This window comes from Betaproteobacteria bacterium (genome assembly GCA_016713305.1).
Classification (GTDB): domain Bacteria; phylum Pseudomonadota; class Gammaproteobacteria; order Burkholderiales.
On sequence record JADJPK010000007.1, the window covers coordinates 115,343 to 346,028 of the forward strand.

The following is a 230,686-nucleotide window of genomic DNA, read 5'->3' on the forward strand; positions in this document are numbered from 1 at the left end:
ATGGCAAGCCCTACTACGTGTCGGCCGGCGCGCTGGTCACGAACCTGGCCGTGCATTTCAAGTGGGGGCGCGAAGGTTCGCTCGTCTGGGTGACGTCGCTGGACAAGGGCGAACCGGTGCCTGCGGCCGACGTGAGCGTGCTCGACTGCACCGGCCGCGTGCTGTTCGAGGGCGTGGCCGACAAGTCCGGCATCGCGCGGATCCGCAAGGCCCTCCCGGAGCGCGGCGCGCTGCCGGGTTGCGTCGACAAGTGGGATCAGCAGCTTTTCGTGACGGCGCGCAAGGGCGATGACGCGGCCTTCGTGCTGTCCGGCTGGGACGAAGGCATCGCCACCTGGCGTTTCAATTTGCGCAATGCCGGCTATCGCGGCGACACCGCGGCGACCACCGTGTTCGACCGGACCTTGCTGCGGGCGGGCGACACGCTGGGCATGAAGCACATCCTGCGCAGACGTACCGCGACCGGCTTCGGGGCCGTACCCGCTTCCGCACTGCCGGTGCGTGCCGTCGTTCGCCACTGGGGCAGCGGGCAGATGTGGGAACTCCCGCTCAAGTGGGATGGATCGGGCGCCGCTGAATCCGCGTGGCAGGCGCCCAAGGACGCCAAGCTGGGAGAGTATTCCGTGATCCTCGCCGGGCCGCGGCAGAAGAGTGAAGCCGAGGGCTACGTGAATGGCCTGGACTCGGGCAGCTTCAGGGTCGAGGAATTCCGCGTGCCGGTGCTCAAGGCGACCGTGCAGATGCCCGCCCAGCCGCTCGTGAACGCGGACGCGGCGGAGGTGAATCTCCAGCTTTCGTATCTGTCCGGCGGAGGCGCCGGCGGCACCCGGGTCAAGCTGCGGGCGGTCACGCAACCGCACGCCGTGACGTTCGACGAGCACGAAGGGGTGTCGTTCGCGTCGGGCGACGTCCGGGAGGGGCGCATGGACCGCGCGAGCGGCTGGATCGACGCGGGGACCGACGCGGAGTCCGCAGATCCCCTTCCCGACGCATCGGAGCAGGACGACACCCGGACGCTCAAGACCCAGACCGTGGTCCTGGATGGAGGTGGCGCAGGAAAGATCCGCATCGATGCGCTGCCCCGCTCGGACGTGCCGCGCGAACTGGTGGCGGAGATGGAATACGCGGATCCCAACGGGCAGATTCTCACCCGGTCCTCGCGCGTGCCACTGTGGCCGTCCGGCGTTCTGCTCGGTATCCAGCCGGATGGCTGGGCCCTTTCGAGGGACAAGGTGAAACTGAAGGTCATCAGCGTCGACACGCGCGGCAAGCCGCTGGCCGGAGTGCCTGTCGTCGTGGACGTGTTCGAGCGCATCTCGTACGCGCACCGCAAGCGTCTGATCGGCGGGTTCTACGCCTATGAGTATGGCGAGGAGATCCGCCGGATCGGCGGCTTCTGCGAGGGCAGGAGCGACGCCAAGGGGCTCGTTCACTGCGAGGCGCCCGTGTCGGGCAGCGGCAATCTGATCCTGCGTGCGAAAGCCGCGGATGCAAGCGGCAACCCATCCTTTGCGCGAGCGGACGTCTGGGTGGCGGGTCAAGGCGACTGGTGGTTCGACGTCACGAGCGACGACCGCATGGATGTCCTGCCGGAACGCAAGCGGTACGAGCCCGGCGAAACGGCCGTCGTGCAGGTGCGCTCGCCCTTCCGTGAAGCCTCCGCGCTCGTGACGGTCGAGCGCGAAGGCGTGGTCGACGGATTCGTGACGACGCTCACCGGCAAGGAACCGGTCGTCAGGGTACCCATCAAGGGACACTATGCGCCGAATACGTTCGTGTCGGTGTTCGCGGTACGCGGCAGGGTGGCGGAGGTTCAGCCCACCGCGCTCGTGGACCTCGGCAAGCCCGCGTTCCGCATGGGGGTGGCGGAGATTCGCGTCGGCTGGCGCGATCACGAACTCGCCGTGAAGGTCTCGCCGGAGAAGGACGCCTATCGCATCCGCGAGAAGGCCCGGGTGACCATCGAAGCCATGCCTGCCAACGGCAAGCCATTGCCGAAGGGGGCCGAAGTGGCCGTGGCGGCGGTGGACGAAGCGCTGCTGGAACTGCTGCCCAACGGCTCGTGGAAACTGCTCGAGGCGATGATGCAGCCGCGCGGGATCGAGGTGAATTCCTCCACGAGCGCCATGCAGGTCATCGGCAAGCGTCACTACGGCAAGAAGGCATTGCCGGCGGGGGGCGGCGGCGGCCGGCAGACCTCCAGAGAACTGTTCGACACGCTCCTGCTGTGGAAGGCGAGGGTGAAGCTGGATGCGCAAGGCCGGGCGCAACTCGAGGTGCCTCTCAACGATTCGCTTTCGTCGTTCCGCATCGTCGCCGTGGCGACGGCCGGCCTCAACCTCTTCGGAACCGGTTCGGCGAGCGTGCGCACGTCGCAGGACGTCACCCTGCTTTCGGGTCTGCCGCCGGTGGTGCGCGAACAGGACCGGTACGCCGCGACGTTCACGGTGCGCAACGCGTCAGAGGCCGCCCTCGATATCGCCGTGGAGGCCGATGTGGCCGCGGAAGGCGGAAAGGGGTCCGGTCCGGGGAGGCTCGAGCCGCAGACGGTACGGCTGGCGGCGGGCGAGTCGGCCAACGTTTCGTGGCTCGTGACGGCGCCAGCGGGCAGCACGGGTCTTCAATGGTCCGTCGCGGCCAAGGCGGCCGGCGCGGAAGGTGACAAGGCCGACCGGCTCAAGGCGAGGCAGAAAGTGGTTCCCGCGGTGCCGGTGCGCGTGCTGCAGGCCACGCTGGCGCAGATCGACAAGGAACTGTCGACGACCGTCGCGTTGCCTGCGGAAGCCATCCCGGGGCGGGGAGAGGTGGCGGTGCAACTGCAGGCTCGTCTGGGCAGCGATCTGCCGGGCGTGCGCGACTGGATGGAGCGCTATCCCTACTCCTGCCTGGAACAGAGGGTCTCGAAAGCCGTCGCCTTGCGGGACGAGGCGGCATGGCGGTCCATCATGAGTGCGCTGCCCGCCTATATCGATCACGACGGCCTGCTCAAGTACTTTGCCGGCATGGGGCAGGGCAGCGACTCGCTCACGGCGTACGTGATGGCGATCGCCCACGAGGCGCAGTGGAGCATTCCCGAGTCGATCCTCCCGAGGCTGCAGGCGGGGCTCGGCGGATTCGTCAACGGGACCGTGGTGCGCCACGGATCGTTGCCGACGGCGGATCTTGCCATCCGCAAGGTGGCAGCGCTCGAGGCGCTGTCCCGCTACGGCATGGAGGTGGATCCGGCGGCGATCTCCTCCTTCGACGTCGCCCCGAATCTGTGGCCGACATCGGCGGTGATCGACTGGTACGGACTTACGAAGCGCTGGGAGAAGCTGCCGGACCACGACCAGCACGCCCGGCAGGCAGAGCAGATTCTCCGTTCGCGCCTCAACTTCCAGGGCACCACCATGGGGTTTTCCACCGAGCGCACGGATTTCCTCTGGTGGCTCATGATCTCCGGCGACGTCAACGCCAACCGGGTGCTGCTCGCGATGATCGACGAGCCCGCGTGGCGCGAAGACATGCCGCGGCTGGTGCGCGGATCGCTGGGACGGCAACAGCACGGTCGCTGGAACACGACGGTCGCGAATGCCTGGGGTGTGCTTGCGCTGGAGAAGTTCGGCCGTGCGTTCGAATCGGAACCTGTCTCCGGTGCGACGGCGGGTACGCTGGGCGGGACGAAGCGGCGTCACGAATGGACGGGCGAAGGCACGGGCCGCATGAGCTTCGAGTGGCCTGCGCAGCCGCAACCACTCACACTGACTCATGACGGAGCGGGCAAGCCCTGGGCCACGTTGGTGAGCCGGGCGGCGCTGCCCTTGAAAAGTCCGTTCTCCAGCGGCTATCGCATCACTCGCACGGTCAGCCCGGTCGAAGGCGATGCGGGCCAGTGGAAGCGTGGCGACATCTACAGGGTTCGCCTGGCCGTGGACGCGCAGTCGGACATGACCTGGGTCGTGGTGGAGGATCCCATTCCCGCCGGTGCCACCATTCTCGGCTCGGGACTGGGCGGCGACTCCGGCCTGGCCACCCGGGGCGAGAAGCGGGAGGGCTGGGTGTGGCCCGCTTTCGAGGAGCGCGGGTTCGAGGCCTTCCGTGCCTATTACGAGTTCGTGCCCAAGGGGGCATGGACCGTGGAGTACACGGTCCGGATGAACAACGCGGGCACGTTCCAGCTCCCGCCCACCCGTGTCGAAGCCATGTATGCGCCCGAGATGTTCGGCGAGGTTCCGAACACGAAGGTGACGATCGGCAACCGGGGACGGCCAGGTTTTCCAGGGGCCGGAGCGCGAAGGCTGCCGGTCCGCCGTCGAGACTGGGTGGTCTCGTGCCGCGCCTGAGCATGGGCGGATCGCTCCTTGCCCTCGCCGCGGTGCTTTCGGCGGGCCCCGTCGAAGGCGCGGTACCGCCCACCTTCGCGCAGGTGCGCCAGACGTTCGTGCCCAGCGAAGCCATGCTGTTCGACCGGCACGGCGAACTGCTGCACGAGATCCGCGTGGACGAGACGGTGCGAAGACTTCCGTGGGTCGAACTGCGCGACGTTTCGCCTGCGCTCGTGCAGGCCGTGATCCAGGCGGAGGACAAGCGCTTCTTCGAACACGGCGGCGTCGACTGGCGCGCCCTGGGCGACGCGGCGTTCGACACGTTCTTTCGCGGATCCCCGCGCGGCGCCAGCACGCTGTCCATGCAGGTGGCCGCGATGCTGGAACCTTCCTTGCGGGCGGAGGGCAGCCGGCGGACGGTGGTGCAGAAGGTCGAACAGATCCGGGCGGCACGCGAACTGGAAGGGGCGTGGACCAAGCGGCAGATCCTCGAGGCCTATCTCAATCTCTCCACGTTCCGCGGCGAACTGTCCGGCGTCGGCGCAGCCGTTCAGGGACTGTTCCACAAGAGTCCCTCGGGTGTCACCGCCCCGGAGGCCGCGTTGCTGGCCGCACTGCTTCGAGGGCCCAACGCGAGGAGCGACGTGGTCTCGCGCCGCGCCTGCGCCGTGGCGGGCGCCAGGGATTGCCGGCCGCTGGACCGGCTCGCGGGTTCCGTTCTCAAGCTCCCGCCGCGGCTGGAACCGCGCGCCGCACTGGCGCCGCACGTGGCTCGGGCCCTTCTCTCCCGCGAGACCCGGAACGTGACGACGACGCTGGATGCCGGGGTGCAGGCCAAGGTCCTCGACGTGCTGCGCAGGCAGCTTTCCACCCTGTCGGATCGACACGTGCAGGACGGAGCGGTGCTGGTGCTCGACAACGCCACAGGCGAGGTGCTGGCCTACGCCGGCAATCAGGGGCCGGGATCCAGTGCGCCCTTCGTCGACGGCGTGCGCGCGCCGCGCCAGGCCGGCTCGACCCTGAAGCCGTTCCTGTATGGCATGGCGCTGGAGGAGCAGATACTCACGGCCGCCTCGCTGCTGGACGACTCGCCCGCCAATCTGGTCACGCCCTCCGGCCTGTACGTGCCGCAGAACTACGACCGGGACTTCCGCGGTCCGGTGAGCGTCAGGACCGCACTGTCCGCGTCTCTCAACGTGCCGGCAGTGCGCACGCTCATGCTGCTGGGCGCGGATCGCTTCGTGGACAGACTGCGGGCGCTGGGCTTCGCGGGCGTGGTGGAGTCCGGCGATTACTACGGCTACTCGCTGGCGCTCGGATCGGCGGACGTCACCCTGTGGCAGTTGACTGCGGCCTACCGCTCGCTCGCGCAGGGCGGCCGCTCGAGTCCGCCTCTACTCACGGCCGGGCCGTCCGGGCCGTCCGTGCCCGTGGCGAATCCGGCAGCGACATGGATCGTGGCCGACATCCTCGCCGACCGTGGCGCCCGCAGTACCACGTTCGGGCTGGACAATCCGCTCAACACCCGTGTGTGGAGCGCGGTGAAGACCGGCACGAGCAAGGACATGCGGGACAACTGGTGCATCGGATTCTCCCGCCGGTACACCGTGGGCGTCTGGGTCGGCAACTTCGATGGCTCGCCCATGCGGGATGTATCGGGAGTGAGCGGGGCGGCGCCCATCTGGCTGGAAGTGCAGCAGGCGCTGAACCGTGGCGAATCTTCCTCCACCGGGCATGCGCGGCCCCCCGAGGTCGTGCTGCAGCATGTCCGGTTCGTGCCGCCGGTGGAGCCGGACCGCGACGAATACTTCGTCAAGGGGACCGAGATCGCGGAGATCGGGCTCAAGCCCCCGGTCGCCGCGGCCGTGCGCATTTCGTATCCGGGCAACGGGGCGATCCTGGCGCTGGATCCGGACATTCCGGAAGGCATCCAGAGAGTCCGGTTCCTTCCCACGGCGGCCGTACCGGGCTTGCATTGGCGTGTCGGCGGCCTCGAACTGCCTGCCGAGGAGGATGGAGGCGCCACCTGGATACCGCAGGCGGGACGCTTCGATCTGACCCTCGACAGTCGGGATGGCCAGGTGCTGGATCAGGTCCGGTTCGAAGTGCGAGGGGCTGTGTCCCGTGACAAATAGGTGACTAATCAGATGGATGGAAAAATTGTCGCCAATTGGCGAATCGGTAACTGATCCGTAAGAGGGTGTCCCGTATCTTGTCGACTGGCTGAAGAGGATGCGACCGCCGGTCTGTGGCCGGCGCATGGCGACCGACCGAGGCCGACACTGTCCTGCCCCGCCCGGGTCATGCCGGCGCGGCCGGCACATTCACTGGAGACCCTCTGAAATGAAGAAGCGCAATGCAGCCCTGAAGTTTCTTGCTGCGGCAGGCGTAGCGGCATTCACTACGGCCCCTGCCATGGCCGAGATCAATCTGGGACTCGACAAGATCATCGCTCCGTCCGCGCCCTCCGGCGACAAGCCCTGGGTGAACATCCGTATCTATGATCTGGACTTTTTGGCAGGGGGCGCGTTCGATGCACTCGCGCCGACCGTCGAGTTCCAGGTGTCCACCAAGCAGTTCACCTTCGACGATCCGCTCACGGGAGACGCGTCCTGCTGCGTGATGCCCGGTCGGGGCAACCTCGCCGGCAACGAGGAACTCATCACCCTGAACATGACGGTCAATCCGTCACTGCTGGCCGTGGCCGATTCCGAACTCATCGTCGAGTGGGCAGGCGGAGCGCCCGGCTTCCCGGACGCCGGACAAGCGCCGGCGGCCATCTCGATCTCGGACGACCCCTCCGTCGACCCCTACGACATCACGATCAGCTGGAACGTCGGCACGAACGTCACGCACTCCAAGTTCCTCGTCACGTACAAGGTCGGCGGTGTGGTCACGGATATCGATGCGGCCGATCTGGCCTTCGTGAACCAGACGGGTTACTCCGCCCAGGGCGTCGTGCTGTACAAGAACAACGAGAACCTCATCACCGGCGCGGGCGTGATCGGTGCGGTTCCGGAACCGGAAACCTACGCGATGCTGGGTCTGGGTCTCATCGGGATCGGACTCGCGACTCGCCGTCGCCGCTGACATCTCGCTCTCATCCCTGTTCAGTCTCCTCCGCACGGCACCTTCGGGTGCCGTTTTTTTTCCTTCCGGTCCCGGGAGGGCGGGTCCGGACCTTCGCTAGCCACGGTCAGTCAAGGCACCTACAATACGCCGCGCCCGGAGACGGGCACGTCCGATGGGCGACGCTCCGGTGCGTTTCGGCATGTCCGGCGGTCTCGAACCGGCCGGCGGTGCTGTCGGGTATCCGGCGCGACGCCTCGATTCGGGGGGAGATGCAAGGGGACATCCCCTTGTTCGTGATAAGACACCCCGGACAGCGAAGCCGCGCCGAGCGGCACCGCCCAAGTCCGGTTTAGGGAGGACTGCCTTGGCTACCCAGACCTTTACTCCGGAATTCGAGGAGGCGACGTACAAGAAAGTCGGCGCCAAACTCATTCCGTTCCTCTTCTTCTGCTACATCGTCGCGTTCCTGGATCGCGTCAACGTGGGCTTCGCGAAGCTCCAGATGGCAGCGGACCTGCAGTTCTCGGATGCGGTGTACGGGTTCGGCGCGGGCATCTTCTTCATCGGATACTTCATTTTCGAAGTGCCCAGCAACGTGATTCTCGAGCGCGTGGGCGCCAAGATGTGGATCGCGCGGATCATGATCACCTGGGGCATCATCTCCAGCGCGTTCATGTTCGTGAACGGCGAATTCTGGTTCTACACGCTCCGGTTCCTGCTGGGGTGGCCCAAGCCGGTTCTTTCCCGGCATCATCCTGTACATGACCTACTGGTTTCCGTCGTCGCGCCGTGCGCGGATGACGGCGCTGTTCATGACGGCCATCGCCATCTCCAACGTCGTCGGCTCGCCGGTCTCGGGCGCGATCATGCAGTACATGGACATGGTCAACGGCTGGCGCGGCTGGCAGTGGCTGTTCCTGCTGGAGGGCATTCCCTCGGTGATCATCGGCGTGCTCGTGATCTTCCTGCTTCCCAACAAGCCGCGCGACTGCAAGTGGCTGGAGACGGCGGAGAAGGATCTCATCGACCAGCGCGTGCGCGAGGACAACGAGGCCAAGGCCGAACTGGGCGGACGTCACAGCTTCATGGACGCCTTCAAGGACGTCCGGGTCTGGGCGCTGGCGATCGTGTACTTCTGCGGCGTGGTGGGCTTCTACGCGATCAACTTCTGGATGCCCACGATCATCCAGGAACTGGGCATCGACAAGAAGGACCTCCTCAAGGTGGGACTGCTCAGCATGATTCCCTGGGGTGTCGCCGCCGTTTCGATGGTCCTGGTGGGATCGCATTCGGACCGGACCGGCGAGCGCCGCTGGCACGCGGCGGGATCGCTGCTCGTGGCGGTCGTCGGCATGGTGGCGCTGGCGCTCATCGGCAAGAACGCCTTCCCGGCGATCATCGCCCTGACGGTCGTGACGGCCGGCATCCTGTCCTGGGTGGCGACGTTCTGGTCCCTGCCGACGGCGTTCCTGTCCGGGACCGCAGCCGCCGCGGGGATCGCCTGGATCAACTCGGTGGGCAACCTCGGCGGCCATTTCGGCCCGGACCTGATCGGACGCATCCGCACGGCGACGAATTCCAGTGAGGCGGCCTTCCACGCGCTGGCAGCGGTGGGGTTCCTGGGCGTGATCATCATCCTGCTCCTGCCGAAGACTCAGCGCACGCCCGGGGCGATCTCCGCAACGCCTCACTGAAGGCAGACGCGCGTTCCGGCCTCGGGCCCCGGGCGCGCGGTGACACCCTGCGAGGCGACCGGTGCCTGCACCGCTCGCCTTCTTTCCTTCCCGGACCGCCGGTTCCAACGGTACGTCCGGGGGGAACGCAATTCACACCTTCGACAAGTGGCAGTCCCGCGGCCGGGGTCGTTCTGCGTATTCGATGAACGACAACTCCGGCCGTAACTTTTTTCGACAGTGGTCCGCCGCCGATCCTGTCGAGCCGGTAGAATCCGGACAACTGTCATCTAGAAGATCCCTGAACGACCGGTTGACTATCCTGTGCGACGATTTCTGGTCATCGTTCTCGCGTTCCTTCTCGCGTTGCTGCTCGGCTTTCTCGTCTACATGACCCAGACCGCAGATTTCGGTCGCCAGGTACGTGTGAACGAACAGCTCGCCAACCTGCGCAGACTCGACGCCAAGTGGAACGAGTCGATCCTGCGCGCGAGAACGGGCGCCCTGGCCGACGAGGAGATGCAGCGCGTCTCGCGCGACCAGCTCGGTCGTGCGATCAACGGTCTCAGTCAGGAAGCCAGGGCGCTCGAGGACCTCGTTCTGGTGGCCAATGTGGCAAGACTCCAGACCGTGTACGACGAGAAGCTGATGCTCATGGCCGAATACGGCCGGGCGACCGAGGTCTCGGCGAAGGCACTTTCCAGCGTGTTGAGTTCGGTGCCTTCGGCCCAGGCTCAGATCCGGGACTTGCGCGCTGCCGATCCCGGGGCGCTGCGCGAGAGGCTGGAGGAAGTCCGCATGCTGCTCGACCGCCTTTCTGCGACGAGCATGGAGTTTTCGGCAGTGTCCGGCGAGCGTCTGGCCCAGGAGATCGAGCAGGCGGAATTCAAGCTCCTGGCGGCCGTGGACGTGCTTCCCGGGGCGATCCGCGACACTCTGCGCCAGACGGTCACCACGCTGCGGGCGTTGCGCGAGGCGCAGCCCCGCCGGGACCAGGCGTTCGCCAGGCTGTACTACTTCCCGACCGCCCCGCGCACCGATGCCTTGGGGACTTCGTTCGCCCAGACGTTTCAGGGCGCACTCGAGCAGCGGGAGCTCTATCGCGTCTATCTCGTCTTCTACTCCGCGGCCCTGCTGGTACTGTTGGCCTACGTCGGCGCGCAGCTGTTCCGCAGCTATCGCGTCATCAACATCGTCAATCTGCAGTTGAAGCGGGCCAACGAAACCCTGGAACAGAAGGTGGAACTGCGCACGCGGGAGCTGTCGGACGCGCTCAAGCACCTGAAGGAATCCGAGGCGATGCTGGTGCAGTCCGAGAAGATGTCATCGCTCGGGCAGATGGTGGCCGGAGTGGCTCACGAGATCAACACGCCGCTCGCCTACGTGAAGTCGAGCCTGGAATCGGTGCAGGCGCAACTGCCGCAGTTGTCCGCGCTTGCCGTCCAGACCGAGCGGCTGCTGGAGATGCTGCAGTCGGGCAATGCGACCGAGGACGAAGTGACGTCGCAGTTCACCCAGGTGAGCAACATGGTGCGCGAGATGCGCGAGCAGGAGGCGGTTCCCACGCTCGAACGCCTCACCCAGGACGGTGTGTACGGCATCGGACAGATTTCCGATCTCGTGCTGAACCTCAAGGATTTCAGCCGGCTGGACCGCACCAAGGTGACCCAGTTCGATCTGCGCGCGGGAATGGAGAGCACGCTCAAGATCGCGCGCAACCTGGTCAAGACCCGGAACGTGGTCAAGCGCTTCGGCGAGATCCCCCTCGTGTCGTGCTCTCCCTCGCAGATCAACCAGGTCTTCCTGAATCTCGTCACCAATGCGGCCCAGGCGACGAAGGAAGGCTCGGGAACGATCATCATCACCACACGCCGCGTGGGCGACCGCGAAGTGGCCATCGACGTGGAGGATGACGGGCACGGCATACCGCCGGAGGTGCTGCCCAAGATCTTCGATCCGTTCTTCACGACCAAGGACGTAGGCAAGGGAACGGGTCTCGGGCTGTCGATCGCCTACAAGATCGTGGAGGAGCACGGCGGCAAGATCACCGTGGAGTCGAAGACCGGGCAGGGAACGCGGTTCACGGTGACACTTCCGATCCAGTCCGCCATGGCGCGCGCGGCATGATCCGGCTGCCCGAACGCATCGGGAAGTACGAAGTCCGCGGCCAACTCGGTGCCGGCGCGACCGCGATCGTCTATCAGGCCTACGACCCGGTCATCGAGCGCACGCTTGCCATCAAGGTGGTGGACAAGGCACGGCTGGATCCGTACGAGTCGAAGGCGATCCTCGCGCGTTTCCGCGTGGAAGCCCGGGCGGCAGGACGCCTGCAGCACCCCAACATCGTCGCGGTGTACGACTTCGGCGAGGAAGACGAGCTGGTCTACCTGGTGATGGAGTGCGTCTTCGGCCGGCCGCTCACCGCCTATCTGCAAGGGGAGGACTTCAGCGGCGAGCCCGAGAAGTGCTGCGACATCATGTTGCAGGTGCTGGAAGCGCTGGCCTATTCGCACGCGCAGGGGGTGATCCACCGCGACATCAAGCCGTCGAACATCATGGTGAGCCGCGATGGCGTCATCAAGATCACCGACTTCGGCGTGGCGAGGCTGGAATCGTCCAACCTCACCCAGACAGGCGATCTCATCGGGACGCCGTCCTACATGGCGCCGGAACAGTTCGCCGGCGAGATCGCCGACCCGCGTACCGATCTGTACGCGGTGGCGGTCATCCTGTACGAACTGCTCACACGCAAGCGCCCTTTCGACGGTCCCAACAGCGCCGTCATCATGCATCGCGTGTTCACCGAGATGCCGGTGCCGCCATCGTCGCGCAACGATCAGCTCACGGGCGTGCTCGATGCGGTGGTGTTGAAAGGGCTGTCGAAGGACTCAGCCGACCGGTACCAGTCGGCGCGGGAGTTCGCGCATGTGCTGCGCGACGTGATGCAGCAGCCGCTGCTGGTGGGCAAGCCGGGTCCGTCGTCGACCGGACCCAGGATCGCGCCGAACCTTCTGAAAGCGGTGCGGGCCAATTTCAGGCCGGCCGCCGAAGGCGACCTGGGCACGACCATTCCAGGTTCCGTTCCCGGGCCCAGCCCCGCATCGCTGCCCATGGTTTCGTCCGCGACGGTGCCGCCGCCCGGCGGCGCTCGCCCGAACGTCCTGTTCGTGGACGACGAGATGCGCATTCTCACTGCGCTGCATGCGCTGTTCCGGCAGCAGTACCGTGTCTACACCGCCGACGATCCAGTACAGGCGCTCGAGATGGTCAAGCGCATCCCCGTACAGGTGGTGGTTTCGGACCAACGCATGCCCGGCATGGTGGGCGTGGAACTGCTGCGGCAGATCCGGGAGATCTCGCCCAAGAGCGTGCGGATTCTTCTCACCGGATACTCGGACCTGGCGTCGATCGTGGGTTCCATCAACGAAGGCGAGGTCTGGCGGTTCATCAACAAGCCGTGGGATGCCAAGGAGTTGCAGCGGGTGATTGCCGAGGCGGTCGACATCGCCACGACGCTGCCCGACATCCCGGCGTGGCGGATGCCCGCCGAGGCGCGCTTCGACGAGTCGATCCTCTGCCTGGATCCTCGGGACGAGATCACGCCGCATGCGGTACGCGACTTCGGCGATCGTCACTGGGTAGGACAGGCTCGCAACATGGACGAAGCGCTGCGCCTGCTTCAGGAGCGCGAAGTGGCAGTGTTGATCGCGGACCTCGACGCCGATCCCGCGGCGGTGAAGGCGCTGTTGCACGCGCTGAAGGTCGCTTACCCGCAGATTCTCACCGTGGCGCTGACATCGGCGGGGGATGCGCTCATCCTCATCGAACTCATCAACGAGGTCCAGGTCTACCGGTTCCTCGGCAGGCCGCTCAATCCGGTGCTGCTCAAGGAGCACGTGATCGCGGCCCTCAACCGTTACCACACCTACAAGACCAGTCCCGGCCTCTTGCGGACGCAGAAGGTCGAACCCGAGAAGAAGGCGGACAGTCCGGTCGCCAAGTCGTTGTTCCAGCGGCTCCGGGATCTTCGCGGCCGCCTGCCCTTCGCAAGCTCCTGACCTCGCGGACAATGCGATGGGCGCCGGCCGTCTGCTGCACCGGCTCGCTCCCTCCTGCAGCGGGCAGAGCGATCGGCAGGCGATTGACTCAGATCAACGGCGGGGTGCGCGGCGTCGCTAGTCTCGGGCTTTCCCTGAACGATTCGGTGCCGGGAGTCGCCGGGCGGCAACAGATCGTTCCGCCGGACATCCCGACGCCTGACCACCGGAGTACATGATGTCCCAGGTCAATTCGGGGCCTGCCGGCAAAGCCGCGACGGAGCGGTCCCTGCCGGCGCGCGGCCCGATGCCCTGTTACCACTGCGGACTGCCCGTTCTCGAGCCGGGCCGCTTCGTGGCGGTGGTCGAGGGCCAGCCGCGAGAACTGTGCTGCGCAGGCTGTCAGGCCGTCACGGAATCCATTCTGGGGGCCGGCCTGGAGGCGTTCTATCGCAACCGGGCCGCGTTGTCCGGGCCTGCCGGTGCGGAGGTCGTCCCGCTCAAGGAACTCGAGATCTACGACCGGCCCGAGATCCAGGCGAGCTTCGTCGAACCGGGGCCCGATGGCAGCGCCGAGGCGACCCTCATCGTGGAAGGGATTACCTGTGCTGCCTGCGTGTGGCTCAACGAGCAGCACTTGCAGCGGCTGCCGGGCGTCTTGCGCGCCGACGTGAACTACACCACACGCCGTGCCCGGCTGCGCTGGGATCCGGCGCGTGTAAGGCTGTCGGCGATTCTCCAGGCGATCCAGGACATCGGCTACCGGGCGGCACCCCACGACAGCGCCGCGGCCGAACGGCTCGAAAAGGCCGAAGCGCGCAAGGCGCTCTGGCGACTGTTCGTGGCCGCCTTCGGCATGATGCAGGTGATGATGTACGCCTATCCCGCCTACATCGCCACGGACGGGGACATGACTGCCGACATCGCCGCCCTGTTACGGTGGGCGAGCCTCGTATTGACGGTCCCGGTCGTCACCTATTCGGCCGCGCCCTTCTTTCGCGGAACGATCCGCGATCTCCGGCTGGGGCGGCTTGGCATGGACGTGCCCGTCTCCCTCGGCATCGTCGCAGCCTTTGCCGGAAGCTGCTGGGCGACGTGGCGTGGAGAAGGGGAGGTCTATTTCGATTCCGTCTCCATGTTCATCTTCTTTCTCCTGGCCGGACGCTGGCTCGAGAATGCCGCTCGCGGGAAGGCCGGCGAGGCACTGCGCCATCTCATGCGGGCCATGCCTGCGCGCGCGGAGCGCATGCCCGGCTATCCGGACCGGCGCGACACGGAAACGATTCCCGCCCAGGGGCTCCTGGCTGGCGACCATGTGCTGGTGCGTCCGGGGGATGCTTTTCCTGCGGATGGCGTCCTGGTCGAAGGAGAGACACGGGTCGACGAATCGCTGCTGACGGGAGAGAGCGTGCCCGCGTCGCGCCGTCCGGGCGCGGGCGTGGTCGGCGGCACGACCAACGTCACCAATCCCGTGGTGCTGAGAGTCGAGCGGACGGGATCGGCCACCCGCCTGAATGCCATCGTGCGGCTGGTCGAAACGGCGCACCGCGAGCGGCCGCGTTTCGTCCAGGTGACCGACCGTTACGCCGGGTGGTTCGTGGCCGCGGTGCTGGCCATTGCCGCTCTCAGCGCAACGCTCTGGTGGACCATCGATCCCTCGCGCTCACTCGCCGTTGCCGTTGCCATTCTCGTCGTGACTTGCCCCTGCGCCCTTTCTCTTGCGACCCCGGCCGCCCTGACCGTGGCCATCGGCGCGATGGCCCGCATGGGTCTGGTCGTAACGCGCAGCCGCGCGATCGAAACCGCCGCCGGAGTGACGCACGTGGTGCTCGACAAGACCGGGACGCTGACGGAGGGCGTCTTCACCGTGGTCGGCGTTCGCATATTCAATGGGATCGACGAACAGCGCGCCAGAACCATGGCCGCGGTCTTGAGCCAGGGTTCCGACCATCCGGTCGCCAGGGCGCTCAGGACTGCCGGCGTATCGGAGACGACGACAGCTGTCGCCGACCTCGTGCACGTGGCGGGCGCCGGACTGGAAGGCCGGATCGAAGGCCGGCGTCATCGCCTGGGCAACCGTCAGTTTGTGGAAGCGCTGATGGGACGGCCAGTACAAGCGACGCAGGGCGGCTCGGTCTTCACGGAGGTGTGGCTCGCGAACGAAAGGGAGGTGGTGGCGAGATTCGATCTGGGCGACCGGCTCCGGCCCGGCGCCGTGGAGGCCGTGCACGCGTTCCGCGACATGGGCTGGACCGTCGTCCTCGCGAGCGGCGACCGCGCCGAGGCTGTCGCGGACGTCGCCCGCAGGTGCAGTATCGAAACTGGCACGCAGGTTGTACTCCTGAACGCAAGCATGAACTGGTCGCCGGACTCCAGGCTGGGGGCGCCGTCGTCTGCATGGTCGGCGACGGGGTCAACGATGCGCCTGTCCTGGCCCAGGCGGACGTGTCCGTGGCCATGGGCAGTGGCGCCATCCTGGCCCAGCAGGCCGCCGATCTGGTCCTCACCGGCGGGCGGATCGAGGCGATCGCGACGGGATTCCGGCATGCGGCGCGGACCATGACCATCGTTCGCCAGAATCTCTTCTGGGCGTTCGCCTACAACGTCGTCGCGGTACCGCTCGCCGCCTTCGGCTGGGTGACGCCCTGGGCGGCCGGGCTCGGCATGGCGGCAAGTTCGGTACTGGTCGTGGTGAATGCGCTGCGGTTGCGCAGACCTTCAGAGACTGCAGGAGCTTCTGCGGCCGTCGTGCCGCAGGCTTGATCCATTCGATCCGGGCCCGACTCATGGACATCCTCTATCTTCTGGTGCCCCTCTCGATCGTTCTCGTGTTCGTCATCGGCGCGTTGTTCTGGTGGTCCCTGCGAAGCGGACAGTTCGACGACATGGAAGGACCGGCTCACCGCATTCTCATGGACGACGATACGCCGGCAGCGGAAGCGCGACCGGAGGAATCCGAGGCGGACCGGGAAGGCAACGACAGAAAATCTCGCTAAAGCCGTCAGCGGCATCGCCGATAAGGCCCTTCGAATCGGTCGGGAATTTCTTCCAGCGCCGATCGCGTTTGCCGGACTCCCTGAAAACGGGAGCGCAGTACGGACTTGCCGTCGACATGTCTCGCGGGACATGCCACGCGCGCCAGAGCCCTGGGCCGCTTCTTTTCTCGGCTACCGGGCCAGTTCCCTGCCGAAAAGGCGGGATCGCGACCGGGTTCTTCGGGGAGCTTGATCTGCGTCAAGCAGCGCTTTGAGTGCGCCGCAATAATGTGCGACAGATCGCCGCAGAAGGGCGCGGTGGTCGCACACCACTTTTCGGAGTGTTCTGGGATAGGGAGCGGACATGCAACAACAGACGACCTACAACTACAAGGTGGTCCGACAGTTCGCCATCATGACGCTGGTTTGGGGCATCGTATGGATGCTCGTGGGCGTGGTGATCGCGGCGCAACTGTTGTGGCCGGATTTGACGCGGGATCCCCTGGCTTTCGTACGGCCGGCTGCGACCTCTGCACACGAACGCGGTGATCTTCGCGTTCGGCGGCAGCGCGCTGTTCGCGACATCGTATTACGCGGTCCAGCGGACCTGTCATACGCGGCTGTTCGCCGGACCGCTGGCAGGGTTCACGTTCTGGGGCTGGCAACTCATCATCGTGCTCGCCGCGCTGTCGCTGCCGATGGGCATCACCACCGGCAAGGAATACGCCGAGCTCGAGTGGCCCATCGACCTGCTGATCGCCGTCGTCTGGGTCAGCTACGCGATCGTGTTCTTCGGCACGCTCGCCACGCGCAAGGTCAAGCACATCTACGTGGCCAACTGGTTCTTCGGCGGCTTCATTCTCACGGTGGCGTTGCTGCACATCGTGAACAGCGCCGAGATCCCGGTGTCGATGTTCAAGTCGTACTCGGCCTACGCCGGTGTGCAGGACGCAATGGTGCAGTGGTGGTACGGCCACAATGCCGTGGGTTTCTTCCTGACCGCCGGATTCCTTGGGATGATGTACTACTTCGTTCCCAAGCAGGCCGGCCGTCCGGTGTATTCGTACCGTCTCTCGGTCGTGCACTTCTGGGCGCTGATCTTCACCTACATGTGGGCAGGTCCCCACCACCTGCACTACACCGCGCTGCCGGACTGGGCGCAGTCGATTGGCATGGTGTTCTCGCTCATCCTGCTCGCGCCGTCCTGGGGCGGAATGATCAACGGCATCATGACCCTCTCGGGCGCATGGCACAAACTGCGCACGGATCCGATCCTGAAGTTCCTCATCACGTCCCTGTCCTTCTACGGCATGTCGACGTTCGAAGGTCCGATGATGTCCATCAAGACCGTGAACTCGCTCTCGCACTATACGGACTGGACGGTGGGCCACGTGCACTCGGGTGCTCTGGGCTGGGTCGCGATGATCTCCATCGGCAGCCTCTATTACATCATCCCCAGGCTCTTCGGCCGGGTCGAGATGTACAGCGTGCGGCTCATCACCCTTCACTTCTGGGTGGCCACCATCGGCGTCGTGCTGTACATCGCCGCCATGTGGATCGCCGGGGTGATGCAGGGACTGATGTGGCGTTCGGTCAACCCTGACGGCACGCTGACCTACACGTTCGTCGAGAGCGTCAAGTCCACCTACCCGTTCTACGCCATCCGTCTTCTCGGCGGGGTGATGTACCTGAGCGGCATGCTGATCATGGCCTACAACGTCTGGAAGACCGTGGCAGGTGCCAAGGCCGTGGATGCGCCGATCCTGGCAGCGGCACCGGCGCACTGAGCACAGGAGAGACAAATGAGCTTTTCACACGAAACCATCGAGAAGAACATCACCTGGCTCATCGTGCTGGTGGTGCTCACGGTCAGCGTGGGCGGCCTGGTCGAGATCGTGCCGCTGTTCTTCCAGAAATCCACGACCGAAGCCGTCAAGGGAGTGGAGCCGTACTCGCCTCTGCGCCTGACAGGGCGTGACGTCTACATCCGCGAAGGTTGCTACAACTGCCATTCGCAGATGGTGCGTCCGTTCCGCGCGGAGACGGAACGCTACGGTCATTACTCGGTTGCCGGCGAGTACGTCTACGACCATCCGTTCCAGTGGGGCAGCAAGCGCACCGGTCCGGATCTGCACAGGGTGGGCGGGCGTTACAGCGACGATTGGCACAGGCTTCATCTGAACAATCCGCGCGACGTGGTTCCCGAGTCCAACATGCCGGCGTATCCGTGGCTCGCTTCCGCGCCAGCCGATGCTTCCACGATCGAGGCGAAGATGAAGGCGCTGCGGATGGTTGGCGTGCCGTACACCGACGAGCAGATCGGCAAGGCTCGCGAGGAGCTTGCCGGGAAGACCGAGCAGGATGCGCTGGTCGCGTACCTGCAGGGTCTGGGTACCGCTCTCAAGAACGTGAGGTGATACATGGACATCTCCGTGGCAGACGTTCGTTCCTGGATGACCGTGGTTCAATTCGTGGTCTTCCTGGGCATCGTGTGGTGGGCGTTCGGCGCGGCCCGGAAGGGACGCTTCGAAGAGGCGGCGAAGCTCGCCCTGGAGGACGACGATCCTGTCGTCCAGACGGGCACGCGGCGCGGCGGACAGAAATAAGAGGGAAGAGTCATGAGTGATTTCACAAGCGATTTCTGGAGCCTCTACGTCGCTCTCATCACGGTGGTCAGCATCGTGGGATGCGGCATTTTCCTGAAGGCGCTGTCTTCCAAGCGCGTTCCCGGCTCGAAGGTCGAGACCATGGGGCACGTCTGGGACGGTGATCTGGAGGAATACAACAACCCGTTGCCGAAGTGGTGGATGTGGCTCTTCTACATCACGCTCGTGTTCGGAGCGATCTACCTCGCGCTGTATCCGGGCCTGGGCAGCTCAAAGGGGGCCTACAACTGGTCATCCACCGGGCAGTACGACACCGAACAGGTCCGCGCGCAGGAGCGCTTCGGTCCCATCTTCGAGAAGTTCCAGAAGATGGAACTCGAGCAGGTGGCGGCGAGTCCGGAAGCCAAGGAAATCGGGCAACGGCTCTTTCTCAACTACTGCGCGCAGTGTCACGCATCCGACGGCCGCGGCAGCAAGGGCTTCCCCAACCTGACGGACAAGGACTGGCTCTATGGCGGCGAACCGGCCACCATCAAGACATCCATCCTCGAGGGACGCGGCGGGATGATGCCTCCTCTGGGTCCGGTTCTGGGCGAGGAGGGAACGAAGGACGTGGCGAACTACGTGATGTCGCTGTCGGGCCTCACGAACGACTCGGCGCGTGCCGGACGCGGCAAGGAGAAGTTCGAGCAGAACTGCGCGGCCTGTCACGGTCCTGAAGGAAAGGGCAACCCCGCTCTGGGCGCGCCGAACCTGGCGGACAGCACCTGGCTCTACGGCGGCAGCGAAGCGACGATCATCGAAACGGTCACCAAGGGTCGCAACGGACGGATGCCCGCGCACAAGGAGTTCCTCGGCGAGGCCAAAGTGCACGTCCTGGCCGCGTATATCTGGAGCCTGTCGAATTCCGGCGAGAAAGTCGCCAATCAGTAGGACTCTTGCGGTAGACGGGTCGGTGGCGCCTCGGCACCGCTGACCCGTGTCCATCGAGACACGCCGATCTGCCGGCCATCGCACCCTGGACGCGAACCGCAGACGAGCGCTGAAAGCATCAATGGCCGGACGGTTTCCGTCCAAGGCTTGGGGGGACGGCGCAGAGAGGCGGCTTTCTGCGTGACACGAATGTTCCGGGATGGGCGTCACACGGAGTGACGCGGATTCCGGTTCCGTGCGGACGCCACGACCCGGCCATCGCTGGAATCGCTCGCTGACCGCACTTTGGTACAGACGAGGTTCCATGGACGCGCAGGTCAGGTCACAAGCGAAGGGCAAGCCGGCTGCCGGCGGCAAGGGCACCGACGAGGATCAGGCCCTATACGAGATCCGCAAGAAGATCTACCCCAGGGCGGTGACCGGGCATTTCGCGACGGCACGCTGGGCCCTGGTGTTCCTGACGCAATTCGTCTTCTACGGTCTGGCCTGGTTCGAATGGAACGGCCGGCAGGCCGTGCTGTTCGATCTCGCATCGCGCAAGTTCTACATCTTCGGCCTCGTCTTCTGGCCGCAGGACATCGTCTATCTCACCGTCCTGCTCATTCTCTCTGCGTACGCACTGTTTCTTTTCACGGCGGTGGCGGGCCGGCTGTGGTGCGGCTACGCCTGTCCCCAGACCGTCTATACCGAACTTTTTCTCTGGATAGAGCGGGTCGTCGAGGGAGACCGGTTGCAGCGCATGAAGCTCGACAAGTCCGAATTGTCGGGTCGCAAGTTCGGCAAGAAGGCCGTCAAGCATTCGCTGTGGATTCTTCTCGCCCTGTGGACCGGTTTCACGTTCGTCGGCTACTTCACGCCCATCCGGACGCTCGCCTCCGACGTGATGGCCTTCGGTGCCGGTCCCTGGGAAACGTTCTGGATGCTGTTCTACGGTTTCGCGACCTACGGCAATGCGGGCTGGATGCGGGAGCAGGTATGCAAGTACATGTGCCCTTATGCGCGATTCCAGGGGGTCATGTTCGATCCGGATACGCTGGTCATCACCTACGACAAGGAGCGCGGCGAACCCCGGGGAGCGCGTTCGAAGTCGGCAGACCCCTCGAAGCTGGGGCTGGGAGCCTGTGTGGACTGCGGCATCTGCGTGCAGGTGTGTCCGACGGGCATCGATATCCGGAACGGGTTGCAGTACGAATGCATCGGCTGTGCCGCGTGCATCGACGGTTGCAACCAGGTCATGGACAAGATGAACTACCCTCGGGGGCTCATCCGTTACTCGACCGAACACGCCGTCAAGCAGCATCTGGACCGCAAGGCGATGATCCGGCAGATCTTCAGGTTCCGCGTGCTGCTGTACACCGGCATCCTGCTTGCCGTTGCCACGGCAGCGGTGGTGACGCTGGCGCATCGGGTGCCGGTGAAAGTCGACGTCATTCGAGACCGGGTGCCGATGGCCGCGGACAATGGAGACGGCAAGGTGGAGAACGTCTACCGGCTGCAACTGATGAATACGGACGAAACGCCACGCACCTTCAGGATCAGCGCGTCGGGCTTGCCCGAGCTTCAGCTGGATGCGCGGGAGAATCCGGTCGAACTGCCGGGGGCCACCTCTCGCATGGTGCCTGTGAGGGTACGTGCCAAGCCCGACGCGGCCAGCCACGGATCTATGGGCATCGATTTCCGGGTGGAAGCCACGAGCAAGGACAACCCGACACCGATCGTGATCGACGAGAAGGCGAAGTTCATCGTTCCCTGAAGGTGCAATGGAAGAGGATGACAAACCGATGATTGCAGACACAGCCGGACGGGCGGGCAGCGGGCTCCCCTGGTATCGGGAACCGTGGCCCTGGATCCTCATGGCGGGTCCGGTCGCAGCGGTGATCGGCGGTGCCATCACCGCCTACATCGCGGTCACGCATCAGGATGGTCTGGTGGCGGAGGACTACTACAAGCAGGGCCTCGCCATCAACCGGACCGTCGCGAAGGGGCGCGCAGCCACGAAACTGGGGCTGACGGGGCGGTTGCAGGTCGGCGACGATGGGCGACGTCTGCGTGTGCTGCTCGAAGGGGCCTCCGGGACTCCCGCATCGCTCAAGCTCAAACTGGCCCACGCCACGGTCGCGGGCATGGATCAGCAGGTGGGTCTCTCCCTGGTGGACGGCGGCTGGTACGAGGGGGTTCTCGCCACCACAGTGACTCAAGGCAAATGGAAGGTGCTGCTGGAAGATTCCGAAGGTCGGTGGCGCATCACCGGGATCTGGCTATCCGGAGAAGAAAATACGGTTACACTGGCCGCCAAGGACGATTGACGGGGAGGGATCGCCGTGTCGGCTCAGCGACTCATGCACGTGTTGTGGCCCGCTTTCATCGTGGCGGGCGCTGCCGAGGCCTTGTTCTTTTCGGTCTTCGACCCGTCCGAGCTCTCCATCTTCGGTGAGATGGCGGGTATGGCTCCCACCGCGGTGTATTCCGCTGGCTTCTTCTTCTTCTGGGCAGTGGCCACGGCTTCCAGCGTGTTGACCTGCTTCTTTCAGCGCACGGCGGCGGACATCAACAAGTGCCCCATCGAGGATCCCACCGCCCGTCCGGTGGGCTGCCCCAAGCGCGACGATCCCAACGCCTGTTCCTCGTGATTCTGCGGTTGTGACCGCGCCATTCGCGCGGGAGGTGCAGGTGCCCCTGCACTCGATGCGTATCACGAATTTCTCTCCCGGGTGAACTCAGGCCGCGATTCTCCCGGTCCATCGACGGATCGGGAGGCTCCCGGTCATGCCTCTCCCATACCGGAGTCCGATTTCGTGTCGGGCCCCCTTCCTGCCCATCTGTCCTGCCGGATCCCGGCTCGCGTTAGTGCGTGCCGTATGTGACCGAAGTCACCGAGCGCATGGCGCGAGGGACGCACACTTCATGGCGAATATCCTGGAGGGGTTGTACCTACCGTGACCACCGAGAATCGACACGCTGTCCTGCGCATCGCGGGCGCTGCCCTGGTGTCTTGTGTTCTGGCCGGGCAGGCCCATGGCGAGAATCTGGCCACCGGGGCTGTCCAGTATCGCGAGGTGGATGTCACCTACGCCGCCGAAGCCGTGGTGGAAGCGACGCGGCAATCCACGGTGTCCGCTCAGGTCACCGGCCGGATCGTCGAGCTGAAATACGACGTCGGTGACTACGTCCAGAAGGGACAGCTCCTCGTGCGCATCGACCAGACCGAAGCGCAGCAGGTCCTGGCCGGCAGCGAGGCGCAGGTCGCCCAGGCGCAGGCGGCTTTCGAGAACGCGCGTGTCGAGCTGGACAGGACTCGCGATCTTGCCAAGCAGAAGTTCATCAGCCAGGCCGCTCTGGACAAGGCCGAGGCCGCATACCGGGTGGCCGAGGCTCAGCTGCGGACGGCAAAGGCAGGAGCGGGCCAGGCGGCCACCACCAAGGGATACACCACGGTCGTCGCGCCCTACAGCGGTGTCGTGTCGGCCCGCCACGTGGAGCTCGGCGAGATGGCAGCGCCTGGCAAGCCGCTCCTGACGGGGTTCGACCCAGGCGACCTGCGGGCTCTTGCCACCGTTCCCCAATACAAGGTCCCGGATATCAAGGGCAGTCCGCGGGTCGTGGTGGAAATTCCTTCGATCAGCCGGCAGGTCACGGGCCGTTCCTTCACCGTGCTGCCGGCGGCTGACGCCAATACGCATTCCACGAAGGTTCGCATCGATCTGCCTGCCGATCTGCGCGACGTCTATCCCGGTGTGTACGCCCGGGCGCATTTCACTGTGGGCCGGGGCCGCAAGCTCGTCATGCCCACCACGGCCATCGTCCGCCGCAGCGAGGTGACGGGGGCCTATGTCGTGGACGCCAGGGGAGGCGTCTCGCTTCGCCAGATCCGCGTCGGCGAGCCCGCAGGAGAGAACTACACCGAGGTGCTGTCCGGGCTCAAGCCGGGCGAGAACGTGGCGCTCGATCCCGTGAAAGCGGGCATCGCGCTCGGCAAGTGACCTATCCACTACAGACACAGACGGAGGACGCGCAATGGCTCACATCGTGATCATCGGTGCCGGAATCGGCGGCATGCCCATGGCTTACGAGATGAAGGAACTCGCCCGTTCCGGCGACGTGGTCACGGTCGTGTCGAATGCCCCGACCTTCCATTTCGTCCCCTCGAATCCCTGGGTGGCGGTCAACTGGCGCAGCCGCGACGACATCGAGTTTCCGGCTGCCGAGTATCTCTCGAAGAAGGACATCCGGTTCACCGCGGCTGGTGCCAAGCGGGTTCATCCGGATCGCAACCAGGTCGAACTGGGCGACGGCACCGTCCTCGACTATGACTTCCTGATCATTGCAACCGGACCGAAGCTCGCGTTCGACGAGGTCGAAGGCCTCGGCCCCTCAGGTCACACGCAGTCCATCTGTCACGTCGATCACGCCGTTGCCGCGGGCCGCAACTGGGAGACCTTCGTCAAGGATCCCGGTCCGGTCGTCGTGGGAGCGGTGCAGGGCGCGTCGTGCTACGGGCCCGCCTACGAGTTCGCCTTCATCATGGAGACCGATCTTCGGCGTCGAAAGATCCGCGACCGGGTTCCGATGACCTACGTGACAGCGGAGCCGTACATCGGCCACCTGGGCCTGGGCGGAGTGGGGATTCGAAGACATTGCTCGAGTCGGCCATGCGCGAGCGGAACATCAAGTGGATCTGCAACGCGAAGACCACTCGCATCGAAGCGGGGAAGATGTTCGTCACCGAATACGACGACACCGGCAAGGAGAAGAAGCAGCACGAACTCCCGTTCAAGTACTCCATGATGCTGCCGGCGTTCAAGGGCGTGGATGCCGTGTTCGGCATCGAGGGGCTCACCAACCCGCGAGGGTTCATCCTCATCGACGAGCATCAGCGCAACCCCAGGTTCAAGAACATCTATTCGGTCGGAGTCTGCGTCGCCATTCCTCCGGTCGAGGTGACGCCAGTGCCGACCGGTGCGCCCAAGACCGGCTACATGATCGAGTCCATGGTGACGGCCGTGGCCCACAACATCCGTGCCGTCATGGACGGGAAGGAGCCGGACGAGAAGGCGACGTGGAATGCCCTCTGCCTTGCGGATTTCGGCGACACGGGGGTGGCCTTCGTCGCGCTTCCCCAGATTCCTCCACGAAACGTGAACTGGTTCTCGGAAGGCAAATGGGTGCATCTGGCCAAGGTGGCATTCGAGAAGTACTTCATCCGCAAGATGAAGAAGGGGACTTCCGAGCCCGTATACGAGAAGCTCGTGCTGCACAGCCTGGGCATTCGCAAGCTCAAGAATCCGGAAGGGTGATCCAGGCCGATCGATGTCGCACGAATCGAACAACATGGGTGTATCGGGTCGTATCGCCGGCTTCTTTCTCGAATCGAGGCTGACGCCGCTCATCGCCCTGGTCGCGTTCCTCCTGGGGCTCTTCGCCGTGCTCGTCACGCCGCGCGAAGAAGAGCCTCAGATCGACGTGACCATGGCGAACGTGCTGGTGCCATTTCCGGGCGCCTCTGCGCGAGACGTGGAAAGTCTGGTGGCGACGCCCGCCGAGCAGGTTCTCTCGCGCATCGCCGGGATCGATCACGTCCATTCGGTTTCGCGTCCCGGCATGGCCGTGCTCACGGTCCAGTTCAAGGTGGGAGAGGATGCTACCAAGGCCCTCGTGCGTCTGTACGACACCCTGGAGTCGCACAAGGATTGGCTCTCGCCCAACCTGGGCGTCGGTCAGCCGATCGTGAAGCCGAAGGGTATCGATGACGTGCCCATCGTCTCGCTTACGCTCTGGACGGAAGACAGGGAGCGCGGCGCATTCGAACTCGAGCGGGTGGCCCACGCGATGGAGGTGGAGCTGAAGCGGGTGCCCGGCACGCGCGACGTCCATACCATCGGCGGGCCGGGGCACGTGGTCCGCGTTCTCATCGAGGCGGAAAGACTCAACGCCTATCGCGTGACCGCGCAGGACGTCCGTGCAGCGCTGCAGCTTGCCAACGCCTCCTTGCCTGCCGGCGCACTCCTCAAGGACAACCGCGAAGTCCTGGTTCAGACCGGCACCTACCTGAGCAGTGCGGCAGAAGTGAAGCAACTCGTGATCGGGGTTCATCAGGGTCGGCCGGTCTTCATGACCGATGTCGCGCGCGTGGAAGACGGCCCCGATCTGCCCTCGAGCTACGTCTGGTATGGCAAGGGACCCGGCGTTGCCGAGGGCAAGAGTGGCGAACAGCCTGCCGTCACCATCGCCGTCACCAAGAAGCCGGGCCAGAACGCGGTCGACGTGGCTGACAGCGTGATCCGCCGTGCCGAGGCACTGAAGGGGCAGGTCATTCCGGAAGGCGTGCAGATGACGGTCACGCGCAACTATGGCGAGACTGCCAACGACAAGGCGTTGAAGCTCATCCAGAAGCTGGCATTCGCCACCCTGTCCGTCGTGGCGCTCGTCTGGTTCACTCTGGGCCGCAGGGAAGCGGGTATCGTGGGTATCGCGGTGGCCCTGACACTCGCCGCCACGTTGTTCGCATCCTGGGCGTGGGGCTTCACGCTCAATCGCGTGTCGCTGTTCGCGCTGATCTTTTCGATCGGCATTCTGGTGGACGACGCAATCGTTGTCGTCGAGAACATTCACCGGCGCCTGCAGCTTGCTGCGCAGGCAGAACCGGTGGATTCCGCCGGCGCGGCAACCCGCGCGACGACGCGGCTGCTCGCGGTCATTCCGGCGGCTGTCGACGAGGTCGGCGGGCCCACCATTCTCGCCACGCTGACGGTCATTGCGGCGCTGCTGCCCATGGCGTTCGTTTCCGGACTCATGGGGCCCTACATGAGCCCCATTCCGATCAACGCATCGATGGGCATGGCGATCTCGCTCGCTGTCGCATTCGTCATCACGCCATGGCTGGCACTCAAGCTCCTCGGGGGCAGCGTGCACTCTCACGGTGCTGCCGGACCGGGCAGACTCGATCGTCTGTTCCGCCGGATGGAGCCGCTGTTGCGCCGGGAATCGGGGCGCAGGAACCGACTGATTCTGCTGGCGGGGGTGCTGGCGGCGATTCTGCTCTCGGTCGGCCTGGCCGTGGTACAGCTGGTCGTGTTGAAGATGCTTCCGTTCGACAACAAGTCGGAGTTCCAGGTGGTGGTCGACATGCCGGCCGGCACGCCGGTGGAACGCACTGCGGCCGTGCTGAAGGATCTCTCGGCAGAAGTCGCGACGATTCCCGAGGTGACGGACTACCAGGCCTACGCTGGCACGGCGAGCCCGATCAACTTCAACGGTCTCGTGCGGCAGTACTACCTGCGCAGCGATCCCGAGCAGGGCGACATCCAGGTCAACCTGGTGGACAAGCACCGGCGGGATCGAAAGTCGCACGACATCGCGCAATCGGTGCGGCCGGCGCTGGAGAAGATCGCCGCGGCCCACGGGGCGGAACTCAAGGTGGTGGAGGTGCCTCCGGGGCCTCCCGTGATGGCGCCCATCGTCGCGGAGATCTACGGGCCCGACTACGCCGGACAGATGGCAGTCGCGAAGCGCGTGCGCCAGGCGTTCGAGAAGACGGACAACATCGTGGCGATCGACGACAGCATCGACGACAACGCGCCGAAACTCGTGGTCCGCATCGAGCAGAACAAGGCGGCGATCGCGGGTGTGGCGGCGCGCGACGTCGTGGAAACGATGCGAATGGGGCTCGCCGGAGAGTACGCGACGCCCGTACACAGCGGTGCCGCGAAATACGAGATCCCGGTCAGGATCACCCTGCCTCCCGAACGCCAGGACACGCTGGACGAACTCCTGAAGCTTGCGGTGCGTTCGCGCAGTGGAGCGCTGGTGCCCCTGTCCGAACTCGTGGAGGTGATCCCCGTCGAGCGGGAGCGCTCCATCCTTCACCGCGATCTTCTGCCCGTCGTCTACGTGATGGGGGACATGGGGGGCGGCCTCGACAGCCCTCTCTATGGCATGTTCGGGATACGCGGCCTCGTGGCCGGCCAGCCACTGGAGCAGGGCGGGACCTCGGGGAACACTTCATCTCGCAGCCGGAGAATCGCTACGCCGCGTACAGTCTCAAGTGGGATGGAGAGTGGCAGATCACCTATGAAACGTTCCGCGACATGGGCCTTGCGTATGGCGTGGGGCTCATCCTGATCTATCTGCTCGTCGTCGCCCAGTTCGGGTCGTATCTCGTACCGCTCGTCATCATGGCCCCCATCCCGCTCACCATCATAGGGGTCATGCCCGGTCACGCCCTTCTGGGCGCGCAGTTCACCGCCACGTCCATGATCGGAATGATCGCGTTGGCGGGCATCATCGTCCGCAATTCGATCCTGCTGGTGGACTTTGTGAACCTTCAGGTGAAGGAGGGCGTCGCGTTGCAGGATGCGGTGATCCATGCGGCGGCCGCGCGGGCAAAGCCCATCGTCCTGACCGGTCTGGCAGCCATGCTGGGAGCGCTTTTCATTCTCGACGATCCGATCTTCAACGGGTTGGCGATCTCCTTGCTGTTCGGGATTGCCGTGTCGACGCTGCTCACGCTGGTGGTCATCCCAGTCCTCTACTACGCCGCCCTGTACCGCCGGGTTCCGTGACCGCAGTCACATTCAAGCGCCGGGCGAACGCCTAGTCTTGGGGTTATCGCGGCCCGTGTCCGCAGCATCCATGCAGGAGTGATTCGAAAATGACCGTCAACCGCATCGTCCGGATCGTGGCCGGGTTCTTCGTGCTCGTTTCCCTCGGTCTGGGAGTGGAGGGAAGCCCTCTTTTCGTGAATGCCAACTGGCTGTGGTTCACCGCTTTCGTGGGAGCCAATCTCTTCCAGAGCGGTTTCACCCGGTTCTGCCCGCTCGACATGATTCTCAAGCGGCTGGGCGTGAAGGAAGTGGAGGCGCGCGCCTGATCCGATCTTCGTGCGGCCCTCGAGCGTGTGACGCTCGATGAGGTGCGAGCCGGCGGCGGGCGACGCCGCCGGCATCTCAGGCGCCCGTCAGCAGGGACGTTGGCCCACCAGATGGCGTAGCCGCGGGATGTCGATGATGCGAACGTGTTTCTGCTGCACGCTGATCATTCCTTCGTCCTGGAACTTCGAGAAGACGCGGCTTACCGTCTCCAGTTTGAGTCCCAGATAGCTCCCGATCTCCTCGCGCGTCATTCGCAGGTAGAACTCGGACGGCGAATATCCTCGCGCCACGAAGCGTTGCGACAGGTTCACGAGGAATGCCGCAAGGCGCTCCTCGGCCCGCATGCTGCCCAGAAGCATCATCACGCTGTGATCGCGCACGATCTCCCGGCTCATCACCTTGTGGAAGTGGCTCTGCAGGGCAGGTACTTCACGTGACAGATCTTCCAGTCGATTGAACGGTATGACGCAGACTTCGCTGTCCTCAAGCGCCACCGCATCGCAGGTATGCCGGTCGGTGCTGATGCCGTCCATGCCGATGAGTTCGCCCCCCATGTAGAAGCCGGTCACCTGATCGCGGCCGTCTTCCGAGAGGATCGTGGTCTTGAAGAACCCCGACCGGACCGCGTAGAGAGCATCGAAGCCCTCGCCGGATCGATAGATGCTCTGCCCCTTCTTGGCAGTCCGGCGGACGTGAATGAGATCGTCCAGCCTTTCCAGCTCCGCATCCGAGAGTCCGACCGGAAGACACAGTTCCTTCAATCCGCAGGTGGAGCACGCCGTGCGCAGGCGCTCCAGGCTCAGAGGGGGAATGGGGGCGGGACCGGTCATCGAGGGTTCCTCATCGGCCTCAGCATTGGACAATCTTCTGCCATTTGATCCAGGTCAAGCGGGTTGAAGGGTTGGCGAGTATCTTCCGTTAACATTCCCGCTCAGACTGCTCGCAGCCAGCGATGATAACCCAAGGCCATTTGGTCATCGACCCCGACGTACTCCGGCGCTACGGCCATGCAGGCCCCCGGTACACGTCGTATCCCACCGCGGACAGGTTCGTCGAAGCTTGACGAGCATACCTACCGTTCCTGGCTGCGCAAGCGCGGTCTCGGGGCCATGGCGCGCCCCCCTGTCCATGTACGTTCACCTGCCTTTCTGCGACACGGTCTGCTTCTACTGTGCCTGCAACAAGGTCGTGACACGGGATCATTCGCGGGCAGGCAAGTACCTCCGCTACCTGGCGACCGAAGCACGGCTCGTGTCGGAATCCCTGGACGGCGACCGCCGGCTGTCGCAACTCCATTGGGGCGGAGGACGCCCACGTTCCTCCAGCCGGATGAGTTGAAGCAGTTGATGGCGATCATCACCTCCCATTTCAAGCTCGAACCGGATGGCGAGTATTCCATCGAGGTCGACCCTCGCAGCGCGGCGCCGGGCACCATGACCCTGCTCGCCGACCTGGGAATGAACCGGGTGAGCATCGGAGTGCAGGATTTCGACGAGACGGTTCAGAAGGCCGTGAACCGGATTCAGAGCGAAGAGCTGACACGGGCCGTCGTCGAGGAATCCCGGCGCGCGGGATTCCGGTCGGTCAATCTGGATCTCATCTACGGTCTGCCCAAGCAGAACGTCATCGGCTTCAATCGCACGCTGGAGCGAGTGATCGACCTCGGGCCCGACCGCATCGCCCTCTACAGCTACGCCCATCTTCCGCACCTCTTCGCCGCAGCGGCGCATCCTCGACAAGGACCTGCCCACGCCGGAAGCCAAGCTCAACATGCTGACCCTGGCGATCCGGCGTCTGGAGAATGCGGGGTATGTGTACATCGGCATGGACCACTTCGCCTTGCCGGACGACGAACTCGCCGTCGCTCAGCGGCAGGGGCGGCTGCATCGCAACTTCCAGGGCTATTCGACCCATTCGGACTGCGACCTCGTGGCGCTGGGGGTCACGGCCATCGGCAGCATCGGCCCGACGTACACCCAGAATGTCCGGACTCTGGACGAGTATTTCGATCGGCTGGACCGCGGCGTGCTGCCCGTCATGCGGGGCGTGGAACTGTCCGCGGACGATCTTGTGCGCAGGACAATCATCCAGTCGATCATGTGCCATGGGACGGTGTCGATCGAATCGATCCAGATCGCCTATCTCCTCGACTTCCGGCAGTACTTCGCCGAGGAGATCGCGGATCTGCAGTGCTTCATCGATGACGGTCTGGTCGTCATCGACGACGAGTGGTTGTCCGTCACGCCGAAGGGCCGCCTCCTGGTCAGGGCGGTCTGCATGGTGTTCGACCGGTACCTGCGCACCCAGCAGCGCCGGGCCAGCTACTCCAAGGTCATCTGAGTGATTGCCCAGCTGGCCGGCGCCGCATTTCTGGTGGGTCTGCTGGGCGGTGTTCACTGCGCAGGGATGTGCGGAGGCCTTGCGACGGCGCTGTCCCAGGCGGGTGGCAGCCGCTGGCCGGCCTGGAAGCTGCACATCGGATACTCGACCGGCCGCCTTGCGAGCTACGGTGTGGCGGGCGCCCTCGCGGGATCGCTGGCGGGAACCGCCATGCTGGTTCAGGACATCCTGCCCGTGCAGTTCGTGCTCTATCTGGTGGCCAACGTGATGCTGATCGGCCTCGGGCTGTATCTGGCGGGTTGGTCGTCGTTCGTGACCAGGCTCGAAGTGCCGGGGCGCTGGCTCTGGCGGCGGGTGAGTCCGCTGCTCTCCCGGTTTCTTCCGGTGGACAGCTGGCCCAAGGCCATCGGCGCAGGCCTGCTCTGGGGGTGGGTGCCCTGCGGGCTCGTCTACAGCATGCTGGCCACTGCCCTGCTGGCAGGGGATGCGCACGGAGGAGCGGCAATCATGCTGGCGTTCGGCGCCGGAACTCTTCCCAACGTCCTTGGGGCAGGTATCGTCCTTCGCTGGCTGTCTGCGTCCGGGGGCCGCCCGGTCGCGCGCGTCGTGGCCGGCGGACTCGTCGCGGGGTTCGGCATCTTCGGGCTCTTCCATGCCGCGGCCTTGTCGACCCTCCTCAAGCAGGGTCTCGCCTGTCTGGTTTGACGGTCGCTTCCCCCGAAGTGCCCCGTTCAGATGGCGCCGCGTCTCGCGGACCTATGGACGGGACGCTGCTAACGTATTAATATTCAAAGCTATCCCGACGCGGCTCCCCGTGACGGGAAATTCGCACATCCGTCATTGATCGAGGTGGCACGCCCGGACGCTCCGGCGTGTCGAGGCGTTCTTCCGGTTTTCCCGGGAGACGCGGGCGGATGGAGGCTCAACTTCATCAGACCAGGAGTAGCACACTCATGTCCGTCACCATGCGGCAGATGCTCGAGGCCGGCGTTCATTTCGGCCACCAGACCCGTTTCTGGAATCCCAAGATGGCCCCCTTCATCTTCGGCCATCGCAACAAGATCCACATCATCAATCTCGAGAAGACCCTGGTCATGTACCAGGACGCGATGAAGCACCTGCGGCAGCTGGCGGCGAACAAGGGCACGATGCTGTTCGTCGGCACCAAGCGCCAGGCCCGCGAGATCGTGCGCGAGGAAGCGCTGCGCGCCGGATGCCCGTACGTCGATCATCGCTGGCTGGGTGGCATGCTCAGCAACTTCAAGACGGTCAAGCAATCCATCAAGCGTCTGCGCGACATGGAAGGCATGGTGCAGGACGGCTCCATGGAGAAGGTTTCCAAGAAAGAGGCGCTCATGTACCAGCGCGAACTCGCCAAGCTCGAGCGCAGCCTGGGTGGCATCAAGGACCTGAACGGGCTTCCCGATGCGCTCTTCGTGATCGACGTCGGCTACCACAAGATTGCCATCACCGAAGCCTCCAAGCTGGGTATTCCGGTCATCGCCGTGGTCGACACGAATCACTCTCCGGAAGGCGTCTCGTACGTCATCCCCGGGAACGACGATTCCAGCCGTGCGATCCGGCTGTATGCCCGTGGGGCGGCCGATGCGATCCTCGAAGGGCGCAGCCAGATCGTGCGCGAGATCATCAACGACGAGTTCGTCGAGGTGGAAACGACGGAAGAGCAGGCGGCGCAGTAACGACCTGACGGCAGGCCGGCCTCGCATGAGACCGGCGGTTCCGGGACGAACGTGGCGTCCCGACATCGATTCGGACATCAGGAGTGGACATGGCGGAAATCACCGCAAGCATGGTCAAGGAACTGCGCGAGAAGACCGACGCGCCCATGATGGAATGCAAGAAGGCGCTGACGGAAGCCGGCGGCGACATGGGGAAGGCGGAGGAGATCCTCCGCGTCAAGCTCGGCAACAAGGCGGCCAAGGCGTCCGCACGCGTTGCGGCGGAAGGCGTCGTGGTGACCTACCTGTCGCCCGACCAGAAGCTTGCCGCCATCGTCGAAGTGAACTGCGAAACCGATTTCGTGGCCAAGAACGATGATTTTCTTGCGCTTGCCCGTACTCTCGCGCAACTGGTGGCCACTGAGAATCCTGCGGATGTGGCGGCGCTGTCGGCTCTGCCGCTGTCCGGAAAGACCGTCGACGCTGTCCGCACCGAGCTGGTGGGGCGTATCGGCGAGAACATGAGCATTCGCCGTTTCGTCAGACTGGAAGCCAAGGGCAAGGTCGCTCAGTACATCCATGGCGGGTCGAAGATCGGCGTGCTGGTGGACGTGGCCGGTGGCGACGACGTGCTTGCGAAGGATCTCGCGATGCATATCGCGGCGGCGAAGCCGGTCGCGCTCGCCAAGGAACAGGTGTCGCAGGAACTCATCCAGAAGGAGCGGGACATCGCGACGGCGAAGGCGGCCGAATCGGGCAAGCCTGCCGAGATCGTCCAGAAGATGGTCGAGGGCAGCGTGCAGAAGTACCTCAAGGAAGTGACGCTCCTGGGCCAGCCTTTCGTCAAGGACGACAAGCAGACGATCGAGCAGCTCCTGAAGTCGAAGGGCGCCACCGTGGCCGCGTTCACGCTCTACATCGTCGGCGAGGGTCTGGAAAAGAAGTCCAGCGACTTCGCGGCGGAGGTCGCAGCGCAGGCGGCGGCTGCGAAGAAGGACCAGGGCGCGACCGTATAGATCCGCGCCCATGGCCAAGCCAGTTTTCAGGAGGATTCTTCTCAAGCTGTCGGGTGAAGCCCTCATGGGCGACGACAGCTATGGCATCAACCGGCCGACCATCGAGAGAATTGTCTCGGAGATCGCCGAGATCGTGAATCTCGGCATCGAGACCGGCGTGGTCATCGGAGGAGGGAACATCTTTCGTGGCGTCGCGCCGGGCGCGGCGGGGATGGACCGTGCCACTGCCGACTACATGGGCATGCTCGCCACGGTGATGAATGCGCTGGCGTTGCAGGATGCCATGCGAAGGATCGGCATCGCGGGGCGCGTCCAGTCGGCGCTCAACATCGAGCAGGTCGCCGAACCGTACATCCGCGGCAAGGCGATCCGCTATCTCGAGGAAGGCAAGGTCGTGATCTTTGCGGCCGGTACGGGCAACCCCTTCTTCACGACCGATACTGCGGCTGCGCTGCGGGGCATGGAGGTCGGTGCGGACATCGTGCTCAAGGCCACTAAAGTGGATGGTATTTATTCCGATGATCCGAAGACCAATCCCGATGCCATGCGCTATCAGCGCCTCACGTTCGACGAAGCCATCGTCAAGAATCTGAAGGTGATGGATGCGACGGCGCTCACGCTTTGCCGCGATCAGAAGCTTCCGATCTGCGTGTTCAGCATCTTCAAGCCCGGTGCGCTGAAGCGCGTCGTGATGGGAGAGGACGAAGGAACCCGGGTTCACATTTGACCCGGCCGGCCCGACCGGACGCAGGCCGGGCGGGCGTGTGTAGGGAGACGGCACATGATTGCAGACGTCAAGAAGACCACCGAGCAACGCATGCAGAAATGCATCGAGACGCTCAAGACGGACCTGGGCAAGGTGCGGACGGGCCGGGCGCATACCGGACTGCTGGACCACGTCAAGGTCGATTACTACGGCACGCCCACGTCGATCAGCCAGGTGGCCAACGTGACGTTGATCGATGCCAGAACGATCGGCGTCGCGCCGTGGGAGAAGAAGATGCTCTCCGCCATCGAGAAGGCCATTCGCGATTCGGACCTGGGACTCAATCCGTCCTCCATGGGGGATCTCGTCCGGGTTCCGATGCCAGCCCTCACGGAAGAGCGCCGGCGGGATCTCATCAAGGTGGTCAAGGGCGAGGCGGAGAATGCGAGGGTTGCCATCCGCAACGTTCGCCGGGATGCCAACACCCATCTCAAGGATCTCCTCAAGGAAAAGAAGGTCTCGGAGGACGACGAGCGCCGCGCCCAGGAAGACGTGCAGAAGCTCACCGACCGCTATGTGGCCGAAGTGGAAAAGGTGCTCGCCACGAAAGAATCCGAGCTCTTGGCGGTCTGAGTTGAGCCGCTTCGCAAGCTCGACCCTCGAGATTCCCGACGCCGCACGCGTGCCGCGGCACGTTGCCATCATCATGGATGGCAACGGGCGCTGGGCGAAGAAGCGATTGCTGCCGCGCGTTGCGGGCCACAAGAGGGGGGTCGACGCGGTGCGAGAAACCGTGCGGCTTTCCGCCGAGTACGGAATTTCCTACCTCACGCTGTTCGCCTTCTCCAGTGAGAACTGGCGCAGACCCCCGGACGAGGTCTCCTTCCTCATGCAGTTGTTCGTGCGCGTGCTCGAGCAGGAAGTCTCGCGTTTGCATGGAAACAACATCCGTCTGAAGATCGTGGGCGACCGTTCGGCGCTCGATGCCGGGCTGGTGAGGCTCATACAGGAGAGCGAAGCCCTCACGGCCGCCAACACGGGGCTCACCCTGACCGTCGCGGCCAACTATGGCGGGCGCTGGGACATCATGCAGGCCGTGAACCGGATGGTGCGCGAGCATCCCGGCAAGTCCGGCAACTACTCCGAGACCGATCTCGCCCCCTATCTGGCGATGAACTACGCTCCCGAGCCGGACCTCTTCATCCGCACGGGAGGCGAGCAGCGCATCAGCAACTTCCTGCTCTGGCAACTCGCCTATACGGAGTTCCATTTCACGGAGACGCTCTGGCCGGACTTCGATGCGCACGCCTATCTGACGGCCATTCACTCCTATCGAAAGCGCGAACGCCGCTTCGGCCGCACCAGCGAGCAGCTCACCGCCCCCGTCTCCGAAATGCCGGAAGACCGGCTGGCGGCGCCGGTCCTGAGGGGCTAGACGGCGTCGGCTCATGCTCGGTCTGCGCCTGCTCACCGCAGCGGTTCTCGTTCCTCTCGCCCTCGCGGGACTTTTCATGCTCTCCAATGCGCTGTGGGCACTGGCATCGGGAGTGTTCGTGCTGATCGGCGCGTGGGAATGGTCCCGTCTTGCCGGCGGGCGGGGCATGGTTCGCATCGCCTATACAGTCGTTGTTGCCGTGGCGGGCGTCGCGGTGTACTTGCTCTCGGCTGCGCCGTCCGATTCCTCTGTCGGCGTGGCGTCGGTGATTCTTGCCGCCGCGGTGGCCTTCTGGATACTCGCGGCGGTGCCGTGGCTCGTCGCCACGTGGCACGTGCGGAGTCCCGTGCTGCTCCATGTCGTGGGCGCCGTGGTCCTGATCCCGGCATGGCTGGGAGGCATCCTCCTCCAGCGCGAGCCCGTGCGATTCCTGGTCCTGATGGCCGTCGTGTGGGTGGCGGATTCCGGCGCGTATTTCGTCGGCCGGAAGTTCGGTCGCCGAAAGCTGGCGCCTCGAATCAGCCCGGGCAAGTCCTGGGAAGGGGTGGCCGGGGCGGCCGTTGCCGTGCTCCTTTACTACTTTGTCGTCAACCGCATCCGGCCGGGCGCTCTGCCCGGAGACGGACTGGCCGGGCTGCTCTTCCTGGAACTCATGCTGGCGCTTTCCATCGTCGGCGATCTGTTCGAATCGTGGATGAAGCGCGAGGCAGGCGTGAAGGACAGCGGAACGCTGCTTCCTGGCCATGGCGGAGTGCTGGATCGAATCGACAGTCTCACCTCCACGCTGCCGGCGGCGGCGCTGATGGTTTCGATGAGTACCCTGACGTGAGACCGCCCCTCCGGCAGGTGGTCGTGCTCGGTTCGACCGGAAGCATCGGCGGATCGACGCTGGACGTGGTCTCGCGGCATCCTGACCGCTACAGGGTGCTGGGCCTTGCGGCGCATCGACAATCGGAGGTTCTGTTCAGGCAGTGTCTCGAGCACCGGCCCCGCTATGCCGCCATGGCCGACGCGGAAGCGGCCAGGGATCTCAGGCAGCGCCTGCAGGGCGCAGGACTGGAATGCCAGGTCCTTGCCGGAACGCAAGGCCTCGAGGAGATTGCTCGCCTCGAGGACGCCGATGTCGTGATGGCGGCCATCGTGGGGGGCGCAGGATTGGCGCCCACGCTTGCGGCGGTCGGTGCCGGCAAGAACGTGCTGCTGGCCAACAAGGAATCCCTTGTGATGGCAGGCGCGCTGTTCATGCGTGCCGTCCATGCGAGCGGGGCGCACCTCCTGCCCATCGACAGCGAGCACAACGCCGTCTTCCAGTGCATGCCCGCCGGGTTCGTCTCGGGGGGAGCCAGCAATGGGGTGAGGCGGATTCTGCTCACGGCATCGGGGGCCGTTCAGAACGTGGGATCCGGAACGTCTGGCGGAGGTCACACCCCAGCAGGCATGTGCGCATCCGAACTGGGTGATGGGGCGGAAGATTTCCGTCGACTCCGCGACGATGATGAACAAGGGGCTCGAGGTGATCGAGGCTCACTGGCTCTTCGCCATGCCGGCAGATCGCATCGACGTCGTCGTGCATCCGCAGAGCGTCATCCATTCGATGGTCGAGTATGCGGACGGCTCGGTACTTGCCCAGTTGGGCAATCCCGACATGCGAACGCCCATCGCGCACGCGCTCGCTTTTCCGGACCGTGTGGAGGCGGGGGTGGAACGCCTGGACCTGACGTCGATTGCAACCCTCTCGTTCGAGCGGCCCGACCTCAAGCGATTTCCCTGTCTGGACCTTGCATATCGGGCGCTTGGGCTCGGGCCGGGCGGATCGATTTCGCTCAATGCCGCGAACGAGTGCGCCGTGGAACGGTTTCTGGAGGGAAGAGTCAGATTCGACAGAATCGCGCGGGTGGTCGAAGAGGTCATGGCATCGGTGCCTTCAGTGGTGCCGGATTCGCTCGAAGCCGTTCTCGCGGCCGATGCGCAGGCACGACACACGGCGTACTCGGTGCTCGACCGTTTGCATTAGTCGGACCTTCCCTGGGATGAATCGTTGACGACTGTTTCTGTGAGCATGATGTCGAAGGTGGTGCTCCATATCCGGACAATGTGGCGCGTGCCATCGGGCGAGCGCGGCGAGGAGGCAATGGCATGAGTCTGCTTACGACCATCGTGGCGTTCGTGGCGGCATTGGGCACGCTCATCGTGTTCCACGAATTCGGTCACTACATCGTGGCCCGCTGGTGCGGTGTGAAGGTGTTGCGATTCTCGGTGGGGTTCGGCAAGCCTCTGTGGCAGCGCAAGCTCGGACGCGAAGGAACCGAGTGGGCCATCGGGGCCATCCCCATCGGGGGCTATGTGAAGATGCTGGACGAGCGTGAGGGCCCCGTCGCGCCGCACGAACAGCACAGGGCGTTCAACCGGCAGACGGTGGGCCGCCGCATCGCGATCGTCGCCGCCGGCCCGCTCGCCAACTTCCTGCTCGCAGCGCTGCTGTACTGGATTCTCTTCGTGCACGGAATTCCGGGTGTGCGCCCGGCCGTGGATGTACCACCGGCAGGATCTCCCGCGGCAGTCGCAGGATTCGAGACCGGTGATCTGATCCGCAAGGTGGGAACCATCGAGATTCGCACCTGGCAGGAGTTGCGCTGGGCGCTGCTCGAGGAAGCGGTGGAACGGCGTACCGTGGCCGTGGAGGTCGAGAAGCTCGATGGCAGCATCGCGATCCGGAACCTGCCCTTCGAATCCGTGGACACGGACAAACTCGATGCGGATTTCCTGGGGGCGGTGGGCATCTCCTCCTACCAGCTCCCCCTGCCACCCATCATCGGAACGGTCGTGGCGAACGGCGCGGCTGCACAGGCGGGCATGAAGGTGGGCGACGAGGTTCTGGCCATCGATGGCCGTGAAGTCACGCGCTGGGATCAGATCGTCAAGGAAATCCGCTCGCACCCCGGTGAGACCGTGACGATCGATGTTCTTCGCGACGGTGCGCAAGTGGTTCTGAGCGTCACGCCGGCCAGCGAGACGGAGGGCGACAGGCGCATAGGCAAGATCGGCATTGCGCCAAAGGCCGACCCCGAAGCGGCATCGCGCTACCTCACCGAAGTCCGCTACTCGCCTGTCGAGGCGGTGGGCCAAGCGGTACGCAAGACATGGGAAGCGTCGGTCTTCACGCTCCAGATGATGTGGAAGATGGTGCTGGGGCAGGTTTCGATCAGAAACCTCTCGGGACCGCTCACCATCGCCGACTACGCGGGGCAATCGGCGCAATTGGGATGGTTGCCGTACGTGAGCTTCGTCGCGCTCGTTTCCATCAGCCTCGGCGTGCTCAATCTGCTGCCGGTTCCGTTACTCGACGGAGGGCACCTGATGTATTATTCGGTCGAAATCATCAAGGGGAGACCCGTCTCGGAGCGTGCGCTCGAGATCGGCCAGCGTGTCGGGGTCGTCCTGCTTTTCAGCCTGATGGCTTTCGCCATCTACAACGATATCCAGCGCCTCGTGGGCGGTTCCTAGCGGATGAAGCGTCTCCTCATCGCGGTCCTGTTTTTGCTCGCTCAAGCACCGCTCGCGTACAGCTTCGAGCCCTTCCAGATCCAGGACATTCGCGTCGAGGGCATACAGCGGACCGAAGCCGGGACCATCTTCGGTTATCTACCGGTCAAGGTCGGGGACACGCTGACGGCGGAGAAGGCGACCGCCTCGGTACGCCTCCTCTACGGCACGGGCTTCTTCAAGGACGTCCAGATCGAGAACGACAACGGGGTTCTCGTCGTGATCGTCCAGGAGCGTCCCGCAATCGCGTCCATCGACATCCGCGGTTCCAAGGAATTCGACAAGAAGAAGCTGCTGGAGATCTTCCGCTCGACCGGTCTGCAGGAAGGCCGCATCTTCGACCGGGTCACGCTCGAGCGGGCCAAGCAGGACCTCAAGAGCCAGTACATCTCGCGCGGCAAGTATGGTGTCGAGGTGCAGACGACTGTCAATCCTCTCGAGCGCAACCGCGTCGGCATCAACTTCAACGTCGTCGAGAGCCAGATCGCCAAGATCGCTTCGGTCAATCTCGTCGGCAATCACGTATTCAGCGACAAGCAGCTGCTGGATCTGATGGTGTTGCGCTCGCCCGGCCTCATGACGTGGTACACCCGCAACGACCAGTACTCGCGGCAGAAGCTGTCGGCCGATCTCGAAACGTTGCGGTCGTTCTACCTGAACCAGGGCTATCTCGAGTCGTCGATCGAGTCGACCCAGGTGGCGCTCACGCCCGACAAGAAGAACGTCTTCATCACGATCAACATCGTGGAGGGGCAGAAGTACACGGTGAGCGACGTGAAGCTCGCCGGCGAGTTCCCGGTCCCGGAAGAGGAGCTTCGCAAGCTCATCAAGATGAAGCCCGGCGATGTCTTCAGCCGCGAGCGGCTTACGGAGACCACCAAGCTCATGGGCGACCGTCTGGGCAACGACGGTTACGCGTTCGCCCAGGTGAATCCGGTACCAGACATCGACAAGGAAAAGCGCACGGTCTCCTTCACCATGTATGTGGATCCGGGCCGCCGCGTGTACATCCGGCGCATCAATATCGCCGGCAACACGACGACCAAGGACGAGGTCATCCGGCGCGAATTCCGGCAGATGGAGGGCGCCTGGTATTCGCAGGAGAAGATCAACCGCTCGAAGGTCCGCGCCGACCGTCTCGGCTATTTCTCCGAAGTCAATGTCGAGACACCCGCCGTGGAGGGAACCACGGACCAGGTGGACGTGAACATGTCGGTGAAGGAAAGACCGACGGGCTCGGTGAGCTTCGGCGCCGGATTCTCCAGCGTGGAACGCGTCATCCTGACCGCATCGGTCTCGCAGCAGAACGCCTTCGGCACCGGCAACGCCATCTCCCTGGGCTTGCAGACCGGCCGCATCAACCGGGTGCTGACGCTGTCCTACACCAACCCGTACTGGACCGACGACGGCGTGAGCCGCGGCTTCGATCTCTATACCCGGCGTTTCAATCCGTCCTTCCTGCGCCTGGCCACGTACGCGACCAACACGGACGGGGGGGGTGTCCGCTTCGGCATTCCCGTCTCGGAACTGGACACCGTCAATCTTGGCCTTTCGGTCGAATCGACGGACATCGAGATCTTCACTTCCACGCCCCAGCGGTTCCGGGATTTCGTCAGCCAGTACGGTTCGGTGAATTCCGCCATTCTGGGAACCATCGGGTTCTCGCGCGACGGGCGGGACAACACGATCACGCCCACGAGCGGACCCTATCAGCGCGTGCAGGCCGAGATCTCTCTGCCAGGCGGCGACCTCCGCTACTACCGCCTCACCTACCTGGGGCAGCGCTATTGGCCCATCACCCGGCTGTCGACGCTGCAGGCCGGCGTGACCCTGGGCTATGCCGCGGGCTACCAGGACAATCCGCTGCCGTTCTACAAGAATTTCTACGCCGGCGGCGTCAACAGCGTGCGCGGGTTCTACACCTACGGCATCGGGCCCCGCGACGAATTCGGCCTGGCGATCGGCGCGCCCCGGCAGATCCTCGGCAATCTCGAGTACTACTTCCCGTTCCCGGGCGCCGACAAGGACAAGAGCCTGCGCCTGTCGGCGTTCGTGGACGCCGGTATGGTGGATAATACGTTCAACGTCGGTCAGCTCCGTTTCTCGACCGGTTTCGCGCTCAACTGGTTCTCCCCGGTGGGGCCGCTCAAGCTGAGTTTCGGCATACCGATCAAGAAAGAACCGAACGACCGTCTGCAACGTATCCAATTCCAGCTCGGCACCATTTTCTGAGCGACGGTGCGGCGAGCCGCATGACATCATGGACGATCACATGAAGACATTCATTCCGGGCACGCTGATTCGCTGTGCCCTCGCGCTGAGCATCGCCCTGGCGGCGACCGTCGTCTCCGCCAACGACAACCTCAAGATCGGCTTCGTGAGCATCGAGCGCATCCTGCGCGAGGCGGGCCCCGCCAAGAAAGCCCTGCAGAAGCTGGAGAAGGAATTCGCACCGCGCGATGCGGAACTGCAGAAGCTGTCCAAGCAGGCGAAGGACCTCCAGACGACGCTGGAGAAGGAAAGCGTGACCATGTCCGAAAGCGACCGGCGCAACAAGGAGGCCGAGCTGGGCCGTGTCAACCGGGACCTGCAGCGTCTGCAGCGCGAGTTCCGCGAAGACCTCAACATGCGCAAGAACGAGGAGCTGTCCCAGGTGATCGACCGCGCGAACAAGGTCGTGCAGCAGATCGCGGAGAGCGAGAAGTACGACCTCATCATGCAGGAGGCCGTCTATCGCAGCCCCCGCATCGACATCACGGACAAGGTTCTCAAGGCGCTGACCGACCAGTCACATTCAGCAGCGGCACGCTCCCGGGCATGCTGATGTCTGGCGGCAGTACGGTCCCGGTCTGCGAGCATCCATCCCGTTGAGGGTCCGAGGATGACCGCGAACCCCGGTCGTTCCAGCCCGCAACGGCCCGAATTCACGCTCGGACAGATCGTCGAAGCCCTTGGCGGCGAATTGGTGGGCTCGCCCGCCGTGAGCATTCGCGGCGTCGCGCCCCTCGATTCCGCGGGCGAGACGCAGATCTCCTTCCTTGCCAGCAGCAAGTACCGCCCACAGCTTGCCGTCACCCGTGCGGGGGCCGTCGTGCTCGGACCGTCGGACAAGGAGGCCACGGAGCGCCCGCGGATCGTCGCCCAGAATCCCTACGCGTATTTCGCCCGGGTTTCTTCCCTGCTCAATCCCGATCCGATGCCCACGCCGGGCGTTCATCGCACCGCGGCGGTGGATCCGTCTGCGCGGGTCGCGGCGACTGCCACGGTCGGAGCCAATGCGGTCATCGAAGCGGGAGCGGAGGTCGGCGACGGGGCGCACATCGGCCCGTGTTGCGTGGTCGGCGAGAACGCAGTCGTCGGCGCCGGCTCCCGGCTCTATCCGAACGTCACGATCTATCATGGGTGCCACGTGGGTGCGCGCTGCATCGTCCACTCCGGCGTCGTGATCGGCGGCGACGGGTTCGGCATGGCCGAGGTCGAGGGCCGCTGGATCAAGGTGCCGCAGGTGGGGCGCGCCGTGATCGGAGACGACGTGGAGATCGGCGCCAACACGACCATCGACCGGGGAGCGCTGGGCGATACGATCATCGAGGATGGCGTGAAGCTCGACAACCAGATCCAGATCGCCCACAACGTCGTCCTCGGCGCGCACACGGCCGTCGCCGCATGCGCGGGATTCGCCGGCAGCACTCGAGTGGGCCGGCATTGCAAGATCGGAGGTGCGGCCATGATTCACGGACATATCGAAATCTGCGATCACGCGATCGTCGCCGCGGGCACGATGGTCCGGAAGAGCATCACCGAACCGGGTCTGTACGACGGTTTCTTCCCGGCGCTGCCGCACAAGGAGTGGATGAAGAATCTTGCGCGCTTCAACCGGCTGGACGAGCTGGCGCAGTCGGTGCAATCGTTGGAGAAACGCCTGGCTGCCCTCGACAACAAGGACAAATCAACTTGACCCACGCCATGGAGATCGAAACCATTCTGCGATGCCTGCCGCATCGGTATCCGATGCTGCTGGTGGATCGCGTGCTGGAGTGCGTGCCCGGTGCGTCCATCAAGGCGCTCAAGAACGTGTCCGTGAACGAGCCGTTCTTCGTCGGACACTTTCCGCACTACAAGGTGATGCCCGGGGTGCTCATCATCGAGGCGCTCGCCCAGGCCGCGGCGGTCCTCTCGTACAAGACCCTCGACCAGCGGCCCGACAGCAGTTCGGTCTATTACTTCGTCGGCATCGACGCCGCGCGTTTCAAGCGCCCGGTCACGCCCGGCGATCAGCTCATTCTCGACGTCACGCTGGGCCGTCAGTTGCGGGGCATCTGGAAGTTCAATGCGACGGCCTCGGTGGAAGGCGCCGTTGTCGCGGAAGCCGAGCTGATGTGCACGCTCAAGGAGATTCCCGCCGTGGAGGCGCCATGATCCACCCGACGGCCGTGGTGCATCCGGATGCACGGCTTGCGCTGGATGTCGAGGTCGGTCCCTATGCCATCGTGGGAGAACACGTGGAGATCGGAGCGCGCACCTCGATCGGCGCGCACTGCGTGGTGACAGGACACACCAGGATCGGGGAGGACAACAGGGTCTTCCACTTCGCCTCCATCGGCGAAGCCCCGCAGGACAAGAAGTACGCAGGCGAACCCACGCGCCTGGAGATCGGCGACCGCAACACGATCCGCGAATACTGCACGTTCAATTGCGGCACCGTGCAGGATGCCGGTGTCACCCGCATCGGGGACGACAACTGGTTCATGGCCTATGTCCATGTGGCGCACGACTGCGTCGTGGGCAACCGCACCATCTTCGCCAACTGCACCCAGCTTGCCGGGCACGTGCACGTCGGGGACTGGGTGATCCTGGGCGGATTCACCGGCATCCACCAGTTCTGCCGCATCGGTGCGCACAGCATGACCGCGATCGCTTCGGTGGTCGTGCACGATCTGCCGCCCTACGTGATGGCCGGCGGGAACACCGCGAAGGCGCACGGACTCAACACCGAAGGTCTCAAGCGCCGAGGCTTCCCGCCGGCCGCGATCAACGGCATCCGCAAGGCCTACAAGACACTGTACCGGGAGAAGCTGACACTCGAGCAGGCGAGGCAGGCATTGGCGGAGCAGGTGTCCGAATGTCCGGAGGTGGGCATTCTGGTGGATTTCCTCGGCGCCTCCACCCGCGGTATCGTCCGCTGAGCGGAAGCGGAAGCGGAACGGGAGAGCGGGGGACCTATGACGCGCGGACAGACGATCGCGATGGTGGCGGGCGAGGCGTCGGGAGATCACATCGCCGCCTCCCTGGCCACGGAACTTCGCAGCCCGCTGCCTCATGCCCGCCTGGTCGGCATCGGGGGGCCCAGGATGCAGTCTGCCGGGCTGGAAAGCTGGTATCCCATGGAAACGCTGTCCGTTCGAGGTTATGCGGAGGCGGCCAAGAGCGTTCCCGGCATCCTTGCCATACGCCGCCAGCTGGCCGCCCGGCTGAAGGCCGAACCTCCGGACCTGTTCATCGGCGTGGACGCCCCCGATTTCAACCTCGGTCTGGAGGCGAACCTCCGCTCCGCAGGGATCCGCACGGTGCAGTACGTGAGTCCGTCGATCTGGGCCTGGCGGGGTGAGCGCATCCACAAGATCGCCCGGTCCGTCGACCACGTGCTGGCGCTGTTTCCCTTCGAAGTGCCGATCTACCAGAAGGCCGGTGTCCCCGTGACATTCGTCGGGCACCCGCTCGCCGACGACGTGCCGGCGGTGCCGGACCAGGAGGCCGCCCGCGACCAGATTCGCCTGCCGATGTCGGCGCCGGTGTTCGCCCTGCTGCCCGGCAGCCGCCGCGGCGAACTGGAGCAGCATGCGGAACTGGTGATCGAAACGGCCAAGCGGGTGCTCGCCCAAGTGCCGGACGCGCGATTCCTGGTGCCCCTGGCCACGCGACCGACCCGGTCCCAGTTCGAGCAGGCGCTCTACGATTTCAAGGGGCAGGACCTGCCCATGACGGTGCTGTTCGGCCATGCCCAGCTCGCCATGATCGCGGCCGATGTGGTTCTCGTGGCTTCGGGCACGGCCACGCTCGAGGCTGCGCTCCTGCGCCGGCCGATGGTGATCACCTACCGGGTACCCAAGCTCACCTACCGGCTGATGTGGCCGAAGCGATTGCTGCCGTACATCGGCCTGCCCAACGTGCTGGCCGGCGGGTTCGTGGCGCCGGAGATCCTGCAGGACGACGCCACGGCCGAGAATCTCGCCATGGCCCTGGTCAACACCTATCGTGACAAGGTCGTGCGCGACCGGCAGTCGCGTTGCTTCGAGGACATGTACCGGTTGCTGCGTTGCGGTGCCGCCGAACGTGCCGCCGACGCCGTGATGCCGCTCCTGCGTGCGCCGGCGCCCGCGCGCCGTGCAGTACCCGCGGCTCTGACCGAAGGCCGTTCGTGATGCGGAGGGTGCTCGTGGCGGGCGTGGACGAAGCCGGCCGCGGGCCTCTCGCCGGACCTGTCTACGCCGCTTGCGTGGTCCTGAATCCCCGCAGGGGGATCGACGGTCTGGCCGATTCGAAGGTGCTCTCGCCCAGGCGGCGGGAGGAACTCGCCGGGCGAATCCGTGCCGAAGCTCTGGCATGGGCGGTGGAGGCGGCGGACGTGGACGAAATCGACAGTCTGAACATCCTGTGGGCCACCATGGTGGCCATGAAGCGCGCCGTCGACCGGCTGGGAATGGTGTTGGACGAGGTGTTGGTGGACGGCAACCGGCTGCCTCCCGAACTCGCGGTCCCGGCCCGCGCCATCGTTCGCGGTGACGCCACGGTCCCTGCCATCAGCGCGGCCTCGATCCTCGCCAAGGTGGCGCGCGATGCCCACATGATCGCCCTGCACGAGGCGTTTCCGCACTATGGGTTCGATCGTCACAAGGGCTACCCCACGGCCGAGCATTTCGCGGCGCTCGAACGCCACGGCCCTTGCCCGCATCATCGCCGCACGTTCTCGCCCGTTCGCGCCTGTGAGGCGGACGACGAGCCGGGCCGGGCAGCTCGACCGGATTTCTTCTAGGGGACACCATGGATCTCGCACGGTGGCTCCATGTGCTGGGCGTCGTCATCTGGGTCGGCGGGATGTTCTTCGCCTACGTGGCGCTGCGACCTGCTGCGGCCAGGCTGGATCCTCCGCTTCGCCTCGAATTGTGGTGCGAGACCTTCCGGCGGTTCTTCGTGTGGGTCTGGGTCGCCGTCGTCGCGATTCTTCTCACGGGCCTGCACATGACGGCCGTGATGGGCGGTCTGCATGCCCCTCACTACGCCTTGGCGATGGCCGTGATCGGCATGCTGATGATGCTGATCTTCGGCCACATCTATTTCGCGTCCTATGCCCGGTTGAAGCGGGCCGTGGCGGCCCGCGAATGGCCCGCCGGCGGTGCGGCGCTTGTCAGCATCCGCCGGCTGGTGGGCGTCAATCTGGTCCTCGGCCTCGCCACTGTCACCATCGCCACGGCCGGACGCTGGCTCTCGCCCTGATCCGGAGGGAATGAGCCGGCGCGTCGCCGCGTCAGGGCATCACCTTGACCGCCCGGACGAGATCGAGCGTGTACGCCTTGTGCACATCCGTGCCGGGCTGCGCGAGTCCGGCGCCGGTCATGAAATCGAAAGTCTGCTGCCACCGTGCGTCGGTCATGGAAAGAATGCCGTTGCGAGCCGCGTCCGCACCGGTGACCAGACCGAACGATCTCATTCTGGCCACGCCGTAGGCGAGCAACGCATCCTCCATTTCGGGATTGGCCTTGCGGATGAGCGCGTTGCCCGGCGCCGGATGGGCGAGGTAGCTGCGGTAGCCTTCCGCTGTCGCGCGCAGGAACCGCTGCAGGGCGTCTCTGCGCTTCTCGAGCACCGCCCGGGTCGTCACGATCGTCTGCGCATAGGGCGGGTAGCCGTGGTCCGCCAGCAGGAATACCACGGGCTTCACGCCTGCCTTCTCGATCGAGTAGGGCTCGGACGTGGCGTAACCCTGCTGGGCGACCTTCGTGTCGGCGAGGAATGGCTGGACGCTGAATGCGTAGGGCCGTTTCTGCGCGTCGGTGAATCCGTATTTCTTCTTGAGCCAGGGCCAGAACGTCGTTTCGCTCGCCTGGCCGATGAGCAGCGTGCGCGTCCTGAGATCCTCCATGGATTTCACGTCCGGATGCGCGACGAGCGCTGCCGGGTCCTTCTGGAAGACCGCCCCGATCGTGACCACCGGCAGGCCCTGCTCCACGGCGGCGATGGTCTGCAGGTCGTATCCCATGACGGCATCGGCCTTGCCGGCGAGCAGGAGCTGCATCACGTTGACCTGCGGGCCGCCCATGCGGATCTCCGCGTCCAGGCCTTGTGCCTTGTACATCCCCTCTGCGAGCGCCTGATAGAACCCGCCGTGCTCGGCCTGGGCATACCAGTTGGTGAGGAACACGAACTTCTCCTGGGCCTGTGCGGGCGCTCCCAGTGCGAGAACGGTGGCGGCGAGCATCGCTCGCAAGGCACGACGGCGGGAATGGGGGCGAGGCGCCATGGCGATATCTCCTCTGAGCGATGCAGACGATTCCGGGAAAGGTCCCGCTAATGTACGCGGATCGCGTGTCAGCCGGAAACGGGGAGCGACGGCAAGACCATCGCGTGATGACCCGCCTTCACATCGCACGACGGGCGCCCTACCGCGCACTGTCGTGCCAACGATGGAGCGCGAGCCACGCCAACGCGCTCGCGAGAACGTAGAAGGCGATGCCGGCGAGGGCGATGAGCAGCAGCGCCGCGAACATCCGGGGGATGTTGAGCTGCAGGCCTGCCATCAGGATCTGGTACGCGAGCCCCGACGACGTGCCGCCGGTTCCCGCCACAAACTCCGCCACCACGGCGCCGATGAGCGCCAGCCCGGCCGAGATGCGCAGGCCCGAGAAGAAGTACGGCAGGGCGGAAGGCACGCGCAAACGCAGGAACACCTGCCAGCGCGACGCTCCGTACAGGCGGAACAGATCGCGCAGACCGGGGTCCACGCTCTTCAGTCCGAGCGTGGTGCTGGACACCATGGGAAACAGGGCCACGATGGTGGCGCATGCGACCAGGGCCGTGACGGGATCGTCGACCCAGATGATGATGAGCGGCGCGACCGCGACGATCGGCGTGACCTGCAACAGGACTGCGTAGGGCATGAGGCTCGCCTCGATGGCGCGGCTCTGGACGAAAAGGAATCCGGTGGCCACCCCGGTGGCGATCGAGAGGGAGAGCGCGATCGCCGCGATCTTCACCGTCGTCAGCAGTGCGGGAGCCAGCAGGGCCCAATCCTTGGCCAGGGTGCGCGCGATGAGCAGCGGGGAGGGCACCAGGTACGCCGGCACGTCGGAGTAGGTGACGGCGAACTGCCACAGGCCCAACAGCGCCATGCCCACGACAACCGGGGCAGCGACCGTCCAGACGTGGGCGCGGGTCATGTGGCGCCCGCGTCCACCAGCATCCGCTGCAGACGGGCGCAGCGGGCGGCGAAGCGCTCCGAGACCCGGTATTCGTCGGAGCGGGGGAAGGGTTCGTCGATGACGAGTTCGCCGGCGATGCGTCCGGGGCGGGGCGTCATCACCAACACCCGCGTGGACAGGTACACCGCCTCGTACAGGCTGTGTGTCACGAAGATCACCGTAAGCGATCGTCGCGACCAGAGTTCCAGCAGATCCCGGTCCAGCCGGGCACGCGTGATCTCGTCCAGCGCGCCGAAGGGCTCGTCCATCAGCAGCAGAGCCGGTTCCGTCACCAGCGCACGGGCAATGGAGGCACGCATCTGCATGCCGCCGGACAGCTCCCGCGGAAAGGCCGCTGCGAACTCGGCGAGGCCCACGAGCGACAGCGCGCGACCGGTCCGCGCCGCCGCGTCGCCTTCCGCAACGCCCGAGAGCGTCAGCGGAAGCCTCACATTGGCTTCCACGGAAGTCCACGGCATCAGTGTCGGCTGCTGAAAGACGAAAGCGCTGCCCCGCATTCCGTCCGCAGGGGCGCCCACGCATTCGCCGGCATCGGCTCGCGCACTGCCCTCCGATGGAACCTCCAAACCCGCCACGATGCGCAGAAGCGTGCTCTTGCCGCAACCCGAGGGACCGATGATCGAGACGAACTCCCCGGCGCGTACGCCGAGCGAGACAGGCCCCAGTGCGTGGGTGCCCGAGGGAAACCTGTGACACACGCCGTTCAGTGTCACGACGGAGGCCGTGCTCGCGCGGGACGGAAGTGGTCGATGCGGTCAAGGGCGGGAGACGGAGACGGTGGTCATGGGGTTCGAGGGGGCGATTGCCGCGCCCGGGTGTGGGGCGATCATACGGATGCCGTCATGCGGACGCACGACCGTGGAGGCATGGATGCCGGAACGGATCGCCGGCCGGGCGGTCGACTCCTATAATGACGGCGATCATCGGACGGTATCCGGCAGCATGAAGGTATTCGGCTTCGCGGGCTACTCGGGCAGCGGCAAGACGACGCTCGTGGAGCAGCTCATTCCACGTTTCGTCGCGGCGGGTTATCGCCTGGGAGTGGTCAAGCATGCCCATCATCACTTCGACATCGATCATCCCGGCAAGGACTCATGGCGTCACCGGCAGGCCGGTGCCACGGAGGTGCTCGTGACGTCCGATGAGCGCTGGGCGCTCATGCACGAACTGCGCGGGGGGCCTCAGCCCACGCTGGCCGAACACCTCGTCCGGTTCTCTCCCTGCGACCTGGTGCTGGTGGAAGGTTTCAAGAAGGAACCCCTGCCCAAGCTGGAGGTGCATCGCCGCGACACTGGCGCGCCGGTCCTGTTCGATGCCGATGATAATATCGTCGCTGTTGCCACGGACGAGCCGCTCGCCACCGATCTGCCGCAATTGCGGATCGACGACTACGACGGGATCGTCCGCTTCATCCTCGAATACGTGGGCCTCGCCGAAGGCCCCGCACCATGATCTCGATGCCATGATTCACGTGCTGTACTTCGCGCGCCTCAAGGAATCGCTGGGCAAGGATGCCGAGCGCCTCGAACTCCCCGCCGGCGTGTCCGACGTGGCAGGTCTCACCGCGTGGCTGCGTACGCGCGGCGGTGCGTGGGAGCACGAACTGGCGCCCGGGCGTCCGGTGCGCGCCGCCGTCAATCAGGACATGGCCAAGGGCGAGACGCCCCTGCGCGACGGCGACGAGATCGCGTTCTTTCCGCCGGTGACCGGAGGCTGAGCGTGAATCGAGCGGAAGGGCCGGCCACCGCCATGGGCAGCACCACCGTGCGCGTGCAGGAATCCGATTTCGACGTCGGGGCGGAGATCGGCAGGCTGCGCCAGGGCAACGGGCGAATCGGCGCGGTGGCAAGCTTCGTCGGCGTCTGCCGCGACCTGAACGAAGGCGACAGCGTCGCCGACATGGTGCTGGAGCACTATCCCGGCATGACCGAGAAGGCGCTCGCGAAGATCGCCGACCAGGCACGCGGGCGCTGGGACCTCATCGACATCCTCATCGTGCACCGCGTGGGCCGGATCCTGCCCACCGAGCAGATCGTGCTGGTGGTGGTGACAAGCGCGCATCGCGGCGAAGCCTTCGCCGCTTGCGAATTCCTGATGGACTACCTGAAGACGCAGGCGCCGTTCTGGAAGAAGGAATCCACCGCGGCGGGCTCGCGCTGGGTGGATGCCCGGACCACGGACGATGCCGCCGCGCAGCGCTGGGAGGGAAGCCGCTGACATGGCGCGAGCCAAGGACGCCCCGGGGAACGGAAAGATCCCCAAACCGCAGATCCGCATCCTCTTCCGCAAGGCCATCGCCATGGGCCCGGGCAAGTCCGAACTGCTCCAGGCGATCGATCGCACCGGATCGATCTCCGCCGCGGCGCGGGACATGGGCATGTCGTACCGCCGCGCCTGGCTGCTCGTCGACACGATGAACCAGAGTTTCAAGCATCCCCTGGTCACCACCGAAACCGGGGGCCAGCGCGGCGGCGGCGCCACCGTCACGGAGTTCGGGCAGGATGTTCTCGCCCGCTATCTCGCGATGGAAGCGAAGGCGGCCTTGGCAGTGGAAAAGGAGATGGGAGAGTTCGTGAAGCTCATGTCCCGCCTGCCGCTGGAGTGACGGCGGCGTCCCTGCGCCCTTGCGTGGCGTATCAGGCCGTGCCTTCGGGGACGGTCAATTGCAGGACGGCCTGCCGCGCGAGTTCGCTCAACTCCGCACCGCCCGTCCGCGCATAGCTCACGATCTCCCGCCGCATCCGCGGATCCCAGAACCGCTGCATGTGGCTCGTCACCCCTTTCACGGCCAGTTCCTTGTCGGGCTCGGGCTCGAAGAATCGGGCGATGTCGTTGGCCATCTTGACCAGGCGCGTGATTTCCATGGGCGTTCAATCAGAAGTTCGATGAAGGAGAGGAGTACACCGTATGCCGGTCCTGCCGGGCGAATCCGATCAGCGTGAGCCCGGCTTGGCTGGCCGTGCGCACGGCCAGCGCCGTCGGCGCGGAGACCGCCGATAGTAGCGGGATGCCCGCGGCGGCGGTCTTGTGGACCATCTCGTAGCTGGCCCGGCTCGTCACGGCGGCAAACCCGCTGGACGGATCCGTACCCCCGCGCAGCAGCGCGCCGATCATCTTGTCCAGGGCGTTGTGCCGGCCCACGTCTTCCCGCAGCAGCCGAACCCGACCCGAGCGATCGGCAAATGCGGCGGCGTGCACCGACCCGGTGAGCGCGTTGAGGCTTTGTCCTGCGGCGAGTTCCGTGTGCGCGCGTCTCAGCGCACGTGCGTCGGCCTCGGGCGCGGAGGGCACTCTGCGGACGGGCCGCAACGCATCCGAGAGCATCTGCGCGCCGCACAGCCCGCAGCCCGTGCGACCCGCCAGCGAACGGCGCCGATCCGCGATGCGGTCGGTGAGCGGCAGAGGAATGCTCAGGTACACCGAGAAGCCCTCATCTTCCGGCACGACTTCCACGGCCTGGATGTGGCCGGCCGATTCGACGATGCCTTCGGTCAGGCTGAATCCCCAGGCGAAGTCCTCGAAGTCCAGCGGCGTCGCGAGCATCACGGCGAACGGGATGCCGTTGTAGACGAATGCCACGGGACACTCTTCCGCGACCTGGTCTTCCGCCCGCACCACGGCATCGTCATGGCAGCGCCTCACCGGCACGCGGGTATGCGCGCCGTCGAGGCCTTGCATGTCGCCCGGTTTCACCCGGTCAGGCTCCCTGGGTTTCGCGCTTCTTTCCGTCCAGCAGCGAAAGCTGCTCCTCGCTGAACTCGCGGAAGCGCTTCTGCCATTCGGAGGGCTGCGTCACCGGTTCGACCTGCACGGCTGTCACCTTGTATTCGGGGCAGTTCGTGGCCCAGTCGGAATTGTCGGTCGTGATCACGTTGGCACCGGACTCGGGGAAGTGGAATGTCGTGTACACCACGCCCGGCTAGACTCTTTCAGTGATGACGGCACGCAGCACGGTCTCGCCGGCCCGGCTGCGCACGCCGACCCAGTCGCCCTCGCGGATGCCACGCAGTTCGGCGTCGCTCGGGTGGATCTCCAGGCGGTCCTCGTCGTGCCACATCACGTTCGGTGTCCGGCGCGTCTGCGCCCCGACGTTGTACTGGCTCAGGATCCGGCCGGTGGTGAGGATGAGCGGATACTTCCGGCTGGTGCGCTCCTCCGTCGGCACATAGCGTGTGATGACGAAGTTGCCCTTGCCGCGCACGAACTCCTCGACGTGCATGGTGGGCGTGCCCAGGGGCGAGTGATCGTTGCAGGGCCACTGGACGCTGCCCAGCTGGTCGATCTTCTCGAAACTCACGCCGTGGAACGTGGGGGTGAGCCGCGCGATCTCGTCCATGATCTCGGACGGGTGCCGGTAGTGCATGGGATAGCCCAGCGCGTTCGCGAGCATCTGGGTCACCTCCCAGTCCTGCTTGCCGCCCAGCGGCGGCATCACCTTGCGCACGCGGGAGATCCGGCGTTCGGCATTGGTGAACGTGCCGTCCTTTTCCAGGAACGAGGAGCCGGGGAGGAAGACGTGCGCGTACTTTGCCGTTTCATTGAGGAAGATGTCCTGCACCACCACGCATTCCATGGCGCGCAACGCCGCCGTGACGTGCTGGGTGTCGGGATCCGACTGGGCGATGTCCTCGCCTTCGACGTAGATGCCGCGGAAGCTTCCGTCCAGCGCCGCATCCAGCATGTTGGGAATCCGCAGACCCGGTTCCGGATCGATGCGCACGCCCCATTCGGCCTCGAACAGGTCGCGCGTCTCCTTGTCGGACACGTGCCGGTAACCCGGCAACTCGTGCGGGAACGAGCCCATGTCGCACGCGCCCTGCACATTGTTCTGGCCGCGCAGGGGATTCACGCCGACGCCTTCCCGGCCGATGTTGCCGGTGACCATCGCGAGGTTCGCGATGCCCATCACCATCGTCGAGCCCTGCGAGTGCTCGGTCACGCCCAGGCCGTAGTAGATGGCCGCGTTGCCGCCGGTGGCGTAGAGCCTGGCGGCCTCGCGCACGTCCTTCGCGGGCACGCCCGTTTCGGCCTCCATCGCTTCGGGGGAGTTGGCCGGATCGCAGATGAAATCGCGCCACTTGGAGAAAGCGGGCTCCTCGCAGCGGCTGCGCACGAACGACTCATTCCAGAGTCCTTCGGTCATGATCACGTGCGCCAGCGCGTTGACCACCGCCACGTTCGTGCCGGGTCGCAGCTTGAGGTGCTGGGACGCCTGGACGTGCGGCGAGCGCACGAGGTCGATGGAGCGCGGATCCACGACGATGAGCTTCGCGCCCTCGCGCAGGCGGCGCTTCATGCGCGACCCGAACACGGGGTGGCCGTCGGTCGGATTGGCGCCGATCACCATGATGACGTCCGCCTTGTCGACCGAGTCGAACGTCTGCGTGCCGGCCGATTCGCCGAGCGTCGTCTTGAGACCGTAGCCGGTGGGCGAGTGGCAGACGCGAGCGCAGGTGTCGACGTTGTTGTTGCCGAAGGCGGCCCGTATGAGCTTCTGCACGAGGTACGTTTCCTCGTTCGTGCAGCGGGACGAGGTGATGCCCCCCACGGCACCCCGGCCGTACTTGGCCTGGATGCGCTTGAATTCGGACGCGGCGTGGCCGATGGCCTCGTCCCAGCTCACCTCGCGCCATGGTTCGTCGACGCTCGCGCGGATCATCGGCCTGGTGATCCGGTCCTTGTGCGTGGCATAGCCGATGGCGAACCGGCCCTTCACGCACGAGTGGCCATGGTTGGCGTGGCCGTCCTTGTTGGGCACCATGCGCACCACTTCGTTGCCCTGCATCTCGGCGCGGAAGGAACAGCCCACGCCGCAGTAGGCGCAGGTGGTGACCACGCTGTGCTCCGCCTGGCCCATCTCGATCACGGACTTTTCCATGAGCGTCGCCGTGGGACACGCCTGGACACACGCTCCGCAGCTCACGCACTCGGAATCCATGAAATCCTCGCGCTGGCCGGGCGACACCATGGACGCGAAACCGCGGCTGTCGATCGTGAGGGCGAAGGTGCCCTGGACCTCTTCGCAGGCGCGCACGCAACGGGAGCAGACGATGCACTTCGAGGGGTCGAACGTGAAATAGGGGTTGGAGGTGTCCTTGGCGGACTTCAGGTGGTTCGCGCCATCGTAGCCATACCGGACTTCGCGCAGTCCGACCACGCCCGCCATGTCCTGCAGCTCGCAATTGCCGTTGGCCGCACAGGTGAGGCAGTCGAGCGGGTGGTCGGAGATGTACAGCTCCATCACGTTGCGGCGGATCTTGGCCAGCGACGCGGACTGCGTGCGAACGACCAGTCCGGGCGCGACCGGCGTCGTACAGGATGCCGGGTAACCCTTGCGCCCTTCGATCTCGACCAGGCACATGCGGCAGGAACCGAACGGTTCCAGCGAGTCCGTCGCGCACAGTTTGGGGATGGAGACGCCGGCATCCGCGGCCGCCCGCATGATCGACGTGCCTTCCGGGACGGTGACCTGCACTCCGTCGATCTCCAGCGTCACTTCGCGTTCGCTCTTGCGGGGCGGGGTGCCCAGGTCGATGTAGCGGATGCCCATGGTGCGTCCTCCTTGGAGGGTCAGGCGGCGGCTGCCAGCGCGTTGCGCGGCAGGCCGAAATCTTCGGGAAAGTGCTTCAGCGCGGAGAGCACGGGGAAGGGCGTCATCCCGCCCAGCGCGCACAGCGAGCCGTTCAGCATGGTGTCGCACAGGTCGCGCAGCAGGGCCGTGTTCGCGTCCCGGTCCCGGCCTGCCACGATCCTGTCGATCACCTTGAACCCTCGCGTCGAACCGATACGGCAAGGCGTGCACTTGCCGCACGATTCGATGGCGCAGAACTCCATCGCATACCGGGCGAGCTTCGCCATGTCGGCCGTGTCGTCGAACACCACGATGCCGCCATGGCCCACCATCGCGCCCGCCGCAGCGAACGCCTCGTAGTCCAGCGGCAGATCGAACTGCGACGCCGGAATGTAGGCGCCCAGAGGACCGCCCACCTGCACGGCCTTGATGGGCCGCCCGCTGGCCGAACCGCCACCGTAGTCGTACAGCAACTCGCGCAATGTCACGCCGAATGCCTTTTCGACAAGTCCGCCGTGCCGGATGTTTCCCGTGAGCTGGATGGGGAGGGTACCCTGGGACCGGCCGACCCCGTAATCCCGGTAGTAGGCGGCGCTCCGGTCCAGGATGATCGGTGCCGAGGCGAACGTGATGACGTTGTTGATCACCGTGGGCTTGCCGAACAGGCCCGAGATGGCGGGCACGGGCGGCTTGAACCGGACCATGCCGCGTTTGCCCTCCAGGCTCTCCAGCAGGGAGGTCTCCTCGCCGCAGATGTAGGCTCCTGCGCCGCGGCGGACCTCGATGTCGAACGCCTTGCCGGAGCCCAGGACGTTCTCCCCCAGAATCCCGTGCAGGCGCGCATTCGCGATCGCGGCCAGCAGCGTCCGCTCGGCATCCGGGTACTCGGAGCGCAGGTAGATGTAGCCCTTCGTGGCCCCCGTGGCGACACCGGCGATGGTCATTCCCTCTACCAGCACCAGGGGATCGCCTTCCATGATCATGCGGTCCGAGAAGGTGCCGGAATCGCCTTCGTCGGCATTGCAGACGACGTATTTCTGACTCGCGGCCGTCTGCAGCACCGTGTTCCACTTGATGCCCGTGGGAAATGCCGCACCTCCGCGGCCACGCAGACCGGATTCCGTGATGGTCTTCACCACGTCCGCGCCGCTCATGGCCAGGGCGTTGCGCAGACCGCGCAATCCGCCGTGGGCTTCGTAGTCGCTGCACGACACCGGATCCGTCACACCCACCCGGGCGAAGCACAGGCGATCCTGCTTCGCGAACCACGGGTGTTCCTCGATCCTGCCGATGCGGGCGCGATGTTCCCCGCCTTCGAGGAAGCCGGCCTCGAACAGTCCGGGCACTTCCACGGCATCCACGGGTCCGTACGCCGTGCGGCCGGCGGGCGTTTCCACTTCCACCAGCGGCTCCAGCCAGAACAGGCCTCGCGATCCGTTTCGCACGATCTGCACGGACGCTCCGCGGCTGCGTGCCTCGGCGGCCAGCACAGCCGCGACCTCGTCGGCCCCCACGCTGCGCGCCGAGGCATCGCCCGGCACATAGATCCGGACCGTCATGCGACCTCCCGAAGCTGGCTGGCCAGGACGCCGGCGGCGTCCGCGTTCACGCGTCCCCGCAGCCGGCCATCGACCATGAGCGAAGGCGCCAGGGCGCAGTTGCCGAGGCAGTAGACGGGTTCCAGCGTGACGGCACCGTCCGCGGTGGTCTGGTGGAGATCCACACCCAGCGCCTGGCGCAGCGATGCGAGCAGGGTATCGGCACCCATCGACTGGCACGCCTCCGCCCGGCAGACCTGGACCACGTGCCGTCCCGGCGGCACCTGGCGGAAGTGGTGGTAGAACGACACCACGCCATGGACTTCTGCACGGGACAGGTTCAGCGCACTGGCGATGGAAGCGATGGCCTCCGGCGGAACGTGGCCCAGGGCATCCTGGATGTCGTGCAGCAGGGGCAGAAGGCCCCCGGGGACGTGCTGATGTCGTTCGATTGCCCGACCTATGACGGCGCTGGCGTCATCCGGCATGACTTCCTCCTGGAGGGGCCCCTTCAGGACGGGGCGCCCCATGTTATCGACGGGGATCCGGCATCCTCCATAGGAATCGAGCAACATATGGGGCAGGCACGCGAGGGGCCTCGCCTCAAAGCGGCATTCGAGACGCTTGCCGGACCCCGGGCCGGATCGGGAACCGGCGCCGGAACCAGCGGACGAGTCACCCGCGCCCCAGCTTGTGCCTGGGGGAGAGCTCGACAGGGATCGCACCGGATCACGAGCATCTGCGACGCTAACAGGTGCATTGCGGCACCTTAATATGAAAAACCGTTCACATGAAACGCATCGCCGTCAAACCGACCTGGATCCTCGAGGATGAAACCGGCCAGCGCGTGGGGCCGGAGGTTTTCGCCCTGCTCGCCGCCATCAACGGCAGCCGCAAGCTGACCGAGGCGGCCGAAGCGGTGGGCGTGTCCTATCGCCACGCCTGGGGCCTGGTGGAGACCTGGGGCGAATTCTTCGGCCAGCCGCTCGTGCGCTTCGAGCGGGGAAAGGGGACGTCGCTGACGCCGCTGGGCGAGAAGATCCTCTGGGCCGAGCAGAGGGCCATTGCCCGCATGGGGCTGCAGCTGGAATCCCTCGCCTCGGAAATCAATCTCGAGATCAACCAGCTCCTGGACTCGGCCCTGGCGACGGTCCGCATCCATGCGAGCCACGGATTCGCCGTGGCGCGCGTCCCGGCCCTGCTGCAGGACCATCCCCGCATCCGTCTGGATCTGCGCTATCTGGGAACCCTGGAATCGCTGGCATCGCTTGTCCGGGGAGCGTGCGATCTCGCGGGATTCCACGTTCCGGTGGGCGAACTGGGTGCCTCCGCCGCGCGTCAGTACCTGCGCTGGCTGCGCCCGGAGGAACACCGCATCGTGCATCTGGTCACGCGCACCCAGGGACTGTTCCTCGCAGCGGGAAACCCCAGGAATATTCGCGGGCTGGACGACCTGACCCGGCCCAATGTGCAGTTCGTCAACCGGCAGAAGGGGTCTGGAACGCGGCTGCTGTTCGACCAGCTGCTCGCCGCGGCCGGGATCGAAGGCGACCAGATCCGCGGCTACCGGACGGAGGAGTTCACCCACGCGGCCGTGGCGGCGTACGTGGGGAGCGGCATCGCCGACGCCGGCTTCGGTGTCCAGCCGGCCGCCCACAACCTGCGCCTGGATTTCGTGCCCATTGCCCGCGAGCACTACTTCTTCGCCGTGGCACTCACCACGCTGGAGCGCCCCGAGATCCAGGAATTCCTGTCCCTGCTCAAGGGCGAAACGTTTCAGCAGATGGTCCGGGAGCTGCCGGGGTACGAAGCGCCCAAGGCAGGCGAGGTGTCCACGCTCGGCGAGGCGTTCCGGGAGGGGAGAAAGGCGAAAAGATAGGGCAGGATCCGAGAGGCGCGAAGGCGGCTCTCTCCTTCAGGGGAGGAGCGGAGGTGGGGGTGGGTCTTCCGAGAGGCGCGAAGCGCAAGTACCTCTCCTCCCCTTCAGGCCGGGGCCCCCGGAAAGTCGGAGGCTTTTCGGGGTGGAGTGGAGGAGCGGAGGTGGGGGTGGGCATTCCGAGAGGCGCGAAGCGCGAAACTCTCCTCCCTTCAGGGGAGGAGCGGAGGTGGGGGTGGGGTTCCGAGAGGCGCGAAGCGCAAGTACCTCTCCTCCCCTTCTGGCCGTTGCGCAAGGCCCGATTCCATTTGACGCTCCGGGCGAATGCCATTAGCCTCGTCCGCTATATAAATCGGGATATGACGTCAATGTGGGAGACAGGGGCGGGGCTTTCGGCCGCCGCGTGGACGCCGCTTGCGCTCTCGCTCAAGGTCGCCGGCTGGGCCACGGCACTGGTCCTGATCGCGGGCGTGGCGGTGGCCTGGCTGGTCGCGCGAGGGCGGTTCTGGGGCCGCGAGGTGTTCGATGCGCTCATGACGCTGCCCATGGTCATGCCACCCACGGTCCTGGGCTATTACCTCATCGTCCTGCTGGGGCGCCGGGGCTGGATCGGGCGCTGGCTTCATGAACAGTTCGACCTGGTCCTGATGTTCACCTGGCAAGGCGCGGTCATCGCCGCCGCCGTCGTCGCGTTCCCGCTGGTCTACAAGGCCGCCCGCGCCGCTTTCGAGGAAGTCCCCCGTCAGGCCGAGAACGCGGCCCGCGTGTTGGGCGCAACGGAGTGGGACGTCTTCGTCCGGGTGACGCTTCCCCTCGCGTGGCGGGGCATCCTCGCCGGAACCATGCTGGCGTTCGCCCGGGCACTTGGGGAATTCGGCGCCACCCTCATGGTGGCCGGGAGCATCCCCGGCAAGACCCAGACGCTGTCCATCGCGGTCTACGAGGCCGTGCAGGCCGGGCAGGACGATCAGGCGAACTTCCTCGTGGCCATCACCTCGCTCGTGTGCATCCTCGTGCTGGTGGGGTCCGGCCGTCTTCTGCGGGTGCGTACCGCTTGAAGCTGGAAATCTCGATCCGCCGGCAGTTTTCCTCCAACGGCCACCGCTTCGAGCTCGATGCGCAAGTGAGCTGCGAGCACGACGTCACGGTCATCTTCGGCCCGTCGGGCTCCGGCAAGAGCGTCACGCTGCAGGCCGTTGCCGGCCTGATGCGCCCGGACTCCGGCTTCATCCACCTGGGTGACCGGGCATTGTTCGACTCGGCCACGGGAGTCGACGTCCCCACGCGCGAACGCCGCGTGGCCTATGTCTTCCAGGACTATGCGCTGTTTCCCCACCTGAGCGTCGAGCGCAACGTGGCGTTTCCGCTCAGCCGCTGGTGGCAGTGGGGGCTGCCGGCTGGAGTGCGGGACCGCGTCCGCCGCATGCTGGACACCTTCGAGATCGGACATCTCGCGCAGGCGTATCCGGGGCAATTGTCCGGGGGCCAGCGGCAACGGGTGGCGCTCGCAAGGGCGCTGGTAGGCGAACCGGAAATACTGCTTCTGGACGAACCGTTCAGCGCGCTGGACCCGCTGTTGCGCGAACGCATGCGACACGAACTGCTCCGCCTGAGGGAGCGATTCCACGTTCCCATGGTCGTCATCACCCACGATCCGGACGATGTCGCCGGCCTGGCCGACGAGGTCATCGTCTTCCGTGAAGGCCGCGTCGCCGCGACCGGCGATGCGCACGAGTTGCTGTCGCACGTGGAATCCGGTCCGCAGGTGCGCCGCGCCATGCGGAGGTTTCTCGCTCAAGCCGTGGAAGTGGAAAAAATATCAGGTGACGTCCCGTGTTGCGGCCACCGCGCGACCGGAAATCCGTCACCTCTGACTACCCGGCATTCTCGCAATTCCCGTTCGTGGACGGGAAAATTGCCGGTGGGGCGCTTGTCAGTCACATCTCCTTGCACCATATTGGCTTCAGATCCGACGCTGTCGAAGCGGTGCTCGCGTGCGTGCGCGTGCGGCTGCCGGGTACGGAAGCGCCGGACCCACTACAAGGAGAACGTCGAATGCCCAGGGAAGGGATGTGCGTCCTGGACGCCTCCGGGCGTCTGCACGACGCCAACGACTCGCTGGCCGAACTGTTGCAAGCGGCCCGTGCCGATCTGGTCGGCAAGTGCCTTCTCGACCTTCTTCCGTCCGCCGGCGAACGTGTGCGGGCGATGATGGCGGCCCTGGGCTCCGGCGCAACCCGGTCCGTCGACGTCACGTTTGGAGGCACGGGCGCCGCGGCGCGTGACGTGCGGGTGACGCTCGCCCGCCTGTCGGGCGATTCGTTCTGCGCGACGTTCCGGGATCTGCCGATCTCTCCCGCCGACCTGGCCAGCGTGAAGGACTCCGAGGCGAAATTCTCGGCCGCCTTCCAGGGAAGCGTGGATCCCATGGTCATCGTGCGGACCGAGGATGGTCTGATCCTCGACGTCAATCTGGCCTTCGAACAGTTGTTCGGCTATACGCGGGAAGACGCCATCGGCCGCCGCGTGCCCGAACTCGGCTTGTCGGTGGATCCGCATTTCAGGCAGCGGGTTGTGGAGGCACTGCGGTCCGGCGGACGGATGCGCGACGAGCCTTGGACGCTGCGAACCAAGTCGGGAGAAGTGCGGGAGGCATTGCACAGCGCATTCCTGATCTCGCGCGAAGGCGAGATGCGGCACGTGGCGGTGATCCGCGACGTGACCGAACAGCGGGCGCGGGAGCGCGAGTTGCGCGAATCCGAGGCCAAGTTCTCGGCGGCGTTCCACGCAAGCGTCGAGGCCATGGTCATTTCCATGCTCGACGACGGCCGCATCGTGGATGTGAACGAAGCGTACGTCCGCCTGACCGGCTATTCCCGCGAGGAGCTCATCGGCAGGACGACCCTGGAGATGGGGATCGTTGCCGATCCGGAGGGTCGCGCGTCCCGCGCAAACATGATGCGAGCCGAGGGGGCGGTGCGCGACGTGCCGTCACCCACGCGACGGCGCGACGGCGAAATCCGCGAATGCCTTCAGACGAGCTTCGGCATCGAGATCCGCGGCGAGCCCGGATGGGTGTCGGTACTGCGTGACGTCACGGACATCCGCCGTGCGGAGCGTGCATTGCGGCAATCCGAAGCCAGGTTTCACGCAGTATTCCGCGGCAGCCCCGATCCGATCGTGATCAGCCACATGGACGACGGCGTAGTGGTCGATGTCAATCCCGCGCACGAGGTGCTGACGGGGTATTCGCGCGAGGAGATCGTCGGGCGCAGCGTCATGGACCTGGACATCGTCGATCTGCCGAAGCGCTCCGCGCTCGTGCAAGAGGTGCGCCGCCATGGCTTCGTCAAGGAATGGGAGTACACCAACAGGCACCGCTCGGGCGAAGTGAGGTTGTGCCTTCAGTCGAGTTTCCGACTGGATATCGGTGACGACGACTGCATGGTGTCGATCGTGCGCGACGTCACCGAGCTGCGCCGTATCGAGGCCGCGGTCCGGACGAGCGAGGAACGCCTGCGGCAAGCGGTGCGGGCATCCGCGATCGGCATCTTCGATCACGACCATCGCGCGGACACGATCTACTGGTCGCCGGAACAGCGGGCGATCTACGGATTCACGGCCGACGAGCCTGTCGATATTCCCCGCTTTCTGTCAAGCGTTCATCCCGCCGACCTCGACCGCATCGGAGCCGACGTGCGCCGGGCCCACGATCCGTCGGGCGACGGACTCTTCGACGTCGAGAAACGTATCGTCCGGCGCGACGGAGCCATACGGTGGATCGCCACCCGTTCGCAGACCTTCTTCGAGGGGCAGGGAGAGGCGAGGCGGCCTGTCAGGACCGTGGGCGCGGTGCTCGACGTCACGGAGCGAAAGCATATCGACGAGGAACTGCGACGCCTCAATGAGGAACTGGAAACCCGTGTGGCAGAGCGCACCGCCGAACTGGAACGCGCCAACCGGGACCTCGGAATCGTTCAGCTACTCCATTTCGCACGATCTGCGTGCGCCGTTGCGGCATGGTGGGTTACATCGACATGTTCGAACGCGACCTGCCGTGCCGCTGGACGACACGTCCAAGCGCCGTCTGGACGTGATCTCCGATGCCGCGCGCCGGATGGGGACCATGATCGACAGTCTGCTGGCCTTCGCCAGGATCGGGCGGGCCGCGATGCAGTTCTCGGCCGTGGACGTGAATGCCGTCGTGGGGGATGTCCGGATGGAACTCAGGCCGGACACGGACAACCGCCAGATCGAGTGGGAGGTTGCGGAACTCCCGACCATCACGGCGGACCGGACCCTGCTCAAGATGGTGTTCTCCAACCTCGTGTCGAATGCCATCAAGTTCACGGCAGAGCGTGCGCCGGCCCGCATCGGCATCGGCGCTCACCGCGCGGATTCCGGGTGGGTCTTCTTCGTGAGCGACAACGGCGCGGGGTTCGACATGCGCTACGCGGACAAGCTCTTCGGGGTCTTTCAACGGCTGCATAGCGCCGACGAGTTTCCCGGCACCGGCATCGGACTCGCGAACTGCCGCCGCATCGTCGAGCGTCACGGCGGACGCATCTGGGCCGAAAGCGAACCCGGCGTAGGAACTCGCATTCTGTTCCTTGTTCCCGATCTCCCTCAACGAGCAGGCTGACCATGCAACCGAAGCGAATCCTTCTGGCCGAAGACGATCCCAACGATCGCGAGCTGACGGTCACGGCGTTGCAGGAGTATCGGCTTTCCAACGAACTCATTGCAGTGAAGGACGGCGCGGAAGCCCTGGACTATCTTCTGCGGCGCGGTCAATACGCCGGCCTGCCGCCGGGCAATCCGGCCGTGGCCCTGGTGGACCTGAAGATGCCCCGCATGGGGGGCTTGGAAGTCCTGCGCGAGATCCGGGCGACGCCTTCATTGCGGATGCTTCCCGTCGTCATCCTCACTTCGTCGAAGGAAGAGGCGGACGTCGCCGACAGCTACGGCCTCGGCGCCAACGCCTATGTCGTGAAGCCCGTCGACTTCCACGACTTCGTCGACGCCATCAAGACGGCCGGGCTGTTCTGGGCCGTCCTCAACGAGCCGCCGCCCGGAACAGTCGCCCCCTGAGCCCGCGATGCAAGCACCAGCACTGCCCCGCTTGCGGGTCCTGCATCTCGAGGACGATCCCTGGACTGCGACATCGTGCGCGACCGGCTGCGCCAGGAAGGCATCGAATGCGACGTGCAGTGCGTCGCGGGCAGGAGCGAGTACTCGGCGGCCCTCGAGGCTTTCGCCCCCGATCTGATCCTGTCCGATCACGCGCTGCCCGGGTTCGACGGTGTGTCGGCTCTGCGGATGGCCAGGTCGCTGCGGCCGGCCGTGCCGTTCATCTTCGTCTCCGGCGCCATTCTCGAGGACGAGGCGATCGAGATGCTCAAGCAGGGGGCCACCGACTACGTTCTCAAGAACCATCTGGGCCGGCTCTGTCCCGCCGTGCGCCGGGCGTTGCAAGCGGCGCGGGAACAGGACGAACGCCAGCGCGCTCTGCGCCGCGCTGCGAGACAGCGAGCGGCTGCTGAGGCAGATCATCGATCTGGTCCCGCACTTCATCTTCGCCAAGGATACGCAGGGCCGTTTCCTGCTGGCCAACCAGGCGGTCGCCGACGCCTACGGGGCGACCGTGACCGAACTGCTGGGCCGGTCGGATGCGGATTTCCGGCGGCCGGAGGCCGAGACCGCGCGCAGTCTCGCGGAGGACCGCGCGGTCATGGAAGTGGGGTGCGGCAAGTCGGTTGTCGAAGAAACGGTCACCGGCGTGGGCGGACTCGCCCGCATCGTGCAGACGACCCGCATTCCGTTCGCCGTGCCGGGCAAGGCCGAGCGCGCAGTCCTGGGCGTGTCCAGCGACATCACGGAACTGCGCTTGGCCGCGACCGCGTTCCAGTCGCACGAAGGCATTTTCATTACCGATGCCGACGGCGTGATCCAACGCGTGAACCGCGCGTTCCTGGACATCACCGGGCTGTCCGCGGATCGGGCGCTGGGCATGCGGGCCACCGAACTGTTCGTGAACGGAGAGGGGTCCTCTCCGAGCCAGTGGTCCGCTTTCGTGATCAGCGGCAGCACGTACTGGCAGGGAGAGGCCCAGGCGAGACGCGTCTCCGGCGACGTGTATCCCATCTGGGAAACGATCACCGCCGTCCGGCGCGACGACGGCGCGGTGACGCACTACGTCTGCCATTTCCAGGACATCAGCGAACGCAAGCAGATCCAGGAGCGCATCGAGTACCTCGCCTTCCACGATTCGCTTACCCATCTGCCCAACCGCTCGCTGCTCATGGATCGCTTGCAGCAGGCCATCGCGCGCAATCGCCGGCGCGGGCTTTCGGGCGCGCTGCTCTATCTGGATCTGGACCACTTCAAGAACATCAACGATTCGCTCGGGCATCCAACCGGCGATCTGCTCCTGTGCGACGTCGCCCGCTGCCTTCTCGCCCAGGTGCGGAGCGAGGACACGGTGGCGCGGCTGGGAGGCGACGAGTTCGTGGTGCTCCTGCCTCAGCTCGAAGGGGCGCGCGACGCGGTCGCACGCGAGGCGCGTGCCATCGCCCAGAAGATCCGCGAGGCGCTGTCCGGGGACTTCATCATCGCCGGCGACCGGCTTCGGGCCAGTGCGAGCATCGGTGTGATTCTCTTCCCCGAGGGCGAGGAGACTGCCGACGACATCCTGCGTCACGCGGACATCGCGATGTACCAGGCGAAGGCGGCGGGCCGGAACACGGTGCGATTCTTCTCGCCGGAAATGCAGGCAGCGGTCAGCGAGCGGCTGCTGCTGGAAGGTCAGCTTCGCGATGCGGTCGTCCGTCAGGAGTTCATCGCCTATTTCCAGCCGCAGATCGAGCTGGCCACCGGCCGGCTGTTCGGAGTGGAAAGCCTGCTGCGCTGGCAGCATCCGGCCCACAGTCTGCAGCCCCCGTCGTCGTTCATCCCCCTTCTCGAGGACACCGGCCTCATCCTGCCGGTGGGCCAGTGGCTGCTGCGGCACGTGTGCGAGACGCTGGGCGCACTGAAGGCCAAGGGTCACCATGTGCGGGCGGCGGTGAACGTGAGCCCGCGCCAGTTCTACCAGGCGGATTTCGCCGACCGTATCCGCGATGTGCTGGAGGAAACGGGCACGTCCCCGGAGACCCTCGAACTGGAGATCACCGAGAGCGCGGTCATCGACGACATCGACCACACCATCGGCATCATGCGGCGTTTGAAGGACCAGGGAGTCCGCTTCTCCCTGGACGACTTCGGCACCGGATACTCGTCCCTGAGCTATCTCAAGCGGCTGCCGCTCGACACGCTGAAGATCGACCGTGCGTTCGTTCGAGATTGCACGACCGATGCCAACGACGCCGCGATCGTGCGGGCGATCCTCGCCATGGCGTCGAGCCTGGGGCTCGAAGTGGTGGCAGAGGGTGTGGAGACGGGGCCCCAGCTGGAATTCCTGCGGTCGCTGGGCTGTGCCTCGTACCAGGGGTATCTGTTCAGTCCGCCGGTGCCGCTGGACAGGCCGGCCGCACTGCTCGACGATCGCGCAGGCTCCGGCCGCCAGAGCAAAGTCCGGATCAACGTGCGCGGCCTCGGCCGGGGCCCGGTTTCCACTTCGCCACCCGCGCGGCCCTCGCGTGTTCCGGCGGAAGTGCGATCCGTGTGCACGGATTGCACATCTTCCTGCTCATGGCGGCGTGGCCGCTTCCTCCCCCCGATCCGGTTTGGTCGCAGGCTCCACGCCGGCCATGAGCGACGCAAAGGCCTCGACCTCGGCTTCCACCGACTGCAGCGCCTTGCTCTCGAGTTCGCGGAACCGGCCGAGAATGTCGCGCCCCAGGTCCGTGAGCATGGCGCCGCCGCCGCCATCGCCCCCGACCTTGCAGTCGATGAGCGGCGACGGGAACATCATGTTCAGCTCCTCCACCAGGTTCCATGCACGGCGGTAAGGCATGTCGATGCGTCGCGCCGCCGCGGTGATGGAGCCGGTGGCGGCGATGGCCTCCAGCAGCGCGGCCTTGCCAGGGCCGAACGCAAGCGCGTGACGAAAGCTGATCTGGACCGTGCATGGCCGCGGCGTTGCGGGAACTGGAGTTGGCACGGTGACGTGGCATCAGAGGGATTCCAGGAAACGCACCAGGGCGCTACGGTCGGTGAGGGGCGCGAGACGGAACGATTCGCGCGCGGGACGCGCCTGACCACCGTGCCAGAGGATCGCCTCCTGCAGCGTGCGTGCGCGGCCGTCGTGCAAGAAGCCCGCACGAGGGTTCACCACGTGAGCCAGTCCGATGCCCCATAGCGGTGGTGTACGCCAGTCGCCGCCCGACGCCGCGAAGTCCGGCCGGCCATCCGCGAGATCAGGTCCCAGGTCGTGGAGGAGGAGATCGGAGTAGGGGCGGATGGTCTGTCGGGAAAGCTGCGCGAAACGGGGGATTGCCGGTCGTCAGTTCCGGTACATGGCATTGGGAACAACCGAAATCGTTGAAAAGGTGCTCGCCGCGAAAGACGTCGGGTACGCGTTCGCCTCGGCGCGCCGGGACGGGCAGCAGACTCATGTAGACCGTCAGGTCCTCCAGTTGCCTCGCGTCCAGTTCAGGCGTGCCGCCGTGAGGTGCGCGTGCGCACTCGACCTGCGGAGCTGCGCAGTTTTCCGTCCGGAACAGGTCGGAGGTGATGCCCATGTCGCCCCAGGCAGCCGCGGCGTTCTGCTGCCGCAGGTGCGGCTGGTTGGACTTGAGCCCGAACCGGCCCGTCACGAGTTCGCCCTTGCGCACGTCTAGTACCCTGTTGACGCGGCTCGCACCCATGCCGGGCCTTTCGGCGAGGGCGCGCAAGGTGGTTTCGTCCACGGCCTCCAGCAGCCCCAGCCCGTACACCGGAGGGGCAACGCGGGCAGACATCAGCAATTGCACCTTCGGCGCGCCGAAACGCAGGTTGTGCAGGGTGAACACCGGGCGGCGTAGTTCCACGGACTCTCCCCCGGCAAGTGTGACGCGCTCGATCGTGTACGTGACGCGGGCCTCCCCCTCACCCGGTATGCCGGGGATGCCCGACTCGTTGATCTGGTCACCGTAGGCCGGATGAGGATGCGGGGGTTCATCCGGAAGTGCGCCCGGCTGGCTGATGCGCATGAGCATGGCGCGCATTTCCTCGTCCGGACCGTCGGGCGCAAAACCACGCCCATTTCTGACGTGACATGCGCCACAGGACATCCGGTTGTAGACGGGACCGAGACCGTCCACGGCTGCGTCCTCCGATGGTGCAACGACCCAGACTTGGCGGAACAGACTGCGTCCACGGAGAAAGGAGGCGCGCAGGTCGTCAGGAAGGCCCTCGGGGGCGAGGGAATAGGCGTCGCGGTGTTCCGCTCGCACGGTGAGCGATCCGCCGGCGCCACGCATCGTCCCCTCAACGGAATCGATACCGGACCAGGATGCCGAAACGCAGAACGACAGGCCGAGCAGCGCGGACGTGCAACGGGCTGCAGGGGCTCGGAGGCGTACCGTCCTTCCCGACAATGTCGGCAAGCCGGGTTGCGGCCGCCCGGGTGTGCACGTCGAAGAACCTGTCCCATTCGCGTTCGATCTCGGCTGCCCGGGCAAGCGCACGTGGGTCGCCACGGCGCCGCTCATCGAACGTGCGGTTCAGGTTGGCGTCCGCTGCCTGTTCGGCATTCAAAGGGAGCGCTTCGAGATGCCGGGTGGCGTCTTCGATCGCCTCCCGGCCGGCCCTGTCCGGACGGACTGCGTAAGCCTGTTCCGCTCGCCTGAGCTTTCGCAGCGCGTCGCGCAGGATGGGCTGTCGACGCGTGATCATCGCGTCGAAAAGCGCGGCGACGACGAGGGATCGCGCGATGCCTGTCGCCGGGTCGTAACGCAGCGCCAAGGCGTCGGGCGCGTCGAACGGACTGAGGCCGAAGGCGGACGCATCCTGGTAAGACGATGGTCGCACGGATAGCTTGGCCACATCCGCGTCACCCAGGAGCTGCTGACCTTCGGGTGAGAGCAGAAATGCGACGAAGCGGTGCGCGGCCGCCGGATGCGCCGCATGGGTCAACACGCCGACGTGCGCGAACGAGTACCCGTTCGCCGTGGGACGCGTGAGGACGAACGGGGCTCCATTGGCGATGGCAGAACGAGCGAAGAAGTCGATGGTGAGGCCAACTGCCGCTTCGCCGCCACGTAGTTCATCGGAGATGAACGCGCCGCTGCCGTCGATCAACCGGTTGAATGCGGCGATACGCGACAGGAGAGACCAGCCGTCGCGCCATCCGAGGGACTGCAGCACACCGTCGACCAGGGTCGAGGCGAAGCCGACCTTCGACGGAATGGGGAACAACACCAGGCCATCGAATCGTTCGTCGGCAAGATCCGACCACTCGCGCGGAATCGGCAGTCCGTGTACGGCCAGCGTGGCAGGAGCGCTGACGATGCCGAAGCTGGCCATCTCCACGCCCTCATACCGGCCCTGCGGGTCGGAGAACTGAAGCGGGCCGGCACGCCCGGGAAGCTGCGTGCGGTCGACATCCAGGACCGCAAGCAGGCCTTCGTCCGAGAGGGCGATGAAGTTCCGATAGGCGGGGGACCAGTAGACATCGATTCGCGCATTCCGGTCACTGCGCAACGAGGGAAGCGCGTCGTGAGGCATGCGCCACACGAATTGGATGTCGATGTCCGGATTGGCACGTTCGAACGCAGCTTCGAAACGGCTGAACACCTCCTCTGGATAGCTTGTGAGGACGACGACGTCCTCGCGTGCGTAAGCGGGAGAAAGAAGCGCGATTGCGAACGCCACAAAGACGTGCAAGACAGGGCAGGACAAGAGGCGCATGAATTACTCCGAAAGCGCCGAAAACCGGCGGGAGATGGACGTGATCCTCCGTGCCATTTCTGCCAGGACAGCGCTTTCTTCTCGATATGTTGACACAAATATAACGAACGCGATCGGGTGTCGAATCGGCACGGAAATATTGCTGCGGGGCCTGGAGCTCAGAAGCGATAGGAAGCATTGGCGAAGAGCGAACGTCCGGGATTCGGAAAGCCGAAGTCCAACTGGTAGTTCTTGTCCAACAGATTGGTCACGCCCACTTCGGTCGAGACGTTGCGAACCGGTCGCCAGGTCAGCTTGACATTGAGCACGGCGAAACCGCCGACCTTGACGGTGTTGCTTGCCCAGCGGCCGCTGAACTGCTCGCCGAACGCGGTGACGTCCAGGGACTCGGCGGGCCGCCAGATCCCGAACAGCGTCAGTTTGGCCTGAGGAATGCCTGTCAGGCGCACGCCAGGATTCCTCTCGTTGCGCAGATGGAGGAATGTCGCGTTACCGCCGAGTTCCAGGGATGTACCGACAGTAGAGCGCAAGCCGTCTCCGCGCCGACGATGCGGACCTCCGCCGACGTTCTGCTGCTGACAGAGGTTCGTCGACGAGCAGGTGGCTGCGCCGTTCAGATTCACGCTCTGGATCTTGTCTTCGATCTTGTTCTGGAACAGCGCGAACTCCGCCTGTGCCGCGCCCCATGGGCGCCCCTGGTAGCCGACTTCGAAATTGCGTGCCTGTTCGGCGCGCAGGCTGGGGTTTTCGACATACGTATTGAGCCGCTGCGAATAGCGATCCTTGAGGGTCGGCAGGCGTGTCTTCTCGGCGAAGGTCGCGTACAGCCTCGCTGTCGGCGACAAGTCGTGGAAAAGACCGAATTGGGGATCGTTCGCTGTCTGCCTGCCGGGCAGTGAATAGGTCGGACCGGCGCCCGACTTGTAGACCCGGTCTGGATCGAGCGCGTGATGGGAGAATCCGATGGAGAGCGTGGTCCCGTCTCCGACGGAGACCGCATCCTCGACAGCGAAGGTGCGAAGCGTGTCCGAGAAGTCTGCCCCGATAGCCGCGTTGGCATCTGTTTCCTCATGCTGGTCGCGCTTGTACTGGGCAATCAGCCGGACGGTGTTGCCAGGGAAGCGCCGGGATTCGAGCTCGATCGACCCGCCGAACGTGCGGTCCTCATAGATGCTGCGTCCCGTGGAGACACTGCCCGGACCGCTCGTCCTGAGCACCGAATAGCTTGCGTCCGTGAAGGTGTCGACCTCGTTGTCGAACTTGTCCAGGTACAGACGCAAGCGCAGGGACTCCCGCTCTCCAAGGCCGGTTCGTGAGATGAAGTAGAGGCTCTCCTTGTCCCAGAATGGCCACTGCCCGAAGCGGGCGGAAGCCGGGTCGGTCGAGGGTGGCTGTCCCTTCTTGCCGTTCTGCTGGAGATACGTGAGGGCGTACTCGTCGTCTCCCCGTGGGGTGAAGCCCAGTTTCAGCGACACCTTGTCGTCGCGGAAATGCGAGTTATTCCGCGTATTGCCGTCCTCTGTGGCGGTGGGCTGAAATCCGAAGACATCCGGAATCCGTCTGCGTCACGATACGAGACGCCTGCCTGGACGTACCAGCGCTCGTGCCGGCTGCCCACGTTCGCATCGGCCCGATGCGCGTTCCCCTGGCCGATGCCCACGGTAACGTCGCCTTCCAGTTCCCGCGAGGGACGTCGCGAGATGAGATTGATCGCACCTCCCAGGGTGTTCGGTCCATACGCCACCGAGCTGAATCCCTTGGCCACCTGGATGCCGGAGAGATCCGCAGTTGCAAAGCGGCCGAAGTCGACATAGCCATCGTAGGGCACGTAGACCGGAATGCCATCTATGAACAGGGGCGTCTGGCGAGGGTCGTACCCCCGCATGTATACGGTTTGTTCGTTGCGGACATTGCTCGTGACCGCGATGCCAGACAAGAGGTTCAGCGCATCGCTCACCGTGGGCCGGTCGAATCGGCGGATCTCGTCTGCCGTGACGACGGACGAAACCTGTTCCGAAAGGATCTCGCCGACCTCGGGTCGCTTGGCCGTGACGAGAACCGTTCCGAGATGGAACACCCCGGCATCGGCGGCGAGTGCCGTGCAGGGGACCGAGAGGGCGAACACCGTGAGACACGACGTACGTGACATGAAATGGCCCTTGGGCATGTCGACGGTTTCTCGGCCAGCCGCGTGTCCTCGATTGGGGCCGCTCTTGCGATACGGCAGGCGGATTTCGGATTCGGCACGACGCGACGCGCGAGTCATGCCGGTAGACAGGCCGGCAATTGCGTTATAGTGTGCAGAATATAACGATAGGCGGCAACATCCATCTCCATTTTTTGGGTTCGATGGATGCACACGGACGCCAAGATTCGCGAGGACACTGATCGCGCGCATCTGATAGTTGACATTGCGATATGTCCGGAACAACATAACGCGGCATCCAGGCGCAGGTTCTTCCGCATCGGACTCGGGTTGACGGTGGGCCAACCGTCGAAACGCGGAGGACCTCCCGCGCCAAAAGGCGGTGCGGCCCGGTGAGGGGGCCGGCTGGGATCGCCCACGCAGCGGCTGCCGATGAACCGGAACCCACCCTCAAGCGTGTGCAGCAGCTCGAATCCGTGGTGGAATCGCTGGCGGCGCAGCTGGATGCACTTCGCCTTGAACTACAGAACGCCAGACGTGAACTCGAAGCCGCCCGTGGGACGGCTACGCCTGCCGAGGCTCCGCCGGCCGGGCATGCCGCGGATCTGCCTCCCACCCGGCGCGAGTTGAATGAAGCGCTCGCCACAGCACAGGAGGCGAAGGAACAGGCCGCCTCCATCCAGCAACGCTTCGACCAGCAGGGGGTGCAGGCGAGCTTCACGGACGGCCTCACCTTCCAGGACCCGCGAGGCCGCTGGACGCTCAAGATGATGGGGAGGGCGCAGCTGGATTACCGCCATTTCCTCGGCGCCGAAGAAACGCTCGCCGACACCTTCAGCGTCCGCCGAGCCCGGCTGGGGGCGCAGGCCACGCTGTTCAAGGACTACCTGGTCCAAGTGGAAGGCGAGTTTTCGGGCAGCTCGGTCACCATGACCAACGGCTTTCTCGAATTGCAGTGGTTCCCGCGGCGAAGGTCCGCATGGGGCAGTTCAAGCCGCAGTTCGGTCTGGAGCAGACTCTGCTCGACTTGCAGAGCGATTTCCAGGAGCGATCCCTCACCCAGAACCTGCTCGACGGCAACGGTCTCAACTACGACCGGGGAATCATGGTTCACGGCGCACCGTGGAAGCCTGTCTACTACGCCGTGATGGTGTCCAACGGGACGGGCGTGGGGCTGGACGAGCAAGGCCGCAACGCCTCCGAGGCCCGTGCGGACAGCAAGGATGTCACCTTGAGAGGTGTCGTCGACTTCGCTCAACTGATCGACGTGCAGGACGCGGTCCTGCACGCAGGGTTGTCCTGGAAGTCAGGCAAGCAGGCCAACAGGCAGACGGCGCAGGCGGACGCCTTCGCCGCGCCGGCGTTCCGGACCGAGTCTCGCGGACTGACGTTCTTCACGCCGCAGTCTTTCTTCGGCGCGGGCGGCACGACGGGCGAGATCGAACGTACGCTCCAGGCGTTCGAGATGTCGACCTCCTGGCGGTCGCTGCGTTTGACCGGAGAGTGGTGGAAGGGGACCTATGCGGGTGCCAGAACCCCCACGGCTGGAACCCCGGCGGAGTTCTCGCGCGACATTACGGCCAGTTACGTGAGCCTGCTGTGGCTCGCCAGTGGCGAGGTATGGTCCGACTACTACGGTGGCGGCTACTGGCAGAAGGTGCGGCCCAACAACCGCTTCTCGTTCGAGCCGGGCGGGGGCTGGGGTGCGTGGGAGCTGGGTCTGCGCTACAGCCAGATGAATGCCTCCGACTTTCGCGGCACGAACGGCGCGGGTACTGGCCAGGTGTCCGCCACTGCCCCGGTGACTCAGGCGACCACCAAGGCCGACGCCTGGACGGCACAGATCAAGTGGATCCAGAACAACTACGCGCGCTGGCTGCTGAGCTACGTGCAGACGCGGTTCGATACGCCGGTCCTCGTCAACGGGGTGGCGATAGAGCGCGAGGAGGCCATCCTCTTCCGCGCACAGGTGGATTTCTGATGATTACCAGAACGATGCAAGGCAGGAACCCGAAATGAAGCGATTGAAGAACCTGATGTGTGCCGTGCTGCTGGGAACGGCTGCCGCAGGGAATGCCATGGCGGCGGACATCACCGTTTCCGCGGCATCGAGTCTGACCAACGCCTTCCAGGAGATCGGACGGCAGTTCGAGAAGGAACGCCCTCAAGACCGTGTCCTGTTCAACTTCGGATCCTCCGGGCAGTTGGTGCAGCAGATCGTCCGCGGAGCGCCGGTGGATGTGTTCGCTTCGGCCGACGAGGACTCCATGAACAAGGCGGAGAAGGAAGGGGCGATCGACCGCCCGTCTCGATTCGATTTCGCTCGCAACCTGCTTGTGCTGATCGTGCCGGTGGATTCGCGACTCACCGTGCGGACACTGCGTGACGTCTCCCAGCCGGCCTTCGGGCGGATCGCCATCGGCAATCCGGACTCGGTCCCAGCCGGGCGGTACGCCAAGGCGGCCCTGGAAAAGGCGGGCCTCTGGAGCGCGTTGCAGGACCGGCTCGTCAACACCGTGAATGTCAGGCAGGCGCTCGACTACGTGGCACGCGGCGAGGCCGACGCGGGATTCGTCTATGGCAGCGACGCCAGGCTCATGCCCTCCCGCGTGAGATCCGCGCTGGAAGTGGAGGTGCCGCAGCCGATCCTCTATCCGGTGGCTGTCGTGAGGGGCGGCGGCAACAGGAGCGGAGGCGCGGCATTCGTCGCCTATCTCAAGTCAAGGGCCGCACTGGACATCCTGGTCAAGTACGGATTCCAGACGCCATGAGCGCAGACGCATGACGCAAGGATCCTGCGGAACGCCCGCTCTCAGCGATAGGGTCGGCGCCATGGCTCGCTCTTGACGGTCCGCGTCCGGGTTTTGCTCCACGCCGCTGCTATCATCCACGGCATCGTCGGCGAGGGGTGGACGTGACCATAGGCGGGTTCTTTGCGGTGGGGCTGGGCGCGGCGCTGGGCGCGTGGCTGCGCTGGATTCTCGGCGTCTTCTTCAATCCGCTCTTTCCCACCCTGCCGCTGGGCACGCTCGCTGCCAATCTCGGCGGCGGATATCTCATCGGGGTGGCGGTGGAGTTCTTCGGAACGCGCGCGGGTCTTCCCCCCGAGTACCGCCTGTTCGCGATCACCGGCTTTCTGGGCGGGCTGACGACCTTCTCGACCTTCTCGGCCGAGGCCGTCAATCTCTTTTCTCGCGGGCAGCTCGCGTGGGCGGCCGCGCACGTCGGGAGCCACCTGGCGGGATCGCTCCTCCTGACCATGCTGGGCATCCAGACCGTGCGATCGTTGCAGGGAGCATGACCATGACCGGCACCGTGATCCTTCAGCTCTATTTCGCCGAGAACGACCGCCACCGCGGCGAACTCGCGTACGAATGGGTGCTCGAACGCAGCAAGGCGCTCGGAATTCCAGGCGGCACCGCGCTGAGAGGAATCGCGGGTTACGGCAGGCACGGGGTGCTGGAACAGGAGGGCTTCTTCGAGCTGGCTGCCAATCTGCCGATCGTGCTTCAGTTCGTGTGCGCGGCCGCCAAGGCGCAGGAACTCCTGCAGCTGCTCGCGGCCGAGAGGCTGGCGGTCTTTCATACCCAGGCGGCGGTCGAAGCCGGATGGACCGTACCGCCTCAATGAACGGGGACTCCATGGACAACGCCTCTTCGATCGCACCCCACACGCTGAGCGGGCGCGACGCGTTCGTCCGGCTCCTCGCTTCAGAGGGCGTCGACACGCTGTTCGGCAATCCCGGCACCACCGAGTTGGCGATCATGGAAGCGCTCGGCACGCAATCCGACATCGGCTATGTGCTGGGATTGCAGGAATCCGTCGTGGTCGCAATGGCCGACGGCTATGCGCGTGCGTCAGGGCGCCTGGCCGCCTGCAACGTGCACGTGGCCCCGGGGCTGGGCAACGCCATGGGCGCCCTGTACAACGCGAAGTTCTACGGCTCGCCGCTGCTGGTCACCGCCGGCCAGCAGGAGCAGGGGCACGGCCTCATGGAGCCACTGCTGTACGACCCCCTGGTTCCGATCGCGCAGCCGCTGGTGAAATGGGCTGTCGAGTGCACGCGGGTGGAGGATCTGCCGCGCATCGTGCGGCGAGCGGCCAAGGTCGCGCTCACGCCCCCCACGGGCCCGGTGTTCCTGAGTCTGCCGGGCGACGTGCTGGATGCCTCGGCGGTGCTGGACATGGGGGCGCCGACGCGCGTGGATTCCGCAGTGCGTCCGGTGGACGCGACGATTGCGCGCCTCGCCTCCCGCCTGCGTTCCGCACGCCACCCCGTGCTCATCGCCGGTCACGAGCTCGCCACGCGCAATGCCCTGGCAGAGGCGGCGGAGCTGGCGGAGGTGCTGGGGGCCCCCGTGCTGCAGCAGACGGTCCCCTATGCGGCGCAGTTCTTCTCGGAGCACCCGGCTTTCCTGGGCGCGCTCACGCGCAACCAGACGCAGGTGCGGGCCGCTCTCGAGCCCTACGACCTGCTGGTGTTTCTCGGGTCGGATGTCCTTCGAATGTCCGTGCACAGTCCGGTCGACGCCATGCCGCCCGGAAAGTCCGTGATCCAGATTGCCGAGCGGGACTGGGAACTGGCCAAGAACTACCCGGCCGAGATCGCCGTCCGGGCCGACGTGAAATCGACCCTGCGTGCCGTGGTGGATTGGCTGAGGCGCGAGTCCGGTCCTGCCGATGGGCAAGCCGCCGCGGCCCGCATCGCCGCGCTCGCGCCGCAGAACTGGTCGGCGAAGCGCGTTCACGCGGCCGAGCAGGCGCTCAAGTTTTCCGGCCGGACGCCGTTGGAACCCGCATTTCTGACGAAGGTTCTGGCGGATGCGATTCCGGGCGATGCGGTGGTGGTGGAGGAAGCCCTCACGGCAGGGTTTCCCCTCCTGGGCTTCCTGCGCCTGCGCGACCACCAGGGCTTCTACGGGCTTGCGTCCGGCGGGATCGGCTTTGCGATGGGCGGCGCCGTGGGCATCAGTCTGGCGCTGGCTGACCGCCCGGTCGTGGCGCTCGTGGGCGATGGCAGCGCCATGTACTCGATCCAGGCGCTCTGGACCGCTGCTCACCTGCGGCGGCCGATCACGTATGTCATCGCGAACAACCGCAGCTACCGCATCCTCAAGGAACGGCTCCAGTCATTCCGCAAGACCGATCGATTCATCGGCATGGATCTTCGCGAACCGTCCATCGACTTCGTCGCGCTGGCGCAGTCGATGGGGGTTCCGGCGCGGCGCATCGACGATCCGGCCGCGTTCGAGCCGGCGCTTCGCGCGGCTGTGGCGAGCGGCGGTCCGACTCTTCTCGACGTCTCGGTCGCGGACGGTTACGGCGGCTGACGCGCTCATCCCGCGGATTCTTCCGCGGCCACCTGTCACCCGGGCTTCCGCCAGAGGCGGACCGGTCCTGTTTCCCCGGAGGAACGAGCCATGAACATCGAGGCCGCCGCGTCCGTTGCACCGAATGTTCCGAGCAACCCCTTCCCCGCACTGCCCCAGGAAGACGAGCGGGACCTGCGCGATCTGTTCGCCCGCTGGGAGGATCTGGCCAAGTCGGAGCATTCCATGCCGCCCGTCTCTCCGCTCATCTTCCGGCTGCTGCGCATGGACCGCGATGCGCCGCTGGCCGTGGGCGAGGTGACCGAGATCGTGGAAAGCGATCCCATCCTCACGGCCCGCCTGCTGGGGCTGGCGAATTCGGCGCTCTTCGTCCGGCCCGGCAAGCCGATCTCGGACGTGAAGTCGGCCGTCATCCGGCTGGGCATCAACGAAGCCTTCGAGGAGACGTTCACCCAGCTCTTCGGCATGTGGGTGCGCCACATTTCGTTGTATCTCGCCGATCATCTGCACGACGCGGTCACCCAGCACGAAGCGTGGTCCTTCCAGACGCCGTCGGCCTACCCGCTCGGCTGCATTCCCCACGTGCCCGAGAACGTGACGGCCGCGCTGGTGGCGCTGGGCCTGGACGACAAACTGGAAGGCATCATCGAGCGCGTGGCGCTCCAGAGCGCTCGCATCGAATCGCTCGCGCGCATGCCCTGATCGTGGCGGGTTGACGGAACGCGTCCGGCGGTGCCATTGTCGCCGCCGGCCGGAGGGCAGGGCAGGGCAGCGCGATTCTCCTCCCTGTTTTCTCCGTCCACGATGTCTACCATCCAGCGTCCCGGGGACCCCTCATGCCGACCGATGTCGTCACGTTCTACGACACCCATCCGATCAACGAAGAACAGGTGCTGCGCGCCCTGGCCGAGAAGGGCATCGATCCCGGCCGCCTGAGCGAGAAGGATCTGCAGGCGCACGATCAGGACCATTTCGGCGGGCTCGAAGCGAACGATTCGCTGATCGCGATGGCGGGCATCGGTCCGCAGCATCGCGTGCTGGACGTCTGCTCGGGATTGGGTGGCCCTGCCCGGTACCTGGCGGACAAGGTCGGATGCCGCGTCGTGGGCCTGGACTTGAACCGCAGCCGGTACGAAGGCGCACAGCGCTTCACCCAGCTTGCCCGTCTTGACCATCTGGTCACTTTCGAGAACGGCAACGCCCTGGAAATGCCGTTCGAGGCTGGAACGTTCGATGTGGTGATGGGGCAGGAAGCCTGGTGCCATGTCCCCCACAAACCGCGGCTCATCGCCGAATGCGCGCGCGTGCTCAAGCCGGGGGGCTGCTTTGCCTTCACCGACATCCTGCGTCGCGACGGACTGAGCGAGGCCGAGATGGCCCGGCTGCGGGTCGACATGGCGTTCCCCGATCTCGAAACGTTGTCAGGCTATTCCAGCCTGCTCGAGGCCAACGGCTGCACCGTGGAACGCTGCGACGACCTCAGCCCCTGGTGGACCCAGGTGCTCGTGGACCGTCTGGCGATGTACCGCAGCCTGGGCACCGACACGGCACGCAAGTTCGGTCAGGCGCGATCGGCCGCATGGGACGAGTTCTACGCCTTCTTCGTGGGGCTGTATCAGCTCGGCCGCCTGGGCGGCGGACGTTTCATCGCGCGCAAACGGTGACGTCGTTCGCCCGATCGACGCCCTCCGATGCGGCTGTCAGGGCTTGAATCGCAGGCTCACCGTGGGATCGCCGGGCAGGCCGAGATAGCGGACGGTCACGGCCGTCCCGGCTTTCGGCGGTTGCGGCGGCAGGAAGGAGCCGAGGCTCAGCATCTGTCCCGGCGTCAGTTCCACGCCTTCATCGTGCAGTGATCGGGCGAGCCACAGCGCAGAGTTGAGCGGGTTGTCCATCAGCACAGAGCCGGACGCCCGGGCGCTTTCCGTTCCGTCCACTTCGATCACCACGGCCATCTGCGCGAGTGCGTCGGCGAACGCCTGATGGTTCTCGGCCCTGAGCGGTCGACCCAGCACGCCCAGGCGGGTGCCCACGTTGATCGCGACCAGCGCGGGGCCGGTGATCTTCACGTCGGGTGCCAGCATGAGATCGGGAAGTTCGATGAACGGCACGATCGACTCGATGTATTCCAGCGCTTCGAGCGGGGTCGAGGCCTTGTGCAGCCCGGGTTTCTTCACGACTGCCACGAGGTCCGCTTCCCACATCGGGCGGGCGCCGAAGCGGGCCGGCAGTTCCACGTCCCCGGTCAGCAGCATGTCCCGCAGCATCGCGGCATGCACGGGAGTCGAGACGCCGAATCGTTCCTGTACGGCCTTGTTCGTGAGGCCTGCCTTGTAGCCCGCGACGGGACCCCAGGTGCCCGTCAGCGCATTCACCACCTTGCCCTGAGCGCAGAGCGCGTCGTCGAGCGATGCGGCGCTCGGAAGTCCTCTCGCGGGCCGGACGGCCGAAAAATCCGCGACGAACGCCGCCACCTCCGCGTCGTCCGGGCATGCGGCCTGAACAGTAAACGGGAGGCACAGCGAAGCGAGCACTGCAGCGATCGGGCGCAACGTCATCTAGGGTTCCTGTGGGGTCCGGTCCTGGTGCCGGAGCATAAGAGGCTGCGGGCCGAGTGAAAAGGGTGCCCGGCATTCAAGCCGCGCGTCACTGTCCGTTCACGCCGTGGGGCGCGAGCGCGCACCGGCGCCGCAGGCAAGGCTGCCTCACGGCGAGCTTTCACGTTCGGCCCGCAGATCCGTTCGATAGGTCTCGGGCCCACGTAGACGGCGACCGCCGTGATGGCACACATGGCGATCATGTAGGCAGCCACGCCCCACGGCTGCCCGTTCATGGACACCACCAGCCACGCCGAGACGAAAGGAACGATGCCGCCGGCGAGCAGTGAACCGAGTTCCCTTGCCACCGCGAACCCGCTGTAGCGCAGTCGCGCACCGAACATCTCCGCGAAGTACGCGGCCTGCGGACCGAACATGCCTGCCACGCCCACGGCGATGCCCAGAATCATGGCCACGGTGATGAGCAGCGGATCGCGGGTCTCGATCAACAGGAAGAACGGATAGGCGAATAGCCCGGCGAAGATGGCGGCACCCATGTACACGGGCCGCCGTCCGACGCGATCCGACAGCGCCGAGAACAGCGGGATCGTGAGCAGCGACAGGGCGTGCGCGGTCATGATTCCCGTGAGTGCGGTCGATTTCGGCACGCCCAGGTTGCGCGTGAGATAGTTGAGGGCGAACACAGGAAACAGATAACCCAGACCATTCTCCGCGAGCCGAGCGCCGATCACCACGAGCACTTCCTTCGGATAGCGCCGCATGACCTCGACGATCGGCGAGCGCAGCACCTTGCGGCGAGAGACCGCTTCGCGGAACACGGGCGTCTCGGTGACCTTCGCGCGGATGTAGAAGCCCACCAGCACGAGCACGATGCTGAGCAGGAAGGGGATGCGCCAGCCCCACGCCAGAAAGTCCTCGCGCGGCAGGGACGAACACGCAGCGAAGACGCCCGCTGCGAGCAGATTGCCCACCGTTACCCCGATGGGGGCCCAGCTTCCGAACAGTCCTCGCTTTCCCTCCGGTGCGAATTCCACGGCGAGAATCACCGCGCCGCCATACTCCGCGCCGGCGCCGAAGCCCTGCACGAGCCGAAGAAGAACAAGGAGCGCGGGCGCCGCCAATCCGGCGGTCTCGTACGTCGGCAGCAGGCCGATGAGAAACGTGCCTCCTCCCACGAGCAGGAGCGTGATGACCAGGATCGGTTTGCGTCCGAGCTTGTCGCCCAGATGGCCGAACACGATGCCGCCGAGCGGGCGGGCGGCGAAGCCGACGCCGAACGTGGCGAACGATGCGAGCGTGCCCACCGTGGGATCGAGCTTGGGAAAGAACAGTTCGCCGAACACGAGCGCGGCGGCTGTTCCGTAGATGAAGAAGTCGTACCACTCCAGCGCAGATCCGACCGCCGCGGCGGTCAGCACCTTGCGATGCTCGGACTTCATCGGTTGGACTCCGTTTCGTCAGGGGAGAAATGCCGGGTCGCGTGTCCCAGGCGTCTTGTTGTCGTGGTGCGCAGGCGCGCGGGGGTCACGGGGAGGGCATCGAGACCCTCCTGGTGCTCGCAGGCGGCAGGTGGCGGGCGCAGCGGATGCGCGACCCTCCGACGGATTTTCTGAACGTCGACGATATTGACGTACCGGCAGGGCGGCCGCCTGCACCAGCCGGTGCATTCCCGCACCGGAGCGGCGGGCTGGCAATCCTACGGTGGATCATGCTGCTTCCTCCCGCTCGGTTCATCGTCTCCGGCCTGCCGGACGTGAGCCGTGTCGTGACGAAGGCGCTGCGCAAGTGTGGCTGACGTTGAACTGCGCTGCGCTCGTCGATATGCGGCGATGCTACACGCGCAGGCCCTTTCCTGTCGTGCTGCGTCGCAATGAGACCGGCATCGTCGGTACAGACCCGGCGAAGTGGGTTGCCATGCCTCATGACGCGAAAAGGTGCGGGTCTTGCTATCCGGCACGCATCGCTGCGCCCTCGCGCTTGGAGCGCCGGGTGCGAAGGAGACGGGCTATGGAGATGAAGGATGGCGTCGCCGATCGGAACCCTTGTTTTGCACTTGTACTCGGCGATCCAGCTTGTTTCCGGCTACGGGCCGGCGCCCACGTTTCCTGCCGTTGAGTCGATCCCGCGCGCCGTCCTCGCGGCGCGCTTCTGCACGGAGCCGCGCGATTGCCGGGTGCGGGCCGTGTACCTGCCGGGCGAGGGCGTCTACATCGACGATACGCTGGATGTCGCCCACGATGTCTTCGACCGTTCGGTGTTGTTGCACGAACTCGTTCACCACCTGCAGGCGACGGTGGGTCGCTTCCAGGGCGGTCCGGAAAGCTGCGACCGTGCCACGCGCGAAGAGCGCGAGGCCTACATCATCCAGAACCGCTATCTGGCGATGATGGACGACCCGCGGCGCGTCACGGTGCCACAGGTGGCGAGCGGGTGCGCGGTCCGGGTGGCGGAGAGACGCTGAATCTCCCTTGCAAGGCGGCGCCATAGCTGTTCTGCAAGGTGCATCTCAAGCTGACCGGCCCGGGGATTCCTTCTTGTTTCCCAACCCGGCATCCGGGGCCGCTTCGTTCGCCGCGTCTCTCGATCCTCTTCCCTGCGTCGATCCCTCGTTCGCGAATTCCCTCGACGTCTCCCTCTGCTTCAGCGAGAACGTGTTCGCGACAGCGGTTCCGGAGCCGGGCGTTGGCGCATTGCTCGGTGCCGAATGGGCGCTCTGGGAGGGGCGGCGCGGGGGGGCGGCCCCGTCCCCACGGCGGGTCCTTTGCCTGTCTTGGTCGGTCGGCCGCCGTGGGGCGGATACGGCAGGAGGCCTGCGTTTCGCGGGCGCGGGCCGGCAACGGCCGTTGCTGTGCTCGGCCGGTGACCGGTTGCCGCGGGCGCGTGGCGCAGCATGGCTGAAACGAAGAAGGGGGCGTGAAGGTCTTGTGGTGCGGCCCGACGATGTGCGGACCGATGCGCCCTTGCGCGCAAGACGCGCCGTTCTCCGAATCGTGGCCGATCTCCTGCCGCACGAATCGAGGTCATGAGCGCCGTTTTCCCCCAGCAACAGATGTCGGATATGACAACGTGACAGGGCATGGCGCCGCCAGCTAGATTAGTGGAGGCGAGGGACCCGTCAGGAAGGGAATGCGTGAAGCGCGCTTGCCATGGCAGGTGCAGGCGCACTTCCGCTGACGAAGGCGCGTCCGTCGAGCCGGATCAAGCGATCTCTTGAATCGCGACCGGCAGCACGGTCGTTGTTCCGGTCGTCGGCCGCGTCTGGACTCGGGTGCGCCGAGGCTGGTCCTTTCCGCTATTCACAGGCGCTCGCTTGACGGTCCGGAAGGTACTCGCCGAGCCCCATGGTGCGGGCGTCATCTTGAAGTCGCAGCCAATTCAAGACCCTCGTTCGGGAGGGCGAGAGGAAGACTGCTCTGATTCTCCCCCGGCGCGTGTGCATCCATGCGCACGGCGCGACACAGCCGCACGGATTCGGGCCACGGCCGGCTTTTCCTGGCCGTTGCCCAAACAGCTCCGGCACAGAGATTCGTGCCGGCGGCTTTCAATCAACCGACGACGTGGAGAAGAATCACATGAAAAGCATTCGAAACTGCCTGTTGACCGTTGCGCTGGCATGCGTCCTGGCCCCTGTCTCGCACGAGATCGCCGCACAGACGGATGCCGGCTTCCCGCCACCGTCGGGCGACCACAGCCTCGTCCCGGCCGGGGCGCGGCTGGAACGCCTGTTCGATGGCGGCTGCATGCTGACGGAAGGGGTCGCCGCAGGTCACGACGGCATGATGTACTTCAGCGACATCACGTTCACGGCCTTCTGCAAGGATCCTTCCGGCAAGTACTCGCAGGCGGGCAACATCTGGAAGTTCGATCCCAAGAGCGGCCAGACGTCGATCTTCCGGAGCCCGTCCGGCATGTCCAACGGGATCAAGTTCGACCGCGAGGGGAACATGCTCGCCGCACTGGGCGCCGATTTTGGCGGCCGCATGCTGATCAGGACCGACATGAAGACCGGCAAGAGCTATGTGCTCACCGGGCTCTTCGAAGGCAAGCCGTACAACGCGTTGAACGACATCACCATCGACGAGAAGGGGCGCATCTACTTCACCGATCCGCGCTACCTCGGGCACGAACCGGTGATGGCGGATGGCTTCGCGGCATACCGGCTGGATCCCGACGGCAAGGTGACCCGCGTGGCCACCAACTGCGGCAAGTGCAACGGCATCCTGATATCTCCCGACCAGAAGACCATGTACATCGTGAGCAACGACAACGGCTGGCTGGAGTTCCAGAATCTCAAGAAGGGTGAGACCACCCTGCAGGGTCCCCATCTTCTGCAGGCGTACGACGTCGCGGACGATGGCAGCCTGAGCAACCGCCGCGTGCTGATCGACTACGGCAAGCTGGAAAAGCCGTGCAGCGGGCCCGACGGCATGATTGCCGACGAGAGAGGCAATATCTGGCTGGCGTCGCGGTGCGAGTACCGTCCCGGCATCCAGGCGATCGACAGGAACGGAAAGGAATTGGCCTACATCTCCACCGGCAACGAACTGCCTACCAACGTAGCGTTCGGCCGCGGTGCGGACGCAAATCTCCTGTACCTCACTTCCGGCAAGAGCCTGTATCGGATTCGTGTGGGCGTGAAGGGCTACCAGCTGCCCTGATCTTCTCCGGCGCGGGCGGGAAGCCGCACCGCTGGCCGCGTGTGCCGGTACACGTACCGCTTCGGCATGCAGACCGAGTCTGCCGATGCGGTGCGTGGCCGCCGCAATTGGACGAGTTGCGAGTTCCTTGCGCGCGGTACTTCAGGTCCTTGCAGCGCTCGCGGGCCAGCTCGATGCTCGGTTCGCCGTGAGCGAGCATTTGCGCGCAGCGGTGGGATGCCGCTCGCAGCGGGGTAGACTTCGGAGAGTACCTTCGATCGTCCCGAAGTGTCCGTCAAGCCTCGGAATCAGGAGATCTGCCTGATCGGCCGATGGGCGGTCCGGGTGGGACGGCCGTTGCGGGGTCTTGCGTGCACGGCCGGTCCATTGAATGCTTCGTGGCGACCCGATGCCTCTCACGCACACTCGTCTGGCGGTCGACCGGAGCAGTTCAGCCGGAGTGCCATCGCATGGATGACTGATGCAAGTCTTCGAGAACAGCCGGACTGCCAATGTGGTCCGGCACGTTGTCGAGCCTGCCAATAGCAGGGTCTCGACAGGCTTGGCCGCTGCTTGAAGGCTGCTCGTGAACAGACGTGACAAAATCTTCGAACGGGGCATGTGTCGCGGTCCACTGCGATGTGGCCCGCTGGTCGTCCAACAAGAGATGGGCGCACACCTTCGGAATTGACTTCCGCAGTCGAGGCAAAAGGCAAGACCTGACCCCGACGATTTTGGAGTTCCACAGGGAGAGCGACTGAATCATGAAACTGTACGAATTCACGCTTGCGCCGAATCCACGGCGTGTGCGGATGTTTCTGGCCGAGAAGGGCGTCAGTATTCCCACCGTCCAGGTGAACGTGAGGGAACGTCAGCAGTTCACCGACGAGTTCGCGAAGATCAATCCGTTCGCCGTGGTGCCGGTGCTGGAACTGGACGACGGCACCTGCATCGGCGAGTCGGTCGCCATCTGCCGCTATATCGAGGCGTTGTATCCGGAGCCACCGCTTTTCGGCACGGGCGCCAAGGACCAGGCCATCGTCGAGATGTGGAACCGGCGGGCGGAGCTCGAAGGATTCATGGCAGCCGGCGAAGCGGCGCGGAATGCGCTGCCGCTGTTCACGGACCGGCGGGTGGCTGGCGTGCCCGGCGGCTATCCGCAGGTTCCGGAACTGATCGATCAAGGCAAGAGACGGATGGAGCGCTTCTTCGAACTGTGCGACCGGCATCTCGCAGACAACGCCTTTCTTGCGGGGCCTGCCTTCACCATTGCCGACATCACGGCGTTCTTGGCGGTGGAGTTCGGCAAGCGGATCGACATCGCCATTCCGGCACGCTGCGCGAACGTCGTCAGGTGGCACGAGGCGGTATCCGCTCGCCCGAGCGCAGGGGCTTAGGCGGCCTGAGGATCCGCATTGCCGAACAGGCGTGCGTGGATCGTCCCCGCCGAGTCCGGGGAGGTCGGGCGGGACCGCGGGTTCCGGGCGCGGCGAACTTCGATGGAAGTGGCGTCGACGGCCATTTCGAAGCCACATGGCCGATGGCGACAGGCGATTTCGCGCTGTTCTCCATGCGCCGGTTGCCCTGCGGGCGGATCGCCCCTCGCGTCGCGGGAGCGTCCGGCCGGAGCTCTCGCGACGCGGCGCCGCGTCAGCGCTTCTCGACCTGCTTCAGGAACGCATCCATCAAGCCTTCGGGCGCCTCGATGACGTGCTGCGGGGCCGGGAAGCCGCCGGAGCGGACGTCGGCAATGAAATCCTTGAACCCGCCGACCCTCTCCGCCTGCATCGCCTGCTTCATCGCGTGCAGATCGCGGTACTGCTTGGAGTGACGGGGGTAGGGCGGAGGATTGCTTCCCAGGATGTCCTCGGCGAACAGGAACTGGATGTCGCCCCCGCTGCCGGCGCCGATGGAGGAAGTGAGAAGCGTCGTGCGCTTGGTGATCTCGGCCAGGAGCGGTCCGGGAATGACCTCCACCTCGACGGCCCAGGCTCCAGCGTCCTCGATGCGCTTCACTTCCTGGTAGACCCACAGGGCTTCTTCCACGGTCTTGCCCACCGCGCGCAGTCCCCCGGTCCACGTGCTCTTGCGCGGGACCAGCCCCGCGTGGCCCTGTACCGGTACGCCCGCCTCTGCAGCCGCGGCGATGAAGCGTGGCGACCACTGGCACATGATGGCGTCGGCACCCAGTTCCATGGCCGTGTAGGCGAGCCGCACGGCCTCGTCCACGCTGGCAGCCGCCACCAAAGGCACGGAAAACGACATGAACGTGTTGGGCGCCGCCTTGCGGATGGCCGCGGCGAGTTCCGGCCGCTTGGGATCGAAGCGAACCTTCATCGTGTCGATGCCGGCTTCCTCGGCCGCCGCCGCTTCCTCCGGGGAGAAGGGAAGGGTCTCGCACAGCACCCGCTTGCCCTTGGCGTCGCGCAGGTCCTTGACCGTGTAGTTGCGCGTGCCGTAGGCGCCACCCAGCGTCATGATGCGCTTCAGACCGCGTTTTCCTGCGTCGCGCGGCGGAATGCCGCCGTCTCCTGTGGCGTGACTTGCCATGGTGATCTTCTCCTCCTTGAGTGGTGCCCGTCGGGCTCGGGCGAGTGTACCGCCTGGACAGCGAAGGGGCATCGCCGTCGTTGGCAGGGTTCGTCGAGTTCTGGGGCGAGTCGTCCCTCGGCCGACGAACCGGCCGTCGTGTCGAGGATGCTTACAGGTTCCTTCGCGCCGTCCGGTCCGGCTCGAACGCCGGCCCTGTTTCTCGGGGCAGCGGCGCGGCTCCATCGTGGAAGGTTCGAACCTTGCTGCATGCCCAGGCCGATCCGGAGGCGGGTCGGTCGGTCACCGGTTTTCAGCCGCCCTCGAGGCAGCGGCAGATCATGGATCGCAGGACATCGCCGCAGTCACTCATGCGGCGCCGAGGAAAGAACAATGAACAAGGGGAATCCCATGAGATCTTCAATGCTCCGTCGAATGACCGGTATGGCTGCGCTGGCAGGAGCGGCGCTCCTTTCCACCCATTCCGGGGCGTGGGCCGCCGGAGTGCTCGACCAGGAGAACGGCTTCACGACAGATCCGGGTCTGGCACCCTTCGCCAGCAAGTTCGCGAGCGATTCGGGCGGATTCAGGCGGGTCCAGACAGTGACGGTCGGGCTGAGCGGATTGCTGACCCGCATCGAAATCGGTCTGGGACGCAACATCGGCTTCGCGGGCGATCCCAGCGACGAGCAGTTCCTCGAAGCGGTCTCCGATCTGGACGTGAGCACGTGGACCGGGCCGGATGCCAACACCGCGGGCGCCCCGGGGTCAGTGCTGATCGACAACGCGAAGGGCGTCGATTTCCAGAGAGTGGCCTCCCTGGATGCCGGATTCACGTTTCTGGTGACCGGTTGGGTCGGCTACGACGTGAGCGGTGCCGGCATCATGGTGTCAGCCGGCGACGTGATCACGCTCGAGCTCGTGCCCAATGAAGGCAACCGGAACTCCGCGTACGCGTATTCCCAGACCGATGATTACGCGGGCGGCAGCGGCTATTACCAATCGGCTGCGGGGTCGGCGTTCAACTCGGAATCCGACCATGTCTTCCGGACCTATGTGACCCAGCCCGTTCCCGAGCCGGAATCGTGGGCCCTCATGGGCGTGGGGCTGGGTGTCCTGAGCTGGGCGGGCCGCAGGTTGCGCAAGGCGTCTGTCTGAGACGTCTTCCCGGAGACTGGCCCTGGGGAGGAGAACCGATCCTCCCTGAGGGTCAGTCCTCGGGCCGCATGTGCGGGAAGAGGATCACGTCGCGGATGCTGGGGCTGTCAGTGAGCAGCATCACGAGACGGTCGATGCCGATGCCTTCGCCCGCCGTCGGCGGCAGGCCGTGCTCCAGTGCCCGGATGTAGTCGGCGTCGAAGTGCATGGCTTCGTGGTCGCCGGCATCCTTCTGCCGCACCTGTTCCATGAAGCGCTCGGCCTGGTCCTCGGGATCGTTCAACTCGGAGAAGCCGTTGGCGATCTCGCGGCCCGTGATGAACAGTTCGAAGCGGTCCGTGATCTCCGGGTTGTGGTCGTTGCGTCTGGCGAGCGGTGACACTTCGGCCGGGTAGTCGACGATGAACGTCGGCTGGACGAGCTTCGGCTCGGTCGTTTCCTCAAAGTAGGTGAGTTGCAGTCCGCCGAGGCCATCGCTCTTCTTGTAGTCCACGCCCATGCGTTCGAACTGCTGCACGAGCCAGCCCCGATCCGCCATCTGCTCTTCGGTGATGTGCGGGTGATATTGGCGAACCGCCTGCGATACGGTGAGCCGCGCGAAGGGCGCACCCAGATCGATGATCTGTCCCTGATAGGGCACCTTGACCGTGCCGAGGACCTTCTGCGCGACCTCCCGGAACATCGCCTCGGTGAGGTCCATCAGGTAACGGTAGTCCTGATAGGCCTCGTAGAACTCGAGCATCGTGAATTCGGGGTTGTGCCGGGTCGAGATGCCCTCGTTGCGGAAGTTGCGGTTGATCTCGAACACCTTCTCGAATCCGCCCACGACCAGGCGCTTCAGATACAGCTCCGGCGCGATGCGCAGGTACAGCTGCATGTCCAGCGCGTTGTGGTGAGTGACGAAGGGCCGGGCGGAAGCGCCGCCCGGAATGGGGTGCATCATCGGCGTCTCGACTTCCAGGTATCCACGCTGGACTAGGAATTCGCGGATGGCCTGGATGATCCTCGAGCGCGCCATGAAGGTGCGGCGGGCGTCTTCCGTGACGATGAGGTCCACGTACCGCTGGCGGTACTTCTGTTCCTGGTCCGTGAGACCGTGGAATTTCTCCGGCAGCGGCCGCAGCGCCTTGGCCAGCAGCCGGATGCCCGTGACTTTCACGGTGAGCTCGCCGGTGCGCGTGCGGAAGAGGGAACCTTCCGCGCCAAGGATGTCGCCGAGGTCCCAATGCTTGAAGGCATCGTGCACTTCGGCGCCGGCACCGTCGTTGGTCACGTAGAGCTGGATGCGACCCGACATGTCCTGCAGCGTCGCGAAACTCGCCTTGCCCATTACGCGCTTCAGCATCATGCGGCCCGCGACACAGACCTTCACGCCCGCCGGCTCGAGTTCCTCGTTGGTCCTGCCGTCGTGCGTCCGGTGGAGATCCGCCGCGAGATCCGCGCGCCGGAAGTCGTTGGGGAACGCGTTGCCTTTGCCGCGCTGCTCGGCGAGCTTGGCCCGGCGCTCGGCGATGATCTGATTGTCGTCCCGGGGAATCTGCTGTTGTTCGTCGGTCATGATGGGCAACGGAGCCGTGTGCGGTGGGCGAAAGGGGTGTTCGGGCGAGCGGACGTCACACGCCCATCTTGAGACTTGCGGTGATGAAGTCGTCCAGGTCGCCGTCCAGCACGGCCTGGGTGTTGCCGATCTCCACGTTGGTGCGCAGGTCCTTGATGCGGGACTGGTCCAGCACGTAGGAGCGGATCTGGTGCCCCCAGCCGATGTCGGTCTTGGAGTCCTCCAGCGCCTGCTTCTCCTCTTCGCGCTTGCGCAGTTCCAGCTCGTACAGACGTGCCTTCAGCATGGCCATGGCCTCCGCGCGGTTGCGGTGCTGCGACCGGTCGTTCTGGCACTGGACGACGATGTTCGTGGGCAGGTGCGTGATGCGGATGGCGGAGTCGGTCTTGTTGATGTGCTGGCCGCCGGCGCCGCTTGCGCGGAAGGTATCGATGCGAAGGTCGGCAGGATTGATCTCCACCTCGATGGAGTCGTCGACTTCCGGGTAGACGAACACGCTGGCGAAGGACGTGTGGCGCCGCGCGTTCGAATCGAAGGGCGACTTGCGGACCAGCCGGTGCACGCCGGTCTCGGTGCGCAGGGTGCCGTAGGCGTAGTCGCCGGTCAGCTTGATGGTCGCGCTCTTGATGCCGGCCACGTCGCCGGGAGACTCCTCCAGCAGCTCCACGCCGAAACCACGCCGCTCGCCGAACTTGAGATACATGCGTTCGAGCATGGACGCCCAGTCCTGGGCCTCGGTGCCGCCCGCGCCGGTCTGGATGTCGATGAAGCAGTTGTTGGGGTCCATCGGATTCGAGAACATGCGGCGGAATTCGAGATCCGCCACCATCTTCTCGATGCCGTCGACGTCCCCCTCGATCGCCACCAGCGTCTCGTCGTCGCCTTCGTCCTTGGCGAGATCGAAGAGTTCCTGGTTGTCGGACAGGCCGGAGCCGATGTTCTCCAGCGACAGCACGATGGCCTCGAGCGGCTTGCGCTCCTGGCCCAGATCCTGCGCCCGCTTCTGGTCGTCCCAGATCTTCGGGTCTTCGGTGAGACGGACGACTTCGCTCAGGCGCGACTTCTTGGTATCGAAGTCAAAGATACCTCCGCAGTTCCTGGGCGCGCGCGCCCAGGTCCTGGATGTGCTGCGAGATGGCGTTGATGCGTTCCGGTTCCATGATGTGAGGGTGCCGCAGGCAGTTCGGGGAAACGCCGATTTTAGCCTGCGGCGCGCGATTCACCTAGGGAAGCCGTGAGTCATGCGCATGCCGCGACTCAGGCACTGCGGGTGGAAGATGCGAAGTTCCGTGCCGCCGGGTTCTCAGACGAACCGCGGCAGGAAGAGCCCCAGCACCAGTCCCGCCATCGCGGCCCCCATGGGCCCGGCACACCGCAGTGCCAGCGCCCTGCCGCCTGACAGTGCGGCCATCCCCAGCTTGAAGGCGTTGTTGGACAGGACCGCGATCGCCACGGTGATGGCCACCATCCCGGCTGTGACCTGCCCCAGGTCGTGGAGACGAAGCGACGAGAGGGTGATGGCGTCCACGTCCGTGAGGCCGAGACGAGTGCGACCGCATAAAGACCGGAAGGGCCGGCAAGATCGCGCAGCCACGCGGCCGCGAGAAGCACCCCTCCGTAGAGCAGCCCGAACACGATGGACACCTTCATGGCGGCAGGATTGCGCACCGCTGGCATGGGCGCGGCGTCCGACGTGTCGTAGCGGCGCCACAGAAGCGCGACCCCGATGCCGCCGAGAACGAAGCCTGCGGCCAGACCCGGCACGACGTCGATCCAGATCTCCGGCGCCACGACGGCGATGACCAGCGCCAGGCGGGCCAGCACCACGATGTTCGCGATGGCGATGACCGGCGCCGAGATGCGCACGGCTTCATCGGAGTCGCGCGCATGCCGGGCGTACGCCAGCGTCGTGGCGGTGCTGGACACGAGGCCGCCGAACAAGCCCAAAAGCCACGTGCCGTGGCGCTGCCCGACGAATCTCAGGGCCAGATAACCGGCCAGGCTCACGCCGGAGATGAGCACCACCATGAGCCAGATCTGCCGCGGATTGATGGCGTCGTAGGGCCCCATGTTCCGGTCGGGCAGGAGCGGAAGGATCACGAACGACAGCACCGCGAACTGGAGGATGGAGATGAGCTCCGTCCGGTCGAGCTGCAGGGTGAGTCCGCGCAGCTCCGACTTGAAGTACATGAGCACGGTGGCGCCGATCGCCGTCATCAGGGCGAGCTGCGGGTCGCCCGCCACGGTCATCACGGACAGCGAGAAGCACAGGAGCGCCGCGACGATGGTCGTGGTACCCGGGTCGTCCGGGATGGGTGCCGCCAGATACACGGCGATCATCATGGCGCCGGTCATGAGGAGGCCGACTGCCGGCAGCCAGGGCACCCCCGGTGCGCTGTGCGACGAGCGCGAGGCTCGCACCCAGGAGCGCGATGAGCGTGAACGTGCGCAGACCCGCCTTCGCAGCTTGCCGGCGTTCCCGTTCGCCCCCCATCAGCAGGCCGATGGCGGCGCTGGTCAGGAATGAATCGAGCTGTTCGAATCCCTCGGCGTTCAGCCATTCCTGCAGCATCGGGCACCTCCTTGCGGGAAACGGCAGTCCGGTCGACCACGGGCAGGCGTCATTCCGCGGCGTGCCAGTGATCCACCAGGAGCTGCACCGTGCGATTGCCATTCCATTCGTTCACGTCCAGCCGGTAGGCGGCGTGGATCCTTGGCGGGACCGGCTGATCGTGCCGGAACAGCATCGCGCACATGGACGGCCCGGCACGCAGCCCGTCGTCGGGCACCACCTCCAGCCGCATGTGTGCCCCGCCTACCAGACGCTGCGACACCACCCGGAATCCATCCGCAAAGGAGGGGGGCGCGAATCCCTGTCCCCACACTTCGTTCTGCAGTGCTTCGGCCAGCGGCAGCGTGCGCAGCACCGGGTCCAGAGAACCGTCCGTCTCGATGACTCGCTGCAGATCCGCCGGCGACAGCAGCTCGGCGGTCACGCGCTCGAATGCGCTGCGAAACGCCGGCAACTGGTGTTCCAGAATGGACAGACCCGCTGCCGCCGCGTGGCCGCCGAAACGGAGCACGAGTCCGGGATGCCGGCGGTCGACAAGGTCCAGCGCGTCGCGCAAGTGCAGCGCCGGGATGGACCGGCCCGATCCTTTCAGTTCACCGTCCGGTCCGGAGGCAAAGCACAGGACCGGACGGTGGAAACGCTCGCGCAGGCGCGAGGCGAGAAGACCGACGACCCCGGCGTGCCAGCCCGCGTCGTGCAGCACCAGGCTCACTCCATCGGTGACGCCCACCGAGTCGAGGGAGGCGAGCGCGGCCGTCTGCATCTCGGATTCGATGCCGCGGCGCTCGCGGTTGAGTGCGTCGAGGCGGCCGGCCAGCGTCTGTGCGCGTGATTCGTCGACGGTGATCAGGCACTCGATGCCTTCCGACATGTCTTCCAGGCGGCCGGCTGCATTGATGCGCGGGCCCAGCACGAAGCCAGTTCGTAGCAGGTGGCCCGGGACAGGCTTCGGCCCGCCGCCCGCGCCAGCGCCGAGATTCCGGGACGGGTCTTGCCGGCCCGAATCCGCTTCAGTCCGTGCGCCACGAGGATCCTGTTGTTGCCGTCCAGCCGCACCACGTCCGCCACGGTGCCCAGTGCCACAAGGTCCAGCAGGTCTCCGAGGTTCGGTTCCGGCTGATGCGCGAAGGCGCCGCGCTGCCGCAACTGCGCGCGCGTGGCCATGGCCACGTAGAACATTACCCCGACACCCGCCAGGCTCTTGCTTGGAAACGCGCATCCGGCCTGATTGGGATTGACGATGAGTTCCGCCCGCGGCAATTCCGCGCCCGGAAGATGGTGATCGGTCACCAGTACGGGAATGCCGAGACGGCGCGCCTCGTCGATGCCTTCGAGGCTGGCGATGCCGTTGTCCACGGTGATGATGAGATCGGGCCCGCGCTGCGCCGCGATGCGGACGATCTCGGGGGTGAGCCCGTAGCCGAATTCGAACCGGTTCGGGACCAGCGAGTCGATCTTCGCACCCAACCGGCGCAGTGCAAGGCACCCCACGGCCGAGGCCGTCGCGCCATCCGCGTCGTAGTCTCCGACGATCAGCAGGCGCTTGCCGGCCTGGATGGCATCGGCCAGGACGGCGCCCATGTCTTCGGCATTTGCCAGGGCGGAATACGACGCCAGACGGTCCAGACCCAGTTCAAGTTCGTCCGGGCCGCGAATGCCGCGCGAGGCGAAAACCCTGGCAAGGACGGGGTCCACGCCGTGGTGCATCAAACGCGCCATGGCGTCCTGCGGAACGGTCCGCTCGATGATTGTTTGCATGAATTTGGTAATCGAACCGCTCAAGGGCCCCCCCGACGGCTTCGATATTAGCTTGCCCTGTCCGCAACGCGAGCTGTCGTGCGAGAACGGGCGCGGCCGACTTCATCCCATGGTCAAACCTGGGGAGTCCCACTTCATGACCCCGAACAAGAAAACGCGCATCTCCACGCAGGTGAGCCTGCTGGCCTGCGGCATCTTCATCGCAGCCATCGTCGGCATCTCCCTGCTCGCGTATCTGCGCGCGTCCAGCATCTTCGACAGCCGGGGCGCCACGGAACTGGGGGCGAGGCTCAAGCTGATCGAAAGCCAGTTCGAGACCTTCGACGCCACGGCCAAATCCAACGCGGACCGCCTGAGCCACGTCTTCGAGTCCATGCTGGGCGGGAACGTCAGGGTCGACCCGGGCCGCACCATCCAGGTGGGCGAGCACGCATCGCCCGCAGTGACGGCCAATTCGGGCACGCTCAATCTGGATTTCTCCCAGGTGGACGGGTTCAGCCGCATGACCGGGGGCACGGCGACGGTGTTCGTGCGCATGGGCGACAACTTCCTGCGCGTGACGACGTCGGTCAAGAAGCAGGACGGCAGCCGCGCCCTGGGCACCTTGCTGGATACCAAGCATCCTGCCTTTCCGCGCATGCTGGAAGGCACGCCCTATCTGGGCAAGGCGAGCCTGTTCGGGCGCGACTACATGACCAAGTACAGCCCCGTGAAGGATGCCGGCGGCCGCACGGTCGCCATCCTGTTCGTGGGTTTCGACATCACGGAAGGCCTCGCCAAGCTGCATTCGGAGATCGGTGCGGCGCGGATCGGCGAGAAAGGGCACTACTTCGTCATCGATGCGTCCCAGCAGGCCTCCCGCGGCGAACTGGTGGTTCATCCGGAGGCGAAGGGAAAGAACGTGAGCGGAGGCGGCCTCGAGGCCTACGCGGACATCCTGCAGCAAGGGCAAGGAGCCCTGGAAAAGGATGGGCGTCTCTACGTGTTCACGAAGCTCGATTCCTGGCAGCGCATCTTCGGGGCATCGGTCGATCTGGGCGAACTGCACTCCGACGCCGTCGTCCTGGGCAACCTTCTGGGCGGCCTGGGCCTGGCGGTCATTCTCGCCGGCTGTGCCGCCATCTACTTTTCGCTGCACAGGAAACTCCGGCCGCTCGAATTGCTGGCGCGCGATGCGGAGCGGTTCGGCTCGGGCGATCTCACGGTGCGCTCGCAAGTCAGCAGCGCGGACGAGGCGGGTGAACTGGCCCGGGCCTTCAACGGCATGGCCGACCAGGTCCGCGACCTCGTCGTCCGTGTGAAGCGTGCGTCCGACAGCGTGCGCGAGGCGGTCGTCCTGGTCCGCAACGAGTCGCGGCACGTGCTGGACGGTTCGCGCACCCAGAGCGAGTCGGCCTCCCGCGTCGCGGCGGCGCTCGAGGAAGTCAATGCCAGTCTCACCGGTGTGACGGACAACGCGCAGGACTCGCGCGAGCTTTCGCAGAAGACGAACCAGCTGTCGGTGCAGGGCGAAGCCGTCGCACTGAAAGCGGCCGACGAGACGGCCGCCATCGCGACATCCGTACGCGCGTCAGCGCAGGCGATCGCATCGCTCAACATGCGCTCGGAACAGATCAGCGACGTGGTCAAGGTGATCAAGGACATCGCAGATCAGACCAATCTGCTCGCGCTCAACGCGGCCATCGAGGCGGCGCGAGCCGGGGAGCAGGGCCGCGGGTTCGCGGTGGTGGCCGACGAAGTGCGCAAGCTGGCCGAACGCACGAGCCACGCGACCATCGAGATCGGCACCATGATCTCGGCCATCCAGAAGGAGACATCGGATGCCGTCACAGGCATGCGCGGGGGATCGGAACGCGTCGAGGAGGGCGTGCGCCTGGTGAAGGAGGCCGTCGATGCGCTGACCGAGATCCGCACCGCAGCCGAGATGGCCGTGGCCAAGTCGGCGGAGATCTCGCTGGCGATGAACGAGCAGAGCGTGGCCGGCACAGAGATCGCCACCAACGTGGAGCGCATCGCCCGCATGGCGGACGAGAACAGCGCCGCCGCAGCGCGGAGTCAGGAATCCGTGAGCCGCCTCGAAGCGCTCGCCAGCGATCTCACCGCCCTCACTGCGGGTCTCAAGGTGGGAACGTAATTCCTGTCAGGGTGCGCCTCGGCGGATCCTGCACAGACCGGCGTCTGCCAAGTACGCTTTCCGGGAGAAGGAAGCCGGCTCCGGACACGTTGCAGGCCGGCGCGGCCCGCTGGCATCCCTAGGCGGGCACGCCCAGTTTGGCCCCACGCCGCCAGAACCGCAGAAGATCGAGCCGGCCCAGATGGAGGTGCATGCTCCGCTGGCCGGAGATGCCCGTCAGCCTCAGCCTGTCCAGCATGCCGGTGCCAAGCGCGGTGAGCGCTGGTTCGAGGAACTGCTCGTCGAACGCCTGAAGCGCGCACTGCCAAGCCGAAACATCCGCCGAATCGGCCGCCCGGCGGCATCTCGAATACTCGAAGAGCACACTTTCACGGGTCGCCGCGGCGAGTACCGGTTGCGCATCGTCCGGAGCCGGAAGGGCTTCGGTCTCGCTGGCGCGTCCGAGTGCGGTTGTCAGCGGATCGTCCGAGAAGAGGCGATCGACCGGCCGCCTGGATGGAGCCACGTACCGTCCGGGGCCCCAGAACCAAAGGCTCTTGACCAGCGGATGCCCGGCGTCTTCCCGTGCCGTGTTGACCGGATGGCCGTGCAGGAGCATCTGCGCTTCGTTCAACCGCTTGATCCACGGAAGCGCGCCGTCGCCTTGCGGCAACAACCGGTCGATGGGCCGTCCATGCGCGGCCGACAGCGCCGTCGTCTGCATGTCCGGCTGCGATGGAAGGCGGGCCACCCACCGGTCCGGAGCGATGGCCAGGAACGAGATGCCGTCGGCAGCGAAGAAGGCGTTCAATGCCTCGATCAACGCCGCGGCCTCGGTCTCGAGGATCTCCAGCGACTCGGCGGCCGTGAGGAAGATCTCGGCGCCCCGGGCTTGCATGTTGACCGGATCGGCGCACATCCAGACCGCTTCACCCGCCTGCCGCTCGCCTCGCTGGACGAGCAGGGCCGCGAAGGGCGCGGGCGAGGAGGCGAACCCCCATTGCTGGCCGAGCCAGTCCTCCACGCCGGCGACGGGATGGGCATGGCGCCGGCCTTTGGCCAGCATCCGTTCCAGCGCCGGCAGTTCGAGACCGGTATAGGGCCGCGGGTCGGTCATGTCGGGCCAGAACAGGCCGGGCACGAGAAAGTGAAGGCTGCGCATGGGAAGCGGTCTCGAAAGTGCGTGAAACTCGAAAGGGGCGGGTACTGGAACGGCCGGCGCGCTGCTCTGCAGAGTCTCGTATTGCCCCGGACCAAGCGAAATGGATTCCAGCCCGGGAATTGCGGGCCGCTCTGGCACAATCCGGCTGTCCACCGTCCCCCGGTCCTCCGTGCTTCCGTTCGAATACTTCGTGGGCCTGCGCTACACGCGGGCCAAGCGCCGCAATCACTTCATCTCCTTCATTTCCATGACGTCGATGGGAGGCATCGCGCTCGGCGTGGCTGCGCTGATCGTCGTGCTGTCGGTGATGAACGGCTTCCAGAAGGAGTTGCGGACACGGATCCTCGGGGTGGCGGCGCACGTGCAGCTCACGGGCGCCGGCGACGGATTATCCGGATGGCAGACGGTGGCGCAACGCGCCCGGCAGCATCCCGGCGTGACCGCGGCGGCGCCCTACGTGAACGCGCAAGGCCTGTTGTCCTATGATCAGACGGTGCAAGGCTCCGTCATTCGCGGCGTGCTGCCCGAACTGGAGGATTCCGTCGCCGACATCGGCCGCCACATGAAGGGCGGATTGTTCTCGGCTCTCCGCCCGGGCGAATTCGGCATCGTCCTGGGACTCGAACTCGCGCGCAATCTCGGCGTGCGGCTGAACGAAAAGGTGACCGTCATCGCCCCGCAGGGGCAGGTGACGGCGGCGGGTGTGCTGCCGCGGATCAAGCAATTCCGCGTGGTGGGCTTCTTCGAGGTCGGCATGTACGAGTACGACTCGGGCCTCGCCCTCATGCATCTCGCCGACGCGCAGAAGCTCTATCGCATGAACGACGACGTGTCCGGTGTGCGGCTGAAACTGACGGATCTGTTCGATGCGCCGGAGATCAGTCGCGAATTGGCGACATCCCTCGGAAGCAGCGTCACGGTCAGCGACTGGACCCGCAGCCATGGGAATTTCTTCCGCGCCGTGCAGATCGAGAAGCGGGTCATGTTCATCATCCTGACACTCATCGTGGCGGTGGCCGCCTTCAACATCGTGTCCACGCTGGTCATGGCGGTCACGGACAAGCGGGCCGACATCGCGATCTTGCGGACCCTGGGCGCATCGCCTGCCGCGATCTTGCGGATCTTCGTGGTGCAGGGTTCGCTCATCGGCCTTGCCGGCACCGTCATCGGCGTCGTCGCCGGCATCCTGCTGGCCATGAACGTGGACGTCGTCGTCCCCCTCATCGAGCGCACGTTCGGTGTCCAGTTCCTCGACAAGGACGTGTACTACATCAGCGAACTGCCCTCGGACCTGCACCAGGCCGACGTCGTGGTGATCGCGGTGGTCTCCTTCTTCCTGACTCTTCTGGCCACCCTGTATCCGAGCTATCGAGCGGCCCGGATCAATCCGGCAGCCGCCTTGCGCTATGAGTGAAACCGGTCAAGCAGCTCCCGTCATCCGTTGCCGCGGACTGGCCAAGACCTACGCGGAGGGCGTGGCGCCCGTGGACGTGCTCCGCTGTGTCGCTCTCGACGTGCGGCGCGGCGAGACGATCGCCATCGTGGGGGCCTCGGGATCGGGCAAGAGCACGCTCCTGCATCTTCTGGGCGGCCTGGATGCGCCGAGCGGCGGCGAGGTTGCGCTGATGGGTCAACCGGTGCAGGGGCTGTCGCCGCGGTCGCTGGGCGAACTGCGCAACCGCGCATTGGGCTTCGTCTATCAGTTCCACCACCTGCTGCCGGAGTTCAGCGCGCTCGAGAACGTCGCGATGCCGCTGTACATCCGCCGCACGGCGGAGAAGGAGGCTCACGAGGCCGCGCGCGCCATGCTCGAACGCGTGGGTCTCGCCAGCCGGCTGCAGCACGTTCCCGGCGAGATGTCGGGCGGTGAACGGCAACGGGCCGCGCTCGCCAGGGCGCTCGTCACACAGCCGGCGGCACTGCTCGCCGACGAGCCGACCGGCAATCTGGATCGGCGCAATGCCGAGGCAGTGCTCGATCTCATGCTGGAGCTCAATCGCGGTCTGGGCACGAGCCTCGTGATCGTCACGCACGACATGGGCATCGCGGGACGGATGGACCGCGTGCTCAGGCTCGAAGACGGCCGGCTCCAAGCGGCCTGACGGCTGCAAGCCCGGAGCCGGCACGATGAGGAATCCGCAAGGTCGCGCCGCGCAGCGTCGAAGCGCGAATCCGGCTGCGGCCTTCCCGAGACACTGACGGCATTGCTCCCGTGGGTCCGGCCGCCTTCTTCGCCGCAGGTGCCTGGCTGCTGCAGCAGCAACCCCGGCTTCCCTCTCTGGCGGCGGCGTCCATTCTGGTTCCGCTGCTGCTTTGTGCGCGGTACTGGTGGAACGCATCGCCGGCGGCGCTTCGCATCGCGAGCCGTCTGGCCCTGGGCCTCGCGTGCTTCGCTGCGGGCTTCTACTGGGCGGCCGCCTACGGCGGTTGGCGGCTCGCGGACGAGCTCCCCGCACGGTGGGAGGGACGCGACGTGCGGCTGCGCGGCACGGTGACCGGTCTTCCGGAGCGGACCGCGAGCGGATGGCGATTCGGTGTCGAGACGGAGCGGGTCATCACGCCCGATGCGGAGGTTCCACATCGGCTGCTGATCACGTTGATGGATGATCCCGCCGAACCGGCCGTGACGACGGAACCGCCCGTGGAGGCGGGCGAGCACCTCGTGTTCACGGCTCGGCTGCGCCGGCCTCACGGAACCTACAACCCGCACGGATTCGATTTCGAAGGCTGGCTGCTGGAGCGCGGCTTTCGCGCCACCGGTTACGTCCGCACCGGCGAGCCGTTCAGCCGGGAACGCCCGGTGCCCTGGCAGTTCTCCGGCGGCATCGACCGATGGCGGGCATCGCTGCGCAGCCATCTGCTCGCGGCGGTGCCGGAGTCCGCCTTCGCCGGCGTGCTCGTCGCGCTGGCCATCGGCGACCAGCAGGCGATCACCGCCGAGCAGTGGCAGGTCTACACCCGCACCGGCGTCAACCACCTCATGAGCATCTCGGGCCTGCACATCACCATGCTCGGTGCGGTCGCCGGATTCGCCGTGTCGAGACTGTGGCGCCGTTCCTCGCGCCTGGTTCGAGCCCTGCCTGCCGTCGATGCCGGCGCCTGGGCGGACTGGCCACCGCCTTCGGTTACGCGATGCTTTCCGGATTCGCCGTGCCGGCACAGCGCACGTTGTGGATGCTGGCCACGGCCGTGATTGCGGGCCGCCTGCGCATGCGGGTGACGCCCTGGGACACGCTGGGGTTGGCCCTGGCGGTGGTCGTTGCCGCGGATCCCATGGCCGTCATCTCGCCGGGATTCTGGCTTTCGTTCGGTGCCGTGGCCTGGCTCATGTTCGCCGGCGGGAGGGAAGAGAGGTCCACGCCAGCCGCGCACCGCTGGTCACGCGCCCAATGGGCACTGTTCCTGGGGCTCACGCCGCTGCTCGTGGCGATGTTCCAGCAGGTGTCGATCGTCGGGCCGCTGGCCAACGCGTTCGCGATTCCCCTGGTGAGTCTGGCTGTCGTCCCGCTGACGCTGGCCGCGACCGTCCTGCCCTGGAGCGGTCCGGCGCAGCTGGCGGCATGGCTGCTGGACTGGCTGCACACCGCTCTTTCGACCATCGCCGCATGGTCCTGGGCCCAGTACGTCCAGCCCGCACCGCCCGCCTGGACCGTGCCGTTGGCTTGTGCAGGAGCGCTGTGGCTCCTGCTTCCGCGGGGTTTCCCTTCCCGGTGGGTGGGGGTCTTGGCGTTTCTTCCGCTCGTGGCATTCCGGCCGGATCCGCTGCCGGAGGAGGAAGCGCTCGTCACGATGCTGGACGTGGGCCAGGGCCTCGCGGTGCTGGTGCGCACGCGGGACCAGGCGCTGCTCTTCGACACCGGCCCCGGATGGTCGGCGGAAGCCGACAGCGCGAGCCGGGTGATCCTGCCGTATCTGCGAGGGGAGGGAATCGACCGGCTCGGCGCACTCGTGGTGAGCCACGACGATCGCGATCACACCGGTGGCGCCAGGTCACTGGTCAGGGGAATGGCCATCGATTCGGTGCTCACATCGCTTCCCGCGTCCAGCCCAGCCCTGGGCAGCCATCCGCGTGTGCTGAAGTGCGTGGCGGGCCAGTCGTGGACGTGGAGCGGCGTGAACTTCGCCATGCTGTATCCGTCGAATCCATCCCCCGCAGCCACGGTGCGGGACAATGCGCGCAGTTGCGTGCTGCGGGTCGAGGCGGGAGGCAGGAGCGTGCTCGTCGCCGCCGACATCGAGCGCGATGCGGAAACGGAGATTCTGCGCAGCGGCGCCGCATTGGAATCGACCGTGCTGGTGGTTCCCCACCATGGCAGCGCGACGTCGTCGACGCCGGCGTTCGTTGCCGCCGTGCATCCACAGTCCGCCTGGTTCGCCGTCGGGTACCGCAACCGTTTCGGGCATCCTCACCCCGATGTGATTTCGCGCTATCGTGAGTTGGGGGTGACGATGGCGCGCTCCGACGTTTCGGGCGCCGTCACCGCGCGGCTGTCGCGGGCCGGACTCGAGATGCAGGCGTGGCGCCGTGTGGCCCGGCGCTATTGGCACACCCCCATCGATTCGATCTGAGGAATTCCCGCCCCGTGTTCAAGTCGGTTCCACAGGAAGTCACCCAGCCGTCGGCTCTCGTCGCGCAATGGCGCGCCGATGGCGCCCGCCTTCAGCCTGGAGACGAGGGCGTGCTCACCGATGTCATCGATGCGGTGGGGCAGAGCGACGGTGACCCCTGGCACATGGCACTGGAGGCGGCGGATGTCCTGGCCTACCTCAAGCTCGATGCGGACTCGCTGCTGGCAGCGCTGTTCCTGGGGGTCGGGTCGGATGCGCAGACGGTCGAACGCCTGATCGACGGCCGCAAGAACGACGTGTGGAGTCTGGTCGAGGGCGCGCGGCGCATGCGCGATCTGCACGCTCTGCTGCCGGAGGAAAGCGCCAAGCGGCGGTCGCCGGACCAGGCCGCGCAGGTGGAGCGGCTGCGCAAGATGGTGCTGGCCATGGCGCAGGACGGACGCGTGGTCGTGCTCCATCTGGCGTTCCACCTCGTGAACCTGCGCCGCCTCGTGCGCGACGGCGATGCGAAGCAGCGGGCGGACGCCGCCCACGAGACCTTCGAACTCCTGGCGCCGCTCGCCAACCGGCTTGGCATCTGGCAGGTGAAGTGGGAGATGGAGGATCTCGCGTTTCGCGCACGGGATCCCGACGGCTACAAGAAGATCGCATCGCAGCTGGACGAGAAGCGCGCCGACCGCGAGCGCTTCATCGCGGACGTGACGGCGCTGCTCAGACGCGAACTGGCAGGCGCCGGCCTGCGTGCGGACGTGAGCGGACGTCCCAAGCACATCTACAGCATCTGGAAGAAGATGCAGCGCAAGGATCTGGGCTTCCAGGACCTCTTCGACGTGCGTGGCGTGCGCATCCTGGTGGACGACGTGAAGGACTGCTACGCGGCGCTGGGCCTGGTCCATCACCTCTGGGCGCCCATTCCGCGGGAGTTCGACGATTACATCGCGCGCCCCAAGGCCAACAACTACCGCTCGCTGCACACGGCCGTGATCGGGCCGGAAGAGAAGGTGCTGGAAGTGCAGATCCGTACGCACGAGATGCATCAGGCGAACGAACTGGGCGTCGCCGCACACTGGCGCTACAAGGAAGGCGGCCATCGTGCCGACTCCGGTTACGGCCGCCATATCGCGTGGCTGCGGCAGGTCCTCGACTGGCGTCTGGGCAGCGCGGACAGCGAGGAGCTGGCCCAGGAGTTCCGTGCCGAACTGCTGCAGGACAGCGTCTACGTGATCACGCCGCAGGGGCAGGTGATCGCCCTGCCGTCGGGCTCGACTCCGGTGGATTTCGCGTACTACGTCCATTCGGGTCTCGGGCATCGATGCCGGGGCGCGAAGGTGAATGGCCAGATCGTGCCGCTCACGCATCGCCTCGCGAACGGCGACCGGGTGGAGATCATCGCCACGGCCGAGGGGGGGCCCAGCATGGACTGGCTCAACCCGGCACGGGGGTTCCTCGCGAGCGGACGCGCACGCGCCAAGGTGCGCCAGTGGTTCAACAACCAGAACCTCGAGCAGTCCATCGCGCAGGGCCGGCAGATGCTGGAGCGCGAGGCCCACCGCGTCGGTGTGGCCATGCCGCCGCTGGACAGTCTTGCCACGGCCCTGGGCCATGCCAAGCCGGACGATCTGCTCGCAGCGCTGGGCCGAGGGGAGATCGGTCAGCGGACCTTGCAGACCGCGCTGCGCGGCCGGTCCGCCGAACCGCCGGCCGAGCCGGCCGCGCTTCCTCCCTCGTTCGTGGGGGAGAACGCGAATGCGGCACGTCCCGGCGGAATTCTCGTGGTGGGCATCGACCGTCTCCTCACCCAGCTCGCACGCTGCTGCCGTCCGCTTCCCCCGGATGCCATCGTGGGTTTCGTCACCAAGGGCAAGGGCGTGTCCATCCACCGCCAGGATTGCCCCAACGTGAAGCAACTCCCGGCCGAACGGCGGCTCGAGGCGCAATGGGGCGCAACGCCCCGCGATGCCAGGTTCCAGACCGATGTGGAGGTGACCGGATCGGCCGAGGGACTGCTGCGTACGGTGGTCGACGTGCTCGGAAAGGAGAGGGTCACGGTGCGCGCTGCCCGGACGTCGGGCCGGGGTGCGAGCGAACGGGTCCGCCTGACGGTGGAAGTCTCCGACGAACTTCAGCTGCAGCGGGTCGTCTCGCTCCTGCGCGAGGTGCCGGGCGTCACGGCCGTCAGGCGCTGCTGAACCGGGCCGCGCCCACGGGGCGCGGGTCCGGGCCTCGTCGGTCGTTCCGTTCCCGATTGTCCCCCGGCAGAAATGCCGAGGGTTTCGCTGCGTGCCGAGATGGTGCGTCCGCGAGCCTTCCTCTGCGGGCCGCCGGTCGTCCCCTCAAGCAACGCGGCGGCCGACCGGAGTTCATGGACGCGTTTCGGGCCTGACCTTCTCATTGCTTTCGCCATGGATTTCCGGCCGGAATGTGAGGAGTCCGCCGTTCTGCGCCGTCTCAAGTTCATTTCCCTGTTTCCGTTAAGAGACTCGCACGACCGCGAGAACACCCCCGGATGCGCCGGGGCGGTTCGTCGTGCGAACGCCACAGAACAAACTGGATACATGAACTCGACGAACCATTCGGTACCGCGGAGGCCTCGGCCGATACTCGTAGGGACGGCGTGCGTGGGGGCGGCCCTCACGGCAGCGTGGTTTCTGCTCAATTTCAGTCCCTTCGCGGCGGTGATCGTCGCGGCGGCCGGCACTGCCGCACCCTGGGTGTGGCACGCGTTCCGAACGCCGTTGGATGCCCATTCGTCGCGTTCCGAGGAGCATCGGGACTCCGGCAACGTCCCGCTCGGCGATGCGCTTGCCAGGATGGGGACGGCCACGACACGTCTGCTCGAAGGGTCCGATGACGAGTTGCGCAGGATCGACGGGCTGGTGTCGGATGCCATCCCGGACCTCATCAAGAGCTTCAGCGACATCACGGCCCAGGCCAAGCGCCAGCAGGAACTCACCCTGGCGGCGGCCAACAGCGACGAGATGCGCGCGCGGTTCCACGGATTCGTTGCAGAGGCTTCCAGCACGCTCCAGCAGTACGTCGACCGGCTGGTGGAAGGCAGCCGCTCGGGCATGGAACTGGTCGAGCAGATGGAAAACATCGAGAGCCGGGTGAAGGATGTCACGGGCTTCCTGGACGAGATCGACTCCATCGCCAAGCAGACGAATCTTCTCGCGCTCAACGCGGCCATCGAGGCCGCCCGCGCGGGCGAGGCAGGGCGCGGATTCGCCGTGGTCGCCGACGAAGTGAGGACGCTCTCCGGCCGCACCGCGACCTTCAGCCGGCAGATCCTGGATCAGATGAAGGGCATCGAGGTGGAGATCCAGCGTGCCGACGAACGCATCAACGCCATGGCGTCGCAGGACATGGTGTCTGCACTCGGCGCCAAGTCCAATGTCGAGACGGCGCTGAACGAGCTGGGCGACGCCAACATGGCGATGAACGACTCGGCCGCGGAAGTCTCCCGCATCGCCGGCGAACTGGAGCACACGGTCAACGCCGCGGTCACGAACCTTCAGTTCCAGGATCTCACCACCCAGCTGATCGGCCACGCCCGTCACCAGAACGAGGCGATCCGCGAACTGCTGGCGCACATCACGCAGGTCGGCGGCGCTCTGGCCGACGACAGCTTTGCTTCCCAGGCGGGTTCCCTGCTCGCCGAATTCGATCAGCGGCTCACAAGAGCGCAGGCGGCCGCCGAGCGCACTCCGGTACGGCAGCAAGGCATGGATACCGGGGCCGTGGAACTGTTTTGAACCTTACTCGCAAGTCGGGAGATTGATAGATGTCAAAGACGATTCTCGCCGTGGACGACTCTCCGTCGATCCGCAATATGGTCGCTTTCACGCTCAAGAGCGCGGGCTACGACGTAGTGGAGGCGGTCGACGGCCAGGATGGTCTCGACAAGGCCAAGTCCAAGCAGGTGAACCTCGTGCTCACCGACCAGAACATGCCCCGCATGGATGGACTCACCCTGGTGAAGAATCTGCGCGCCATGCCCCAGTACAAGTCGGCACCCATCCTCATTCTCACCACGGAATCGTCGGATGACATGAAGGCGAAGGGCCGTGCCGCGGGTGCGACGGGCTGGCTGGTGAAGCCCTTCGATCCGCCCCGGCTGCTGGAGGTCGTCAAGAAGGTCATCGGCTGACGCCCGGGAGCGCGAAGTCATGAGCTTCGACATGGGGCAGTTCACGCAGGTGTTCTTCGACGAGGCCAAGGAGCACATCGCGACCATCGAGGAGGTCCTTCTCCGGCTCGACCTCGTCGAACCGGGTCTGGAAGATCTCAACGCGATCTTCCGCGCGGCGCACTCCATCAAGGGCGGGGCCGGCACGTTCGGGTTTGCCGACATGGCGGATTTCACCCACGTCGCGGAGACGCTCCTCGACAGGCTGCGCAAGCAGGAGCTGAAGCTGACCGCCGCCATGGTGGATGCGCTGCTCGAGTCGAACGATGTGATCAAGTCCATGCTGGAGGCGCACCAGAACGGGGGTGAGGCCGACGGTGCGATCGAGCAGGAAGTGCGAGGGCGCCTGGAAGCGCTGTCGTCCGGGGAAGCACCGAGCGCCGAGCCAGTACGGTCTTCGGGCGCCGTCGCCCGGCCGCGCGAAGCACGCCGTTTCGTGATCCGGTTTCCCCACGCCAACGTGAGCTCCGATCAGGCGCTCGCCAATCTCCTCGCCGAGCTGAGGGCCCTGGGCACTCTGCATGTGGTTGAACAGCCCGCGCCCGGGCGTACTGAACCGGATGCACGCTGGGAACTGGTCCTCGACACCACTGCGGAGCGTGCCGAACTGGTGGATCTGTTCGATTTCGTCCTGTCGCCCTCGCGGCTGGAACTGGACGAAGTGGAAGCAGGCGCGGATATCCCCGGTGTGGCGCAGGCGGGTGATGAGGGCTTCGGCTTCTTCGAGGAAGCGGCAGGCGCTCCGCCGAAGGAAGAAGGTTTCGGCTTCTTCGACGATGCCGCCGGCGCACCCGTCCAGGAGGCCGGTTTCGGCTTCTTCGACAATGCACCGGGCACCGCGTCGCAGGCCGGGGATTCCGCGGAGCGAAACCAGCCTTTCGGTTTCTTCGACGGTGCGCCGGGCGAGCCGGGCACGTCGACGCAAGCGGAACCGGCGTCTTCGAACGCGGCCACTCCCGCGCGCCGGGCCACCGATGCCTCGGGCAAGTCCGACGCACCGGCGGGTCGACGCGCGACGGACAAGGCGGCCGCAGCGGCCGCCAGTGGCGACACCTCGATCCGCGTGAGCGTGGAAAAGGTCGACCAGCTCATCAATCTGGTGGGCGAGCTGGTGATCACCCAATCGATGCTCGCCCAGGCCGTGATGCGTGCCGACCTGGCGGTGGACGACACGCTCGTGAATGGCATCGCACAGCTGGAGCGCAACTCCCGCGATCTGCAGGAGGCGGTGATGTCCATCCGCATGCTCCCGATCGCCTTCGTGTTCAGCCGCTTTCCGCGGCTGGTGCGCGACATCGCGGGCAAGCTCGGCAAGAACGTCGATCTCAAGCTGGTAGGCGAGCAGACGGAACTGGACAAGGGCGTGATCGAGAAGATCGCGGACCCCCTGACCCATCTGGTGCGCAACAGCCTGGACCACGGGCTGGAGAGCGCAGCCGACCGCGAGGCCGCCGGCAAGCCGGCCAAGGGGACCATCACGCTGCGGGCCTTCCATCAGGGCGGCAACATCGTCATCGAAGTGGCCGACGACGGCAGGGGGCTCGACCGGGAGAAGATTCTCGCCAAGGCCCGGTCGCGCGGCATGCCGGTGGACGATTCGATGAGCGATGCCGAGGTTTTCGGGCTCATCTTCGAGGCGGGCTTTTCCACGGCCGAACAGGTCACGGACATCTCCGGCCGCGGTGTCGGCATGGACGTCGTGCGCCGGAACATCATGGCACTCGGCGGACGTGTCGACATCGCGAGCCAGCTGGGCAAGGGCTGCACGGTGTCGATCCGGCTGCCGCTCACGCTGGCCATTCTCGATGGCATCTCGGTGGCCGTGGGAGATTCGCTGTACATCGTGCCGCTGGGATTCATCGTGGAGTCCCTGCAGCCGCAACAGACCGACATCCGGACCATCGCGGGCTCCGGACTCGTCATGCAGGTAAGGGGCGATTACCTCCCTGTCGTGAGGCTGCACGACGAGATGGGTGTCACGCCGAAGATCCGGGAATTCCACCGCGGCATCACTGTCATCATTGAATCCGACGGGGCAAGAGCAGCGATGTTCGTCGACGAACTGGTGGGGCAGCACCAGGTGGTCATCAAGAGTCTGGAGAGCAACTACCGCAAGGTGCCGGGGATCTCCGCCGCCACGATCATGGGAGACGGCAGGGTCGCGATGATCCTGGATGTCGCTCACATCGTGCGCAAGGCCACTTCGAAGAAGGAGTATCAGGAAGCCGCTTGAGCGGTGTCATAGCAGCCGGGGTCTGGAACCGGGAGACGGCACCGACACGGTGCGGCCACCCGGCACACGTCGAAGCGACGAACGTCATGAGAGGGCAACGTCGATGAAAGCACTGAGTATCAAAGTGCGGTTTGCAGTGGCAGGGCTGGTCATGCTTGCGGGCATGAGCGCGATCGGGGTGCTGGGCTTGCAGGGCATGTTCAGCGCAAAGGAAGGATTGCGGACGGTCTACGAGGACCGGGTGGTTCCCCTGAAACAGCTGAAGCATGTCGCGGATGCCTACGCCGTCAGCGTGATCGACGCCGTGAACAAGGCCAACGCCGGTCTTGCCAGTGCCGAGGAAACCCTCAAGGCTGTCGATACCGCCCAGACCGACATCAAGCGGGAATGGGGACAGTACGCTGCGACGTTCATGACTCCCGACGAGAAGAAGCTGGCCGGGGAAGTGAACGCGACCATGGCGGTGGCCGATGCCTCGGTGCTTGAACTGGAGAAGTTCCTCCAAGGCAAGACCGGATCGCTCAAGGGAGCGCTCGGTGCCTTCGATGGTCCGCTCTATGCCACGGTCGATCCGGTAGGCGGAAAGATCAGTGACCTGGTGGAACTGCAACTGCGGGTCGCACAGGAGAATTACAGCGCGGCTGTAGCCGACTACGGCCACAAGCGCACGGTCGTGATCGCGATCGGTGGGGTGGTGGCGGTCCTGGCGGTCGTCATCGGATTCTTCCTGTACCGGAACATCGTACCGCCCATTGTGCGGCTGGCCGGTCAGATGCGCGAGATCACGGCTGGGAACACCGAACTGGAGGTGGACAGCGACCGCCGGGATGAGCTCGGTGAGGTCGTGAGCGCCTTCCGGGATCTGTTCGGCAAGGTGCGCAGCGATCTCGCGGAAGCGCAGCAGCGTGCGACGGTGAACGAACGCATTCGCCAGGCACTGGACAGCGCCAGCACCAACGTGATGGTGGCCGACACGGACGGCAAGATCGTGTTCATGAACAAGTCCGTCACGGAGATGCTCGGCCGCAACGAAGCGGAGCTCAGGACGCAACTGCCCGGGTTCAGCGTGAACGCAGCCCTGGGCGCCAACTTCGATGCGTTCCATCGGAATCCTTCCCACCAGCGCAACCTGCTCGCCGCGCTGCAGACGACGCACCGCACGCAGATCAAGGTGGGACCGCTCACCTTCGCGCTTACCGCCAATCCCATCGTGGATGGCGAAGGCAGGCGCATCGGAACGGTCGTGGAGTGGAACGACCGGACCATGGAAGTACGGGTCGAAGAAGAGATCGGTCGCGTCGTGTCGGCGGCAGCATCCGGTGACTATTCGCAGCGGGTTCCCGAAGACGGAAAGAGCGGTTTCTTCCTGCAGATGGCGCAGGGACTCAACCGGATCGTGGGTGTCTCGGAAAGCGGCATCGGCGAGGTGGGCCGGGTGTCGAGAGCCGTTGCCTCCGGCGATCTCACGCAGAAGGTCACCGGAGACTTCGACGGGCAGTTCGCGGAGCTGCAGGCGGATTCCAACGCGACGAACGAGCGTCTGCGGGAGGTGATTGGTCAGATCCGGGAGTCTGTGGAGTCGATCACGACGGCGTCGAAGGAGATAGCGGCTGGGAACACGGACCTGTCTGGGCGGACGGAGGAGCAGGCGTCGAGTCTGGAGGAGACGGCGAGCTCGATGGAGGAGTTGACGTCGACGGTGAAGCAGAACGCGGAGAACGCGCGTCAGGCGAACCAGTTGGCGATCGGTGCCTCGGACGTTGCGGTGCGTGGTGGGGATGTGGTGAGGGAAGTGGTGCAGACGATGGGAGGGATCAGCGAGAGCAGCAAGAAGATTGCGGACATCATCTCGGTGATCGACGGGATTGCGTTCCAGACGAACATTCTGGCGCTGAACGCGGCGGTGGAAGCGGCGAGGGCAGGGGAACAGGGACGAGGTTTGCGGTGGTGGCGACGGAGGTGAGGAATCTGGCGCAGAGGAGTGCGGGGGCGGCGAAGGAGATCAGGGAGCTGATCTCGGACTCGGTGGGGAAGGTGGAGTCGGGAGCCGGCTGGTGGACGAGGCGGGGAGGACGATGGAAGAGATCGTGGTGTCGGTGAAGAGGGTGACGGACATCATGGCGGAGATCACGGCGGCGTCGGTGGAGCAGAGTGCGGGGATCGAGCAGGTGAACCAGGCGATCACGCAGATGGACGAGGTGACGCAGCAGAATGCGGCGCTGGTGGAGCAGGCGGCGGCGGCGGCGGAGAGTCTGGAGGAACAGGCGCAGATGCTGTCGCAGGCGGTGTCGGTGTTCAAGCTGGGACAGGAGGCGGAGGGGTGGGACGGGAAGGCGGAGCGGCGCGGGCCGGACCGTGCGAAGAACGTGGCGCGGCTGCCGAAAGCGGAAGGAGCGAAAGGGGCGAAGCCGGCGGCCAAGCCGAAGTCGCTGGGTGCTCCGGCGGCGAAGGTGGTGGGTGGAGATGCGGCGACCGACGAGTGGCAAGAGTTCTGATGCCCAGGGCGGAGCACACCCTGTAAACCTGCTGCAACCGCCCGACCCGCGATGCCGGACACTGTCCGGCATCGCCGTTTCCGGAGCCGGGAAGTCCGGTACCGGACTTCCGGCGCATGTCGGGCGGGGGCGGCCTGCCCCCGCAATCCGGGCCCTTCTCGCGTGTCGTGCATTCCCTGCAAAGGGCGACGATCCGACTTCCATCCGCCCGGCTGCATGGCCGGTTCTGACGTAGCACAAAGCCCTCAAGTCCGGTCTCCAGCATCCGTGAATGGTCAAGTACGAACGTGGGGCGCAGGGTCATCCCGTTCGTCAAGACGCAAACTACAAGGAATGCAAATTGAAGTTGTTCCAGAAACTGAGCAATGCAGGTGTCGGGTTCAAGCTGACGGGCGTGGCCGTCATCGCCGTGGGCGTGGTCATGGGATCGCTCGCGTGGCTGATCGGGAATTCGGCGCGCGATGCCATGGACGAGGGGGCGCTCGAGCGCCTCAAGATCGAACTCAACATGACGGTCGATCTGCTCTCCAACTATGGCGAGCGCCTGGACACCGAGGCAGAGCACCTCATGTCGGTGATCAGATCCCAATATTCCGGCAGCTTCTCGGCGGACTTGCGTCATCCAGCGGCCGTGGGCGGCCGGTCCGTCCCCGCATTGGTCAATGGCGGGCGGGTGCTGAACGGAGAACACCGCAATCTGGATACGCTCCGCGACACGACCCACGCCGTCGCAACGCTCTTCGTTCACGACGGCCAGGACTTCGTGCGGGTGGCGACCTCCCTGCGCGACAAGGAAGGCAACCGGGTTTCCGGAACGCCGCTGGACCGCAACAGCCCTGCCTACGCCGCGCTGTCGGCCGGGCAGTCCTTCCGTGGCCATGCCGAACTGTTCGGCCGCGAGTACGTCACCCGCTACGAGCCGCTCAAGTCGGCTGACGGCCGCATTGCAGGCGCCTTGTTCGTGGGACTCGACATCAGTGACGAACTGGCCGCGGTGAAGAAGCGCATCCGCAGCGTGAAGGTCGGCGAGACCGGCTACATCTATGCGCTGGATGCATCGCCCGGACCGCACTACGGTTTTGCGACGATCCATCCGGCCAAGGAAGGCCTGAGCCTGCTTGCGGCCAAGGATGCGAATGGCCACGAATTCATCAAGGAGATCGTGGAGAAGCGCGAAGGCGTCATCCACTATCCCTGGTTCAATCCGGAACTGGGCGACAAGGCGCCGCGCGACAAGATCGTCGTGTACGGGCCCGTGAAGTCGTGGAACTGGGTGGTCGGGGTGGGCAGCTACTCGGACGAGTTCTCCCGGAGCGCCTCGATGCTTCGCAACCGTGTCTTCATGGTGGCGGGCGCCGGACTCGTCCTGCTGGGCCTGGCACTGTTCTTCGCCATCCGGCAGGTGATCGTCAAGCCTCTGGGCAAGGCCGTGGCGGCGGCGGAAGAGATCGCCGGCGGCAATCTCAATCACGAGGTGGAAAGCGACAGCCGAGACGAAGTGGGGTCCCTGCTGACGGCATTGAACGACATGCGGGTGAAGCTCCTCGAGCGCATCGAAGCCGATCAGCGCGTTTCACGAGAGGCCCTCAGGGTGAAGGTCGCGCTCGATGGTTCCGCCACGCCGGTCCGCATCGCGGACAACGAGGGCACGCTGCTGTACATCAACGAGGCGATGCGCCGGACGCTCAAGCAGATCGAGCCCGAGATGCGCCGGAAGCACCCCGATTTCTCCGCCGAGACACTCGTGGGCAAGAGCGTCGGCGTGTTCTACGACGATCCGAAGGCGGCGTTGGCCCGCCTGGCCAGTCTCAGCGGTCTCGTCCGTACGGACATGGTCATCGGCGGCCGGGATTTCGAGATCACCACGACACCGATCATGGACGCGAACGGAGTGCGTCTGGGCAGCGTCGGAGAATGGTCGGACCGCACGGACCAGCGACGTGCGGAACGGGAGATCCAGAGTTCGGTGCAGGCCGCTGCAGGGGGAGACTTCTCCCGCCTGGTACCTCTCGACGACAAACAGGGCTTCCTGCGGCAGATGGCCGAGGGGCTCAACCAGATCATGCAGTCCTGCGATACCAATCTTGCGGGCGTCGCGACGGTGCTCGACGGCCTCGCCGGGGGCGATCTCACCAAGCGTGTCGATGGCGCGTTCGAGGGACGCTTCGCCAGTCTCCAGGAGGACACCAACGTCTCGATGGATCGGCTCGGCGAAGTCGTGAGCCAGATCCGCGATTCGGTGGAGTCGATCACGACGGCGTCGAAGGAGATAGCGGCTGGGAACACGGACCTGTCTGGGCGGACGGAGGAGCAGGCGTCGAGTCTGGAGGAGACGGCGAGTTCGATGGAGGAGCTGACGTCGACGGTGAAGCAGAACGCGGACAACGCGCGTCAGGCGAACCAGTTGGTGGTGGGGGGCGTCGGAAGTGGCGCAGCGTGGTGGGGATGTGGTGAGGAAGTGGTGCAGACGATGGGAGGGATCAGCGAGAGCAGCAAGAAGATTGCGGACATCATCTCGGTGATCGACGGGATTGCGTTCCAGACGAACATTCTGGCGCTGAACGCGGCGGTGGAAGCGGCGAGGGCAGGGGAACAGGGACGAGGGTTTGCGGTGGTGGCGACGGAGGTGAGGAATCTGGCGCAGAGGGAGTGCAGGGGCGGCGAAGGAGATCAAGGAGCTGATCTCGGACTCGGTGGGGAAGGTGGAATCAGGGAGCCGGCTGGTGGACGAGGCGGGGAGGCGATGGAAGAGATCGTGGTGTCGGTGAAGAGGGTGACGGACATCATGGCGGAGATCACGGCGGCGTCGGTGGAGCAGAGTGCGGGGATCGAGCAGGTGAACCAGGCGATCACGCAGATGGACGAGGTGACGCAGCAGAATGCGGCGCTGGTGGAGCAGGCGGCGGCGGCGGCGGAGAGTCTGGAGGAACAGGCGCAGATGCTGTCGCAGGCGGTGTCGGTGTTCAAGCTGGGACAGGAAGGGGAAGGTCGGGACGGGAGCGCGCAACGGCGTGGGCCGGAGCGTTCCACGAATGTCGCGAGGTTGCCCAAAGCCGAAAAGGTCAAACCCGCCAGACCCGCCGCACTCAGCGCGCCGAAATCCCGGGTGGTCAATGCGAGGTCGGGATCGGACGAGGAATGGGAAGAGTTCTGATGCTCCAACCGTGCGGCAGTCGGAGGAGAAGCATATTCCGGTGACGAGCGATCCTCCGCGGCAGTCACGCCAGGCACGATGAACGCGCATTGCCCCGAACGGCGGCCTCGAACAGAGAGCCGCCGTCTTTCATTCTGTCGCGCGGGAACGCGAACCGGTGGCAGACCGATGGAAAGGCCGCCTGCGGCAGTGGGTATGAGAAATTTCTCAGTACCTGCATAAAGTCGCAGAGGTACCGGCCGTAATGCCGCGAAGAAGGGCCGAACTGTCTTCACGAATCGGGTTGCGGCCCCGATGCTGTCCCCTCTTCGTACAAAGGATTTCGCATGACCCGCCTCTTGAACAGGCTTTCCCTCCGAGCCAAATTCGTGGTGATCGGCGTCGTGGCCTCCGCCGCCATGCTCACCGCACTGGGCTTCCTGCTCAGCACCCTGCAGGAGTCCATCGCGTTCTCGGCCAAGGAAAGGCTCGGTATCGAATACCACAAGCCCCTGCGGCATCTCCTCGAGAAGATCGCCGTGGCCCAGGGTGACCCCGCGGCCCGGGAGGCAGTCAAGCCTGCCATCGCAGCCGTGGATGCGGTCCACGAAAGACTCGGGGGCACGCTGGACATCGGCGATCGGTGGAAGAACGTCAAGACGCAATGGGACAGCGTTGTGTCCGCGGACGCATCTGCCGATCTCAAGCCGGTGGCCACGGCAGTCGCAGCGCTCATGGACCATGTCGGCAACACGTCGAACCTCATTCTCGATCCGGACCTGGACTCGTTCTACCTGATGGATATCGCGGTGGCGCGCATACCGCACGCGGTGGAGAAGCTCCTCTTGCTGCGCGACGGCGGTGGTGAAGTCGTGGCGGCCCGCAAGATGACGGGTGAACAACGGACGCTGCTTTCGACCACGGCAGGTGTGGCGGTCGGCTTTCGCGAAGCGATCCAGGCGTCCCTCGACACGGCGGTCGGAAACAACGGAACGCTTGCGGGGCTGCGCGCGAAGCATGACGACCTTGCCCGGGCGACCGACACGTTCTTCGGTCTGGTTCAGAAGGATCTGCTGAGCGCGGAACGTCTGGAGCTGGCACCGGCACGCTATTCGGAAGCTGCCCATGGGGCGATCGCCACGAACTTCGCCTTCTACGACGCGGTGGCCCCGGGATTGGACGGCCTGCTCGAGGCCCGGGTCGCGAAGCTTTCGTGGAAGAGAAACCTGCTTGCGGGAATCGTGCTCGCGCTGATGGCGTTCGCCGGATTCCTCGCGCGCGTCGTTCTCAACGATATCCTGAGAAATGCCGCAAAGGCGGCCGATGCTGCCGACCGGTTGTCCCGTGGAGACATGGAGTTCGACGTTGCGGCCAATACCCGAGACGAACTGGGCGCGATGCTGAACTCCATGGCCGCGATGAAGCGGACGGTTCAGCGTTACGTCGATGGACAGATCGAACTGGGCCGTCAGCACGAGGCAGGGATGATCGCCTACCGGCTCGATCCTCAGGAATTCGAGGGTGCGTACCGTGACATGGCAACCCGCACCAACGCAGCGGTCCAGACGCACATCGAAGTGACCCGGCAACTGGTCGCCGTTCTGGACAAGTACGCCCACGGTGACTTCCATGTCGACATGACTCCCCTTCCCGGCGAACTGGGCGCCGTCTCCGAAGCTGCGGCACGCGCCAAGCGCAACATGGTCGACATCAGCGGGGAGATTCAGACGCTGGCGGACGCGGCGGGGCGCGGCGAGTTCCAGGTGCGCGGTGATACCGGGCGCTATCACGGTACCTATCGCCAGATGGTCGAGGGGATGAACCGCTTGATGGAGACGGCCGATCGCGGTGTGACGGAGGTCGGGCGCGCGCTGCAGCAGCTCGCCCGGGCGGATCTGTCCCATTCGGTGTCCGGGGATTTCCAGGGCCAGTTCCGGCAGCTTCAAGACGATGCGAACCAGTCGACGGAGCGTCTGCGGGAGGTGATTGGTCAGATCCGGGAGTCTGTGGAGTCGATCACGACGGCGTCGAAGGAGATAGCGGCTGGGAACACGGACCTGTCTGGGCGGACGGAGGAGCAGGCGTCGAGTCTGGAGGAGACGGCGAGCTCGATGGAGGAGCTGACGTCGACGGTGAAGCAGAACGCGGACAACGCGCGTCAGGCGAATCAGCTGGTGGTGGGGGCGTCGGAAGTGGCGCAGCGGGGTGGGGATGTGGTGAGGGAAGTGGTGCAGACGATGGGGGGATCAGCGAGAGCAGCAAGAAGATCGCGGACATCATCGGGGTGATCGACGGGATTGCGTTCCAGACGAACATCCTGGCGCTGAACGCGGCGGTGGAAGCGGCGCGTGCAGGCGAGCAGGGACGAGGGTTTGCGGTGGTGGCGACGGAGGTGAGGAATCTGGCGCAGAGGAGTGCAGGGGCGGCGAAGGAGATCAAGGAGCTGATCTCGGACTCGGTGGGGAAGGTGGAGTCGGGGAGCCGGCTGGTGGACGAGGCGGGGAGGACGATGGAAGAGATCGTGGTGTCGGTGAAGAGGGTGACGGACATCATGGCGGAGATCACGGCGGCGTCGGTGGAGCAGAGTGCGGGGATCGAGCAGGTGAACCAGGCGATCACGCAGATGGACGAGGTGACGCAGCAGAATGCGGCGCTGGTGGAGCAGGCGGCGGCGGCGGCGGAGAGTCTGGAGGAACAGGCGCAGATGCTGTCGCAGGCGGTGTCGGTGTTCAAGCTGGGACAGGAGGCGGAGGGGTGGGACGGGAAGGCGGAGCGGCGCGGGCCGGACCGTGCGAAGAACGTGGCGCGGCTGCCGAAGGCGGAAGGAGCGAAAGGGGCGAAGCCGGCGGCCAAGCCGAAGTCGCTGGGTGCTCCGGCGGCGAAGGTGGTGGGTGGAGATGCGGCGACCGACGAGTGGCAAGAGTTCTGATCGCATCGGCGGTGGTCTTGTTCCCGTTCGGTGACAGGGAGCACCGTATCGATCGTCGACCGGAGAGTCCCGCCCTGCCCGGAAATCCGGCGCAGGCGCTGCGACGCCCGGCCCCACTATCTCCAGGGTAAATATTCCCCGCCACCTGCCGACAAGGGGTTGGCAAGACCGATAAACCGTCAGGGGAATGCAATGGGCAGTGGCAGTGGCAGCAGCGGTGGAAGGAGCGGTGGCATGGGCAACAGCAGTGATGGCGGTAACGGCCGTGGCGGCGGCTGGTTCGGTCGGTCAAGGAAGAAAACCATCGAAGCGGGAGGCCGGCGCTTCGATGCAGACGAAGTGTGGGAGATGTGGGCGCGCCTCGAGGCGCTGAGTCGATCCCAGGCCGTCATCGAATTCACGCCGGAAGGCGAAGTCCTGAAGGCGAACTCCAACTTTCTCTCGGTCATGGGCTATCCGCTCGAGGACATTCAGGGGCGGCACCATCGCATGTTCGTCGAGCCGTCCTATGCGCAGAGCCCGGACTACGCGCAGTTCTGGGAAGGCCTGCGCAAGGGCGAGTTCAGGGCGGGACTCTTCAAGCGTATCGGCAGCGGCGACAGGGAAGTCTGGATCCAGGCGAGCTACAACCCGGTTCTGGACTCGAGCGGCCGGGTCCTCAAGATCGTCAAGTACACCACCGATGTCACGGCGGAGCAGGAGCGCACTGCACACGCGGCGGCCAAACTGCAGGCGATCGACCGGTCGCAAGGCGTCATCGAGTTCGATCTCGACGGCCGTATCGTCTCGGCGAACCGCAATTTTCTCGATGCACTGGGCTACTCCCCGGGGGAGATCGCTGGCCAGCATCACGCCATGTTCGTGGAGCCGGCCGAGCGGCAGAGCGATGACTACCGGAGGTTCTGGGAAAAGCTGCGTCGTGGCGAGTTCGACTCGGGCAAGTACAAGCGCGTGGGCAAGGGCGGCCGCACGGTGTGGATTCAGGCGACCTACAACCCGGTTCTCGATGCGTCGGGCAGGCCGGTGAAGGTCGTGAAGTTCGCCCAGATCATCACGGAGCAGGTGGAGGCGGCCCAGGCCACCGAGCGCGCAGTGGCGGACGTCATGCGGATCGTCTCGGCGGCTGCGAACGATGACCTCAGCCTGCGCATCGATTGCCAAGGCAAGTCGGGAGAGTTCGAGACCCTGTGCGCGGGAGTCAACCGACTCATGGATACGATGTCCGATGTCGTCGGCCGGATGCGGGATGCCTCGGACGTCATCACCACCAGCGCCAAGGAGATAGCGGCTGGGAACACGGACCTGTCTGGTCGGACGGAGGAGCAGGCGTCGAGTCTGGAGGAGACGGCGAGTTCGATGGAGGAGCTGACGTCGACGGTGAAGCAGAACGCGGACAACGCGCGTCAGGCGAACCAGTTGGTGGTGGGGGCGTCGGAAGTGGCGCAGCGTGGTGGGGATGTGGTGAGGGAAGTGGTGCAGACGATGGGAGGGATCAGCGAGAGCAGCAAGAAGATTGCGGACATCATCTCGGTGATCGACGGGATTGCATTCCAGACGAACATTCTGGCGCTGAACGCGGCGGTGGAGGCGGCGAGGGCTGGGGAGCAGGGACGGGGATTTGCGGTGGTGGCGACGGAGGTGAGGAACCTGGCGCAGAGGAGTGCGGGGGCGGCGAAGGAGATCAAGGAACTGATCTCGGACTCGGTGGGGAAGGTGGAGTCGGGGAGCCGGCTGGTGGACGAGGCGGGGAGGACGATGGAAGAGATCGTGGTGTCGGTGAAGAGGGTGACGGACATCATGGCGGAGATCACGGCGGCGTCGGTGGAGCAGAGTGCGGGGATCGAGCAGGTGAACCAGGCGATCACGCAGATGGACGAGGTGACGCAGCAGAATGCGGCGCTGGTGGAGCAGGCGGCGGCGGCGGCGGAGAGTCTGGAGGAACAGGCGCAGATGCTGTCGCAGGCGGTGGTGGCGTTCAAGCTGGAACAGGAGAGCCAGGACACGGGTCCCCTGCAGCGCCGCCGTGCGGCGTCGACGCACCGCATCGCGGTCCAGGCGGCTTGATGTCTCTTCCTCGGAGGCGCCGCTGCCGGCAGCCCATGCTGCCCGGAGACGACCCGCCTTTCGGGGCAGCGCAGGTGAGGAGTGTCAAGTTGGCAGCGGCGAAGCCGCTAACTCCCCGGAGAGCCGGGTGATGGCCGCTGCCAAGGCATCGGCGAAGGACGCCACCGTTCAGATCGCGGGAAAGGGAACGCAATGAAAACAGATACGAAAGACAGTCTTGCCAAGGGATCGATCGAGGCAGCCCAGGCGGCCGGAGAATTCCTGACGTTCCGGTTGGGGGAAGAGGAGTACGGGATCGAGATCCTGAAGGTGCAGGAGATCCGGGGTTACGATGCCGTGACGACCATTGCCAACGCACCCTCGTTCATCAAGGGCGTCATCAACCTGCGGGGGGTCATCGTGCCCATCGTGGACCTTCGCATCAAATTCGGGGTCGGCCAGGCCGACTACAACCAGTTCACCGTCGTCATCGTGCTCAACGTGGGCAGCCGCGTCGTCGGCATCGTGGTCGACAGCGTCTCGGACGTGATGACCCTCACGTCGGAGCAGATCAAACCGGCGCCGGAATTCTCGTCCAGCTTCGACACGCGCTATCTCACCGGCATCGGCGCGATCGACGATCGCATGCTGATCCTCGTGGACATCGAACGGCTGATGCTGTCCTCGGACATGGCGCTGGTCGACGAAGCGGCCGCGGCCTAGATGGCCACCGTCCAGTCCGGAACGCGCTCAGGCACCGTCGATCCGAAACAGCTGGCCGCGCAGTTCGCGGCCTCGCGTGACGCGTCGCGCGAGTTCGAATACACCCCCGCGGACTTCGAGGCCGTGCGCGCACTCATCTACAAGCGTGCCGGCATCTCGCTGTCGCCGGTGAAGGCGGACATGGTCTACAGCCGTCTCGCCCGGCGGCTGCGTGCGCGGGGCATGAAGCGCTTCTCCGAGTACATCGACTATCTCCGCGGCGGCGGCGACGACGAGGAGTGGGAGGCGTTCACGAACGCGCTCACCACGAACCTCACATCGTTCTTTCGCGAGGAGCATCACTTCCCGATCCTCGCGAATCATCTGCAGAGCCTGCGTGGACGCAATCCGTCCATCTGGTGCTGCGCATCGTCCACGGGCGAGGAACCCTACTCGCTCGCGATGACGGCGGTGGAGGCGTTCGGCAGCTTCAACATTCCGGTCAGCATTCTCGCTTCGGACCTGGATACGAACGTGCTGGCCAAGGCGCGGGCGGGTGTCTATCCGGCCGAGCGCATCGAACGGTTGTCGGCAGAACGGGTGAAGCGCTTCTTCATGCGCGGTACGGGTGCCCAGGAAGGTCTCGTCAAGGTCCGCCCGGAACTGGCCAAGCTGGTGTCGTTCAAGCAGATCAATCTGCTGTCCAGCCCGCTCCCCGTGCAAGGACAATTCGATGCGGTGTTCTGCCGGAACGTGATGATCTACTTCGACAAGGCGACGCAGGCTTCGATCCTGAGACGCTTCGTCCCTCACATGAATCCCGATGCGCTCCTGTTCGTGGGCCACTCCGAGAGCCTCTTCCACGTGTCGGACGTCTTTCATCTGCGAGGCAAGACCGTCTACGACCTGGTGAAAGGGGGAGGGGCGAATGTCGTTTGATGCAGCGCTCGAATCCCTCGCGACCAATCTCTACTTCGACCGGACGTTCGACCGCCATGCAGTCAAGGTCCTGCCGGGCGAGTTCTACGTCACCGATCGCGACATGGTGCTCGTGACGACGCTGGGCTCCTGCGTGGCCGCGTGCATCCGCGATGCCGATCTGGGCATCGGGGGCATCAATCACTTCATGCTGCCCGACACGTCGACGGTCGAGGCGGGCGCGCCAGCTTCGACATCGGCCCGCTACGGGACCTATGCCATGGAACTGCTGATCAACGAACTGGTGAAGCTCGGGGCGCGGCGCAAGCACCTGGTCGCGAAAGTGTTCGGCGGAGGCAATGTGCTGGGCAACATGACCGTCACGAACGTGGGCCAGCGCAACGCGTCCTTCGTGCTGGGGTATCTGTCGATGGAAGGCATCCCCGTGCTGGCCAAGGACCTGCTGGACGAGCATCCACGCAAGGTCTATTTCTTTCCGCGCACCGGCAAGGTGCTGATCAAGAAACTGCGCAGCGTGCGCAACGAGACCCTGGTGGAGCGCGAGACCGATTACGCGAAGCGTCTCAAGACGACCCGGGTGTCGGGAGACGTGGAGTTGTTCGCATGACGCTGGCCATGCATGCAGCACCGGCGGCAGACCGGAAGATCAGGGTCGTGGTGGTGGACGATTCGGCCCTGATCCGCTCGGTGCTCAAGAAGCTGCTCGAGACGGCGCCCGACATCGAAGTGGTCGGGGTGGCGTCCGACCCCATCGTGGCACGCGAAGTCATTCGCAGCACCGAGCCCGATGTGATCACGCTGGACGTCGAGATGCCGCGCATGGACGGGCTGGAATTCCTGTCGCGTCTCATGCGCCTCAAGCCGACGCCCGTGGTGATGGTGTCTTCGCTGACCGCGCGCGGCTCCGAAGTGACCTTGCGGGCGCTCGAGCTCGGCGCCGTCGACTTCGTGGCAAAGCCCAAGTTCGACATCCAGCACGGATTGCAGGAGACCGCGCGCGAGATCGTGGAGAAGGTGAGGGCGGCCTCCCACGCGCGGGTGCGCAAATCGGTGCCGGTGGAGTCCGGTCCCGCCAATTCCGCGGATGTCGTCCTGCCGGCCACGCTGTCACGCGTCGCGGCCACGGAGAAGGTCATCATCGTTGGCGCGAGCACGGGCGGAACCGAAGCCATCAAGGCGTTCCTGACCCGGATGCCGGCCGACTGCCCCGGGATTCTTATCGCCCAGCACATGCCCGAGGCTTTCACCAAGTCCTTCGCCCAGCGCCTGGATGGCCTGTGCCGGATCAAGGTTCACGAAGCCCAGGGTGGCGAGCGGGTACTCCCGGGCCACGCCTTCATTGCACCGGGACACTCGCATCTGCTGCTCGCGCGGAGCGGCGCCAACTATGTGACCGAACTGTCCCAGGCCCCTCCCGTCAACCGGCATCGGCCGTCGGTGGACGTACTGTTCCGGTCGGCCGCGAACGTCGCGGGGCGCAATGCCATGGGCGTGATCCTGACGGGCATGGGCAAGGATGGTGCGGCGGGCATGCTGGAAATGAAGCAGGGGGGAGCCTATACGTTTGCGCAGGACGAGGCCTCCTGCGTGGTCTTCGGGATGCCCCGCGAGGCGATCGCGCTGGGCGGAGTCGACGAAGTCGTCCCCCTCGACGACATTGCGTCCCGGGTGCTGCTGCGCCTGGGCGCGGAGCGCACGATCAGGGTTTAGCGGCCACCTTCGGGGGCCATTGCAGTCGTTTCAGGAGAGCAGTCATGCAGACGCAGGTTCAGAAATCAGGCGACAGGGCGACCATCCGGTTGAACGGACGGTTCGATTTCAACGCGCACCGCCATTTCCGCGAGGCCTACGAGTCCCATCTGTCGGCCAAGGAGGTGAAGGAGTTCGAGATCGACATGGCCCAGGTCGACTATGTGGACAGTTCCGCCCTGGGCATGCTCCTCATGCTCAAGGAAAAGGCGCATGCCAGCGCCAAGTCGGTGGTTCTCGCGAACTGCAAGGGCACGGTCAAGCAGGTGCTGGACATCGCCAATTTCGGCAAGCTCTTCACCATGCGGTAAGTTTGTCCGGAGTCCGGAATCCTGTCCCTGACGGCGGCGCAGGCCTTGGAAGTGCCGCCGGTTTCGGCTAGACTCCGCTCTCTTTTAGGCGCGTAGCTCAGCTGGTTAGAGCACCACCTTGACATGGTGGGGGTCGTTGGTTCGAGTCCAATCGCGCCTACCAAAGATCACAAATGCGGGAGTCGGGTGGCACGGACGGCCGGAAGCGGCCACGGGTTGCCGGCTCCCGTGTTCATGTCGGCCCCACTGCGCAACACTGACCTGACGCGGCACACATGCTTTCGATCCGATTGCCCGACGGCGCGACCAAGGAGTTTCCGGGGCCGGTGACGGTCGCCGACGTGGCGGCATCCATCGGACCGGGTCTCGCCAAGGCCGCGATCGCGGGCAAGGTGGACGGGCGACTGGTGGACCTCTCCTTCCTGGTGGTGAACGACAGCCAGGTCGCCATCGTGACGGGCAAGGATGCCGAAGGTCTGGAGATCATCCGTCACTCCACCGCGCATCTTCTGGCCTACGCGGTCAAGGAACTCTTCCCCGATGCCCAGGTGACCATCGGTCCGGTGATCGAGAACGGGTTCTACTACGACTTTTCGTACAAGCGGCCCTTCACGCCCGAGGATCTCGCGGTCATCGAGAACCGGATGGCGGAGCTGGCCGGGCGTGACCACGCCGTGAAGCGCGAGGTGTGGAAACGGGACGACGCGGTGGCCTTCTTCAAGTCCATCGGCGAGCACTACAAGGCGGAGATCATCGCCTCGATCCCGTCGAACGAGGACATCTCCCTCTACCGCGAGGGGGACTTCATCGACCTGTGCCGCGGCCCGCACGTGCCGTCGACGGGCAAGCTGAAGGTGTTCAAGCTGATGAAGGTTGCCGGCGCCTACTGGCGCGGCGACTCCAAGAACGAGATGCTCCAGCGGATTTACGGGACCGCGTGGGCATCCAAGGCCGACCAGGATGCCTATCTGCACATGCTGGAGGAAGCCGAAAAGCGGGATCACCGCAAGCTCGGCCGCCAGCTCGATCTCTTCCACGTGCAGGACGAAGCCCCCGGGATGGTCTTCTGGCATCCCCACGGCTGGACGCTCTGGCAGCAGGTGGAGCAATACATGCGGCGGATGCTGGCGGCCAACGGCTACCGGGAAGTCCGCACGCCCATGGTCATGGATCGCGCGCCCTCTGGGAACGCTCCGGGCATTGGGAAAACTACCGGGAACACATGTTCACGACGTCGTCGGAAAACCGCGACTACGCCGTGAAGCCGATGAACTGCCCGGGCCATGTGCAGATCTTCAATCAGGGGCTGCGCAGCTACCGCGATCTTCCCCTGCGGCTGGCCGAATTCGGTGCGTGCCATCGCAACGAGCCGTCCGGTGCCCTGCACGGAATCATGCGGGTCCGCGCCTTCACCCAGGACGATGCCCACATCTTCTGCCGTGAAGACCAGGTGCAGGACGAGGCGGCCAGCTTCATCGACCTGCTCCAGCGGATCTATGCGGACTTCGGCTTCCACGAGATCCTGATCAAGCTGTCCACCCGTCCGGAGAAGCGTATCGGCGCGGACGAGACCTGGGATCGCGCCGAGGCGGCGCTCAGTTCCGCACTGGATGCCAAGGGCCTCCAATGGGAACTCAATCCAGGGGAAGGCGCGTTCTACGGTCCCAAGATCGAGTTTTCCCTCAAGGATTCCATCGGCCGGGTCTGGCAATGCGGCACCCTGCAGCTCGATTTCGAGCTGCCCGGCCGTCTGGACGCGGAGTTCGTCGACGAGGACAACACCCGCAAGACGCCGGTCATGCTGCATCGGGCCATTCTCGGGTCACTGGAGCGTTTCATCGGCATCCTGATCGAGAACTACGCCGGGGCACTGCCCCTGTGGCTCTCGCCAGTGCAGGCCGTGGTGCTGAACATCTCGGAAGCCCAGCGGGGTTACGCCACCCAAGTGGGGGGGCGGCTGGGGGCCGCAGGCTTCCGCGTCGAAACCGACTTGAGGAATGAGACGATTAACCTTAAGATTCGGGAACATAGCTTGAGGAAGCTGCCCTACCAGATCGTCGTCGGCGAAAAAGAGGTCGCTGGGGGTCTGGTGGCAGTTCGTGCGCGGGGTGGTCAGAACCTGGGGACGATGACACTCGACGAGTTCGAGGCGCGTCTCAGATCGGAACTGCCTGCCGGCGCTTAACTTACCAGGAGGTAACACCCATCCTTCAAGATCGCGAGTTGCGGATCAACGGCGAGATCAATGCGTCGGAGGTCCGGTTGGTCGGTGCAGACGGTGAGCCCATCGGAGTCGTGAGCCTGTCGGTCGCGACGCAGATGGCCGAGGAAGCAGAACTCGATCTCGTGGAGATCGCACCGACAGCGAAGCCGCCGGTTTGCCGCATCATGGATTTCGGCAAGTTCAAGTACAGCGAATCCAAGAAGCGGCACGAAGCCAAACTCAAGCAGAAGCAGATCCAGGTCAAGGAGATCAAGTTTCGCCCCGGCACGGACGAGGGCGATTACCAGATCAAGTTGCGGAACCTGATCCGCTTTCTCGGCGAGGGCGACAAGACCAAGGTCACTCTGCGGTTCCGTGGACGGGAAATGGCGCACCAGGAATTCGGGATCAAGCTGCTGGAGCGCGTGAAGCAGGATCTCGAGGCGCACGGGGTGGTCGAGCAGTTTCCGAAGCTCGAAGGCCGGCAGATGATCATGGTGCTGGCGCCCAAGAAGAAGTGATGCGGAAGTGAGGTTTTCCGGGCTGTCCTTCACGGCGAAGGAGGGCCCGAAAGAAGCGCCTGACCGGCAGTCTAAGCGTCCGCGGCATGCGGGCCGCCTATCAAGCGCAGCAAACCAAGGAGTACACGATGCCGAAGATGAAGACCAAGCGCAGCGCGTCCAAGCGCTTTCGCGCACAGGGCAGTGGCGGGATCAAGCGGGGCAAGGCCTTCCTGCGCCACATCCTCACCAAGAAGTCCACGAAGCGCAAGCGTCATCTGCGCGGTTCGACTCAGGTGCACGAGTCGAACGAGAAGTCCGTCCGTGCCATGATGCCTTACGCGTGAGGAGAGCGAGATGCCGCGAGTAAAGCGTGGAGTAACCGCACGGGCCCGTCACAAGAAGGTGCTGGCCCAGGCCAAGGGATACCGTGGCCGTCGCAGCAACGTCTACAAGATCGCCAAGCAGGCTGTCATGCGCGCCGGGCAGTATGCCTATCGCGACCGCCGCAATCGCAAGCGTGTTTTCCGCCGCCTGTGGATCGCACGGATCAATGCGGCAGCGCGCTCGCTCGATCTTGGCCTCACGTACAGCACGTTCATGAACGGTCTCAAGAAGGCGGCCATCGAAGTGGATCGCAAGGTCCTCTCCGACCTGGCGATCTTCGACAAGGACGCATTCGCGCAGCTGGCGAGCCAGGCCAAGGCGAGCCTCGGCCGGTAAGGATTCCGGCCCGCGAAGAAAAAGGAGGCCTTCGTGGCCTCCGTTTTTTGACACTACGAATCCCCTCGACGCATGGCATCGAGCGGTTCTGCCCGGATCGGGTGCCGGCGCGTGCGCTTTCCGGCCGGGGCGACACCGGCCCGGCGTGGCACTCGCGTGCACCGTGACGAACGCCATCACTTTTTCTGACAGGCCCTGGAGAACATGGACGAACTCGACAGCGTGGTCGCCGAAGCCGAACAGGCCTTTGCGGCAGTCGAGGATGCAGCGCTGCTGGAGCAGGTCAAGGCGCGCTTCCTGGGCAAGTCCGGTGTGCTGACGGAAGCCTCCAAGGGGTTGGGAAAGCTCGAACCGTCCCAGCGCAAGGAGGCGGGGCAGCGCATCAATGCCGCCAAGGATCGCGTCGAAAGCCTTCTGTCCCTCCGGCGCGATGCGCTCGCCCAGGCCGCGCTGGATGCCCGCCTCAAGGAAGAAGCGGTGGACGTCACCCTGCCCGGCCGCAAGCGGGGCGGGGGCAGCATCCATCCGATCATGCGCACGTGGCAGCGGGTGGAGGAGATCTTCGCCTCCATCGGGTTCGACGTCGCGGACGGTCCGGAGATCGAGACCGACTGGTACAACTTCACGGCGCTCAATCAGCCCGAGAATCATCCGGCGCGATCGATGCACGACACCTTCTACGTGGAAGGCGGACTGCTCCTGCGGACCCACACGAGCCCGATGCAGGTGCGCTACGCCCGCATGCATCAGCCTCCCATCAAGGTGATCGCACCCGGGCGCACCTACCGCGTCGATTCCGATGCGACGCACTCGCCCATGTTCCACCAGGTCGAGGGGCTGTGGATCGGCGAGAACATCAGCTTCGCGGACCTGAAGGGCGTGTATACGGACTTCCTCAGGCGCTTTTTCGAGACCGACCAGCTCAAGGTGCGCTTCCGGCCTTCGTTCTTTCCGTTCACCGAGCCATCGGCCGAGATCGACATGGCGTTCGGGTCGGGGCCGCTCGAAGGCCGCTGGCTCGAGATTTCCGGATCCGGTCAGGTGCACCCGAACGTGATCCGCAACTTCGGCCTGGATCCCGAGCGCTACATCGGTTTTGCCTTCGGTTCCGGCCTGGAACGTCTGACCATGCTGCGCTACGGCGTGAACGATCTGCGTCTGTTCTTCGAGGGAGATCTGCGCTTCCTCCGGCAGTTCGCGTGAGGTAACCCATGCAATTCTCGGAAAGCTGGCTTCGTAGTCTCGCGAATCCGCCGCTCGGAACGGATGATCTGACGCATCTGCTCACCATGTCCGGCCTCGAAGTGGAGGAGTGCGAGCCCGTCGCGAAGCCCTTCGAGGGGATCGTCGTCGGCCAGGTCGTCGAGGCGCAGAAGCATCCCAATGCCGATCGGCTCAAGGTCTGCAAGGTCGACGCGGGAACCGGCACGCTTCTCACCATCGTGTGTGGCGCGCCGAACGTCACCGCGGGCATGAAGGCGCCGCTGGCGATGATCGGGCGCATCTTCCGGCGGAGGACGGCGCGGACTCCATGGTGATCCGGCGGGCGAGCATGCGCGGGGTCGAGAAGCGAAGGGATGCTGTGTTCGGCCCGCGAACTGGGGTTGTCGGAGGACCACAGCGGGCTGCTGGTGCTTCCGGACAGTGCGCAGATCGGCCGCCCGGTGCGCGAGGTCCTGGATCTGGACGATCACCGCATCACCATCAAGCTCACCCCCAATCGCGCGGACTGCCTGTCGGTGCTGGGAATCGCGCGTGAAGTCGCTGCGCTCACCGGGACGCCTCTTGCGCCGCCGGTCATTGCGCCCGTGCCGGCTGTGAGCGATGCCCGCCATCCGGTGAAGATCAGCGATGCCGCCGGTTGCGGCCGCTTCACCGGCCGTGTGATCCGCAACGTGAATGCGGTCGCGCCCACGCCGGATTGGATGCGCACGCGTCTGGAGCGGGCCGGCCAGCGCTCGATCTCCGCACTGGTGGACGTCACCAACTACGTGATGCTGGAACTCGGCCGACCGCTGCACGTGTACGACGTGGACAAGCTGCAGGGGCCGATCGACGTGCGCTTCGGGCGCAGCGGCGAAACGCTGGAACTGCTGAACGGACAGACCGTCACGCTGGAGCCGGACGTTCTCGCGATCACCGACGATCGCGGACCGATCGGATTGGCCGGCATCATGGGCGGGGAGACGACCAAGGCCGATCTCGACACGAAGCATTGCCTTCTCGAGGCGGCTTTCTTCTTTCCCGAGGCCATCGCGGGCCGTGCGCGCCGTTACAACTTCGGCAGCGACGCCTCCCACCGCTTCGAGCGCGGCGTGGATTTCGACAATAACGTCGACGGCATCGAACGCGCCACGCAACTCATTCTGGACATCTGCGGAGGCGAAGCCGGACCGGTGACCGACGTCATCGCGGCGCTCCCTTCCCGGACGCCGGTCGCCATGCGCACTGCCCGGGCGCGCAAGGTCATCGGCGTGCCGATCACCGACGAGGAGATGGGGGACATTTTTCGCCGTCTCGGTCTGGCCCACGAGTATCGCCCGCTGGGCGAACGCGACGGCACCTATGTGGTCACCCCGCCGTCGTTCCGCTTCGACATCAACATCGAAGAGGATCTCATCGAGGAAATCGCGCGCGTCTACGGGTTCGAGCGGATCCCCACCGAACCTCCCGTCGTTCCAGCCGCCATGCGGGGAAAGCCCGAGGCGCGCCGCCCCGTTCACGGAATCCGCGGCGCGCTGGCGGATCTGGGGTACCACGAAGTCGTGAACTTCAGTTTCGTGGACGCGCAATGGGAGGCGGATTTCAGCGGTTGCACCGATCCCATCAAGGTGCTGAATCCGATCGCCTCGCAGATGTCGGTGATGCGCACGAGCCTGATCGCGGGCCTTGCCGACAACATCCGCTACAACCTCAACCGCAAGCAGTCGCGGGTTCGCGTGTTCGAAATCGGGCGCGTGTTCCTGCGGGACGCCGGGGTGAGCGACGGCCCCCTCGAGGTCGCAGGCATCCGGCAGCCCCTGCGTGTGGCCGGCGCAGCCTTCGGATCCGAGTCGGAGGAACAGTGGGGCGAGCCCCGCCGGACCGTGGACTTCTTCGACGTCAAGGGAGACGTCGAGGAACTGCTGTCGCCGCGGATCGCCTCCTTTTCGCCTCTTCGGCATCCGGCGCTGCATCCGGGGCGCGCGGCGAACGTGATCGTGGAAGGAGCCATTGCCGGGTGGATCGGCGAACTTCACCCGCGCCTGCAGCAGAAGTACGAATTTCCGTCACCCGTCATGCTGTTCGAACTCGACGGGGAACTGCTCACGCGACGCCTCATCCCGGTCTTCCGGGAAGTGTCGAAGCTGCCCTCGGTACAACGCGATCTCGCGGTCGTGGTGGATGCAGGAATACCGGCAGGCGACTTGCTTGAAGCCCTGCGGAAGGGTCTCCCGGAAATCGTGGAGAGCGTCGAGGTTTTTGACGTATATCGCGGAAAAGGCGTGGAAAATGGGAAGCGCAGTCTTGCGTTCCGAGTCCTTATGCAAGATACTCGTCGGACCCTCACGGACGCTGAAGCAGACGACGTGATGGCACGCGCGATTACGTTGCTCGAACGCTCGTTCGGTGCACAGTTGAGGAAATAAGGCACACCATGACTCTGACCAAGGCGGAGCTCGCGGACCTGCTGTTCGAGAAGGTCGGCCTCAACAAGCGTGAAGCGAAGGACATGGTGGAGATGTTCTTCGAGGAAGTCCGGGTGGCGCTGGAAAACGGGGAGGGCGTCAAGCTCTCCGGCTTCGGCAACTTCCAGCTTCGCGACAAGCCGCAGCGTCCCGGACGCAATCCCAAGACGGGTGAAGAGATCCCCATCACGGCCCGCCGCGTCGTGACGTTTCACGCGAGCCAGAAGCTGAAGGCCATGGTGGAAAAGAACTACCATGGACAGTCCGAATAACGGCGAGATCGTCCTGCCGCCGATCCCGGCGAAGCGCTACTTCACCATCGGCGAAGTAAGCGAATTGTGCGGGGTGAAGCCGCACGTGCTTCGTTACTGGGAGCAGGAATTCACCCAGTTGAAGCCGGTCAAGCGCCGGGGCAATCGCCGTTACTACCAGCATCACGAAGTCCTCCTGATCCGCCGCATTCGCGAACTGCTCTACGAGGAAGGCTTCACGATCAGCGGTGCCAGGCATCGCCTCGCGCAAAGCGAGGAAGACGAGAGCGCGAAGGCCGAGCCGGTCACCGAGAAGCGGGAAGACGTGCTGTCGACGCTGCGCGACGAGATCCGTGGTGTCATCGAACTGCTGACGGTGTGACGAACGACTGCTGCCGTCGGTTCGCTCGCATTCACTGCCTCCGCACCCATTGCTGCCGCATTCTCCTGGCTGTCCGCTTCTCGTCAATTGCGTTTCTGGGAGGGCGCGCCCTCCGATATACTCGCGGTCTTCGGGGCGTAGCGCAGCCTGGTAGCGTACCTGCATGGGGTGCAGGTGGTCGGAGGTTCAAATCCTCTCGCCCCGACCAGTTCTTCGGTGATCCGTGCGCAAGCGCATCGGCGTCACCGTGCCGGGTGCCTCGTCGTGCGATTCGGGCGCGAATGACCGGTGAAATCGCCATCGTTCCGGCCCGCCATGCGGATTCTCCTCAGTAACGACGACGGATACTTCGCTCCCGGCCTTCAGGCCCTGGCGGAAGCGCTCGCACCTCTTGGCACCCTTACCGTGGTCGCGCCGGAGCGGGACAGGTCCGGCGCTAGCAACTCCCTTACGCTCGATCGACCGCTCGCGGTCCGCAAGTCCCATCTCGGCTATTTCTACGTCAACGGCACGCCCACCGACTGTGTGCATCTGGCCGTGACCGGCCTGCTCGACGAGCTGCCCGACATCGTGGTCTACGGCATCAATCACGGGACCAACATGGGGGCCGACACCATCTACTCCGGCACGGTGGCCGCGGCCACGGAGGGATTCCTCCTCGGGGTCCCGGCGATCGCCATGTCGCTCGCGAGCCGTCACGGGGGACACTATGCGACGGCGGGCCGGGTTGCCGCGGAACTCGTGAAGCGGGTGATCGACCAGCGGCCTTCGGCGCCGTTCCTTCTGAATGTGAACGTCCTTGACGTGCTCCACGAGTCCCTCAAGGGACTGCGCGTCACGCGGCTGGGCAAGCGTCACAAGGCCGAGTCGGTCATCAAGTCGCAGAACCCGCGCGGCGATACCGTGTACTGGATCGGAGCCGCGGGTGGCGCGGCCGATGCAGGGCCAGGTACGGATTTCCACGCGGTAGGCGAAGGGTACGTTTCGGTCACGCCGCTGCAGATCGATCTCACCCATTTCGGGCAGATCGACGCAGTCCGGGATTGGATAGGCGGCTGAGGCTGACATCCGTGGATTCCCGGCATCTGGGCATCGGCATGACATCGCAGCGCACGCGGCTGCGCATGGTCGAGCGACTGCGGGAACAGGGCATTCGCGACGAGATCGTCCTCACGGCGATGGCCGAGGTGCCGCGTCACATCTTCGTCGACGAGGCGCTGCAGAGCCGGGCCTACGAGGATCTCTCGCTCCCCATCGGATTCGGACAGACGATCTCCGCGCCTCTCACCGTTGCGCGCATGGTGGAACTCGCGCGGGCCGGGCGCCATCTCAATCGGGTGCTGGAAGTGGGCACCGGTTGCGGCTATCAGGCAGCGGTGCTGTCGCGGATCGCCCGGGAAGTGTATTCGGTCGAGCGCATCGCGGCCCTGCTCGGCAAGGCCCGCCGCAACCTGCGCGAACTCCGTTTTGCCAACATCAAGCTCAAGCACGCGGATGGTCAACTGGGCCTGGAGCAGATGGGACCCTTCGATGCGATCGTGATGGCAGCGGCGGCCACCGTCATTCCGGAGGCCCTGACGGCCCAACTGGAAGTCGGGGGCAAGCTCGTCCTGCCCATCGGTACCAAGGAGCAGCGTCTGGTCGTGGTGGAGCGCACCGAGCGATCCCTGGTCGAGACAGTGCTGGAGGTCGTCAATTTCGTGCCCTTGCTGCCGGGTACCCGCGTCTGACGATGGCCCGCGTCCGGGTCTTTGCCCTGTGCTTGTTCGTGATGTTCGCAGGCGGTTGTGCGTGGAACGAACAGCCCATTCACTCGCCGGGCGGCACACCCTCGGCGTCCAGGCCCTCCGGGAAGCCGATGGCGGCATCCCGGGTGTCCAGGCGAAAGGGCGACGAACGGCCCGAATACTACGTCGTGCAACGGGGCGACACCCTGTTCGGTATCGCACTGGATTTCGGATTCGACTACCGCGACATCGCGAACTGGAACGATCTGCAGGACCCGTCTCGCATTCTCGTGGGCCAGCGCCTGCGCCTGCAGCCTCCTGCGCCGAAGGCGGTGCTTCCTCCCGCCGGAACCGAGATCAAGCCCGTCGCGATCCGCAGCACCATCGAATCGGAGCCTTTGCCACCGGCACCTGCCGCCAGTGATGCCCATGCCACCAAGACGGTCGATGGCAAGGTTCCTGTCTTTTCCGCGCCGAAGGCTCTCGCGTTGCCCTATTCCGAGCAGGCCCTGGCACAACTCAAGGGCACGCAGGCCACGTCCGCCCCGGCCACCGCTGCCGAGCCCCCACGCAAGTCGACGCCCCCGCCTTCGGAGCCAGACGCCAAGGCTTCGGTGGACAAGGAACCGGTCGACGACGAAGCGGTGGAATGGGTGTGGCCGGTGCGGGGCGAACTGCTGTATCGCTTCGGCGATGCCGGCCGGTTGAAAGGCATCGGCATCGGCGGCAAAGCGGGGCAGCCGGTGGCGGCGGCGGCGAACGGCAAGGTCGTCTACAGCGGCAGCGGGCTTCGCGGTTACGGCAATCTGGTCATCGTGAAGCACAACGAGACCTATCTGTCGGTGTACGCCCACAACCAGAGCGTGATGGTGAAGGAAGGCGACATGGTGAAGCGCAATCAGAAGATCGCCGAGATGGGCGACACCGGTGCCGCGAGGGTGGGCCTGCACTTCGAGGTGCGCCGTTTCGGCAAGCCGGTGGATCCGCTGGGAACGTTGCCGCAATAGGCAGCACCCGGTCCAGACGTTGTCCCTGAGACCGGGCAATGGCGGCATGATCCGATGCCGCAAGGTAGTCCGCTAGCGTCTGACTGCATTCGGAACACGACCGGCAGGAAACGGCCGCCCAGGCGGCCGTTTTCGTCGCGAGAGAAACCGCGCCAGGACGCGACGGCGGCGTGCTACGAGGCCCAGCAAGCCCAGACCGCCCAGCATCATGGCATACGTCTCGGGCTCGGGAACGGCAACCATCAGGTTGTCCACCACCACGGAATTGCCCTTGAATGAGATCGAGCGGATATCGGCAGCGTCGCGCGTGATGCCCAGGAACACGCCTTCGTTGTAGCCGAATTCGTCGGTATTCACGCTGAATGTGTGCGACTCGATGATCTGGTTGTTGTCACCGTAGGCGGAAACCACCACGGCGAAAGGAACAGATCGCCGAGTTCCACATGGTTGACCAACGCGCCCGCACTGGCCGCAAGTTGGTCGAAAGTGAATCGGAGTTCGCCCACGGCATCGGTGGCAGCGAAGTGATTGGACCCCAGATGCCGTTGGTACCGAGATCGGCGATGAAGGCACCGAGCATCGAACCCATGTCGCCGGTGAAGGTGATGCCGGAAGAGATGATTTCCGGGCCCAGGGTGGCGTACCCGTCATAGGCTTCGAAGTCCACCATCACGTTGGGCACGCCGATGTCGGCCATATCGTGAGTCAGCGCGGCGTGGGCAGGCGGCGATGGCCAGGGTGGAGGCCAGAATCAGATTCTTGATGTTCATGATCAATCCTGTCAAATGGGGAATGGCGACGAGGCCGCCGCCACCCCGTTGCACGAAATCCTGGTCGGATCAGGAACCGACCACGCCACCGTCCTGCTTGGTGATCACCACCACGCCTGAGCGGGGCTTGTAGACCTGAGTGCGCTCGCTGTGGGTGGTGAGTCCGTTGGCTCCGCTGTCGGGCCACGTGGATCTCTCGGTGAAATTGACAGACCAGTCCTCGCCGGGGTGCTGAATCCCGACGAACAGGGTTCTGCCATCCGGAGTGCCGACGACGCCGGTGACTTCGCAGTTCTTCGGGCTGGTCAGGAAGCGCTTCGTCGCACCGGTGGACGGATCCGCGCACATCATCACGTTGCCGCCGATGTTGGCCCAGTCGCCCGCTGCGTCACCGGCCCGGTCGGTCTGGATCCACAGCCGACCGTCCTTGTCGAACCAGAGGCCGTCCGGTGCGCCGTAGTCGTCACCGTTGATGTTGCCCTGATGGTGGGGTCCGATCCTGACTGTCCCCCACTGGACGAACAGGTCCCATTGGAAGGTGGTGGCGGCAACATCCAGGCCATGGCCCACGCCATCTCGCCAGCGAATGATGTGGCCATAGCGATTGTCGATGCGCGGATTCGCCGCGTCGGGCAGGTCGCGCAAGGCCGGCACTGGTGCTGCCGTCGGGGTTGTTGAAACCGGGTCGGTCGCGTGCGGGTGGCACGTCGCCGGTTGTTGTTGGTCATGGTCATGTACACCTCGCCCGTGACCGGATGTGCCGCGCCCCACTCGGGGCGGTCCATCATGGTGGCGCCCAGGCGGTCGGCAGCTTGGCGGCAGCGAATCAGTACGTCGGCCTGGTCCTTGAAACCATTGGCCACGGTCAGACCGTTCTGACCCCACACCAGAGGCATCCAGACGCCCGTGCCGTCTGCGTTGAACTTGGCCACAAACAGGGTGCCCTGGTCCAGCATGTCGCGGTTGGCCGCCCGGTTCTTGCGATTGAGCTTGTTGGCGCAGACGAACTTGTAGACATACTCGTTGCGTTCGTCGTCACCCATGTAGAAGGCGACCCGGTCATTCCTGTCCACCACGACCTGGGCGCTCTCGTGCTTGGTTCGACCCATCGCGGTACGCTTCACCGGAACGCTGTTGGGGTTCCACGGATCGATTTCCACCACCCACCCGAAGCGGTGCGGCTCGTTGGGGTGCAAGTCAGCTCGGAAGCGTTGGTCGGCTTCGTGCCAGCGGTAACCAAAGCCGCCCTTCACCACGCCGTAGCGGGATTGTCCCTTGTGATGATGAACTTGCGGTCCAGGTTTCGTAGCCCCTCGACGTCACCGGTTTCGTTGGAGAAGTAGCCGTTCCAGTTTTCTCGCACGTGAGATAGGTGTCCCAGGGTGTAACCGTGGCACAGTTGTTCATTGCCCAGGACCAGAGTCCCCGTGGGTCAGCCGCCGTCTTCATCATCGAGTGTCCGGCGGCTGGTCCACTGATCTTGCAGGGAGTATTGCCCGTGATGCGGCGGTTGAATGCGGAGGACGTTGCACCTTCCAGTCACCGCCGATCTTGCGCACCTCGACGACATTCACGCCATGGGCGGCCGTTGCGCGCGCACCATCTCCAGCGTAGGGGTTTCGGCGGCATAGTCGGCGGCAGGCTTGATGTTGTTCACCAATGCGGGATCGACATACTCGCTGTTGGTCACCAGCAGGCCACGGGGCTGGACAGCCCGGAGGTCCCCGCCAGGGAATGGGAAGAAGCATCCCGTCGGTGTGGGCGCCAGCAATGCAACTGCGTCGCTCGCCAGCGCCCGCGGGGCCCAGTGGGAGCGCGGTCAGTCCCCCAGGCCACCAGCACTTTGCGCTTAGCCCGATGGGACTGTACGGCATCGGTCGGCTGGACTTCGCGGAGACTGGCGAGAAGCCGATGGCGCCGGAGGGGCGGGAGCGGCTTCGGCGTGGCTCGTCAGGCTATCAGGAAACGCCGCCGAGCAAGGCCGCGGCAGAAACGCCGGTGGAGCCTTTGAGGAAATCGCGGCGGGACAGGTTCCGCTCCTCGATCAGGTCCAGAATGCTCGGATTTCCGGAATCGTTCGTGACGGTGTCGTGCGGATTCAGTTTGCCATCAGGGTGCAGATTGCTGCTCACAGGTGACTCCTTTTCGCATGGTCTCGGGGTTATGTGCCATATCGTCATACGACTTGTCGTGTCGTCTTACGATGGGGCCGAGCGACAGTACAAGCGTCGGATTTCAGGTCTGTGAAAGCGGCCTGGTTCCTGGCAGGAGCGACAGGGTCGGGGTAGGCGGACTGCGGTACTGCAAGTGATGTCGCGATCGACACGCTGCAAGGCGCGCCCACCTCTGGCAACCCGGACCCGCGGGGAGGTCCGTGCACCGGAGGCGGGTCTCGCCGGTCCCGCACATGGGCTTCAGTCCGGCAAAGCTCAGCGCACAGGGAGTCTCATTCTGGGGAGTGTCCGGCGGACTTCGCCTGAGGTGCATCACTGCGCCGTTGTTCGGTGTGCCGGCCGCGCATTGCCACCTGACCACCTCGGGCCTCGTCCCGGGCTGAGTGCTGCTGTTGCGACTTTCCTAGACGTCGAACTCCTTGACGGCCCGCTTGAGTTCCGCCAGTTCGCTGCCGCTCGTTTCGCTGGCGTATCGCACACGGATGTAGAGGGACTGGATAGCACCGAGCGCGGCCGCCTGGGCCGGGGTGAGCGAGGCGGCGATGCGAGCGACGTAGTCGCGCGGGCCCTCGTGCGGCTCGCGTCCCAGGCCTCGTCTGGAAAGCTTTCTGGATACGGTGTTCCAAGCGGACAGAGCCTGGTCGCGCACCTTGGGGCGGTGCCGGCGCAGAGCGATGAGCGTGAGCAAGGTGATGACGATCGCAGTCGCGATGATGAGCATGAAGGCCACGCCTCGCCACGAGACCTGCCGCCCGGTGAGTTCCGACAGCATGGCCAGCTGACGTTCCTGGGTGTAACCCAGCACCCACTGGTTCCATCCGTTCGTCAGCGTGTCCACGGCGAACCGCATGCGCTTCAACCACTCGTTGTCCGCTCTCGCGAGCAGCGGCAGGGGATCGCTGGCGGGGACCGCGGCGGCCATGCCTGCTTCGATCCGTTGCGGCGACACGGCGGCCGTCGGGTCGACGCGAACCCAGCCCGATCCGTCGAGCCACACTTCCGCCCAGGCGTGGGCGTCGGACTGGCGCACGATCATGTAACCGCCCACGGGGTTGAACACGCCCCCCTGATAGCCCGTCACGACCCGCGCAGGAACGCCGGCGGCGCGCATCAGCACGACGAAGCTGGAGGCGAAATGCTCGCAGAATCCGCGCCGGTCCCGAACAGGAATTCGTCCACGCTGTGCGTGCCCAGCTCCGGCGGAACCAAGGTGTAGAAGAAGGGTTGCTCGCGGAACAGGGTCAGCGCCTGCCGGATGATCTCGTTCGGGTCGGAAGACTGTGCCCGCCAGGATTCGGCGAGCTTTACGGCCTGCGGATTGAAGCTCGGAGGCAGCCGCAACGCGCGCGCGAGAATGCCCTGCGATTCGTTGAGGCTCATCCGGTAGTTCAGGTAGGAACTCATCGGGTAACGCACGCGCGTGCGGATGGGCCGCAGCGAGAGCAACTCGAAATCCGACGAGATGAGGCCATACTCGGGCCGGTCCGACGGGATGTCGATGCCGAACATCCAGCGCATGTTGTGCGGCTCGAGCGTGACGTGATAGCGAAGCGGTTCTCCCGTGACACGTGCCTCGCGCCGGAAACTCATGCTGCCTTCGCCCACGCGCCACGTACGGCCGTCGAAGTCCCACATGACAGGACCGCGCCAGTAGAGCCGGGACGACTGCGGCGGGGGCGATTCGAACTCCACGCGGAAGGCCACGGCGTCCGAGAGACTGAGACTCGACAGGCTGCCGGGCGACATGGAGTCGGACAACCCCGACATGCCGCCGGTGGACGAGTGCGGCAGCGCCCAGAGCGGCCCTTGTATGCGCGGGAACAGCAGGAACAGCACCAGCATCACCGGCACCGCCTGGGCGAGCAGCAGTGCGGAATGGCGCAGCAATGCCGGGATGGACCGGGGGCCTGCCTGCCGTTGCATGCCGATCAGATAGGCCGTGATCAGCCAGACACAGATCAGGAGATACAGACCCATCGTCAGGGCCTGCGAGTACAGGAAGTTCGTGATGACGGCGAAGTAGCCCAGGAACACGACGACGTTCGCATCGCGCGCCGTGCGCAGTTCCATGAGCTTGAGGCACATCATGAGGATCAGCAGGGCGACGGCGGCGTCGCGGCCGAACAGCATGCCGTAGGAGAGCCATGTGCCCGCAGCCGCGGCCAAGGCCAGCACCGCGAGCATCCAGGTCTTGGGGAGCCCATAGCCGCGCCAGGCAAAGGCCGCGCGCAGACCCATGGTGGCGACCGCCAACGCCGATATCCACAGCGGCACGCGCAGGGCGTGCGGGGCGAGCACGAGGGCGAGACATCCGATCAGGGATACCACGCGATGCGTCGTGAGCGCTTCGGCCTCCAGCAGTGCGGATTTGCGCTTTCTCATCGGCCGAACAGTGCCAGGACCTCGAGACACCGGTCACGCTGGGCCGGTCCGCTCGAACTGGGGATGTCCATGCCCGGAACGTGCAGCGAATAGGGCATTCCGGAGGAGTCGGCGCGCACCACCCAGGCCGCGAGGCGCGACAGCCGGCGTTCCGTATTGAAGTCCTGCGGGCAGTCGCGCCAGTCGAGCCGCAGCTGGGCGCGCGATGGTCCCCCGGAGAATTCCTTGGTGACGGGCATGTCGCGGCGGGCCATCGCCTTCCACGCGATCCGCTTCAGCGAGTCGCCACGCTGATAGTCGCGCAGACCGGCGAAGTCGTCTTCCCCGCCTGCGGATGCAGGACCCGACCCGGCCTGCGATACGAACGATGGCACCGGCGGGGCGCCCGTCTCCGGGCGCGGATAGACGAGCGCACGCTGGGAGAAGCGCAGATAGCTCCAGGCCCGGAAAAGTCCGAGCGGATAGCTGGTCGCGATTTCCATGCGGCCCGGTTCCAGCCAGCCGCGGGTCTGGGCGACCATCTCGACGAAGGATTCGGATTCGTCTCGCGCCGGCACGTTGGTGAACTGGGCGAACTCGTGGTTGCGGCGCAGACCGACTGCGAAGCGGGGAAGCTCGGTCGGGTTACGGATCGACACGCGGAAGCGGACGTGGTCGCCGGCGAACACGTTCTCCTGACGGCCCGGACGGATGTCCAGTCCCGCGAGGTTGCGCCACGTGTGCAGCAGACTCACCACACCCACGCCGGCCAAGAGAAACGTGAGCACGTAGCCCAGCCCGAGGTTGTAGTTGATCGACCCCAGCAGCATCAGTCCGAGCGTGAGACAGAACATGCCGCCCATGCGCGAAGGCAGGATGTAGACGCGGTTCTGGGTGAGCACGACCGGCTCGCGGCCTTCCCCGGGCGCCGGTTGCGGGCGGGGACGTGCGCGCAGCGAAAGAGAGGCGAACTTCACGGACGGAGCCTGCGGCGCCGGCGGGGCGTGCCGGTCAGGGGATCGGTACCGAGGCGATCACGCGGGCAGCCGCCTCGTCGCCCGTGCTCGCCGCGTTGGTGCTCGCCGCGATGAGCCGGTGGCCGGCCACGCTGGAAAAGACGGTCTGGACGTCCTCGGGCAGCACGGCCGTGCGGTTGTCCATGAATGCCCACGCCCGCGAGGCGTTGAGCAGCGCGAGACCGGCGCGTGGCGAGAGGCCGCTGGCGAACTCGGCCGAACGTCGCGTGTGCGCGAGGATGGCCTGGACGTAGTCCAGCAACGCAGGGGCCACGTGCACGGCGCGCGCCTGCTGCTGCAGCGAGATCAGCGATTTCGGGTCCAGGGCGGGTGACATGGCGGCGATCATGGCACGGCGTTCTTCCCCCGCAAGCAGGGCGCGTTCCGCGCTGGCATCCGGGTAGCCCAGGCGAATGCGCATCAGGAAGCGGTCGAGTTGCGATTCGGGCAGCGGGAAGGTCCCGACCTGATGCGAGGGATTCTGCGTGGCGATGACGAAGAAAGGTTCCGGCAGTCGCCGCGTCTGGCCCTCCACCGTGACCTGCTGCTCTTCCATGGCCTCCAGCAGGGCGCTCTGCGCCTTGGGCGTGGCACGGTTGACCTCGTCCGCCAGCACCACCTGGGAAAAGACCGGGCCGGGATGGAACTCGAAGGTGCCGCTGTCCCGGTTGAACACGGACATGCCCAGGATGTCGGTCGGGAGCAGGTCGGCCGTGAACTGGACTCGCTGGAAGTCGAGCCCCAGAACCTTGGCGAGCGCGTGGGCCAGCGTGGTCTTTCCCACGCCCGGCAGGTCCTCGATCAGTAGGTGGCCGCGTGCGAGGATGCAGGCGACGGTGAGTTTCAGCTGCTGCTGCTTGCCGAGGACGATGGCGCCTACGGCGTCGAGGATGGATTCGATTTCGCGAGTCATGGAACGCTTCCGGGCTCCGGCGTGTTGTTGGTTGGGCGGATCGCGCGCGTCTTCTGGGGCCGGCCGGCTCCTGCCGCCGTCGCCCTCTGGAGCATTTGCGGGTCTTCGCCCCCGTTCTTTAGCGGAACCCGGATGTCATGAGCCATATCGGGGGCCTTGTCTGGAGCGTGGCATCAGGGCGGACGACGGAGGGGGAAGGCCGCCTCCGGATCACCTGCCCAATGACAACCCGGCGCACCGGATCGTTCGCGCGGCCAATGGGGGTCAAGCCGGTTTGGCAAGTCCACGCCATGTGGTGAGGTCACGGCGCACGCGGCGCATGGAAGGATCGTCGGGGTCGGGTCCGACCTCGAAACCCAGGTCGGACATGAGATGGAGCATCCTGGTGTTGTGGCTCATCACGAAGCCGACCATCACTTCGAGGCCGCGGTCCCGGGCGGCTTCCATCAGCGCGGACATCAGCCGGCGGCCGATGCCCTTGCCGTGCCAGCCGTCCGCCACGGCGATGGCGAACTCGCAGGTGTGCTCCTCCGGCGTCATCACGTAGCGCGCGACCGCGATCTGTTCGTCGGGGACGCCGTCGTGTACCACCGCGATCAGGGCGAGTTCGCGGTCGTAGTCGATCTGCGTGAATCGCACGAGCATCCGCTCGGAGAGTTCGTTCATCGCGTTGACGAAGCGGAAGTAGCGGGACTCCTCCGAAAGCCCGCGCACGAAGGCCTGCTCCATTTCCGCGTCCTCCGGCCGGATGGCACGCACGGTCACGGAGCGCCCGTCCGGCCAGCTCCACTCCCGGGTCAAATGAGTGGGGTAGGGGCAGATGGCCATGTGTTCATAGCGGCCGCGGGACCGGGGGCCGGAACTCTTCACGACCATGCGCGCGTCGGCCACGACGGCCCCCGTTTCGTCCGCAATGAGCGGATTGATGTCCAGCGACTCGATGGCAGGAATCTCGCACACGAGTTCCGAGACTCGCAGCAGCGTCTCCTCGATGGCGCTCATGCTGGCGGCGGGCCAGCCTCGCCACGCATCGAGCGACCCGGCCACCCGCGTGCGGGCGATGAGCGCATGGGCCAGCATGCCGTTGAGAGGGGGCAGCGCCACCGAGCGGTCCGCGACGATTTCCACTTCGCGGCCTCCCGCACCGAATGCGATGACCGGACCGAACACGGAATCCGTCGACACACCGATCATGAGTTCGCGCCCGTGCCGCTTGACGGCCATGGGTTCGACCGCCACGCCTTCGATGCGGGCTCCAGGTTGAGCCAGTTGCACGTCCTCGACGATGCGCTGGAAGGCCTCCCTGACCTGGCGACCGTCCTGGAGATTGAGCCACACACCGCCCACGTCCGACTTGTGCGTGATGTCGGGCGAGTTGACCTTGAGCGCCACGGGAAAGCCGAACTGCTGGGCCGCCGTGATCGCCGCCACCGCATCCGTGGCAATGGCAACCGGTGCCACGGAGACGTGGAACGCCGCGAGCACCGCCTTGGTCTCCGATTCCGACAGCACGGTCCGCCCCTGGCCGATCGCGTTGTCGATGATCATCGTGGCGCCCTCGACGTCCGGTGACTTCTCCTGTATCGACAGCGGACCGGGCACCTGCATGAGCAGACGCTGGTTTTCGTAGAAGCCCGCAATCGCGGCGAACGCTTCCACCGCGGGTTCCGGGGACTGGAATGTCGGCAGCCGCTCGGCGTGCAGTGCCCGCAGCGGTTCGCGCACGCTCAGTTCCCCCATGAAGCATGCGATCACCGGCTTCGCGGCCCGTTCCGCGGCCTCCTTGACGATGCCGGCCACGGCGGCAGGGTCGCTCATGGCCTGTGGCGTGACGATGGCGAGGAGTCCGTCGACACCAGGGTCCTCCAGGCATGCGCCGATGGCGTGACGGTACAAGTCGGGTCGGGCATCTTCCATCAGATCGACCGGGTTGTCGCGCGACCAGTGTGGCGGCAGCTTGCGGTCCAGTTCCGCGATGGTCCCGGGCGACAGCGGGCCGACCGTGAGCCCCATGTCGGACGCGCGGTCCACCGCCATCACGCCCGGCCCGCCGCCGTTGGTGATCACGGCGAGCCGTCTGCCCACTGGACGATAGCGCGAAGAAAGATACTTGGCGGCTGCGAAGAGCTGCAGGAAGCCGGCCACCCGCACGGCGCCGCAGCGGCGAAGCACCGCGTCGAACGCCTCGTCGGGGCCTGCGAGTGCGCCAGTGTGCGTGGTGGCCGCTTTGGATCCGGCGGGGCCCCGGCCGCTCTTCAGCACGACCACGGGTTTGATGCGCGCGGCGGCCCGCAAGGCACTCGTGAAGCGGCGGGCGTGCTTCACACCTTCCACGTACATCACGATGCTTTCGGTCTCGAGGTCGAGCGTGAGGAAGTCCAGCGCCTCGGCAAACCCGACGTCCAGCTGATTACCGAGCGATACGACGCTCGAGAAGCCGACGCCGTCCGTGGCGGCACGATCGAGCACGGCGCTGGTGAGTCCGCCCGACTGCGAGAGAAGGGCGACGCTTCCACGCGCGACGGGGGCAAGCCCGAACGTGGCGTTCAATCCCGACGAGGGCCGTGCGATTCCCAGCGAATTGGGACCGAGCAGCCTGAGTCCCGACTTCTGCGCGGTCGCGCAGATTCGCGCGAGGATCCGGTTGTTGTCCGCCCTGTCGGTTCCCAGCCCGGCCGTCAGGATGGCAGCGGCGCCCGCACCGATGGACGCCGCCTCGGTCACGATGTCGGGCAGCGTGTCCGCACGCGTGGCAATCACCACGAGATCGGGCTGTACGGGGAGATCGGCAAGACGCGGATAGCTCTTGAGTCCGGCCACCGTGGCATGGCGAGGATTCACCGGCAGGAGCGTGCCGCGGAAGGGACCGCCTCGCATCTGCCGCAGGACGGCTCCTCCCGCGGACAGGACGTTGTCGCTGGCTCCGACCAGGGCAACGATCTCCGGCTCGAACAGGCGGGATAGCGGATGGCGGCGTGCGAACGGCATACCGACATTCTAGGGAAGGTCCGGCAAACGTGCGCGGATCGATTGGCGGTCGCGAGGGGACGATGGCCGGGCGGGAGGCGAGGGCGAGATCGGGCCTCCGGCCGAGGCGGCCCGTGCTGCCGGGGCCCGCTTCGGACGGCTCCTTTCTCCTGGGGTGCACGGAAGCCCGCCCCGCGCGGATTCTGGCGGTCCCGATCCCAGCCGGGCATGCACGGCAGATTTTCCATTCAGCCTTGCGCCATTTGCCTAAAGTTCCCATCGGGCCATCCGAAAACCGTTCTTGCCGCATGTCCCGCAGAGGCCTGTTTCCGGCACACCCACACGGAGGGTTCCCTTGAACGCCACGTTGTCCACGCCACCCAAGACCGTTTCTCGACGGGACCGCATCTTCCTGACGCCGGTGATCTTCACCGGTACGCTGCTGCTGTTGCATGGGCTGACGTTGCTTGCCAGCTGGAGGGCCGTTTCCGATAGCCAGACGGCTCTTCTGCCGTCGCTTGCCTGCGCAGCCGCGTTGGTCGTGGGAGGCGGTTACCTGTGGTGGATCCGCCGTTCGTTGACGGCCCCGCTGACCGCCCTGAGCGAACACGTGCGCACTCTGAGCCAGGCGCGGGGCGATCTGTCCCGGCCGGTTCCCGAGGTGGGAGGATCGGCGCTCGAGCCGCTGGCCGAGGGCGTGACTGCGCTGCAGCAGCAGATCCGGACGATGGTCACCGACACGCGGCAGATGAGCGTCAGCATCGCCATCGGGGCATGCCGCATGTCGAAGCTCATGCAGGGGACGGCGGACAGCGCGCGCGGCCAGGGCCAGCTGACCGAGGTGATCTTCGAATCGAGCAACGAGGTGAGCGGTGCGATGGCCACGGTCAATCAGCACGCCCGGTCCATCGCCGGTTCGACGAGCACGAACCTCGAGGCGGCGCGGCACTCCTATGACGAGCTTCTGGGCGTGGTGGAATGCATCCAGGGCATCGGCGATCGGCTCAGCGCCTTCAACGGCACCGTGCAGGAATTGGCGACCACCTCCCGTTCCATACGCGACATCGGCGCGCTGATCAACGACATTTCCGATCAGACAAACCTCCTGGCCCTCAATGCGGCCATCGAAGCGGCCAGAGCCGGCGAGGTGGGACGAGGATTCGCGGTGGTTGCGGACGAAGTCCGGAAGCTCGCTGAAAAGGTCAAGTCCGCCACGGGCGTGATCGCGGAATCCACGTCCAACATGATCGACCTCGTGGAGAACACGCTCGTCGAGACGGGCAAGATCAACGACGACGCACAGGAGACCCGGCGCGTCGTCGAGAAGTCGTCACAGAACTTCGAGACCATGGTGCGCGACTTCAACACCATGAGCGGCCAGCTCGAGGAGATCACGGGGGCGATCGTCCAGTTGGACGGCACCAATCAGGATGTTCACTCGAAGGTGAGGGACATCCATGGGCTGTCGCGGGAAGTGACGCGACAGATGACCGATTCGCTCACGCAGTCGCGGGAGCTGCGGGATGCCACCGAGCGCGTCCAGGGTCTCGTGGCCAGATTCAGGCTGGGATCCAGTTCGTTCGACCGGATTTTCGACATCACGTCGAACTACCGGGACCGCATCGAGTCGTGGCTCGCGAAGGAATCCGAGTCGGGCCTCGATCTGTTCGACACGCAGTACCGCCAGATCCTCGACAGCGACCCGCCACGTTTCCACACGAACTACGACGAGCGCATCGAGACGGGGCTGCGGCGTTATCTCGACGAGGTGCTGAGCGAGATGGAAGGGCTGCGCTACAGCTTCTGCGTGGATCGCAACGGGTACACGCCTTCGCACAACACGAAGTTTTCCAGGCCGCTCACGGGCGACCGGGCGCAAGACCTTCTGCACAGCCGGGTGAAGCGCAAGTTCGACGATGACACCGGGCTTCGCGCTGCGCGCAACGAAGCCGACTCGCTGCTGCAGTCCTACATGCGGGACACCGGCGAACTCCTCGACGATCTGTCGATGCCCATCCGTATCCAGGGCCGGCACTGGGGTGCGCTGCGCGTGGGCTTCGACCCCGCGCTGCTGCTGAAATAGATGCGCCGCAGACCGCGACCGTTCCGGACTGGAGTTCAGTCCCGGCCGTAGGGTGAGCTGCCTTCCAATCGGAACAGTCGCGCGATGCAGACGAGGCCGAGCATTCCGCCGAGAACCGTGAGACCGAGGGCCGGCCAGGCGGTGGCGCCCAGGGTGTTCAACCGGGATATCTCCAGCACCGCGAAGTCGTAGAGGGCGTGACCGAGGGCCGGCCAAAGCAGTGACCGCGTGGCGATGGCCGCGAGCGCGAAGATGGCTCCCATCAACGTGGTGATGCACATCTGCAGGACCGCAAGGTGCAGGGGTTCTCCGGCCACGACGTTCATCATGTGGAACGTCCCGAACAGGGCGGTCGAGATCAGGGCTCCGCGCTTCAGACCCAGGCGCCGGCACAGTGCGGCCATTACTACCCCCCGGAACAGCCACTCCTCGTTGATGCCCACCAGAACGGTGGTTCCCAGCACCCGGAGAGAACGGTGCACGTCCGTTCCCACGTTCGCTGGCAGGCTGGAGCGCACGCTGAACCAGGCCCCCGCGGCGGCAATGAGCAGGATCAACAGGGGGAGCGCCCCGCTCGAGAATACGGGGGACGGGGCGTGTCAGCTGAGGTATCTGGCGGGAAACCAGGCGAGCGTAGCCACGAGAAGCAGCACGGCGACCTGAAGTTCCGTGGGAAAGTAGTGGAGGATGAACTCGGGGTCGGCGTACTTGTAGGGGGAACGGAGCGCACCCCAGACATAGAGCCCCAGCGCGGAGGCGGCGACCGCCAAGACACGCGGCAGGCTATCCAGGTGCCCTTGGCGCGGGACGTCGCGCACGGAAAGGGTCACGATGTGCCCTGGTGCTTCTCGAACGTGTGGAGCTGGTCCTTCCGCAGCCGGTGGACGCCGAACATCAGCCCGCCCGTCGATGCGGGAAGAGAGACGTCTCCCTTGATGCGCACGATGATGTAGTCGCTGCCTTCCTCGATGAGGTCCGCGTCCTTGGCGCGAAGGAGAGAGGGAGGCATGAGTCCGACGGCGCGCCCACCCACCAGATGAAGGCTTCCGACGTCCGCCCGCACCCCGCTCGGGCGCAGCTGATTTCGTGCGCCGCGTTCCACGAGTTCCCTCAGCTGGATGGCGGCGGCCCGAAGCTCCGTCGCCAGGCGGTCCAGTACCTCGGCCGGCGGGTCTGCAATCTCGCCCGGAGAATAGGTGCCGGGCAGATGGATGAGATAGCGACCCATCGTTTCGCCCGATTCCAGGTGTGCCACCAGCGTCACCCGGAAGCGGTCGTCCACGCACTCCTGCAGGAAGGCAAACGGCTGCAGAGGCAGACCGGCGTCGCCCTTGGCAAGGACGGGGCTGCCGTTCATGGCGTCGGCCACAATCCGGTAAGGATCGACGTGCCCATACTTCTTTTCGTACGCTGCGGCGGCGTGATCGTTGGCGGCGTTCTCCACCACATCGGCCACGAACGGTACGGGGACCAGCAGACCGACCGCACTTTCGTTGCGGATGAGGACATATTGCGAATGAGGCACCTTCGATGCCCTGTCCGGAATCTTCTTCGGCAAAGAGCGCTCGAGGTGAACGCCATCCCTCAGCGCATCTGCGAGGGGTCTGCTTTCCCGTATGGAAGGGCAACCGGAAAGAAGCAGGACCGCGGGGAGGAGGAGGAAAAGAACGCGCGTCATGGTGGTTGCCCTGGAAAACATGCGGGGTGCGCCGACACCGCGGGTCGCCCGTATCGAGGCGCAAGTGCGCATGTCCGGCGATTTTGTCGGCAGGATGGTAGCAGAACCGTCCTGTCGGATATGCCAGTGGAAAGCCGGCGTCGGGTCGACTGGACGGGCGCCGGCGAAGGATCCGGCCCGAGATGCCGTCAGCCTTTGTCGCGGGTCGGACCGTCCCGGCGTTCACCCCACGAGGAATGCTCGGAATCCCGCATAATCCGGCCTCACGCAACCATGGTTATCCATGGGGCAGGAGCGGCCGCTTCATCTACGGGCGGTCGATCGGGCCAGGGCCGGGTCACCGCGGTCTTCCGAGGCTCCTGCCCCCAACGACGAAGACAGGAGTCGCAATGCAACAAGCCATCATCTTGCGGGAACCCGGGCCGCCTTCGGTTCTGAAGGCCGAGTCCATCCAGGTCGGCGATCCCGGCCCGGGCCAGGCCAGGATCCGCCAGACCTGGATTGGCGTGAACTTCCACGACTGCTACGTGCGGTCGGGTCTCTACAAGACGCTGCCACTGCCGGGAATTCCCGGTCTGGAGGGCGTGGGCGTGGTGGAATCGGTCGGGGCGGATGTCACCGGCGTGAAAGCGGGAGACCGCGTGAGCTACCTCACGAACAAGTACGGAGGTTACGCGAGCGATCGCCTCATCGATGCAGACCTGCTGGTGAAATTGCCCGGCACCCTCGACGACCGGACGATCGCGGCGACCTTTCTGCGGGGCCTCACCGCGCTGATGCTCGTCGACGACGTGTTCGCGGTGAAGGCAGGACACACCGTGCTGGTGCATGCTGCCGCTGGCGGCGTGGGCCGGTACGTGTGCCAGCTCGCGAAGAACCGCGGTGCGATGGTGATCGGAACGGTGGGAAGCGAAGCGAAGGCGGAACTGGCGAAGAAGGCCGGGTGCGATCACACCATCCTGTATCGCAGCGAGAACTTCGTGGAGCGTGTCCGCGAGATCACGGGTGGCAAGGGCGTGAATGTCGCGTACGACTCGGTCGGGAAGGACACGTTCCAGGGATCCCTGGAGGCGCTGGCCATGCGCGGCCACCTCGTCAATTTCGGTCAGGCCTCCGGACCCATCGAACCTTTCCAGATCTCCCAGCTCTTCGGCAAGTCGAACACCGTGTCGCGACCGGCCGTCTTCCACTATTTCGTCGGAGAGGACCGGGAGAAGATGGCATCCCGTCTGTATGCCGCGCTGGAGAAGGGCGTCATGTCGGCGGATCTGGTGCACGAGTACGCGCTTGCCGATGCCGGGCAGGCCCACGCGGATCTCGAGGCGCGCAAGACCACCGGCGCAGTGCTGCTGAAGGTCTGACAGCCCCTTGCCTGGAGCGCCGCAGGCCGGCGCTCCCGCACTTCCCGAAGAGCATGCACACCGCCTTCATCCGACACGACGATTGTTCGCGGCACGACATGGGACGGGGTCATCCAGAGTGTCCGGCCCGGCTCGGTGCGGTCGAAGACCAGCTCATTGCCTCCGGAATTCTTCCTGCTCTCGACGTGCACGACGCGCCGGTGGTGAGCCGCGAATGCCTGGAGCGCGTGCACGATCCTGCCTACCTGGATGCCCTCGAGGCATCGAGTCCCGGGCATGGCGTGGTGCACCTGGATCCCGACACCGCCATGAATGCCTACACCCTGCGCTCGGCGTGGCGGGCGGCAGGAGCGGCGGTGCTCGCGACCGATCTGGTGGCGGGCCGGCAGGCGCGCAACGCGTTCTGCAACGTGCGTCCTCCCGGGCACCACGCCCTGCGCGGACGCGCCATGGGCTTCTGCTTCATCAACAATGTCGCCGTGGCTGCCGCGCATGCGCTGGCGGCGCACGGGTTCGGCAAGGTGGCGATCGTGGATTTCGACGTCCACCACGGCAACGGCACCGAGGACATCTTCGCTCATGACCCGCGGGTGATGATGGTGTCGACCTTTCAGCATCCGTTCTACCCGTACAGCGGGATCGAAGGGCGTTCCGACACGATGGTGAACGTCCCGCTGCCTGCGTACAGCACCGGCCGGCAGTTCCGCCAGGTCGTGGACGAGGTCTGGATGACTGCCCTGGAGCGATTTGCCCCGGAGATGATCTTCATTTCTGCCGGGTTCGATGCCCATCGAGACGACGACATGGCTTCCCTGGGACTGGTCGAAGACGATTACGCGTGGGTCACGCGTCGCATCATGTCCGTGGCGGATGACCATGCCGGGGGCAGGATCGTGTCGATCCTGGAAGGCGGCTACGAGCTGCACGCTCTCGGCCGATCGGTGACCGCGCACATCCGGGCCCTGGCAGATCTCTGAGGGATCGCGCGCCGTTCGCCGGCTGTTTTCTTGCCGAATCGTGCGATCCGGCCCGCTAAAGTTTGTCCCGCCGTCTCCGTTCTGCACTCCGGTCACCGGAGATCTTCCGTGCCGCCGAGCCTCTCGTTCGCGCTCGCGCTGCCCCGTCCGCGCTCCGTGGCTCATCAATGCGTCGGGCCGGGACGCATGCGAACGCCGTAAGAGGGGAAAGCTCATGCAGCAAAGGGTTCAGCATCCGGATGGCGCGATGGGTGGCTTGCATGCCGCTCACCTGATCATGGCGCTTGTGCCGGTCCTGGTGACGGTCGCTCTGCACTGGTCGGGGGTGGGACCCGTATGGACGACGGCGGTCGGGCTGGCGGTCGCCTCGGGTTTCGGCGTGTTCGGATCGATGTGGATTGCCCGTTCCCACGTGGGCCCCCGAGCCTCGCTCGACGAGGCGGTCGAGACGGCGTGCAGGACGGGCGACATGTCCGGATTGTCCGGCGCGCGGGGGGCGGGAGACTCGGCGGGACTGTCCAGGCTCGCGGATCGGATGGGGGCTTTCGTCGGGCTGGCTCGCAAGGGCGGCATCGACGTGGCGGCGGCCGCAGCGCGAATGACCAAGGAGACGGATGCCGCCGCCGCTCAGGCCACCCTGCAGAAGGAGCTGTCGGACCGGATCTTCGATCAGAGCCAGCTCGTCACGGATGCCGTGGTGACCATGGGCCGCCAGGCCGAGGGCGTTGCGGAGAACACCACCCAGAACCTGGAGTCCGCGCGCGCTTCCTCGACTCAGCTGCGGGATGTCGCCGGACGCATGGAGACGGTGCGCAAGAGCATCGCGGCGTTCAAGGATACGGTTGCCCAGCTTTCCAACCATTCGCGATCCATCCGGGACATCGGTGTGCTGATCAACGACATCTCGGATCAGACCAATCTTCTGGCGCTCAATGCGGCCATCGAGGCGGCGCGGGCCGGTGAAGTCGGCCGCGGTTTCGCCGTGGTGGCCGACGAGGTGCGCAAGCTGGCCGAGAAGGTGAAGTCGGCCACCGCCACCATCTCCAGCAGCACGGGGGAGATGATTCATCTGGTCGAAACCACCGCCGCGGACACCGACAAGATCCACGACGACACGACCCGGACCGTGACCGTGGTGCGCGAATCGAGCGACAACTTCGAGCGCATGGTCGCCTCCTTCGAATCGATGCACGACGAACTGCAGGGGATGCTTCAGTCCATCGAGGCCGTTCGCGTGTCGAACGAGGCGATCCACATCAACGTGGGTCAGATCCACGACGCCAGCGCGGCAGTGACCTCGCACATGAAGGAAGCGCACTCGCGGTCCCGGGAAGTCCGCGGGGCGTCCGAGCGCATTCTGGAGCTGGGTTCGCAGTTCCGGCTCGGCGACACCGTATTCGACAGGATCATGGGCAGGGCGCGCCAGTATCGCGACGACGTGCAGAACTATCTCGCGAGCCAGCAGGCGCAGGGGACGAACGTTTTCGACCGCAGTTACCAGCAGATACCCGGCAGCAATCCCGCGAAGTACCGCACGGCGTACGACCGGGCCTGCGAGACGGAGCTTCAGCGGCTCGGAGATGGCGTTGTCTCCGACCTCCAGGGCTGCCGGTTCGCGATATGCGTGGACGAGAACGGCTACGCGCCCACCCACAATCGCCAGTATTCGCAGGCACCGACCGGCGACCCGGCGAAGGATCTCGTGGCGAGCCGCGACAAGCGCATCTTCAACGACGACACCGCCATCAACGCCGCGCGGAGTCACGCGGAAAGCCTGCTCCAGACCTATCTGCGCGACACGGGCGAACTGCTGAACGACCTGTCGTTGCCGATCACGATCGGCGGAAGGCATTGGGGCGCCGTCCGCGTCGGTGTGGATCCTCCGGTGCTCCGGGGTGAATGAGGAAGGCGGCCGCGGGGGCCTTCAGGCGCGAGGCTCCACGATGAGGGCAGCCGCGACCCGGCGTCCTTCGGCCAGCAGGATGTTGTAAGTCCGGCAGGCGGCGTCGGTCTGCATGATCTCGACGCCGATGCGCTTCCGCGCCAGGCTCGCATAGGCGCTCGGATGCGGAAACCGGTGGCGGGCGCCCGTCCCCACCAGGACGATCTCCAGCGGTTCGTCGACCAGGCACTGCAGGGCCGTGGCATCGAGTGCTTCGATGGTCGGGACGGGCCACGGATCGATGATCCGGTCCGGAAAGACCACCAGGCTCGACCGGTGCATCTGTCCATTGACGGCCACGTAGCCGTCGCCCAGGCCGGTGAAGGCATTCCTGCCGTCGAACCGGTCGAGATGCAGTTTCAATTCAATACTCTCCGTTTGCGGAACGTTCCCGCCCCCACTAAGATTAACTTCTTTTCCCTGCACCGCCGCGGCCCATGCCCGGCGCGAGCCATCCCGTCATGCACGAGTTTCCCCGTATCAAGCGTCTCCCCCCGTACGTCTTCAACATCACCGGCGAATTGAAGGCGGTCGTCCGCCGGCGGGGAGAAGACATCATCGATTTCGGCATGGGCAACCCGGACCAGCCCACGCCGAAGCACATCGTGGACAAGCTCGTCGAATCCGCACAACGGCCCGACACCCACCGCTATTCGGTATCCAAGGGCATTCCCCGGCTGCGCCGCGCCATCGCCAACTGGTACAAGTCGCGCTACCAGGTCGAACTGGATCCGGATACCGAGGCGATCGCCACCATCGGTTCCAAGGAGGGCATCGCCCATCTGGCCCTCGCCACTCTGGACCGCGGCGACATCGTGCTGGTTCCCAATCCCAGCTACCCCATCCACATCTACGGGCCGGTCATCGCCGGTGCGGACATCCGCCACGTGCCCATGGTGCCGGGACGTGACTTCTTCGAGGAACTCGAGCGGGCGATCCACGAGTCGTGGCCCAAGCCCAAGATGCTCATCCTCAACTTTCCGGCCAATCCGACGGCACAGTGCGTGGAACTGCCGTTCTTCGAGCGCATCGTCGCACTGGCGAAGGAGCACGACATCTTCGTCGTACACGATCTCGCGTACGCGGACATTGTCTACGACGGCTGGAAATGCCCGTCGATCCTGCAGGTTCCGGGCGCCAAGGACATCGCGGTGGAGTTCTTCACCCTCTCCAAGAGCTACAACATGGCGGGGTGGCGGGTCGGTTTCATGGTCGGCAACCGGGAACTGGTCGCGGCGCTGGGCCGGATGAAGAGCTATCACGACTACGGCACCTTCACGCCGATCCAGGTGGCGGCCATCGTCGCACTCGAAGGCCCGCAGGACTGCGTGGAGCAGATCCGCGGCATGTATCAGCGACGCCGCGACGTGCTCGTGACCGGTCTGCACGCGGTGGACTGGATGGTCGAGATTCCGAAGGCGACGATGTACATCTGGGCGCAGATCCCGGAACCGTATCGGTCCATGGGGTCGCTGGAGTTCTCGAAGAAGCTGCTCGCCGACGCGAAGGTGGCGGTGTCGCCCGGCGTCGGGTTCGGCGAATGGGGCGACGACCACGTCCGCTTCTCGCTCATCGAGAACGAGGCTCGCATCCGCCAGGCGGTCCGCGGAATCCGCGACATGTTCCGCCGCGACGGCCTCCTGACGGCGGCTCAGGTCGCCAAGGCAGGATGACCCGCGCCGGCGGCATCGAGATCGTCCGCGTCGCCGGGCCGGGAGGACAGGTCCTCCGGCCCGAGCTTCTCGAACTCGCGCAATCCGTGCACAGGCAGTTGCGGCCCCACCTGTCCGGCGACTATCTGCAACAGATGCGGGATATCTTCGCGGACGGGGCCGAGATGGTCGTGGCAACCGTCGATGGCACCGTGCGAGGCGTCGCGGTATTCCGCATCTTCTCCAACACGCACGCGGGACGCCGGTTCTACGTCGACGATCTGGTGACGGACGAGACTCACCGTTCGTCCGGCGTCGGCTCGGCTCTGCTCCGGTGGCTCGAGGCTGAATCACGCGAGCGCGTCTGCAACGGCGTCGACCTCGAATCCGGCACGCAGCGGACCCGCGCCCATCGCTTCTACTTCCGTGAAGGATACTTCGTGACCGGATTCAGTTTCAGAAAGGCATTCGAATGAGACCCATACAAGTTGGCCTGCTGGGCATCGGCACGGTCGGCGGCGGAACGTTTTCCGTCCTGCGGCGCAACCAGAGCGAGATCATGCGGCGCGCAGGGCGGGGAATCGAGATCAGCGTCATCGCCGACCGTGACCTCGAGAAGGCGCGGGCCGTGGCCGGCGAAGACGCACGTCTGACCGACGATGCATTCTCCGTCGTCCGCGATCCGGCCATCGACATCGTCGTCGAACTGATCGGTGGCACTTCCGTGGCACGGGATCTGATCCTTGCCGCCATCCCGAACGGCAAGCACGTCGTCACGGCGAACAAGGCGTTGCTCGCCAAGCACGGCAACGAGATCTTCGCGGCCGCCCGCGAGAAGCGGGTGATGGTGGCCTTCGAGGCGGCCGTGGCCGGAGGCATTCCCATCATCAAGGCGCTGCGGGAAGGCCTGACGGCCAATCGCATCGAGTGGGTCGCGGGGATCATCAACGGCACGAGCAACTTCATCCTCTCCGAAATGCGCGAGAAAGGGCTCGCCTTCGACACGGTGCTCAAGGAAGCCCAGCGCCTCGGCTACGCCGAAGCCGACCCGACGTTCGACGTCGAGGGCATCGACGCGGCGCACAAGCTGACGATCATGGCGTCCATCGCCTTCGGAATTCCGATGCAGTTCGAGCGGGCCTACACCGAGGGGATCACGCGTCTGACGCGCGAGGACATCCGCTATTCCGAGCAGCTGGGCTATCGCATCAAGCTCCTGGGCATCACGCGCCGCACACCCAAGGGGATCGAACTGCGTGTTCACCCCACGCTGATTCCTGCGCGGCGTCTGATCGCCAACGTGGAAGGCGTGATGAATGCCGTGCTGGTCAAGGGCGACGCCGTCGGCGCGACGCTGTACTACGGAGCCGGCGCCGGATCGGAGCCGACTGCGTCGGCCGTGGTCGCCGATCTGGTGGACGTCACCCGCATGCACACCGCCGATCCTGAGAACCGGGTGCCTCACCTCGCGTTCCAGCCAGATCAGCTCGCCGACACTCCGATCCTTCCCATGGAAGAGGTGGAGACGTCCTACTACCTGCGCATGCGCGCCTACGACCGGCCCGGCGTTCTGGCCGACATCACGCGGATCCTGGCGGATCACAACATTTCCATCGATGCGATGGTGCAGAAGGAACCGATGGAAGGGGAGGAGCAGGTCGACATCGTCATGCTCACCCACCTCACGGTGGAAAAGCATGTCGACGCGGCCATCACCCGCATGGAGGCGCTGCCCAGCATCGCCGGAAAGGTCACCCGCATCCGTCTCGAAGAACTGGGCCGTCACTGAACACGCTGCGATCCATGAACTATCTCTCCACGCGCGGCGGCATGCCGCCCACGCCGTTCACCGACATCCTGCTGGAAGGGCTCGCACCGGACGGAGGCCTCTCGATTCCGGAAGCGTATCCGCGTGTGGATCGCGGGACGCTGGAACGCTGGCGGACGCTCCCCTATCGCGATCTCGCGTTCGAGATTCTCCGGTTGTTCATCGACGACATCCCTGCCGAGGACCTGCGCTCCATCGTGTACCGAACCTACACGGCGCAGGTATTCGGTACGGATGCCATCACGCCGGTCACGACTCTGGAACCGGGTCTGCATCTGCTGCACCTGTCGAACGGCCCGACGCTCGCATTCAAGGACGTCGCGATGCAGCTTCTGGGCAATCTGTTCGAGTACGTGCTGGGCAAGAGGGGAGAGGAGCTCAATATTCTCGGCGCGACCTCGGGCGATACGGGTTCGGCAGCCGAGTACGCCATGCGCGGCAAGCGGGGCGTGCGGGTCTTCATGCTCTCTCCGCACGGCAAGATGAGCCCGTTCCAGACGGCGCAGATGTACTCGCTGCAGGATGCGAACATCTTCAACATCGCCGTGCAAGGCGTGTTCGACGACTGTCAGGACATCGTGAAGGCCGTCTCCAACGATCTGGCATTCAAGGCGACGCATCGCATCGGCACGGTGAACTCGATCAACTGGGCGCGTCTGATGGCTCAGGTGGTGTATTACTTCGCGGGCTATTTCTCGGTGACCAGGTCCGCTGACGAACGCGTGAGCTTCTCGGTTCCGTCGGGAAATTTCGGCAACGTCTGCGCTGGACATGTGGCACGCATGATGGGGCTGCCGGTGCGCAGGCTCATCGTTGCCACGAACGAGAACGACGTCCTGGACGAATTCTTCCGGACGGGACGCTATCGTGTCCGTGCGGCGTCGAGCGTCTTTCAGACGAGCAGTCCGTCCATGGACATCTCCAAGGCCTCGAACTTCGAGCGATTCGTGTACGACCTGGTGGGAAGAGACGCCAACGTGGTCCGGGAGTTGTGGGGTCAGGTCGACAGGGGGGGCGAATTCGACCTTCGCGGAACACCGCACTTCGCCCGCATCGCGGACTTCGGTTTCGTGTCCGGGAGCAGTTCTCATGCGGACCGGCTGGAGACGATTCGCGCGGTACACAAACGGTATGGCGTTCTCGTGGACACCCATACGGCGGACGGAATCAAGTCGGGGTTGGAGAAGCGTGAGGCAGGGGTGCCGCTGCTGTGTCTGGAAACTGCGCAGCCGGCCAAGTTCGCAGCGACGATCCACGAGGCGCTGGGCATCGATCCGCCATTGCCGCCCGGCTATGCGGATCTGGAGTCCAAGCCGCTGCGTTTCGAGGTGATGGCCCCGGACGTCGCCAAGATCAAGGCGTTCATCGAAGCTCATTGCTGAGCCCCGGCGCGGGCGCGACCGGCTGTTCCGCCCGGAGCTACCCCATGCAGGACATCGACGAGGTCTTCGGCACAGAGGGTCCGCTCGCACGGGCCATCGACGGCTACACGCGGCGCGATCAGCAGGTCGAGATGGCCAAGGCCGTCGCTCGCGCCCTGCGAACCCAGGACGTGCTGGTCGCGGAAGCGGGTACCGGGACGGGCAAGACTTTCGCCTACCTCGTTCCGGCGTTGCTGCTCGGTGGCAAGGTGATCGTCTCCACGGGCACCAAGACCTTGCAGGACCAGCTCTTCTCCCGGGACCTGCCGATGGTTCGCGATGCGCTGGGTGTGCCGGTGACCATCGCGCTGCTCAAGGGCCGGGCCAACTACGTCTGCCACTACCACATCGAACGTGCGCGACGCGATGGGCGATTCGAAAGCCGTGCAGACGTGGGGTATCTGGAGGAGATCGAGCGTTACGCGCGTACGAGCAGCACGGGCGATCGAGGCGGCTTGTCGTCCGTGCCCGAGGATGCGGGGGTCTGGCCCCAGGTGACGTCCACACGGGACAACTGTCTGGGGCAGGAGTGCCCGAATCACAAGGAGTGCTTCGTGCTCAAGGCGCGGCGGGAAGCGCTCGAAGCGGATGTCGTGGTGGTGAACCACCATCTGTTCTTCGCCGATGTGGTGCTGCGGGACGAAGGGGTGGCGGAACTGCTCCCCAAGTGCAATGCCGTGATCCTGGACGAAGCGCACCAGCTTCCGGCCACTGCCAGCGTCTTCTTCGGCCAGAGCGTTTCCACCAGCCAGCTGGTGGAACTGGCGAGGGACACGCGGATGGAAGCCGCCGCCGGTGCGAAGGACTTTGCCCAGCTGACCGACGCCGCGCGCGCGGCGGACAAGGCGGCGCGCGACCTGAGGCTGATCTTCGGCAGCGAGACCGGACGGATCCGCTGCGAAGACGCGATCGGCAGGAGCGGCTTCGGCAGCGCGGCGGCAGCGCTGACGTCGGCGCTCAAGACTCTGGCAGAGCTTCTGAAGACGCAGGCAGAGCGCAGCGAGGGGCTCGAGCGTTGCTGGCAACGCGCCGAAGAGCAGCGCACGCTCCTGCACAAGTGGCTGGACGAACCCGATCCTGAAATGGTCCGCTGGGTGGAGGTCTTCGGCGGTTCGGTGCAACTTCACAGCACGCCGCTCACGGTCGGGCCGGCGTTCCGGCGCCACGTGGCGGAGGGCGCACGCGCCTGGATCCTGACGTCCGCAACGTTGTCGGTGAAAGGAGACTTCTCGCACTTCCTCGCGCAATTGGGTCTTGAAGACGAGCCTGCGGAAAGCTGGGAAAGCCCGTTCGACTTTCAGCGCCAGGCGCTGCTCTATGCCCCGCAAGGCATGCCCGATCCGAACACGCCCGAATTCACCGCGGCGGTTGTCCAGCGGGCAATGCCGCTCATCGAGGCCAGCGGAGGCCGCGCGTTCTGCCTGTTCACCAGTCTGCGGGCCATGCGGGAAGCACGGGAGCTGATCGAACGTGAACTGCAGCGCCGCTCCCTCGATTTCCCGCTGCTCGTGCAGGGGGAAGGTGCCAAGAGCGAACTGCTTGATCGATTCCGCAGGCTGGGCAATGCGGTCCTGATCGGCAGCCAGTCCTTCTGGGAGGGGGTGGATGTGCGGGGCCCGACGCTGTCGCTGGTCGTGATCGACAGGCTGCCGTTCACGCCGCCGGACGATCCGGTGTTGCAGGCCAGGATCGAACGCATTCGCATGGCGGGGGGGAATGCGTTCTTCGACTACCAGCTTCCGCAGGCGGTGATCTCGCTGAAGCAGGGCGCAGGCAGGCTCATCCGGGACGAAACGGACACGGGCGTCCTGGTCATCTGCGATCCGCGATTGATCGCCAAGCCGTATGGCCGGCGAATCTGGCAGAGCCTGCCGCCCATGCAGAGGACGCGGGAAGAGAGGGAAGCCTGCGCGTTTCTCCAGGAGCGGTGCAGCGGCGCCTGGGACTGAGCTTCCGGCGCCCGTCTCCCTGTTCCCGGGCCGCACAGGCGGCCGAGGTTCGAGGCCTCAGCGTCCCATCCACCAGATCCATGCGGCCCACAGCATCGCCATCCATAGGACGACGATGATCACCGCGCCGGTCACGCTGCGCGGCTTGACTTTCCGTTCGTCGAACCACTTCGCGGACTGCTGGCGGCATTCCGCCAGAACGTCGGATGGCATGAGGCGAAGGCACAGCCAGATTCCGGCGGGCAGGAGGATCGCCTCGTCGATGTAGCCCAGCACGGGGATGAAGTCCGGCACGAGATCGATCGGCGACAGGGCGTAGGCGGCGAGGGCGAGCGCGAGCAGGCGGATGGACCAGGGGGTGCGCGGATGCCGCCCGCAGAACCAGACCGTCATCGCGTCGCGCCGCAGCGCATCCGCCCAGCGCAGGAACCTGCGCCACATGGCTCAGGCGATCGGAACGGCCTGGAGATCGTGCGTATCGGCGCCTGTGATCCGCACGCGGGCGAACTCTCCGGCCTTGAGCCCCTTGGCCGGCGACACCACCACGACGCCGTCGATTTCCGGCGCGTCCGCGCTGCTGCGGGCAAGCGCCTGCCTGCGATCCACCGCGTCGACCAGTACAGTCATTTCGGTCCCCACTTTCGAGGAGAGCCGGGAGGCGGAGATCCCGGCTTGCACTTCCATTAGGCGGGCCTGCCGCTCGAGCTTCAACTCTTCGGGCACCGGGTCGGACAGGTCGTTGGCGGTGGCGCCTTCGACAGGGGAATAGGTGAAGCATCCACACGGTCGAGCTGCGCCTCCCGCAAGAAATCAAGCAGGGCGTCGAACTCGGCGTCCGTCTCCCCGGGGAAGCCGACGATGAAGGTCGAGCGGACCGCAATCGCCGGACACGCCTCACGCCAGGCCCGGACTCTGGCCAGATTGTTCTCGGCGCTTGCCGGACGTTTCATGAGCTTGAGAATTCGCGGGCTGGCATGCTGGAACGGAACATCGAGATAGGGCAGCACCTTGCCCTCGGCCATCAGTGCGACTGCCTCGTCCACATGAGGATACGGATACACGTAGTGGAGCCGGATCCATGCACCGAAATCGGACATGGCCCGCACCATTTCTGTCATTCGCGTCTTCACGGGACGACCCTTGAAGAAGCCGGTCCGGTACTTGACGTCCACACCGTATGCGCTGGTGTCCTGGGACACGATCAAGAGTTCCTTCACACCCGCCCGGACCAGGTTCTCGGCTTCCTGGAGAACTTCGCCGGCGGGCCGACTCACCAGGTCGCCCCGCAACGACGGGATGATGCAGAAGGTGCAGCGGTGGTTGCATCCTTCGGAGATCTTGAGATACGCGTAGTGCCGAGGCGTCAGCTTGATCCCCTGGGGCGGAACAAGATCCGAGAATGGATCGTGCGGCTTGGGGAGGTGTTCGTGGATGGCGGTCATCACTTCGTCGGTGGCATGCGGACCGGTGACCGCCAGCACCTGAGGGTGGGCATCCTGGACGACAGATCCCTTTGCGCCCAGGCAACCCGTGACGATCACCTTGCCGTTCTCGTTCAGCGCCTCACCTATGGCGTCGAGCGATTCCTCCACGGCGGAATCGATGAACCCGCAGGTGTTGACGACCACCAGATCGGCACCGTCGTAGGACGGTGCGATTTCGTAGCCTTCGGCCCGCAGCCGCGTGAGGATCTGTTCCGAATCGACCAGGGCCTTGGGACAGCCGAGGGAGACAAAACCAACTCTGGGCGCTGCCGGCGGGCGCGCCCGAACCTTCGAATTCATGGAGTTACTGAGTCGTCAGGGAAGATCTGCTCAATGTACGCGAATCGCGTGGCAGTTGGAAACAGGCGATGACAGGCGGAGAGGAAGGGAGCGAGTGGAGAGGTCTCCGCGGCTTCGTCCGGCGTCGCCTGCTCGCGTTTACGGAGCGTCGAGATTGCCTCGACGCCACGCTCGCCGGTGCGGAGAACCGCAACCCTCACGCATCAGAACGGGCCAATGCCCATTCGGGTCCCACGCTTGTGCGCCCCCACAAAGCGGCCCGACCGTTCGCGACATCGCTCCCGCGGGCGAGGCGGCGTCGCGGCCCCACCCCTCCGTCTCGGGTTTTACTAGCCGGACTTCTTCGGACTCCCGGGTGCGGGGTCTCCATTCGACGGAGCCTGCTCCGGCACCGTTCCGAACGTGGGGAAGGAAAACGCCGAGAACATGCTTCGCGCCTGTTTTTGCAGCTGTTGCTGCATTTCGACGAACGAGTTGGCGCTCTGCTCCAGGTAGCTGCCCATCAGTCCCTGGATTGCGGGCCCCTGCATCTTGACGAACTGCGTCCACGCTTCCGCCCCCAGCGTGGGGTTGTCGCCCAGTTTGGCAAGGGACTGCTCCTGCAGCTTGCGCTGGATCTCCAGGAAGGTCTGGATGTTCTTCTCCAGATAGCTGCCCATCATGCCCTGCATGGCGTTGCCGTAGAAGCGGATGATCTGGGACAGCATGTCGCTCGAGAACATCGGGGCTCCCGCCGTTTCCTCTTCCAGAATGATTTGCAGAAGAATGCTCCGGGTCAGGTCTTCCGAACTCTTCGCATCCACCACCTTGAAAGGCACTTGTTCGAGCACCAATGTCTTCACGTCAGCCAGCGTGATGTAACTGCTGGTCGCCGTATCGTATAGCCGTCGATTCGGATACTTCTTGATAAGCCGGGTGTCTTCAGCCATTCGGACCTCTCGCGATTGTTTGGGGGATACGCGCTGACCCTGGCCGCAGACGGTCTGAGCATTGCTGCGATCCCCTCTGAGCGCAATTTAACGGATCATTGATGCGCCGCGCAAAAAAATGTTGACTTACAGAGTAAACGGCATTTACCATTTGGTTGTGCGTTGCAGCAATCAAGTCTTGGCCGGAGACGTTCGTCGGTAGCGGCAAGATGAGCGGTAATGACATCGGCACATCGTTGCAGTGCGCTTGGGCAAGACCGGATCGGTCTTGCGGTGTCGGGCCGGGTGGCGAAAGGCAGCGGGCTTCGAATCGCTGCAGGCGCCGCGAAATGTCGAGGGCGGGTGTTTGGGCCCGGTCTTGAAACGGCAGAAGTTGGCACGATGTTGGCTTATAGATTGATCGTGTCAAGGGGCTACTGGCGAAGGTTGGAGCGGTGAAGCGCCAGGGCCATCACGAATTCCAGGTCGCGATCTACTCGCGGCCAGTGCAAGCCGGAGCGCTCGAAGAGCGCCGGTTGCCAGGAGCAGGCTCCTCCCCCTTTATCGAAAGATAAAGGTTCAACCCCGGTGGGTTCCCCACCGGGGTTTTTTTTCGTGGTATCGACCGGGCCTCGCACGTCGGATCCTCTGACGGACGAACTTGCCGCCACCCGGTCCCGATTACTGCATGTGTTGACCGCCGTTGATGGAGATATTGGCTCCAGTCAGGAAGGCAGCCTCGTCGGAGGCCAGATAGATGATCAGTCCGGCCACTTCCTCGGGTTTGCCCAGCCGGCCGACAGGGATCTGCGGGAGGATCTTGGAATCGAGTATGTCCTTGGGGATCGCGGTCACCATCTTGGTGCCGATGTAACCCGGCGAGATGGTGTTCACGGTGACCCCTTTTTTTGACACCTCCAGTGCGAGGGCCTTCGTGAAACCGTGCATGCCGGCCTTTGCGGCCGAGTAGTTCGTCTGACCGAAGGCTCCCTTCTGGCCGTTGACCGATGAGATGTTGATCACGCGTCCCCAGCCGCGCTCCACCATGCCATCCATCACTTGCTTGGTCATGTTGAAGACGCTGTCCAGATTGGTGCTGATTACCGCATCCCAGTCCGCCTTGGTCATCTTCTTGAAGGTCATGTCACGGGTGATGCCGGCGTTGTTCACCAGCACATCGACCGGCCCCACGCTCTCCTCGACCCTCTTGACAGCGGCGGGGCACCGCGTGGAATTCGTATCCCTTGTCTCGCATCGCAGCAATCCAGGCATCCGCAGACTTGTTGGATGGCGAATGGGTGGCGACCACGGTATAGCCCCTGGTCAGCCATGCCGGTGCAGATGGATTCGCCCAGTCCGCCCATCCCGCCGGTCACCAAAACGATTCGCTTGGCCATGTCGTTTCTCTCCTCCTTGGAATCAGGCGCTGCCCGAACGGGGGCAGCGCGGGTCGTTTCAACTCAGGAACCTGCCGCCGCACGCCGGCCGGAGACGGACTGCACGTATCGACCCGGCGCAGCTTCGGTCGCGGCAAGGCCAGCGCCACCCGGTGCCGACGGCGCCGGCTTCCATGCTCCCGAGTGCGACGCAAGCCATCCGGCCCAGTCCGTCCACCAGCTTTCTGCTCGATGTTCGGCGCCATGAAACCATTCTTCCGGGGTTCCGGCAATCGTCTTGGACACCCAGTGTCCCCGTGATCGCAAGCCGGGGGGATTGACGACGCCGGCGACGTGCCCGCTCTCCGTCAGTACGAACCGCTTGTCGCCGCTCACGAGGCGGAGCCCCCGATAGGCCGATTGCCAGGGGACGATGTGATCCTTGATCGCCGCAAGCATGTAGCTGGGAACGCCGATCGTCGAAAGGTCCACCGGTTCGCCCAGCACGTTCATCGTCCCGGGCCTGACGAGCGTGTTCTCCAGGTACATCTTGCGCAAGTACTGCGAGAACAATAGGGCAGGGACGTCTGCGCCGTCGCTGTTCCAGTGCAGCAGATCCATGACCGGTGGAGTCTCGCCGAACAGATAGTTTCGTTCGACGAAGTGCCAGACGAGTTCGCGGGCCCTCAGGCTGGAGAACGCGGCGGCAATATGCCGGGCAGGCATCAGGCCGTTCCTGCCGTCGGCAGCCTCGAGTTGATGGAGGAAGGCATCGTCGACGAACACGCCCAGTTCGCCGGGTTCCTTGAAATCCAGGAGCGTGGTGAGCAGTGTCAGGGAGGCCAGCGGGGCGCGGTGCTCCGGTTGCACCAGTGCGGCAGCGGTTGCGCACAGCGTCCCGCCGACGCAGTACCCGAGAAGATTCACCCTGCGGGTTCGCGAGATTCTTCCGGCTGCCCGCATCGCTTCCAGGACGCCGCCCCGGACGTAATCGTCCCAGCCGCTGGCAGCGGTTTCAGCGCACCCGTTGCGCCAGGAGACCAGAAAGACCTGGAAGCCGGACGCCAGGGCGAACCGGACAAAGGAAGTCCCGGGCCTGAGGTCGAGGATGTAGTACTTGTTGATGAACGGAGGGACGATGACGAGCGGCCTGGCGCGGACTCGGGAGGTGATGGGGCGGTACTGGATGAGCTGTGCGATAGGCGATTCCCAGACCACATGGCCCGCTGTCGCAGCGATGTCCCGTCCAAGCGCCAGCGCATGCTCGTCGCTCATGCGAATGCTTCCGCGCTCGATGTCCTGCGCCAGATTGCGAAGGCCGCGTGCCACCGATTCGCCTTGCGTCGCGATGGCCCGCCGGATCGCATCCGGGTTCGTGACGAAGAAATTGTCCGGATCGCTCGCCTCGATCGACTGTCTCAGCAGGAATGCCAGCCGGCGGCCGGGCATGTCCCGCAGGTCGAGAAGATCCCGGAGGGCGCTGGCGTGACGCGACCAGAGCTCATGCTGGGCGCGTGCATAACGGAACCATGGCGAGTCGGACCAGTCGCCGTGCGAGGACGAGTCTTCGGGGGGCAGGTTCGCATCCACTGCCGGCCCGGCTTTGCTGCCGGGCAGAAGCGTTTGCCACAATGCGAACTGCGCGGTGTAGAACTCGGTCAGTCTTTGCTCGAACGCCTCGGGACGCTCGCGTAGCGCCTCGAGCATGGCGTGGGCCAGCGTCTGCAGTTCCTCCACCGATGGACGAATGCTCATGCCGAGCGCTGACATCGCATCCGGGCCCAGGGCCTTGGCGGCTTCTTCGAGAAAGGACGTGGAGTTCATGGCAGCGGGATTGTCGCATCGGGAAACAGGCAGGAGCCAAAGGGAGTGTCCGGCATGTACATCGTAGCGGCCGCCTGGCTCTACGTCGCTGTGCTGATGGCAGCCACCGAACCGAGCGTGGTGGCGGGCATCCTCACCTTCGTGTTCTATGGGGCTGCGCCTCTCGCGCTGCTGCTCTGGCTGTTCGGTGTTCCCCGGCGCCGCCGCGATCGGAAGACCCGCGGAGCGCCGGAGCAAGGGGCCGTGTCCATGGCCAGGCCACCAGCGCCTCTCGTCGAAGGGAAGGAACAATCCGACCGATGAACGCGGGCGGGTTCAGCGGTTCGCTGCCGGGTCCAGCCAGATCATCGCAGCCATTCTTCCCGTGATGCGGTCGCGGCGATGGGAGAAGAAGCGGGCGTCGTCGGCGAACGTGCACCACTGCCCCCCGAATACTCTCCCCACACCCAGCGCCGCGAGGCGCCGCCGCGCGAGTCCGGGGAGATCCGCCAGCCACTTGCCGGGCGACTTCGGAACGAAATGCTGCTCCGCTGCGGCGTCTCCCTTCGTGAATGCGTCCAGAACGTCGGGGCCGACCTCGAAGTGCATGGGGCCGATGGCAGGGCCGAGCCAGGCGATGAGTTCCGTTTCCGGAATGGCCATCGCCGCCACTGTGCGTTCGAGCACACCGGCCGATAGTCCCCGCCATCCCGCGTGGGCAGCCGCGACACGCCGCCCTCTGGTGTCGGCCAGCAGGACCGGCATGCAGTCGGCCATCTGAACGGTGCACACCACTCCCCGCTCGCCCGTGACCGCAGCGTCGGCTTCCGGCAACCCGTCCACCGCTGCAGCCTCTACGACCCGCGTTCCGTGGACCTGCCTGAGCCAGCGGGGCGCCGCCGGCAGCAAGGCGGTGAGCAGATCGCGATTGCGCTGCACGTTTTCAGGGTTGTCGCCGACGGACGTTCCCAGATTGAGGCTCCGGTAAGGACCGCTGCTCACGCCACCGGAACGGGTGGTGACGAGTGCCTGGACGCCGTGCGGCGCCGGCCAGTCTGGAAGGATGCAGTCCGAGCGAGTCAGGGGCATGCCGTTTTCAGCGCGTTCAGGAGGTCGTCGAAATCGGCGGGCGGGGAAGAGGACCAACTCATCCTTGCGCCGCTGGCGGGGTGCTCCAGAGACAGTGTCGTCGCGTGGAGCGCCTGACGATTGAAGGCAGTGGCCGACCGCAAGTTGATGGAGGTGCGCTTTCCGTACACCGGGTCGCCGACGAGAGGATGTCCGATATGCTGGAGATGGACGCGGATCTGGTGCGTGCGTCCCGTCTCCAGCGTGCACTCCACCAGTGTCCACCCGCTCCCCGACTGCAGAGGACGATAGTGCGTGCGTGCGGGCCGGCCGCGTTCCACGATCGCCATGCGGGTACGGTGCGCGGGATGCCGCCCGATGGGCGCATCGACGCTGCCGGACTTCTCGATTCTTCCTTCGGCGATGGCCAGATAGACGCGTGACACGCTGCGCGCCTGCAGTTGCCGGACGAGATCGGTCTGCGCTTCGAGCGTCTTGGCGACGACCATGAGGCCGCTCGTTTCCTTGTCCAGGCGATGGACGATGCCGGCACGCGGCAGGTGTTCCAGGCGAGGGGCGTGTGAAAGCAGTGCGTTGAGCAGCGTTCCTGTGCGATTGCCTGCGCCGGGATGTACGACGAGCCCCGCAGGCTTGTCGAGGACCACGATGTGGTCGTCCTCGAACACGATGCCGAGGGGAATGTCTTCCGGCCGATCGGCGGTTTGCGTCGACGAGTCGTCAGGATCGAGCGTGACGGTCTCCAGCCCGCGCATCCGGCGCTTCGGGGCGGCCTCGGAGCCGTCGACACGGACGCGGCCGGCCTCCACCCAGTTCTTGATCTGACTGCGGGAATACTGCGGAAAACACTGCGCGAGCGCCTGATCCAGTCGCAGGCCTGCGCAGGTCTCCGGCACCACCAAGGAATGTCCGGGCCCTGAGGGTGCCACGCTATAATCCCGTTCCCCGTCCATTGCGCCTGCCATGTTGCGAATTCTAGCCGTGATCACTGCCGTCCTGATGCTCAGCGCATGCGGCGGCAGCGGAACCACCAAGGGCGATGACCAGACCCGCGGCTGGTCCGTCGAAAAGCTGTATGCCGAAGCCAAGGCAGAGCTGGATGCCGGAAACTACAAACGTGCTCTCGGGCACTACGAAAGCTGTCGGCCCGGTACCCCTATGGCCGCTACGCTCAGCAGGCCCAGCTGGAGATGGCCTACGCGTATTTCAAGGACAACGAGCGCGCATCCGCGATCGCGACATGCGACCGGTTCATCCAGCTCTACCCGACTCACGAACGTGTCGACTACGCGTATTACCTCAAGGGTCTGGTCACGTTCAACGAGGATCTCGGGATCATCGCCAAGCTTTCCGATCAGGATCCGACGGAGCGGGATCCACAGGCGATGCGTGAATCCTTCGACGCCTTGCAGGAGCTGGTCACCCGGTTCCCCGAGAGCAAGTACACCCCCGATGCGATCAAACGCCTGCGTTACCTGGTCAATGCCATGGCGTCATCGGAAGTCCGGATCGCCGAGTACTACCTGCGCCGCCGCGCCTATGTCGCGTCGGTCAACCGGGCGCAATACGCGATCAACAACTATCCGCAGGCCCCTGCGCTCGAACGGGCCTTCGTTGTTCTGGTGAAGGCCTACCAGGCGATGGGATTTACCGATCTTCAGCGCGACGCCGAGCGGCTTCTGAAAATCAACTTCCCGGAGAGCGCCCAGATATCCGGCACGGGGTCCGACAAGTCCTGATTCCGGGACGAATCCCAGGGAAGTTGCACCGCCGGGTCCGGCCTCCCGGTAGTCTGCTGCCGGGCGGTTCATGGTTCGACGGGGTGGCGCAAGCCGTCCTTACCGAGGAGGCCTTTGGTCCACGGGGTCCGTCCGGGTCCTCAGGCCACCTTCAAGAGACTCCCGTGACGTTTACGCGTCCCGTCCGGCCAGAACGGCACGATTGCGGCCGGCGCGCTTGGCGGCGTACAGGGCCCGGTCGGCCGCAAGCACCAGTTCGCGGGAAGTTGCCTTGCCTCCCATGGACGCCACGCCTGCGCTGAAAGTCACCGTGAGCGCCGCTTCGTCGATGTCGTGTTCGAGCCGGGAGAAATCCGCGCAGAGCTTCTCCATCACGTTCAGCGCGGCAGGACCGTCGGTGTCGGTGAGGATGATGGCGAACTCTTCGCCGCCGTAACGCCCCACGATGTCGCTCTTGCGCAACTGCTGTTTCAGGAATCGCGCGAGATTCTTCAGAACGCGGTCCCCGACCGGGTGGCCGAACTGGTCGTTGATCGACTTGAAGTGGTCCAGATCGATCATCGCGAAGGCCAGAGGGTGCGCCTGGCGTAGCGCGCGCAGGGATTCGATCTCCAGGTACTGCTGCAATCGTGAATGATTGAGGAGCCCGGTGAGACTGTCGTGCTGCATCAGCCCGGACAGCGTGCGATAGCGCTCCACTCGCGCGATCACGGTAGCGATGAGCTGAGATGCCTGCAGCGGCAGAGGAAGCAAGGCATCGCCCCCCACGTTCATCAGGCCGATCTGCCTGTCGAGATTCCAGTGTTCGGACAGGAAGACCACGGGCAGGCTCACGTAAGACGGGATCTGATGCACCACCTGCGCCAGTTCGTCGCCGCCGCACTGGGGCAGCTTGAGCGCGATCAGGAGCAGTTCGGGATTGAACTCCCCGAGCGCTGACACCAGTTCGTTCGGATCCCGAACGATCGCCACGTCCATGCCCACTTCGTGGAGGATCGCCCGGCAAAGGTCGGCGCGATTGTTGTCGCCGTCCACGATCATCACGCGGTACGGTTCCGGCGTGTCCCGCATCGCCAAGGCGTCGAGCTTGTCCACCAGTTCGGCCACCCGAGCCGGTTTGAGAAAGTACGCCACGGCCCCCGCCCGCACGCTTTCCAGGCGCGCCTGGACGTCGCCGCGCATGGACAGATAGATGAATGGAGTGCGCGACAGTTCGTCGTTGCCGAGCGTCGCCAGCGCCTGGGCAGAATGAAACCCTTCGCCTGCGAGATCCACGTCGATCAGCATCGCATAGGGCTGCCTCTGACTGAGCGCGCCGATGAGTTCCTGGCTCGAGGGGAAGACCGCCGTGTCGTAGCCAAAGCGGGAGAGCTGGCTCGTGAGGGCGGCCGCCATCGCTTCGTCCCGTTCCAGCACGTAGAGCAGGCGACGCGGAGATGGCTCGGCATCGGCTGGGGTGGCCGTCGCCGGCGTGAGACGAGGGGAGGCCGTCGATTCGGAGGAAACCGGGGGCGGCTCTTCCTCGTTTGCGGCCGTCGTGGTGACCACCGACAGCTTCACGGGCCGTTCGGTGGGAATCTCGAGAACAGGCTCGGGATCAGTGCGGGGATCGGGCTGCTGCGAACCGAGGTTCGCGTCGGCCGGGGGCTGGGCCGTTTCGGTCGGAACGCTTGCGCCGGGCACTGCGCCAAGTTCTGCCGCGGCCGCCTTGAGTTCGCCAAGAAAGCCATTCACGCGCTCGACATCGTCTGTCGAAAGGTGATGGCCGCGAGAAAGAACGAGCGTCAGTGTCCGGGCCAGGCGCCGAGAGGGCGAAGAGAGCGAAGGCAGGCCGAGCATGCTGGAGGCGACGTCCAGGCCGTGCGCCAGGCGTTGCACGGCGACAAGTCCATCGCGTTCACCGCCCGTCTGAACAACCGCGCTCCACAGGGCTTCGATCTCCCCGAGCTTGCGCGGCAATTCCTGGGCGTGTCGGTCAGACAGCTCCCGCAAGGCCTTGCGAAAGACCTCCAGCGCATTCATCGAGTGGATTCCAATTCCTTCCCGGGCGAGGTTCAAATTCTATCGAGTCCTGAACTCAAAACCTCTCAAAACGAGAGGTTGGGTAGCAAAAAAGGGGCCGTTGCCGATCGGCGACGCCCACACCGAAGAAAAAACGCTGGCAGTTCAATCACGTCGGTGAAATTTGCCGAACGCAGGTCGGGTCTGAGTCTGCCGATTCGCGTGCCCTGGAATTGCGTGAATCCGGGTCGAGGACTTCTCTGTCAGCTTCGCCGACACGCTGCGTCGTGGAGACGCAAATCCCCAGGCACGAGGTGAGGCAGTTCTCTGGCGAGTGGGGGGGGCGTCCCTTCTGATGGGATACAAGACGCCGTGGCCCGGGTCGCAGATGCCAGACGCGGCGGGCCGTCAACGCGCAAGTTCCGGCAGTTCGCGGTACAGATCCAGGGCTTCGGGGTTGGCCAGAGCTTCCTTGTTCTTGACCGGCCGGCCATGCACGACATCCCGGACAGCCAGTTCCACGATCTTGCCGCTCTTGGTGCGTGGAATATCGGCAACGGCAATGATCTTGTCTGGCACGTGCCGTGGAGTGGTGTTGGTCCGGATGCGCTCCTTGATTCTTTTCGCGAGCGTGTCGTCGAGGGTGGCGCCGTCCTTCAGCCGCACGAAGAGAACCACGCGCACGTCGTTGTTCCAGTCCTGTCCTATGACCAGGCTTTCGGTGACTTCCTCCAGCTGTTCCACCTGCCGGTAGATCTCGGCCGTGCCGATGCGTACCCCTCCGGGGTTGAGGACCGCGTCCGAGCGGCCATAGATGATGCAGGTGCCCCGGTCGGTGAGTTCCATGTAGTCGCCGTGGCACCAGATGTTGGGGAAACGCTCGAAATACGCCGCGCGGTACTTGTTCCCCTCCGGATCGTTCCAGAACTGCACGGGCATCGATGGAAAAGGCGCGGAGCACACGAGTTCGCCTTTGGTCCCTACGACCGGCTGCCCGGAGTCGTCGTAGACCTCCACTTTCATGCCCAGCCCCCGGCACTGGATCTCGCCGCGCCACACGGGAACCCAGGGGCTGCCCAGGACGAAGCAGGACACGATGTCCGTGCCGCCCGAGATGGACGAGAGCAGCAGGTCCTCCTTCACGTTCGCGTAGACGTAGTCGTAGCCTTCCGCGACCAGCGGACTGCCGGTCGACGTCATCGTCCGCAGTGCTGCGAGATCGTGCGTCTCCCGCGGCTTCAGCTTGAGCTTGTTGATCGCATCGATGTACTTCGCCGACGTGCCGAACACGGTCATGCGTTCCTGGGCAGCGAAGTCCCACAGCGTGTTTGCCCCGGGATAGAAGGGAGAGCCGTCGTACAGGAGCAAGGTGGCTCCCGTAGCCAGGCTTGTTGCGAGCCAGTGCCACATCATCCAGCCGCAGGTCGTGAAGTAGAACAGCCGGTCGTCGCGCTTCAGGTCGGTCTGGAGCTGGTGCTCCTTCAGGTGCTGGAGCAGTGTGCCGCCCTGGCCGTGCACGATGCACTTGGGCACACCGGTGGTACCGGAGGAGTAGAGGATGTACAGCGGATGGTTGAACGGGAGCTGCTCGAACCGGATGTCCCCGGGCACGAACGGGCTCGTGAACTCGGAGAGCCCGGCGGCGCGAGGAACCGCACTCGCATCCGGCGACTCGTTCAGATAGGGGATGACCACAACCTTTTCCACCGAAGGCAGGCGAGCGACGACCTCGGACAGTTTGCCCAGGACGTCCAGCTGCTTGCCGCCGTACCAGTAGCCGTCCACCGAGAGCAGGATCTTCGGTTCGATCTGCCCGAACCGGTCGAGCACGCCTTGCACGCCGAAATCGGGAGAGCACGAAGACCAGATGGCTCCGACGCTGGAAGCCGCCATGAGGCCGATGATCGCTTCGGGCATGTTCGACACGATGGCGGCTACGCGGTCGCCCGGCTTCACGCCTGCATCGCGCAAGGCCTGGGACAGCCGCGACACCGCGTCGTAAACCTCGCGGAAGGTGAGGGTGCGTTTCACCTTGTTCTCGCCGCGGAAGATCATTGCCGGCTCGTCGTCCCTGCGGCGAAGCAGGTTCTCGGCGTAGTTGAGGCGCGCATCGGGAAACCACTGCGCGCCGGGCATTCTGTTGCCGTTGGCCAGCACGCGGTCTCCACGCGTTTCGGACACCACCCCACAGAAGTCCCACACTGCGCACCAGAACTTCTCCGGCTCGCGAACGGACCACTCGTAAAGGGAGGTGTAGTCGTCGAGTCGGGGGCCGTACTGCCGGGCTACGAGATCGGCAAAGGCAGTGAGGTTGGCCTGCGTCCGGCGATCCGGCGAAGGCGTCCAGATTGGTGTGGTGGTCACGACGTAGACTCCAGGAAAAGCATGCGGACGTAAGCGTCGTCCGCCAGGGCTGCGAATCTTAGCTTACGGGACGGCCGGAACGGCGAAGCCCAAACGGGCGGAAAGCGTCCCGGCCTGGTGCTTCAGGCGGGTCGCAACGACCCCGTCCGATGTGCTGTCGAAGGTGCCCGAATAGCCGAGCACGGTGAGGGCCAGCACCGCCGCCCCCCGATGATCGAAGACCGGGGCGGAGAGCGCGTCGATCCCTGGAATGAGGTCTCCCGCGACCCGGGCGAGGCCCGTCTCGCGGACTTCCCGCAACAGACCGCGCACGGCGGTCCGGGTTCGCGGCAGGCCACGGCTGGCGCGGCCGGCCGTTCGAAGCTCATCCGCGACGATGCCATCCGTCCAGCCGGAGGGAAGGAAGGCGGCGAAGCAGCGTCCCGTCGCGGAGCGCAGCAAGGGCATGACGGCGCCCACGCGAACGTTGACCGTGACGATGTTGCGCGGTTCTTCCCAACGCACGATCGTGGCGCCCTGGTTTCCCCACACGGCCGCCGCGGCCGTCACGCCGAATTCCGTGGCCAGGGAGACGAGCACGGGAGCGGACAGACGCACGGCGTCGAGCCGCCCGAGGGCCGCAAGCCCCATCTGGAGCGCGAGCGGCCCGAGTTCGTACCGGCCCGCGGTGCCGTCCTGTTCGACGAGTCCCACGCGGATGAAGCTCACCAGGTAACGATGTGCCTTGGCGGCCGGCATCCCCGCGGCCGCGGCCACGTCCTTGAGCATCATGGGGGCGCCGCTGGCCACGAGCGCGGTCAGGAGCGCGCCGCCGGTTTCGACGGACTGGATGCCGCTTTGCGGCGAACGGGCTCGGAGGGGCATGAAAGCAAAGGGTGCCGGATCGGGGAGAGATCGCTTCGAGCCGCAGGGCGGGACCGGCCATGCCATCTCTGGTGCCTGCGGTCGATTGACCCGAATCCTAGGCGCCGATTACGATACAAGCAACGCCTTTCACCAAGCGTAATTGTCCGCACCATGGTCGGAACGACGGGCAATGCGGCCATCACTGCCTGAAACGGAGGTGCTCCATGGAAAAGAAATTCGCGTCGCAGGCGGATCTCGTCGAGAAGAAGGTGAGCTTCGTCAAGCTCGCCGACTGCGCGTATGCCTACACGGCGGAGGGCGACCCGAACACCGGCATCGTCATCGGCGACGATGCGGTCATGGTGATCGACACCCAGGCCACGCCCGTCATGGCACAGGACGTCATTCGCCGCATCCGGGAGGTCACGGACAAGCCCATCCGGTATGTGGTGATGTCGCACTATCACGCCGTGCGCGTGCTTGGGGCCAGCGCCTACGGTGCGTCGCACGTGATAGCAAGCCGGCCCACGCATGAACTCATCCAGGAACGTGGCGAGGCCGACATGAAGTCCGAGATCGAGCGCTTCCCGCGGTTGTTCCGGGCCGTCGAGTCGATACCCGGGCTCACCTGGCCCAACATCGTGTTCGAGAGCGAGCTGACGCTGTTCCTTGGCAAGCTCGAGGTGCGCATCCTTCACCTGGGCCGCGGGCACACCAAGGGCGACACGGTCGTCTGGCTGCCACAACACAAGGTGCTCTTCTCGGGCGACCTGGTGGAGTTCGCGGCAACGCCCTACACCGGCGATGCGTATCTGCAGGATTGGCCCCGGACGCTGGACCGGATCGCGGCCCTGGGGCCCGAGAAGCTGGTGCCGGGCCGTGGAGAGGCCTTGCAGACTCCCGAAAAGGTTGCGCAGGGCCTGCAGGACACGCGCGATTTCATCGTGAGCATGTTTGGAGCGGTCAAGGCCGGGCGTGATGCGGGCCAGCCGTTGCGCGATGTCTATCGGAGCACGTACGAGACACTCAAGCCCAGGTTCGGTCACTGGGTGATCTTCGATCACTGCCTGCCGTTCGACGTGAGCCGCGCGTACGACGAGGCCTCGGGCATCCGCGACCCTCGCATATGGACGGCCCAGCGCGACAAGGACATGTGGGAGTCGCTCGAAGGTTGAGCCTCCGGCACCCGCCATGCCGCAGACCTATACCCCGCCTTCGTTCGCCTACGTCACCCCACCCGAGATCTCGACGGGGAGCGCAGCCGCGCGGTCCGTGATCATCGTTGGGGCAGGGCCCATCGGCATTGCCTGCGCTCTGGATCTCACATTGCACGGCGTGGACACGCTCGTGCTGGACGACAATGACACGGTCAGCACCGGATCGCGGGCCATCTGTTACGCCAAGCGTGCGCTGGAGATTCTGGACCGCTATGGCTGTGGCGAGCCGGTCGTCGAACGCGGAGTAAGCTGGCAGATCGGCAAGGTGTTCCACCGCGACCGGCTCGCGTACCGCTTCGACCTCCTCCCGGAAGAAGGTCACAGACGGCCGGCTTTCGTGAATCTTCAGCAGTACCACCTCGAAGAGGCGATGCTCCAGCGCCTCGCGGAACTGGGACGTGCGGAAGTTCGCTGGAAGAATCGCGTCGTCGGAATCACGCAGGATGACCGGGGCGCCACGGTCACCGTGGAGACCCCGGACGGGCGGTACCAGGCACGCGGCAGCTACGTGATCGCCTGCGACGGCGCCCGCAGTTCCCTGCGCGAGATGATGGGGCTGGACTGGAAGGGGCAGGTCTTCCGGGACCGCTTCCTGATCGCCGATGTGCACATGAAGGGCGACTTTCCCGCGGAGCGCTGGTTCTGGTTCGATCCGCCCTTCCACCCCGGGCAGTCCGTTCTGCTGCACAGACAGGCCGATGACGTCTGGCGCATCGACTTCCAGCTCGGTTGGGACGCCGATCCAGACGAGGAGAAGAAGCCCGAACGGGTGATTCCGAGGATCCGGGCCATGCTGGGAGACGACAGGGACTTCGAACTGGAATGGGTGAGCGTGTACACGTTCCAGTGCCGCAGGCTCGACCGCTTCGTCCATGGACGCGTGATCTTTGCGGGCGATGCGGCGCATCAGGTTTCGCCGTTCGGTGCGCGTGGTGCGAACAGCGGCTTCCAGGATGCCGACAATCTATGCTGGAAGCTTGCCCGCGTGTTGCAAGGGCTCTCGCCGGCTTCTCTGCTCGAGAGCTACGACAGCGAACGGGTGGAAGCGGCGGAGGAAAACATCCTCAACTCCACGCGGGCGACGGACTTCATCACGCCCAAGAGCAACATCAGTCGCGACTTTCGCGATGCGGTGCTCGATCTGTCGGTCTCGCACGAATTTGCCCGCCGTCTCGTCAACAGCGGTCGGTTGTCCTTGCCCACCACACATCAGGCGAGTCCGCTCAGCACGCCCGATCGGGAGATGTTCTCCGGCGCGATGGTTCCGGGTGCGCCCGCAGCGGACGCGCCCGTGTTTCACGCCGGCGATGCGCGGTGGTGGCTGGAACTGATCGGCGGGCGGTTCGACGCTGTCTACTTCGCCGGCGCAGACGAGCATCGGATCCTTGCCGACCTGAGCGCACTGACCGGTGCACTCGACGGGCAGGCACGGATTCTCGCCGTAGCGGGCGAGAAGGCTCTGGCCGGTGCAATCGGAGACACCGGCACGATCTGGGTGGAGGATGCTCCGGGGTGGCTCGCACGCCGCTACGACGCCTCGCCCGGCACCCTCTATCTGCTGCGGCCGGATCAGCACGTTGCCGCGCGGTGGCGCCACTGGACTGCCGACGATGTGCGGCGGGCGCTGCGCCGAGCCCAGGGAGTGGAACATGCCGCTCGAGACACGACCGAACCTCTCACGGCCTGACGATTTCTATCAGGCGCTGATCGATGCTCATGCCGGCCTCACGGACGAGCAGAGCGCGGCGCTCAACGCACGGCTCATCCTCCTCCTTGCCAATCACGTGGGCGACCTGGACGTTCTTCGCGAGGCGCTGGAGTTTGCCCGAGCCGCGGTGAAGGTGGCACCGGCATCGGAGTAGGCCCGTGGCGGCGCCCCGGCGCCAGCCCCCCAGAAATCACCGCCGGCACCGGGCCGGCCGAGGAGTTCTCCCATGAAGCGCTGGATCTCTTTTCCAAAGTCCGAAGGAACGCACTCGCGGCAGGCCCACGCCGACCTGCCCGAAGGCACTTACGAACGGGAAATGGGAAAGGAAGGGTTCTTCGGACCGAGCTGCCACTTTCACCATCGCCACCGGCCGACCGACTGGTCGGGATTCGACGGTGCCCTGCAGCCGCAAGCCTTCGATCTCAACCTGCTTCCTGCATCAGGTCCCGGTCCGTGGGATGCGGCGCACGTGCTCGGAAACAACGACGTCGCCGTGCGCATCTGGAAGTGCTCGTCCCCCATGGACCACCTCGCGCGGAATTCGGATGGAGACGAGCTCCTGTTCGTACACGAAGGCGCCGGCCACCTTCATTGCGACTGGGGCCACATGGAGTATCGCGACGGAGACTACGTGATGATTCCTCGCGGCGGCATGTGGCGTGTGGAGCCCGAATCTCCGACCACCATGCTGCTGATCGAGTGCACCGAGGGGTCCTATCAGCTTCCCGAGAAGGGCATCCTCGGCCCGCACGCGATTTTCGATCCCGCCATCCTGGAGACGCCGCGCATCGACGATGCCTTCCGCGCTCAACAGGGGGATCGCGCAACGGTCGTGAAGGTCAAACGGCGCAACCGCATCGCGTCGATCCAGTATCCCTTCAATCCGCTGGACGCGATCGGCTGGCACGGCGATCTCTGCGCGGTCAAGGTGAACTGGCGCGACATCCGGCCATTGATGAGCCATCGCTATCATCTGCCGCCCTCGGCACATACGACATTCGTCGGGAAGAACTTCATCGTCTGCACGTTTTGCCCCCGTCCCATCGAATCCGATCCCGGCGCGCTGAAAGTGCCGTTCTTCCACAACAACGACGACTACGACGAGATCATCTTCTACCATCGCGGCCAGTTCTTCTCCCGCGACAACATCCATCCCGGCATGATGACCGTGCATCCCTGCGGCTTCACCCATGGACCTCATCCCAAGGCTTTCGACATCGGTGCCAAGGCGGCGAGAAAGGAGACCGACGAGGTGGCGGTGATGATCGACACGAGATTTCCCATCGAGATGGCCGCGATGCCTGCGGGCGTCGAGCAGGCCGGATACGTGGATTCGTGGAAGCGCAAGCCGGAGTCCGTCGGATGACGCGGGGACCTGCCCCCCGCGCGTCGAGGCCATCGGGGACGATGCAAAGCGGATCCCGGCGCCGATTGATGCTCGCGTCCGTCGCGGGTGCGATCGCTGCATCCCTCGGAGCCCGGGCCGAGGATTTTCCCAGCCGGCCGGTCCGGCTCCTGGTGCCCTACCCGGCGGGCGGTGCGACCGATTTCATCGCACGCACTCTGGGAGCGGATCTGTCCGTGCGGCTGGGTCAGCAATGGGTCATCGAGAACCGTCCCGGTGCCACGACCATCGTCGCCGCAGAACTGCTCGCGCGCTCCCACGCGGACGGATACACGCTCATGCTGGCCGACACGGCGACGCTGGCCACCAATCGAAGCCTGTATGCGAAGCTTCCCTACGATCCGCTGCGCGACTTCACGCCCATCGCGCGCGTAGCCCGCATTCCGCTGTGCCTCGTCACCGGTGTCGAATCCCCCTGGATGAACACGGAGTCTCTGATGGCGGCGCTCAAGTCCAGGCCGGGCGGCTTCAATGTCGGCAGTTCGGGTCTCGGCTCGCCGCATCACCTCGCCGCTGAGCTGTTCCTCCGTCAGACCGGCCTGCGCGCCCAGCACGTGCCATACAAGGGGGCCGCACCGATGCTGCAGGACCTCATCGGACACCGGATCGATTTCGCGTTCCTGGATCTGCCCACCATGCGAGGCGCGCTGGCGGGGGGCAGGCTGAGACTGCTTGCCGCAGGCACAAGGAAGAGACTCAAGGCATTGCCCGATCTTGCCTCGCTCGACGAGCAAGGCCTGCATGGATTCGATGCGTTCGCGTGGCAGGGGATCGTCGCGCCCGCGAAGCTCCCGGCCGAACGCGTCTCGACGCTGTACCGGGCCATCGATGCATCCCTGAATGCGAGTGCCCTGGAGCAGCGTCTGGCCGAAGGCGGAGTGGAGATCTTTCCCGCCGCGCCGGGTCAGTTCAGCGCGTTCATTGCATCGGAAACCCAGCGCTGGGCGAAAGTCATCGACGGTGCCGGAATCCGCCTCGAGTGACCCCGGAGCAATGCCTGTCCATGAGTGCCCGTCGCGTTCGCTTCAGCGCCGGACGAGCTGCAGGAATTCCTTGCGCAGTTCGGGATTGTGGAGAAACGCCCCGCGCATCACGCTGTTGGTCATGTGCGATTCGTCCTTGACTCCTCGCCAGTGCATGCAGAAGTGGTCCGCTTCGAGGACGAGCGCCACGCCGTCCGGCTTGAGACGAGCTTCGAAGAGATCCGCGATCTGCATGACCGCTTCTTCCTGGATCTGAGGCCGGGTCATGATCCAGTCGGCCAGGCGTGCATACTTGGACAGTCCGATCAGATTCGACGCTTCGCTCGGCAGCACGCCGATCCAGAGTTTGCCCAGAATCGGCACCAGATGATGCGAACAGGCGCTGCGCACGGTGATCGGGCCCACGATCATCAGCTCGTTGACTCGTTCGACATTCGGGAACTCGGTGACCGAAGGAATGGGTTGGTAACGACCCCGGAAGACCTCGTGCAGAAACATCTTCGCCACGCGGCGGGCGGTGCCCTGGGTGTTGTGATCACCGGCGGTGTCGATCACGAGCGCTTCGAGGACGCTCTGCATCCTCTCGGTGACTTCCATCTCGAGCTCGGCAAGTTCCTCGGCGCCGTCGATGAACTGCGCGATGTTGTCGTTGGCGTGAAATCGTTGACCGGAGGCTTCGATGCGCTTGCGGATTCGCGCGGACGGCAGGACCGGCTGGGTCTCCGTGGTCCGCACGTTGTAGATCTTTCCCGAGGTGCTCATTCAGGCTCCTTCGATTGTCGTTCTCAGGGGGCGGCCGGCAACGGCGCACAGGTGGCAGACAGCATACGCCATGTTTGGTTCGTGTCTCCCTCGAGCGCGGGCAGCGCCGGACCCCTGCGAGTCAGCGAAAGCAGCGTGGCATGACGGCAGTCTTCGAACGTTTCGTCGGCATCGATTATTCCGGCGCCCAGACCGCCACATCCGCGGTCAAGGGGCTGCAGATCTACATGGCGGAGCAGGGTACGCTGCCCATCGCGGTTGCTCCGCCGCAACCGCTGCGGCACTGGTCCCGCCGAACGGTCGCCGAGTGGCTCGATGCAGAACTGCGCACCGGCACGCCGACATTCGTGGGCATCGACCACGGGTTCTCGTTTCCCGAGAGCTACTTTCGCCGCTACGGACTATCGGCCTGGTCCGCGTTCGTCGACGACTTCTGCCTGCACTGGCCTACCGGTGGCGACGATTGCTCCGTGGACAACGTCCGTTCCGGCGCGATATGGCAGATGCAGAAGGGCCCCGAGACGCGGCGGGTCGGCACGAGCGACGAATTCCGTCTCTGCGAACGATGGACATCCTCCGCGAAGAGCGTGTTCCAGTTCGACATGCAGGGGTCCGTGGCCAAGTCGACTCATGCAGGCATCCCCTGGCTGCGATGGATCAGGGACAACACCCGGCCGGCGCCCTGGTTCTGGCCATTCGACGGCTGGGTTCCCGCGCCGGGCCGATCGGTCATTGCGGAGATCTATCCGTCTCTGGTGCGCAACCGGTATCCGAGAGAGGACCGGAGCGTGGACGAACAGGATGCCTATGCGGTGGCTCGATGGCTCATGGAGTGTCAGTTGCGTGGCTCGCTCGAGCGCTATTTCAATCCGCCCCTCACGCTGGCGGAACGCCGCACGGCCGCCCTGGAGGGATGGATCTTCGGGGTCTCGTGAGATCCAGGGCGCGCTCTGCGCAGTCGCGCTCTCCGCAACTGCGATCTGCAGGGAAGGAGCAATCGAAGTACGCGGTTGCGACGCACCTTCGGCGGATCCGGCCGAACGCATGACCGCGTGCCGGGTCAGACGACTCCGTATGCTGTTATCGTAGCCCTCCCTGCAAGGGCAGCCTGCCTGCCCACAACGAACGTGGAGATACCGAGATGATGAAATCCCTGACTGCCGTCGCTGCTCTCGCCATGCTTGCCAGCACCCCCGTCCTTGCCCAGGACAAGAAGACCGCCATCAACATCGATACCGCCAAGAAGATCGCCGCCGGTTGCGTGGCCAAGGCAAAGGCCGAAGGCTGGCGCATGAACATCGCCATCGTGGACGACGGCGGCAATCTGAAGTACTTCGAACGCATGGACGGCGCCTTCCGTGGCAGCATCCAGATCGCTCAGTTGAAGGCCAACACCTCGTCCATGTTTCCGTTCCCCACCAAGGCCGTGGGTGAGATCGCGCAACGCGTGCCGGGGATTGCCCACGTGCCGGGCATCGTGACGTTCGAAGGCGGAGTTCCGATCAAGACGGCAGGTGGCGAGCACGTCGGTGCCGTGGGCGTGAGCGGTGGAACTGCCGAGCAGGACGGCATCTGCGCTCAGGCCGGACTCGATCTCGTCAAGGACGATCTGAAGTAATCGTCAGCTTGCGTTGAACGACGTTTCCCGGCCGGGCTCAGTGGCCGGGAAACGCGATGAGAGTGCGTACGGTGACGCCAGCGGATTCGAGCCGCAGGCGGCCGCCCAGGTCGGGCAGTTCGACCACGAATGCGGCTTCGACGATGTGCGCGCCGATGGATCTCAGCAACGAAGCGGCGGCATTTTGCCGTACCGCCGGTGGCAAGCAGATCGTCCACCAGCAACACCCTCTCCCCTGGCTCGATGGCATCGGCGTGGATCTCCAGACGGTCGGTGCCGTACTCCAGTTCGTAATCCATCCCGATCGTGGCGGCGGGCAGTTTGCCCGGCTTGCGTATCGGCAAGAACCCTGCGCCCAGTGCCAGCGCAAGGGGAGCGGCAAAGACGAATCCGCGCGATTCGATGCCCGCCACCTTGTCGATGCTTCCCTTCGGGTGGCCGGCGGCCAGGGCGTCGAGTGTCCAAGCAAACGCTTCCCCGTCGGCGAGCAACGTCGTGATGTCCCGGAAGAGGATGCCCGGTCTGGGGTGATCCGGAATCGAGCGGATCCTGGAGGCGATATCCATCGGGACGCTCAGGGGCCGGCTTTCAGCCGTGGATAGTCATAGGGCAGGGGAGCGAACTTCCTGCCGGGCGGAATGGCGGCCTCGATGGCGTGCATCCGGTCCTCGCTGGCCGGATGGGACGAGAGGAGGGTGGGCACGTTCGGTCCCTCCGCCATCAGCTTGCGGAAGAAGGCGGCCATTCCGTGAGGATCGATGTCGTTGGCCAACAGACGCTGAACGCCCAGCGAGTCGGCCTCCGACTCCTGCGATCGCGAGAAATTCAGGTTGCCGAGATTCTCCGCCCACGCGGCGGCCACGGACCCGCCGGCATCTCCCAGCAGCAGAGACAGCGCGATGCGCCATCCGGCGGCGTGGACCAGGCCGCGCAAGCCGTGCCGGCGCTCGACGTGCTGCACCTCATGCGCCAGTACACCGGCTATCTCTTCGGCGCTGTCCGCTTTCTCGAGCAGGCCCGTATGGAACACCACGAAGCCGCCAGGCATGGCAAAAGCGTTCACGGAAGGATCGCGGGCGATGTAGAACTCGTAGGGGTAGGGCGATCCCTGGGTGAGTTTGCCCCCGAGTTCCTTGAGCATCGGCAACGCCGGGTGCGAATCCACGATGGCGAGGCTCACACGCTGCTGCGCGAAGGCCTGACGCCCGAACTTTATCTCCATCTCCACGGGAATCCGGCCGACGGCCCATTCGATGATGGGGCCGGTCAAGGCGACGAAGGCGATGACCAGGGCGATCGGGATGCCCACCAGGACTGCGATCAGGCCGGTCGAGATCCGGCGGGTGCGCTTTTCCGAGGCAGGTCTGTCAGGGCCGCCTTGAAGGCGTGCCATGAGCGTCTTCACCGCGTCCGGATCCGATACGGCGAGTGTGCATGCGCCGCGATCGGTGCTCCACTCGACGAAAAGCTGGCTGTGGTTGAAACCCCCTCGGCGCCAGCGCAGACCCTGCCATCCGGGAACCGCGACGCGGGCGTGATCGCCGGCAAGCTGGAGGCCGAACACCGATATGGAACAGGTGACCTGCTCTCCCTCGCGGTCGAAGTCCGGCCCGTAGGCCCGGGCGGCAATGCTGCCGCCGCCCGGAGCGAAGGCGTCGGCCGTCACTCGTCGTCGCCGCCCAGGAGTCCGCCCAGAGCCGCGCCGCCGAGCATGCCGCCGAGGACCGAACCCTGCTCTCGCGAGCCGCCCATCTGCGGTGCCGCGGCGAAGATGCGGCTGGCGAGCCGCGACAGAGGAAGCGACTGGAGCCAGACCGTACCCGGCCCGCGCAGAGTCGCGAAAAAGAGGCCTTCGCCGCCGAACAAGGCCGTCTTGACCTTGCCCACGTACTCGATGTTGTAGTCGACGGTCGGTTGCATGCCGACCAGGCACCCCGTGTCCACCCGGAGGAGTTCACCCGGTGCGAGTTCCCGCTTCAGCAGGGAACCACCCGCGTGCACGAAGGCCAGTCCGTCGCCTTCGAGCTTCTGCATGATGAAGCCTTCGCCCCCGAAGAATCCCACGCCCAGCTTCTTCTGGAAGGCGATGCCGACCGACACGCCGCGCGCCGCGCATAGGAACGCATCCTTCTGACAAATGAACTGGCCGCCGATCTGCGCGAGATTCACGGGGATGATCGTCCCGGGGTAAGGGGCGGCGAAAGCGACCCGGCGCTTGCCACTGCCCTGGTTCGCATAGATGGTCATGAAAAGGGATTCGCCCGTGAGCAGCCGTTTGCCCGCGCCGAGCAGTTTTCCGAACAGCCCGCCTTGCTGGGTGCCGTCGCCGAAGACTGTCTCGAGGCTGATGCCGTCCTGCATGTAGAACATGCTTCCGGCTTCGCCGATGGCTGCCTCTCCGGGGTCGAGTTCGACCTCCACGTACTGCATTTCCTGGCCAAAGATCTGATAGTCGATTACGTCTGCCGCCATGGTGGTTCACCGGGTAGGTTGAGGGAGATCCGTCGGGATCCGAAGCCGCCGATTATGACAAACGAGGGCGCCCGTGGCGTGACAGTGCGTCGTCCGGACGGGCGGTGGCGAGGGTCAGGCCACGCAGGTGCAGGAGCCTCTCGGTAGCCTTCGCGGGGGTGGCCGTTCGCCGTCTCAATGTCGAATTTCTTGACACGGATCACTGACGAGCTTCGCTTCGTGTCCGGCGATGGCGACGAATCAGTGACTTGCGTCTCACGGTTCAGGTGGTACGGAAGATGTTAGGGCACAAAGTTGCGGTTCGATCGGAATCATGGCGTCGCCACCCGCGTCCGTGCAGTCGAGCAGGCGCAGGTGCCCAAAGAGATACGCCGGAGACCGGTCATCAGACTGGACCGCACTCAAACCAGGGAGCCATGCATAGTGAAGTCGCTACATCGTCCGGTGCCTGCAGCCGCGCGCCGCGCTTTTCGTTTGTCCGCCATCGCCACCGCTGTCCTGTTCGCTCACTGCGCCGCCGCCGCGGACGTGTCCTGGACGGGTGCTGGCGGAAACAGTTTCTGGGACGTGGCCACCAACTGGGATACCGGAGCGCGTCCTGACGTTGGGCAGTCGGTGGCGATCGGTGCCGTTCCCCTCGTGACCTTTCGCACTGCTTCCGGATTCACCGGTGCCACCGTAGACAGCATCGATTCGGATGCGGCGAACTTCGCCATGACGGGCGGGACTCTCACCCTGTCGGGGCCGTCTTCCTTCGCCGCCCTAACTCAAAGCGGCGGAATTCTGTCCAGCACTGCCAGTATCAGCGTTGGCGGGGGAGTCTGGAGCAATGGAAGCCAGCGGGGAGCGGGAATCACGACTTTCGCAACAGGCAGCACGTTCACCCTGGGCACGAGCGGCGCTGCAACCCTCTACGCGGACGGTGGCAGGATCCTGCGCAACGAGGGGACGGTGAACGCGAGTTACGGCAACGGCAACTTCACCCTGGATCTCAACAGTGCACCCGGAGCCACGGCTCTGACCGGTGCCGCCACGATCGAGAACGCAGGAACCTTCAACTTCTCGCCCATCATCAACCGGACCGCCACCATTTCTGCGTCGAACGGCGGCACGTCAGACAACGGTCTGGACGCTCAATTCAGCAACTCGGGGACGTTCAACAAGGGTGGGGCAGGCACGGTGACCTTCTACGTCCTGTTCGCGAACTCCGGCACCGTGGACGTGACGCTGGATGCGGTGAATCCGACATTCGGCAGCCTGGCCTTCATGCGCAACTCGATCTGGTCGGCCGGCAGCAGTCTCGAAGGCACCGGCAATGCGTTGTTCGGCGGCGGCGTCGCCAGCACCAACGTGTTCCAGGCCGGTTCTTCGGTCACGGCGGGCCGCGTGACGGCCTTCCAGGGCACGGTCACGATCGAGTCGGGCGCGGTGTTCACGCCCAGCCTGCTCGAGATCGCGCAAGGCAACGTGGTCGTGATGCCGGGATCCACCTTCGCGCCCGTGCAGCTCGAGATGAACAACTCAGGCTCGCTGGACCTCAGGAGCAACGACATCACCTTGCCAAACGGATCGCTGATCAGCAGCGGTCTCATCAAGGGCAGTGGCACGGTCACCTTCGAAGAGGCGGTTCTGCGCGGCGCGCGCTTCAAGGGTGCGGGCACCGCGCTTTTCGCAGCAGGCCACACCACGCAGTTCGGCGCCGGACAGGGCGGATCGCTGGACGCCGACGGCGGAAGAATCCTCCGCAATGAAGGCACCGTCGTGCTCGACTCGGGCTTGACCAACTGGGTGGCGGACTTCAACAGCACGCGGGATGGCACCGAGGCTGGTTCCGCCCGTCTGGAGAACGCGGGTCTGCTGGACATGAAGACCTACCTCAACCGCACCATCACCTTCGGGGCATCGAACAATGGCGGGGCGGACAACGGAAGCGCCGCCCGCATCGACAACACCGGCACTCTGCGCCAGACAGGGCAGGGTGGTGTGGTGATGAATCTCAAGGTCAACAACAGCGGCAACATCGAAGTCGGCGCGGGCACGACGCTCAACTTCTATGTCGGAACGCTGGATCAGAAGGCCGGCGGCAAGATGACGGGCGAAGGCACCGTCTATCTGCAGTATCTGGCCGGAACACCGCATTACTTCCGCACGGGTTCCACCACGGACGTGGGCCATATGCAGATCTGGGGCCCCGTGGTCATCGAGGACGGCGCACAGTTTGCGGGCGATTACGTGTTCCTCCGCGCCGTGAACGGCAGCAGTGTCACCAAGGTGGGCAGCCAGTCGCTGGTCTGGTCCGACGGCGTGCTCGACGTGGAATCCAAACTGACGGTCCAGCAGGACGTGCCCTTCATCCTGCGCGGGGGACGTCTCAACGGCGCCGGAACCATCGAGATGATCAACGCGGCCGCCGCGACTCGACCCACCCTTATCGCGGAGAACGGCGTGGTGGCCCCCGGCGGTTCGCTGGGTTCCCTGGCCGGCAGCGACTGGTCGTCGGGCACGCTCACCATCACGGGCGACTACGAGCAGAAGACTCCGGCGATGCTGGAGATCGATCTGCGGTATCTCGGCTTGGCTCTCACGAACCCCTTGGTGGGGGTCGACAAGCTGGCCGTCAGCGGCGATGCCACGCTGGGAGGGGTCCTGGTGATCGAGATGGACGCCGCTTTCAACCCCAGTATCTGGTCGGGAAGACCTACACCGTGCTCACATCAAGCCGGCTCTTCGGTACGTTCAATACGCTGGCCGCGATCGGTGAGTGGGAAGGCTTCGGTTACGAAGTGAGCTACGTGGACAGCAACGACGCGGACAACTTCGCTGATCAGGTGCGCATCACCATCAACGGCACCCCGGTTCCGCCACCGCCTCCCCCAGTGCCTGAACCCGGGACCTGGGGTCTGATGCTCGGTGGGCTGGGTCTGCTTGGGTGGGCTCGCAGGCGCAGCCGCAAGGGCTGATCCGGTGGAACACGGGCGTGCGCAGGCGCGCCCGTGTCGTTTCTACCGCTTCATCGTTTCCAGAAATGCCGTCACCGCCCGATCGTGCTCCGGCGTGTGGTGTGCCAACGCCTGCATCGCGGCAGACAGCTCGAGCAGCGAATCCAGACGCTGGTGCCGGGCTTCCTTCATCAGCCGCTTCGTCATGCGCAGCGCCGGCCCCGGATTCGCAGCGATCCTGTCCGCAAGTTTGCGGGCCTCATCGAGCAACTGATCGGGCGGCACCACCCGCGAGACAAGGCCGCACGCCAGCGCTTCGGCGGCGTCCAGGGTGTCCCCCGTGAATGACAGTTCGGCTGCCCGGGAAAACCCCACCGTCCGCTGCAGCAGCCACGCACCGCCGTCGCCCGGGATAATCCCCAGCTTGACGAAGCTTTCTGCGAACTTGGCCTTCTCGGACGCGATCCGGATGTCGCACATGCAGGCAAGATCGCATCCCGCCCCGATGGCAGCGCCGTTGACCGCCGCGATGGCAGGCACGTCCAGACGTTCGAAGGCGAGCGGAATCTGCTGGATGCCGCCGCGGTAGCCTTCGCGGATCGCGTACGGGTGGCCCGCCGCGATGCCCGTCTTGTTCTTCATGTCCTTCACGTTGCCGCCTGCGCAGAATGCGCTGCCGGCCCCCGTGACGATCACGCACCTGACCTCCAGATCCGCCTGCACGCGATCGACCGCATCGGCGACGGCATCCCACTGCGCCTGGCTCGTGAGCGCGTTGCGCTCATCCGGATTGTTGAGGGTGAGCGTGACGACGCCCCCGGACTGCTCGTAGATCACGAAATCGCTCAAGCTGTTCTCCTTCGCTTTCGAACCGTTCCCCCAGTGTAGCCGGACAGACGCCGACGTCCGCCGCCGCGGTGGCCGGCGCGTTGCTAGACTGAACGCAACGCGACATTCCTGTCGGAGGCAGCCATGGCCACGAACGAATTCGACCCCCAGGGTCTTCCGCGCTACATGGAGATCCCCACCTTCATGCGCACCCCGCTTCAGCGCGATCCCACCGGTCTGGACATCGCCATGATCGGGGTGCCCTACGACGGCGGTGTCACCTGTCGTGCCGGCGCCCGGCACGGTCCCCGGGAGATCCGCAACCAGTCGTCCCTGTGCCGTGGCATCCACCACGTGAGCCGCATCAATCCTTTCGAAGTCTGCCGTGTGGCGGACGTGGGCGACGTGGTGTTCTCCAGGATCTTCGATCGCGATGCGGTCCTGAACGACATCGAATCCTTCTACCGCCGCATTCACGAGGCTGGCGCGTTACCCTTGACCGCCGGTGGAGACCACTCCATCACCTATCCGATCTACCGCGCCATCGCTCGCGAACGTCCCGTCGGCATGATCCACATCGACGCGCACACCGACACCTGGGGTGAGTGGGGCGGGAGCCGGTTCCATCATGGATCGCCCTTCCGGTATTCAGTGGAGGAAGGGCTCCTCGATCCCAGGCGCACAGTGCAGATCGGCATCCGCGGCGCGCAGGGGGTGGACGACGGCTGGCGCTATTCCGCCGAGTCCGGCATGCGCGTGATCTTCATCGAGGAGTTCACCGCCATGGGGGTGGAAGCGGTCATCGCCGAAGCCCGGCGTGTCGTGGGCGATGGGCCCACCTACATCAGCTTCGACGTGGACGGCCTCGACCCCGGTCTACGCCCCCGGCACCGGCACCCCGGAGATCGGTGGCATCACCACCAGGGAGGCCCAGCAGCTCCTGAGAGGTCTGCGCGGCTTGAATCTCGTCGGCGGTGACGTTGTCGAGGTCTGCCCTCCGTTCGATCCTTCTGGCAACACCGCCCTGGTGGGGGCGACGATCATGTACGAGATTCTGTGTTTGCTGGCGGAAGGCGTCGGAAGTCGGCGTCGTTGATCCTGGCGGGAGGAGGGACCCGCCCGGAAATCCCGGCGACGCGGAGAAGAAAGAGCATCTGACGAGTGGCCGTTCGGACTGTCGCCGCGGCTGACAGGCCAATCCTCGATCCCACCTTCACGGACCGCGGGCTCTGACGGCGGTCCATGCTGGAAAAACCCGTAGTATCGTCCGACGGATCCGCTGGCCGGGTCACATTCGGGCAGGCTCGCTTGACGCCACCGGTTTGTGTGCAAATCCACAAAGCCTGGACATGGCGCGGCACAGACCTAGAACCGGCGGATTTCTTGCACTGTCCGCCTCCTGGACCGGGCGCCAGAGGAGTGGCCGGTCCCGCATGAACGGCAACAAGTACAACGAGACGGTTATGCGAGAAGAGGAACGAAACACGCCAGCGCAGGCGCACTCCAGCATATCTTCGACCCCCTGCATCGGGTGGATGGGGCTCGCCCTGCTTCTATTCGATCTGTCTGGAACAGCCGGGTGCGGGGTGCTCTCGCGTCCGCCCAAGCCCGACACGCGTCCCCACCCTCTGGGAGACACGTACGGTCAGAAGTACGACCTGGAGAAGTACAAGGCGTGTACACGGGCCGACCCGGGCAGCGGAAATTGCCTGCTCTTCAAGCTTCGCCGCAACGAGAACCCGGAGCTCTGGCCGTATCCCGATGTTCCCCCCATGAAGTGGCCCGAACCGCCGGTGGAAAGCGTTTACCGGGAAGGCATGACACCAGTGGAGTACTGGAGGGCATTGTGCAAGGCGGAAGCGGGGGAGTTCATCTACCGGACGGTGGAGGATGTCGATGGGCTGTACCAGATCCGTCCCCGGAAGCACGAGACGCTGCAGCAGATGGCGGATCGATACGTGGTGGAGGATCCGTACGGGACGACCAATGCGGAAGAGGAAACTCAACAGATCTTCTTCTCGTATGTCTTACCGCCGGAGAAGTGGCATCTGGACAGAAAGGGATACTCCTACATCGAATCTGCACCCCTGGATCTTGATGCGAAGCTGCCCATCTCGGGATATGACAAGTCACTTCAAGTACCCCGCCCAGACGGGGCTAGATTCGAGAGGTACTTTGGATACCGACGCCGTTACATGAGCGACTTGAAGATGGAATGGGATGTAAGACTCCTGTCCCGCTACGGATTTACCTGGCGGGGAATACGACGCCCCAAAGACCGAGAACTTGCCGTGGCAGGAGGTGAGCTTGCAGTTGTAGATCTCAAGACCAACGAGATTGTGGGCATCCGAAGAGGCTTCGTCCTGGCTGGCCAATCGAAAGACGGCACGTTGTGGTGGGATTCACCAAACGCCTGTCCCGAGTATTCCGCGATAGAGGGCATCGGCAAGAGACTGGGCAGGAATAGAAGTCTTGAATTCGGTTTGTGGTTTCTTACCAAAGTCGCCAGGCCCTCCGGTCGCCCCTATCCGCCATGACTGCGCTCGACTCCGCTCAACAGACGTCACTCAGCTATTTCCGGCTCACGCAGCTGACGGCGGATGCCTATTGTCCGTCTCCGGGTGACGCCGATCTCAGGCCATCAGGCTCCTTGCCGGAAACAACAACCTATCACCTACGGTGTTTGTAGATGGTGTGGAACAGGCAAACAACCTCTACGAAGTCTTTCCGAACGCGTCTCCGTTATCGGCTTTGCTACCCGGTGCGACGCGATTCGTAGATGTGATGATTACGGACGTAGTTGGACCGAACGGATTCCAGTTGGTGTCTCATTTGCCGAACGACCCTTCCGGCTTCTCCGGCACAGTTCTTCGATCCAACAGCGATTCCGGAGAATTCACTGTTGCCTTCCGCAGCAGCGAGTTCATGGAACAGCGCAATGGCGGCGATGACGCCAGAGACATCGGCGGTGCCGATACCGAGATCTTCCTGGACGGACTCGCCTGGGCTCAACTTGCCTCGGCGGAGAAATGGCTCCAGCAGATGTTTGGGCCGGGAGGATTGCTGGCCACCGCGCAAACGGTGCACTTCACGGGATACTCGCTTGGAGGTCACATCGCCTCCGTGATGACGGAACTTCATCCGGAATGGGTGTCGTCCACGTGGGTGTTCAATGGTTCTGGAAGAGGCGCGATCGCGGGCGGCTACTCGATCAGGCAATTGATTGATGCCTACAACCGGTTGCTGGCCGATCCGGACGCAGAAGTACCGGGGATCCTGAACGTTCGCCCGACCGACGCCATCGGTCTTGCCGAATACGAGGCCGCGAAACAGGAGGCGGCGAATCCGCCCACAGCAGCGCACTCCGTCTATCTCAGCGCAAGACATCGTTGGGCACTGAGGGTGATCGGTCCGTACGCAGACGGAATCGCCACCTCGACGGTCTTCAGCGGCCAGTCGATCGATCCCGTCGCCGACGCGAAGATCACCTACGTCTACGGGATGGCGACGCACCATGACGACACGCTCGTGTCGCTATCGGGCGTTCTGCCCAGCCATCGCATTCGCGTGTTCATAGAGGATCAGCCGCTCTACTACGGCCCCTTCTTTGTTCCGTTCACATCGGAAACGGACAAGCTGAGCCGGGACTTCATGGCGACTCACAGCATCACCTTGCTGGCCGATTCGCTGGCGCTGATGCGCCTGTTCCAGACGGTGGACGGGCAGATCTCTCAAGAGAAGATTGAAACGATCTTCGCTGCCGCGTCGAATAGGGTGGCCAATGCATCGCTCGATGCGGGGAGTGCCACTTACGAAGCGGACTCGTTGGAACGCGCTCTGGACAAACTGAGGTGGAATCTCATTCCCGGTACTGCAAGGGACGAGCGGAGGGACACGCCGTTTGACCCGAATGCCGCCGGCTTCTCCAACATCGATTTCCGCAACATCTTCCATACCCGCATCGACGAGATCACACGGCTCGTCAGCGCCACCTGGTTCGACGACTTACACGATCCAGCCGTTGGCGACGATGTCCTGGACCGGCGAGACAGGGATCAGCGGTCTCATCTCGCAGAGAACCGTGGCCTACGTCGTAGGCAAGGCTGATTCCCCGGTTCAACTGCGGTACCGCGCACAGGAAGACACGGCGCTCGGCCAGGCCTATAGAGTCGCTCTGGAGTTCCTCAGTCCTTTCGTGTTGACGGCGTCGACCTCCATCTACGACGCCGACAAGTATTCGCTCGAGCACTTCTCCGAGACTTATCTCAAGGACCGGGCCACGTTCCTTTCCAAGGTTCTCGACCGCAACATCAACAATCAGGCAAAGGGACTCATCCGCAGCACCATTCCCGGCCTGATGCAGGACGTCGATTCCGCGACGACCATCGATATCGGTCTGCCCTATCAGGACCAGCGGGGAACAACGCCTTCCTACTTCGTGAGATTCGGCGCTGACGCGAATTCCGGAGTGGAGGTGCTGGAAGGCGGAGCAAGCGACGATCGGCTGTATGGCCGTGGCGGCAGCGATCTGCTGCGCGGTGGCGCCCTCAACGATCGGCTCGAAGGCGGCGACGGAAATGATGAGCTATGGGGAGGTTCGGGACGGGACACGCTTCTCGGCGGCACGGGATCGGACGAACTCCATGGTGACGCCGGGTTGGACAAGCTGGACGGAGGGGAGGGCGACGACCGGCTCTTCGGCGGCGATCAGGACGACGAATTGAGGGGTGGCCCCGGCAGCGACGTGCTGGATGGCGGATCGGGCTTTGACCAGTACATCGTCGGGAGGGATGTGGACACCATCGCGGTGGATGCGGATGGAGGTTCCATCCGGCTGGAGGATGGACGCATTCTTGCGGGAACGTTCGCAAAGCGCGGTGACCGCTACGTGTGGACCGAAGATGCGTCGATTACGGCGACGATTGCCGGGACGACCTTGTCGATCGCGCTGGGCGGTGCCGGCACCGTGCTGATCGAGGGCTACGCGACGGGGCTCTTCGGGATTGCGCTGGCCGATCAAGGCGAGGTCGGAGGGTTGGTCGAGTCCTTCAACGGCGACCGGCGACCGGTGAACGTCGTGGACGGGGTCATCCGGGACCAGTGGCAGAACCCGGTACTGGGGCCAGAGGCCGAGCCATCGCGTGCCGACGAATTCTTCGGATCGCCTTTCAATGACGAGATCCGCACGTTCGATGGCAACGATCGGGTCGCCGACATCTGGGGCGGCAGCGACCTGATCGATCTCGGAAGCGGCGACGACACTGCGGAAGGCGGAGCCGGGGCGGACGTGGTCTATGGCGATGTAGGTCAAGACCTGATGTACGGCGAGGATGGGGACGACCGCCTCTATGGTGCGTACCGGACGGAACTTGCGGCGGCACTCGACGACGGTGAGCGGTCCGGGCTGGGGATCGGGGATTCGGATTGGCTCAGTGGCGGGGAGGGCCGCGATTGGCTCATCGGAGACGGCGGCGATGACCTGCTCTTCGGTGGAAGGGGGGACGACGTCATCGTCGCAGGTACGGGCGACGATGTCATCGCAGGTGACGCGGATCTACGCTCATCCGTTGTGCCGACGAGCCAGCCGGCCGGAGCTTCATGGGGCTGGCTCTGGAATCTTTCGGCGCTCTCACCTTTCGAATTCCAGGTCGAATCGGCGACGAGCACACAACACGACGATGCCTTCAGCGTGTACGCGCAGGATGCTGGCCACGATGTCATCCACGCCGGCGCGGGGAACGATGCCGTGTTCGGCTATGGGGGGAACGATTCGATCCATGGGGGCGGCGGAGACGATGTCGTCGCCGGCAACGACGGAGACGATGTATTGCGCGGCGAGGAGGGCGACGATCGCATCACGGGCGACAGCGGAGCAGCGGTCGTGGGCGGCGGCTACGCGGTCATCCAGGGCGACGACGTGCTGGAAGGCGGCGCGGGGAACGACTGGCTCCAGGGCGAAGGAGGATCGGACTATCTGGACGGAGGCGCCGGGGCCGACATCCTCATCGGTGACGGCGCGCACGTGGTCCCGGAGGTCGCCGGTGACGATGTTCTGCTGGGCGGCGACGGGGCCGACGTGCTGCTGGGCGGTGCCGGCCAGGATCGGCTGGAGGGCGGTGCCGGCGATGACCAGCTGGATGGAGGCTCCGACGACGACTACCTGATCGGGGGAGATGGCAACGATACGTTCATCGGTGGAACGGGCGATGACGTGCTGGTCGCCGGTAAGGGACGCGACACGTTGCGCGGGGGCGAGGGCAACGATCTCTACCTGATCGATGACGACGATATTGTCGTGGACGATTCCGGGGTGAACGTGATCCGGTTCGTCAACGAGGCCACCCGAGAGGGTGTGGCGGCGACACTCCACACGCTTAACGGTGTGGTGGTCGCCAGCTTGTCGACGGGTGGGATGCCGCTGGTCAACGTGCCCACACGGGCCTTGGCGGCGCCGGTCATCTCTGCTTCGGCGCCCGCCGAACCGGAGCCACCGACGAATCCGTCCGATGGCTCGACTCGCCTCGGGGGTGGCGCCGGTGACGGTTCGGGGGGTATTTCGATACGTCTTCGCTTCGGTAACGACATGCCCGCTCCCCCGGGAGGAGGATCGGTTCCGGTGCCGACGGAGCCAGTGACCGCCTCGCTCTCGACGATGGTGATCGAGTTCGCGGATGGCGAGCAGTGGACGGCGTCGGATCTCTTCGGGGAGATGCTGTACGACCCCGTGCAGTTTCAAGGTTCTGCGGATGACGATCTGCTGGAGGGCTTTGCCGGCAACGATACTCTGCGAGGTCTCTCCGGTGACGATGTGATCCTGGGGCACGGCGGCAACGATTCGCTGGAGGGCGGCAGCGGTGCCGATACGCTGGACGGAGGGTCCGGCAACGACCGGATCACGGGCGGTGGGGGCGGGGACGTCTACCTGTTCGGAATCGGATCGGGACAGGACACCGTGCTTCCTGACTGGGGAGACTCGGTGCGCGTGGGAACCGGACTTGTCATCGAAGACATGGAACTGTTCCGCCACGTCAATGGTGACTTGACCATCGGCATCGCCGGGGCCCCGGACCTCATGAGACTCTCCGCGGTCTTCGAGGCGGGAGAGTCGCGAATCAGGGAGATCCTGTTCGACGACGGTGGCCGGCTGACCGGAGCCGATCTTCTCGGCCTGATCATGGCGCCCATCAACGGAACGGGTGGCAACGACACGCTGATCGGCACAAACCTGGACGAAACGTTGCGAGGGCTCGAGGGTCAGGACCGTCTCGAGGGCAAGGCGGGAAACGACTTGCTTCTGGGTAGATCGGGAACAGACACCTACGTTGTCGGATTCGGCTCCGGGAGAGACGAGATCCGGGAGGTTGACGGCGGTGGAGGAATCCTCAGGCTCTCGGGCGGCATACCTTTCGGTGCCCTGGTTCCGCGTCTCGAGGGATCGGATCTTCTCCTTCGCTTTGCCGGGACACGTGACGGGTACGAACAGTCCGTACGGATTCGCGACTACGCCCTGCACACATCCGCCTGGACGATCGAGGATGACTCGGGGGCTTCCGTCGCGATGTCCGGGTTCGTCGAAGGCCATGACGGGGATTCCGACGAGGCGCTGCAACTCGAGTTCCGTTGGGGACTCGTCCATGCCCTGGATCGCCTCGCAGTGGTGGAAGGACTGGAGAGGCAGCAAGACGGCCGATACGTTTCGATGCCCTACTTGGGTTCCACCGTCGAAACGCGCGTTGTATCCCGTCGTGACCTGTACGACATCTCGGGCAAGGGGATGGGCGGCTCGTCGACGGAAAGTCAGTCCTGGACGGGCTATCAGCCGGCCTCGTTGTCGCGCTTCTGGCGCGAACTGGATTTCGCCGAGACCTCCGTGAACTCCGAAGCAGCCACCTTCGGAGCACGTCCGGAGTCGACGGCGCAGTGGACCGACTTTGCCGATGTATTGCGGCATCCAGGTGAAGCACAAGAGGCCGCGGTCATCGGCGCGGACTGGCAGTTCGTTGCCGATCCCGAGGCTGCCTTGCCCGGTCAAGCGCTGTTCGAAGTCAGCTATGACGTTCTCTATCAGCGCGATGTTCTTCTGGAGGAGGTGGATGGCACTTCCACTCCCAGGCTCAACTCCCTGATCACGACACGCGTGGAGGTGATCACGGCGGGCGCGCAGAACAACCACCTCCTTCTTTCGGCGCGCGCCATCGTCGATGCAGGCGCCGGTGACGACGTCGTCGGGCCGTCTTCGGAAAGGAGTAGCTTCGTCGAGGGCGGCGATGCTCCTGAAGGATTTTTCGTGAACGGGGGCGAAGGCAACGATCGGCTCTCCGGCACGGGCTACGACGACACGCTGCTGGGCGGTCCGGGCGATGACGCATTGATCGGTTCATCGGGACGCGACATTCTCGTCGGCGGGCCTGGCAACGATCGCTTGGATGGCGGCGCTTCGGCCGATCGGTATCTGCTCAGAAACGCAGATGCCGGACACGACATGATCACCGACGTGAGCGCCGAACTGAGAGGCGGCGAAGCAACCCCTGCCGCGTTGCTGCAGATCTGGCTCGACCAGCATCACCCCGGCGAATCGGTGGAGCGGCGCATGTACGCGCGAGACGATGCGCTACTTGCAGGAGCGGGGCTGGTGGCGCAGGACGTTCTTGAGTTTCCTGGAACGATCGAGCCGGCCCACATCCGCTGGGACGTCGGCATGGCGTCGGCCGCTTCCCTGGGTATTGCGGAGGAGGAAGCCTACGTCATCGACGGAGGAGAACGGCCGTTCGATCCGGATGCACCGATCTGGGAGGTGCTGCGGGCGACATGGGGCGACGGAAGAAGTCTGGAAATCCTGGCGGGTGACTGGACCGTTCCGGTCGACCTGTACGACCCCTGCAGAGTTTCGTCTTCGACTGGTTCCTCGTCGGTGGATATGGCGCGGGACTCGAACGGTTCCGATTCGCGGACGGCAGCGACCTCGGCGTCTCGGAGATCCGCCGCGCCATCTACGACGCCATGCCGGGCATCGATGTCTCTGCCGAGTCGCAACCCAGGACGATCGAGCGTGGACATGCGGAGGTGGTCCGGTTCGGCGGCGACCTGGACCCGTGGGATCTGGACGTCGTGGCCCGAGGCCGCGATCTGCAGGTGGAACTGCGCGACGGACGCGCGCTTCTCACGGTGCAGAACTGGTTCGATGGGGTTCAGCCTTCCCCAGTTCCCGCGTTCGTCTTCGAGAACACGGCGCGCTGGGCCGCGGCGGAGGTGAGCCGCCGCGCGCTCGAGAGAGCGGCGACGGCGGGCGACGATCGCCTGTTCGGCGCATTCGATCTCGAGAACATCCTTGCGGCTCTGGAAGGCGACGATGTCGTCGTGGGTGGATCACTCCCGGACACGATGGACGGAGGGCCCGGAATCGACTGGATGGATGGCGGCGGTGGTGCGGATCGACTGCTCGACCAGGGGGGTGGGGTGATGCGAGGTGGCGCGGGGGACGACCGTCTGACCGCGCAGCAGGGGTTCTTTCTGATGTCGGGCGGAGAAGGAGCCGACGCCTTCACCTTGAATGGCGCGAGCGCGGTCATCCTGCCGGGCACGGGAGAGAACGACGTATCCGGTACCGCAAAGCATGTCCTCCTCAGGTTGGGTGGGGCCGATGGAGATCAGCGGATCGATCTCGAGCCCGAGACGCTGACCCTCTCGTTGGACGGGGCCTCGGCCCGAATGGCGATCGGTATGGACGTTTCGGGAGACGATGTCCAAGTCAGCGCAGGTGCAACGACGGTCGCCCTGAGTGCCGGGACCTTGGCGACTGCCTCCGAACTAAGGCTTCAGACCATCGGCGACCGGGTGCGTGTTTACGACCTTCGAGCGGCCATCGACCGTGCTCGAGCGCTGAACACCTTGTTCCCGGGTGAAGAGGCGTTCGACTTCTCCGCGCACCGCGACGATTACCTGATTGCGGAATGGACCGACCGAGCGTATGGGGGAGAACTGGCCGTCGCCGACGTGGGCCGGGAGGCAGACGACGGTGGAGCCGAGACGTCGATCCTCTCCCTGGTGCGCGCAAGCACCGACGAAGACGCGCCGGCATTGCTCGTGTCGTCGCTCGCTCCGGTGTTCACGCCACCGACCCCGGGCGACGATCTGATCGTCGTGCCGGCCGGCGTGGAGGCCGTTCGTGCCGGTACAGGCGACGACACCATCTACGGCCCGGACCACTCGTTGATCGCCGATGGCGAGGCCGGCGACGACTACATTGCCGGACAGGAAAAGGAAGATTATTTCTCGGGCGGGGAAGGCGACGACATCCTCTCCGGTGGTGGCGGGCACGATGCCCTGCGCGGCGGTCCGGGTCACAACCTGATCCTGGGTGGTGCTGGGAACGACTGGATATTCGGGAGCACGCAGAACGACTTCATCGCGGCCGGTCCCGGCGAGGACGCGATTTCTCTGCTCCACGGTCGCTACGTGATCGCGTTCAACGGCGGGGACGGCCACGATAGTGTGGCGTTCCTCGGAACGGCGACGGCCGTTCTTTCGCTCGGAGACAGCATTCGCTACGACGACGTGCGGTTGCGCCGAAACGGTGACGATCTCGAACTCGGCCTGGGTGAAGGCGAAGGCGTGACGCTGCAGGACTGGTATTCCGACTTCGAGCGCACGCGGCTCATGGCGCTGCAATTCTTCGAAGGCGGAGACGATGAAGCCGACCAGGAAGCGGTGCTTCTCGTCGACTTCCTGGCAGGCGTCGACGCATACGATCGGTGGGCCACGACGCACGCTACGTCGGCCTGGGCATCGCTGCATTCTCTATTGGATGCCGGCGCCCACGATGTCGATCAGAGTGCTTACGGGGGAGGAATCGCGCTGGCCTACGCCAGAGGTTCCGACGTGCTGATGTCCGCGAGCGTGAACCGGGTTCGGGAAGTCCTCGCGGCGTCCGATTTTGCGACCGCACCCCAGTCCCTGGGTGGCATCGATTCCCTCCGCGGGTCCGGCCTCACGCTGGGCGGCTGAAGTCCCGACCCCTCTACTGCCCCGACTGTTTCTTCCTCTCCACCAGCGGCAACGCCGCCTTGACGTTCACGCGCGGCCGGTCCGCTTCCGGCTCGGCGTGCGGTTCGACTTCCTTCATGGTCGCAAAGCTCCTCAGCGCGAGCTCCTGATAGGTCTCGGTGCCTTCGCCCTTCCAGGCGATCTCCTGCTCCGTGAGCGGGCGGACGATCTTGGCGGGCACGCCGGCCACCAGTGAGCGGGGCGGGATCTCCAGGCCGGCCTTGATGAAGGCGCAAGCGGCGACGATGGACGATTCGCCGATCACGGCGTTGTCCATCACCACGGCGTTCATTCCCACCAGGGCGTTCCGGCCCACGCGGCAGCCGTGCAGCACGGCGCCGTGGCCGATGTGGCCGTCCGGCTCCACCACCGTGTCCGTGCCTGGAAAGCCGTGCATCACGCAGGTGTCCTGCACGTTGGCGCCTTCCTCCACGATCAGCCGGCCGAAATCGCCGCGAAGACTCGCGAGCGGGCCGATGTAGCAGCGGGGGCCGACGATCACGTCGCCGATCAGAACGGCGGTGGGGTGGACGTAGGCGGTGGGGTGGACGACCGGGCGGACGCCGTCGATTTCGTAGCAGGGCATGGGGCGGGGGGGGGGGGGGGGGGGGGGCCGGGGGGGGGGGGGGGGGGGGGGGGGGGGGGGGGGCGCCCGGGCTCCGGCCCCGCCGCCGCGCGGCCCCCGCCTTCGGGGCCGGCGGGGCCCCCGCGGCCCCCCCCGGGGCCGCCGTCTTTCGGCCGGCGGCCCCCGGCCGGGGGCGGGGGCCGCCCGGGCGCCGGGGGGGGCCGGCCCGCGCGCGGGCGCCCCCCCCCCGGGGGGGGGCCCGTTCTGTTGCCGGGGCGGGGTTCGGCGGCCCCGCCGGGGGCGGGGCGGGCGGCGGGCGGCCCGCCGGTTCGGTGGGCTTTCGTGCGGTCGGCTCTTGCGGCGGGGGGGGCGCGGTTTCTCGGCGGGGCGGCGGGCCCCGGCGGCGGCGCTCTTCCCGCCCGGGGTCGCGGCGGCCCCGCCCGGCCCCGGCGCGCCGGGGGCGTTCGGGGCGCGGCGGGTTCGTGGGCGGCCCGGGGGCGCCCGTCTGGCCCCCCGCCCCCCGGGCTTCTTGGTCGCGCCCGGCGCCGCCCCTCGCCCGGGGGGGGGGCCCCTGCCGCCCTCGTCTTTCTCGGGTCCCCGGCGGGCGGGCCCGCCTCGGCGGCCCCCCCCGGCGGGCGGGGGGGGTTCGTTTCCTGGTTCGCTTCGCGGCCCCCCCCGCCCGGGCCCCCCGCGGGGCGGGGGCGCGGGCCCCTCTGCGGGGGGGGCCGGCCCGGGCCCGGGCGGTTCGTCGCCGGCGGGGCGCCGTGGGCCGCGTCTTGCCCCCCCGGCGGGGCGGGGGCCCGGGCGGCCCGTTGCCGCCCGGGGCGTTCCTGCTTTGGGGTGCCGGGGGCCCGTTCTTCCCGGGGCTTGTCGCCCCCCCCGGCCGGGGGCGCGGGGCGGCGGGCGTTCGTCCCCGTTCCCGGGGGGGTGGGCCTCCCGCCGGGGGGGGGCGGCGCGGGGTTGTCGCCCGGGGTGCGCCCCCCGCCCCGCCGCGGCCCCCGGGTGTTTCGGGGGGGTCCGTCTTCCGCCCCCGCGCCCCGGCGGCGCCCGCGCCCCGCCCCGTTGCGCGGGGGGCCCGCCTCGGGGCCCTCCCGCCTGCCGCCGGGCCCCGGGGCCGCCGTCGCCGGCGCTCCCGCCCGCTCGGGGGGCGCTCCCTGCCGGGCGGGCCCGGGCCCTTGTGGCCCGGGGGGGGGCGGCGGCCGCCCCGGGGGGGGGGGGGCGCCGGCTGGGCGGGGGGGGGGGCGGCCGGGGCTGGGGGGCGGGTTTCCCCCCGCGGGGGCCGGCGGGGTCCGGCGTCGCGGGGGGGGGGGCCCGCGCCGCCGCCGGGGGGGGGGGGGTGGCGGGGGGGGCGGGGGGGGTGGGGGGGGGGGCGCCGGGGGGGCGGCGTCGGGGGGGGGGGGGGCGGTGTTGGTTGGGGGGGCGGTGGGGGGGGGGGGCGGCTTCTGGCGGGGGGGGGGGTCTCGGCGGGCGGCGCGGCGGGCGGGGGGGCGGGGGCGTTTTCCTGGGCGGGGGGGTGTGGGGGGGGCCGGGGGCGCGGGCCGGGGCGGGCGGGGGCGGGGGGTGGGCGGGGGGGGTTCGCGGGGGGGGCGGGGGCGCCCGGGGGGGGGGGGCCGGGCCGGCGGGGGGGTCATCTGGTTGGGGGCGGCGGGGGGGGGCCTCGGCGGGGGGGGGTGGGGGGCGGGGGGGGGGGGTTTTGTTTTTCGGGGGTTGTCGGTGGGGGGGGGTGGCGTGGGGGCCCCGCCCGGGGGGGGGGGGGGGGGGTGGGTTCGGTGGTTTGGGGGGGGGGGGGTGGGCCCCGGGCCGGGGGCGGGGGGGGGGGGGGGGGGGGGGGCCGGGGTTTGCGGGGGGTGGGCGGGGGTTGGGGGGGGGCGGGCGCGGGGGGGGGGTGTTGGGTTGGGGGTCGGTGTCCCGTGGGGGCGGGTGGGGGGGGCGGATGCCCGGGGGGGGTTGCGCGGGGGTGGGGGGGGGGTTGGTTTGTTCGGGGGGTGGGGGTGTTCCGGCCGGCGGGGGGGGGGGGGGGGGGGTTGGCGGGGGTCGGTGGTGTGCCGGGGGGGAGGGGGCTGCCGGCGGGGGGTGGGGGGGGGGTGGGGTTGTCCGGTGGCGCGCCACGGCGGCGCCAGGGGGCGGCCCGGGGGTGTGGGGGGGGGGGGGCCGGGGCGCGCGGGTCTGGGGGGCGGGCGGGGGCCCGCCGTCGGGGGGGGGGTGCGCGGGGGGATCTGCAGGATTTTGCTGGGGGGGAGCCAGGACCGTCGTCGAATCGGGGGACCCCGTCCAGATCGGCAACGCTCCTTTGCCCCCCTGGGGGGGGGGGGGGGGCCCGGTGGGCCGGGGGGGCCGGGGGCCGGGGCGGGCCCCGGGGGCGCGGGCCGGCGGGGGGGGGGGCCCCCCCCGGCCGGGGGCCGCCCGGCCCGCGCGCGCCGGCGCCGGCCCGGCACCGCCGGCCCTCCCCGGTAGAGGAGGGCCAGGCGGGCCCGCCCGTTTCGCGCCTCGCCCCCGCGGCGGGTTCCCGCGCGCGCTCCGCGGGCCGGCGGGGGGGTTCCTGTTCGGGGGCGGCCCGCGTCGACCCCGACAAAGGCGCGCCGGTGTTCAGCGGGGCATTGGCCGGCGGGGCGGGGGGTTTGCCAAGAACGGGGGGGGGGGGACGGCCCCCCCCGAACGCGAGCGCTTCGCCGGGACGGGGGCGACCCGCGCCGGCAAGCCGACGGTATTCCCGGCGCCCCCAGAACGCGCCTCACGAAGGAACCCGGAGCAACGCCCCCGGCCCCCCCGGCAACCTCCCGGAGCGGCCAGCGTATTGGGGCGCCGACCGGCAACCACGAACCGGGAACTGGCGTAAAATGAAGATCCCCCCGGCGGAGGGGATCACACGGCGACGTGGGAAGGCCGCTTCACCGCCGGAAACGTGATCGTTCAGCGGCAGACGGCGGGGGGGCAGAACTTTACCGGGGGGAACGGGGAAGCCCCGCCCACGGCGCCGTCCGTTTATTAGGGGGGGAACATTCCGGCCCGACGGAAGCCATTTCAGGTTTACCACCGCGCCTCCCCCCAACGCCCCCACCAACCCACCCCCCCCGCCGAAGGAACCTCGGGGGGGCGAACAGCGAACGGGGCCCGTGCAGGCGGCGGGGAAAAACGGGGTGCGCACCCGACGCAACGGCGGCCGCCCCGGGGAGAAAGAGGAAGAAGACCGACACCACGCCCGGGAGCAACGGTCTTCGCCCCCCCCCCCCTGGCCCGCCCCCGGGGAGGCGGGGGGGGGGGGGGGGGGGGGGGGGGGGGGGGGGGGAGGGGGGGGGGGGGGGGGCGCGGGGCCCGGGGGGGGGGGGGCGGGCTCCGGGGGGGGGGGGGGGGGGGGGGGGGGGGGGGGGGGGGGGGGGGGGGGGCCGCGGGGAGGGGGGGGGGGGGGGGGGGGGGGGGGGGGGGGGGGGGGGGGGGGGGGGGGGGGGGGGGGGGGGGGGGGGGGGGGGGGGGGGGGGGGGGGGGGGGGGGGGGGGGGGGGGGGGGGGGGGGGGAGTCGCGTTGGAGGTGAACGGGGCCGTCGGCGGATCGAACCGAAGTGTAACGAGGCCCAGGCATGAATGGGCGACGTTCGATCGCCGTTCTGCCCCACCACAGACCCCGCTCCGGGGCGCTGCCGCTTGCGTTTCCCCGGGGGCTTCCCGTACCCTTTCATCGACCGGCCGGTCGATCAATCCGGCCGGCAAGAGGAGTCCCTGTGAACGAGCCTTATCAGAACATCCTGTTCGAGGTGTCGGCAGGCGTGGCCACTGTCACGCTCAACCGCCCCGACAAGCTCAATAGTTTCACCGGCGCAATGCACGAGGAGGTTCGGGATGCCCTGGCGCGCATTCGCGACGACCGTGCGGTCCGCGCCGTGGTCCTCACCGGCGCGGGACGTGGCTTCTGTGCCGGCCAGGATCTCAGCGACCGCAAGGTCGCGCCGGGAGGGGCTGCCGTCGACCTCGGCGAATCCATCGAGCGCAACTACAAGCCGCTGGTGCTGGGGCTGCGGAGCCTGCCCAAGCCCGTCATCGGGGCCATCAACGGCGTGGCGGCGGGGGCAGGCGCCAATCTCGCGCTTGCCTGCGATCTCGTGGTGGCGGCGCGGTCCGCGAGCTTCGTGCAGGCGTTCTGCCGCCTCGGGCTGGTGCCGGATTCGGGCGGAACCTACTTCCTCGCACGCAGCCTCGGCAGCCAGCGGGCGCTGGGCTTGCGCTGTTCGGCGACAAGTTGCCGGCGGAAGAGGCGGAGCGCTGGGGGCTCATCTGGCGCTGTGTCGACGATGCGCAGCTGATGCCGACGGCTCGTGCCATGGCCGAGCAACTCGCCGCTGGCCCCACCAGGGGGTTCGCGCGGACCAAGGAAGCGATCTACGCGGCCGAGCGGCAGGGGCTCGAAGCCCAGCTGGACATGGAACGGGACTGCCAGCGGGAGCTGGGATATACGAAGGATTACCGCGAAGGCGTGACCGCGTTCATGGAACGGCGTCCTCCGGTGTTCATGGGGGAATGACCGTGTCGCATCCGCTTTCCACACAAACGACAGTCGCCGTGATCGGTGCCGGCACCATGGGCAGCGGCATTGCCCATGTCGCGGCGCGTGCAGGACATCCCGTGCTGCTGTTCGACACCCAGGCCCAGGCGCTGGAGAAGGCGAAGGCCGGCATCGCGAAGGACCTCGCGTTCCTGGTATCGAAGGGCAAGCTGGCGCAGGAGGACTCCGACGCTGCCATGGCGCGGGTGCGCACGACCGGCGCGCTCGCCGATCTCGCGGATGCCGGCATGGTCGTCGAGGCGATCGTCGAGGACCGCGAGGCCAAGCGCGCGCTGTTCGCGCAGCTGGAATCGCTGGTGAGCGCGGAATGCATCATCGCCTCCAACACATCGTCCATCTCCATCACCGATCTTGCGGTGGGTGCGAAGAAGCCCGGACGCATTGTCGGCATGCATTTCTTCAACCCCGTGCCGCGCATGGCCCTGGTGGAGGTGATCGACGGATTGGAAACGGATGGGGACGTTGCAGCGATGGTCATGGCGACGGCCCAGGCCTGGGGCAAGACCCCCGTGCGCTGCAAGTCGACGCCCGGCTTCATCGTGAACCGCGTCGCGCGTCCCTACTACGGCGAAGCCATGCGTGCGCTCACGGAACAGGCGGCCGATCCGGTGACCCTGGACGCGGTCATGCGCGACTGCGGCGGATTCCCCATGGGCCCCTGTGAGTTGATCGACCTGATCGGTCTGGACGTGAACCTTGCGGTGACCGGGTCCACTTTCCAGGCGCTGGGTTGGGACCGCCGCTACGCGCCGTCTCTCATCCAGCAGGAGCTCGTGCGCAGCGGCCGCCACGGCCGCAAGACGGGGCAGGGGTTCTATCGCTACGAAGACACTGCCACGCCGCCTGTGCCTCCGGCCGAGCCCTCCTTTCCGCCTCCGCAGAGCGTGATCGCGCCCGTGGACGCGGGACTGCTGGAACCGCTGATCGAACGGATGTCTGCAGCGGGTGTGAACGTACGCCGGGTCATGCATCTCGAGCCCATGCTGCACATCGGCGCCGCCCGGGTGGCGGTGACCGATGGACGGACAGCGACGCATCGGGGGACGTTCGAAGGCACGCCCAACTTTGTCGTGCTGGATCTCGCGTTCGACTACGCCAGGACGAAGCGCCTGTGCATCGCGCGGGCCGATCAGTGCGGCGGCTGGGAGTATCAGGAAGTCGTCGGTGCGCTGCAGGCGGCGGGCTGTGCGGTGACCCGGGTGGACGACATCGCCGGTCTGCTCGTGATGCGCACCGTGTCCATGCTGATCAACGAGGCTGCCGACGTGCTCACCCAGGGCATCGCATCCGCGAAGGACATCGACACCGCCATGCGCCTGGGGACCAACTATCCGGCCGGGCCGCTCGCGTGGGCCGACCGGCTTTCGCCTTCTTTCGTGGCGATCGTGCTGGATCATCTGCGGGCCCACTATGGCGAAGAACGGTACCGCGTTTCGCCCGCGCTGCAGCGACGCCGCTGGAGCGGTTCTCCCTTCCACGATTGAGACGCCAGGACATGACCCCTCAGGAAACCGCCGATCACGTGGGCCGCGGCATGATGGCAGTGGACGCCGCCTCGCAGGGGATGGGCATCCGCATCGACGCCATGGCGCCCGGCTACTGCCGCATGCAGATGAAGGTGCGGCCGGAAATGCTGAACGGCTTCAAGATCTGCCACGGGGGGTTCATCACCACACTGGCGGATTCCGCCTTCGCCTTCGCGTGCAACAGCTACAACGAACTTACGGTGGCGGCCGGAGTCGTCGTGGATTTTCTGGCGCCCGCGAATCTCGACGATGTGCTGACGGCGGAGGCGAAGGAGGTCTCGCTGGCGGGGCGAACCGGCGTGTACGACGTGACCGTGCGCAATCAGGCCGGGGTGCTCGTGGCCGTGCTGCGGGGCCGGTCTCACAGAATGAAGGACCGCAAGACGGTGCCGGAATGAGGGGGCCCCACGCATGAACACCCGGCTTCCGGATCCGCGCAGTCTCGAGCCCATCGAGAGGGCCGGCCGTGACGAACTGCAGGCGCTGCAGCTCCAACGGCTCAAGTGGTCTGTGCGCCACGCGTACGAGAACGTGCCGCACTATCGCGCCAAGTTCGAGGCGCACGGCGTTCACCCGGACGATCTGCGGTCGCTGGATGACCTGGCCAGGTTTCCCTTCACGTCCAAGCAGGACCTGCGCGAGAACTACCCCTTCGGCATGTTCGCCGTGCCGCGCGAGCGCGTGGTGCGCGTGCACGCGTCCTCCGGCACGACCGGCAAACCCACGGTCGTGGGGTATACCCAGCGGGACATCGACCATTGGTCCGGCCTGATGGCGCGTTCCATCCGGGCCTCCGGCGGCCGCCCCGGCGACATCGTGCACGTGGCATACGGCTATGGGCTGTTCACCGGCGGCCTGGGGGCGCACTACGGTGCCGAACGGCTGGGTTGCACGGTGGTGCCCATGTCCGGGGGGCAGACAGAGAAGCAGGTGCAGCTGATCGCCGATTTCCGGCCTGACATCATCATGTGCACGCCCTCCTACATGTTGACGCTCGTCGACGAGATGGAGCGCCAGGGGCTGGATCCGGTGACCTGTTCGCTGCGCATCGGAATCTTCGGGGCGGAGCCCTGGACGCAGCCGATGCGCGAAGCGATCGAGCGCCGCGCGGGCATCGACGCCGTGGACATCTACGGACTGTCGGAGGTGATGGGGCCGGGCGTGGCGAACGAATGCATCGAGACCAAGGATGGCCCGGTGATCTGGGAAGACCATTTCTATCCGGAGATCGTCGACCCCTCGACGGGAGCGGTCCTGCCGGAAGGCAGCCAGGGCGAACTCGTGTTCACGACGCTCACGAAGGAAGCGCTGCCGGTCATCCGCTACCGCACGCGCGATCTCACCCGTCTGCTTCCTCCCACGGCACGGACCATGCGCCGCATGGACAAGATCACGGGCCGCAGCGACGACATGCTGATCATCCGTGGCGTGAACGTCTTTCCGTCGCAGATCGAGGAACTCATCTGCCGCGTGCCTCAGCTCGCGCCGCACTATCAGCTCGTGCTCGACAAGGAAGGGCATCTGGACGCCCTGACGGTGCGCGTGGAGCTGGATCCGCAGGCCGACCGCGGAGAGTTCCAGCGGGACAGTGCCGGCCGTTCTCTGCAGCATCAGATCAAGGCTCATATCGGCGTGAGCGCCCAAGTCGAAGTGACCGCGCCGTTCGCGATCGAACGCGTCGTCGTGGGCAAGGCGAAGCGTGTGATCGATCGCCGTCCAATGGAGTGACTGCACCGTGTATACCCAAGCCATCGATCTGCCTGCGCCAAAAGAGCCGGAGGCCTCCCGTCCCGCGGCCGACAACGCCGGATATCTGGCGGAGTTCGAAAGCAAACTGGACCGTGAGGAGTTCATCGAGGCGAAGGACTGGATGCCCGAGGCCTACCGCAAGACCCTCGTGCGGCAGATCTCCCAGCACGCGCATTCGGAGATCGTCGGCATGCTGCCCGAGGGCAACTGGATCACCCGGGCCCCCACGCTCAAGCGCAAGGCGATCCTGCTCGCCAAGGTCCAGGACGAAGGCGGGCACGGTCTGTATCTGTATGCGGCTGCGGAGACGCTCGGCGTGTCGCGCGATTCGCTCATCGATGCACTGCACGCGGGCAAGGCCAAGTACTCGTCCATCTTCAACTACCCCACGCTCAACTGGGCCGACGTGGGCGTGATCGGCTGGCTCGTGGACGGCGCGGCCATCATGAATCAGATTCCCCTGTGCCGGTGCTCCTACGGGCCGTACGCGCGGGCCATGATCCGCATCTGCAAGGAAGAGAGCTTTCATCAGCGGCAGGGCTACGACCTGCTGCTGACGATGATGCGAGGCACGGACGAGCAACGCGCCATGGTCCAGGATGCGGTGAATCGCTGGTGGTGGCCGTCGCTCATGATGTTCGGGCCCCACGACAGCGATTCGCCCAACACGGGTCAGAGCATGCGGTGGGGCATCAAACGCATCTCCAACGACGATCTGCGGCAGAAGTTCGTGGATGCCACCGTGCCGCAGGCGAAGGTCCTGGGCGTCGAACTGCCCGATCCGGATCTGAAATGGAACGAGGCGCGCGGACATCATGATTTCGGCAGGATCGACTGGGCGGAGTTCTGGAACGTGGTCAACGGTCATGGCCAGTGCAACCGCGAACGGCTGGCCGAGCGGGTGAAGGCGTGGGAGGACGGTGCGTGGGTGCGCGAAGCGGCGCTGGCCTACGCGGACAAGCAGGCCGCGCGACAGACGGCCGCCTGATGCGAGGGAGAACATGGACAGGAAGGAATGGCCTTTGTGGGAGGTGTTCGTGCGCAGCCGGAACGGGCTGGACCACAAGCACTGCGGGAGCGTGCACGCTCCGGACCCGAAGCTCGCGCTGCAGATGGCGCGTGACGTGTACACCCGCCGGCTCGAAGGGGTGAGCCTCTGGGTGGTGCGCGCCGACCACATCGTGGCGTCGGATCCGGACGCCAAGCCGGAGATGTTCGATCCCGCAGCGGACAAGATCTACCGGCATCCCACTTTCTACGAACTGCCCGGGGAAGTGGACCACATGTAAGGCCTGTGCCGGGCCCCTGTACCGCAAGACGCGATGCATCCACGCGTCCGGCAACGCATCCGGACTTCTCAGCGCCAACGACCTTCGCCATGTCCCCCCATTTCGAATACCTGCTGCGCATTGCCGACAATTCGCTGATTCTCGGCCAGCGTCTCGCCGAGACCTGCGGTCACGGTCCGATCATCGAGGAGGACATTGCGCTCACGAACATCGCACTGGATCTCATCGGACAGGCACGGCTCCTCTTGTCCCACGCGGGCCGCATCGAGGGCCGGGGACGCGACGAGGATCAGCTGGCGTTCCTCCGGGCGGAACATGACTTCCGCAATGTGACGCTCGTGGAACTCCCCAACGGCGACTTTGGCCGCATCGTGTTGCGCAACCTCTTCGTTTCGGCCTGGCAGCATGACTTGTGGACGGCCCTGACCGCATCGACCGATCGCGATCTCGCAGCCATCGCGGAGAAGAGCCTGAAGGAGGTGCGCTATCACCGGGAACATGCCTCGGACTGGACGATCCGCCTTGGCGACGGCACTGCGGAATCCCACGGAAGGATGCAATCGGCGCTGGAGATGCTGTGGCCCTACACGAGGGAGTTCTTCGAGCCCGACGTGGTGGATTCGGCGGTGGCTCGCGAAGGCATCGGCCCGGAAGCAGGCTCGCTCGAGGCGGGCTGGACCGCTCACGTGCGCGGAGTGCTGGATGTGGCGATGCTGTCGGTGCCCGATGCGACACCCTTTCTCACGCGCGGCAAGTGCGGGAGGCACAGCGAACATCTCGGCCACCTTCTGGCGCCCATGCAGCACCTGCAGCGTGCCTATCCCGGCGGAACGTGGTGACCGGCGAGCCGATGAGCACCGCGGATGCGTGGCGGGTACTGGACGAGGTCATGGACCCCGAAGTACCGGTGCTCTCCGTGTGCGACCTCGGCATCGTCCGCGAGATCCGATCCGCCGGGAGCGGCCTCGAGGTCGTGGTCACGCCCACGTATTCCGGTTGTCCGGCGACGGAGGTCATCGAGCGCAACATTCGCGAGGCGTTGCTTGCCGCTGGCGCGACCACGGTTACCGTCGAGACGCGGTTGTCGCCGGCCTGGACCACGGATTGGCTCGGCGACGCCGCCAAGGAAAAGCTGCGCCGGCACGGCATCGCTCCCCCGCCTCGGTGCGCGGAAGGCGGAGCCCGGCCGATCCGTTTCGTGCCGGCATGCCCCCGCTGCGGGGCACGGCGGACCGAGGAGCTGTCCCGTTTCGGCGCGACCGCGTGCAAGGCACTGTACCGGTGTCTCGAGTGCCGCGAACCCTTCGAGTACGTGAAGCCGCTGTGATCGCGCCTGAGAGAAGCACGTGCACAGGTTTCCGGGTGGTCCGCGCGGGCGGGACGAAACCCGGACCGTGGCGCGTGCGTCCCTCACGGGCCGAACCGCCGAGACGGGCTCCGGGTCCGTCCCCCCGGACGACCGTCTGCGAATCGATCCGCGGCGTCTCTTGTCGCGACCCCTCCTTGCGGAAGCCGCCATGCTTCATTTTCATCCCTTGACCATCGCTGACGTCCGCCGCGAATGCGGCGATGCCATCCGTGTGCGTTTCGAAGTACCGTCCAGCCTCGCGGGCGACTTCCGGTTCGTGCAGGGACAGCACGTGTCCCTGCGCGCCACGGTCAACGGAGAGGAATTGCGGCGCAGCTATTCGATCTGTTCCGGCCTGGACGACGGGGAGCTGTGCGTGGCGATTCGCAACGTTCCCGGAGGAAGGTTCTCTTCGTGGGCCTGTGGCGCGTTCGAACGTGGCATGACCGTCGACGTACTGCCGCCCGAAGGCCGGTTTCTTCCCGTGGATGTGGCCTCCGACGGGAAGCACTACGTCGCGTTCGCTGCCGGAAGCGGCATCACGCCGGTGTTGTCCGTGGCGCGAACGGTCCTCCGGCGGGAACCGCACAGCCGGTTCACACTGGTGTACGGCAACCGGCAGGCGTCCACGACACTCTTCCTGGAAGAACTGGAGGATCTCAAGGATCGGTATCTCGGACGGTTCGTCCTCCACACGGTGTTCAGCCGGGAGTTGCAGGACATCGAACTGTTCAACGGCAGGATCGATGCGGCGAAGGTGGGGGCGTTCGCCGCCACGCTCCTTCCGGTCGACACCATCGACGAGGCATTCGTCTGCGGACCGGGAGGCATGATCGATGAGGTGGAGAGTGCGCTCGCCGGATTGGGTCTCGATCCCGGCCGGATTCACGTGGAGCGCTTCGGTGTTCCGTCGGGCGGCGAGCAGCACAGGCGCGAGCCGGCGGACGCCGCCCAGGCCGCCATCGTGATCGAGCTGGACGGGGTGCGCCGCCAGATCGATTTTCAGCCCTCGGACGCCTCCATTCTCGAGGCCGCGTTGCGGGCCGGTCTGGATCTGCCGTTCTCGTGCAAGGGGGGAATGTGCTGCACCTGCAAGGGCAAGGTGCTGGAAGGCAAGGTGAGAATGGACCGGAACTACAGTCTGGACGCGGCGGATGTGGCGCGCGGCTTCGTGCTGACGTGCCAGTCGCACCCGCTCACGGATCATGTCGTCCTGACGTACGACGAACGGTAGCGGTCATGGCAAGGCCCCGCGCTTCCACGTTCGAGCAGCAGCGTGCGACCATCCGGGTCGAGGCTGCGCGACTCTTCGCGGAGAAGGGCTTCGCGAGCGCCTCGATGTCGCAGATCGCGCAGGCCTGCGAGGTGTCGAAGGCGTTGCTGTACCACTACTACCGGGACAAACCGGCGTTGCTGCTGGACATCGTCGAGAGCTACCTCGATACGTTGCTTGCGATCGCCGCGGAGGTGGCGGTGCAGCCCCTCCAACCGGAAGAACATCTGCGCGAGTTGATCGCGCGGTTCATGCGGCAGTACGAGCATTCCCAACCGCAGCATCGCGTCCTCGTCCAGGACGTGAAGTTCCTGGACGAGCACGAACGGTCGCGGATCACCGCCAAGCAGAGGTCCGTGGTGGAAGCCTTTGCTCGGGCGATCGCACGTGTGCATCCCAAGTGGGATGGAGAGGCCCTGCGGGTACCGCTGGCGATGATCCTGTTCGGGATGATCAACTGGACATTCACGTGGCTGCGGGCCGATGGGCCCTTGACCTACGAGGACATGGCCGGTGTCGTGAGCGACATCTTTCTGCATGGCGTCACCGGTGCGGGTGCGGTCGGTGAGGCAGAATCCGGGCCGTCCGGCCGGACCGGTGCGATGCACGGGCCGGCACGGATTCCCCCTTGAATCGACGGAGACGAACACATGAAGCTGGCCACTCTCAAGGAGGGCGGGCGAGACGGATCCCTGGTGGTGGTCAGCCGGGATCTCGGCCGGGCCGTGGCAGTCACGGACATTGCGCCAACGTTGCAGATGGCAATCGAAAGATGGTCGACCGTGGCCCCCCGGCTGCAGTCGGTCTACGACGGCTTGAACAGAGGGGCTCGCGAACGCGCCTTTGCCTTCGAAGCTTCCGCTTGCGCCTCGCCGCTTCCGCGCGCATATCAGTGGGCAGACGGTTCGGCATACGTCAATCACGTCGAGCTGGTGCGCAAGGCCCGCGGCGCGGAACTACCGGCATCGTTCTGGACTGATCCGCTCATGTACCAAGGCGGTTCCGACTCCTTCGTCGGCCCTTGCGACGACATCTTGGCGGAGTCCGAGGAGTGGGGCATCGATTTCGAAGGCGAGGTGGCCGTGATCACCGACGATGTGCCGATGGGGGTTCCGGCGTCGGTGGCAGAGGACCACATCTGTCTGCTGATGCTGGTAAACGACGTGAGCCTGAGGAACCTCATTCCGAACGAACTGGCGAAGGGCTTCGGTTTCTTCCACGGCAAGCCGGCCACGGCCTTCTCGCCAGTCGCGGTGACGCCGGACGAACTCGGCCCGGCCTGGCGCGATGCCAAGGTGCATCGTCCGCTCACCGTGACGTTGAACGGCAGCGCCTTCGGCGCGCCGGATGCGGGCACGGACATGACCTTCGACTTCCGGCAACTGATCGCCCACGCCGCGAAGACACGATTCCTCGGCGCCGGCACGATCGTGGGGTCGGGGACGGTGTCGAACATCGATCGGAGCAGAGGCTCGGCCTGTCTGGCCGAACGGCGCATGCTGGAGCAGATTGCAGAGGGCAAGCCTTCGACACCGTTCATGCGTTTCGGCGACCGCATCCGGATCGAGATGCTGGACGCAGACGGCCGCTCGATCTTCGGCGCGATCGATCAGCGCGTCGTCCGCTATCAGCCACCACGCTGAAGGTTCGCACGGAACATGGCCGAGACTTCCAGGGTGTCCGTCCGCGAAGCGACAGTCGAGCTGCTTCGGGCGTTCGACATGACCACGGTGTTCGGCAATCCGGGGTCGACCGAACTCAAGTTCTTCCGCGCCTGGCCGCAGGATTTCCGCTACGTAGTGGGCTTGCAGGAATCGTGCGTCGTTGCCGTGGCGGACGGCTATGCGCAGGCGAGGGGCACGGCGGCCTTCGTCAACCTCCATTCGGCCGCAGGCGTGGGCCACGGTCTGGGCAGCGTCTTCACGGCGTTCCGCAACCACACTCCGCTCGTGATCACGGCGGGCCAGCAGACCCGGGCGATGTTCCCCACGGATCCGTATCTCTACGCCTCCGACGCCGCGGGTTCCCGAAACCCTACGTGTGAAGTGGAGCGTCGAGCCCGCACGGGCTGCGGACGTACCAGCGCCGCCATCCAGCGGGCGTATCACGTCGCGATGCAGCGTCCGCGCGGACCCGTGTTCGTGTCGATTCCCGAGGATGACTGGGATGCGCACGCCGAGCCGACGCCGATCCGTCGCGTGATCGCAGATGTGGAACCTGCCGCCACGGGGCTGGACGAGATTGCGGAAGCCTTGCTCGGGGCGAGCGCGCCGGCGCTGGTGGTGGGCGCCTCGGCAGACCAGGATGGCGCATGGGATCACGCACTGGCACTGGCGAAGAGACTGGGAGCCGTGGTGTGGACGAGCCCGATGGTGGCCCGCGTGGGGTTCCCCGAGGATCACCGGCTGTACGCCGGCCATCTGCCGCCGCTGCGCCAGCCGCTGGCGGACAAGCTTGCCCCGCACGACGTGGTCGTCGTGATCGGCGCGCCGGTCTTCACGTACCACGTGCATACCGGTGGGGAGTTCATGAAGCCGGGTACGCGCCTCTACTTGCTGACTGACGATCCGCAGGAAGCGGCACGGGCGGCCATCGGAACAGCCGTGATCGGTTCTCTTCGACCGGCATTGCAGGGGATTCTGCAGCGGCTCGGCCACGGGGAGCCGAAGGCGCAGTCAGGACGCGTCCTGCTGCCCGCACCGTCCCCGGTTGATGGGCTCGACGGCAATCTGGTGCTGGCCACGTTGAATCGCGCGCTGCCCGACGATGCGTTGATCGTGGAAGAGGCGCCCACACATCGCGGCGCGCTGTGGGATCACCTCAGGGTGAGGTCGCCGGGCCGCTTCTTCGCCGGCTCGAGCGGGGGACTGGGGTGGGCGGTGGCCGCGGCCCCGGGCGTAGCCCTCGCACATCCCGGCAGACCGGTCGCGAGCGTGGTCGGTGACGGATCGGCGCTCTTCGGAATCCAGGCGTTGTGGACGGCGGCTCAGTGGAAGCTGCCCGTGACTTTCGTGATCCTGAACAATCGCGGCTATGCCGCACTCAAGAGCTTCGGGCGTATGCTGGGGATTCCCGGTGCCCCGGGGCACGATCTGGATGGCATCGACTTCTGCGATCTCGCGCGTGGTTTCGGTTGCGAGGCCTCTCGGGTGACGACGGCGGACGCGTTGGAGCCGGTACTGCGGGATGCCATCGCGTCCGGTCGAACGGCGCTCGTCGACGTGCAACTGGATGCGGCATCGATCAAGCTGTACTGAGGCGGTGCGCTCCGGGAAATCGCGAAGAACTGCTAGGAGGAAAGATGAACTCGACAGGCCTTCTCACGGAACTCCAATCGTTCCTCCGCCGGCGCAGCACCGATGTCGAGACACTGTCCCTGAACGACATGGTGGTGACCATGCTGGATTGGCATCGCCTCGTGCGGCTCGACGCCCTGTCGGGGCCCCCCAAGGCCGACGTGCTGATCTTTCGGTACGGAGGCTGGTCCGAAGGCTGCGCCACCGGTTTCAAACTGAGCGTGGTCCGCAAGGTGACCGAAGAAGCGGCGGGGGCGCGGAAACCGGCTGGTACGCGGGCATCACGTTGCTTTTCAGGCCGGCCCGCTACGCCGATCTCTCCGACTTCGCCACGGTGTCAGCCGACTGGCCCTCGACGGAGGCCGCTTCCTCCACGCCATCGAGGTCTTCGCCGGCCTACCAGCGGTCCGCCAAAGTCACGCCCATGTCCGTGGTGGTCGAGAGCCGGAGGGCTGCGGTAGAGGCGGACCTCCGGGAGCGGCCGGTCCTCAGCGTCCGCGAGGCCTGGGATCAGATCGGCCCGGTCGGGCGCGAGGATCGTAGAAGAAGTACGTATAGGTTTCGTCGGCAGGCACTGCCCCGACCTTGTAGGCCGGTATTTGGGGAGGACAGCATCTTGTGGACGGCATCCACGAAGGTCAGGGGTATCTCCACGCCTTCGGCATCCGCATTGCCCTTGCGCGGATCGACGACCTTGAGGAGCCGGGTTGCGTCACGTCGCCGTTCTCCGCGAACACGATGCCGAAGACCGCGGCATAGAAGCGCCTGGCGCCGGGTGAGGTTCGTCGGCGTGTCCGGCGGCGCTGAAGATCACGCACAGACACAGGACGAAGCCGAACGATGGAATTCATGAAGGCCGATGCTCCGGAAGACGGTGAAGGGACCCTGCAGACCACACATGCGTGGTCGAGGGCGGCGGCAAGACTAGCCCGTGCGTCGATCCGCGTCGATGGTATGCGCGCGAGGCACGCCCGAATTCACCTCCCGGTCCTGGCGAGAGAGGCCGACATGAATGACGCGTCCACTGCCCTTCAGCCTGCCGAACCCTCCTGATTACGATCGCGCATGTCGTTTATGGCCTGCACGCGCGCTCTCGATCGTGATCGGAATCACCAGTGCGGCTTTCATCGTCACCGCGTTCGTCTTCGGCCTGCCCTCCATCGTGGCGGTGGTGCTCAACTTCATGAATCGATCGAAGGCGCAAGGCACCTTCCTGGAATCCCACTTCCGCTGGCAGATTCACAGCTTCTGGTTCGCGCTGCTGTGGATTGTCGTGGCGCTGCGTGGCTCTCACGATCGTTGGCATCGGTTTCCTTCGGCCTCGTCGTGGGCACGGGACTGTGGCTCGTCTACCGCATCTTCCGAGGATGGCTCTGCTGCGGGAACGCCGGGCGATCCTGTGAAATGGAGACGCTCGGATACCTGGCGCGACGAGCGTTCGGACTGCTCCACTGACGTTCATTCGACATAGCCGTAGTTTCTTTGCGGCTACGAGGACCGGGGCCAGTGAGACCCGGAACACGACCGTTCTTTCTCCCTCAAGTTCTCTCCGACCTGCCGATTCAAGGCTCACGGATTGATGCATTGCAGCAATTCGCGGAGTGCCGCAAATGTGACCCGACATCGCGATCCGAAGTCGGTACAGGAGTGGAACATGCAAGGCAATCGAGGTGTCGAGCGTTTCGCTGAGTGAAAGTCCCTCATGGGAGCGCAGCTCCCCGGCCGCAGACAGCCGGCCGGAAACAAGAAACTGGTTGCGGCGCGTGCTGGATGCGCTGCGGATTTCCACCTGGGACCGGGGCTGAAAGCCCAGGAAGCGTATCTTTGCCGAAGCTCAGAACCTGTCGGATCTCGAATCCAGGCTTCGCGCCGTGGAAGGCATCACCGTTTTCCGGGGCGAGCGCTGCCACTGACCGGCTGACGCGCCCCGGGCCGATCAGTCGGGTGTGCCAGATCCCTAGCGACATGAGGCCTCCCCCCAGGAGGCGGCCAGGGCAGGTTGTTTCTGCGGTTTCCCGAACTGCACCCGTAGTCTCTTGTGATCAGGAGGGCCAGCTGCGCCACCCTGTCGGTCGCCGATCACCTCCGGGCCTGTTCCTTGTCGCCCGTTCGGACGGGGACCCGGTAGGGACCCGGCCCACGGGTTCCCTCGACTTTCAGCGCTGGGGCACCAGCACCGGCGAGTCCGAGGGCTCGAATTTTCTCCGCCACTGCTTTCGGCACTGGAGAGTTCGTTGCCAGGGGCCCATCTGCACGCGGGTCTCCGTGTAGGCCTCGATTCCCAGTTGGCGTAACTTGTCCTTGAGCGTCTCCGCGTTCGCCGAACTCGCGAACACCCCGATCTGAACGATGAAGCCCAGGCTACGCCCTCGACCGGTTTTTCTGCACTCGGCGGTGGCGGGGGCAGAGGTTTGGCTGTCGGCTGTGCCACCGGTGCCTTTTCCGACGCCTGGGGTGCTTTTTGGCACCGGGATCGGCGGGGGAGGCGTCGTGGGAACAGCCGCTGCGTTCGAGGAAGGCGTGCCGGCCGGCGCAGGACCCGACTTCACCGGAACGGGCGCCGTACTCTTGGGCGGGACGGGCACCTTTACCGCCGGCGGAGCGGAAGGGGCGGTCTTCGCTTCGTGCTTTTCCTTTCCCGGCGCGGCGCCTTCGGAGGACTCCGGGGCTGCCTCGGGGTCCTTCACTGCCGGAACGGGCGGCTCCGTCCGGGCGGGCTCTTCGGCGACCTGCGGCGGAGGCGGGGGTTCCACTGCGGGGGCGGGAGGCGGCTCCGGCGCTGCCGGCGGCTGAACCGCGGCGGCGGGCACGGGTTCCTTCGGCGGTTTCTGCTCCCGGCGTTCCTGGGCCATGCGATCGAGGACGGCAAGGCCTACGATGGCCGCCGCGAGCAGCACCAGAGCAGCGATGAGACGGCGAAGCGCCTTGCGTTTGACTTCGTCCTGCTGGGGTTCCTGCGGGGTGGCGGTAGCCATCGAGGGGCGGGGCGATGCGCTCGTATTCGGGACGGGCGGATGCTAACACCGGGGATGACAGGTGTATAACCGGAGCATGGAGACGCGAACGTCCCGGAGGTTTTTCTCGGGTGTGGAAGATCGGGGATGTGTCACATCGGGGCGGAACACGACGCACTTCCCTCGGCGGAGGGCTCGTGCTATCCTTCTGAATTCCTTGCAAATTTAACCCAGACCCGGAGATTTCCATGGCTGTAGAGCGCACTCTTTCCATCATCAAACCCGACGCTGTCGCCAAGAACGTGATCGGACAGATCTATTCGCGATTCGAGAAGGCGGGACTCAAGATCGTCGCGGCCCGGATGATGCATCTGTCGCGCGCGCAGGCAGAAGGTTTCTATGCCGTGCATCGTGCGCGGCCGTTCTTCAACGATCTGGTGACTTTCATGACGTCCGGCCCCGTGATGATCCAGGCGCTCGAGGGCGAAGGCGCCATCGCGAAGAATCGCGAGCTGATGGGCGCCACCGATCCCAAGAAGGCGGCACCTGGAACCATCCGCGCCGACTTCGCTGACTCGATCGACGCCAACGCGGTCCACGGTTCGGACGCACCCGAAACCGCGGCCGTCGAAATCGCCTACTTCTTCCCGTCCCTGGACGTCCATAGCCGCTGATGGCCGTCAATCTGCTCGATTTCGATACGGCATCGCTCGGCGACTGGTTCGCCGCGCAGGGCGAGAAGCCGTTTCGTGCGCGCCAGGTGATGCGGTGGGTTCACCGCAGCGGCGCGTCCGCGATCGAGCAGATGACCGATCTTTCCAAGGACCTCCGCGTCCGGCTCGCGCAACAATGCGTCGTCGAACCGCCCGGGGTCCTTCTCGACAGCACGGCGCCGGACGGAACCCGCAAGTGGCTTCTGAATGTCGGGGCGGGAAACGGCATCGAGACCGTCTTCATTCCCGAAACCAATCGCGGAACGCTCTGCATATCGAGCCAGGTGGGGTGTGCGCTCGAGTGCGCGTTCTGCTCGACCGGACGACAGGGGTTCAACCGCAATTTGAGCGCTGCCGAGATCATCGGCCAGCTGTGGCTCGCGAATCGCGCGCTTGGCGCCGATCTGGCCTCGGGCAGGCGGCCCGTCACCAATGTCGTGATGATGGGCATGGGTGAGCCGTTGGCGAACTTCGATGCCGTTGTCACTGCGATGCGCGTGATGCTGGACGACCACGCCTATGGAATGTCCCGGCGCCGCGTGACTCTGTCGACCTCCGGGATGGTGCCCTGGATAGACCGTCTGCGGGAGACGCTGCCCGTGTCCCTTGCCGTGTCTCTCCATGCCCCGAACGATTCTCTGCGCGACCGCATCGTGCCGATCAACCGCAAATGGCCATTGCGCGAGCTGCTGGCGGCATGCCGGCGCTACGTCGATGGCGTTCCGGCCGCGGAGGACGAAGATGACGACGCCGCCACGGACATGCTGCGCAACGTGAAATGGCAGCGGGCAGGCGCGCCGAGAGATTTCATCACGTTCGAGTACGTCATGCTCAAGAACGTGAACGATTCGATGGCGCACGCGTCGGAGTTGATCGACGTGGTGGGCGATCTGCCATGCAAATTCAATCTGATCCCGTTCAATCCGTTCCCGAATGCAGGATTCGAGCGTTCGGATCCGGAGACCGTGGTGCGCTTCCAGGGACGTTTGATGGAAGCGGGTTTCGTCACGACGGTGCGAAAGACGCGCGGTCAGGAGATCGACGGGGCCTGCGGCCAGCTGGCGGGGCAAGTTCAGGACAAGACACGCCGCGTGGAAAAGCGCGAGGGGGCCGCAAGTCCGACATGAAAGCCTTCACCTTGCTGTTGCTCGTGGCACTGATGCTGGCGGCAGGCTGCCGCGCGCCGGGACCCGGACAGGAGATGGACACACGTTCCGTTGCTGCCAATCCGCGGCCCGAGCCGGGGACGCCGGCCGAGCGGGCACGGGCACATACGGAATTGGGTGCCAGTTATCTGCAGATCGGTCGCTTCGGCGTGGCTCTGCAGGAGCTGCAGGAGGCGATCAAGGCGGATCCCAACTACGTGCCGGCGTACAGCACGCTGGGCCTCGTGTACATGGAACTCAGGGAGGACGCCAAGGCCAAGGCGAGTTTCGAGCGGGCGCTCAAGATCGACCCCGCCGATTCGGATACCAACAACAACTACGGCCTGTTCCTGTGCGACCGGAAGAAGGAGAAGGAAGGCGTCCGCTATTTCCTCGCCGCACTGAAGAATCCTCTGTATGCGACCCCGGAAGACTCGTACGTCAATGCCGGCATCTGTTCGAGGCGGGCAGGTGACGACGCAGCGGCCCAGCTCTATCTCGAACGGGCACTCAAGATTCAGCCCAACGACGGTCGAGCGCTGGTGCATCTGGCGCGGGTGCATTTCGATCGCAGGCAGATGAACCTCGCCAAGTCGTACATGACGAAGTTCATGCAGAACTCCAAGAACGCGGACGCCGCTTCGCTGTGGCTGGCTGCACGTATCGAACAGGCACTTGGCGACAGGGCGGCCGTCGCATCCTATGGTTCACAGCTGAAATCGAAGTTTCCCGACTCCCAGGAGGCGAGACTCTTCACCGAGGGAATATTCGAATGACCGATGCCGCAGTGGAACCTGACCGATCCGGAGTCCCCGAGGTGGCACCCGGCGAATCCCAGGATGCCGTCGCCGAGGACGACATGGGAAGGAATCCGCCGGTGAGGCCGCGCCGCCCGTTCAGACCGATTCGCTTGCGCCCGAGGTTCCAGTCCAGGCAGAGGCCGCTGCGCTGCCGCAGGCGACGACCCTGCCCACGCCCGGCGAGATGCTCCGCGAGGGACGGGTTCGCATGGGAATGTCGTTTTCCGATGTGGCGCGGCATCTCAAGTTGCATCCCCGTCAGGTGGAGGCGCTGGAGCGCGACGACTACGCCACGCTCCCCGGCCCCGTCTTCGTGAGAGGATTTCTGCGCAACTACGCACGGCTGCTCGGACTGGAAGGCGAAGTTCTGATCGCCCAATCGGAGAAGGCGGGCCGGCTCCCCGCGCCGTCTGCCACGACAGTCAAGGTCACGGACAGGGGCGGCGCCCTCGACAGGCATCATCCGCGGTTTCGGGAGTCCACCGGCCGGCATGGCTCTGTCTGGAAGCGCAGCTGGCTTCCTCTGGCGCTGGGTCTTATCGTCATTGCCGGGATCCTGATCTACTTCGGCCGCCGTGACATCGCTCCCATGCCCACCACGATGGATGTCTCGCCTCTGCAGTCTCCCGCAGCGACGGCTGACGCGCCCGGAGTGTCCACTCAGCCTGCGCCGGAGGCTTCCGCCACGCCCGCTCCTTCTCCTTCGGAAGCTGCGCCACCCCCGGGCGGTTCCTCGGGTGCCGCAGGCGTCCCGGGCGGTGCATCGACGGCGGGTCCGTCTTCTGCGGCAACGACGTCGCCGTCGCCGGCAACTGCGGCTGCGGCCGGTTCTGACGGAACTGCGTCGTCGGCCGCCGCATCACCCGAGCCGGCTCGGAAGACCGAGGCCAAGTCCAAGGAGAAATCCACCACATCCAGACCTGCGGCCGAGGCCGAAGCGTCGAAGCCCGTGGAGACGTCGAGCGGCGGCTCCGCGGAATCCGCCCCCAAGCCGGCGCGGGAAGAGCGCGAGGCCGACGGAGGAGGCGGGCCCGTCATCCGTCTGTCGTTCTCGCGCGAGTCGTGGGTCGAAGTCAGGGATGCGTCCGGGGCCATCGTGTTTTCCCAGCTCAATCCGGCGGGGAGCGAACGGACCGTGAGAGGGCAGCCACCGTTCCAGGTCACCGTCGGGAACGCGGGTGGCGTGAACGTGAACTACAACTCCAAGGACATCGATCTGGGGCCGCACACGCGCAGCGACGTCGCCCATATCACCCTGGAGTGACCGGCGCGATGTCCAGCGAACACATCATCCGTCGCAAGAGCCGGCAAGTGCGGGTGGGGCATGCCGTGATCGGCGGCGATGCTCCGGTGCTGGTCCAATCCATGACCAACACGGATACCGCCGATGCCGAAGGAACGGCGCGGCAGATATTCGACCTCGCGCAGGCCGGGTCGGAGATTGTCCGGATCACCGTCAACACGGTGGACGCCGCGGCTGCGGTGCCGCGCATTCGCGATCTGCTGGACTCGATGGGGTGCAACGTTCCGCTCGTCGGAGACTTCCATTTCAACGGACATCGTCTGCTTACCCAAGTACCCGAGTGTGCGCAGGTGCTGGACAAGTACCGCATCAATCCGGGCAACGTCGGCAAGGGTTCCAAGCGCGACGAGCAGTTCGCCACGATGATCGAACTGGCTTGCCGCTACGAGAAACCGGTGCGCATCGGAGTCAACTGGGGCAGCCTCGATCAGGCCGTGCTGGCCCGCATGATGGATGAGAATGCACGCTCGACTTCGCCCCGCGATGCCGCGGAGGTCACGCGAGAAGCGTTGATCGTTTCGGCGCTGGAGAGCGCCGCGCAGGCGCAGGCCTGGGGGCTCCCGGGCGATCGCATCGTTCTTTCCGCCAAGGTGAGCGCAGTACAGGACCTGATCCGCGTCTACCGGAGTCTGGCGGCGCGCTGCGACTACCCTCTTCATCTCGGCCTCACAGAAGCGGGAATGGGATCCAAGGGCATCGTCGCTTCCACGGCTGCCATGGCCGTGGTCCTCCAGGAAGGCATCGGCGACACGATCAGGGTGTCGCTCACCCCCGAGCCCAACGGGGATCGCACCCGCGAAGTCGTCGTGGCGCAGGAGATCCTGCAGACGATGGGTTTGCGCAGCTTCGCGCCCCTGGTCATTGCCTGCCCCGGTTGCGGGCGCACGACCAGCACCGTCTTCCAGGAGCTTGCCTCCAGGATCCAGAGCTACCTGCGAAGCCAGATGCCCCACTGGCGCAAGACCTATCCGGGAGTGGAGGAAATGCATGTGGCAGTGATGGGCTGTGTCGTCAACGGGCCGGGCGAAAGCAAGCACGCGGATGTGGGCATAAGCCTGCCGGGGTCGGGCGAGACACCTGTGGCGCCTGTGTTCGTGGACGGCTGCAAGACCGTTACGCTGAAGGGAGAAAGGATCGCGGAGGAGTTTCAGGCGATCGTCGAACAATATGTCCGTGACCGCTACGGTCGGAAGGACCACCCAGTGGAGAAGGCTGCGTCGAGTCTCGCGCAATGAGCGGCAGCGTGCCGCCGACGCGTGACCAGGCGTTCAATTGGCGATGAGCGAACCCATCCAGTCGGTCAAGGGAATGAACGACGTGCTGCCCGACGAGGCGCCGTTGTGGGAGTTTTTCGAGGAAACGGTCAGGAACTGGCTGCGGGCCTATGGTTATCGCCAGATGCGCATGCCGATCCTGGAGCGGACAGACCTCTTCGTGCGTTCCATCGGCGAAGTGACCGATATCGTCGAAAAGGAGATGTTCACGTTCACCGACAAGCTGAACGGTGACGTGCTCACGCTGCGGCCCGAGGGAACCGCCTCGTGCGTGCGTGCGGCAATCCAGCACAACCTGCTCTATGGAGGTCCGCAACGCGTGTGGTACGCAGGGCCGATGTTCCGCCACGAACGGCCGCAGAAGGGACGCTACCGGCAGTTTCATCAGGTCGGCGTCGAGGCTTTGGGTCTGGCGGGACCGGACAGCGATGCAGAACTGATCGTCATGGGCGCGCGGCTGTGGCGCATGCTTGGTTTGCAGGGCATTGCGCTGGAGCTGAATACGCTCGGGGACAGCGAGGCGAGGGCGCGGTATCGCGCCCGGCTGATCGAATATCTCGAGCGTCACCAGGACGCGCTGGACGAAGATGCCCGACGCCGCATGCACAGCAATCCCCTGCGTGTCCTCGACAGCAAGAATCCGCGCATGCAGGACATCGTGGAAGGGGCCCCGCGGCTGATGGACGATCTGGACGAGGCCTCGCTCGTACATTTCGAGGACGTTCAGCGCCTGTTGCGGCATGCGGGTATCGAATACCGCCTCAACACCCGCCTGGTGCGCGGTCTCGACTACTACAATCGTACCGTGTTCGAATGGGTGACCACCGAATTGGGGGCGCAAGGGACCGTCTGCGCAGGCGGTCGCTACGATGGACTGGTGGCCCAGATCGGTGGCAAGCCGGCGCCGGCCGCGGGATTCGCCATGGGCGTGGAACGCATTGTCGCCCTGCTCGCGGATCAGTCCAGACAGGTACCGGCCGCAGTGCCTGACGGCTATGTCGTATGGAGTGGGGCGCAGGCGGAGCTGCACGCGTGGACGGTGGCGGAACAACTCAGGGACGCCGGCATGGACATAGCGATGCATGCAGGAGGCGGCAGTTTCAAGTCGCAGATGAAGCGGGCCGATGCCAGTGGCGCGAGATTCGCGCTCATCATCGGCGACGACGAGGCGCAGGCGGGACAGGTGAGCCTGAAGCCGTTGCGCGATCAGCAGGATCAGGTGCGGGTCTTGCCCGGCGATCTGCCTGCGCTCATGGGGAAACAAGGGGACTGAAAGAGCATGGCTGTCTACGATCTCGAAGAACAGGAAAACATCGAGGCCCTCAAGGCCTGGTGGAAGGACTACGGCAAGCTCGTGATTGCCGCGGTCGTCGCCTTCGTCCTCGGCGTGGCCGGGGTGCAGGGCTGGCGTTACTACAAGGCCGATCAGAGCATGAAGTCGGCCGTGCTGTTCGACCAGGTGGAGGAGGCCCTGCGCACGGGCGACAAGGCCAAGGTGAAGGAGCTTGCCGCCAAGCTCGTCGCCGATTATCCGTCCACGACCTACGCGGCCCGCGGAGCGATGCTCGCGGCCCGTACCGCGTTCGAGGGGGGTGAGAAGGACAAGGCCGCCGAAAGCCTGCAGTGGGCGGCCGCGAACGCGAAGGACGAAGCGCTCAAGGCATTGGCGAACCTGCGCCTTTCGGCGGTTCTGCTGGATCTGGGCAAGTACGAGGATGCGCTTCGTGTCGTTGCCACGCCGCCCACGGAGGCGTTCGCCGCTCTCTTCGCCGACGCGCGCGGGGACGTCCTGGTCGCGCAGGGCAAGCCGGCAGATGCGAAGGCGGCCTATCAGATGGCGCTGGACAAGCTGCCCAAGTCTGCGCCATATCGAAACGTGGTCGAGATCAAGCGCGACGCGCTGGGGATCCAGTGAGTCTCATGCGCCCAGTCCTTTCGAGCGGATTCGTCGCAGCAGGCATTCTCGTGCTGGGAGCCTGCACGTCGACCGGTCCGGAGCCGGCAGAACTCACTTCCTTCAAGGCCGAAGTGAAGCCCCACGTGGCCTGGCGCTCTGGAACGGGGGATTCGGGGCCCTACATCTTCTCGCCGGGTTTGTGGGGCGGCGACTATTTCGTGGCAGGTTTCGATGGCTACCTGTACCGGTTGGATGGAGCCAAGGGCAGGCAGGTCTGGAAGGTCTCCGTCGGAAAGAAGAAGAAGCTCGCAGGCGGTGTGGGTGTCGGCGATGGGCTCGTGGTGGTCGGATCCACCAAGGGCGAAGTCATGGCATTCGACACTTCGGCGGGCAAACCGCTCTGGACGGCCCAGGTGAACACCGAGGTGCTGAGCCCCCCGGTAATTTCGAAGGGCACGGTGGTGGTGCGCACCGGCGACAGCCGGATCGCCGGCCTGGATGCCTCCGACGGTTCGCGGAAATGGGAGTACATCCCGACCCAGCAGTCGGCGCTTCTCATCCGCGGTGCATTCGGCGTGACGGTCGAGGACGGCGTCGTGTATGCGGGGCTGCCCGCCGGCAAGATGGTCGCGCTGCGTCTGGAGAACGGCAGCGTGCTGTGGGAGATTGCCATCGCGACCCCGAAAGGCGATACGGAACTGGAGAGGGTGATCGACGTCGTGACGGATCCGGTCCTGCGCGATGGCCAGGTATGCGCGATCGCCTACCAGGGCAGGATCGGTTGCTTCGAAGCCGCGCGCGGCACGCTGACCTGGGCGCGAAACGCCTCGAGCGTGACCGACATGGCCACCAGCGCCTCGGCCTTCTTCTTTGCGGACGACTCCAGCCACCTGTTCGCCGTCGATCGGGGTACCGGCGCGAGCCTGTGGAAGCAGGATCTCCTTCTCAACCGACCGCTGGGCAGCCCAGCCACCGTCGGAAAGTACGTGGTGGCCGGCGATTTCGAAGGGTACCTGCACTTCTTCGATCAAGAGGACGGGCGGATCGTGGGGCGCCTTTCCACCGACGGAGGTCCCATCTCCGCGGCGCCCGTCGCCGTGGGCGACAGGAACCTCGTCGTGCAGACGCGGGAAGGCCATCTCTACGCCATCTCGCTGCGGTAGCGCTGCCGCTTTCCGGAAGGTGTCATGAAGCCCACCGTGGTTCTCGTCGGCCGGCCGAACGTCGGCAAGTCGACTCTTTTCAACCGGCTCACCAAGACGCGGGATGCGATCGTGCACGATCTGCCCGGTCTCACCCGAGACCGCCACTATGGTCAGGGCAGGGTGGGCGGCAAGCCCTACATCGTGGTGGATACGGGCGGACTGGAGCCCGTGGCCAAGTCCGGGATCATGCACGAAATGGCGCGCCAGACGCTGCAGGCGGTCGACGAGGCCGACGCCGTGATCATGATGGTCGACGCGCGCGCCGGCCTGGCGTCGCAGGATCGCGTCATTGCGGAACGGCTTCGCCGAACCGGCCGGCGACTCTGGCTCGTGGTCAACAAGACGGAAGGGTTGCGCGATGGGGCAGTAGCCGAGTTCCACGAACTGGGGGTGGGCGAGCCGCTTGCCATATCCGCCGCGCACGGGGAGGGCGTGCGAGACCTCATGGAACTGGTCCTGGCCGAATTCCTGGTGGAAGACGAACCGGAGCCCGTGCCACATCCCCGGATCGCCGTGGTGGGCCGGCCCAATGTGGGGAAGTCGACGCTCGTCAATGCGCTTCTGGGCGAGGAAAGAATGATCGCGTTCGACGAACCCGGCACGACCAGGGACAGCATCTACATCGAATTCGAGCGCTCCGGCCGGCCCTACACCGTCATCGACACTGCCGGGGTGCGCCGGCGGGGCAAGGTGGAGGCGGCCGTCGAGAAGTTCTCGGTTCTGAAGACGCTGCAGTCTGTGGAGGACGCGAACGTCGTCGTCCTCGTGCTGGATGCGCGGGACGAAGTGACCGACCAGGATGCGCATCTCGCAGGGTTCATCCTGGACGCCGGGCGGGCGCTGGTCGTGGCGATCAACAAGTGGGAAGGTCTATCCGAAGAAGCGCGAGAGCGGATCAAACGGGACTACTCACGAAAATTGAACTTCCTGGGATTCGCCAAAGTCCACTTCATCTCGGCGTTGCGAGGAACCGGGGTGGGGGCCTTGTTCAAGTCGGTGGATGTCGCGTACGCGGCGGCGATGGCAAGTTGTCGACGCCGCGCCTCACGCGCGTACTCCTGGATGCCGTCAATCGGCAGCCGCCGCCGCGGAGCGGGTTCTCCCGGCCCAAGCTGCGTTACGCGCACCAAGGGGGAAGCAATCCGCCCAAGATCATCATCCACGGCAATGCGCTGTCGCACGTGCCGGACAGCTATCGGCGGTATCTGGAGCGTTCGTTCGTTGAATTCTTCGAACTGCAGGGGACGCCGCTGCGTGTGGAATTCAAGACCGGACGCAATCCATTCGCAGAGGACCGGTCATGACGGGTGCGTGCAGAGGCCGCTTAACTTGATGGCGGAATTGAAGTACATTTAAAGAGGCTGCGTGGGGCTAATGAAGGCGAAACACGAACTCGCGGCAAAGACGAACAGTTCGAACAATTCAAGGAGTCATCCCATGAGCGGCAAGGGGCAGTTGCTACAAGACCCGTTCCTTAACACGCTTCGCAAGGAACACGTGCCCGTGTCGATCTATCTTGTGAACGGCATCAAGTTGCAAGGCCAGATCGAGTCATTCGACCAGTATGTGGTCCTGCTGAAGAACACCGTGACCCAGATGGTATACAAGCACGCCATCTCGACCGTGGTGCCCGCGCGTCCGGTAAATTTTGCTGTAGAAAGCACCCAGGAATAATTTGGCAACACGCTTTTCGGTACTTCGCGTGAGTTGCGGCTACCTCTGCCCCGGGGCAGGCAGGGCCGGGTAAGAGCGTGTTCGAACGACATTCCGGGGGAGATAGCGCCATCCTCGTCAGCCTGACGAGGGGGCAGCCCGATGCCGACGCCTCCAGCGCGGAGCTGAAAGAGCTCGCACGGAGCGCAGGTCTGGAGGTTGTGGCGGAGATCGCGGGACGCTCTCAACCGCCCAATCCGTCGACATTCGCCGGTTCCGGCAAGGTTCAGGAAATCGCCTCCGAACTGGCCCGAACCGGCAGCCAGCTCGTCATCTTCGATCACGAATTATCGCCCGCCCAAGAGCGCAATCTGGAACGCGCACTTTCCAGCCGCGTGCTCGATCGCACCAGTCTGATTCTCGACATCTTTGCGCAACGGGCGAAGAGCCATGAGGGAAAGCTGCAGGTGGAACTGGCGCAACTCGAGCACATTGCGACTCGGCTCGTGCGCGGCTGGACGCACCTGGAGCGGCAGAAAGGGGGTATCGGCTTGCGGGGACCCGGCGAGACGCAACTGGAAACGGACCGCCGGCTCCTCGCCAAGCGGGTGAAGTTCCTGAAGGACCGCCTGTCCCGGTTGGAGAAACAACGGAAAGTCCAGCGGCGCTCGCGGGACCGCAACGCGATTCCGTCGGTGTCGCTCGTGGGCTATACCAACGCGGGCAAGTCCACGCTGTTCAATGCGCTCACGCGTTCCGGGGCCTATGCCGCCGATCAGCTCTTCGCGACTCTCGACACCACGTCGCGCCGCGTACACACGGCTCATGGTCCCATCGTGCTGTCGGACACGGTGGGATTCATACGACATCTGCCCCATACCCTCGTGGAAGCGTTCAGGGCGACGCTGGACGAGACGACCCGAGCCGATCTGCTGCTTCACGTGGTGGACGCATCGAGCCCGGACCGGGACGCCCAGATGGCGGAAGTGGACCGCGTTCTTGCCGAGATCGGTGCATCGGACGTGAGGCAGATCATCGTCTACAACAAGATCGACAGAACGGAGTTGTCGCCGGGCGTCGAGCGGGACGACTGTGATACCATCCGCGCGATTCGCCTGAGCGCCGTGACGGGCTCCGGGTTGGATCATCTCAGAGCTGTCTTCGATCAGCTCACTGAACCCAGGAGCGATCCCTCGCTCGAAGGTCGTCTGGTCGCGGCTTGACGCCGATTCTCGGATCGGCCGGGCGGCGTAAGACTCACCGAGGAAAACAACAACCGATATGGCACTGAACGATCCCCAATGGGGGCGGCGTCGCGGCGATGGACCGCCCGACCTGGACGAGATCTTGAGCCGGTTCAATCAGAGGCTGTCGAGACTGCTTGGAGGCAAGGGAGGGTCAGGCTCCGGTCCCGAAGGCGGTGGGCAGAAGTTCGGCGGTGGTCTGGGCATTCTGGCGGCGCTCGTGGTCCTGGTCTGGCTGGCGAGCGGCTTCTACATCGTCGATGCCGGTCAGAAGGGCGTCGTGCTGCGATTCGGGAAGTATGTCGAGTCGACCGAACCCGGACCGCGCTGGCATCTGCCGTATCCGTTCGAATCGGCGGAGGTGGTGAATATCTCGCAAGTCCGCACGGTGGAGGTCGGCTATCGCAATGACGTGCGCAGCAAGGTACCCAAAGAATCGCTGATGCTCACCGACGACGAGAACATCGTCGACCTGCAGTTCGCCGTCCAGTACGTGCTGAAGGATGCCACCGAGTACCTCTTCAACAATCGCAACACCGAGGATTCGGTTCGGCAGGTCGCCGAGTCCGCGATCCGCGAGATCGTGGGCAAGAGCCGGATGGATTTCGTCTTGTACGAAGGCCGTGAGCAGATCGCGGTGAGCGCTCGCCGGCTGATGCAGGAGACTCTGGATCGCTACAAGACCGGCATCACGATCAGCCAGGTGACCATGCAGAACGCGCAGCCGCCCGAGCAGGTGCAGGCGGCCTTCGCCGACGCAGTGAAGGCCAACCAGGATCGTGAGCGTCAGAAGAACGAGGGAGAGGCCTACTCGAACGATGTCATCCCGAAGGCTCGAGGCACAGCGGCGCGACTGATGCAGGAGGCGGAGGGCTACAAGCAGCGCACCGTCGCGAATGCGCAGGGCGAGGCACAGCGCTTCAAGGACATCCTCGTGGAATACCGCAAGGCGCCGGCTGTCACACGCGACCGGCTCTACATCGACATGATGCAGCAGGTGCTGTCGTCCACCAGCAAGGTGATCGTCGATCAGAAGTCGGGCAGCAACATGCTGTTTCTGCCGCTCGACAAGATCCTGCAGATGAGCGCGGCCGGTGCCCCGGAGGCGATGGCCAAGACCCCGGCGAACGCCGAGCCGGCGGCCCCTTCTGCCACCCCGACGGAGAACGCGGGCCGTACGCGCGAGGCTTTCCGCAGCCGTGACAGGGAGATCCGCTGATGATGAAGAACATCGGAGCTGTTCTCGTCGGTTCCATCGTCGTGCTGGTCGTGCTGAGCCTTTCGCTGTTCACGGTCGATCAGCGCCAGAGCGCCATCGTGTTCCGCCTGGGCGAAATCGTGAGCGTGAAGGACCAGGCGGGTCTGTATTTCAAGGTGCCGCTCGTCGATCGCGTCCGCTACTTCGACACGCGTATTCTCACCATCGATACGGACGACCCGGATCTCTTCCTCACTTCCGAAAAGAAGAACGTGCTGGTCGATTCGTTCGTGAAGTGGCGAGTCACGGACGTCAAGCAGTATTACGTCAGTGTGGGCGGTGACGAGGAGCGTGCTCGCATCCGTTTGATGCAGACGGTCAACGACAGTCTGCGTGCCGAGTTCGGCAAGCGCACCATCCACGATGTCGTTTCCGGCGAGCGTGAAGTCATCATCAATGTGATGCGGGAGAAGGCCGACGCCGACGCCCGCAAGATCGGCGTACAGGTGCTGGATGTGCGGCTGAAGCGCGTCGATCTTCCTCAGGAAGTGAGCGAGTCGGTCTATGGCCGCATGCAGGCGGAACGGCAGCGCGTCGCGAAACAACTGAGATCGCTCGGGTACGAGGAGTCGGAGAAGATCCGTGCCGATGCGGATCGTCAGCGCGAGGTCATCATTGCCGAGGCGTACCGCGATGCCCAGAGGCTCAAGGGCGAAGGCGACGCCAAGGCGTCCGCCATCTATGCGTCCGCGTTCCAGGGCGATCCCTCGTTCTTCGCCTTCTACCGCAGTCTCGAGGCGTATCGCCAGAGTTTCAGGAACAAGAGCGATGTGCTGATTCTGGAGCCCAGTTCCGAGTTCTTCAGGTACATGAAGGGAGCCGGGTCCGGAGGCAAGCACTGATCCCGGACGCGGTCTCACGTCAACGAACAAGCAGGGATTGCGGAAGGGCCTTCAGTCGCTTCAGGCGACAGGAAGGGCGTGCTCTACCGCCCGGCCCGGACCCGCTGTCCCGAAGACGACAGTCCATTTCGCGAACGCGCATCATGGCCGGTGCAATTGCCGCGAGTCAGGAAGGGGGGGAGGTGAAGGGTACGCTGCTGTCGGCGCTGGCGTTGATGCTCGTGCTGGAGGGGGTGCTTCCCTTCCTGCTGCCCAATGCCTGGCGGGAGACGTTCCGCAAGCTTGTCGAGTTCTCCGACGGACAGCTCCGCTTCATCGGACTGACGTCGATGCTCGTCGGATTGTTGCTGCTGTATCTCGCCCATGGCGAATGAGGGCGGGGAGTCGATGATGCGAAACTGGGTTCTGCCGGAGTACGTAGAGGACGTGCTTCCCGCGGAGGCGGCACGAGTGGAACGCCTTCGGCGATGTCTTCTGGACCGCTTTCGTGCGCATGGCTACGAGCTGGTCATGCCGCCGATGATCGAATACCTCGAGTCGCTGCTGACCGGCACGGGGCATGACCTCGATCTGGGCACCTTCAAGCTGGTGGATCAGATGTCCGGCCGGATGCTCGGCGTCCGAGCGGACATCACGCCGCAGGTGGCGCGCATCGACGCGCATCTGCTCAATCGCGACGGAGTCACCCGGCTGGCCTATTGCGGCACTGTCCTGCATGCGCAGCCTCAGGCGATGTCCCACACCCGGGAGATCCTGCAGATCGGGGCCGAGCTGTATGGTCATGCAGGCGTGGAAAGCGACATCGAGATCCAGCGTCTCATGCTCGACGCCTTGACGGCCGCGGGAGCCAGCGGAGTGCATCTCGATCTGGGTCACGTCGGTCTGTTCCGTGCACTTTGCAGGCACGCGGATGTGTCTGTTTCTCTCGAGGGAGACCTGTTCCAGGCGCTCCAGGGAAAGGACGTTCCGACGCTTCGCGCGCTGACGAAGTCGCTTCCACAGGTCACCCGCTCCGCGATCTTGCGTCTGCCTGAGCTTTTCGGCGGGATCGACGTACTGGATCGAGCAGCCAGGGACTTGCCGGCTTACCCTGAAATCCAGTCGTGTCTGGGCCAGCTGCGCCAGATTGGCGAGGCTCTGTCCTCCAAGACGGATGCGCTCCTCGTGGATCTCGCGGAGCTCCGCGGCTATCACTATCACAGCGGTGTCGTGTTCGCGGCCTATGTGGCGGGAACCACGAATGCGCTGGCTCGCGGCGGCCGTTATGACGAGGTTGGCAAGGCATTCGGGCGGGCACGGCCCGCGACGGGTTTCAGTCTGGACTTGCGGGAGCTGGCACTGGCCGTCGGCGGGAACGGCGAGCCGGTTCCGATCCACGCCCCGTACTCCCTCGATGGTGCGTTGCTGTCACTGATCGAGAACCTGCGTGCCGACGGCGAGATCGTCGTCGTGGAGTTGCCGGGCGAACGTGCAGCGGGCGGCATCCTGCCCCGGCGGGAACTGAGTCTGGTGGATGGTCATTGGCGAGTCGTCTCGAACAGCGACGGCCGCTTGGGAAACTGACGGAACAATCATGGCGAACAATGTGGTCGTGATCGGCACCCAGTGGGGTGACGAGGGCAAGGGCAAGATCGTCGACTGGCTGACCGATCACGCGCAGGGCGTGGTCCGGTTCCAGGGAGGGCACAACGCGGGACACACGCTGGTGATCGGAGGCGTGAAGACGGTGCTGCACCTCATCCCTCCGGCATCCTGCGCGAAGGCGTACGTTGCTTCATCGGCAACGGCGTCGTCGTGTCGCCCCAGGCGCTGCTGAAGGAGATCGACACGCTGGCCAAGGCCGGCGTCTCGGTCGCGGGCCGGCTCACGATCAGCGAGGCCTGTCCCCTGATCCTGCCCCATCATGCGGCGGTGGATCTCGCGCGGGAACGTGCGAAGGGCGCAGGCAAGATCGGCACGACCGGACGCGGCATCGGTCCTGCCTACGAGGACAAGGTGGCGCGTCGGGCCATACGACTGCAGGACCTCTTTCACCGCGAACGCTTCGCGGCCAAGCTGGGGGAGGTGCTGGATTTC

At 65.5% G+C, this 230,686-nt stretch carries 159 protein-coding genes, 2 tRNA genes and 43 pseudogenes (2 of these 204 cut by a window edge); 155 read left to right on the forward strand and 49 right to left on the reverse strand.

Annotated features, from left to right (window positions below; translation table 11 throughout):
- From IPK20_08660 to IPK20_08750, 19 genes and pseudogenes are all read left to right on the forward strand, one after another.
- Positions 1 to 4,322: the 3' portion of an alpha-2-macroglobulin gene (locus IPK20_08660; protein MBK8016782.1), read on the forward strand. 1,510 nt of this gene lie to the left of the window's left edge; the window shows 4,322 of its 5,832 coding nt (coding positions 1,511-5,832); the start codon falls outside the window, past its left edge; it ends in the stop codon at positions 4,320 to 4,322.
- Positions 4,323 to 4,324: 2 nt separating this feature from the next.
- The gene (gene pbpC / locus IPK20_08665; protein MBK8016783.1) at positions 4,325 to 6,439 is read left to right on the forward strand and encodes a penicillin-binding protein 1C; all 2,115 of its coding nucleotides are present in this window, start codon (positions 4,325 to 4,327) and stop codon (positions 6,437 to 6,439) included.
- A gap of 208 nt (positions 6,440 to 6,647) precedes the next feature.
- A complete protein-coding gene (locus IPK20_08670) occupies positions 6,648 to 7,394 on the forward strand; it encodes a PEP-CTERM sorting domain-containing protein (protein MBK8016784.1) in 747 nt (248 codons plus the stop codon).
- A gap of 181 nt (positions 7,395 to 7,575) precedes the next feature.
- Positions 7,576 to 9,070 (forward strand): annotated as a pseudogene (locus IPK20_08675) (MFS transporter).
- 303 nt (positions 9,071 to 9,373) lie between these two features.
- A complete protein-coding gene (locus IPK20_08680; protein MBK8016785.1) occupies positions 9,374 to 11,176 on the forward strand; it encodes a hypothetical protein in 1,803 nt (600 codons plus the stop codon).
- Positions 11,173 to 13,107, forward strand: a complete 1,935-nt coding sequence (locus IPK20_08685; GenBank protein ID MBK8016786.1) for a protein kinase — start codon at positions 11,173 to 11,175, stop codon at positions 13,105 to 13,107. Before IPK20_08680 ends, IPK20_08685 begins: the two co-directional genes overlap by 4 nt.
- Positions 13,108 to 13,393: 286 nt before the next feature.
- A pseudogene (gene cadA / locus IPK20_08690) lies at positions 13,394 to 15,849 on the forward strand (cadmium-translocating P-type ATPase).
- Between the two features lie 23 nt (positions 15,850 to 15,872).
- The gene (ccoS, locus tag IPK20_08695; GenBank protein MBK8016787.1) at positions 15,873 to 16,082 is read left to right on the forward strand and encodes a cbb3-type cytochrome oxidase assembly protein CcoS; all 210 of its coding nucleotides are present in this window, start codon (positions 15,873 to 15,875) and stop codon (positions 16,080 to 16,082) included.
- Between the two features lie 343 nt (positions 16,083 to 16,425).
- Positions 16,426 to 17,848 (forward strand): annotated as a pseudogene (ccoN, locus tag IPK20_08700) (cytochrome-c oxidase, cbb3-type subunit I).
- 15 nt (positions 17,849 to 17,863) lie between these two features.
- Complete coding sequence (gene ccoO, locus IPK20_08705; protein ID MBK8016788.1) at positions 17,864 to 18,478, forward strand: cytochrome-c oxidase, cbb3-type subunit II; 615 nt, start codon at positions 17,864 to 17,866, stop codon at positions 18,476 to 18,478.
- Between the two features lie 3 nt (positions 18,479 to 18,481).
- Entirely contained in the window at positions 18,482 to 18,667 is a 186-nt protein-coding gene (locus IPK20_08710) for a cbb3-type cytochrome c oxidase subunit 3 (protein MBK8016789.1), read from the forward strand.
- A 12-nt stretch (positions 18,668 to 18,679) separates the two neighbouring features.
- Entirely contained in the window at positions 18,680 to 19,600 is a 921-nt protein-coding gene (gene ccoP, locus IPK20_08715; protein ID MBK8016790.1) for a cytochrome-c oxidase, cbb3-type subunit III, read from the forward strand.
- A 304-nt stretch (positions 19,601 to 19,904) separates the two neighbouring features.
- A complete protein-coding gene (gene ccoG, locus IPK20_08720) occupies positions 19,905 to 21,353 on the forward strand; it encodes a cytochrome c oxidase accessory protein CcoG (protein ID MBK8016791.1) in 1,449 nt (482 codons plus the stop codon).
- Between the two features lie 28 nt (positions 21,354 to 21,381).
- Complete coding sequence (locus IPK20_08725; protein MBK8016792.1) at positions 21,382 to 21,906, forward strand: FixH family protein; 525 nt, start codon at positions 21,382 to 21,384, stop codon at positions 21,904 to 21,906.
- A 33-nt stretch (positions 21,907 to 21,939) separates the two neighbouring features.
- Entirely contained in the window at positions 21,940 to 22,230 is a 291-nt protein-coding gene (locus IPK20_08730) for a hypothetical protein (GenBank protein ID MBK8016793.1), read from the forward strand.
- Between the two features lie 333 nt (positions 22,231 to 22,563).
- Positions 22,564 to 23,580, forward strand: coding sequence for an efflux RND transporter periplasmic adaptor subunit (locus tag IPK20_08735; GenBank protein MBK8016794.1), 1,017 nt, complete (start codon positions 22,564 to 22,566; stop codon positions 23,578 to 23,580).
- A 34-nt stretch (positions 23,581 to 23,614) separates the two neighbouring features.
- Positions 23,615 to 24,894: pseudogene (locus tag IPK20_08740) on the forward strand (NAD(P)/FAD-dependent oxidoreductase).
- A 34-nt stretch (positions 24,895 to 24,928) separates the two neighbouring features.
- Positions 24,929 to 28,158: pseudogene (locus IPK20_08745) on the forward strand (efflux RND transporter permease subunit).
- An 89-nt stretch (positions 28,159 to 28,247) separates the two neighbouring features.
- Entirely contained in the window at positions 28,248 to 28,466 is a 219-nt protein-coding gene (locus tag IPK20_08750) for a DUF2892 domain-containing protein (protein MBK8016795.1), read from the forward strand.
- A gap of 87 nt (positions 28,467 to 28,553) precedes the next feature.
- Here the strand turns inward: IPK20_08750 and fnr are convergent, their stop codons facing one another.
- Positions 28,554 to 29,297 (reverse strand): fumarate/nitrate reduction transcriptional regulator Fnr, encoded by a 744-nt coding sequence (gene fnr / locus IPK20_08755; protein ID MBK8016796.1) that lies wholly within the window; start codon positions 29,295 to 29,297, stop codon positions 28,554 to 28,556.
- 122 nt (positions 29,298 to 29,419) lie between these two features.
- Between fnr and hemN the strand changes: the two are divergent.
- The 18 genes and pseudogenes from hemN (at position 29,420) to IPK20_08845 (ending at position 46,680) form a co-directional block, all read left to right on the forward strand.
- A pseudogene (gene hemN, locus IPK20_08760) lies at positions 29,420 to 30,807 on the forward strand (oxygen-independent coproporphyrinogen III oxidase).
- 66 nt (positions 30,808 to 30,873) lie between these two features.
- Positions 30,874 to 31,512, forward strand: coding sequence for a sulfite exporter TauE/SafE family protein (locus IPK20_08765; protein ID MBK8016797.1), 639 nt, complete (start codon positions 30,874 to 30,876; stop codon positions 31,510 to 31,512).
- Between the two features lie 248 nt (positions 31,513 to 31,760).
- Positions 31,761 to 32,507, forward strand: a complete 747-nt coding sequence (rpsB, locus tag IPK20_08770; GenBank protein MBK8016798.1) for a 30S ribosomal protein S2 — start codon at positions 31,761 to 31,763, stop codon at positions 32,505 to 32,507.
- 89 nt (positions 32,508 to 32,596) lie between these two features.
- On the forward strand, positions 32,597 to 33,502 hold the full coding sequence (locus tag IPK20_08775; GenBank protein ID MBK8016799.1) for an elongation factor Ts: 906 nt from the start codon (positions 32,597 to 32,599) through the stop codon (positions 33,500 to 33,502).
- Between the two features lie 10 nt (positions 33,503 to 33,512).
- Positions 33,513 to 34,229 (forward strand): UMP kinase, encoded by a 717-nt coding sequence (locus IPK20_08780; protein MBK8016800.1) that lies wholly within the window; start codon positions 33,513 to 33,515, stop codon positions 34,227 to 34,229.
- 54 nt (positions 34,230 to 34,283) lie between these two features.
- Positions 34,284 to 34,841 (forward strand): ribosome recycling factor, encoded by a 558-nt coding sequence (frr, locus tag IPK20_08785; protein ID MBK8016801.1) that lies wholly within the window; start codon positions 34,284 to 34,286, stop codon positions 34,839 to 34,841.
- Between the two features lies 1 nt (position 34,842).
- On the forward strand, positions 34,843 to 35,643 hold the full coding sequence (uppS, locus tag IPK20_08790) for a di-trans,poly-cis-decaprenylcistransferase (protein MBK8016802.1): 801 nt from the start codon (positions 34,843 to 34,845) through the stop codon (positions 35,641 to 35,643).
- Positions 35,644 to 35,656: 13 nt separating this feature from the next.
- On the forward strand, positions 35,657 to 36,472 hold the full coding sequence (locus tag IPK20_08795) for a phosphatidate cytidylyltransferase (GenBank protein MBK8016803.1): 816 nt from the start codon (positions 35,657 to 35,659) through the stop codon (positions 36,470 to 36,472).
- Positions 36,469 to 37,657: pseudogene (locus IPK20_08800) on the forward strand (1-deoxy-D-xylulose-5-phosphate reductoisomerase). The gene IPK20_08795 and the pseudogene IPK20_08800 overlap by 4 nt, the downstream one beginning before the upstream one ends.
- A 122-nt stretch (positions 37,658 to 37,779) precedes the next feature.
- Entirely contained in the window at positions 37,780 to 39,147 is a 1,368-nt protein-coding gene (rseP, locus tag IPK20_08805; protein ID MBK8016804.1) for an RIP metalloprotease RseP, read from the forward strand.
- Between the two features lie 3 nt (positions 39,148 to 39,150).
- A complete protein-coding gene (gene bamA / locus IPK20_08810) occupies positions 39,151 to 41,418 on the forward strand; it encodes an outer membrane protein assembly factor BamA (protein ID MBK8016805.1) in 2,268 nt (755 codons plus the stop codon).
- 40 nt (positions 41,419 to 41,458) lie between these two features.
- Positions 41,459 to 42,010 carry an OmpH family outer membrane protein gene (locus IPK20_08815; protein MBK8016806.1) on the forward strand — a complete coding sequence of 184 codons (552 nt, stop codon included), beginning with the start codon at positions 41,459 to 41,461 and terminating at the stop codon, positions 42,008 to 42,010.
- 57 nt (positions 42,011 to 42,067) lie between these two features.
- Complete coding sequence (lpxD, locus tag IPK20_08820; GenBank protein ID MBK8016807.1) at positions 42,068 to 43,144, forward strand: UDP-3-O-(3-hydroxymyristoyl)glucosamine N-acyltransferase; 1,077 nt, start codon at positions 42,068 to 42,070, stop codon at positions 43,142 to 43,144.
- A gap of 8 nt (positions 43,145 to 43,152) precedes the next feature.
- On the forward strand, positions 43,153 to 43,605 hold the full coding sequence (gene fabZ, locus IPK20_08825) for a 3-hydroxyacyl-ACP dehydratase FabZ (protein ID MBK8016808.1): 453 nt from the start codon (positions 43,153 to 43,155) through the stop codon (positions 43,603 to 43,605).
- Positions 43,602 to 44,372, forward strand: coding sequence for an acyl-ACP--UDP-N-acetylglucosamine O-acyltransferase (lpxA, locus tag IPK20_08830; GenBank protein MBK8016809.1), 771 nt, complete (start codon positions 43,602 to 43,604; stop codon positions 44,370 to 44,372). The genes fabZ and lpxA overlap by 4 nt, the downstream gene beginning before the upstream one ends.
- Positions 44,373 to 44,408: 36 nt before the next feature.
- Positions 44,409 to 45,608 carry a lipid-A-disaccharide synthase gene (gene lpxB / locus IPK20_08835; protein MBK8016810.1) on the forward strand — a complete coding sequence of 400 codons (1,200 nt, stop codon included), beginning with the start codon at positions 44,409 to 44,411 and terminating at the stop codon, positions 45,606 to 45,608.
- Positions 45,608 to 46,219, forward strand: a complete 612-nt coding sequence (gene rnhB / locus IPK20_08840; GenBank protein ID MBK8016811.1) for a ribonuclease HII — start codon at positions 45,608 to 45,610, stop codon at positions 46,217 to 46,219. Before lpxB ends, rnhB begins: the two co-directional genes overlap by 1 nt.
- A gap of 8 nt (positions 46,220 to 46,227) precedes the next feature.
- Positions 46,228 to 46,680, forward strand: a complete 453-nt coding sequence (locus IPK20_08845; protein ID MBK8016812.1) for a CopD family protein — start codon at positions 46,228 to 46,230, stop codon at positions 46,678 to 46,680.
- Between the two features lie 31 nt (positions 46,681 to 46,711).
- Here the strand turns inward: IPK20_08845 and IPK20_08850 are convergent, their stop codons facing one another.
- The 3 genes from IPK20_08850 to IPK20_08860 all read right to left on the reverse strand — a co-directional run bounded on the left by IPK20_08850 (position 46,712) and on the right by IPK20_08860 (position 49,375).
- Positions 46,712 to 47,704, reverse strand: a complete 993-nt coding sequence (locus tag IPK20_08850; GenBank protein ID MBK8016813.1) for an ABC transporter substrate-binding protein — start codon at positions 47,702 to 47,704, stop codon at positions 46,712 to 46,714.
- A 139-nt stretch (positions 47,705 to 47,843) separates the two neighbouring features.
- Positions 47,844 to 48,620: an ABC transporter permease gene (locus IPK20_08855; GenBank protein ID MBK8016814.1), complete on the reverse strand. Its 777-nt coding sequence runs from the start codon at positions 48,618 to 48,620 to the stop codon at positions 47,844 to 47,846.
- The gene (locus IPK20_08860; GenBank protein MBK8016815.1) at positions 48,617 to 49,375 is read right to left on the reverse strand and encodes an ABC transporter ATP-binding protein; all 759 of its coding nucleotides are present in this window, start codon (positions 49,373 to 49,375) and stop codon (positions 48,617 to 48,619) included. The genes IPK20_08855 and IPK20_08860 overlap by 4 nt, the downstream gene beginning before the upstream one ends.
- Before the next feature lie 229 nt (positions 49,376 to 49,604).
- Between IPK20_08860 and mobB the strand changes: the two genes are divergently transcribed.
- The 4 genes from mobB to IPK20_08880 are packed head-to-tail and all read left to right on the forward strand — an operon-like array spanning position 49,605 to position 51,267.
- The gene (gene mobB / locus IPK20_08865) at positions 49,605 to 50,114 is read left to right on the forward strand and encodes a molybdopterin-guanine dinucleotide biosynthesis protein B (protein ID MBK8016816.1); all 510 of its coding nucleotides are present in this window, start codon (positions 49,605 to 49,607) and stop codon (positions 50,112 to 50,114) included.
- A 10-nt stretch (positions 50,115 to 50,124) separates the two neighbouring features.
- Entirely contained in the window at positions 50,125 to 50,379 is a 255-nt protein-coding gene (moaD, locus tag IPK20_08870) for a molybdopterin converting factor subunit 1 (GenBank protein ID MBK8016817.1), read from the forward strand.
- A gap of 32 nt (positions 50,380 to 50,411) precedes the next feature.
- Positions 50,412 to 50,879 (forward strand): molybdopterin synthase catalytic subunit MoaE, encoded by a 468-nt coding sequence (moaE, locus tag IPK20_08875; GenBank protein ID MBK8016818.1) that lies wholly within the window; start codon positions 50,412 to 50,414, stop codon positions 50,877 to 50,879.
- Between the two features lies 1 nt (position 50,880).
- Entirely contained in the window at positions 50,881 to 51,267 is a 387-nt protein-coding gene (locus tag IPK20_08880) for a winged helix-turn-helix domain-containing protein (protein MBK8016819.1), read from the forward strand.
- Positions 51,268 to 51,298: 31 nt separating this feature from the next.
- Here IPK20_08880 and IPK20_08885 read toward each other — a convergent pair whose 3' ends face one another.
- The 5 genes and pseudogenes from IPK20_08885 to IPK20_08905 form a co-directional block, all read right to left on the reverse strand.
- The gene (locus IPK20_08885; protein ID MBK8016820.1) at positions 51,299 to 51,526 is read right to left on the reverse strand and encodes a formate dehydrogenase subunit delta; all 228 of its coding nucleotides are present in this window, start codon (positions 51,524 to 51,526) and stop codon (positions 51,299 to 51,301) included.
- A gap of 10 nt (positions 51,527 to 51,536) precedes the next feature.
- Positions 51,537 to 52,340 carry a formate dehydrogenase accessory sulfurtransferase FdhD gene (gene fdhD, locus IPK20_08890; protein ID MBK8016821.1) on the reverse strand — a complete coding sequence of 268 codons (804 nt, stop codon included), beginning with the start codon at positions 52,338 to 52,340 and terminating at the stop codon, positions 51,537 to 51,539.
- Between the two features lie 19 nt (positions 52,341 to 52,359).
- Positions 52,360 to 55,212, reverse strand: a pseudogene (gene fdhF / locus IPK20_08895) (formate dehydrogenase subunit alpha).
- Positions 55,213 to 55,232: 20 nt separating this feature from the next.
- Positions 55,233 to 56,792, reverse strand: a complete 1,560-nt coding sequence (locus tag IPK20_08900) for an NADH-quinone oxidoreductase subunit NuoF (GenBank protein MBK8016822.1) — start codon at positions 56,790 to 56,792, stop codon at positions 55,233 to 55,235.
- On the reverse strand, positions 56,789 to 57,259 hold the full coding sequence (locus IPK20_08905) for a formate dehydrogenase subunit gamma (protein ID MBK8016823.1): 471 nt from the start codon (positions 57,257 to 57,259) through the stop codon (positions 56,789 to 56,791). The genes IPK20_08900 and IPK20_08905 overlap by 4 nt, the downstream gene beginning before the upstream one ends.
- A 302-nt stretch (positions 57,260 to 57,561) precedes the next feature.
- Between IPK20_08905 and IPK20_08910 the strand changes: the two genes are divergently transcribed.
- From IPK20_08910 to IPK20_08945, 8 genes and pseudogenes are all read left to right on the forward strand, one after another.
- Positions 57,562 to 58,650 carry a helix-turn-helix transcriptional regulator gene (locus tag IPK20_08910; protein MBK8016824.1) on the forward strand — a complete coding sequence of 363 codons (1,089 nt, stop codon included), beginning with the start codon at positions 57,562 to 57,564 and terminating at the stop codon, positions 58,648 to 58,650.
- 365 nt (positions 58,651 to 59,015) lie between these two features.
- Positions 59,016 to 59,705, forward strand: coding sequence for a molybdate ABC transporter permease subunit (modB, locus tag IPK20_08915; GenBank protein MBK8016825.1), 690 nt, complete (start codon positions 59,016 to 59,018; stop codon positions 59,703 to 59,705).
- Positions 59,702 to 60,364, forward strand: a pseudogene (locus IPK20_08920) (ATP-binding cassette domain-containing protein). The gene modB and the pseudogene IPK20_08920 overlap by 4 nt, the downstream one beginning before the upstream one ends.
- A gap of 338 nt (positions 60,365 to 60,702) precedes the next feature.
- Positions 60,703 to 63,138 (forward strand): PAS domain S-box protein, encoded by a 2,436-nt coding sequence (locus IPK20_08925; protein MBK8016826.1) that lies wholly within the window; start codon positions 60,703 to 60,705, stop codon positions 63,136 to 63,138.
- A gap of 153 nt (positions 63,139 to 63,291) precedes the next feature.
- A complete protein-coding gene (locus tag IPK20_08930) occupies positions 63,292 to 63,738 on the forward strand; it encodes a response regulator (protein MBK8016827.1) in 447 nt (148 codons plus the stop codon).
- Positions 63,739 to 63,798: 60 nt separating this feature from the next.
- Positions 63,799 to 64,095: pseudogene (locus IPK20_08935) on the forward strand (response regulator).
- A pseudogene (locus IPK20_08940) lies at positions 64,082 to 64,891 on the forward strand (PAS domain-containing protein). The pseudogenes IPK20_08935 and IPK20_08940 overlap by 14 nt, the downstream one beginning before the upstream one ends.
- A gap of 468 nt (positions 64,892 to 65,359) precedes the next feature.
- Positions 65,360 to 66,154, forward strand: a pseudogene (locus IPK20_08945) (EAL domain-containing protein).
- A 180-nt stretch (positions 66,155 to 66,334) separates the two neighbouring features.
- On the opposite strand, the gene IPK20_08950 reads toward IPK20_08945, so the two are convergent.
- The 5 genes and pseudogenes from IPK20_08950 to IPK20_08970 all read right to left on the reverse strand — a co-directional run bounded on the left by IPK20_08950 (position 66,335) and on the right by IPK20_08970 (position 71,743).
- Positions 66,335 to 66,703 carry a LysR family transcriptional regulator gene (locus tag IPK20_08950; GenBank protein ID MBK8016828.1) on the reverse strand — a complete coding sequence of 123 codons (369 nt, stop codon included), beginning with the start codon at positions 66,701 to 66,703 and terminating at the stop codon, positions 66,335 to 66,337.
- A 57-nt stretch (positions 66,704 to 66,760) separates the two neighbouring features.
- Positions 66,761 to 67,793, reverse strand: a pseudogene (locus IPK20_08955) (thiol oxidoreductase).
- A 262-nt stretch (positions 67,794 to 68,055) separates the two neighbouring features.
- Entirely contained in the window at positions 68,056 to 69,477 is a 1,422-nt protein-coding gene (locus IPK20_08960) for an extracellular solute-binding protein (protein ID MBK8016829.1), read from the reverse strand.
- Positions 69,478 to 69,635: 158 nt separating this feature from the next.
- The gene (locus IPK20_08965; protein ID MBK8016830.1) at positions 69,636 to 70,952 is read right to left on the reverse strand and encodes a TonB-dependent receptor; all 1,317 of its coding nucleotides are present in this window, start codon (positions 70,950 to 70,952) and stop codon (positions 69,636 to 69,638) included.
- Entirely contained in the window at positions 70,943 to 71,743 is an 801-nt protein-coding gene (locus IPK20_08970) for a TonB-dependent receptor plug domain-containing protein (protein MBK8016831.1), read from the reverse strand. The genes IPK20_08965 and IPK20_08970 overlap by 10 nt, the downstream gene beginning before the upstream one ends.
- A gap of 859 nt (positions 71,744 to 72,602) precedes the next feature.
- Between IPK20_08970 and IPK20_08975 the strand changes: the two genes are divergently transcribed.
- The 7 genes from IPK20_08975 to IPK20_09005 all read left to right on the forward strand — a co-directional run bounded on the left by IPK20_08975 (position 72,603) and on the right by IPK20_09005 (position 78,617).
- Positions 72,603 to 73,604 (forward strand): hypothetical protein, encoded by a 1,002-nt coding sequence (locus IPK20_08975; protein ID MBK8016832.1) that lies wholly within the window; start codon positions 72,603 to 72,605, stop codon positions 73,602 to 73,604.
- Between the two features lie 34 nt (positions 73,605 to 73,638).
- Positions 73,639 to 74,394: a molybdate ABC transporter substrate-binding protein gene (gene modA, locus IPK20_08980; protein ID MBK8016833.1), complete on the forward strand. Its 756-nt coding sequence runs from the start codon at positions 73,639 to 73,641 to the stop codon at positions 74,392 to 74,394.
- A gap of 143 nt (positions 74,395 to 74,537) precedes the next feature.
- Complete coding sequence (gene crcB, locus IPK20_08985) at positions 74,538 to 74,924, forward strand: fluoride efflux transporter CrcB (GenBank protein MBK8016834.1); 387 nt, start codon at positions 74,538 to 74,540, stop codon at positions 74,922 to 74,924.
- 2 nt (positions 74,925 to 74,926) lie between these two features.
- Positions 74,927 to 75,253, forward strand: a complete 327-nt coding sequence (locus IPK20_08990) for a DUF190 domain-containing protein (protein MBK8016835.1) — start codon at positions 74,927 to 74,929, stop codon at positions 75,251 to 75,253.
- An 11-nt stretch (positions 75,254 to 75,264) separates the two neighbouring features.
- Positions 75,265 to 76,953, forward strand: coding sequence for a thiamine pyrophosphate-binding protein (locus tag IPK20_08995; protein ID MBK8016836.1), 1,689 nt, complete (start codon positions 75,265 to 75,267; stop codon positions 76,951 to 76,953).
- 90 nt (positions 76,954 to 77,043) lie between these two features.
- Complete coding sequence (locus IPK20_09000; GenBank protein ID MBK8016837.1) at positions 77,044 to 77,655, forward strand: HDOD domain-containing protein; 612 nt, start codon at positions 77,044 to 77,046, stop codon at positions 77,653 to 77,655.
- 134 nt (positions 77,656 to 77,789) lie between these two features.
- Positions 77,790 to 78,617, forward strand: a complete 828-nt coding sequence (locus tag IPK20_09005) for a class I SAM-dependent methyltransferase (protein ID MBK8016838.1) — start codon at positions 77,790 to 77,792, stop codon at positions 78,615 to 78,617.
- Between the two features lie 36 nt (positions 78,618 to 78,653).
- On the opposite strand, the gene IPK20_09010 is transcribed toward IPK20_09005, so the two are convergent.
- Together IPK20_09010 and IPK20_09015 are read right to left on the reverse strand one after the other, a co-directional pair.
- The gene (locus IPK20_09010) at positions 78,654 to 79,511 is read right to left on the reverse strand and encodes a hydratase (GenBank protein MBK8016839.1); all 858 of its coding nucleotides are present in this window, start codon (positions 79,509 to 79,511) and stop codon (positions 78,654 to 78,656) included.
- Positions 79,508 to 80,950 carry an MHS family MFS transporter gene (locus tag IPK20_09015; protein MBK8016840.1) on the reverse strand — a complete coding sequence of 481 codons (1,443 nt, stop codon included), beginning with the start codon at positions 80,948 to 80,950 and terminating at the stop codon, positions 79,508 to 79,510. Before IPK20_09015 ends, IPK20_09010 begins: the two co-directional genes overlap by 4 nt.
- Before the next feature lie 581 nt (positions 80,951 to 81,531).
- Here IPK20_09015 and IPK20_09020 point away from each other — a divergent pair.
- The 3 genes from IPK20_09020 to IPK20_09030 all read left to right on the forward strand — a co-directional run bounded on the left by IPK20_09020 (position 81,532) and on the right by IPK20_09030 (position 85,545).
- A complete protein-coding gene (locus IPK20_09020; protein MBK8016841.1) occupies positions 81,532 to 81,972 on the forward strand; it encodes a hypothetical protein in 441 nt (146 codons plus the stop codon).
- Between the two features lie 1,111 nt (positions 81,973 to 83,083).
- Complete coding sequence (locus tag IPK20_09025) at positions 83,084 to 84,169, forward strand: SMP-30/gluconolactonase/LRE family protein (GenBank protein ID MBK8016842.1); 1,086 nt, start codon at positions 83,084 to 83,086, stop codon at positions 84,167 to 84,169.
- 743 nt (positions 84,170 to 84,912) lie between these two features.
- Complete coding sequence (locus IPK20_09030) at positions 84,913 to 85,545, forward strand: glutathione S-transferase family protein (protein MBK8016843.1); 633 nt, start codon at positions 84,913 to 84,915, stop codon at positions 85,543 to 85,545.
- Positions 85,546 to 85,798: 253 nt separating this feature from the next.
- Here the strand turns inward: IPK20_09030 and IPK20_09035 are convergent, their stop codons facing one another.
- Positions 85,799 to 86,698 carry a 3-methyl-2-oxobutanoate hydroxymethyltransferase gene (locus IPK20_09035; GenBank protein MBK8016844.1) on the reverse strand — a complete coding sequence of 300 codons (900 nt, stop codon included), beginning with the start codon at positions 86,696 to 86,698 and terminating at the stop codon, positions 85,799 to 85,801.
- Between the two features lie 864 nt (positions 86,699 to 87,562).
- Here IPK20_09035 and IPK20_09040 point away from each other — a divergent pair.
- On the forward strand, positions 87,563 to 87,835 hold the full coding sequence (locus IPK20_09040; protein ID MBK8016845.1) for a PEP-CTERM sorting domain-containing protein: 273 nt from the start codon (positions 87,563 to 87,565) through the stop codon (positions 87,833 to 87,835).
- 52 nt (positions 87,836 to 87,887) lie between these two features.
- Here the strand turns inward: IPK20_09040 and lysS are convergent, their stop codons facing one another.
- The 4 genes and pseudogenes from lysS to recJ form a co-directional block, all read right to left on the reverse strand.
- Positions 87,888 to 89,393, reverse strand: coding sequence for a lysine--tRNA ligase (lysS, locus tag IPK20_09045; protein ID MBK8016846.1), 1,506 nt, complete (start codon positions 89,391 to 89,393; stop codon positions 87,888 to 87,890).
- Positions 89,394 to 89,448: 55 nt separating this feature from the next.
- Positions 89,449 to 90,553 (reverse strand): peptide chain release factor 2 gene (gene prfB / locus IPK20_09050; GenBank protein MBK8016847.1). Its coding sequence is split into 2 segments (ribosomal slippage): positions 89,449 to 90,471 and positions 90,473 to 90,553, totalling 1,104 coding nucleotides; the frame shifts between segments, so codons are not numbered across the junction.
- 143 nt (positions 90,554 to 90,696) lie between these two features.
- Positions 90,697 to 91,965, reverse strand: a pseudogene (locus tag IPK20_09055) (MgtC/SapB family protein).
- Between the two features lie 49 nt (positions 91,966 to 92,014).
- Positions 92,015 to 93,723 (reverse strand): annotated as a pseudogene (recJ, locus tag IPK20_09060) (single-stranded-DNA-specific exonuclease RecJ).
- Between the two features lie 136 nt (positions 93,724 to 93,859).
- Between recJ and IPK20_09065 the strand changes: the two are divergent.
- Entirely contained in the window at positions 93,860 to 95,857 is a 1,998-nt protein-coding gene (locus IPK20_09065) for a methyl-accepting chemotaxis protein (protein MBK8016848.1), read from the forward strand.
- Between the two features lie 118 nt (positions 95,858 to 95,975).
- On the opposite strand, the gene IPK20_09070 is transcribed toward IPK20_09065, so the two are convergent.
- Positions 95,976 to 96,998 carry a hypothetical protein gene (locus IPK20_09070; protein MBK8016849.1) on the reverse strand — a complete coding sequence of 341 codons (1,023 nt, stop codon included), beginning with the start codon at positions 96,996 to 96,998 and terminating at the stop codon, positions 95,976 to 95,978.
- A gap of 100 nt (positions 96,999 to 97,098) precedes the next feature.
- Between IPK20_09070 and IPK20_09075 the strand changes: the two genes are divergently transcribed.
- The 35 genes and pseudogenes from IPK20_09075 (at position 97,099) to IPK20_09245 (ending at position 132,748) form a co-directional block, all read left to right on the forward strand.
- On the forward strand, positions 97,099 to 98,412 hold the full coding sequence (locus IPK20_09075) for a lipoprotein-releasing ABC transporter permease subunit (protein ID MBK8016850.1): 1,314 nt from the start codon (positions 97,099 to 97,101) through the stop codon (positions 98,410 to 98,412).
- The gene (gene lolD / locus IPK20_09080; protein ID MBK8016851.1) at positions 98,405 to 99,100 is read left to right on the forward strand and encodes a lipoprotein-releasing ABC transporter ATP-binding protein LolD; all 696 of its coding nucleotides are present in this window, start codon (positions 98,405 to 98,407) and stop codon (positions 99,098 to 99,100) included. Before IPK20_09075 ends, lolD begins: the two co-directional genes overlap by 8 nt.
- 110 nt (positions 99,101 to 99,210) lie before the next feature.
- Entirely contained in the window at positions 99,211 to 100,191 is a 981-nt protein-coding gene (locus IPK20_09085) for a ComEC/Rec2 family competence protein (GenBank protein ID MBK8016852.1), read from the forward strand.
- Positions 100,131 to 101,567 carry a DNA internalization-related competence protein ComEC/Rec2 gene (locus tag IPK20_09090; protein MBK8016853.1) on the forward strand — a complete coding sequence of 479 codons (1,437 nt, stop codon included), beginning with the start codon at positions 100,131 to 100,133 and terminating at the stop codon, positions 101,565 to 101,567. Before IPK20_09085 ends, IPK20_09090 begins: the two co-directional genes overlap by 61 nt.
- Positions 101,568 to 101,581: 14 nt before the next feature.
- Positions 101,582 to 103,756 carry a bifunctional (p)ppGpp synthetase/guanosine-3',5'-bis(diphosphate) 3'-pyrophosphohydrolase gene (locus IPK20_09095; protein MBK8016854.1) on the forward strand — a complete coding sequence of 725 codons (2,175 nt, stop codon included), beginning with the start codon at positions 101,582 to 101,584 and terminating at the stop codon, positions 103,754 to 103,756.
- Positions 103,757 to 104,695: 939 nt separating this feature from the next.
- Positions 104,696 to 104,833 (forward strand): annotated as a pseudogene (locus IPK20_09100) (chemotaxis protein).
- 515 nt (positions 104,834 to 105,348) lie between these two features.
- On the forward strand, positions 105,349 to 105,714 hold the full coding sequence (locus IPK20_09105) for a response regulator (GenBank protein ID MBK8016855.1): 366 nt from the start codon (positions 105,349 to 105,351) through the stop codon (positions 105,712 to 105,714).
- 19 nt (positions 105,715 to 105,733) lie between these two features.
- Positions 105,734 to 107,986 (forward strand): chemotaxis protein CheW, encoded by a 2,253-nt coding sequence (locus IPK20_09110; protein ID MBK8016856.1) that lies wholly within the window; start codon positions 105,734 to 105,736, stop codon positions 107,984 to 107,986.
- A pseudogene (locus tag IPK20_09115) lies at positions 107,928 to 108,638 on the forward strand (MCP four helix bundle domain-containing protein). Before IPK20_09110 ends, IPK20_09115 begins: the two are co-directional and overlap by 59 nt.
- Before the next feature lie 120 nt (positions 108,639 to 108,758).
- Positions 108,759 to 109,244 (forward strand): annotated as a pseudogene (locus IPK20_09120) (PAS domain-containing protein).
- A 177-nt stretch (positions 109,245 to 109,421) separates the two neighbouring features.
- A pseudogene (locus IPK20_09125) lies at positions 109,422 to 110,481 on the forward strand (methyl-accepting chemotaxis protein).
- 271 nt (positions 110,482 to 110,752) lie between these two features.
- Positions 110,753 to 111,814: pseudogene (locus tag IPK20_09130) on the forward strand (Cache 3/Cache 2 fusion domain-containing protein).
- A pseudogene (locus tag IPK20_09135) lies at positions 111,803 to 112,024 on the forward strand (HAMP domain-containing protein). The pseudogenes IPK20_09130 and IPK20_09135 overlap by 12 nt, the downstream one beginning before the upstream one ends.
- Positions 112,010 to 113,635, forward strand: a pseudogene (locus tag IPK20_09140) (hypothetical protein). The pseudogenes IPK20_09135 and IPK20_09140 overlap by 15 nt, the downstream one beginning before the upstream one ends.
- Before the next feature lie 326 nt (positions 113,636 to 113,961).
- Positions 113,962 to 115,317 (forward strand): annotated as a pseudogene (locus IPK20_09145) (HAMP domain-containing protein).
- A 264-nt stretch (positions 115,318 to 115,581) separates the two neighbouring features.
- Positions 115,582 to 116,543: pseudogene (locus IPK20_09150) on the forward strand (methyl-accepting chemotaxis protein).
- Between the two features lie 348 nt (positions 116,544 to 116,891).
- On the forward strand, positions 116,892 to 118,607 hold the full coding sequence (locus tag IPK20_09155) for a PAS domain-containing protein (GenBank protein ID MBK8016857.1): 1,716 nt from the start codon (positions 116,892 to 116,894) through the stop codon (positions 118,605 to 118,607).
- Between the two features lie 192 nt (positions 118,608 to 118,799).
- Positions 118,800 to 119,309 (forward strand): chemotaxis protein CheW, encoded by a 510-nt coding sequence (locus tag IPK20_09160; GenBank protein ID MBK8016858.1) that lies wholly within the window; start codon positions 118,800 to 118,802, stop codon positions 119,307 to 119,309.
- The gene (locus IPK20_09165; GenBank protein ID MBK8016859.1) at positions 119,310 to 120,227 is read left to right on the forward strand and encodes a chemotaxis protein CheR; all 918 of its coding nucleotides are present in this window, start codon (positions 119,310 to 119,312) and stop codon (positions 120,225 to 120,227) included.
- On the forward strand, positions 120,217 to 120,834 hold the full coding sequence (cheD, locus tag IPK20_09170) for a chemoreceptor glutamine deamidase CheD (GenBank protein MBK8016860.1): 618 nt from the start codon (positions 120,217 to 120,219) through the stop codon (positions 120,832 to 120,834). Before IPK20_09165 ends, cheD begins: the two co-directional genes overlap by 11 nt.
- Positions 120,835 to 120,842: 8 nt before the next feature.
- Positions 120,843 to 121,937, forward strand: coding sequence for a chemotaxis response regulator protein-glutamate methylesterase (locus tag IPK20_09175; protein ID MBK8016861.1), 1,095 nt, complete (start codon positions 120,843 to 120,845; stop codon positions 121,935 to 121,937).
- A 44-nt stretch (positions 121,938 to 121,981) separates the two neighbouring features.
- On the forward strand, positions 121,982 to 122,287 hold the full coding sequence (locus tag IPK20_09180) for an STAS domain-containing protein (GenBank protein MBK8016862.1): 306 nt from the start codon (positions 121,982 to 121,984) through the stop codon (positions 122,285 to 122,287).
- 86 nt (positions 122,288 to 122,373) lie between these two features.
- Positions 122,374 to 122,450 (forward strand) — tRNA-Val (locus IPK20_09185).
- A gap of 112 nt (positions 122,451 to 122,562) precedes the next feature.
- Positions 122,563 to 124,472: pseudogene (gene thrS, locus IPK20_09190) on the forward strand (threonine--tRNA ligase).
- Between the two features lie 20 nt (positions 124,473 to 124,492).
- On the forward strand, positions 124,493 to 125,011 hold the full coding sequence (infC, locus tag IPK20_09195; GenBank protein ID MBK8016863.1) for a translation initiation factor IF-3: 519 nt from the start codon (positions 124,493 to 124,495) through the stop codon (positions 125,009 to 125,011).
- Between the two features lie 128 nt (positions 125,012 to 125,139).
- Positions 125,140 to 125,337, forward strand: coding sequence for a 50S ribosomal protein L35 (gene rpmI / locus IPK20_09200; protein MBK8016864.1), 198 nt, complete (start codon positions 125,140 to 125,142; stop codon positions 125,335 to 125,337).
- Between the two features lie 10 nt (positions 125,338 to 125,347).
- Entirely contained in the window at positions 125,348 to 125,713 is a 366-nt protein-coding gene (gene rplT, locus IPK20_09205) for a 50S ribosomal protein L20 (protein ID MBK8016865.1), read from the forward strand.
- 204 nt (positions 125,714 to 125,917) lie between these two features.
- Positions 125,918 to 126,916 carry a phenylalanine--tRNA ligase subunit alpha gene (gene pheS / locus IPK20_09210; protein ID MBK8016866.1) on the forward strand — a complete coding sequence of 333 codons (999 nt, stop codon included), beginning with the start codon at positions 125,918 to 125,920 and terminating at the stop codon, positions 126,914 to 126,916.
- An 8-nt stretch (positions 126,917 to 126,924) separates the two neighbouring features.
- Positions 126,925 to 129,342, forward strand: a pseudogene (locus tag IPK20_09215) (phenylalanine--tRNA ligase subunit beta).
- Between the two features lie 8 nt (positions 129,343 to 129,350).
- Entirely contained in the window at positions 129,351 to 129,653 is a 303-nt protein-coding gene (locus IPK20_09220) for an integration host factor subunit alpha (protein MBK8016867.1), read from the forward strand.
- Positions 129,637 to 130,014, forward strand: a complete 378-nt coding sequence (locus IPK20_09225; GenBank protein ID MBK8016868.1) for a MerR family transcriptional regulator — start codon at positions 129,637 to 129,639, stop codon at positions 130,012 to 130,014. Before IPK20_09220 ends, IPK20_09225 begins: the two co-directional genes overlap by 17 nt.
- A gap of 131 nt (positions 130,015 to 130,145) precedes the next feature.
- Positions 130,146 to 130,222 (forward strand) — tRNA-Pro (locus IPK20_09230).
- A gap of 107 nt (positions 130,223 to 130,329) precedes the next feature.
- The gene (gene surE / locus IPK20_09235) at positions 130,330 to 131,073 is read left to right on the forward strand and encodes a 5'/3'-nucleotidase SurE (protein ID MBK8016869.1); all 744 of its coding nucleotides are present in this window, start codon (positions 130,330 to 130,332) and stop codon (positions 131,071 to 131,073) included.
- Between the two features lie 38 nt (positions 131,074 to 131,111).
- Positions 131,112 to 131,744, forward strand: a complete 633-nt coding sequence (locus IPK20_09240; protein ID MBK8016870.1) for a protein-L-isoaspartate(D-aspartate) O-methyltransferase — start codon at positions 131,112 to 131,114, stop codon at positions 131,742 to 131,744.
- Between the two features lie 41 nt (positions 131,745 to 131,785).
- A complete protein-coding gene (locus IPK20_09245) occupies positions 131,786 to 132,748 on the forward strand; it encodes a peptidoglycan DD-metalloendopeptidase family protein (GenBank protein ID MBK8016871.1) in 963 nt (320 codons plus the stop codon).
- 72 nt (positions 132,749 to 132,820) lie between these two features.
- On the opposite strand, the pseudogene IPK20_09250 reads toward IPK20_09245, so the two are convergent.
- The 6 genes and pseudogenes from IPK20_09250 to IPK20_09275 all read right to left on the reverse strand — a co-directional run bounded on the left by IPK20_09250 (position 132,821) and on the right by IPK20_09275 (position 142,970).
- Positions 132,821 to 133,518 (reverse strand): annotated as a pseudogene (locus tag IPK20_09250) (PEP-CTERM sorting domain-containing protein).
- A 69-nt stretch (positions 133,519 to 133,587) separates the two neighbouring features.
- Positions 133,588 to 135,650, reverse strand: a pseudogene (locus IPK20_09255) (PhoX family phosphatase).
- Positions 135,651 to 136,095: 445 nt separating this feature from the next.
- Complete coding sequence (locus IPK20_09260; protein MBK8016872.1) at positions 136,096 to 137,325, reverse strand: transglutaminase domain-containing protein; 1,230 nt, start codon at positions 137,323 to 137,325, stop codon at positions 136,096 to 136,098.
- A gap of 745 nt (positions 137,326 to 138,070) precedes the next feature.
- Positions 138,071 to 139,030, reverse strand: coding sequence for a DUF58 domain-containing protein (locus tag IPK20_09265; protein MBK8016873.1), 960 nt, complete (start codon positions 139,028 to 139,030; stop codon positions 138,071 to 138,073).
- Between the two features lie 34 nt (positions 139,031 to 139,064).
- The gene (locus IPK20_09270) at positions 139,065 to 139,982 is read right to left on the reverse strand and encodes an AAA family ATPase (protein MBK8016874.1); all 918 of its coding nucleotides are present in this window, start codon (positions 139,980 to 139,982) and stop codon (positions 139,065 to 139,067) included.
- Between the two features lie 264 nt (positions 139,983 to 140,246).
- Positions 140,247 to 142,970: a bifunctional acetate--CoA ligase family protein/GNAT family N-acetyltransferase gene (locus IPK20_09275; protein MBK8016875.1), complete on the reverse strand. Its 2,724-nt coding sequence runs from the start codon at positions 142,968 to 142,970 to the stop codon at positions 140,247 to 140,249.
- A 334-nt stretch (positions 142,971 to 143,304) separates the two neighbouring features.
- Between IPK20_09275 and IPK20_09280 the strand changes: the two genes are divergently transcribed.
- Complete coding sequence (locus IPK20_09280; protein MBK8016876.1) at positions 143,305 to 145,032, forward strand: methyl-accepting chemotaxis protein; 1,728 nt, start codon at positions 143,305 to 143,307, stop codon at positions 145,030 to 145,032.
- Positions 145,033 to 145,067: 35 nt separating this feature from the next.
- Here the strand turns inward: IPK20_09280 and IPK20_09285 are convergent, their stop codons facing one another.
- Genes IPK20_09285 through IPK20_09295 form a run of 3 tightly spaced genes read right to left on the reverse strand, consistent with a single transcriptional unit; the run spans position 145,068 to position 146,710 of the window.
- The gene (locus tag IPK20_09285; protein ID MBK8016877.1) at positions 145,068 to 145,589 is read right to left on the reverse strand and encodes a CPBP family intramembrane metalloprotease; all 522 of its coding nucleotides are present in this window, start codon (positions 145,587 to 145,589) and stop codon (positions 145,068 to 145,070) included.
- A gap of 42 nt (positions 145,590 to 145,631) precedes the next feature.
- Positions 145,632 to 145,862 carry a hypothetical protein gene (locus IPK20_09290; GenBank protein MBK8016878.1) on the reverse strand — a complete coding sequence of 77 codons (231 nt, stop codon included), beginning with the start codon at positions 145,860 to 145,862 and terminating at the stop codon, positions 145,632 to 145,634.
- The gene (locus IPK20_09295) at positions 145,859 to 146,710 is read right to left on the reverse strand and encodes a hypothetical protein (protein MBK8016879.1); all 852 of its coding nucleotides are present in this window, start codon (positions 146,708 to 146,710) and stop codon (positions 145,859 to 145,861) included. Before IPK20_09295 ends, IPK20_09290 begins: the two co-directional genes overlap by 4 nt.
- Positions 146,711 to 147,099: 389 nt before the next feature.
- On the opposite strand from IPK20_09295, the gene IPK20_09300 reads away from it, so the two are divergent.
- From IPK20_09300 to IPK20_09310, 3 genes are all read left to right on the forward strand, one after another.
- Positions 147,100 to 148,071, forward strand: coding sequence for a quinone oxidoreductase (locus IPK20_09300; GenBank protein ID MBK8016880.1), 972 nt, complete (start codon positions 147,100 to 147,102; stop codon positions 148,069 to 148,071).
- Between the two features lie 53 nt (positions 148,072 to 148,124).
- Positions 148,125 to 149,048 carry a histone deacetylase family protein gene (locus tag IPK20_09305; GenBank protein MBK8016881.1) on the forward strand — a complete coding sequence of 308 codons (924 nt, stop codon included), beginning with the start codon at positions 148,125 to 148,127 and terminating at the stop codon, positions 149,046 to 149,048.
- Positions 149,049 to 149,262: 214 nt separating this feature from the next.
- Positions 149,263 to 150,951, forward strand: a complete 1,689-nt coding sequence (locus tag IPK20_09310; GenBank protein ID MBK8016882.1) for a methyl-accepting chemotaxis protein — start codon at positions 149,263 to 149,265, stop codon at positions 150,949 to 150,951.
- Positions 150,952 to 150,972: 21 nt separating this feature from the next.
- Here IPK20_09310 and IPK20_09315 read toward each other — a convergent pair whose 3' ends face one another.
- Positions 150,973 to 151,353 (reverse strand): Mth938-like domain-containing protein, encoded by a 381-nt coding sequence (locus IPK20_09315; GenBank protein ID MBK8016883.1) that lies wholly within the window; start codon positions 151,351 to 151,353, stop codon positions 150,973 to 150,975.
- Positions 151,354 to 151,451: 98 nt separating this feature from the next.
- Here IPK20_09315 and alaC point away from each other — a divergent pair, with 98 nt between their 5' ends.
- Genes alaC through IPK20_09340 form a run of 5 tightly spaced genes read left to right on the forward strand, consistent with a single transcriptional unit; the run spans position 151,452 to position 157,840 of the window.
- Positions 151,452 to 152,663: an alanine transaminase gene (alaC, locus tag IPK20_09320; protein MBK8016884.1), complete on the forward strand. Its 1,212-nt coding sequence runs from the start codon at positions 151,452 to 151,454 to the stop codon at positions 152,661 to 152,663.
- Positions 152,660 to 153,118 carry a GNAT family N-acetyltransferase gene (locus IPK20_09325; GenBank protein ID MBK8016885.1) on the forward strand — a complete coding sequence of 153 codons (459 nt, stop codon included), beginning with the start codon at positions 152,660 to 152,662 and terminating at the stop codon, positions 153,116 to 153,118. Before alaC ends, IPK20_09325 begins: the two co-directional genes overlap by 4 nt.
- Positions 153,115 to 154,431 (forward strand): homoserine dehydrogenase, encoded by a 1,317-nt coding sequence (locus IPK20_09330; protein ID MBK8016886.1) that lies wholly within the window; start codon positions 153,115 to 153,117, stop codon positions 154,429 to 154,431. Before IPK20_09325 ends, IPK20_09330 begins: the two co-directional genes overlap by 4 nt.
- Positions 154,432 to 154,445: 14 nt before the next feature.
- A complete protein-coding gene (locus tag IPK20_09335) occupies positions 154,446 to 155,852 on the forward strand; it encodes a threonine synthase (protein MBK8016887.1) in 1,407 nt (468 codons plus the stop codon).
- A gap of 44 nt (positions 155,853 to 155,896) precedes the next feature.
- A complete protein-coding gene (locus IPK20_09340; GenBank protein ID MBK8016888.1) occupies positions 155,897 to 157,840 on the forward strand; it encodes an ATP-dependent DNA helicase in 1,944 nt (647 codons plus the stop codon).
- 57 nt (positions 157,841 to 157,897) lie between these two features.
- Here the strand turns inward: IPK20_09340 and IPK20_09345 are convergent, their stop codons facing one another.
- The 5 genes and pseudogenes from IPK20_09345 to IPK20_09365 all read right to left on the reverse strand — a co-directional run bounded on the left by IPK20_09345 (position 157,898) and on the right by IPK20_09365 (position 163,732).
- Entirely contained in the window at positions 157,898 to 158,281 is a 384-nt protein-coding gene (locus IPK20_09345; protein MBK8016889.1) for a DUF1232 domain-containing protein, read from the reverse strand.
- A gap of 3 nt (positions 158,282 to 158,284) precedes the next feature.
- Positions 158,285 to 159,624 (reverse strand): annotated as a pseudogene (gene rimO / locus IPK20_09350) (30S ribosomal protein S12 methylthiotransferase RimO).
- A 329-nt stretch (positions 159,625 to 159,953) separates the two neighbouring features.
- Positions 159,954 to 160,553 carry a polyhydroxyalkanoate synthesis repressor PhaR gene (gene phaR / locus IPK20_09355; GenBank protein ID MBK8016890.1) on the reverse strand — a complete coding sequence of 200 codons (600 nt, stop codon included), beginning with the start codon at positions 160,551 to 160,553 and terminating at the stop codon, positions 159,954 to 159,956.
- 660 nt (positions 160,554 to 161,213) lie between these two features.
- Positions 161,214 to 161,896: pseudogene (gene phbB, locus IPK20_09360) on the reverse strand (acetoacetyl-CoA reductase).
- A 96-nt stretch (positions 161,897 to 161,992) separates the two neighbouring features.
- On the reverse strand, positions 161,993 to 163,732 hold the full coding sequence (locus IPK20_09365) for an alpha/beta fold hydrolase (protein MBK8016891.1): 1,740 nt from the start codon (positions 163,730 to 163,732) through the stop codon (positions 161,993 to 161,995).
- Positions 163,733 to 163,786: 54 nt separating this feature from the next.
- Between IPK20_09365 and IPK20_09370 the strand changes: the two genes are divergently transcribed.
- Positions 163,787 to 164,035, forward strand: a complete 249-nt coding sequence (locus tag IPK20_09370; protein MBK8016892.1) for a hypothetical protein — start codon at positions 163,787 to 163,789, stop codon at positions 164,033 to 164,035.
- 12 nt (positions 164,036 to 164,047) lie between these two features.
- Here the strand turns inward: IPK20_09370 and pgeF are convergent, their stop codons facing one another.
- On the reverse strand, positions 164,048 to 164,800 hold the full coding sequence (gene pgeF / locus IPK20_09375; GenBank protein ID MBK8016893.1) for a peptidoglycan editing factor PgeF: 753 nt from the start codon (positions 164,798 to 164,800) through the stop codon (positions 164,048 to 164,050).
- Positions 164,791 to 165,750: a 23S rRNA pseudouridine(1911/1915/1917) synthase RluD gene (gene rluD / locus IPK20_09380; protein ID MBK8016894.1), complete on the reverse strand. Its 960-nt coding sequence runs from the start codon at positions 165,748 to 165,750 to the stop codon at positions 164,791 to 164,793. The genes pgeF and rluD overlap by 10 nt, the downstream gene beginning before the upstream one ends.
- A gap of 10 nt (positions 165,751 to 165,760) precedes the next feature.
- On the opposite strand from rluD, the pseudogene IPK20_09385 reads away from it, so the two are divergent.
- Positions 165,761 to 166,536, forward strand: a pseudogene (locus tag IPK20_09385) (outer membrane protein assembly factor BamD).
- Between the two features lie 171 nt (positions 166,537 to 166,707).
- Here the strand turns inward: IPK20_09385 and IPK20_09390 are convergent.
- The 3 genes from IPK20_09390 to IPK20_09400 form a co-directional block, all read right to left on the reverse strand.
- Complete coding sequence (locus tag IPK20_09390; protein ID MBK8016895.1) at positions 166,708 to 168,558, reverse strand: diguanylate cyclase; 1,851 nt, start codon at positions 168,556 to 168,558, stop codon at positions 166,708 to 166,710.
- A gap of 387 nt (positions 168,559 to 168,945) precedes the next feature.
- Positions 168,946 to 170,901 (reverse strand): acetoacetate--CoA ligase, encoded by a 1,956-nt coding sequence (locus IPK20_09395; GenBank protein ID MBK8016896.1) that lies wholly within the window; start codon positions 170,899 to 170,901, stop codon positions 168,946 to 168,948.
- A 63-nt stretch (positions 170,902 to 170,964) separates the two neighbouring features.
- A complete protein-coding gene (locus IPK20_09400) occupies positions 170,965 to 171,765 on the reverse strand; it encodes an IclR family transcriptional regulator (GenBank protein MBK8016897.1) in 801 nt (266 codons plus the stop codon).
- A gap of 206 nt (positions 171,766 to 171,971) precedes the next feature.
- Between IPK20_09400 and IPK20_09405 the strand changes: the two genes are divergently transcribed.
- From IPK20_09405 to IPK20_09425, 5 genes are all read left to right on the forward strand, one after another.
- Positions 171,972 to 172,922, forward strand: coding sequence for an MBL fold metallo-hydrolase (locus IPK20_09405; GenBank protein ID MBK8016898.1), 951 nt, complete (start codon positions 171,972 to 171,974; stop codon positions 172,920 to 172,922).
- A gap of 16 nt (positions 172,923 to 172,938) precedes the next feature.
- Positions 172,939 to 174,651 (forward strand): FAD-dependent oxidoreductase, encoded by a 1,713-nt coding sequence (locus IPK20_09410; GenBank protein ID MBK8016899.1) that lies wholly within the window; start codon positions 172,939 to 172,941, stop codon positions 174,649 to 174,651.
- Positions 174,614 to 174,826 (forward strand): DUF2783 domain-containing protein, encoded by a 213-nt coding sequence (locus IPK20_09415; protein MBK8016900.1) that lies wholly within the window; start codon positions 174,614 to 174,616, stop codon positions 174,824 to 174,826. The genes IPK20_09410 and IPK20_09415 overlap by 38 nt, the downstream gene beginning before the upstream one ends.
- 72 nt (positions 174,827 to 174,898) lie before the next feature.
- Positions 174,899 to 176,038, forward strand: a complete 1,140-nt coding sequence (locus IPK20_09420; protein ID MBK8016901.1) for a homogentisate 1,2-dioxygenase — start codon at positions 174,899 to 174,901, stop codon at positions 176,036 to 176,038.
- A 68-nt stretch (positions 176,039 to 176,106) separates the two neighbouring features.
- Positions 176,107 to 177,060, forward strand: a complete 954-nt coding sequence (locus IPK20_09425; protein ID MBK8016902.1) for a tripartite tricarboxylate transporter substrate binding protein — start codon at positions 176,107 to 176,109, stop codon at positions 177,058 to 177,060.
- Positions 177,061 to 177,102: 42 nt separating this feature from the next.
- Here IPK20_09425 and IPK20_09430 read toward each other — a convergent pair whose 3' ends face one another.
- Complete coding sequence (locus IPK20_09430; GenBank protein MBK8016903.1) at positions 177,103 to 177,822, reverse strand: GTP cyclohydrolase I; 720 nt, start codon at positions 177,820 to 177,822, stop codon at positions 177,103 to 177,105.
- 140 nt (positions 177,823 to 177,962) lie between these two features.
- Here IPK20_09430 and IPK20_09435 point away from each other — a divergent pair, with 140 nt between their 5' ends.
- A complete protein-coding gene (locus tag IPK20_09435) occupies positions 177,963 to 178,757 on the forward strand; it encodes a hypothetical protein (protein MBK8016904.1) in 795 nt (264 codons plus the stop codon).
- Between the two features lie 242 nt (positions 178,758 to 178,999).
- Entirely contained in the window at positions 179,000 to 179,440 is a 441-nt protein-coding gene (locus IPK20_09440; protein MBK8016905.1) for a heme-binding protein, read from the forward strand.
- A 37-nt stretch (positions 179,441 to 179,477) separates the two neighbouring features.
- On the opposite strand, the pseudogene IPK20_09445 reads toward IPK20_09440, so the two are convergent.
- From IPK20_09445 to IPK20_09455, 3 genes and pseudogenes are all read right to left on the reverse strand, one after another.
- A pseudogene (locus tag IPK20_09445) lies at positions 179,478 to 180,006 on the reverse strand (adenine phosphoribosyltransferase).
- 8 nt (positions 180,007 to 180,014) lie between these two features.
- The gene (locus tag IPK20_09450; protein ID MBK8016906.1) at positions 180,015 to 181,106 is read right to left on the reverse strand and encodes a M48 family metallopeptidase; all 1,092 of its coding nucleotides are present in this window, start codon (positions 181,104 to 181,106) and stop codon (positions 180,015 to 180,017) included.
- On the reverse strand, positions 181,103 to 181,912 hold the full coding sequence (locus IPK20_09455; GenBank protein MBK8016907.1) for a TIGR00266 family protein: 810 nt from the start codon (positions 181,910 to 181,912) through the stop codon (positions 181,103 to 181,105). The genes IPK20_09450 and IPK20_09455 overlap by 4 nt, the downstream gene beginning before the upstream one ends.
- A 2,489-nt stretch (positions 181,913 to 184,401) precedes the next feature.
- Between IPK20_09455 and IPK20_09460 the strand changes: the two genes are divergently transcribed.
- A complete protein-coding gene (locus IPK20_09460) occupies positions 184,402 to 184,872 on the forward strand; it encodes a PEP-CTERM sorting domain-containing protein (protein ID MBK8016908.1) in 471 nt (156 codons plus the stop codon).
- Positions 184,873 to 184,914: 42 nt separating this feature from the next.
- Here the strand turns inward: IPK20_09460 and IPK20_09465 are convergent, their stop codons facing one another.
- On the reverse strand, positions 184,915 to 185,700 hold the full coding sequence (locus IPK20_09465; GenBank protein ID MBK8016909.1) for a crotonase/enoyl-CoA hydratase family protein: 786 nt from the start codon (positions 185,698 to 185,700) through the stop codon (positions 184,915 to 184,917).
- Positions 185,701 to 185,823: 123 nt separating this feature from the next.
- Here IPK20_09465 and speB point away from each other — a divergent pair.
- The 10 genes and pseudogenes from speB (at position 185,824) to IPK20_09515 (ending at position 196,683) form a co-directional block, all read left to right on the forward strand.
- Positions 185,824 to 186,775 (forward strand): annotated as a pseudogene (gene speB / locus IPK20_09470) (agmatinase).
- A gap of 337 nt (positions 186,776 to 187,112) precedes the next feature.
- The gene (locus tag IPK20_09475; GenBank protein MBK8016910.1) at positions 187,113 to 188,216 is read left to right on the forward strand and encodes a hypothetical protein; all 1,104 of its coding nucleotides are present in this window, start codon (positions 187,113 to 187,115) and stop codon (positions 188,214 to 188,216) included.
- Between the two features lie 388 nt (positions 188,217 to 188,604).
- Positions 188,605 to 189,786 (forward strand): hypothetical protein, encoded by a 1,182-nt coding sequence (locus IPK20_09480; GenBank protein MBK8016911.1) that lies wholly within the window; start codon positions 188,605 to 188,607, stop codon positions 189,784 to 189,786.
- Positions 189,787 to 190,147: 361 nt separating this feature from the next.
- Positions 190,148 to 190,345: pseudogene (locus tag IPK20_09485) on the forward strand (calcium-binding protein).
- A gap of 54 nt (positions 190,346 to 190,399) precedes the next feature.
- Positions 190,400 to 191,026 (forward strand): annotated as a pseudogene (locus IPK20_09490) (hypothetical protein).
- A 111-nt stretch (positions 191,027 to 191,137) separates the two neighbouring features.
- Positions 191,138 to 191,554: pseudogene (locus IPK20_09495) on the forward strand (hypothetical protein).
- Between the two features lie 42 nt (positions 191,555 to 191,596).
- A pseudogene (locus IPK20_09500) lies at positions 191,597 to 191,947 on the forward strand (calcium-binding protein).
- Between the two features lie 144 nt (positions 191,948 to 192,091).
- A pseudogene (locus IPK20_09505) lies at positions 192,092 to 192,610 on the forward strand (hypothetical protein).
- 78 nt (positions 192,611 to 192,688) lie between these two features.
- Positions 192,689 to 193,015: pseudogene (locus IPK20_09510) on the forward strand (hypothetical protein).
- Positions 193,016 to 194,787: 1,772 nt separating this feature from the next.
- A complete protein-coding gene (locus IPK20_09515) occupies positions 194,788 to 196,683 on the forward strand; it encodes a hypothetical protein (protein MBK8016912.1) in 1,896 nt (631 codons plus the stop codon).
- A gap of 13 nt (positions 196,684 to 196,696) precedes the next feature.
- Here the strand turns inward: IPK20_09515 and paaY are convergent, their stop codons facing one another.
- Complete coding sequence (gene paaY / locus IPK20_09520) at positions 196,697 to 197,308, reverse strand: phenylacetic acid degradation protein PaaY (GenBank protein MBK8016913.1); 612 nt, start codon at positions 197,306 to 197,308, stop codon at positions 196,697 to 196,699.
- A gap of 3,553 nt (positions 197,309 to 200,861) precedes the next feature.
- On the opposite strand from paaY, the pseudogene IPK20_09525 reads away from it, so the two are divergent.
- From IPK20_09525 to IPK20_09590, 14 genes and pseudogenes are all read left to right on the forward strand, one after another.
- Positions 200,862 to 201,799, forward strand: a pseudogene (locus IPK20_09525) (2-(1,2-epoxy-1,2-dihydrophenyl)acetyl-CoA isomerase).
- The gene (gene paaC / locus IPK20_09530; protein MBK8016914.1) at positions 201,796 to 203,325 is read left to right on the forward strand and encodes a 3-hydroxyacyl-CoA dehydrogenase PaaC; all 1,530 of its coding nucleotides are present in this window, start codon (positions 201,796 to 201,798) and stop codon (positions 203,323 to 203,325) included. The pseudogene IPK20_09525 and the gene paaC (IPK20_09530) overlap by 4 nt, the downstream one beginning before the upstream one ends.
- Positions 203,326 to 203,336: 11 nt before the next feature.
- On the forward strand, positions 203,337 to 203,765 hold the full coding sequence (gene paaI / locus IPK20_09535; protein MBK8016915.1) for a hydroxyphenylacetyl-CoA thioesterase PaaI: 429 nt from the start codon (positions 203,337 to 203,339) through the stop codon (positions 203,763 to 203,765).
- Positions 203,766 to 203,778: 13 nt separating this feature from the next.
- A complete protein-coding gene (gene paaF, locus IPK20_09540) occupies positions 203,779 to 205,095 on the forward strand; it encodes a phenylacetate--CoA ligase (GenBank protein ID MBK8016916.1) in 1,317 nt (438 codons plus the stop codon).
- Positions 205,096 to 205,102: 7 nt separating this feature from the next.
- Entirely contained in the window at positions 205,103 to 206,104 is a 1,002-nt protein-coding gene (gene paaA, locus IPK20_09545; GenBank protein ID MBK8016917.1) for a 1,2-phenylacetyl-CoA epoxidase subunit A, read from the forward strand.
- Between the two features lie 13 nt (positions 206,105 to 206,117).
- Entirely contained in the window at positions 206,118 to 206,405 is a 288-nt protein-coding gene (paaB, locus tag IPK20_09550; protein MBK8016918.1) for a 1,2-phenylacetyl-CoA epoxidase subunit B, read from the forward strand.
- An 89-nt stretch (positions 206,406 to 206,494) separates the two neighbouring features.
- Positions 206,495 to 207,244, forward strand: a complete 750-nt coding sequence (gene paaC, locus IPK20_09555; protein MBK8016919.1) for a phenylacetate-CoA oxygenase subunit PaaC — start codon at positions 206,495 to 206,497, stop codon at positions 207,242 to 207,244.
- A gap of 11 nt (positions 207,245 to 207,255) precedes the next feature.
- The gene (gene paaJ, locus IPK20_09560; protein ID MBK8016920.1) at positions 207,256 to 207,732 is read left to right on the forward strand and encodes a phenylacetate-CoA oxygenase subunit PaaJ; all 477 of its coding nucleotides are present in this window, start codon (positions 207,256 to 207,258) and stop codon (positions 207,730 to 207,732) included.
- Between the two features lie 190 nt (positions 207,733 to 207,922).
- Positions 207,923 to 208,987 (forward strand): phenylacetate-CoA oxygenase/reductase subunit PaaK, encoded by a 1,065-nt coding sequence (gene paaK / locus IPK20_09565; GenBank protein MBK8016921.1) that lies wholly within the window; start codon positions 207,923 to 207,925, stop codon positions 208,985 to 208,987.
- A 5-nt stretch (positions 208,988 to 208,992) separates the two neighbouring features.
- Positions 208,993 to 209,658, forward strand: coding sequence for a TetR family transcriptional regulator (locus IPK20_09570; GenBank protein MBK8016922.1), 666 nt, complete (start codon positions 208,993 to 208,995; stop codon positions 209,656 to 209,658).
- Between the two features lie 18 nt (positions 209,659 to 209,676).
- Positions 209,677 to 210,669, forward strand: coding sequence for a fumarylacetoacetate hydrolase family protein (locus IPK20_09575; GenBank protein MBK8016923.1), 993 nt, complete (start codon positions 209,677 to 209,679; stop codon positions 210,667 to 210,669).
- A gap of 15 nt (positions 210,670 to 210,684) precedes the next feature.
- Positions 210,685 to 212,283: pseudogene (locus IPK20_09580) on the forward strand (benzoylformate decarboxylase).
- A gap of 657 nt (positions 212,284 to 212,940) precedes the next feature.
- Positions 212,941 to 213,081: a hypothetical protein gene (locus IPK20_09585; protein ID MBK8016924.1), complete on the forward strand. Its 141-nt coding sequence runs from the start codon at positions 212,941 to 212,943 to the stop codon at positions 213,079 to 213,081.
- A 340-nt stretch (positions 213,082 to 213,421) separates the two neighbouring features.
- Complete coding sequence (locus tag IPK20_09590; protein MBK8016925.1) at positions 213,422 to 213,793, forward strand: hypothetical protein; 372 nt, start codon at positions 213,422 to 213,424, stop codon at positions 213,791 to 213,793.
- Between the two features lie 685 nt (positions 213,794 to 214,478).
- Here the strand turns inward: IPK20_09590 and IPK20_09595 are convergent.
- Positions 214,479 to 215,297, reverse strand: coding sequence for an SPOR domain-containing protein (locus IPK20_09595; GenBank protein MBK8016926.1), 819 nt, complete (start codon positions 215,295 to 215,297; stop codon positions 214,479 to 214,481).
- 227 nt (positions 215,298 to 215,524) lie between these two features.
- Between IPK20_09595 and ndk the strand changes: the two genes are divergently transcribed.
- From ndk to IPK20_09675, 16 genes and pseudogenes are all read left to right on the forward strand, one after another.
- Entirely contained in the window at positions 215,525 to 215,950 is a 426-nt protein-coding gene (gene ndk, locus IPK20_09600; GenBank protein ID MBK8016927.1) for a nucleoside-diphosphate kinase, read from the forward strand.
- Positions 215,950 to 217,116, forward strand: coding sequence for a 23S rRNA (adenine(2503)-C(2))-methyltransferase RlmN (gene rlmN / locus IPK20_09605; GenBank protein MBK8016928.1), 1,167 nt, complete (start codon positions 215,950 to 215,952; stop codon positions 217,114 to 217,116). Before ndk ends, rlmN begins: the two co-directional genes overlap by 1 nt.
- Positions 217,113 to 217,910: a type IV pilus biogenesis/stability protein PilW gene (pilW, locus tag IPK20_09610; protein MBK8016929.1), complete on the forward strand. Its 798-nt coding sequence runs from the start codon at positions 217,113 to 217,115 to the stop codon at positions 217,908 to 217,910. The genes rlmN and pilW overlap by 4 nt, the downstream gene beginning before the upstream one ends.
- Before the next feature lie 232 nt (positions 217,911 to 218,142).
- Positions 218,143 to 219,198 (forward strand): helix-turn-helix domain-containing protein, encoded by a 1,056-nt coding sequence (locus IPK20_09615; GenBank protein MBK8016930.1) that lies wholly within the window; start codon positions 218,143 to 218,145, stop codon positions 219,196 to 219,198.
- An 8-nt stretch (positions 219,199 to 219,206) separates the two neighbouring features.
- Entirely contained in the window at positions 219,207 to 220,472 is a 1,266-nt protein-coding gene (ispG, locus tag IPK20_09620; GenBank protein MBK8016931.1) for a flavodoxin-dependent (E)-4-hydroxy-3-methylbut-2-enyl-diphosphate synthase, read from the forward strand.
- A gap of 43 nt (positions 220,473 to 220,515) precedes the next feature.
- Positions 220,516 to 221,784, forward strand: a complete 1,269-nt coding sequence (gene hisS / locus IPK20_09625) for a histidine--tRNA ligase (protein MBK8016932.1) — start codon at positions 220,516 to 220,518, stop codon at positions 221,782 to 221,784.
- 6 nt (positions 221,785 to 221,790) lie between these two features.
- Complete coding sequence (locus IPK20_09630; protein MBK8016933.1) at positions 221,791 to 222,426, forward strand: tetratricopeptide repeat protein; 636 nt, start codon at positions 221,791 to 221,793, stop codon at positions 222,424 to 222,426.
- Between the two features lie 5 nt (positions 222,427 to 222,431).
- Positions 222,432 to 223,571, forward strand: coding sequence for an outer membrane protein assembly factor BamB (bamB, locus tag IPK20_09635; protein ID MBK8016934.1), 1,140 nt, complete (start codon positions 222,432 to 222,434; stop codon positions 223,569 to 223,571).
- Positions 223,572 to 223,595: 24 nt separating this feature from the next.
- Positions 223,596 to 224,917, forward strand: a pseudogene (gene der, locus IPK20_09640) (ribosome biogenesis GTPase Der).
- A 133-nt stretch (positions 224,918 to 225,050) separates the two neighbouring features.
- Positions 225,051 to 225,287, forward strand: coding sequence for an RNA chaperone Hfq (hfq, locus tag IPK20_09645; protein ID MBK8016935.1), 237 nt, complete (start codon positions 225,051 to 225,053; stop codon positions 225,285 to 225,287).
- Between the two features lie 77 nt (positions 225,288 to 225,364).
- Positions 225,365 to 226,489, forward strand: coding sequence for a GTPase HflX (hflX, locus tag IPK20_09650; protein MBK8016936.1), 1,125 nt, complete (start codon positions 225,365 to 225,367; stop codon positions 226,487 to 226,489).
- A 58-nt stretch (positions 226,490 to 226,547) separates the two neighbouring features.
- The gene (hflK, locus tag IPK20_09655) at positions 226,548 to 227,729 is read left to right on the forward strand and encodes an FtsH protease activity modulator HflK (protein MBK8016937.1); all 1,182 of its coding nucleotides are present in this window, start codon (positions 226,548 to 226,550) and stop codon (positions 227,727 to 227,729) included.
- A 2-nt stretch (positions 227,730 to 227,731) separates the two neighbouring features.
- Entirely contained in the window at positions 227,732 to 228,610 is an 879-nt protein-coding gene (hflC, locus tag IPK20_09660; GenBank protein MBK8016938.1) for a protease modulator HflC, read from the forward strand.
- Positions 228,611 to 228,792: 182 nt separating this feature from the next.
- Positions 228,793 to 228,984, forward strand: coding sequence for a DUF2065 domain-containing protein (locus IPK20_09665; protein ID MBK8016939.1), 192 nt, complete (start codon positions 228,793 to 228,795; stop codon positions 228,982 to 228,984).
- 16 nt (positions 228,985 to 229,000) lie between these two features.
- The gene (locus tag IPK20_09670) at positions 229,001 to 230,173 is read left to right on the forward strand and encodes an ATP phosphoribosyltransferase regulatory subunit (GenBank protein ID MBK8016940.1); all 1,173 of its coding nucleotides are present in this window, start codon (positions 229,001 to 229,003) and stop codon (positions 230,171 to 230,173) included.
- Between the two features lie 10 nt (positions 230,174 to 230,183).
- Positions 230,184 to 230,686, forward strand: a pseudogene (locus IPK20_09675) (adenylosuccinate synthase); it runs 792 nt beyond the window's last position.

Excerpts from the sequence above, each read along its gene's own strand:
- IPK20_08925 (MBK8016826.1), top strand. The coding sequence starts at position 60,703 with ATGCCCAGGGAAGGGATGTGCGTCCTGGACGCCTCCGGGCGTCTGCAC.
- bamA (MBK8016805.1), top strand. The coding sequence starts at position 39,151 with ATGAAGCGTCTCCTCATCGCGGTCCTGTTTTTGCTCGCTCAAGCACCG.
- moaE (MBK8016818.1), top strand. The coding sequence starts at position 50,412 with ATGGGCAGCACCACCGTGCGCGTGCAGGAATCCGATTTCGACGTCGGG.
- IPK20_08855 (MBK8016814.1), bottom strand. The coding sequence starts at position 48,620 with ATGACCCGCGCCCACGTCTGGACGGTCGCTGCCCCGGTTGTCGTGGGC.
- IPK20_09570 (MBK8016922.1), top strand. The coding sequence starts at position 208,993 with ATGGCAAGGCCCCGCGCTTCCACGTTCGAGCAGCAGCGTGCGACCATC.
- IPK20_09245 (MBK8016871.1), top strand. The coding sequence starts at position 131,786 with ATGTTCGCAGGCGGTTGTGCGTGGAACGAACAGCCCATTCACTCGCCG.
- IPK20_08775 (MBK8016799.1), top strand. The coding sequence starts at position 32,597 with ATGGCGGAAATCACCGCAAGCATGGTCAAGGAACTGCGCGAGAAGACC.
- hisS (MBK8016932.1), top strand. The coding sequence starts at position 220,516 with ATGAGCGAACCCATCCAGTCGGTCAAGGGAATGAACGACGTGCTGCCC.
- IPK20_09325 (MBK8016885.1), top strand. The coding sequence starts at position 152,660 with ATGACCCGCGCCGGCGGCATCGAGATCGTCCGCGTCGCCGGGCCGGGA.
- rluD (MBK8016894.1), bottom strand. The coding sequence starts at position 165,750 with ATGGACGGGGAACGGGATTATAGCGTGGCACCCTCAGGGCCCGGACAT.
- IPK20_09575 (MBK8016923.1), top strand. The coding sequence starts at position 209,677 with ATGAAGCTGGCCACTCTCAAGGAGGGCGGGCGAGACGGATCCCTGGTG.
- IPK20_09370 (MBK8016892.1), top strand. The coding sequence starts at position 163,787 with ATGTACATCGTAGCGGCCGCCTGGCTCTACGTCGCTGTGCTGATGGCA.
- IPK20_09030 (MBK8016843.1), top strand. The coding sequence starts at position 84,913 with ATGAAACTGTACGAATTCACGCTTGCGCCGAATCCACGGCGTGTGCGG.
- IPK20_09340 (MBK8016888.1), top strand. The coding sequence starts at position 155,897 with ATGCAGGACATCGACGAGGTCTTCGGCACAGAGGGTCCGCTCGCACGG.
- IPK20_09165 (MBK8016859.1), top strand. The coding sequence starts at position 119,310 with ATGGCCACCGTCCAGTCCGGAACGCGCTCAGGCACCGTCGATCCGAAA.
- paaF (MBK8016916.1), top strand. The coding sequence starts at position 203,779 with ATGAACACCCGGCTTCCGGATCCGCGCAGTCTCGAGCCCATCGAGAGG.
- IPK20_09410 (MBK8016899.1), top strand. The coding sequence starts at position 172,939 with ATGCCGCAGACCTATACCCCGCCTTCGTTCGCCTACGTCACCCCACCC.
- IPK20_09630 (MBK8016933.1), top strand. The coding sequence starts at position 221,791 with ATGGCTGTCTACGATCTCGAAGAACAGGAAAACATCGAGGCCCTCAAG.
- IPK20_09035 (MBK8016844.1), bottom strand. The coding sequence starts at position 86,698 with ATGGCAAGTCACGCCACAGGAGACGGCGGCATTCCGCCGCGCGACGCA.
- IPK20_08765 (MBK8016797.1), top strand. The coding sequence starts at position 30,874 with ATGTGCGGAGGCCTTGCGACGGCGCTGTCCCAGGCGGGTGGCAGCCGC.
- IPK20_09300 (MBK8016880.1), top strand. The coding sequence starts at position 147,100 with ATGCAACAAGCCATCATCTTGCGGGAACCCGGGCCGCCTTCGGTTCTG.
- IPK20_08995 (MBK8016836.1), top strand. The coding sequence starts at position 75,265 with ATGGACAACGCCTCTTCGATCGCACCCCACACGCTGAGCGGGCGCGAC.
- IPK20_09220 (MBK8016867.1), top strand. The coding sequence starts at position 129,351 with ATGACTCTGACCAAGGCGGAGCTCGCGGACCTGCTGTTCGAGAAGGTC.
- IPK20_08905 (MBK8016823.1), bottom strand. The coding sequence starts at position 57,259 with ATGCCGGATGACGCCAGCGCCGTCATAGGTCGGGCAATCGAACGACAT.
- ccoP (MBK8016790.1), top strand. The coding sequence starts at position 18,680 with ATGAGTGATTTCACAAGCGATTTCTGGAGCCTCTACGTCGCTCTCATC.
- lysS (MBK8016846.1), bottom strand. The coding sequence starts at position 89,393 with ATGACCGACGAACAACAGCAGATTCCCCGGGACGACAATCAGATCATC.
- lolD (MBK8016851.1), top strand. The coding sequence starts at position 98,405 with ATGAGTGAAACCGGTCAAGCAGCTCCCGTCATCCGTTGCCGCGGACTG.
- ndk (MBK8016927.1), top strand. The coding sequence starts at position 215,525 with ATGGCTGTAGAGCGCACTCTTTCCATCATCAAACCCGACGCTGTCGCC.
- rlmN (MBK8016928.1), top strand. The coding sequence starts at position 215,950 with ATGGCCGTCAATCTGCTCGATTTCGATACGGCATCGCTCGGCGACTGG.
- moaD (MBK8016817.1), top strand. The coding sequence starts at position 50,125 with ATGATTCACGTGCTGTACTTCGCGCGCCTCAAGGAATCGCTGGGCAAG.
- IPK20_09105 (MBK8016855.1), top strand. The coding sequence starts at position 105,349 with ATGTCAAAGACGATTCTCGCCGTGGACGACTCTCCGTCGATCCGCAAT.
- paaJ (MBK8016920.1), top strand. The coding sequence starts at position 207,256 with ATGAGCACCGCGGATGCGTGGCGGGTACTGGACGAGGTCATGGACCCC.
- IPK20_08970 (MBK8016831.1), bottom strand. The coding sequence starts at position 71,743 with ATGACTCGCGCGTCGCGTCGTGCCGAATCCGAAATCCGCCTGCCGTAT.
- surE (MBK8016869.1), top strand. The coding sequence starts at position 130,330 with ATGCGGATTCTCCTCAGTAACGACGACGGATACTTCGCTCCCGGCCTT.
- IPK20_08845 (MBK8016812.1), top strand. The coding sequence starts at position 46,228 with ATGGATCTCGCACGGTGGCTCCATGTGCTGGGCGTCGTCATCTGGGTC.
- IPK20_09475 (MBK8016910.1), top strand. The coding sequence starts at position 187,113 with ATGAACGGCAACAAGTACAACGAGACGGTTATGCGAGAAGAGGAACGA.
- hflK (MBK8016937.1), top strand. The coding sequence starts at position 226,548 with ATGGCACTGAACGATCCCCAATGGGGGCGGCGTCGCGGCGATGGACCG.
- pilW (MBK8016929.1), top strand. The coding sequence starts at position 217,113 with ATGAAAGCCTTCACCTTGCTGTTGCTCGTGGCACTGATGCTGGCGGCA.
- IPK20_09225 (MBK8016868.1), top strand. The coding sequence starts at position 129,637 with ATGGACAGTCCGAATAACGGCGAGATCGTCCTGCCGCCGATCCCGGCG.
- IPK20_08900 (MBK8016822.1), bottom strand. The coding sequence starts at position 56,792 with ATGACGGTCCGGATCTATGTGCCGGGCGATGCCTCGGCGCGCAGCGTG.
- IPK20_09440 (MBK8016905.1), top strand. The coding sequence starts at position 179,000 with ATGCTTGCCAGCACCCCCGTCCTTGCCCAGGACAAGAAGACCGCCATC.
- IPK20_09015 (MBK8016840.1), bottom strand. The coding sequence starts at position 80,950 with ATGAAGTCCGAGCATCGCAAGGTGCTGACCGCCGCGGCGGTCGGATCT.
- IPK20_09420 (MBK8016901.1), top strand. The coding sequence starts at position 174,899 with ATGAAGCGCTGGATCTCTTTTCCAAAGTCCGAAGGAACGCACTCGCGG.
- pheS (MBK8016866.1), top strand. The coding sequence starts at position 125,918 with ATGGACGAACTCGACAGCGTGGTCGCCGAAGCCGAACAGGCCTTTGCG.
- hflC (MBK8016938.1), top strand. The coding sequence starts at position 227,732 with ATGAAGAACATCGGAGCTGTTCTCGTCGGTTCCATCGTCGTGCTGGTC.
- IPK20_08685 (MBK8016786.1), top strand. The coding sequence starts at position 11,173 with ATGATCCGGCTGCCCGAACGCATCGGGAAGTACGAAGTCCGCGGCCAA.
- IPK20_09305 (MBK8016881.1), top strand. The coding sequence starts at position 148,125 with ATGCACACCGCCTTCATCCGACACGACGATTGTTCGCGGCACGACATG.
- rpsB (MBK8016798.1), top strand. The coding sequence starts at position 31,761 with ATGTCCGTCACCATGCGGCAGATGCTCGAGGCCGGCGTTCATTTCGGC.
- modB (MBK8016825.1), top strand. The coding sequence starts at position 59,016 with ATGTGGGAGACAGGGGCGGGGCTTTCGGCCGCCGCGTGGACGCCGCTT.
- IPK20_09615 (MBK8016930.1), top strand. The coding sequence starts at position 218,143 with ATGGGAATGTCGTTTTCCGATGTGGCGCGGCATCTCAAGTTGCATCCC.
- alaC (MBK8016884.1), top strand. The coding sequence starts at position 151,452 with ATGCACGAGTTTCCCCGTATCAAGCGTCTCCCCCCGTACGTCTTCAAC.
- IPK20_09000 (MBK8016837.1), top strand. The coding sequence starts at position 77,044 with ATGAACATCGAGGCCGCCGCGTCCGTTGCACCGAATGTTCCGAGCAAC.
- IPK20_09335 (MBK8016887.1), top strand. The coding sequence starts at position 154,446 with ATGAACTATCTCTCCACGCGCGGCGGCATGCCGCCCACGCCGTTCACC.
- pbpC (MBK8016783.1), top strand. The coding sequence starts at position 4,325 with ATGGGCGGATCGCTCCTTGCCCTCGCCGCGGTGCTTTCGGCGGGCCCC.
- bamB (MBK8016934.1), top strand. The coding sequence starts at position 222,432 with ATGCGCCCAGTCCTTTCGAGCGGATTCGTCGCAGCAGGCATTCTCGTG.
- IPK20_09075 (MBK8016850.1), top strand. The coding sequence starts at position 97,099 with ATGGATTCCAGCCCGGGAATTGCGGGCCGCTCTGGCACAATCCGGCTG.
- IPK20_09110 (MBK8016856.1), top strand. The coding sequence starts at position 105,734 with ATGAGCTTCGACATGGGGCAGTTCACGCAGGTGTTCTTCGACGAGGCC.
- IPK20_09070 (MBK8016849.1), bottom strand. The coding sequence starts at position 96,998 with ATGCGCAGCCTTCACTTTCTCGTGCCCGGCCTGTTCTGGCCCGACATG.
- paaK (MBK8016921.1), top strand. The coding sequence starts at position 207,923 with ATGCTTCATTTTCATCCCTTGACCATCGCTGACGTCCGCCGCGAATGC.
- IPK20_09415 (MBK8016900.1), top strand. The coding sequence starts at position 174,614 with ATGCCGCTCGAGACACGACCGAACCTCTCACGGCCTGACGATTTCTAT.
- IPK20_09010 (MBK8016839.1), bottom strand. The coding sequence starts at position 79,511 with ATGACGTTGCGCCCGATCGCTGCAGTGCTCGCTTCGCTGTGCCTCCCG.
- IPK20_08710 (MBK8016789.1), top strand. The coding sequence starts at position 18,482 with ATGGACATCTCCGTGGCAGACGTTCGTTCCTGGATGACCGTGGTTCAA.
- IPK20_09270 (MBK8016874.1), bottom strand. The coding sequence starts at position 139,982 with ATGACTCGCGAAATCGAATCCATCCTCGACGCCGTAGGCGCCATCGTC.
- IPK20_09480 (MBK8016911.1), top strand. The coding sequence starts at position 188,605 with ATGGAACAGCGCAATGGCGGCGATGACGCCAGAGACATCGGCGGTGCC.
- IPK20_09435 (MBK8016904.1), top strand. The coding sequence starts at position 177,963 with ATGACGGCAGTCTTCGAACGTTTCGTCGGCATCGATTATTCCGGCGCC.
- IPK20_09310 (MBK8016882.1), top strand. The coding sequence starts at position 149,263 with ATGCAGCAAAGGGTTCAGCATCCGGATGGCGCGATGGGTGGCTTGCAT.
- paaC (MBK8016919.1), top strand. The coding sequence starts at position 206,495 with ATGTCCCCCCATTTCGAATACCTGCTGCGCATTGCCGACAATTCGCTG.
- IPK20_09020 (MBK8016841.1), top strand. The coding sequence starts at position 81,532 with ATGGCGTCGCCGATCGGAACCCTTGTTTTGCACTTGTACTCGGCGATC.
- IPK20_08780 (MBK8016800.1), top strand. The coding sequence starts at position 33,513 with ATGGCCAAGCCAGTTTTCAGGAGGATTCTTCTCAAGCTGTCGGGTGAA.
- IPK20_08795 (MBK8016803.1), top strand. The coding sequence starts at position 35,657 with ATGCTCGGTCTGCGCCTGCTCACCGCAGCGGTTCTCGTTCCTCTCGCC.
- pgeF (MBK8016893.1), bottom strand. The coding sequence starts at position 164,800 with ATGCCCCTGACTCGCTCGGACTGCATCCTTCCAGACTGGCCGGCGCCG.
- IPK20_09365 (MBK8016891.1), bottom strand. The coding sequence starts at position 163,732 with ATGAACTCCACGTCCTTTCTCGAAGAAGCCGCCAAGGCCCTGGGCCCG.
- fnr (MBK8016796.1), bottom strand. The coding sequence starts at position 29,297 with ATGACCGGTCCCGCCCCCATTCCCCCTCTGAGCCTGGAGCGCCTGCGC.
- IPK20_08930 (MBK8016827.1), top strand. The coding sequence starts at position 63,292 with ATGCAACCGAAGCGAATCCTTCTGGCCGAAGACGATCCCAACGATCGC.
- IPK20_08725 (MBK8016792.1), top strand. The coding sequence starts at position 21,382 with ATGATTGCAGACACAGCCGGACGGGCGGGCAGCGGGCTCCCCTGGTAT.
- paaB (MBK8016918.1), top strand. The coding sequence starts at position 206,118 with ATGGACAGGAAGGAATGGCCTTTGTGGGAGGTGTTCGTGCGCAGCCGG.
- fabZ (MBK8016808.1), top strand. The coding sequence starts at position 43,153 with ATGGAGATCGAAACCATTCTGCGATGCCTGCCGCATCGGTATCCGATG.
- IPK20_09160 (MBK8016858.1), top strand. The coding sequence starts at position 118,800 with ATGAAAACAGATACGAAAGACAGTCTTGCCAAGGGATCGATCGAGGCA.
- IPK20_09390 (MBK8016895.1), bottom strand. The coding sequence starts at position 168,558 with ATGAATGCGCTGGAGGTCTTTCGCAAGGCCTTGCGGGAGCTGTCTGAC.
- rseP (MBK8016804.1), top strand. The coding sequence starts at position 37,780 with ATGAGTCTGCTTACGACCATCGTGGCGTTCGTGGCGGCATTGGGCACG.
- IPK20_09090 (MBK8016853.1), top strand. The coding sequence starts at position 100,131 with ATGCTTTCCGGATTCGCCGTGCCGGCACAGCGCACGTTGTGGATGCTG.
- frr (MBK8016801.1), top strand. The coding sequence starts at position 34,284 with ATGATTGCAGACGTCAAGAAGACCACCGAGCAACGCATGCAGAAATGC.
- IPK20_09330 (MBK8016886.1), top strand. The coding sequence starts at position 153,115 with ATGAGACCCATACAAGTTGGCCTGCTGGGCATCGGCACGGTCGGCGGC.
- IPK20_08850 (MBK8016813.1), bottom strand. The coding sequence starts at position 47,704 with ATGGCGCCTCGCCCCCATTCCCGCCGTCGTGCCTTGCGAGCGATGCTC.
- IPK20_08815 (MBK8016806.1), top strand. The coding sequence starts at position 41,459 with ATGAAGACATTCATTCCGGGCACGCTGATTCGCTGTGCCCTCGCGCTG.
- IPK20_09005 (MBK8016838.1), top strand. The coding sequence starts at position 77,790 with ATGCCGACCGATGTCGTCACGTTCTACGACACCCATCCGATCAACGAA.
- IPK20_09175 (MBK8016861.1), top strand. The coding sequence starts at position 120,843 with ATGCATGCAGCACCGGCGGCAGACCGGAAGATCAGGGTCGTGGTGGTG.
- IPK20_09345 (MBK8016889.1), bottom strand. The coding sequence starts at position 158,281 with ATGTGGCGCAGGTTCCTGCGCTGGGCGGATGCGCTGCGGCGCGACGCG.
- IPK20_09670 (MBK8016940.1), top strand. The coding sequence starts at position 229,001 with ATGCGAAACTGGGTTCTGCCGGAGTACGTAGAGGACGTGCTTCCCGCG.
- IPK20_09455 (MBK8016907.1), bottom strand. The coding sequence starts at position 181,912 with ATGGCGGCAGACGTAATCGACTATCAGATCTTTGGCCAGGAAATGCAG.
- lpxD (MBK8016807.1), top strand. The coding sequence starts at position 42,068 with ATGACCGCGAACCCCGGTCGTTCCAGCCCGCAACGGCCCGAATTCACG.
- IPK20_09275 (MBK8016875.1), bottom strand. The coding sequence starts at position 142,970 with ATGCCGTTCGCACGCCGCCATCCGCTATCCCGCCTGTTCGAGCCGGAG.
- paaI (MBK8016915.1), top strand. The coding sequence starts at position 203,337 with ATGACCCCTCAGGAAACCGCCGATCACGTGGGCCGCGGCATGATGGCA.
- IPK20_08990 (MBK8016835.1), top strand. The coding sequence starts at position 74,927 with ATGACCGGCACCGTGATCCTTCAGCTCTATTTCGCCGAGAACGACCGC.
- rnhB (MBK8016811.1), top strand. The coding sequence starts at position 45,608 with ATGCGGAGGGTGCTCGTGGCGGGCGTGGACGAAGCCGGCCGCGGGCCT.
- IPK20_09430 (MBK8016903.1), bottom strand. The coding sequence starts at position 177,822 with ATGAGCACCTCGGGAAAGATCTACAACGTGCGGACCACGGAGACCCAG.
- ispG (MBK8016931.1), top strand. The coding sequence starts at position 219,207 with ATGTCCAGCGAACACATCATCCGTCGCAAGAGCCGGCAAGTGCGGGTG.
- IPK20_09595 (MBK8016926.1), bottom strand. The coding sequence starts at position 215,297 with ATGGCTACCGCCACCCCGCAGGAACCCCAGCAGGACGAAGTCAAACGC.
- IPK20_09040 (MBK8016845.1), top strand. The coding sequence starts at position 87,563 with ATGGTGTCAGCCGGCGACGTGATCACGCTCGAGCTCGTGCCCAATGAA.
- IPK20_08730 (MBK8016793.1), top strand. The coding sequence starts at position 21,940 with ATGCACGTGTTGTGGCCCGCTTTCATCGTGGCGGGCGCTGCCGAGGCC.
- IPK20_08885 (MBK8016820.1), bottom strand. The coding sequence starts at position 51,526 with ATGGAAATCACGCGCCTGGTCAAGATGGCCAACGACATCGCCCGATTC.
- modA (MBK8016833.1), top strand. The coding sequence starts at position 73,639 with ATGAAGCGATTGAAGAACCTGATGTGTGCCGTGCTGCTGGGAACGGCT.
- IPK20_09425 (MBK8016902.1), top strand. The coding sequence starts at position 176,107 with ATGCTCGCGTCCGTCGCGGGTGCGATCGCTGCATCCCTCGGAGCCCGG.
- ccoG (MBK8016791.1), top strand. The coding sequence starts at position 19,905 with ATGGACGCGCAGGTCAGGTCACAAGCGAAGGGCAAGCCGGCTGCCGGC.
- hfq (MBK8016935.1), top strand. The coding sequence starts at position 225,051 with ATGAGCGGCAAGGGGCAGTTGCTACAAGACCCGTTCCTTAACACGCTT.
- IPK20_09025 (MBK8016842.1), top strand. The coding sequence starts at position 83,084 with ATGAAAAGCATTCGAAACTGCCTGTTGACCGTTGCGCTGGCATGCGTC.
- IPK20_09400 (MBK8016897.1), bottom strand. The coding sequence starts at position 171,765 with ATGCCCCTCCGAGCCCGTTCGCCGCAAAGCGGCATCCAGTCCGTCGAA.
- rpmI (MBK8016864.1), top strand. The coding sequence starts at position 125,140 with ATGCCGAAGATGAAGACCAAGCGCAGCGCGTCCAAGCGCTTTCGCGCA.
- IPK20_09065 (MBK8016848.1), top strand. The coding sequence starts at position 93,860 with ATGACCCCGAACAAGAAAACGCGCATCTCCACGCAGGTGAGCCTGCTG.
- ccoO (MBK8016788.1), top strand. The coding sequence starts at position 17,864 with ATGAGCTTTTCACACGAAACCATCGAGAAGAACATCACCTGGCTCATC.
- IPK20_09180 (MBK8016862.1), top strand. The coding sequence starts at position 121,982 with ATGCAGACGCAGGTTCAGAAATCAGGCGACAGGGCGACCATCCGGTTG.
- lpxA (MBK8016809.1), top strand. The coding sequence starts at position 43,602 with ATGATCCACCCGACGGCCGTGGTGCATCCGGATGCACGGCTTGCGCTG.
- IPK20_08880 (MBK8016819.1), top strand. The coding sequence starts at position 50,881 with ATGGCGCGAGCCAAGGACGCCCCGGGGAACGGAAAGATCCCCAAACCG.
- lpxB (MBK8016810.1), top strand. The coding sequence starts at position 44,409 with ATGACGCGCGGACAGACGATCGCGATGGTGGCGGGCGAGGCGTCGGGA.
- IPK20_09295 (MBK8016879.1), bottom strand. The coding sequence starts at position 146,710 with ATGACGCGCGTTCTTTTCCTCCTCCTCCCCGCGGTCCTGCTTCTTTCC.
- IPK20_08910 (MBK8016824.1), top strand. The coding sequence starts at position 57,562 with ATGAAACGCATCGCCGTCAAACCGACCTGGATCCTCGAGGATGAAACC.
- IPK20_08750 (MBK8016795.1), top strand. The coding sequence starts at position 28,248 with ATGACCGTCAACCGCATCGTCCGGATCGTGGCCGGGTTCTTCGTGCTC.
- IPK20_09240 (MBK8016870.1), top strand. The coding sequence starts at position 131,112 with ATGACATCGCAGCGCACGCGGCTGCGCATGGTCGAGCGACTGCGGGAA.
- ccoS (MBK8016787.1), top strand. The coding sequence starts at position 15,873 with ATGGACATCCTCTATCTTCTGGTGCCCCTCTCGATCGTTCTCGTGTTC.
- rplT (MBK8016865.1), top strand. The coding sequence starts at position 125,348 with ATGCCGCGAGTAAAGCGTGGAGTAACCGCACGGGCCCGTCACAAGAAG.
- fdhD (MBK8016821.1), bottom strand. The coding sequence starts at position 52,340 with ATGCAAGGCCTCGACGGCGCGCATACCCGCGTGCCGGTGAGGCGCTGC.
- paaY (MBK8016913.1), bottom strand. The coding sequence starts at position 197,308 with ATGCCCTGCTACGAAATCGACGGCGTCCGCCCGGTCGTCCACCCCACC.
- IPK20_08975 (MBK8016832.1), top strand. The coding sequence starts at position 72,603 with ATGGGGCAGTTCAAGCCGCAGTTCGGTCTGGAGCAGACTCTGCTCGAC.
- phaR (MBK8016890.1), bottom strand. The coding sequence starts at position 160,553 with ATGGCTGAAGACACCCGGCTTATCAAGAAGTATCCGAATCGACGGCTA.
- cheD (MBK8016860.1), top strand. The coding sequence starts at position 120,217 with ATGTCGTTTGATGCAGCGCTCGAATCCCTCGCGACCAATCTCTACTTC.
- IPK20_08670 (MBK8016784.1), top strand. The coding sequence starts at position 6,648 with ATGAAGAAGCGCAATGCAGCCCTGAAGTTTCTTGCTGCGGCAGGCGTA.
- IPK20_09405 (MBK8016898.1), top strand. The coding sequence starts at position 171,972 with ATGGAAAAGAAATTCGCGTCGCAGGCGGATCTCGTCGAGAAGAAGGTG.
- paaC (MBK8016914.1), top strand. The coding sequence starts at position 201,796 with ATGACCGTGTCGCATCCGCTTTCCACACAAACGACAGTCGCCGTGATC.
- mobB (MBK8016816.1), top strand. The coding sequence starts at position 49,605 with ATGAAGGTATTCGGCTTCGCGGGCTACTCGGGCAGCGGCAAGACGACG.
- IPK20_08960 (MBK8016829.1), bottom strand. The coding sequence starts at position 69,477 with ATGCGCCTCTTGTCCTGCCCTGTCTTGCACGTCTTTGTGGCGTTCGCA.
- IPK20_09155 (MBK8016857.1), top strand. The coding sequence starts at position 116,892 with ATGTGGGCGCGCCTCGAGGCGCTGAGTCGATCCCAGGCCGTCATCGAA.